The following is a 221,400-nucleotide window of genomic DNA, read 5'->3' on the forward strand; positions in this document are numbered from 1 at the left end:
CGAGACCGAGAATGATGGCGACGACGCCCGATGTGGCGACTAGGGTTCCGATCGGCACGCCGAAGACGAAGGCGAGGATCGAAAGCATCATGCCGATATAGACGATGCCGATGACGAGATCCTGGAGCAGGCGGGCCTCGCGCGGGCTGCCCTCCAGCACCAGGTAGAGCCTGATGAAGCCGATGACGGCCCATGCCAGGTGAACCCACCAGAGCGATTTGGCGAGGATGACGAGCAGGGCCTGAGGGTCCTGCGTCTCATATCCCTGGAAGCGGTGGGGTTCGATGCCGCTGCCGACGAGGATCAGCGTCATCACGGCAAAGAAGAGGATCTGCACCACCAGCCGCGTCGTCGGGCGCTGGCTGGAGAGGAAGTACCAGACGACGATGCCGGCGAAGCCAACCGTGATGAGCGATATCAGAGGCTTGCCGAAGAGCGCGTCGTAGATCATCTCACTCTTTCTCCGGGAAGGGCGGGTGGCACATGATTGAGCATGTCGGCCAGCTGCGCAAGCTTCGAGCCCGCGCGGCCGGCCTTCGGCGGATCGTCAGTTCTGCAGCGGGAACGTCAGCTCTTTCTGTTCGGTGTCGACGACGAAGACGGCGAGCAGGCGGGCGGGCTGCGTGTCGCTGCCATTGGCGCTGACGCCGTGGCGGTCGCCCGGCATTTCCGAGAAGCTTTCTCCGGCCTGATAGGTCTTGACCGGACCGTCATTGACCTGGCTGCGGATCGATCCCTCAAGCACGGTGGCGTAGATGAAGGCCGAGTCGGGATGGGTGTGGCCTTCGGAGAAGCCGCCGGGGCCGTATTCGACCAGCACGCCCTTGATGCTCTTGCCCGGCACGTTCGGCAGTTCGTGTTCATAGACGAGCGTCACCTTGGCGGACTTGCTGCTGTCGTGGGCTGAAACGCCGGTGGCTGCCAGAAAGGCGAGGGCGGCGGCGAGGAATGATGACTTGATCATGGCAATCTCCTTATTGCCTGGGGTGAGAGGGGCGATCATTTCGGCCGGGCGGATGTGGCGAACCACTGTTCGAAGGTGATGGAACCGAGGCGCGGATCGTCGTCGGAAACGAGCGACTGGTCGTTGAGCCTGGCGCCGAAATATCTCGCCTCGGCATCGGCCTCGACGGTCCTCGGATCTTCCATCGCCCTGAGATAGCGGGCGACGAGCTCGCTGAGGCGGACCCGTTCCGGGCCTGATATTTCGATCGTCTTGTTGGCCGGGGCCGAAAGCGCCACGTCGGCCATGGCGTCGGCGACGTCGTCGGAAGCGATCGGCTGCACATAGGCGGGCGACAGGCGAACCGTCTGGCCGACCGTGCCGGACTGGGCGATGCCGTTCAGGAATTCCATAAACTGCGTCGAATGTACGATGGTATAGGGAATGCCCGATGCCCTGATCAGCTGTTCCTGGGCGAGCTTGCCGCGGAAATAACCGCTTTCCTGCAGCCGCTCAGTGCCCACGACGGAAAGCGCGATATGGTGCTTCACGTCGGCGGCCTTTTCGGCGGCGAGAAGATTGCGCCCCGACGTCTCGAAGAATTCGAGCACCGCCTTGTCCTCGAAGGAGGGCGAATTGGCGAGGTCGAGCACGACGTCGGCGCCCTTCAGCGCTTCTGCCAATCCTTCCCCGGTGATCGTGTTGACGCCGGAGTTCGGCGAGGCGGCGATCACTTCATGTCCGCGTTTGCGCAGGCGCTCGACAGTTTTCGAACCGATGAGGCCGGTTCCGCCGATGACGACGATTTTCATAACGGATCTCCGTTCGCTGCCGGGTTTCGGCAGTGCCAAAAGTGAATCTTCTCAATGAATTGTAATGGTTAGTTCAGGCCAGCCTTATCGAGGCCATAGGCCTTGTCGGCCGAACCGGGGACGGTCTTGAAGCCGACATTGACGCGGTTCCAGGCATTGATGGCCATGACGACGAAGGTCAGGTCGGAGATTTCCTTTTCGGAAAGCTGGCCGCGAACCCGTTCATAGATCTCGTCGGGAATGCCGCCTTCGGGAAGTTTCGTCAGCGCTTCGGTCCAGGCAAGGGCGGCGCGCTCGCGGGGAACGAAGAGGTTCGATTCCCGCCAGATGGCGATATGATGGAGACGCAGTTCCGTCTCGCCGTGGATCTTTGCCTGCTTCACATGCATATCCAGGCAAAAGCCGCATCCGTTGATCTGCGAAGCGCGGATTTCGATCAGGGCCTGGAGCTTCTCGTCGATCACGCTGCTGCGCAATGCCATGCTGAATTCCATGAACTTCTTGAAAAGCTCGGGGGACTGCTGGGCGTAGTTCAATCGCTGGGTCACGTCTGTCTCCTTCAATTAAGGATATTATGTATCCTTATGGATAAAATGTATCCGTAATTGCTGGACTGTAAAGCCATTCTCGCTTAGTCTGCCCGCATAAAGCCTATGCGCAAAAGTATGAGGGGGCAGGGATGGATATCGTTTCGGCATTGCGAACCTTCCAGCGCGTCGTGGAGACGGGGTCCTTCTCGGCAGCGGCGCACGATCTCGACGTGACGCAGCCGGCGGTCTCGCGGCAGGTCGCGGCGCTCGAAGGCCATTTCAACACGCGCCTCCTGCACCGTACGACGAGCGGCCTGTCGCTGACGGCGGAGGGAGAGCGGATGCTGCCGATGGCGCTCCGGATCCTCGAAGCGGTGGAGGAGCTCGGCGATGCCGCCGGCTCGGAGGGCGCCATGGCCTCCGGCAAGGTCAGGCTCAGCGTTCCCGCACCGCTCGGCCTCTATCTCAGCGAGCGGCTCGGTGATCTGCTTGCCGCCCATCCGAAACTCTCGGTCGAACTGCTCTTCAGGGAACAAAGCTCCGATATGATCGAGGAGCGCCTCGACCTCGAAGTACGTCTCGGCTCGGTCGCCGACAGCAGCCTCGTCTGCCGCCGGATCGGCTGGACGACCGCCTTCCTCGTCGCGTCTCCCGCCTATCTCGCGCGCAAGGCCGCCCCGCGCACGCCCCGGGATATCAAGGACCATGAATGCCTGTGCTACAACAGGGCAGGCGAGGCCAACAGCTGGTCCTTCTCGAACGGCTCGGAAGACATATCGGTCCGGATTTCGCCGCGGCTGACCGCTTGCAATGCGGTGGCCATTCACCGGGCGGCCCTTGCCGGAGCGGGTCTTGCAGTGCTCTCGCACATCATCGCCAGGCCTGATATCGCCTGCGGCCGCCTGATCCCCGTGATGGAGAACTACCAGCCGAGCCGCCTGCCGGTCACCGTCGTCTACCCCTCGCGGCGCAACATGCCGCTGCGCGTCAAGACGGTGCTGGATTTTCTCATCGGCGCCATGGCGCAGGACCCGTCCATGTGCGCGAGCGGCTGAGCCTGCGCCGGAAGGCCCGATTAAATTGCCTTCGCATTGAGGCGGATGGATTGGCCTATTGCCCGACTCGCGTATCGAGTGGAGAAGCAACTTGAGCCTTGTTGCGCATCGCGGTCAGCGAGGTCAGCAGCCTGTCGCGCTCATAGCCTCTGTACCAGTCGGCGCTGTCTCGGCGCACTTCGACGGTGTCGTGCACAAGCTCGGCGGCGAATTTGCCGTCTCCGTCGAGAGTGAAAATAAACGGAATACCAGGACCGAGATGTTTGGCGGCATCCGTCAGGTCGAGCACATCCATGCCATTCGCATATTGCTGATCGATGTGAAGCACGACGAAATTGTCCGCCACATAGGCGTTAAGCCGTTCGGCGCTTTTTGAGATATCGGAAGGCGGACGTTCGTAAAGTGTTGCGGTATGGCTGGGTACAGGCTGGCTCGGGCTGCCAAAGCGATAGGTGAACTTATCCGTCTCGCCATGAATATAGGCGTCGAAGACGTGGCACCATATGCACCATTCAGCACCGTAGGAGACCAGCACGGTTTTGTGCTCCGCAACTGCCTTCGCCATCGCCATCCGATAAATCTCGACCTGATCAGAACACTGATCATAAAGCGTGGCACCTCCATCCCGGCACGTTTCACTTGTCTCCCTTGGAAAAGTTTCGATGGGTTTTCGCGCGAAAGAGGGTTCAGCGGCAACCAACGCAGCGGCAATCCCGATCGCGCCAACCAGGGCAGCGCACGCAAAGGCAGTCTTCTTTAGGGATATCATGCTATTCTTCATCACAACCGTGGGGAGATTTCTTTGCAGGATTTTGCAATGCTTGTCACTGGTGCCACCTTGGATGACGTTAATGAAGTAGGTCATTCCTCCGTCAATCCGGTCGTTCCGCGTTAGTTTCCGCCTTGCCTAACGGCTGCGAATCCTGCCAAGTCGTCCGATCATGCAATTTGCGCCGCAACAAGACGAAGCCCTCAAGGCTGTTTCGAGATGGCTGAACGAAGGGCGCTCGCCGCTCTTTCGCCTGTTCGGCTATGCCGGAACGGGCAAGACGACGCTTGCCCGGCATTTCGCCGAGAATGTCGACGGCGACGTGCTGTTTGCCGCCTTCACCGGCAAGGCGGCGCAAGTGCTGCGTTCGCGCGGCGCCTCCAACGCCAAGACGATCCATTCGCTGATCTACCGACCGCGCGGCGAGGAGGCGGTGGAGGACGAAGAAACCGGCAAGACCTCGATCGCACCGATGTTTTCGATCAACCGGCAAAGCCCGGTCGCCAAGGCGGCGCTGATCATCGTCGACGAATGCTCGATGGTGGACGAGGCGCTCGGCAAGGATCTGATGAGCTTCGGCACGCCGATCCTGGTGCTCGGCGATCCCGGCCAGCTGCCGCCCGTCAGTGGTGGCGGTTACTTCACCAATCAGGATCCGGATTACCTGCTCACCGATATCCACCGGCAGGCGCGCGACAATCCGATCATCAAGCTCGCCATGCAGGTGCGCGAGGGCAACGAGATCATGTATGGTGACTACGGCACCGCCAAGGTGATCTCGAAGAACGAGGTAACGCAGCAACTGGTGCTCGATGCCGACCAGGTGCTGGTCGGCACCAACAGGACGCGGCGGCGCTACAATCAGCGTCTGCGCGAGCTGAAAGGCTTCAATGCCGAATATCCGCAGACCGGCGACAAACTCGTCTGCCTCCGCAACGATCCGGCCAAAGGCCTGCTCAACGGCTCGCTCTGGCAGGTGATGACCTCGTCCAAGGAAACGACGAAGCCCGGCATCAACCTGCTGGTCCGGCCGGAGGACGACGACATGGATCGGGGGGCTGCCAAGATCAAGCTCCTGAAACAGGCCTTCGAGGATGTCGAAGGCGAGATTCCCTGGAACACCCGCAAGCGCTACGACGAGTTCGACTACGGCTACGCGCTGACCGTCCACAAGGCCCAGGGCTCGCAATGGAACGACGTCGTGCTCTTCGACGAGAGCTGGGCTTTTCGCGATACGCGGGAGCGCTGGCTTTATACCGCGATCACACGCGCGGCGGAGACGCTGACGATCGTGCGCTGACCTCGATCGCGCCTCGCGATCTTGGGCGGGAGGCGACGGTGGCGGCCGTCGGGGGGCGCGTATCGGACTATGCCTGCACGATGCCGAGCAGGACGGCCTTGGCGATCGCCTGGAAGCGGTTGTTGGCGCGGAATTTCAGGATGATTCCGGCTTCGAGATCCCTGGTCTCATCATGTTTCAGGTCGAGCGCCCGGGCGATTCGCTGGGTGGAATAGCCCTCCGCCATCAGTTCCAGGCAACGCCGCTCCTGCGAGGTCAGGCTTGCACTGTCCTGGTTGTCGTTGAGCGGTGGTTCTTCGATATTGTCGTCGTAATCCAGAAGGTCGCCCACCTGCTGGAGCTGGCGGTGCAGCGTCGACATCTCGGCCGTCAGCTCGCGCTTGCGCACCTGCAGCGCCTCACGGAACATCGCCTCGGCCCTTTCCTGCGAATCGGCCTTGCGAAGCTCGTCCATCAATTCCTGGATGACGGCGATCGGCATGCCGGTCTCGCGGCAGACGGTGATCACAGCCATGCGCATCACGTCGTCCTGGCCGTAGACCCGCATCAGGCCGATGCGATTGGCAGAAATCAACCCCTTTTCTTCGTAGAAATGCAGTGTCCTGTGCGTAACGCCGAATGCATTGGCCATATCGGCGATCGGCACCGGACCGTCCGGTAGATCCGGCGGCAGCGCGGCCGAAGGCAGGAACCGGTATTTCGACCGGGCCTCCGAAGCGATACCGGCGGCAGCAAACAGGCGTTTGGAACCGTCTGGCATGAACCCTCCTAGGGCATAGTGTTGCACCTCATGCGGATTTGCCAGTTGCTTCCCAGGCGCGGCGAGTGGGGTTTTCCTCTGGGCGTTCTTGTCATTGGGAAAAGAAGCAGTACGCGGCGTACGTTTACGCGATACAATGTCCACGTTATGCGTGAACGATCTTTTTTATAAGTGCTAAAAGTAATCTCTTTTAAATGGGATAGCAACGTGACGACCTGATTTCAGGGTGTGCTGCAGCAAAACATGCGCTGCATTGCAGCGTGGGTCGACCGTCTTCACGGGTGACGGGAATTACTATCTACGGTACGCGGGGAGGGTAATGCCCCACCGACAGCAATGCTCATCAACGATCGGCATCGCATCCATCTGCGAATCTCGTTGGTCATCTCAGGGCACTTGGCTTAAAAGCAGGGCCTCTGTTTCAGCACCGATGGATATCAGCCATGCCCACCAAGCTCTCCGTGAACCTCAACGCGATCGCTATGCTGCGCAACCGGCGCGACCTGCCGTGGCCGAGCGTGGAAGCGCTCGGGCGAATAGCGCTTGCCGCGGGCGCCAGCGGCCTGACGGTGCACCCGCGCCCCGACCAGCGGCACATCCGCTTTTCCGACCTGCCCATCATCCGCAACCTGATCGACGACGAATTCCCCGAGGCCGAGTTCAATATCGAAGGTTATCCGACGGAGGAGTTTTTTGACCTCTGCGCCGGAGCAGCACCGGAGCAGGTGACGTTGGTGCCCGACGATCCCGCGCAGGCGACCTCGGACCACGGCTGGGATTTCCGCAAACATCAGGCGTTTCTGACCGATGCCATCGCGCGGCTGAAGACGATGGGATGCCGGGTCTCCCTGTTTGCCGACGGAGACGGGGATGCTGAAGCCGTCGAGATCGCCAAGGCCGTCGGCGCCGACCGGATCGAACTTTACACCGGTCCCTATGGCGGCTGCTACGACGCGCCGGAACGGGCGGCCCCGATCCTCGAAGCGCTCGGCCGGACAGCGGATGCGGCGCTGGCGATCGGCCTCGCCGTCAATGCCGGGCACGACCTGACGGTCGCAAACCTGCCTGATCTGGTGAAGCGCATTCCGGCGCTTGCCGAAGTCTCGATCGGCCATGGGCTGACGGCCGATGCGCTTGAGTATGGCATGGCCGAGACGGTGCGGCGGTTCTGCCGGGCGTGTGGGCAGGCTGTTTGATCGGGGCGGTTTGACCGCGACTCATACAATTTGTCGCGAGGGAGTCTTCTGCGCCCAAGGACTTGGGCGCGCTGGATCTCTGTGACAAGCACAGAGATGAGGGAGTTTTTGGTAGGCGCCTCCGCCAGATCCGGCCACGGCGTGTCCGCGCCGTGAATGACTCCTCTGCAACGAGGAGGTTGTTCCACTCAGGGATCAAAAATGCCGTGTCCCCGTCCTCAGGTGAAATCCGAGGACGGGGCAAGCCTCAGTCTCAGGCCGTCAAAGCAGGCTTCTGCTCGACAAAGAACTCCTTCAGCGATTGCGGCTGTTTGCCCGTCAGCTTGGTGAAGTCTTCGGTGAGGATATCGAACTTGCCGGCGCGGATGTTGGCGTCGGCGGAGACCAGCATGTCGGCGACGAAGCCGGGGAGGCCGGCGCCGCGCATGCCCTGGCCGAGCTGTTCGTCATTGACGTCGACGACCTCGAGCGGCTTGCCGGCGACCTCCGAGATAATCGCGGCGATCTGGCGGTTGTTGAGAGACGCCGCACCGGTCAGCGTGTAGGTGGCGCTTTCCGATGTGCCGGAGGCAAGCGCTGCGGCGATCGCCAGGGCGCAGTCGTCACGCGAGATCGTCGAGACCTTGCCGTCGCCCGTGGCGCTGTACCATTTGCCGCCCTGCAGGTTGTGCGGCATGCTATGCATGTAGTTGTCGTGATACCAGGCGTCGCGGACGATCGTGTGAGCGATGCCGCTCGCCTTGATGGCGTTTTCGCTGCCGAGGTGATCCGGCGCGAAGGTGACGAGCGAATCGTCCGGCGCCGGCATCGAGGTATAGGCGATGTGCTTGACGCCTGCCTTGACGGCGGCGGCGACGGCCGCCTGGTGCTGGGCGAGACGCTTGCCGGGGGTGTCGAGCGCATCGGTGCTGATGATCAGCAGCCGGTCGACCCCGGCGAAAGCCTTCTCCAGGCCGGCCGTGTCATCGAAATCGGCCTTGCGGGTGAGGACGCCCCTGTTTGCGAGATCGGCAAGCTTTTCAGGGCTGCGCGTTGCCGCGACGATGTTGCCGGGGGCGACCTTGTAGGTCTCGATGAGGTGATGGATGACACGCTGGCCGAGCTGGCCGGCAGCGCCGGTGACCAGGATTGTTTCGCTCATGGATAGTTCCTTCTGCGTTGGCCTTCTGTGTTGATTGGTGGTCTCAAAAAGAGAGCAGCGCTAGAATAGGAATTGACTTGGTGGTGTAAAGGAGGCAGTTTTTCGGCTCTACGTTACCAAAAGGGAACCAGCTCATGGGCGGCGCGGTCGTCAGTCTGAAGAACAGGATGCCGGGGGCGCGGCGCGAGATTGATCTTGCCGGCCTCGATTTTTCCAATTGCCCGGTCCGGGACATGATGCAGCAGATCGGCGGCAAATGGTCGACGCTGCTGCTCGAAGTGCTGGCGGCCGAGCCCCGTCGCTTCGGCGAGCTACGGCGGATGCTTCCCGACATTTCCCAACGCATGCTGACGCAGACGCTGCGTGATTTGCAGAGGGACGGTTATATCGCCCGCGAGGTCTTCCCGACCAAGCCGCCGAGCGTCGAATATTCGATGACCGAACTCGGCCGATCGCTCTACCTGCCGCTGTCGCAGCTGTTGAACTGGGCGGAAGCGAACCACGATGCCGTTCGCGCCGCCCGCTCGCGTTTCGATTCAGCCGACAGCTAGGATGGTGAGAGCCTCTATCACTTCGCGCGGGTAAACAGCGCGCGAAACAGTTCCTCCGAGCGCTGCAACCCTTCGTCGCTCAGAACGACCGACTTGGCCTTGCCCGCCGGATTGGCAATAAAACCCTTCTTGTACAAACGGTCCATGACGTCCCAGTCGAAACCTTTCCAGGCGCGATCGCCGTCATGCAGTGTCAGCCAGAGCAAAGCGAGAACGGCATCGTCGATCTTTTCTTCATCCATTTCCATGCCGGAAGCATCCCTGTAAGAACGAGAAAACCCTGTCGTCCTCTCACTCTAACCGACGCATGATCCTGAGATCGACTCCGATTTTCAAGGCTGTGCGTCAGGTCTTCTGTTCGCTGCGCCCTTCCGTCAGGAACAGCAGGAAGGCGAGCGCCGGGAAGGCGAAGCCGATCCAGGCCGTCATCGTCCAGCCGCCGGTCGCATAGGCCCAGCCGCCGAGCGCCGAACCGAGGGCGCCGCCGGCAAAGAAGGTTGCCATGAAGAGGCCGTTCAGCCGGCTGCGATGTTCCGGGTTCAGCCCATAGATGGCGCGCTGGCCGCAGACGAGATTGGTGGTAACGCCGAAATCGAGCATGATCGCCGCCACGGTCAGAAGGATCAGGGCGGTCAGCGAGCCGTCAGCGGCGAAATGACTGATCAGGAAGGAAGCCATGCCAAGCAGCATGGCAAGCGTCGAGGCGATCTTGGTCATGCCGCGGTCGGCAAGCCGGCCGGCGATCGGCGAGGCGACGGCGCCGGCGGCGCCGGCGAGCGCAAAGAGGGCGATGCCGTTCTGCGTCAGGCCGAAGGCAGGGCTCGCGAGCAGCAAGGGCGTCGTCGTCCAGAACAGGCTGAAGGCACCGAACATGCCGGCTTGGTAAAGGGCGCGGCGCTGCAGCACGCGCGAGGTCAGCGCCAGGTGGCCCATGGAGGCGAGCAGTTCGCCGTAGCGAAGCTTTGTCTTCGGCTGGCGGACCGGCAGGTTTGCGCGCAAGACGACGGCGAGCACGATCATCAGCGCTGCGGTGATGTAATAAACCACATGCCAGGATGAGGCTTCGGCGACGAAGCTGGCGAAGGGGCGCGCCAGCATGATGCCGCAGAGCAGGCCGCTCATGACATTGCCGACGACCTGTCCGCGCGTCGCATCGGGCGCCATGTTGGCGGCGAAGGGAACCAGAACCTGAACGGCGACCGATGACAGGCCGATGCAGAGCGAGGCGGCGAGGAAGGCCGTCGGTGTCGAAGACAGCGCCGCGCCGATCAGCGCAACCGCGGAGACGGCAACCAGCAGCAGCACCAGCCGGCGGTTCTCCGTGAGGTCGCCGAGCGGCACGATCAGCAGCAGGCCGAGGCCGTAGCCGATCTGCGTCAGCGTGACGATCAGGCCGGTTGCAGCAGGCGTGAAGCCGAGTTCGGCGCTGATCGGCCCGGCCAGCGGCTGGCCGTAATAGAGATTGGCGGCCACCAGCCCGCAGGCGGCGGCGAAAAGGAAAGTGAGCCAGGGGGAGAGCGCCCGTGGAATGGCCTTATCAGGCGCGGTGGCTGAAATGCTCATCGGAAACTCCGGTATGATTGAAAGGATTGATCGCAAATCGGTCTGCCGGCGGCCACCCGTTTCCGGGCGCCCAGGGGAATCCTGGCATTCCCCTGGGGGAAATGTCAGGTCACCAGCTTCATCGCGGCTTCGGCAGCGGCGGCCATTTCGTCGCCGCTGCGCTCTGTCTTGCCGATGACGCGCATGCCTTTGGTGAGGCAGAGGAGGGCAAGTGCAGTCGCCGATATATCGATATTCGCCGAAATAGAGCCGTCGGACTGGCCGAGGCGGATCAGGTCGGCGAGAAGCGTCTCGTCGGTCGCAAAGGCGGCGGCGACACGCTCGGCCGCCTCTTCGTCGAAGAGGGCGAGATCGCCGGCGCTTCCAACGACGAGACAGCCCTGCCTGCCGATCTGCCCGTGCGATGAGGCGGCAAAGAAAGTGACGAGTGCACGCAGCTTGTCACGGCCGGTTTCGACACGATCCAGTTCGGTTCTGAGCATGCCGCGGCGCACGGCGCGGTAGCGGTCGAAGGCGGCGAGGAAGATGCCGCGCTTGTCGCTGAAGGCCTTGTAGACGCTGCCGGCGGCAAGCCCCATGGCCTCGGTGAGTTCGCTGATCGAGGCGGCATGGTAGCCGCGCTCGGAAAAGACGCGCAGCGCCGCATCAAGTGCCGCCTCCGCATCGAATTCCCGCGGGCGGCCGCGGCTGCGGGTCTTCTCCTGGAGGGGCGTTGTGTTCATGTCCGCCTAATTAGGAAATGATCGTTTCCAAATCAAGCGAAATTTTTGCGACGCAGCACGTCAGAGGGTGAGGGTCCAGTTTTGGCCGTTGGCCTCCGGACCGAACATTTTATGTCTCTCCTCGGAGACAAGGCGGAAGCCTGATTTGACGTAGATGGCGCGGGCAGTCTCCAGCATGTCGTTGGTCCAGAGCTGGAGTTCGCTGTAGCCTTTCTGCTTGCAGAAGCGGATGCATTCGTCGACCAGCAGCTTGCCGAGCCCGAGCCCGCGGGCTGATTTGTCGACATAGAGCAGCCGCAGCTTGGCGATGCCGTCGCCGCCATTGGTGACGAGGACAGAGCCGACATTGACGCCGCCGCGTTCGGCGATCCAGCAGTATTCCTTTTCGGGATCGAAATTGGCCAGGAATTTGCCGGCGACTTCGGCGACCAACGCCTCGAAACGCAAGTCCCAGCCATATTCCTCGGCATAGAAGCGGCCCTGGCTCTGCACGATCCAGCCGATATCGCCGGCGCGGTGGGCGCGAATGACGGCGGGTGCGGGCTTCGCCGCCGGGTCGAGCAGGGCGCGGATCGTGTCCATGGCCGCAACGACGGCTTGCGGCTCACCGATCGCCAGCTTGTCGAAGCGGGCGGCGATCTGCGCGTTGGCGCGCCGGCCGAGTTCCTCGAACTCTCCGCATCCCCGATCGGTGACATTGATGATCTGGCTGCGCAGATCGGCCGGATCGGGGCTGGTCTCGATCAGGCCTTCCGCGCGAAAGCGCTTGAGGATGCGGCTGAGATAGGCCGGGTCGAGATGCAGGTCGCGGACAAGGGCTGCGGCGCTGACGCCGTCATGCGAGCCGATCTCGAAGAGAATGCGGGCATCCGTCAGCGTGAAAGGCGAGTCGAGATAGGCCTTGTTCAGCAGGCCGAGAAAATTCGTGTAGAAGCGGTTGAAATCGCGGGCGGTTTCGATGAGGGCGGTATCGGACATGGTGATCTCCAGGTGGAGATCTGGCCAGACGTGAGAAGGCTCGCTCCTCGCTCGGCGTCATTCTCGGCCTTGTGCCGAGGATCTGCTGCCCTATCGAACGGAGGCAGATGCTCGGGACAAGCCCGAGCACGACGGAAGAGGGTTGGCGACTGTCCGCACAGGTTGACTAAAATCTCCTGATGGAAACTTTTGTCATGTATTTAGTTGACTGAGTCAACTAAATTGTAGCTGCCATTACGCTGCCTCTTCCGTTTCCGTTTCCTCCGCGCCAAGCGCGAACCCGACGGCCGCGCGGGCATGGATCGTGGTCGTGTCGAAGCCCGGCAATGGCAGGCGGTTGGGATCGAGGATCAGGCAGATCTCGGTGCAGCCGAGGATGATGCTGTCGGCGCCGTTATCCATGGCGCGGTCGATGATGTCGATCAGCTTTTCGCGCGAGCTGTCGTGCACCCTGCCGGCGCAGAGTTCGTTGAAGATGATGTCGTGCACGGTGGTGCGGTCGGCGGCGTCGGGCACCATGATATCGAGGCCGAGGCTCTTCATGCGGTCGGCGTAGAAGCCGTGCTCCATCGTGTAGCGGGTGGCAAGCAGGAGCGGGCGTTTGCGGCCGGCGGCATGCAGCGATTTCGCCGTCTCGTCGATGATATGGATCAGCGGCACGGACACCTTGGCCGCAACCTCGTCGGCTATCAGATGCATGGTGTTGGTGCAGATCAGAATGCAGCCGGCGCCTGCCGCCTCAAGGCGTTCCGCCACCTCGCCGAGACGGCGGGCCGCTCCAGCCCAGTCGCCGGCCTTCTGAAGAGCGACGATCTCCTCGAAATTGACCGAATGCAGGATGAGTTCGGCCGAGGCAAGGCCGCCTTTGCGGGCGCGCACCATCTCGTTGACCAGCCGGTAATAAACCGCCGAACTTTCGAAACTCATGCCACCGATCAGGCCGATCGTTTCCATCTCTTCATGCTCCCATGCTTTGAACTTTCGAAAATGATGCCGCAATGAGGGCGCGGGGTGTTTGCGTTGTTTGTCCTCCATGGCGAATGTATGCTATGAATTTGCGCCATTTCGTTAAATTGCGCAAAATTGGCGCGCAGGGTTCGATTTACACACATGCTGGATGACCGCGATAGACGCATACTCGACATTCTGCAGAGGGATGCAGGCATATCCGTGACCGATCTGGCCGAGCGCGTGGCACTGTCGGTCTCGGCCTGTTCGCGGCGCATCCAGCGGCTGGAGGAAAGCGGCCATATCCTTCGGCGCATCATCGTGCTCGACCGCGAGCGGATGGGCGTGCCGACGACGGTCTTTGCGCTCGTCAAGACGGCTCACCATTCCGACGAGTGGACGGAAACCTTCCGCAGGATCATCGGCGACATCCCGGAGATCGTCGAGGCGCACCGGCTAACCGGCAATCACGATTATATCCTGAAGATCGTGCTGCCGCGCGTCGAGCATTACGACGTGATCTATAAGCAGATCGTGCGCAAGCTGGAACTCTTCGACGTCTCGGCGTCGATCTCGATGGAAGAATTGAAACATGGATTAGGGATACCCGTGGGTTATGCCCGGTGATCTGTCGCCTGGAGCAGGAGCCGTTAATCCTCCGCGCCATGGTTAGCGATTAATTTGTCCCGATACGGAACGATTGTCGACATATTGCGTTCACCTTTGGTTCAAGAGGGGGAAGATGTATCCTCCTCCTGAGGAGTAGAGGAGGACAGTCATGAGAAAGCTAACCGTCGCTGCGTTATGCTTGATCGTGGGGATTCCCGGCGTTACCCCGGCCCAGCCGTTTCCGGCTATCAACCCACCCAGGATCGAAGCTCAGCAGCAGATAGAGCAGGTGCAATGGCGTGGCCATGGCGGCCATTATCGAGGCGGGTATTATAGGGGGCATCACCATAATGGATCGGGCTGGGGCTGGGCCTTGGGTGGTCTGGCCGTCGGGACGATCATCGGCGGCGCATTGGCCCAGCCTTATTATGGCTCGCCATACGGCTATTACGGTCGGCCTTACGGTTATTACGGTCGGCCCTATGGCTACTATGGTGCGCCCTACCGCTATTATGGCCGGCCCTATCGCGCCTATGCATCGTCAGCCTATTATGGAGGCGGCGGAGGCCACGAGGCTTGGTGCTATGCGCGCTACCGTTCGTACAGGGCTTATGACAATACCTTCCAGCCCTATCACGGACCGCGCCGCCAGTGCATTGGTCCCTATTGAGCGGCAGGTTACGCAACTGCGCTGTGAACTGGTTCCAGGCTGCACCTCAACCGAGGCTCGGCGTGGGCAGCTATAACTCTGTCTGATCTCCGCTCCATAAGCTTCGCGTGATTCGATTATCTCAAGCCAATAATCCTGAGTGCCCCCCGACTGCCGTCGGCGCAGGGCAGGCATGCCGAAACGGCGCTTGCAAGCTTCGCGGCGAAGGCCACATTGGCTTTCAGCGAAATGGCGCAAAAGGGGCAGTTCATGGGCGATCATCATATCGTCGTTGTCGGCGGCGGTTTCGGCGGGCTGCAGCTCGTCAACGGGCTGAAGGGGGCGGGTGTGAAGGTCACGCTCGTCGACCGGCGCAATCATCATCTCTTCCAGCCGCTGCTCTATCAGGTGGCGACCACCATCCTCTCCACCTCGGAGATCGCCTGGCCGATCCGCCGCCTCTATGCCGACCGGCCCGATGTGACGGTGCTGCTCGGCGAGGTCACCGGTGTCGACAGCGGCGCCAAGACGGTGTCGCTGCGCAACGGCATGACTCTGGGTTACGATACGCTGGTGCTGGCGACCGGGGCGACCCACGCCTATTTCGGCCGTGACGAATGGGAGCCGGTGGCGCCCGGCCTGAAGACGCTGGAGGATGCGACGACGATCCGCCGGCGCGTGCTGCTCGCCTTCGAGAAGGCGGAGATGGAGAGCGATCCCGCCGTGCGTGACGCGCTGCTGACCTTCACCATCGTCGGTGCCGGGCCGACCGGCGTCGAGCTTGCCGGCATCATCGCCGAGCTCGCGCATTTCACCCTGCCGAAGGAGTTCCGCAACATCGATACGCGCAAGACCCGCGTCGTGCTGGTCGAGGCCGGTTCGCGGGTGCTGCCCACCTTTGCGGAGGAGCTTTCGGCCTATGCTCAGAGGGCGCTGGAGAAACTCGGGGTCGAGATCCATCTCGGCAGGCCGGTGACAGACTGCAATGCGGACGGGGTGAAGATCGGCGAGACCTTCGTCGCCAGCCAGACGATCGTCTGGGCGGCCGGCGTCACCGCTTCGCCGGCGGCGCGCTGGCTTGATGTGCCGGCCGATAGGGCAGGGCGCGTCGTCGTCGAAAAGGATCTGAGCGCGCCCGGCCTGCCCGACGTCTTCGTCATCGGCGACACCGCATCGGTCATGCGCGAGGACGGCAAGCCGGTGCCGGGCATCGCGCCGGCGGCCAAGCAGCAGGGCGGCTACGTCGCCAAGGTCATCCGCGCCCGCCTGTCCGGCAAGCCCGCGCCGGCACCCTTCCGCTACCGGCATCAGGGCAGCCTGGCGACGATCGGCCAGAGTGCGGCGATCATCGATTTCGGCCGGATCAAGCTGAAGGGTTGGATCGCCTGGTGGATCTGGGGCCTTGCCCATATCTACTTCCTGATCGGCACCCGTTCCCGCTTCTCCGTCGCCTGGAGTTGGCTGTGGATCTATCTCAGCGGCCAGCACAGCGCCCGGCTGATCACGCAGAGGGAGACGATGCGGGAGGAGGGGTAGGCGTTCTGTGCCGTCTCTCCGGCCTCATCCTGAGGTGCCCCGAAGGGGCCTCGAAGGACGAGGCCGGTCACCGACGCTTCACCGAGGGATATAAGCATGCAGCCACCCGCCCTCGTGGTTCGAGACGGCCCTGCTGGCCTCCTCACAATGAGGGCTGATCGTTGTGCCCTGGGGCGCACACGCCGACGGCCGGAGTCGCAAAGCAATAGTACCCAAGCTTGACACATCTCCCCACACCGCCTTAGCATCCCGCCCGCGTCTCCTCACCACCCGGGGATGCCGCATCCAGCCGTAACAACGGACAGAGGTTCCAATGCGCCGAGTCACTTCTCACGAAAATCACATCCGAATTTCTGAGAAGTTGGTGGTTCATGCGCACTTTGAATCTGGGCATCCTCGCCCATGTGGATGCAGGCAAGACTAGCCTTACCGAAAGGCTGCTTTTTAATGCCGGCGTCATCGACAAGCCCGGCAGCGTCGATAGCGGCGATACACAGACGGATACGCTCGAACTCGAACGGCAGCGCGGCATCACGATCAGGGCCGCGGTGGTGTCGTTTACGGTCGGCGACAGGACCGTCAATCTGATCGACACACCCGGCCATCCGGATTTCATCGCCGAAGTCGAGCGGGTGCTCGGGTTGCTGGATGCGGCGGTCGTCGTCGTTTCGGCGGTCGAGGGCGTGCAGGCGCAGACGCGCGTGCTGGCGCGGGCGCTGCGGCGGCTCGGCGTTCCCTTCGTCTTCTTCGTCAACAAGGTCGATCGCCTCGGCGCGCGGTATGGGGAGGTGATGGAGGCGCTTGCCGCGCAGCTCGCCGTCCGGCCGATCGCCATGTCTTCGGTCATCGATGCCGGCGGCAAGCTTGCCCGGGTGGAGGCGCTGGATCCGGGAACCGAGCCGCTTTTTTCGGCGCTCTGCGAGGCGCTCGGGGAAAACGACGAGGCGCTGCTCGACGACTATGTGCTCGCCCCGGAACGCCTGACGCGGGAAAGGCTCAGCCGCGCTCTGGCCGATCAGGCGGCGCGCGGCCTGGTGCATCCCGTCTTCGCCGGCGCGGCCATGACCGGCGCCGGCGTGCCTGCGCTCGCCTCGGCCATTGCGGCGATCTTGCCCGAGCGGCACCCCGATCCGGACGGACCGCTCGCCGGCAAGATCTTCAAGATCGAGCGCGGCTGGGGCGGCGAGAAGCTGTGTTATCTGTATCTGACATCTGGCACGGTGCGGCTGCGGCAATATCTCGATCTGCCGAAAGGCCCGGAAAGAGTAACCGCAATCCAGCTCTTCGGGAGCGGGCGCAGTCATGCCGCCGAGAGCTTTGGCGCCGGGCAGATCGCGCGCGTCAGCGGACTTGCCGGCGCCCGGATCGGCGATGCGGTGGGCGGCGATCCGGGTGCGGCCGGAAGGGCTCACTTCGCGCCGCCGACGCTCGAAACCCGCGTCCTCGCGCGGCGGCCTTCGGACAAGACGGCGCTGTGGCTGGCGTTGAGTCAGATGGCCGAACAGGATCCCCTGATCAACCTGCACCGGAACGAAGAGACCGACGAGGTCTTCGTCTCGCTCTATGGCGAGGTGCAGAAGGAGGTGATTCAAGCGACGCTGCTGACGGATTTCGGCCTCGATGCGAGCTTCGAGGAAAGCACGGTCATCCTGGCCGAGAGGCCGGCGGCAATCGGAACCGGCCTGCAGATCCTCTTCAGGGAGCCCAATCCGTTTCTCGCCACCGTCGGCCTGCGGGTCAAACCGCGTCCTGCCGGGACGGGCAACAGCTTTGCGCTCGAAGTGGATGTCGGCCAGATGCCGGTCGCCTTCTACCGAGCGGTCGAGGAAACCGTGTTCGAAACGCTGAAGCAGGGCGTCTTCGGCTGGCAGGTCATCGATTGCCATGTGGCGATGACGGCGGCGCGCCATAGTTCACCGGCCAGCACCGCCGCCGATTTCCGGCAGCTGACCCCCTGGGTGCTGGCATCGGCGCTCTCGGCCGCGCAAACGGTCGTCTGCGAGCCTTTCGACCGCTTTCACCTCGAAGCGCCTGTCGAGAGGCTGAGCAGCGTGCTGACTCTGCTGGCGAAGTCCGCTGCGGCGACGTCGCATTCCGTGATCGCCGATGGCGTGGCGCGGCTCGAAGGCACTCTCGCGTCTCAGATGGTTCAAAGCGTCCAGCAGCAATTGCCGGGGCTGACGAGCGGGGCAGGGACGATGGAAACGGCTTTCGATCACTATGCCCCGATATCGGGGCCACCGCGCCGGCGGCCGCGTTCGGGGCCTGATCCGTTCAACCCGGTGGAATATTTGTTGCGGCTGCAGTCCACGAGAGCCTCATGCTGAGGTGCGCAGGCCGAAGGCCGGAGCCTCGAAGCACGGGGCGGGCGCTCTGAAGTGGCGGCAGAAGCGGCGTTGGCGGATGATGCTTCGAGGCGATCCTTTGGATCGCACCTCAGAGCCTGTGAATGTTTTGTGGCGGTGTCGATGGGATTGTGATTCTGTTGGGTGGTTGATTTGCTTGGGGGATGATGGTGAGCGACGAGCTGTTCGAAGGATTGCCGGTGCATGGATCGCAGCGCAGTGCTCAGGCGGGGCGCGGGGCGGCGCGCATGCGCGAGCCGGTGCGCGATCAGATCGAGTTGCGTGCCGTGGATATCGACAGCTTGATCGGCCAGGATCACGCGGTGCGCGTGATTTGGAGCTATGTCGAGGGACTGGATCTGAGCGCGCTTGAAGATCGGATCAAAGCGCGTGAGCAGCGGCCGGGCCATCCGCCGATTTCGCCACGGCTTTTGCTGGCGCTGTGGCTCTATGCCAGCAGCGATGGCGTCGGCAGTGCGCGGGCGCTGGAACGGCTGTGCGGGAGCCACGACGTCTATCGCTGGCTGTGCGGCGGCGTCTCGGTGAACTATCACACGCTGTCGGATTTTCGGGTTGGTTGCGCCGATCTGCTCGACCGGCTGCTGGCCGAGCATCTGGCGGCGCTTGCCGATGCCGGCCTCGTCGCTTTCGATAATTTGGCGCAGGATGGCGTGCGGGTCCGGGCGAGCGCGGGTGCCGCCTCGTTCGGCCGCAAGGCGACGCTTGATCGGCATCTTTCCATTGCCGAGGCGGTTGTGGATCAGCTCAAGCGCGAGGTCGATGCGCGTTCGGATGCCAGCACTCGGCGCATCGAGGCTGCCAGGCAACGAGCGGCGCGTGAGCGCGGCGAGCGGCTCAGAGCAGCCAAGGCCGCTCTTGACGAGATTCAGCGCCATCGCCAAGCGCGCGAAGAAAAGCGCGGCAATGGCAAAAAGCCGAAGGAGCCGCGCGCCTCCAGCACGGATGCGCAGGCGCGGGTGATGAAGATGGCCGACGGCGGCTTCCGTCCGGCTTATAATGTGCAGGTTGCGAGCACCGCCGGCGAGCAGTTCGTGGTCGGGCTCGAGGTGACCAATGCCGGCTCCGATCGCGGCCTCATGCGGCCGATGCTGGAGCGGTTGCGCGCGCTGAGCGGCCATCTGCCGCGCCGCTATCTCGCCGATGGCGGCTTTTGCAGCGCTGAAGATATCGAGTGGGCGCACGGCGAAGGGGTCGAGGTCTTTTGTCCGCCCACGCAGTCCAAACACGGAACCGATCCCTTCTTGCCGCGGCGCGGCGACGGTGCGGGTGTGTCAACCTGGCGGACCCGCATGGGAAGCGAGACGGGCAAGGCTCAGTACAAACCCCGCTCGATCTGCGAATGCATCCATGCCCGCTGGCGCAACTGGAATCTGCGACAATTGACGGTGCGCGGCATCGAAAAGGTCCAGGCCGTCGTGCTCTGCTACGCACTCACCAACAATATCCTGCAAGGCCATCGGCTTGCCAATGGCTAAACCAGGGCAATCACCCTGACGCCAACACGCGACCATCAAAACGCACCGCGTAATCGGCTAACGCTCGATGGCATCAGCCAGCCAAGACCAGCCAACACTGGCCTGAAACGCACAAGATTCAAAAGCTTCACAAGCTCTCAGCATGAGGGCCGGTGGAGTATGCCGTTATCAAAAAAGGCGGCCCCCGAAGGAGCCGCCTCTCATTCATCAAGCCGCCAGTGAGGCAATATCGATGACGAAGCGGTAGCGGACGTCGCTCTTGACGACGCGCTCATAGGCTTCGTTGATGTCCTGGATCTTGATCTTCTCGATCTCGGAGACGATGTTGTGCTTGCCGCAGAAGTCGAGCATTTCCTGGGTTTCCTTGATCGAGCCGATCATCGAGCCCGCAAGGCTCTTGCGCCCGCCGATAACCGAGAAGGCGTGGACCGGTACCGGATGCTCGGGAACGCCGACCAGAACCATTGTTCCGTCGGACTTCAACAGGTTGAGATAGGCGTTCCAGTCGATCGCCGTGCCGACCGTGTTGATGATGAGGTCGAAGCTGCCGGCGAGCTTGGTGAAAGTCTCGGCGTCGCTCGTTGCATAATAGTCCTTGGCGCCGAGCTTGAGGCCGTCTTCCTTCTTCGACAGCGATTGGGAGAGGACGGTGATGTCGGCACCCATGGCTGCACCGATCTTCACGCCCATATGGCCGAGACCGCCCATGCCGACGATCGCGACCTTCTTGCCGGGACCGGCTTTCCAATGCGCGAGCGGTGAATAAAGCGTGATACCGGCGCAAAGCAGCGGGGCGCCGGAATCGAGCGGAATATTGTCGGGGAAGCGCAGCACATAACCTTCCTTGACGACGATCGAGTCGGAATAGCCGCCGAAGGTCGGGGTCGTGCCGTCCGCTTCATAGCCATTATAGGTCGGGACGAGGCCCGGCAGATAGTGTTCGTAATCCAGATCGCGCGCGGCGCAGCCGACGCAGGAATCGACGAAGCAGCCGACGCCGACGCGGTCGCCAACCTTGAATTTCGTGACCTTGGAGCCGACGGCGGAAACGACGCCGGCAACCTCGTGGCCCGGCACCATCGGGAATATGGAATTGCCCCATTCGTTGCGGGCCTGGTGAATGTCGGAATGGCAGACGCCGCAATATTGAACCGCGATGACGACGTCGTCGTCGTTCGGCTCGCGGCGTTCGAAGGTAAAGGGGGTCAGCGGTTGCGACGCGTCGGTTGCGGCATAGCCTTTTGCGATAGCCATCTGAAGCTTCCTTTTGGGGTTGGGAGGGGTTGAGCGGGATGGCAGACTATTGCCCGGATGTTAGCGAGGGCGTTAGAGCGATCCTCTCAGCTTCTTGCACGATCCTGCAAAAGTCGGGCACCCGCCTGTTTGCGAAATGGCAAAGACACTCTAGATAAGGGCGGTATCGCCCGCGCCAGACAGCTGACAGAGAGAGTTGCAGCATGACTTTGCCCTTCAGCCCCTATCAGGAGATCGTCGATATCGCGATGCGCTTTGCGCCTCACGACGGTGAGTTCTCCACTTCAATCGGCAATCTTCATGTCAGCCGCCGGTCCAAGCCCAGCGATCCCTTGCACAGCAGCTACCGGCCCTGTTTTGCCTTCGTGCTACAGGGAGCCAAGAGCCTTCAGCTCGGCACGGAACAGATCAGCTACGGGACGGGGGATTATCTACTGACCTCGCTCGACCTGCCCGTCGCCTGGCGGGTCACGGAGGCAAGCCCCGAGGTTCCGCATCTCTGCCTGGGGCTGGCAATCGATTCCGAAAAGCTTTTGGAGCTGCTCAGCCGCATCGATATTCCGCGTCCGGCCGCCCATACCGACGGGCAGCGCGGCATGGTGGTGAACGTGGCGCCGCCGGAACTGATGGATGCCGCCATCCGCCTGCTGCGCTTGCTCGATCGTCCAGGCGACATTCCCGCCATGGCGCCACTGATCGAGCAGGAAATCCTCTACCGGGTGCTGACCGGGCCGCATGGCGCCCGGCTGATCAACATCGCCACGTCAGACAGCCACAGCAACAGGATCGCTCGCGCCGTTGCGTGGCTGAAGGAGAATTTCGCCCGGCCGCTGCGCATCGAAGACCTCGCCGAGCGCGTCAACATGAGCGTCTCGTCCTTCCATCACCACTTCAAATCGGTCACGGCGATGACGCCGGTGCAGTATCAAAAGCAGCTTCGCCTGCATGAAGCACGCCGGCTGATGTTCGTCGAGCGGCTCGACGCCGGCACCGCCGGCCACCGCGTCGGCTATCAGAGCCCGTCGCAGTTCAGCCGCGAATACAGCCGCCTTTATGGAGCCTCGCCCGCCCGCGATGTCGATGGCGGGCGCGAGATCATGGCGGCGGAATAGTATTCAAGGACCTTCGGCGGCCGCCATCCGGTCATTAAAGGATGTTTGACGTTTCCGGGCTAGGCTGGCGCGATCAATCAAGCAGGCACCGCCGTCCGCATGACGCAAGCACCGTCTCTTTCCATCGTCGCGCCTTGTCACAACGAGGAGGAGGGGCTGCGCGAGTTCTGCCGCCGCGCTGCCGCTGCGGCGCAGAGCGTTGCCGGCGACGGCTTTGAGCTCATTCTCGTCGATGACGGCTCGTCCGACGGCACCTGGGAGATCATCTCTGATCTCGCGGCGAAGCTGCCGCAGGTGCTCGGGGTTCGTCTCCTGCGCAATCACGGCCACCAACTGGCCTCGACGGCCGGCCTTTCCGCGTCGCGGGGCGAGCGCGTACTTTTGATCGACGCCGACCTGCAGGACCCGCCCGAGCTGTTGTTGATGATGATGCCGATCATGGAGCGCGGCGCCGATGTCGTTTACGGCCAGCGCACGCGCCGCGAGGGCGAAAGCTGGTTCAAACTCGCCACCGCTTCGCTGTTCTATCGCACGCTCTCCAGGCTCGCTTCCGTGACCATCCCGCGCGATACCGGAGATTTCCGGCTGATGCGCCGGCGCGTCGTCGATATTCTGCTGGCGATGCCGGAGCGCGACCGCTTTATCCGCGGCATGGTCAGCTGGATCGGCGGCCGGCAGGTGGCTCTTCCTTATGAGCGCGACCCCCGCTTTGCCGGCACGACGAAATATCCGTTGCGCAAGATGATCAATTTCGCGCTCGATGCGATCACCAGCTTTTCAACGACGCCGCTGCGCATCGCGACATGGCTCGGCATGATCAGCGCCGGTGTCGCGGTGGCGCTGCTCATCTATACCTTCGTTCGTTGGCTGCAGGGCGAGACGGTCACCGGCTGGTCGTCGATCATGGCCGCCGTCAGCGTCTTCAGCGCCATCCAGCTGATCTGCATCGGCATCATCGGCGAATATCTCGGCCGTCTGGTGCAGGAGAGCAAGAGGCGGCCGATGTTCATGATCGAGACGATCCTGCGCGGCGGCGAACAGGCCGAGCTGCCGACAGCCTTTTCGGAAATGGACGCCGGTGACAAGCGTGCTGCACTGGATGCGGCCTTTGCCTCGGGCGAACCGCGCCCGAAGAAGAACAGCCGGGCTGGATGATGGACCGGATTGCTGCGCCTGTTCATACGGCAGCAGAGCCTGAGGGTCTGACCGCCCGGCAGGATTCCACGGTTGCGATCATTGCTTTCGTGGCGCTTGCCGCGGCCCTGGTGCTCTTGTTTCGCTTTCCGCCGGTTCTCGATTACGCCAATCACTACGCCCGTATCTGGCTTCTATCCGGCGGCATCGGCGAGCAGCCGTTTCCCGAGATCTACGCGATCGATTGGAACCGCACTTTCACCAATGTCGGGATCGATCTTCTGGCGACCTGGATAGGGCCGCTCGTCGGCGCCGACAGGCTGGCGCGGGCCTTGCTTTTCCTGGCGATCGTGCTGCCGCCGCTCGGCGCGATAACGCTGCACCGGGTGCTGTTCGGCGGCCGGCACTATTGGCAGATCGCCATGCTGTCGCTCGGCTGGTGCGCGACGATGATCGGCGGCTTTATCAACTTCCAGATCGGCCTCGGCATGGCCCTGTTCTTCGCTTGCGCCGACCTGCGGCTGCAGCGCGGAAATCCGGCATTGCTTTTTGCCTGGCGGCTTGCCGCCGCGCTGATGCTGACGGTGATGCACATCTTCTCGCTCGGCTTCTATATGGCTGTTGTCTGCGGCCTCGAATTTTCCTGGCGTTTCGATATCTTGCGGTCGAAGGCGGGGCTGATGCGGCTCGCCGGCCGTTTGGCGCTGGCGATCGGCGCCTGCGCCCTGCCGCCGCTCGCGCTCTATCTGCGCACCACCGCCTTGCCGAATGCCGGCGGCGATGGCCTCGGGCTGGTCTGGAACGATGGCATCATCCTGATCGCCATCAATGTGCTCTCCGCCATCACCACCTATGTCCCGGTCGTGGATGTGGTGTTGGTTCTGCCGCTGATCCTGATCTGCACGCGTGCAGTACGCGCCGGCGACATCCGCATTCATGCCGGGCTTGCCGTTACCGCTTGCGGTTTGCTGATTTTCTCCTGTATTTCGCCGCGCCACATGCTCGGCACCGGCTGGATCAGCTGGCGCTTTCCGATCATGACGGCGCTTGTCGGCATGGCGATGGTGTGCCCATTTGCCAATCTGACGCGCCGGCAGGCGCTGTCGCTGGCGCTGACGATCAATCTCGCGGTCTTCGGCCGTACTGGCTGGATCGGGTGGAATTGGTGGCTGGCGCATAAAGATGCCGCCGCGGTCGAGACCGTGCTCAAAAAGGTGCCCGCCGGTGCGGCCGTGCTGCCGCTGTGGCATGAACCGGAGACCGCCAGCAGCCTTGCGCACTCCAACCGGCACTTTGCCTGGGGATTGGATACGTTCCGACATCTGCCAACGCTCGTCGTGCCCTTCTCGCATGCTTTCGTGCCGACAATCTTCACCGCCAAAGGAAAGCAGCCTTTATCCGTTCTGCCGCCATGGTCTGATATCGCGGTTCCCGAGGGGAATCTGGTGTCGATCGGTGTGCTTTCATGCCCCGCAATGATGCAGGAATATAAGGGTTTTACGCCCTATCTGTCAGACTGGCGCAGGCGTTTCGATTTCATCCTCGTCGCCAATGCCGATATTCCCGACCGCTATGTCGGCGCTTTGATGCCGGGCGGACTGACGCTCATCGAAGATGCCGGCTTCGCGAAGCTCTATGCGATCGACAAGGCGATGCCGGCGGCGCCTCTCTCGATCCCTGCCGGTTGCGCCAGGGCGTCATAATTGGCGATGCCGCGCATGTTTGGCTCTATGAACCGCTGCCTGCCTTGAGATCGAATGCAAGCTGTCGCGCTCGCCGGGCCGTGTCTTCGTCGCAGATCAGCACATTGCCCAGACCGGACAGCAGCACGGCGGCAATAGCCTGCGCCTTGTTCAGGCCACCTGAGGCGAAAACGACGTTTGGAATGGCGCGAAGAGCTTCGAGTTCGGGTGCGATCGCGCATCTGTTGATCGCATGGTCGATCGGCCGCCCTGTCTTGTCGACGAACTGGCCGAGAACATCTCCGCAGGCGCTTGCTGCGATCAGTTCCTCGATATTGATGCTGCTCGGCAGGCCGTAGCGCATCAGCAGCGAGCGTTCGGTCATGTCGCCGATGCTGAGCACGATGACGTCATTAGCCTCGATCTGGCGAAAGGCTGTTTCGAAGACGTCCTGCTTGATGATCGCGGTGCGCGACTCCGGGCTGCCGGCATAGATCGGCGCTGCGAGATAGGCGCATTCGGCGTTGAGCTGGCGGGCGAGATCGCTCGCAATGTCGAACGTGTTGATTTCGATGCCGTGCGTCAGCCCGCCCATGACCGAGTTGACGCAGAGATCGGGCCGTCTCAGCGACGGCATGTGGCGCACCATTTCGCGCAGCGTCGCCCCCCAGCCGACGCCGACGCCGCGGATGTTGCCGCCGTTCAGCAATTGCACGAGATAATCGGCGGCCGCCTGGCCGAGCAGGACGGGGATCAGTTCCGCATCCTCGGGCGTGGGTACGATGATCGCGCGATTGAGGTTGAATTCCGCCGCCATCTGCTGCTCCAGGGCGACGCAGGAGGTCAGCCGGGAATTGAGCGTGATCGTCACGAGGCCGGAGCGGCGCGCCTCGGCGATGATCTTGTTGACGCGAAGCCGGTTGGTCGACAGCGCTTCGGCAATCTCGCCCTGCGTGCGTCCCTCCATGTAGTAGAGCCAGACCACGCGCACCTGCATCTGTTCGTCGGGCAGCGCTACGGGCGCGAGAGAAGCACTTCTGTTCTGTGACATGCGATAAACTGCGCCTCCGCTTCGACGCCATGGATCTCAAATCCCCGGCGCTTGTCAATCGCAGGGGACCGCCGTCAGCCGGTCAATCGGTTCGCCGCCCCGTCGTCCTGTTGAAGGGATGCAGATCATCCCTTCGCACATGACAGGACATGCGCTCGCCTTCCTGCAGGTGCCGATCGGTGGGGACGCTTGCGACGATGCGCCTATCGCTGCCGTCGATGCGCAGATGCACGTTGTTCTCGTCGCCGACGGTCTCGATCAATTCGACATGAGCGTCGAACCGAAGATCGTGCGCCGACCCGGCGCCGAGATCGACCGCACCCGGCCTGATTCCGACGAGATCCGTATCTCTCGGCAGCGGGAGGTCGCAGGGGCCGAGCTCATCGAGATCGATCAGGTTCATCGGCGGAGAACCGATGAAGCCGGCGACGAACACGGTCTCGGGGCGGCGATAGACCTCGATCGGCGTGCTGATCTGCTCGATCCTGCCGCCGTTCATGACGACCAGCCGGTCGGCCAGCGTCATGGCTTCGAGCTGGTCGTGCGTGACATAGAGGCTCGTCGTCTTCAACTGCCGCTGCAGCCTGCGGATTTCGACGCGCATCTGTACGCGAAGCTTGGCATCGAGATTGGACAAGGGCTCGTCGAACAGGAAGGCGGCGGGATCGCGGACTATGGCGCGGCCCATGGCGACGCGCTGGCGCTGGCCGCCCGAGAGCTGGCGGGGGCGCCGCTCGAGAAACTCGCCGATCTCCAGAATGCCGGCGGCGTTGGCGATCCGCCGGTCGATCTCGCCGCGCGGCACGCGGCGGTTCTTGAGCCCGTATTCGAGGTTTTGCCGAACGGTCATGTGGGGATAGAGCGCGTAATTCTGGAAGACCATGGCGATGTTGCGATCGGCCGGATCGACATGGCCGACGTCGTTTCCAGCGATCCTGAGGTGGCCGGAACTGATGGCTTCGAGGCCGGCAATCATCCGCAGCAGGGTCGATTTTCCGCATCCCGAGGGCCCGACCAGCACGATCATCTCGCCATCGGCGACGCTGAGATTGATCCCCTTTACCGCGGGAACCGGTCCGTAATTCTTCTTCAGATCGATCAGTTCGATCGCTGCCATGGCATCCTCCTTCGCCGTCGTCATACATTTGTAACATGCTATTGACATTTGTAACAAGTAACCCCAACCTTGTTTTATCGCCACTCTGGGAGGGGTTGACCGGCGCAGACGCGCCGGTCGGCGAACAACGGCTATGGAGAGGAAAACGAAATGACGGCAAAGTCTTCGATGGGCGCCCGTTTGCGGCGGACGATCCGCTCGTTCGCGGCGGGTGCAGCACTGATGACGCTCGGATTGGCAGCTGCGGGTGACGCCAGCGCGGCCGATCGCGTCAAGGTCGAATGGTGGAACGCGGCAGGCGGGCGCCTCGCCGAGATCACCAGCAAGCTGATTTCGGATTTCAACGCCTCGCAGGACAAATACGAGGTCGTCGGCATCGGCAAAGGCAATTACGAGGAGACCATGGCGGCGATGGTGGCAGCCTACCGCGTTCACCAGCAGCCGGTGCTGATCCAGGCCGCCGAGCGCGGTTTCCTCACCATGTACAATTCCGGCGCCATCATTCCGGTGCCGCAGCTGATGGAAAAGGAAGGCTACAAGATCGACTGGGACGATTTCGTCGCGCCGGTCGCCGGTTTTTACCTGGTCGACGGCAAACCGGCGGCGATGCCCTTCAACAGCTCGACGCCGATCTTCTGGTACAATGCCGATCACTTCAAGGCAGCCGGCTTCGACAAGCCGGGCGAGACCTGGCAGGAGCTCGACAAGCAGCTGCGTGCCATCAAGGAGAAGGGCGTTTCGAAGTGCCAGATGGCGCTTGCGAACGACTTCTACTGGAGCCTGATCGAGAATTATGCGGCGATCCAGGACCAGCCTTACGGCACCAAGGCGAACGGCTTCGGCGGCCTCGACACCGAATTCATCTTCAACAAGAGCCCGCTCGTCGTCGGTCAGGTGACGCGCTTGAAGACGTGGCTCGACGCCGGCATCCTGCAGATCGCCGGGCAGGGACTCTCGCCCGACCAGCTCTTCACCTCGGGCACCTGCTCGACCTATGTGGCCTCCACCGCGGCGCATGCTGCCGTCGAAAGCGGTGCGAAATTCAATTGGAGCGCGACCTTCCTGCCGCATGAGGAAGGCATCGAGCCGAAGAACAGCACCATCGGCGGCGGCGCGCTCTGGGTCCTGAAAGGCAAGTCGAAGGAAGAATATGCCGGCGCTGCCGCCTTCCTGAACTTCCTCGCCTCACCGAAGACGCAGGTCTGGTGGAGCAAGCAGACCGGCTATGTGCCCGTCACCAACGCCGCCTATGAACAGGCCAAGTCCGAAGGCTATTTCAAGGATCACCCGACCCGCGAGATCGCCATTCTCCAGCTGACGCGCGGCACGCCGAGCGATAATTCGCGCGGTTTCCGCTTCGGCAATCATAACCAGTCGATGGCGCTTCTGGTGGAAGAGATCCAGGGCGTGTGGACCGGTCAGAAGACCCCGCAGCAGGCGCTGGATGCGGCGGCAGCGCGCGGCAACCAGATCCTTCGCCAGTACGAGCAGCTTCATGCAGCAAAGTAGAACCTTGGGAAAGATGGAAGGCGCCGCCCGGCGCCTTCGCATCCCGGATCTTCTGTCGACGGGCCGCTCGGTCGCGCAGCCGTCGGAGGCCGGGTTGAAGTCCGCCCACTTCAACAGGCCGTGGCTTGCCTTCGGCCTGGTCGCGCCGCAGCTGCTGATCCTGCTGTTCTTCTTTTTCATCCCGTCCTACAAGGCGCTGTCGCTCGCCTTCGTTCAGGTCGATCCCTTCGGCGGCACTGAGATTTTCGTCGGGCTCACGAATTTCTACAATCTGTTCGCAAGCCCGGAATATCGCGGCAGCGCGCTGTTCACGCTCTGGTTCACCGTTGCCCAGAACGCCGCAACGCTTCTGCTTGCCGGTCTCTTTGCCTTTGCGACCGATTTCGTGATCAGGGGCAGGGGGATCTACAAGAGCATCATCCTGCTTCCCTATGCGATTGCGCCTGTCATATCGGGGGTGATCTGGGCCTTCCTGTTCAATCCGGCGGTGGGGCCGGTCGCGCAGCTTCTGCATGGGTTCGGCTTCGAATGGGACCCGAACCGGCGGCCTTTCGATGCGCAGCTTCTGGTGACGATCGCCTCGGTCTGGAAGAATGTCTGCTACGATTACATCTTTCTCGTCGCCGCCTTGCTGGCCGTGCCTGCCTCGCTGCTGGAGGCGGCAAAGCTCGATGGCGCAAGGCCCGTCCGGCGCTTCTTCACCATTTCGCTTCCCCTGATCTCGCCGACGATTTTCTTCCTCGTGGTGATGAACTTCGTCTACGGCCTGTTCGAAACCTTCGGCATCATCGACGCGGTCACTCGCGGCGGTCCGGCGGGGGCGACGAACAGCCTGGTCTACAAGGTCTATCAGGATGGTTTCGTGCAGCTCGACCTCGGCTCGTCGGCCGCGCAATCGGTGCTTCTGATGCTGATCGCCATCCTCTTCACCATCGTTCAATTCCGCGCGCTCGAGCGCAAGGTCAATTACCAGGTGTAGCCATGCCCGAACGCCATCTCGGTCTTTCGATCTTCTGCCACGCCATATTGCTGATCGGCGCGGTTTTCGTCTGCCTGCCGCTCTATTTCGCCTTCGTCGCCGGCTCGCTGACCTTGCAGGAGGTTCAGCAGGCGCCGTTTCCGGTGCTGCCGGGCTCGCATTTCTTCGAAAACCTGGCCGCCGCCTGGCAGCAGGGCGAGTTCTCCCAGCTGTTCCTGAATTCGATCATCGTCACCGCCGGCATCGTCGTCGGCAAGCTGGCGATCTCGCTGATCGCCGCGTTCGGCGTGACCTATTTCCGCTTCCCGTTCCGCATGACGGCGTTCTGGCTGATCTTCGTGTCGCTGATGCTGCCGGTCGAGGTCCGCATCATCCCGACCTATGAGGCGGTCGCCGATGCCGCCGGGCCGGTCCGCTGGCTGGCTGGCATCATCGGTCTTTCCGGCGTCGTCGAAGGGATGACGGGATACAGCATCGAAGCCTCGTTGAAATGGAACATGGTCAACAGCTATGCCGGCCTGATCCTGCCGCTGATCGCCTCCGCCTCGGCAACCTTCCTGTTCCGGCAGTTCTTCCTGACCGTTCCCGACGAGCTTTGCGAGGCGGCCAAGCTCGACGGCGCCGGCCCCTTGAAGTTCTTCAAGGATATCCTGCTGCCGCTGTCGAGCGCCAATATCGCGGCGCTCTCGATCATCCTGTTTCTCTATGGCTGGAACCAGTATTTGTGGCCGCTGCTCTTCACCACCGACAAGGAGATGGGAACGGCGGTGCTCGGGCTGAAGCAGCTCGTTCCGGTCTCCGACTCCGCACCCGCCTGGAACATTGCGATGAGTGCCGCCCTGCTCGTCATGCTGCCGCCTGCGGCCGTCATTCTCTTCATGCAACGCTGGTTCACCAAGGGGCTGGTGGATTCAGGAAAGTAACACGCCGAATCTCAAGGATATTCAGACGATGGTGCATATCATCGGCCACCGCGGTGGCCGCAATCTCTGGCCCGAAAACAGTCTTTCGGGCTTCCGCAAACTCGCGCAAATGCCGGTCGATGGCGTGGAGTTCGACATCCACCTGACGCGCTCGGGCGAAATGCTCGTCATTCACGACCCGACGCTCGAACGCACGACCGATGCGCGCGGCCTCGTCGCCGACCTTGGCCCCGGAAAACATCGCGAAGTCAGCCTCAAGGGTAGCGACAGGGAGGTGATCCCGACCTTGGAAGAGGTGTTAGCTGTCTTCAAGGCCACGCCGCTCGAGCTTCATATCGAGCTGAAGACGCATGCGGATGGCACGCCTTACGAGGGGCTGGCCGCCAAGGCATTTGCCGCCGTCGAGCGGCTTGGTCTGACGGAGCGCTCGATCCTGACGAGTTTTCATCCCGAGGTGCTTGCCGATATCCGCAAAGCCACGCCCGGAATTCGCACCCTGTCGTCCTTCGACGCCAAGTCGGCCGAGCGTCTCGGCCTTGCGAGCGGCCTCAGCCTGATGAAGCAATACTCGGATATCATCGCCGTCGAGAAGTCGCTGCTTCAGGCGAAGTGGGACGAGATCACCAAGCTCGTGCCGCTCGACCGGCTCGGCGCCTGGGTTCCGAACGAAATGAGCGATCTCGAATACTGGCTCGCCAAACCGATCCGGCAGATCACCACGGACCGGCCGGATCTCGCCCTGCAGGCGCGGAGGTGAGGCATGCTCGATAGCCGCATCGATCATCTGGGCATGCGAGGCGCCATGGACAGCATCGACCTCGTGATCTTCGATTGCGACGGCGTGCTGATCGACAGCGAGCCGATCGCCAGCCGTACGCTGGCCGAAACGCTGCAGGGCGCCGGCATTGCGATCAGCGCGGCGGAGGCCCATGTCAAATTCACCGGCAATTCGGAAAGCATCATCGCCGAAATGTGCCGGCGCGAATATGGTATCGCCGACGTCGCCGCGCTGTTCGAGCGGTGGCATCATCATCTGTTCGAGGAATTCGCGCGCTCGCTGACGCCGATTGCCGGCATTGCCGAGGTCGTCAACAGGCTCGACCGTCCGAAATGCGTCGCATCGAACAGCACGATGCGGCGGCTGCGCAACAGCCTGGGCAAGCTCGATCTCTGGAGCGCCTTCGGCGAGAGTGTCTTCAGCGCCGAAGCTGTCTCGCGGCCGAAGCCGGCCCCCGATCTGCTGCTGCATTGCGCCGAGCGTTTCCGGGCCCGTCCGGGCAAGTCAGTCATGATCGACGACAGCGTTCACGGCGTGGCGGCGGCACTCGCCGCAGGCATGACGGCCATCGGATTCGTCGATCCGGCCGATCCGAGGCCCGGCCGCCGCGCGGTGCTCGATGCCGCCGGAGCCGCCGCCGTCGCGACAGGGGCAGGGGAACTCACCGCCATTCTGGAAAATGTCGGAGGAAGGCTGTGACGGCGAGCTCGCCAGCGCGTGCTCGCCTTGCCATGTCGCCGCGACCGCGTAATGTCAGCGTCCCCGGCCGCAGCTGCCCATCAACCCGATCCCTGGCGATCTGAAACGAGAGACCATGAGCGACACATCTCATACCCCGGAAGCGGATGCCAAATATGTCATCGGCGTCGATGTCGGCACCGGCAGCGCCCGGGCGGGCCTGTTCGATATGGCCGGCAGCATGCTTGCCTCCGCCAAGCGGAATATCAGCCTGTTTCATGAAGCCGGTTCCATCGTCGAGCAATCGAGCAGCGAGATCTGGCGCGCCGTTTGCGCGGCCGTGCGGGAGGCGGTTGCCGCAGCCGGCGTCGATCCGGCTTCGGTGGTCGGGCTCGGCTTCGACGCCACCTGCTCGCTCGTCGTTCTCGGCGAAGGCGGCAGGCCGCTGCCCGTCGGGCCTTCGGAAGATCCGGACCGGGACATCATCGTGTGGATGGACCACCGCGCCGTCCCGCAGGCCGAGCGCATCAACGCCTTCGGGCATGATGTGCTGCGCTATGTCGGCGGCCGCATCTCGCCCGAGATGGAGACGCCCAAGCTTCTCTGGCTCAGGGAAAACCGCCCCCAGGTGTTCGATGCCGCCTGGCAATTCTTCGACCTTGCGGATTTCCTCACCTGGCGGGCGACCGGCGACCTCTCGCGTTCGACCTGCACCGTCACCTGCAAGTGGACCTATCTCGCCCATGAAAAGCGCTGGGACAGCAGCTATTTCCATCAGATCGGCCTCGGCGTGCTGGCGGACGAAGGTTTTGCCCGCATCGGCACGTCCATTGTCGAGCCAGGTTCGACGCTCGGTGAGGGACTGACCGCCGCAGCGGCCGAAGAGCTCGGCCTGGTGCCGGGCACAGCCGTAGCGGCCGGGCTGATTGATGCCCATGCCGGCGGCGTCGGAACCGTCGGCGCCGATCCGCAGGCCAATCTTGCCTATGTTTTCGGGACGTCCTCCTGCACGATGACCTCGACCGCGGAACCGTCTTTCGTTTCCGGTGTCTGGGGACCTTACTATTCGGCGATGGTGCCGGGGCTCTGGCTGAACGAGGGTGGCCAGAGTGCCGCCGGCGCGGCGATCGATCAGCTCCTTTCCTTCCATCCGGCGGCCGGCGAGGCGAGGGAGCTTGCGACGAGCGCGGGCGTCGCGCTGCCGGTCCTGCTTGCCGACATGGCCGCCGGCAAGGCAGGCCACTCTTCCGATGCAGTCAAGCTGGCGGCCGGGCTGCATGTCGTTCCCGAGTTCCTCGGCAACCGCGCACCCTTTGCCGATCCGCATGCCCGGGCTGTTATCGCCGGTCTCGGCATGGAGCGGGATGTCGACAGCCTGGTTTCGCTCTACATCGCCGGGCTTTGCGGCATCGGCTACGGCCTCCGGCAGATCATCGAAACGCAGGCCGAGGCGGGCGTCAGCGTCGAAAACATCGTCATCAGCGGTGGCGCCGGCCAGCACGATTTCGTCCGTCAGGTGCTCGCCGATGCGAGCGGCAAGCCGGTGGTGGCCACGAAGGCCGAGGAGCCGGTGCTGCTCGGGGCGGCCATCCTCGGGGCCGTCGCCGGCCGCCAATTTGCCGATGTGCGCGCGGCGATGAGCGAACTCACCAGGGTGGAAACGCGTTTTCAGCCGTCCGAGGGTGAGATTTCAGATCTCCAACGCAAGCGTTACGAAGCCTTCAAGGAGCTTCAGACGCTGGCGCGCAAGCTTCGCGGCGATGGCTGACATTGCTGCACGACAAACGTCTCGGGGCTAATTGTTGATGGCGATGATCGCCCAATGGCTCTCGTCACATGCGTTGTCGTCGCAGACCGCGCCCATCCAGACCGCGCCGTTGGCGAGCATGACGCCCTCGCTGCTGACGAAGAGATCCTGATATTGCTGGCGGCCGACGGCGCGGCGGGTCTCCGGCGTCACCAGGTCGTCGAAATTCTCGACGAAATCCTCGGCGTTCTCGACATCATAGGTCTCGCCATTCGCCTTCACGCTTAGCGGATATTCGGCAAGGCCGGCGATGGTCTCGGCGTCGCCTGAACGCATCGCCACAACGAGCTGGCGCAGCGGCCGGTCGAAGCCCGCGGCATCGCCGTGCAGTTCCTCGATGCGGTCGTAGACCTCGTTGTCCGCCTGCGCGGCGGCGCGACCGGCGAAGGGCGTCGTGGCCAGGAGCATCGCCCCGGCCAGGAGAAGGGCAGCAGAAAGGCGCGACATGGAGGCTCCGGCAAATGACGTTCCGCAGCATTATGCAATCCCGATGGGTGCCCGCCTATCCAATTCTGGTGCCGCGCCGGTCTTTCCCGTATAAAAATCTGCCGGGCCTGCTTGACGGCTCGAACGGTTTGTCGCATAAACCTCACGAACCGTACCGTACGGTACGTATATGGGAGCCGTGACCGTGTCCGTCGATACCGCAGAGCCGAGCGAATTTTCGCCGCGCCAGAACGCCGTTCTGGAACAGGCGCTGCGGCTGCTCGTCGATGGCGGCGAGAAGGCGCTGACGACCTCGGGGGTGGCGCGCGCCGCCAATTGCTCGAAGGAAAGCCTCTACAAGTGGTTCGGCGACCGTGACGGCCTGCTGTCGGCGATGATCGCCTATCAGGCGAGCAAGGTGCGCACCTTCGAGCGCAACGGCGAGCGGCTGACGGCGGCGAGCCTGCACGACCATGTGGTCATCTTCGCGCGCGACCTGCTCGAGGTGCTGGCCGGCGATGTCTCGCTGGCGCTGAACCGGCTGGCGATCGGCCAGTCCCATCGCGACGGTTCGAAGCTCGGCAAGCTGCTGCTGGAGCGCGGCCGCCGCCAGATCGACCGGCGCGCAATGGCGCTGATCGATGCCGGCAAGAGGGCGGGGCTGCTGCGCTTTGCCGATGCCGACGAGGCCTATCATACGCTATACGGCCTTGTGGTCTCCGACCTGCATGTGCGCATGCTGCTCGGGGAGCCCGGCCTCAAGGATACCGCGCGCCAGGCGGAGAAGGCGGTGACCGCCTTCCTCCGGCTCTACGGCACGGAAAAGGTACTGGCGGAGATGCCGGCTCTCGGCTGATTTCGCTGTAATGACAATCAACAGGACAAGCACAAGGGAAGGAACTTCAAATGCGCGTCTATTACGATCGTGATGCCGATCTCAACCTCATCAAGGCCAAGAAGGTCGCCGTCATCGGCTACGGCTCGCAGGGCCGCGCCCATGCACTGAACCTCAAGGACAGCGGCGCCCAGAACCTCGTCATCGCCCTCAAGGCGGGTTCGCCGACAGTCAAGAAGGCCGAAGCTGATGGCTTCAAGGTCATGACGGTTGCCGAAGCTGCCGGCTGGGCCGACCTGATGATGATGGCGACGCCGGACGAGCTGCAGGCCGACATCTACAAGGCCGACATCGCGCCGAACATCCGTGACGGCGCAGCCATCGCCTTCGCTCACGGCCTCAACGTTCACTTCGGCCTGATCGAGCCGAAGGCTTCGGTCGACGTCGTCATGATTGCGCCTAAGGGCCCGGGCCACACGGTTCGCGGCGAATACCAGAAGGGCGGCGGCGTTCCCTGCCTCGTTGCCGTTCACCAGAACGCTTCCGGCAACGCGCTTGAACTCGCTCTCTCCTACGCCTGCGGCGTCGGCGGCGGCCGTTCCGGCATCATCGAAACCAACTTCCGCGAAGAGTGCGAAACCGACCTCTTCGGCGAACAGGTCGTTCTCTGCGGCGGTCTCGTCGAGCTCATCCGCGCCGGTTTCGAAACGCTCACCGAAGCAGGCTACGCCCCCGAAATGGCCTATTTCGAGTGCCTGCACGAAGTGAAGCTGATCGTCGACCTGATCTATGAAGGCGGTATCGCCAACATGAACTACTCGATCTCCAACACGGCCGAGTGGGGCGAATACGTCACCGGTCCGCGCATCATCACCGAAGAAACCAAGGCCGAGATGAAGCGCGTCCTCAAGGACATCCAGACCGGCAAGTTCACCTCCGAATGGATGCAGGAATACCGCTCGGGTGCAGCCCGCTTCAAGGGCATCCGCCGCAACAACGACAGCCACCAGATCGAGGAAGTCGGCGCCAAGCTGCGCGGCATGATGCCCTGGATCGGCAAGAACAAGCTGGTCGACAAGTCGGTCAACTAAGCGATTTACCGAGCGCGCCGCACGAGCATTGGGTTCGCGCGGCGCGCTCGGTTTTAGGCATGTCATCTCCCAAAACGCTACATGGTGCCTAGGTAGGACCTACTCGCCGTTGCTCCGAATGCGAGTCTTGCCAGCCGCATCCGGATGGTTCTTCATGTGATCGATGAAGGCGCGTAGTTTCGGTGTCATTTGCCGATGGCCGGGATAATAGAGAAATACGCCTGGCGTCTTCGGCGCGAATGATGCAAGCACCTCGATGAGCTTTCCCGTTCTGATCTGTTCGACGGCGATCGGCTCGGGCACCTGGGCCAGGCCCATCCCCTCGAGGGCTGCGCCGAGCATTGTCGGGAAGTCGTGAGTAATAAGCGGCCCCGCGACGGCGATCTCGATGACGCGGCCATTGTCGTCGAGCGACCACCGCGCGAGCGCACCATTGGAACGGCGTATTCTGAGGCATGCATGGTGACGCAGGTCGTCCGGGCACGCTGGCAGATCCCGGTTGGAGAAATAGATCGGGCTCCCGACAACGATGAACCGAAACGGCGGCGTCAGCCGAACCGCGATCATGTCGGCATCGATGAACTGGCCCATCCTCATCCCTGCATCAAAGCCTTCGATCGCGAGGTCGACCAGCTTCTCGCTGACGGCGATCTCCACCTCAATCTCGGGATAAGCTTGGGAAAAGGACGCAATCAGCGGCTCGATGAGGACCGGGACAACGGCGCGCGGCACCGAGAGGCGCAGCCGCCCGGCCGGTCGTTGTCCAAGCTCATGCGCGACGGCGCTTGCGGCGATCAGCTCTTCGAAGGCCGGTTTTGCACGCGAAAGGAAACGCTCGCCGGCTTCCGTCAGCCCTACGCTACGCGTCGTTCGGATGAACAGGGCTGTGCCGATCCGCGCCTCCAGCGTGCGCACGGCCTGGCTGATCGCGGAGGGAGTGACGCCGAGTTCCGCCGCTGCCCGACGAAAGCTGCGGTGCTGGGCAACGCTGAGGAATGCCTCCACCCCGTCGAGCGCGCCCTGCCTAACTGTGAAGTTCTGCTTCATGCCCTGTCCATATTATCCCGAATGGTCGCTCGGTATAAGCGGCCGTATATTGCGCTGGAAACCAGCAGCCCGACAGGAGGCAAAATGTCCCCGGCCGCCATCTTCCAGCTTCACCTTCTGCTCGGCTACGTCGCGTGGCTGCTTTGCATCGGCGTCTATGTCTTGCCCCGGCTCAAGTCGGTGGACCGCGCCGGGGCGCAGCGGGCCATCGCAACGCTCCATAGCTTCCGCTTTTTTGGTCTCGTCTTCATCCTTCCCGGCGTCGCCGGTCCCGATCTGCCGTCCGGCTTTGCCGTTACGGCCGCCTATGGCGATCTTGCTGCTGGGCTGCTGGCCATGCTGGCGCTGATCTCGTTCCGCATCCGCCCACTGTTCTGGCTGCTCGTCGTTGCCTTCAATCTCGTGGGCACCGGTGATCTGGTCATCGACTATTATCACGGCGCCCAGTCCGGCCTGCCTGTCTTGGCGGGGCAGCTAGGCGCAGCCTATGTGGTCGTGATCGTCTACGTTCCGTCGCTGATGATCACACATATGATTGCGTTCTATTTGCTCGTCACCCGGCAGCCCATGACCGCTCAAGCCCATCGCGGCCATCCTGTTGCCAACTGACCGGCCAGGACAGGCTGACATTGTTTCGTGAGGTGATTCCGCGCTTTGGGCGATATGCAACAAGCTGCTGCAGTTAAAGGCCGGGGCTTCGGCCTTTAACGTTCCGCGCTCACGGTCAGCCAGCGGGTCGGCTTGCCGTCATAGCCGCCGCCGTCGCTTTCCTCGATGGCGAGGTTTTGCCAGCCGCCTTTGGTCAAAAGCGCCGACAGCCATTCGCGTGAGGGGTAGTTGTAGTAGCGCCCGAAGCCGTCATGGCCTTCCGCTTCTCCCGCCTTGAAAGTTGCGTGAAGGAGGCCGCTGATTTTCAGCGCCCGGCGGATGCGGGCGAAGACGTCGGGCAGTTCAGGCCTCGGGACGTGGAGAAGGCTCGCATGCGCCCAGACGCCGTCGAAGGCGCTGTCGGCGTCGAGTTCGTGGAACCGCATGACCTTGACCGGCCTGCCGATCAGCGCTTCCGCCTGTCTGGCAAGCTCGGCGGAGCCATCCGTCGGTGTCACGTCGAAACTGTGCGACAGCATGTAGGCGCTGTCCTGGCCGCCACCGCAGCCGAGTTCGAGGATAGCGCCACCCGGTGTTATGCCGGCGAGGAAGGCATCGAGCTGCTGCTTCGGCAGGCTGCGCGCCCGGTTGGCGTATGTCTCGGCGTTTTCTTCGTAAAAGGCGGAGGTGTCACGAGGCATGCGGGTCTGCCGTTGGGGAGCGTCGTTTGGATTGAAGATGTCTTTCGGGAAGCCGGTCGGCGCCGATGATGTCGATGACGAGGATGCCGTCCGGTATTTCGCGGTAGAAGGCGACGTGGCGCATGTGGAGGAGGCGGCGGAGGCCGGAGCCGAGTTCGTCGCACTCGTCTCCCATGGAGGGCGCGCGTGAAAGAAGCACGAAAATCCTGTCCCAATCGAGAAGATAGGCATCCGCCTGCGCCTCGCCGAAATGCAGGCTGGCATATTCGTCGATGCCCGACAAAACGGCGTCTGCGGTTCGGGTCAGCCTATAGGTGGTCACGCAGCTTCGCCTTTGTTTCCATCAGAATATTGGCAATGCGCCGGTCGCTGATGCCGCTTTCCTCAGCCAGCCTCAGAATCTCGCGCACTTCTTCGTCATCGAGCTTGCGGTGGTTCTGATCCTTCAGGACGAGTTCCGCCAGATAGGCGCCGGCACTGCTGTATCTGCCGCTTGCAACACGGCGTGCGACGTAGTCCGCCAGGTTATCCGGAAGGGAGATCGTCATTTTCGCCATTGAATTCAGTGCCGTCCGTCCATGCCGGTCTCGGCGTCCCCGATGCCAGATTACCATTTCCCACTTTATGATAGAAGCGTTGTTCGCCGCCGTCGAACACTTGGGTCACATCAAGGTCAGTCTTTTTTATCGACATAGACGCCCCGTTCGAAATCCTTGAAATCGGCGTCGCAGGTCAGAATATCCGCATCATGGCGGTAAGCTCGAGCTGCACGATCGCCGGTGCAATACATTGATCGCTCCGGCGAGGACGGATTATATCTCCTAGCCCGATGGCTTTGCGGGCGACGGAGAGCGGCCCCACCTGTCGGTGTTGACGCCGCCGGTCGCGTGGAACGTCCGAAGTTCAGCTCGGGATGAGGCGCGTCCAGCCGTGCTCATCGTTCGTTACGCCCTTCTGCAGACCGACGAGCTGCTGGCGCAGCTCGCTGGTCAACTTGCCCGTCTGTCCGTCTCCGACCAGAAACTCGCCGCCGGCATGTCGAACCAGGCCGATGCCTGCCAGGACGGCGGCAGTACCGCAGGCGAACGCTTCGACGAGCCTGCCGCTGGCAGCGTCGTCTTGCCATTCCGCGAACGAGTAGGGGCGCTGCTCGACGCGCAAGCCCCTTTCTTCGGCGAGCACGATCACGGAAGCCCGGGTGATGCCCGGCAGGATCGTGCCGCCAAGGGGCGGGGTCACCACCGATCCATCGTTCATCACGAAGAAGACGTTCATGCCGCCGAGTTCTTCGACCCAGCGATGCTCTGCGGCATCAAGGAAGACCACCTGATCGCAACCCTTTTTGGTCGCCTCGGCTTGCGCCACGAGGCTGGCTGCGTAGTTTCCGCCGCATTTTGCGGCACCCGTGCCGCCGGCAGCTGCACGGGTGTATTCGGTCTCGACCCATAGGGAAACCGCCTTTGCGCCGCCCTTGAAGTAGGCGCCGACCGGAGAGGCGATGATGCAGAAGACATATTCCTGAGCCGGACGAACGCCGAGGAATGCTTCGTTGGCGAACATGAAGGGGCGAAGGTAGAGGCTGGCGTCGCCGGAGGGTATCCAGGCCTTGTCGACACGGACCAGTTCTTCGACCGCCTTCAGGAAGAGTTCTTCCGGCACGGGAGGCATCGCCATGCGGGTCGCCGACTGCGCGAAGCGGCGTGCGTTCTCTTCAGGCCGAAAGAGCAGAATCCGGCCATCATCCGCCTTGTAGGCTTTCATGCCTTCGAAGATTTCCTGAGCGTAGTGCAGCACGGCGCTCGCAGGATCGAGCTCCAGGGGGCGCCTCGGCGTAACCTTCGCGTCGTGCCAGCCCTTGTCGGCAGTCCATCGTGCCAGGACCATATGATCCGTGAAGAGCTTGCCGAAGCCGGGCGTTTCGAGTGCCTGAATGCGATCGGCGTCCGGGACGGGAGACTTGTGGAGTTCGATTTTGATTTCAGGAGAGGCGGACGTCACGGTCATTTCTGGCACCTTGATAGTAAATTGAATAGTGGCGGCGACACTACCGCCGCCGCCCTCGTCTTGGAAGGGTCTGAATCAGCCGCTTTCGACTTTGATCAGAGGAATAATCGCTTGATGTGGCTGACGTCGAGCAGCAAATTCGCAACCGGGCGCCTTCGATGCCGGATGGTGGCTGCATCAACTGAAATCCCGACCATCCAAAGGCTTTTGAATATAAGAATCCAACATGTCACCATGACAGGAAAATAGGTCAGTATTGTTGACATAAATTTCCTGGCATGGTCTTTTGTCGGGAATAGAAAACACGAGGAATCCCCATGCTGAACTGGGATACCATGTTTGCATCGCGCTCGTCGCGCATGCGCGCATCAGAGATCCGCGAGCTCCTGAAGCTTCTCGACCGGCCCGATATCATCTCCTTTGCCGGCGGCATTCCGGATCCGGCGCTGTTTCCCGATCGGGAGTTCAAGCAGGCCTATGCCGATATCTTCGACGGCGCTGCCGTCAATTCGGCGTTGCAATATTCGGTCAGCGAAGGCTACAAGCCGCTGCGCGAATGGCTGGTCCGGCAGATGACCGATCTCGGCATCCCCTGCGAACTCGACAATGTCTTCATCGTCTCCGGCTCGCAGCAGGGGCTCGATTATCTCGGCAAGCTGTTCCTGTCGCCGAACGATACCGCGCTTGTGACATGGCCGACCTATCTCGGTGCGCTGCAGGCCTTCAACGCCTATGAACCGGCCTACGACCAGCTGACGCCGAACGGCAACCGGACGCCGGAGTCCTACCGTGCGGCCGCAGCGGCAGCCGGCGGCAAGGTGAAATTCGCATATCTCTCCGCCGACTTCTCCAATCCGACCGGCGAAACGGTCGATCTTGAGGGCCGCAGGAAGGTTTTGGCACTGGCCGAAGACCTCGACATCGCCGTCATCGAAGACGCGGCCTATCAGTCGCTGCGTTACGACGGCGATCCGATCTCGCCGATCCTGGCGCTGGACATCGCCGAAAAGGGCCATATCAACGATACGCGCACGATCTATTGCGGCAGCTTTTCCAAGACGCTGGCGCCCGGCCTTCGTGTCGGCTTCATCGTCGCCAATGCCCCCGTCATCCGCAAGCTGGTGCTGATGAAGCAGGCCGCCGACCTGCATTCCTCGACGATCAACCAGATGGCGATATCAGATGTCGCCGAGCGGGGCTTCGACGCGCAGGTCGCCAAGATCAAGGCTGCTTACGTCAAGCGCCGCGACTGCATGCTGGCAGCGCTCGAAAAATATATGCCTGAAGGCACCAGCTGGACGAAGCCGGAAGGCGGCATGTTCATCTGGATCACGCTGCCGGAAGGTATGGACGGCGCCAAGCTTTTGGCGAAGTCGCTGGAAACCGCCAAGGTCGCCTTCGTGCCCGGCAAAGCCTTCTTCGCCGACGGTTCCGGCGCCAACACTTTCCGCGTCAGCTTCTCCTGCGCCAACGAGCAGATGATCGAGGACGGTATCGGCCGGTTGGGCAAGCTGATCGCGGCCGAGATTGGTGGGTGATTGCTGCGGCGGCTACGACAACGGACGTACCGTGTGGCCCCTTCATCCGACCCCCTTCGGGCCACCTTCTCCCCGCTGGGGAGAAGAGGGGAGCAAGCCGCTTGCTTCTCTTTCCACCGCAGACGTTTTAGGAAGTGAGACGTTGCCACGATTCCCCTTCTCCCCAGCGGGGAGAAGATGCCGGCAGGCAGATGAGGGGGCTACACGGCACGCCCTCTCCTCCAGAGGGAAGGGTAGGCGATTTATCTTTCCCTCCATCACGAACGCTTCTCAGGCAGCCAGAAAGAACACCAATCAGAAGATCGTCGTCCAGCCTTCGTTGGCCGTTTCGCTCTTGCCGTAGCCGACGCGGTCGGCAACGGCTCCGTCGGCATTGCGCAGGATGATGTCGCCGCCGCGGTTGGCGAGCTGCGGGCCGCCGGCCGCGGCGTCGAGCGCGATCGTGCGAATCTCGCCCGCGGCAAGCGTTCCCGACAGCGTCTGAGTGCGACCATTCTCGTCCTCCAGCTTCCAGCCGTCGAGCGATGCGGCCATGTCGGAGCGGTTGATGATCGTCACCGTTTCGGCTTCCGTGCCGCCTGCGCCGTTTACCGGGTTGATCAGCGCGGCGATGATGCGCAGCGACGAGGCGACGATCGGCTGCGGCCGGCGCGTGCCTTCGCCGCGGCCCTGGCCGCCGCGGTTTTCGGAGACGGGATGGCCGGTCGCCGCATCGGTGTTCCAGTTCTGCGACTGGAAGCAGAGGAAGATCGCCGCCCATTCGTCGGTATCGTTGAAATGGACGAGCAGTGCGCCGTCCTGGTTCGGCCCATTGGTGGCCTTGAAGCTGCCGCCGTCACCCTGGTTCATGTGGATGTCGTGAATACCGTTGCCCGGCTCGAATTCGAAATATTGGTCGGGCTTGTTATTTTCAGGCCCCCAGGCTTCGCCGAAGGCGTAGAAATGCACATCGGAATCGGCAATGCCTTCCTGGACGATCGGCTCGATGAAATCACGCAGGTCGTTCTTCGGGCCAGATAGCTGGAAGGGCGCGACATTCATATCCTCGCGCTCGATCAGCCCGCCGCGGACATAATCGATCGCGAGCTCCGGACGATCCTTGCGGATGTCGGTCAGGCCCATCGGCAGCTCTTCGAGCGCTTCCGTCAGCGCCGGGTGCTTGAAATCGACGATATTGGCGTAAAGCAGGTCGTGCGGCGATTCCTTCGAGCGGACGTTGAGCGCGATGCGGTAGCTGACGCCGTTCGCCTCGATGCGGATCTCGATATGGGGATCGTTGTCGTCATCAAGGGCGAGCGCGCTCGCTGTACCCTTCAGGACCTTGTAATTCTTCAGCATGGCGAACCTCGCGGGAGTAGCGGGGTCTTACGGTAACACGGCGAAAGTGCATCTTTTGTGACGCCCGTCTTTCGCCGTGCAACGCTTGATCCATGATCGCCTATCGCTGGAGATGCGGGCCGAGCAGCTCGAGATCGGCTTCACCAAGCCTGTCGCTCGCCGTGTTCAGCTGGTGCCAGTAGGGATAGATCACCGGCGGCAGGCTGACGGCATCGAGGCGCTTGCGCTCTTCCTGAGTGAGCTTCAGTTCGGCGGCGGCGATGTTGTCGCGGAACTGGGCTTCGGTGCGGCCGCCGATGATGACCGAGGTCACCGCTTTGCGGCCGATCAGCCAGGCGAGCGCCACTTGAGCGGCCGAGACGCCGCGTTCTTCACCGATCGCCACCAGAGTCTCGACGATGTTCCAGAGGCGGTTCTCGTCGCGGATCGGCGGTTCGGTCCAGCCGGCGAACTGGCGCGTGCCTTCGGGCGCGGCCTGGTTGCGGCGGTGTTTGCCGGAAAGCAGACCGCCGGCCAGCGGGCTCCAGACCAGCACGCCCAGGCCCTGGTCGATGGAAATCGGCAGCAGCTCGTATTCGGCGTCGCGTGCTTCCAGCGTATAATGGATCTGCTGGCTGACGAAGCGCTGGTAGCGGTGCTCGTTGGCGATGCCGAGCGCCTTCATGATGTGCCAGCCGGAATAGTTCGAGCAGCCGACGTAACGCACCTTGCCCTGCCTGATCAGTGTGTCGAGAGCTTCCATCGTCTCTTCGAGCGGCGTCTGGCCGTCCCATTCATGCACCTGATAGAGGTCGATGACATCGGTCTTCAGGCGTTTGAGGCTCGCTTCGCATTCCCGGATCAAATGGTAGCGCGACAGGCCCTGGTCGTTCGGGCCGTCACCCATGCCGAAGCGGGCCTTGGTTGCAAGCAGCACGCCTTGCGGTCGCTTGCCGGAGAGTACATCGCCGATGATGTTTTCGCATTCGCCGTTGGAATAGGCGTTGGCAGTGTCGATAAGGTTGATGCCGGCATCAATGCACATATCGATCATCTTGCGCGCCTCGGAGACGCCGAGGTCGCCGACGGTCTTCGCCCATCCGACGCCGCCGAAGGTCATCGTGCCCATGGTCAATGTGGAGATCTTCAGGCCGGAACGGCCGAGCGAACGATATTCCATTGAAACTCCTCCTTCGTCGAAATGTGCCTCATCGAAATGCGACTGACCTACCGCAAAGCGGCCGGATGGCAAATGGCCAAACGTTCACGCCTGCGTGAAGCGGCTCAGCCCGCTCGGAGCTTACGCTTTCAATTGCTGCCAAGCGAGGATGATACGGTCTGCTTCGCAAAGATTCGGACAGGATCAACCGGCTTTGCCCCGTGGCCGCCAGCAGCCTTCGCAACTGCTGCGTCCTGTCACATCTCTGTCAACGACCCCTAATAAGGGAGGGGTATCGAAATTGAGGATCCTTCCCATGAAAACGATCGTTTCCGCCGCAGCCCTTGTCGCCGCGAGCTTGCTTGCCATTCCGGCTTCGGCCGCAAACCTCGTTCTCTATACCAGCCAGCCGAACGAAGATGCGCAGGCGACGGTCGATGGTTTCATGGCCGCCAATCCCGACATCAAGGTCGACTGGGTGCGCGACGGCACGCCGAAGATCATCGCCAAGCTGCAGGCTGAGATCCAGGCCGGCAATCCGGTCGCCGACCTTCTCCTCATCGCCGACATGGTGACGCTGGAACGCCTCAAGGAAGACGGCAAGCTGCTCGCCTACAAGTCGCCGGAAGCCGCACAATACGACGCCACGCTTTACGACGCCGACGGCTACTATTACTCGACCAAGCTGATCACCACGGGCATCATGTACAACACCTCGGCAGCGATGAAGCCGACAAGCTGGAAGGACCTGACCAAGCCTGAGGCCAAGGGCCTCGTCACCATGCCGAGCCCGCTCGCTTCGGGCGCTGCTCTCATCCATGCTCAGACGCTCGCCGCCGATCCCGGCCTCGGCTGGGACTTCTACAAGTCGCTTGCCGAAAACGGCGCGATCGCCGCCGGCGGCAACGGCGCCGTGCTGAAGTCGGTCGCCTCGGGCGAGAAGGCTTACGGCATGGTCGTCGATTACCTGCCGATCCGCGAGAACGCCAAGGGCGCGCCCGTCGAGTTCGTCTTCCCGAGCGAAGGCGTTTCCGCCGTCACCGAGCCGGTCGGCATCCTCGCCAGCAGCAAAAATGCCGAGGCCGCCAAGAAGTTCGTCGATTACGTGCTCTCGGAAAAGGGCCAGGAAGGTTTCGTCAAGCTCGGCTATATCCCGGCCCGCAACGGCATGAAGCTGCCGGAAGGTTTTCCGGCGCGCGACACGATCAAGGTGCTGCCGATCCATGCGGCCGATGCGCTGAAGAATACCGACCAGGATCTGAAGACCTTCTCGGGCATTTACGGCTCGAACTGATCCTTTCATGCAATTCTCTGCAAGATCGGGAAACAGCCAGCCCGCCTGGCTGTTTCCTTTTATCGTCATCACCGTGCTCGTCCTCAGCGTGCTGCCGCTCGCCCGCCTTGCCATGGCAGGGATTGCGGCCTTTGCCAGCGGCGGCGTCATCGATGTGCTGAGCGAGCCGTCGCTCTGGCAGGCGACCTATTACACCCTCGTCACCTCCGTTCTCGGCACGATCGTCTCGCTCCTGATCGGCTGCCCCTTCGCCTTCCTGCTGACGCTGACGGACATTCCGGGCAAGGGGCCGCTCAGCTTCTTCTTCGTGCTGCCGATGATGATCCCGCCGCAGGTGACGGCGCTTGCCTGGGTGCAGATGTCGGGGCCGTCGAGCCCGCTGCTGAAGGCGCTTTCGCTTGCGCCGCCGCTCGGTTCGCCGCAGCCGCTTTATTCGGTCGGCGGCATCGCGCTGCTCTACGGCGTCCAGCATGCGCCACTCGTCTATCTCGCGCTCCGGGCCGGGCTGATGACGCTGCCGCGCGACGGCGTCGAGGCCGCACGGCTTTCCGGCGCCTCCAGCTTTCGGGTGTTCCGTGATATCATCCTGCCGCTGTCGTTGCCCGGCATCATCGCGGGTGCCGCGATCTCCTTCGTCTCCTGCACCGGCAATTTCGGCATTCCCGCCATTCTCGGCATCCCGGCTTTGATCTTCACGCTGCCGACGCTCATCTTCACCAAGTTTTCCGCCTTCACCAGCCGCACCTTCGGTGATGTCGCCGTGCTCTCAGGCATCATCGCGATGATCTCGGTCGCAGGCTTGATGATCCAGGACCGGGCGCTCAGAGGCCGCGATTACCGCGTCATCGGGTTGTCCGGTGCCAATGCTGCCTTCGAGCTTGGCGTCTCGCGGTTCGTGTTCACGCCGCTTCTCTGGGCAATCCTGTTCTTCATGCTCGCCGCACCCTTCTTCGCGCTCGTCGCCGGCGCGCTGGTGCCGGCCTATGGCGTGCCGCTCACCTTCAAGACCATGTCGCTGCATGCCTTTCAGGAGATCCTGTTCCGGCAGGCGGTGACGCGCACCGCTTTCGTCAACTCGATCTCGCTTGCCGGCGCCACCGCCTTATGTCTCCTGGTGGTGACCGTGCTTACGGCCTATGCGCTGACGCGGCGGAAGGATGCGGTGTCCCGCTTCGTCGCCAGCCTGATCGAGATACCCTATTCGCTGCCCGGCATCGTCATGGCGGTCGCCTTCATCCTGGTCTTCGCGGCACCGATCCCGTTCCTCCACATTTCGCTCTACGGCACGATCTGGATCATCCTCATCGCCTATTTCTCCTCCTTCTTCGCCGTCAGCCTGAAACCCGTCGTCAGCGCCTTCCACCAGCTCGATCCGGCGCTGGAGGAGGCCGCACGTCTTTCCGGCGCCGGCTTCTTCCGAAGGCTTTCCGATATCATCGTGCCGCTGATTGCGCCCGCCGCCGGCGCCTCCGTCATCCTCGTCTTCCTGATCGCCTGCAACGAGCTGACGATCTCGGCACTGCTCTGGTCGGCCGGCACGCAGACGCTTGGGGTGGCCATCTACAATCTCGACGACAGCGGCAGTTCCGACCTTGCCTCGGCGCTCTCGGTGCTCGTCGTCCTCATGGTCGTCGCCATGATGCTGCTGCTCGAGCTTCTGGCAAAACGCCTGCCGAAAGGAGTGGTCCCATGGCGCAACTGATCCTCAACCAGTTGGCCAAGGATTTCGGCACCGGGCGGGCGGCTGTTAGCGGCTTTTCGCTCGATGTGCGCGAGGGCGGCTTCCTGGCGCTGCTCGGGCCGTCCGGCTGCGGCAAGACGACGGTTCTCAGGATGATCGCCGGCTTCGAAGCGCCCTCCGACGGTTCGATCCATCTCGGCGAGCGGCTCATTGCCGATGCCGCGCGGTCGCTGCCGCCGGAGAAGCGCAACATGGCGATGGTCTTCCAGTCCTATGCGCTCTGGCCGCATATGAGCGTTGCCGACAATGTCGGCTATCCCCTGAAGGTGCGCGGCATCTCCGGCCAGGCTTACCGGGCGAAGGTCGCCGAGGCGCTTTCCACCGTCCGGCTTGGCGATTACGCCGGGCGGCGGCCGGCCGATCTGTCCGGCGGCCAGCGCCAGCGCGTGGCGCTCGCCCGCTGCCTGGTGACCTCGCCCGACGTCGTGCTGCTCGATGAGCCGCTCGCCAATCTCGACCGGCACCTGAAGCAGGAGATGGAGGAGACCTTCCGCGAGTTTCACCAGCGCTCGGGTGCAACGATGATCTACGTTACCCACGACCAGAGCGAGGCGATGGCGCTGGCGACCGATGTCGCCGTGATGTCCGAAGGCCGCCTGCTGCAGGTGGCTCCGCCGGCCGAGATCTATGCCCGCCCGGAAGGCCGCATCGTCGGCGGCCTAATCGGGCGAGGGGCCATCCTGACGCTGCCGGTGATGGGCGGCGAACGCCATCTGGAATGGGAGGAGCTGCAGGATGCGCTGCAGGCGGCCAACACCGATGGCGCCGATATTCTCGTGCGGCCGGAAGATGTGGTCATCGGCGGCGAGGGGGCTCCTGCAACCGTCGAATCCGTGCTGTTCGAGGGCGAACGTTATGCCGTCAAACTCACGCTCGGCAACGGCCAGACGCTACGCGCCTACAGCCGCGTTGCTGTCGTGCCCGGCGAAGCGCTTCGTGTCGTGATCCGCACGGGCTGGCGACTTTGATAGATACGGGCAATCGCTTCGGGCTCAAAGAGGGCGGTTGTCCGCATATTTCTTGGCCTGCCATCTTTTCCCCGGGTGATTGCCGGATAAGGTACTGTCCGCAACCGGATCCTTGCCATGTCGCTTCGCCTCGCCACCTTCAATGTCGAAAATCTGCTGACCCGTTTCGATTTCACCGGTTTCCGCAACCAGCTGCGCCAGGACCGTGTCATCAAGCTTTTCCAAGTGTCGAGCGAGGGCGTCTATCAGCAGCTGGAGCAGGCCCGGGTGATCGCCGCCACAGACGACACGCGACAGATGACGGCGCTGGCGATCGCCGATGCGGATGCCGATATTCTCTGCCTGCAGGAAATCGACAATATGGCCGCCCTTCAGGCCTTCGAATACGGCTACCTCTTCCGCATGGTCGGAAACGGCTATCGGCAGAAATATCTGGTCGAGGGCAATGACAGCCGTGGGATCGATGTCGCCGTGCTGATGCGCGAGGAAACGCGCGACGGCCAGAAGATCGAGGTCCGGGATGTCAGAAGCCATGCGATGACGACCTATCGCGATCTCGATCTCTTCGACGGGGAGCTGGCGCTCACCAACCGCATCGACGACAAGATCTTCAAGCGCGACTGCCTGGAACTCGACCTCCTGATCGGCGGCCGGCCGTTCTCGCTCTATGTCGTGCATTTCAAATCGATGGGCAATCCGCGCGACGGGCTGGATGGGCGGCAATCGACGATGCCGATCCGCCGCGCCGAGGCGCGCGCCGTGCGCCGCATCATCGAGGATCGCTTCGGCGCCGGGCACACGGCCAAGAACAGTTTCGCCATCTGCGGCGACATGAACGATTACCAGGAGCGCGTCGATGTCATCGGTCGGCGTGGCACCGATTACCGCTTCGAGCATCACGACGAAGCCGAAAGCGCGCTCGACGTTTTTAGCCATGACGGCTTTGCCGAAAACGTCGTGCGTCGCCGTGATCCCCTCGACCGCTGGACGCTCTATCATGCGCGTGGGCCGCAGGAGCAGTGGCTCTGCCAGCTCGATTATCTCTGGCTTTCGCCGGAGCTCGCCGCCCACAATGCCGGCCGGCTGCCTGATATCATCCGCAGCGGCCAGCCCTATCGCACCATCTTCCCGCCGGGGCAGGAGGTGGAGCGTTATCCGCGCACAGGCTGGGACCGGCCGAAGGCGTCCGATCACTGCCCCGTCGTCATGACACTGGATCTCCCCTGAGAACGAACATGAAAACCAATTTGAACATGAATTTTGCAAACAGCGATTTTTCCGACGAGTTTGCCGGCTGGCCGCCGGAAGCCACCGTCTTCCCGATTGCCGGCGCCGATCTTCGCGTCTTGCCCGGCAGCCATCCCTTCGTTATCGCCGAGGAGGCGGCGATCCGCGAGAATTGGGCCAAGGAAATCGCCGCCAACCCGGCGCTGTTCGACGGCCGCCTGGTGTTCCAGCAGCGGCTGTCGCTCAGTGAAGACGGGATTGCGGGTGAGGGTTACGTCACTCCCTTTTCCGCTTTCATGTGGTGGCGCCGGCAGCCGCAGCGTCAGGGCGGCCTGCATATCTTTGCCTATCCGGTTCTCGAAAGCGTCGACGGCGCGCTGGTGGCGATCCGCATGGGCGCCCATACCGCCAATCCCGGCCAGGTCTATTTCGCCGCCGGCTCGCTGGAGCAGGAGGATATCGTCGACGGGCGCTGCGACATCGAGGCCAATATGCGCCGCGAAGTCCACGAGGAGACAGGCCTGAACCTCGCCGACGCGGCGGCGGGACCGGGGCTCTACGCCAGCTATTCCAGACGCACGGTAACGCTGATGCGGCTCTTCCGCTTCGACATGACGGCGGACGAGATAGTGAAGCGGATCGAGGCCCATATGCTGGTCGCCGAGGACAAGGAGATCGCCGGTGCGGTGGCGATCCGCTCGGCGGACCCCGCGGCGCATCCTTACAACATCTCGATGCTGCCGGTGATTGAGTGGTATTTCGGCAAGGCCGGCGTATAGGAGGGGTGAGGGCCGGAGGCCGACCTCGTCCTTCGAGACCCCTGCGTGGCACCTCAAGATGAGGTCGGAGAGAGGTCGCGGCACTCTCCGCAACGCATCCATATCGGCGCGGCATCCTCCACTTCCCTCATCCTGAGGTGCGTAGGCCGAAGGCCGGAGCCTCGAAGGACACGCTCCAGCTGTGCTCCTTGCATTCCATCCGACTTTAGCGCCTTGCACTCCGCCGTTTGGTCGGGCAGGTTGGCGGCGCGATGACCGATTCAAGGAGGCCGATGTGGCGCGAAGCTACAGCGTCTATGACGTGTTCACCGATCGAAAGCTTGCGGGCAACCCGCTGGCGGTGATCTTCGACGGAGACGATCTCAGCGACGAGGCGATGCAGGCGATCACCCGGGAGATCAATCTCTCCGAGACGGTGTTCGTGCAGCCTTCGAGCAATCCCGCCTATGCGGCGAAGCTCAGGATCTTCACGCCGGGGCGCGAGCTGCCGTTTGCCGGCCATCCGACGGTCGGCACGGCGGTGGCGCTGGCCGAGCGGGCGCATGGCGCGTCGACGCTCGATCTCGTGACGGTGCTTGAGGAAAATGTCGGGCCGGTGCGCTGCGCCGTGCGGCTGAGGGAGGGCGAGGCGAGTTTTGCCGAATTCGACCTGCCGCGGAAATCGCAGCCGGCCATCATGCCGCTCGACAAGCTCGGCATGGCCGATGCGCTGTCGCTGAAGGTGACCGAGATCGGCTTCGAAAATCACGTGCCGTCGGTGTGGAGTGCCGGCGTTCCCTTCCTGCTCATTCCGGTGCACGACGTCGGAGCCGCGCAGCGGGTGGAATTCGATCCGCAGCTCTGGGAAAAGATCGTGCCCTTCGTCGAGGGTGCGCTTGCCTCGGCCTATGTCTATTGCCGCGGCGGCGTCAATCACGTGGCGAAGTTCCATGCGCGCATGTTCGCAAGCGGCATGGGGATCGTCGAAGATCCCGCCACCGGCTCGGCGGCGGCCGCACTTTCCGGCGCAATCCACCATTTCGACCGGCTGACGGACGGGCATCACCCGATCATGATCGAGCAGGGCGTCGAGATGGGCCGGCCATCCTTCATCCATCTGCATATCGATGTCGACGGCGGGGCTATCTCGAATGCTCGGATCGGCGGCCAGGCGGTGCGGCTGGCGAGCGGCACGCTCGACCTTTGATTTCATTGGAACGCCGCGTGTCCGGCCAGACGCGTGGCCCTCTATCGCTTTGAATCTGCGCCTAATCCTTGCCGAAAACCGCTTCCGATTTGCGGGCTTATGCCCTGCATTTCAGCCATGCCGAAAAATCTTCGCGATTAACCAAAGAAAATTCGCCGATGCGCTGGACAAGCCTGCCGATCCTGTTTATACGCCCCGTCACACCGCGCAGCCAAGCGCGAACGGGTGATTAGCTCAGTTGGTAGAGCAGCTGACTCTTAATCAGCGGGTCGTAGGTTCGAGCCCTACATCACCCACCAAATTCTCAATTTGTTATCAATTGCTTGCCACAGATGCGTCTGTTGAGGACGATCGTCGGGCGACCCTCTTCTCTATGGCAACGCTTTGTGCATATATTTGCTGCTCGGTTGAGCACACCACGCCGCGACGGGCCGCGGTTGCTGCAAAGAATTCCGGGCATTGCCAAACCGGCGGGTACATTCTGTCGTGAGCGTTACAAGGTACTTGCTGATCCTGCCGCTGATGGCGGTCATCGCCTACATGGCGCTCGTGGGTCTGGTCTATCTTTCTCAGCGAGCCCTGCTTTATCCCGGCGCCGGCGCCACACCTACTCCGGAGCACGCGAGTTGGGGCGAGACGGTCCACGTCAAGACGCCCGATGGAGAGATGCTTCATGGACTGTACAGCCAGGGCGACAGTAACAAGCCCTGCGTGCTCCTCTTTTTCGGAAACGGTGACCGCATCGACAATTACGCGTTTCTCGCACAGGCGCTGGCCACGCGGAGCATTGGATTGCTGGCGATTTCCTATCGCGGCTATCCGGGATCGACCGGTTCACCCAGTGAGCAGGGGTTGCTGACTGACGGCATCGCAGCGTTCGACTGGCTTTCGGCACGCGCCAGAAGCGGGATCGTTGTGCTGGGCCGGTCTCTTGGCACTGGCGTCGCTGCGAACACGGCCGGGAAGAGGCCGGCGGTTGGCGTCATTCTTGTGTCTCCGTACCTGTCGGTTCTGTCGGTTGCGCAGACGCGTTATCCGTTCCTCCCGGTCGAGTTTCTTCTCAAGGATCCCTTTCGCTCGGACCTCAGCATAGGCAAGGTAAAACAACCGAAGTTGTTCCTCCACGGCCGGCTTGATGACAGTATCCCGCTTTCTTCAGGGCAGGCGTTGTACCGCATCGCACCCGAGCCCAAGCGGATGTTGATCTATGATGGTGCGGGTCACAACGATATCTTCAACGACAGCATGGTCGGGGACGTGATCCGTTTTGTCGAAGAGCTGAAATGAAAGGGGCCGAAACCCGTCACGGACGGGAGCGGTTTCCAGGGCGGCGTCGTTCGTATCGTCAGCAAGGCTCGCCGCATCGACCACCACGCCCTATCTCCCTCTCATAAACCGAGGGTTCCATGAGAAGCGTCATTCTAATTGTCGCCTTGTCCATGCCGTTGCCGGCCTTTGCAGCCGGGACGAAGGAGGTCAAGGCAAGCGAGTATAGCTGCGGCGAGCTTGCACAAATTATCCGCCAGAACAAGAAGGTCTTCGTCCGCGTCGGTTTCGGTGGGCGTAGTTTCCGCTATCCGCCGGCGCAATGCAGCATGGGCGACAAGCGCGCCGACACGAGTTTCCGCAATGCTGAGGGGAAGCAGTGCATTCTCGACTATGCCTGCGTCTTCGATCCCGCATCGCCCTATAATTTTCCATAGAGCGGGATGATCTTCGCCGTCCCGCCAAAAACGTCCTCCCATATTCAGGAGTTTTCATGAAAAGCATTGTTCTGACGGTTGTGCTGCTGTTTCCGTCCGCAGCCCTTGCCGTCGAGGCGGTGGAGGTCAACGCCAAGGATCACAGTTGCGAGGAGCTTGCGCAGATCATCCGCAAAGACAAAGCGGTGTTCGTGCGCATGGGTTTTGGCGGCCGCAGCTTTCGCTCTCCGCCGGCCAGGTGCAATCTCGGCGACAAATACGACACGGCAAGGATCAGGGATGCCAACGGCAAGATTTGCCTTCTCGACTACGAATGCGTGTACGATCCCCAATCCTTCTATAACCGGATCCCGAAATAGGTCTCCAAGCGCCGACTTCGGTTCATCGATGATGAGACCAAGAAAAAAGGCCGGGCGAAACTCGCACCGACCCTTCCTCAATCTGTCTCGATAACGGCTGCCAGTACCTCCGTGGTCAGCCGTCAGAGACAAATTCAATATCTCTAAAATAATAGCTATTTGACGATGTTCAAGAGCCCACGGCAGAAAAGGAAGCCGGCACTGGGTCGGCTTCCTTTCAGCCGGTCAGCGCTTACTGCTGGGCAGGGGCAGCCGGCGGAGTGGCCGGTGCTGGTGCCGGTGCAGGCGTTGCGCTGTTGTCGGTCGGGGCGATCGGCTTGACCGGTGCCGGTGCCGGTTCTGATTGGGTCGTGGAGGCTGTCGTATCCGGGGATGTGCCGGGGGTGCTCCACTGCGAATAGGCGAATGCAGCGACAGCGATCACGGCCAATGCAGCGACCCAGACAACCCACGTATTATTGCTGCGCGCGCTCGGCGTGGTGCGCAGATCCAGATTTGGGTTCAGCGGGCGGTTCGGATCGTTGGCATTATTGGGGTCGTACGTCATGGTACTTTCTCCTCTTTCGGTGAAGGAATAATGCCGAAGTGCGCATTTTGTTCCGTGGGGGCGCCGGGAAGCGGTTGATATCAGGGGTTTCCGGGTTGCAACCGGCCTGAATCGGCCGCGCGTCTCTGTTCCATGCAAGCGCCGTCTTGACACGATGGGGTCTGTTTGCGCATGGTTTTGCTCTGGGGTTGCGATCACCCCACGAGGCGCCATGCTGAAGAATCGCGTCCAATATTGCCGATCAACGGAGGGACGCGTCATGCCGTCATTTCTTGAAATTTCCGCCGACAAACTCAGCCGCCTCATCGGGACTCCCGGGGCGCCTCTCATTCTCGATGTTCGCACCGAAGAGGACTTCGCGCTCGACCCGCGCCTGGTTCCGGGCTCGGTCCGGCGCGACCATGCCGAAGTCGCGTCCTGGGCGGGCAGCGTCGATGCCGATGCCGTCGTTGTGGTCTGTCAAAAGGGCAGCAAGCTTAGCCACGGTGTGGCAGCCTATCTGCGCCATAGCGGCATCAACGCCGAAAGTCTCGAAGGCGGCTTCGAAGCATGGATCGCTGGGGGAGCGGCGGTGCCATCGGAAAAGCTGCCGCGCCGTGACGCGGAGGGACGCACTGTCTGGGTGACGCGGGCGCGGCCGAAGATCGACCGCATCGCCTGTCCCTGGCTGATCCGGCGCTTCGTCGATCCAAACGCCGTCTTCCTGTTCGTGCCGGCGCCCGAGGTTTTAGCCGTCGGCGAGCGTTTCGGGGCGGTTCCCTTCGATATCGAGGGGGTATTCTGGAGCCATCGCGGCGAACTCTGCACCTTCGACGTAATGGTCGCGGAGTTCGGCCTGACGTTGGAACCGCTTCTGCGCCTGGCGCGGATCGTCAGGGCGGCGGATACGGCCAGACTCGATCTCGCGCCCGAGGCGCCGGGCCTGCTGGCCGCTTCGCTCGGCCTGTCGCGGATGTATTCCGACGATCTGCAACAGCTCGAGGCCGGAATGCTTCTTTACGATGCCTTCTTCCGCTGGTGCCGGGACGCGACCGAGGAAACCCACAACTGGCCTGCGCCGAAGAAGAGGGCATGAGATGGCCGAGATGATGGACGACGGCCCGGCGGGTAAAATGACGGAGAGACATGCGGACGAGGGGCATCACCACGGCGTCTCCTTCGGCGAGGCCCTCAAGGTGTGGCTGCGCGTCGCCGCCTTGAGCTTCGGCGGCCCGGCCGGCCAGATCGCCGTCATGCACCGGATCGTCGTCGACGAAAAGCGATGGATCGGCGAGCACCGTTTCCTGCATGCGCTGAACTATTGCATGCTCCTTCCCGGCCCCGAAGCGCAGCAGCTCGCCATCTATATCGGCTGGCTGATGCACCGCACGCTGGGCGGTCTGGTCGCCGGGATATTGTTCGTACTGCCGGGTTTCCTGTCGATCCTCTGCCTCAGCTATATCTACGCAGCTTATGGCAGCGTCGGCATCGTCGCCGGTTTGTTTTTCGGGCTGAAGGCGGCAGTGCTTGCCGTCGTCGTGCAGGCCGTTATCCGCATCGGCAGCCGCGCGCTCAGAAATAATATGATGCTTGCCATCGCGGCTGCGGCCTTCGTCGCCATCTTCTTCTTCCATGCGCCTTTCCCGCTGATTGTGCTTGCCGCTGCCATTGCCGGCTTCCTCGGCGGCAGGTTCGGGTTGGCGGCCTTTCAAACCGGCGGCGGACACAAGGCCGGAAGCGGTTCGGTGCTGTCGGATGCCGAGTCTGCGCTCGGGGAAGGCATCCCTGATCATGCGCGCCCCAATCTCGGTTGGTCGCTGCGCACATCGGCAGTGCTGCTGGCGCTCTGGCTCGTGCCCGTCGCCGTCCTCTATGCAGCTTTCGGCGCACACGACGTTTTCACCGAGATCGGTCTGTTCTTCAGCAAGATGGCGGTCGTCACCTTCGGCGGTGCCTATGCTGCGCTCGCCTATGTCGCGCAGGAGGCCGTACAGCGGTTCGGCTGGCTGAGGCCCGGCGAGATGCTCGATGGTCTGGGGATGGCCGAGACGACGCCGGGGCCGCTGATCATGGTCCTGCAGTTCGTCGGCTTCATGGCCGCCTACCGCAATCCCGGATCGCTCGATCCGATGCTCGCCGCCACGCTTGCCGCGATCCTGACGACCTGGGTAACCTTCGTGCCCTGTTTCCTCTGGATCTTTCTCGGCGCGCCCTTCATCGAAAAACTGCGCGGCAATGTGGCGCTCGCTGGCGCGATGTCGGCGATTACGGCGGCGGTTGTCGGGGTCATTCTCAACCTTGCCATCTGGTTTGGCCTGCACACGCTGTTTGCCGAAGTCGCGACCGTCAGCCTTGGCGGCTTGCGGCTTGATATCCCCCTGCTGCAATCGGCCGTGCCGGCGGCAATGGCGCTGTCTGCCGCTGCCGCCATCGCGATCTTCCGGTTCAAGACGTCGGTCATCACGACGTTGCTTGCCTGTGCGGCTGCGGGGATGTTCTGGACGCTGGCGGTAGGCTAGAGATCTTTATTTTATGCATGTCGTTGCGGCAAAGGCGCTTCGCGCTTTGCCTGGCAAAAGCGCTGCACACTTTTGCGCGACATGCTTTAGGCTTCCGCCCCGTCCGCGGGGATGCGCGTCGCCAGCATCTTGTCGATGCGCATGCCGTCCATATCGAGCACTTCGAAGCGCCAGTTGTCGAACACGAAGGTTTCGCCGGCTTCGGGGATGTGCTGGAGCTGGTGCAGCGCGAAGCCGGCAAGCGTATGGAAATCGGCATCCGGACGATCGCGCAGCCCCAGCCGTTCGAAGGCGTCGAAGGCCGGCATCATCGCGTCGATCAGCAGCGACCCATCCTCGCGGACGATGATATCGGGCTCCTCGTCGGATCCCGGCAGGTCGCCGGCGATGGCTTCGAGCAGGTCGGTCTGGGTGACGATACCCTCAAGGCTGCCATATTCGTCGATGACGATGGCGAGCCGGACAGGTGAGGCCTTGAAACTGTCGAGCACGCGGACGACCGAGGTGCCCTCGTGCAGCACCAGCGGCTGCTTGATCACCTCCATCGGCCGGACCTTGCCGCCGTCGAGAACCTGGTCGAGAAGATCCTTCTTCAGCACCATGCCGATCGGTTCGTCGATCGAGCCGCGGGCGACCAGCAATTGTTCGTGGCTGCATTCGCGGATGGTCTTCAGGATCTCGGCCTCGCTGTCGTCAGCGTCGAACCATTCGATATCGAGACGCGGGGTCATGATGTCGGAGATCGGCCTGTCGCCGATGTTGAAGACCCGCTCGACGAGTTGCTGCTGCACCTGGTTGAGAAGACCGGCCTCCTGGCTCTCGGCGACCAGCAGCTTCAGCTCCTGCGGCGAATGGAACGACGATTCCCCCGTCCCGGCGCGAAGGCCGACGGCCTTGAGCACAAGATTGCCCATGCCGTTCAGGGTGAAGATCGCCGGCTTGAACAGCACCAGGAAGAGCCCGAGCGGACGCACCACGGCAAGCGAAGTGGCTTCGCTGCGCTGAAGCGCCAGGCTTTTCGGCGCCAGCTCGCCGAGCACGATGTGCAGCGCCGTGATGATGACGAAGGCAATGACGATGGCAACGGTATGCGCGCCGGTTGCCGCCCATTGCCCGGGCAGCCAGGACAGCAGAGGCTCGATCAGGTGGGCAAGCGCCGGTTCGCCGACCCAGCCGAGCGCCAGCGACGAGATGGTGATGCCGAGCTGGGTGGCTGCAAGGTTGGCGTCGAGATTGTCGACAGCGCGCTGGAGGGCGGAGGCATTCATGCGGCCTGCCGCGGCAAGCTCTGTCACACGGCTGCGCCTGACCGACACCAGCGCAAATTCGGCGGCAACGAAGAAGCCGTTGGCGGCGACGAGAAGGAGCACGGCTAGTATCCCGACATAGTCGAAGACCCCGCCCGCGGATTCGGACATGTTTTCCCTACCTCTGAATTGCTGCTGGTCCGAAACTACACGCTCGCACACAGGTAGCAAGGCGCGGCGCCATTCTTCCCGTCGTGCGGCGATGCTGGCCCACCGCGTCAGATGCGCTTCGCGTTTATCTCTTCGGTGCTTCAAAGAGTTCGATGGGGTTTCCGGCCGGGTCCTCGAGCAGGATCTGCTTACCGCCGATGCCCTGCACGATCTCGTTGCGAAAACGCGCGCCCGCCTGGCGCAGCGTGGCGACTTCCGCCTCCAAGTCCGCGACTTCGATCTGGATGCGATTCCATCCGCCGGGTTCAGGTTTCCGCCCGTCGGGCGTTGCCTGGGACGCGCCGCCCGGACCGGTCGTGCCGCTGACGAGCAAACGAAAACCATCTCTTGTGAGGATGGCAAAGGTGGGGGCGGGATGAAGAGCGACCGAGAAGCCAAGGCGCTTCGTGTAGAATTCCAGGGCGGCGTCGACGTCGTCGACGATGTAGCGCATGCTGATGCCGGGCATGGTTTCCTCCATCATCTGTTGTATCGAGCGATCCCGCACAACGATCCGACAGTGCAGGACGCTCCGTAAATTGAATCTGCGCCCAATCCTTGCGAAAATCGAATCTGATCTTCTGGGGCGCTTATGCCGATCGCGGTTTCTGTTCCTCGTGAAGGTGCGTAAGTCTAACCTGAAATATAAGACTTACGCCTCAGGCATCGGATTCCATTACGAAAGTTTAATTTAAATTTCAGTTTCTGTTCATCTTTTCGGGCCTAATTTTCTCCCGCGCCGAACATCAAGGAACCCCAGATGAAAAAGATTTTTGCAGCTCTCCTTTCCGCTTCCTTCCTTCTCTCCCCGATGGTTGTCTCCCAAGCCAGCGCCGATGATTATCGCCGTCCGCCTGTCGTCGTGCAGAAGAAGGTGATCGTCGAGAAAACGGTCGTTCGGCCGCATTGGAAGAAGGGATACCGCGTCAATGCCAGCGAGCGCCGCCGGTTTCACGACGTCAACGACTACCGCCGCTACCGGCTGGCGCCACCGCCGCGCGGCTATCGCTGGGTCCGCGCCGACAACGACTACCTCCTGATCGGCGTCACCAGCGGTGTGATCTCCAGCATTATTGCTGGTCGCTGATGGGTAGATATAAGGGCGGCTTGGGCCGTCCTCCTTCGGCTGCGGGAGAAGAATGACACCGCTTCTCCAAACTCCTCATTCCTGTCCTCGGGCTTTGACCCGAGGGATGTCACAGGAATCCAGCCACGGCGCGTCCGCGCCGTGAATGACTCCTACCAAGAATGAAGTCTCCCGCGCCCAAGGACTTGGGCGCGCTGGATCCCTGTGACATCCCTCGGGTCAAGCCCGAGGAAGGGATGAGGGTGGGTGAGGTGACGTCTGCGCTAAATCTTCCGGCGCATAGCGGCGATGATGCCACGCAACCCCTTCGGTCTTCGGGCATCAACCTCATCATCCCCCTCATGCGTCGACGGATGCAGCCCGTCGATCGGGGGCAACGGAGCACATTCCTCGCAGATGCAACGGTAGCGTTTGATCGCCGTCGCCTTCATGCCGCCTGCCTGTTCCAGCTGGCGAAGGGGTCGGGCAGGTTGCGCCAGCGGTCGGGCGTGAAGGCTTCGGTTTCGACGAGACAGGCGTCGAGTTCTCTCCTGATCCAGGCCTCGTCCATCGGGTCGGCGCCGATGAAGACGATTTCCTGGCGGCGGTCGCCCCAGACGGGGTCGAGATAGGGGCCGATGGCGCTGAGGAAACCCGGTTCTTCCGGCCATTGTTCGCGCGGCACCGCCGCCCACCAGAGGCCCATCTTGCCGGTGCGCACGAGCGCGCCCGCCTGGCTGATTTCGCCGACATGGTGCGGGCGCGTCGCCAGCCAGAAGAAGCCTTTGGCGCGCACCACGCCCGGCCATGTCCTGTCGAGAAAGGCCTGCAATTTTGCCGGATGGAAAGGCCGCTTCTCGCGATAGACGAAGGAGCGGATGCCGTATTCCTCGGTCTCCGGCACATGGTCCTTGAAGCCGTGCAGCTCCTTGTACCAGAGCGGATGGGTCTCGGCCTTGTCGATATCGAAGCGGCCGGTGCCGAGCACTTCCTTCAGTGATACCTTGCCGAAGTCCGCCTCGATCAGCTGCGCATCGGGGTTGAGGCCGGTGATGATTTTCCGTGCGGCGTCGCGTTCCGCCTCGCTTGCCGTGCCGATCTTGTTCAGCACCACGACATCGGCGAATTCGATCTGTTCGACAAGCAGGTCGATGATAGTCCGGTTGTCGCCGTCATCAGCCGTTTCTCCGCGGTCGGCGAGGAAATCGGCGGAGGCATAATCGGCGAGCAGATTGGCGGTGTCGACGACGGTCACCATCGTATCCAGCCTTGCGACGTCGGAAAGGCTTTCTCCGTTCTCGTCGCGGAATTCGAAGGTGGTGGCGACGGGCAGGGGCTCGGCGATGCCAGTGGATTCGATCAGCAGGTAATCGAAGCGGCTTTGGGTCGCCAGATCGCGCACCTCCTTCAGGAGGTCGTCGCGCAGCGTGCAGCAGATGCAGCCATTGGTCATTTCGACCAGTTGCTCCTCGGTGCGTGAGAGATTGGCGCCGCCATCGCGCACGAGGGCGGCGTCGATATTCACCTCGCTCATATCGTTGACGATGACGGCGACGCGCATGCCGTCGCGATTGGCGAGAACGTGATTCAGCAGCGTCGTCTTGCCGGCGCCGAGAAAGCCGGAGAGCACCGTGACCGGAAGTCTGTTGTCCATGAAACCTCACATATTAATGTTATATCATTACATAGATGGCGCCGAAAAAAGGCGGAACGGGGTCATCCGCCTCTTTCCGCCTCAGCTCTCCCCGGAGTGCCGCATGACAATCATGCGCTGGAGAGGCAATCCTTCATGCTCTCGGTGATGCCGCGCATGAGGGTGAAGTAGAGATCGGGGCCGGCCTTCAGCGTCGCCGCTTCGGGGTCGAGCACGCCGGACCTTGCGTTGGTGCCCTCGGTGACGACATTGACGAGGCGCGGCTCGAATTGCGGTTCGGCAAAGACGCAGGTGGCGCCGAGTTCGCCGACCTTGCGGTGGATTTCCGAAACGCGCTCGGCGCCGGGAATGGTTTCCGGGCTGACGGTGATCGAACCGGCGACGCGGATGCCGTAGCGGTGCTCGAAATACTGGTAGGCGTCGTGGAAGACGATAAAGGGCTTGTTCTTGACGGGAGCGACGGTGGCGGCGATCTCCTTGTCCAGCGCCGTCAGCTTGTCGTCCAGCGCCTTGGCATTGGCCTGGTAGGTCAGCGCATTGGCGGGATCGGCGGCGACGAGCGTCGTGGTGATCATGGCGGCCATCGCCTTGGCATTCATCGGGTCGAGCCAGAGATGCGTGTCGAAGGCGCCATGCCCGTGTTCATGTTCCTCATGATCATCGTGATGGGCGTGCGCTTCCTCATGTCCGGCGCCGGCGGCTTCATGGTCGTGATCGTCGGCGGCAGCGGCTTCATGGTCGCCGTCATCATGCGGCTCGAAGGCGCCGCCTTCGCGGAAGGGCAGCTTGACGAGGCCGGGGGCATTGTCGAGCTCGGCGATGCTGGCCTTCGAGCCCAGCGCCTCAAGCGGCTTTTCCAGGAAAGCCTCGAGGCCGGGGCCGGTCCAGAAGATTACCTTGGCTTCCTGCAGCGCGCGCGCATTCGACGGCTTCAGGCTGTAGGTATGCGGGGAGGCGGCGCCATCGACGATCAGCTCCGGTTCGCCCACACCCTGCATGATCGCCGCAACCAGCGAATGGATCGGCTTGATCGAGGTGACGACGACGGGCGCGTCGGCCGCCCGCATGGTGCCGGCAAACAGCAAGGCCGGGACCGCCAGCGCCGGGAGAGCGAGGGCGGCCGGAATTCTAAAGGCCAAGGTCTTCAGGGCTGGGCCCAGGGCGCGTTTCATCGGATGCTCCGCTTGAATTGCAGATGTTATGTTATTACATCAATTGCGTTATGCTATAACGTGTGCAATAGCAGGATACAACAGCGCTGTCGGAAAATTTGATGCTCTCTCCCGCAAATACGAAGGGCGAACCGCTGGTTTCGCTTGAGAATGTCGGCGTTCTGCGCAACGGCCGCTGGCTGGTGCGCGGCGTCGAATTTTCCGTCTCGCGCGGCGAGATCGTCACGCTGATCGGGCCGAACGGCTCCGGCAAGTCGACGAGCGCCAAGGCGGCGATCGGCGTGCTGAAGCCGAATGAGGGCAGGGTGGAGCGTCTGGCCGGCCTGAAGGTCGGCTATGTCCCGCAGAAGCTTGCGATCGACTGGACGCTGCCGCTTTCGGTGCGCCGGCTGATGACGCTGACCGGCCCCCTGCCAGAACGCGACATGCGTGCCGCGCTCGAAGCCGCCGGCATCGACCATATGCTCGATGCCGAGGTGCAGCATCTCTCCGGGGGCGAATTCCAGCGGGCGCTGATGGCGCGCGCCATTGCCCGCAAACCCGATCTGCTGGTGCTCGACGAGCCGGTACAGGGCGTCGATTTCTCCGGCGAGATCGCGCTCTACGATCTGATCAAATCGATCCGCAATGCCAGCGGCTGCGGCATCCTGCTGATCTCGCACGATCTGCATGTCGTCATGGCCGAGACCGACACGGTTATCTGCCTCAACGGCCATGTCTGCTGCCGCGGCACGCCCGAAGCCGTCAGCCGCAGCCCGGAATATGTGCGCCTGTTCGGCAGCCGGGCCGCGCAGACGCTCGCCGTCTACAGCCATCATCACGACCATACGCACCTGCCGGACGGGCGCGTGCAGCATGCCGACGGCACGGTGACGGATCATTGCTTCCCTGAGGACGGGCATCATGCGCATGACGGTCATGCTCATGACGATCAGCATGGACATGAGCACGCGCATGTCCATTCCCACAGTGCGGAGGGCCGCCATGCTTGATGATTTCTTCGTGCGCGCCATCCTCGCCGGCGTCGGGCTGGCACTGACGACGGGGCCGCTCGGCTGCTTCATCATCTGGCGGCGTATGGCTTATTTCGGCGATACGATCGCCCATTCGGCGCTGCTCGGCGTCGCGCTGTCGCTGCTTTTCGAACTCAATCTGACGCTGGCCGTCTTTGCCGTCGCAGCCCTCGTATCGGTGCTGCTGCTCTTCCTGCAGAAGCGCCAGGCGCTGTCGGCCGATGCGCTGCTCGGCATCCTCTCGCATGCCACGCTGGCGATCGGCCTCGTCATGGTCGCCTTCATGAGCTGGGTGCGGATCGATCTCATCGCCTTCCTGTTCGGCGATATCCTTGCGGTTTCAACGACCGACATCGCGCTGATCTGGGGTGGAGGGCTCTTCGTGCTCGTGGCGATGGCCTGGCTCTGGCGGCCGCTGCTGGCGGCAACCGTCAATGCCGAGCTTGCCGAGGCCGAGGGGCTGAAGCCGGAGCGGGCGCGGCTGTTCTTCATGCTTTTGATGGCCGTCGTCATCGCCATCGCCATGAAGATCGTCGGCATCATGCTGATCACCTCGCTGCTGATCATTCCGGCGGCTGCGGCGCGGCGCTTTTCGGCGACGCCGGAGATGATGGCGGTGCTCGCCTCGGTCATCGGGGCAGCCGCCGTCGTCGGCGGGCTGTTCGGCTCGCTCACCTACGACACGCCCTCCGGTCCCTCGATCGTGGTCGCGGCGCTGATCCTCTTCATTCTCAGCCTGCTTCCCCTGAGACGGCACCGCGCAGTCATGCAAGGACAAGGCTCATGACGACACCGCAACTCACCAAGAACCAGTCGCTGGTCTTCGACGTGCTCGAAAAGGCCGAAGGGCCGCTCAGCGCCTATACCATCCTCGACAAGCTGCGCGATCATGGTTTCCGCGCACCGCTGCAGGTCTACCGGGCGTTGGAAAAGCTGCTCGAATACGGTGTCGTGCACCGGCTCGAAAGCATCAATTCCTTCGTCGCCTGCGCCCATCCCGGCGACGACTGCCACAGCCACGGCATCGTCGCCTTCGCCATCTGCGAAAGCTGCGGCCAGGTGATGGAGTTCCACGACCACGAGGTCGACCACCGGCTGATGGGCTGGGTGCGGGGGCAGAAGTTCAAGCCCGAGAAGACGACGATCGAGATCCGCGGTTTGTGCGAGGCCTGTGCGGCGTAAGCTTCGCTCGCAAGATCGATTGTCCGGGGTTTGCCGCGGCGTCTGGCCTTGCTCGGGTGTTGGACACCAATCGATCCATAAGCAGCAATTCAAAAGGTGAGGCCGGAAACCCGGCCTCACCTCTCGCTTTCGTTTCGCCGATGGGGTTATTCCGGCTTGGATTCAGAGCCACCCTTGCCGGAGCCGCCATTGTCGCCCTTGCCCGAGTCGCCGTTGTCGCCTTTGCCGGAGCCGCCGTTGTCGCCTTTGCCGGAGCCGCCGTTGTCGCTCTTGCCGGAGCCGCCATTGTCGCTCTTGCCGGAGCCGCCATTGTCGCTCTTACCAGAGCCGCCGTTGTCGCTCTTGCCGGAGCCGCCGTTGTCGCTCTTGCCGGAGCCGCCATTGTCGCCCTTGCCGGAGCCGCCATTGTCGCTCTTGCCGGAGCCGCCGTTGTCGCTCTTGCCGGAGCCGCCATTGTCGCTCTTGCCGGAGCCGCCGTTGTCGCTCTTGCCGGAGCCGCCATTGTCGCTCTTACCAGAGCCGCCGTTGTCGCCCTTGCCGGAGCCGCCGTTGTCGCTCTTGCCGGAGCCGCCATTGTCGCTCTTACCAGAGCCGCCGTTGTCGCCCTTGTCGGGGCCGTCATTGCCGCCCTTGCCCGGGCCGTCCTTGTCGTGCCCGTGATCTTTTCCGCCCTTGCCGTCGTGATGATCGCGGTCCTTGTCGCCGTGGTGGTCTTTCCCATGCCCATCCTTGCCATGATCGTGATCTTTTCCACCCTTGCCGCCGTGATGATCGTGGTCCTTGCCGCCGGTGTCATTTCCGCCACCGTCCGCAACCTGGTTGCCGCTGCCGCTATTGCCGCTGTTCTCGGAAGTCGAGCCGGTGCTCGATGTCTTCTTGCCGCTGCCGGTGCCCTGGCTGCTGGGGTCGCTATCTCTCGGGCTGAACTTGCTGCCGGCCGGAATTGATCTGGTCGGCATGCACAGCCGGTATTCGAGTGTGCCGCGGACGGCGCTGTTGCAATTAACGACTGCCGGGGCTGCCGTTGCCAAGCTGCTGCTTGCCAGAAGGGAAGCAATGGCCAGGCCGAATTTCGATGCTCTGCTGAACATTTCATGCGTCTCCCAAGGTTAACCGAACGTTAATGGGGAGAGTTCTTATACTAACAATGAATTAACGTGAAGAATAAACAATGGTTAATCTGTGCCGTCTATGCAATACGGTTAAATTCTCAAGTATAAAATTTTAATAAATTTTTATCCCGACTCTGTTATTGTCGCGGGACAAATAAGGGGAATCGGCTATGAAGCGTCTCTTTTCTCTTGCTGCTGTTTTAGCCATTCTTGTGCCTTTTCAAGCTGTTGCCGGGTCATCGCTGCCTGTGACAAGAAGCATCGGCGCGCCCGTGGGCTTCGGCGCAGCTTGCGCCAAGTACAAGTGGCTGTGCGGCAGGATGGCGGCGCAACAGCGCAACGACGCGGCAGGAATAGCGCTGCTTCAAAAGATCAATCGGGCCGTAAATGGGCGCATTATTCCCGCAGAAGACCGTCCATCTTCCCATGGGGATGTTTGGTCACTGCCGGTTGCCGGCCGTGGCGACTGTGAGGACTATGCCCTCCAGAAGATGAAGGACCTGATCGAGGCTGGTTTTCCATCCAACCGCCTGGCGCTTTCGGTGGTCATTGGACCGCATGATCAAAACCATGTCGTTCTCATTGCCCGGACCGACGGCGGCGATTTTGTGCTCGACAATCTGACCAGCGCCGTGAGGCCCTGGCGCATGACGGGCTATACGTTTCTGGCCACTCAGGATTTCCAATCGCGCACGGGCTGGCGCGTGACGCTTGCCGGTCCCCGCGCTGGTGAGTTTTCCTGAGGCGCGTCGCCGTTTAGGCGCCAAGGTGCCCGGCGCCACCGCGAACAACGCCCAAATCGGGTGCAGATTGCGGTAAATTCGACGAAGAATTGTGTGCCCCACGCGGTGCCTGGCACCTGCCTGGTGTAAGAATCGGAAACACTTTGTGACTAAGTGCCTCCAAAATCAGCGTTTTTCGACTTGCCGCGTAAGCAGAGATGAAGGATATTCTGCAAACGTTGAGGGAAGCCTTCATGATCAGAATGATTGAAAACCCTGCCGAACTGGCTGGCGAAGATATCACCGGCAAATATATTCTCCGGAGGCTGAACTATCATTGGTTCGCCTATGGCAAGGCGGCCATTGTGACTGCCTGCAAGGGAACGATCCTGCATCTCGAGCGGGAAGAAACGGTCTATTCCGAGCGTTGGGGCCGTCGCGCCTATACCGGAACCGGCAAGCGTTACCCTGGCGGCATCTGTCCCATTTCGGCAGTCGCCTGCGTTTGCGATACGCCCGATGACGTCAATGCCGTCATTCAACTGGATGTCGAAGCGCAGGACGAATTCTATCAGCTGATCGCCAAGGCCGAAGCCAGGGTTCAGGCGCTTGCCTCTTCCTCGCGAAACAGCCAGTTCCTCGAAGCTGCCGAGTAACGCGGTTTTTCAACGAAAATCAGCGTGGAGCCGTCAGCCGACGCTCGTCGACGAAGCCGAGCCATGCAAGGCTCAACGGCCATCAGATTGCCACCCCTCTCCAGCCTCATCCTGAGGCGCCCCGTAGGGGCCTCGAAGGACGGGGCTGGCCACCACTTCTTCTCAATTGCCCGATCAACCGATCTGCTTGAGATCGCGGGCGAAGCGTTGCCAGTTGGCAATGTAGTTTTCGGCGGAGCGGCGGATGGCTTCGATCGCGGCGTCGTCGAGCAGACGCACGGCGCGGGCAGGCGCCCCGACGATCAGGGAATTGTCGGGGAATTCCTTGCCTTCCGTCACCAGCGCATTGGCGCCGACGAGGCAATTGTTGCCGATCTTCGCGCCGTTCAGGATCGTGGCGCCCATGCCGATCAGCACGTTGTCTCCCAGCGTGCAGCCGTGGAGGATGGCGTGGTGGCCGATGGTGCAGCCTTTGCCCGTGATCAGCGGGAAGCCCATATCGGTATGGGCCATCACGCCTTCCTGGATATTGGTCCCTTCGCCGACGGTGATCTTCTCATTGTCGCCGCGCAGCACGGCGCCGAACCAGACGCCGACATTCTCGCCGAGCTCGATCTGGCCGATGATATTGGCGTCCGGTGCGATCCAATAGAGGCCGGCGGCGGGCAATTTCGGCGTCGATCCGCCGAGCGCATAGAAGGGCATTGCTCTCTCCTCAGGCGACCTCGACCGATAGGGTGGCAACGCCGTCGATGCCGCAACTGATGCGGTCGCCCCTGGTAACCGCACCGACGCCGGCGGGCGTGCCGGTCATGATGATATCGCCCGGCGCCAAGGTGAAGAGCTTCGACAGCTCGGCGATGATCTCCGGCACCTTCCAGATCATCTGGTTGAGATTGCCGTCCTGGACGCGCTTGCCGTTCTGCTCCAGCCAGATCCGGCCTTTGCCGGGGTGGCCGAGGCGGCTCGCAGGCACGATGGCCGAGACGGGGGCCGAATGTTCGAAGGCTTTGGCGACTTCCCAGGGGCGGCCGAGCTTCTTGGCCTCGCCCTGCAGATCGCGGCGGGTGAAATCGATGCCGACGGCATAGCCGTAGATGCAGTCGAGCGCTTGCGCGGCCTGGATATTCGCGCCGCCGGATTTCAGCGCCAGCACGCATTCGACCTCGTAATGCACGTCCTTCGAGAGGGGCGGATAGGGAAAAGCGCTGCCTGCCGGCAGCAGGTTCTCGGCATTCTTCTGGAAGAAGAAGGGGGGCTCGCGGGTGGGATCATGGCCCATCTCGATCGCATGGTCGGCATAATTGCGCCCGACGCAATAGACGCGGCGCACCGGAAAGCGCTCATCGCTGCCTTCGACCGGCAGCAGAACCGGTTTGGGAAGCGGGATGACAGTGGCTGGATCGGACATGGGCGGGCTCCTCCTGGTTGACGAGTCTTGGCGCCATCTTAGACGGAAAACAACGCGGCGGGGAAGCATTCTCGGCGCATTGACGCTGCCGCCGCCGGGCGATATCCTCGCCGCTATGAACGGGATTTTTGCAGTGTCGACGATGTCTACGACCACCGCCAGGGCGGTGGGTGGCAGACGCGTGAACTGAATTCCGTTCATTGCTGTTGAGACCCAACCCGCCGGAAACGAGCGGGTTTTTTCATATCCGCTCGTCTGCCGCTATTCGAGGACGAGATCGTGGACGACATCCAGAAACATATTCTTGCGGAGCGAGCGCTCGCCGTCGCCCGCCGCTGCGTCGCCAACCGCTATGCGGGGGCCGCCTTCGCCTATGTCTCCGGTTCGCTCATCCGCGGCGAGGGCACCGCCTTTTCGGATATCGACCTGGTCGTGGTGTTTCCGTCGCTGGAAAGAGCCTGGCGGGAATCCTTCACGGAAGAGGATTTTCCTGTCGAAGCCTTCGTCCATGATCCGCAGACACTGGCGCATTATCTCCACCAGGACGCGGAGAGCGGCTGTCCGGTCATGGTCAATATGGTTGCGACCGGCAGCTTCTTCGGGCCGGATGCCGAGCATGCGCGTCTGATCCAGACAAAGGCGGCGGAAGTGTTGGCCGCAGGGCCGAAGCCGCTTGCCGGCGTGGGTTATGACATGCTGCGCTATCAGGTCTCCGACTCGCCGATGACCTGCGCGGCGACCGCCCGCAGGAAGAAATCGCCGCCATCGCCGCGCTGCTCTACCAGAAGCTTGCCGACCTGATCCTGCTCGGGCGCGGCACATGGACCGGACGAGGAAAATGGGCACCTCGCCTCATGCGCAAGCTCGATGTGCAACTCGCGGCCGAGTTCGATGCTGCGTTCCGGTTGGCGGCGCAGGGCAATGGCGGCCGGCTCCTCGCATTGGCCGACAGCGAGCTCGCTTTGCACGGCGGCCGCTGTTTCGACGGCTTCAGGCAAGAGGCTCCTCTGGAGGCACGGCGGCTGGAGTAGTCAGGCCGCCAAGGCGCCGGCGCCCAAGAGAGCCTCATCCTGAGGTGCCCCATAGGGGCCTCGAAGGACGAGGCGGGTGCACCGGCAGCGATGGATGCAAGGAGCAGCGTCGGAGCGTGTCCTTCGAGGCTCCGGCCTTCGGCCTGCGCGCCTCAGGATGAGGAGCGTTGGAGGGTGTCGCGCTAAAAGATCGCATTATCCTAGCCGAGAGCGCCTTGCTCGGCGCAAATCCTGTCGATTAAAGCATCCAGCTCACCCTTCGACGGACGGATTTTGGTGAGGCGCTGCTTGAGATGGATGATCGGCTCGGCCAGGATTTCATCCAGGCTCTCGGCGCAGGTGAAGTCGCCCGCGACGCGCTTGACCTTCGAATTGTCGAAGATCGCCGTCCAGGCCTTGTCGCCGAGAAGCGGGCCTGCCCAATCCGAATTGTACCGGATCAGCGTGTCCGTCGGCACGTGGACGATCTTTGCCTCGACGCCCAGCAATCTTGCGATCGTCTTTTGAATATCGTCCCAGATATGCGCGCGATCGGAGGTGATGTGGAAAATCTCGTTGAGCGCTGCCTGATTGCCGAAAAGCCTGACGAAAGGCACGGCGAAATCGATTGAGCGGGTCAGCGTCCAGGGCGTGTGGCCGTCGCCCGCCACGATGATGGGGTCTCCATCCAGCATGCGTCTTGCCATGACATCGCTATCGCCCATCATGATCGGCAGGCCGGTGCGAACGGTGTGGCTGGGGCGGATGATCGTCCAGGCGAGCTTGCCGGCGTTTTTGAGCTGTTCCTCGCAGGCGATCTTGGCCTGGCTGTAAGGCCAGTAGGGATTGATCGCCGGCGTCTCCTCGGTGATCACGTAGTGACGCGGCGGCTTTTCATAGACCGAGGCCGAAGAGATGAAAATATACTGGCCGCAATTGCCCGAAAACAGCGCGATGTCGCGCTCCACTTGATCCGGGGTGAAGGCGATGAACTGGCAGACGACGTCATAATTGGCCTTGGCGAGATCCGCATAGCTGCCCGATCCAAGTTCGCCGACGATCGAGGTCACCCCTGCGGGCAAGGCAGTGTTTCTCAAGCCGCGATTGTAGAGGCTGACATGATGACCCTCGGCAACGGCACGCTCGACGCATGGATAGGAGATCTGGCCGGTGCCGCCAATGAAGAGAACTTTCAAAGTCATGGAAGTGACCTCGGGTCTATGGGCGGGAATTATGATCACCCTTCATAGCGCGAAAGAATGTTATCGTCTCCTGCAAATCTCCTCGCCCGGTGGTGGAAGGCGAGCGTAGAGGCGCCGACACCCAAGAGACGATGCCGCGCCTGGATAAGAGCTGCCGAGGATATCGCGTCCTCGATGAAGAGGTAGACGATGTTCGATAAGGAATTCGATGGCGCTGCGCCGCCGGCAATTCGGCATACCGCGAGATTGCAACTGAGGATTCCTGCAGTTGGAGATATCCATTTCCTCACCGGGCTTTTTTCCCGGCCGGAGCTGGTTGCGCATCGGCCCGTGCCCCGGCCGGACTCGCCGGAAGAAAGTGCCGCACGGCTTGCGCGCGACATCGAACACTGGAGAGACCACGGCTTTGGACGCTGGGCGGTCGAGACGAAAGGTGGGCTGATCGGTTTTGGCGGCGTGACCGTTTCCAAGGAATTCGGCAGCCTCAATATTTCATACCATCTGCAGCCGGAAAGCTGGGGGCATGGCTATGCCACGGAGCTGTTGCGGGAAACGCTGACCTTTGCCTTCGACGACCTGCATGCGGACCGCGTGATCGGATTGGTTCGTCCCGTCAATGCCGCGTCCAGGCGCATCCTCGAGAAAAGTGGCTTCAACTTCGAACGCGAGGTGATGCTGCACGGCGCACCCACCAATATGTACGGTTTGGCAAAACGAGCGGTTCGTAGCTGAGCATCCGGGTCACAAATCTCATGTGTGGAGGAATGCAGCCCGATCATTCCCCGCCATCACCAAGCAGTGCATCCCGCACGATCGCATAATAGCCGGCAAGCTCGGGGATAGCAGCGGTCAGTTTGTCGAAGGCCGGATCGGATGGTGCGAGCGTGCCGGCATATTTGGCTTCGATGAAAGCCTGGTGGCTGGCCAGCGCTTTCGCATCGGCCTTGTGTACGACGGTGAAGACGGGCGAGGGCAGAGTGCGGCCCTTGACGATGATGCGGTCGAGTTCGATTACGGTGTAGTTGGCGGCGACCAGTCTTGCGGTTTCCTCGCCGAGCAGCAGCGCCACGCCGTAATTCTTCGAGGCGCCTTCGAGGCGGGAGGCGAGGTTGACGCTGTCGCCGAGGCAGGAATAGTCGAAGCGGCGGGTCGAGCCCATATTGCCGACGATGCATTCTCCGGTGTTGATGCCGACGCCCATCTTCAGCACGTGCGGTTTGCCGCCGCGTGCCGCCGCCTCCCGCTCCAGCTGATTGTTCAGCCTCGAAATCGCCGCCTGCATGGCGAGCGAGGCGCGCACGGCGTGGAGGGCGTGGTCGGGATCGTCGAGCGGCGCATTCCAGAAGGCCATGATGCAGTCGCCCATATATTTGTCGATCGTGCCGCCGTGATCCATCACCACGTCGGAGAGCGGCGTCAGCAGCCGGTTGATCAGGCCGGTCAGCTGCTCCGGATCGTCCTTCAGCGTTTCGGCGATGGTGGTGAAGCCCCGCACATCGGAAAACAGCACGGAGAGCGTGCGCCGCTCGCCGCCGAGCTTCAGCTGCGAGGGGTCGTTGGACAGGCGCCGGACGAGATCGGGCGAGATATATTGGGCGAAGGCGCGGATGATCTGGCGCTTGTTGCGGCGCTCCTCGGCATAATCGAAGGCGGCCTGGCCGAAGACGACCGACATATAGGCGACGGTCGGGCCGAGCGGCGAGACGAAGACATGGGCAAGCCGGATGCCGGCAAAGCTGACGGCCGCGAAGGCAAGGAGGGCTGCCGCACTGGTCACGATCGTCAGCCATCCCGTCGAGCGCCAGACGGTCGCAGCCGCCAGCAGCACCGAGATCAGGATGCACGCGGCAACCATCGGCAGGCGCGCTTCGCGGATCGACAGGCCGTAGCGGATATTGTCGTAAATCGTCGCCTGGATTTCGACGCCGGGGACGAGCTTGCCGGTGTGAACCGTATAGGGTGTCGCGAAGGCGTCGACGCCACCTTTGTCGATGGCGGGCGCATTTTGCAGGCTGAGCCCGACGAGGACGACGCGGTCCTTGAAATAACCCGGCGGCAACAGATTCTCAGGGTCGAGCGCCTGGTAGTAGGAGACTGTGGGGTAGCTGCGGGCCGGGCCGAAGGACTGGATCAGCCGGCCGGCCGGCAGGATCTGCGCCTCCGCGCCGGAGGCCATGGCCAGCATGGCGGCAAAGCCGTCCTCATAGCCCGGAATGCGGCGGAAGATGCCGTCGCCGCTGAGATCGATCGAGGCGATGCCGGTCACGGCACCCGCTTGCGTCAGCGCCGGCAGCGGCGTGGCGCGGATCAGCTGCGAGGCCTGCGGCGTTTCGATCAGCGTTTCGTCGCCGGCAAGCACGGTGTCGGGACCGACGGCCTTGGCGATCGCCGTGTCATTGCCGGGGTTGGAGGGTTCGGCCATGATGATGTCGAGGCCGATGACGCGGGCGCCGGCGGCACGCAGCTGGCTGATGAGCTCGGCATGCAGGCTGCGCGGCCAGGGCCATTGCGCGTTGATATCGGCAAGCGAGGGTTCGTCGATCGCGACGATGACCGGTCCGCCGGGTGGCGGCCGGGGATCGTCGATGGTCGACAGATAGTCGAAGCTTCTGAGTTCCAGCAGCGACCAGGCGGGCAGGCGTGACAGCAGCGAAATGGCGATCAGCACGGCGAGCGACAGCACCAGCAGTCTCAGGCGGCGGTTTACGGCCTGGCCGCCATCCAGCCCGGCCTGCTGGCGCTTGTCCTGCGTGCGCATCAGAAGCGGACTTTGAGCGTGCCCTTGAAGGCGCGGCCCCAGCCGGGCACGCCGGGCGTGATCTCGAAATCTTCGTCGAGCAGGTTATAGGCGGCAGCCTCGAGCTCCATGCGCTTGTCGAAGGGTTCCCAGACGAGGTGGGCGTCGAGGCTCCAGTAATCGTCGAGCTTGGTGCCGAGATCGTCGCCGTCGCGCTCGCCAATGTAATTGGCCGCCACCGTCGCTTTGACCTTGGCCTCGTTGACCCAGGTCAGCGCGATCTGGCCGGAATTCTTCGGGATATAGGGGAGCGAGCCGCCGTAGTTGAATGTTCCTGGATCCTTGTTTTCGGAATCCATGTAGGCGTAGGTAGCCGAGAGGCCGAAACCGTGGCCGAGCGCAACGTTGGCGGTGACGGCGGCGCGGTCGATGCTGCCGCGCGCGAGCGGCAGGCTGTCGATGGCCGGAAGCGCGATCAGCGGCAGACCGATCGAGAAATCATGGAGTTCCTGATGCTGGTACTCCACCGAGGTGAACAGACGGTCGGTCCATTCGGCATCCCATTGGAAGGCCGCCGTATCGACGTAACCTTCGGTACCGACGGAAAACTGGTTTGCCTGAAGACCGAGGATGCCGATCGGCGCAAGGGTGGGAACGCCGGTCTCTGTGCTTTGGCGCATGAAGGCGGCGCGCAGCCAGTGGTTCTGCGTCGGCGCCCAGGCAAGGCCGAAGCGTGGTTCGAGCCGGCTGACATCGACACCATCGCCTTCCAGGCGCGTGCCGAAGAGCGCATATTCGCCCTTCAGGTTGGGCGTGATGTCATGCAGAAGATCGATATAGGCGCGGCCGATATTGGTGCGAGCCTCGATCTCCGTGGGTCCGTCGGTCATGCCGTCGATGAGGCCCGGGATGACATCTTCGAGATGAAAATAGGTCTCGCGAGACGAGTCGACCCAGCCGCCCTCGATACCGTAACGCCAGGTTAGCGACCCGTCGCCGATAATGTGGCTGAGGGCCGCGATGTAGGCCTTTGATTCATTTTCGTCGCTGGTCTGCAGGAAAGGTCTGACGTCCCGGCCGGGACCGCCGAGAAACGGTACGTCCGCCCAGTCGAACTGTATGTCGTTGGTGGTTTTCGCTTCGGTCTGCTGATAGAGGAATGCAGCATTCAGGACGTTCTCATAGGCGAAGGTATGGCTCCAGCCAAGGCCGGCGCTTGTGAGTTGCGCTGTATCTCGCCGAGTGGTGTAGAGCGGCAGTTCGTCCGGTGCCAGCGGCAAGCCAAAGAAGCGCAATACGGGATTCAGCGAGTCCGAGAGCGAGGGATTCGTCGTCAGCGCATTCAGCGTTCCATCATTCTTGGCGTGATTGAAATAGGCCACGATGCGGTCGTCCGGCGTCACCGTCGCCGTCAAATAGCCGTTGCCGCCGAGCAGTTTATTGTCGGTCGCATATCCGCCGAAGTCTCGGTAGTCCCCGTCGAGCGCCAGCTCTTCCCAGGTCAAGTTGCCATAGAAGCTGATCGGGATCGTCTCATTCGAATAGCCCTGGATGTCGGCTTCGCCGATGCCACGCGTGTGGCCGTCGACGCTGTTGATGCCGCCGCCGAGCGAGCCTTCGATGAAGGGCACGTCGAAGAGCGACGCCGAGCGCGAGCGGCCGGATAGCATGTGCGGAGAGATCAGCAGGCCCTGGATGAAGGATGAGTAGCTCGACGCGTTGCCGCGGTTCTGGATGATATTGTCGTCGCTGAAGCTTGTCGCGTTGACGAAAGGAAAGATGCTGCCCTTGATCGACTGGTCGAAATAACCGGTGCCCTTGAAGGGATCGAAGACGGCATCGCCGTAGTAACGGCCCCAGGCATCCAGCCCCTGCAGCCGGAAGGCGTCGTTCAGTGTCGAACCGGCGCCCGCATTGGCGCCGAGGCCGCTGTAATCGCCGCCCCGGGCGCGAGAGCGGCGCAGATATTCCTGCGCGTTGCGGATCGCGCCGTCGGAATCGTAATCGTCGATATCGATCGCGGTGCGGAAGGATGAGATGATGGGATCGTCGTCGTCGAGACGGTTGGCGTTGTCGAGCGCCTGCTCGGAGGGAAGCCGGTCGCCCTTTTCGTAGTGGGCGGCGGCAAGCATGAACTGCGACTGTGAATGGGCGGGATTGGCGGTGCTGGCGGCGAGCAGATCTGCCAGCGCCTTTTCGCGCTCGCCGCTTTGCAGGTAGTAGCGGCCGCGGGCGAGCAAAGCGAGATCGAAGGACGGATCGAGGGCGATCGCGGTGTCGATTTCGCGCTTGGCTTCCTTCATCCGCGCCTGGTCGAGATAAAGGATCGCGAGGTTCGCATGCAGCAGCGGGTCCTGCGGATCGAGCTCGATCGCCTTCTTGAAGGCCTCTTCCGCTTCGCCATTGGCATCGCGCGAGCTCTGTAGCAGGCCGAGCGAATTCAGCGTGCTCGATGCGCCGGGGGCAAGCGCGATGGCGCGGTTCAGGTCGGCGAGCGCGCCGTTGACATCGCTTTCATAGGTCGCCCTGTAGCCCGCGCGGGCCGACAGCGCCATCGGATGATCGGGGTCGAGCGTCAGCGAGCGCTCTATCGCTTCCTTCATCTGCTCGCGGTCGTCGATGAGCTCGGCCAGCTGGGCGCGTACCGCCGGCAGGGTCGGATCGTCGGGATAGCGCTGTTCCGCCTTCCTGATGATCTCGATCGCGGCACGCGGGTCTTTCAGAAAGCCTGTCGTATAGGCCTCCATGATTGCGCCATAGGGGCCGGTGGTGTTGGCCGGCGGCTGTTCGGCATGGGCGGGATCGGCGAGCGAGCGGGCGAAATAGCCACCATATTGCGCCATGTTGCGGCGTGTCGGGTCGAGATGCGGCAAAGCCTTCTGGAAGAGCCTGGCGGCATCGCCGTAGCGCTTCTCCGAGCCGGCGATGGTGGCGTCGATCAGGTCGACGCGCGCCTGCTGGGCCACCGTCAGCTTGCTGCCGCGGATCTTCTGCAGGGTTGCGGCCGCGGCCTGGCGGCCGTCGAAGGCGCTCTGCACCTCGGCAAGCTCCAGCCAGTCTTCAGTCGTGCGCCGCTCCGGCGGCCGCGCCAGCAGGCGGCGGCGCTCCGCGGCCATGCGGTCGGCCCGCAGCGGCGAGGTCGGCATCAGATCGAAGCCGTCGCGCAGGTGGAGATAGAAGAGCATTTGCTCGCGGTCATCGGGATTGACGCTGATGATCTTGTGCGGCGCCTGGCCGATGGTGGCGACCGCGCCTTCGCCCTCGTTCACCTCGACGCTGCCCTGCGGGTTGCTCAGCGCCACGCGCCCTTCCAGCACGATCATCGAGGTCTTGGAGCCCTCGACGGTCATCGTCCAGTCCGTGCCGCGGATGGCGGCTGCCGCCGCAGGGGTCTCGACCGTCAACCCCTGGCCGCCGCGCTCGGCGCGCGCCCAGATCGTTCCTGATTGCAGCTCCAGCGTCGTGTCGCCGGTGGCCGCCATTTTCTTGACCTGCAGCGAGGAATTGCGGCCGAGGCGAACCTGGGTGTGATCGGAAAAGACGATGGCGAGCTGGCCGTTGGCATTGGTGCGCAGCACGTCGCCGGTCAGGAGATCCTGATTGATATCGACGACACGCCAGTTCGACACGTCGATGAAACGGACCTCTTCGCCCGCCTTGCGCGCGATGACGGAACCGGCGACCGGTGTTGCACGCTGCACCGGCTCGGCCCTTGCCGATGGCCCGAAACCGGGCAGAGCAAGCGCCAGTGCCATCCCGGCGCGACAGATGTTCTTGGAATAACCCCGCATGACCCAGACCCCATCCCCACATCCCCACATCCCGTTTGTCCGTGTAACGTGGAAAAGTCAAGCATGTTGCACACGTGTTCTTGCTTTCGCCGCCAAGTGTAATATCAGGGAAACACTTGATGGTGGAGTATTCACGTGAGCGAGTTCGAAACTGCAACTGAGGTTATGCTGAGCCGGCCGTCGAGTGCGGATATCGGCGTCGAGTATTTCGACCATATCAAGAAAATCAATGATATATTTTACGATCAGATCAAGATATCCGATCAAAAGGCCGCCTATATCTTTACATTTATGCTGGCCTTCCTGGTGAGTTCCAGCGAGGTGCGGGCGGTCTTCAACCCGGCGCGTTATGTCGCCGGCACGTCAGGGAGCGTCCTATTCTCCGGCTTGCTTGCCGCAGCCTCGGTCTTCTCAATCCTGTCGGCGATCCTCGTCGTGCTGCCGCGCCGTCTCGATAGCTCGACCTCGCTGTTCTGGGGCGCCTGGCACAACCACCGCGACCTGTTCTTCGACGCCGCACTCAGGCGCGACGAGCGCTATCTCTTCGACCAATATCTCGAAAACGCCAATATCCTCTCCGCCATCGCCCGCAGCAAATACCGTTGCGTCACCTTTGCGTTTCGCGGCCTGATGGTGAGCGTGATTGCTTATGTGCTGCTGTTGGTGGCGGTGTGAGGCTTGGGTGCGGCTTTGAGCTTTTCAGCCGGCTGAGGACGGCGTGAGCGCCAGAAGCCAAGAATGCGGGCGCGCCGAAGCGCGCCCGTCCGTTTTTAATCCTCGACCTCAACGATCAGCTCAAGCTCGATCGGCACGCCGAGCGGCAGACTGGCGACTCCGAGGACGACGCGGCCGGAGAGCTTTTCCTCGCCGAAGACTTGGAGCAGCATTTCCGACGCTCCGTCCGCGACCTTCGGGTGGTCGCGGAAATCGCCTTCAGTGGCGATATAGACACCGAGCTTGACGACTTTTGCGACCCTGTCCAGCGAGCCGAGATAGTCCTTGGCGGCCGCAAGTGCGCTGAGTGTGGCCGTTTCGGCAGCCTTCCTGCCGTCTTCAGCCGTCAGTGCGCCGCCGACGCGGCCGATATAGCGCGGCTCGCGGTTGATAACCGGCAACATGCCGCTGAAGAAGACCAGTTTGCCTGATCTGACCGCCTCGACATAGGCCCCGAGAGGTGTCGGCGGCGGGGGAAGGATGATGCCGAGTTCCTGCAGCCGCCGTTCTGCGCCGGCTGCCTGCGCTTGCGGGTGGTTTACCATTTGCCCAGATGTGCGCCGCCGTCGACGTGCAGCACCTCCCCGGTTACGCGCGGAGCTTCGGTCAGGAAGACGACCGCATCGACGACTTCCCCAACATTGGAAATGCCAGCCATTGGCGACAGCGTGCTGAGGAAGTCCTTCGGATTGTCCTTGTGCAGCGGCGTATCGACGACACCGGGAGCCACCGTGTTGACGCGGATTCCCTCGCTTGCATATTCCATCGCCAGGTTCTTCGAGATCGCGTCGATGCCGCCCTTGGTCATCATGGCGACCGAAGCCGAGAAACCGGCGATCGGATGGTCGATCAGCGGTGTGGTGATGCTGACGATGCTGCCACCGGTTTTCTGGGCGAGCATCTGCCGGACGACCAGCTGCGTCAGGTGGATGAAGCCTTCAAGATTGGTTGAGGACAGCTTGCGGAAGTCGGTCATGGTGTAATCGACGAACGGCTTGGTGAAGAAAATGCCGGCATTGTTGACGAGGGCGTCGATCGAGCCGAACCGGTCGATTGCGGCCTGTGCGACCCGTGCGGCGGTTTCGGCATCGCCGATATCGCCGTCGACGAGCGCCAGCTTCTCCGAAGCCCGAAAGGCATCCGAGGCGCTGACCTGGCGCGAGGTGGCGACGACATTGTAGCCGCGCTCGATGAAGGCATTGACGAGCCCGGCTCCGATACCCTGGGAGGCGCCCGTGACGATGACAGTCTTTGCGGTAGTCATGTTGAACTCCATAATTTGGTCGGGCAACGGAGGTCTGCGCTTGCGAAGGCCGGGTCGCTCGAGATGGGGCGGCTGCGAATGCGCCTCCATCGGGTTGTGATTGTTTTCGCAAGGTGAATATGGGGAAAACTCCATTCCTCGATTAGATGGAAATATCTGGATTCTCTTTTGCATCTATGCAAAAATCGCGGCATGGCGGACCTGAACGACATCGCGGTTTTCGTGACGGTGGCGCGCTACGGCAGCTTCAGCCGTGCCGCCCATTCTCTCGGCATGCCGGTCTCGACCGTCAGCCGGAAGGTGACGTCGCTGGAGGAGCAACTCGGCGTGACGCTGCTGCAGCGCACGACCCGCAAGCTCAGCCTGACCGCGCAGGGCAGCGCCTATTTCGATCAGTGCAGCGAGCCGCTTTCCCATCTTATCGACGCCGAGCAGGCCTTGACGGAAACCCAGAGAAAGCCGGAAGGCTTGCTGAAGATCTCCGTGCCCGTCATCTTCGGGCAGGAGGTTTTCTACGAATTCGTTTCGACCTTCCTGAAGACCTATCCCGAAATCCGGATCGATCTCTTCGTCACCAACCTGTTCCTCGATCTGATCGCCGAGAATATCGATCTCGGCATCCGCTTCGGCGAACTCAAGGATTCGTCGATCGTCGCGCAGCGGCTCGGAAAGAGCGTGCGCTATCTGGTCGCGGCGCCGGACTATATGAAGGGCAGGGCGCCTCCCTCGAAGCCCGAAGACCTGAAGGATCATCAGTGCGTGCTGCTGAACGGCCGTAACGGCGAAGCGGAATGGCATCTCGTCAGCGGCCGCAAATCGGTCCGCCAGCAGGTGTCGGGGCCGGTATCGAGCCGGGATTTCGAAGCGGTGAGCGCCTTCACCTATCGCGGACACGGCATCGGCCTGCTGCCTTCCACCTATTGCGACGATCAGATCAGAAGAGGCGAGCTCATCCGCCTCTTGCCGGACTGGTCGTCCGAGGAGATATTCGTGCATGCGGTCTATCCGACACGCCGCTTCCTGCCCTCGCGCCTGCAGGTCTTTCTCGAGGCGCTGAAGGCGTGGAAGACCCCCTTGTGGCTTCCCCTGCATTGAGGCACCCGATGCCATCACCGAAAATTGAAGCCGTGCACGCGGCTGCGCGTCCTTCCTCGATCAAGCTGTGTTAGAGTTCGCTGGCTTGGATGGCGCGGGGATTTACCGATGCTGACGACAGTTGCGGTGCTCATGGGGCTTTCCGGCCTCGTCCCGGCAGCACAGGCGGGGACGAACGAGGTTGACGTCAGCCTCGTGCTCGCCGTCGACACCTCGCGGTCGATGGATTTCGAAGAGATCGGCATTCAGCGCGAGGGGTATGTCGAGGCGCTCAAGCACCAGGAATTCATTAATGCGGTGAGGGGCGGTCTGACCGGGCGCATTGCCATCAGCTATTTCGAATGGGCAGGCTACGTCGTCCAGGATTCGGTGATCGACTGGCAGGTGATCGAGACGGAAGAGGACGCGATCGCCTTTGCCGGCAAGATCGAAGCCCGGCCGATCGCCACGCAACGGCGCACATCGATCTCCACCGCGATCGCCCAGGGCGCCGGCATGATCGTTTCCAGTCCGTTTCCGTCCAGGCGGCAGGTGATCGATGTCTCCGGCGACGGCCCGAACAATTCCGGCGATCCGGTCGCACCTGCCCGCGACGAGGCGGTGGCCTCAGGCATGATCATCAACGGCCTTGCCATCATGCTGCGGCCCTCCGATGCGCCCAACGGGCTCGACACATATTACGCCGATTGCGTGATCGGCGGCCCCGGCGCCTTCGTGCTGCCGGTGCGCAAGATCGAGGATTTCGCCGTTGCCGTGCGCCGCAAGCTGGTGCTGGAGATCAGTGGCCTTTCCCCGCCGCCAACGATGCAGAGAATTGCCGAGGCCGGCTCGGCGACAGACTGCATGATGGGAGAAAAGCAGTGGCGGGATATGTTTGAGCGGTGATGGGGTGGCTTGACGGCGCTTTCGCTCGGGGTGAAGCGAGAGACAATGAAAGACGTGCCGTGTGGCCCGCTATTGTCCTTCGCCTGGCCTTGAGCGGCAAGCGAAAGGCAAGCGGACTGCAGCATTATTAAGAGGGAACACAGACGCGACCAGCGTCTGCGTCCTTTACCGCCATCTATAACGGCAGCTCCCGGCCGGCCCGTTCGCTGACCATGTATTCGGCGTACCAGTCCGGCCAGTTCTCGTCGTGCTTGCCGCCATTGCGCTTTTCGTGTTCGCCGTGGGCGGTCGCCGCGCGGCGCAGCGCTGAGGCAAGGTCGCTCGACGTCGCAAAGGCCGTCTCGTCGGCGTCGATGCGTCCGGGCAAGCGCTCGGTGACTTCCTGGAACAGCCAGCCATTGCCGTCGGGGTCCTTGAACGAGGCGAAGGAGCGATAGCTGCGGTGTTCGGGATCGCGGCCGGCGATCCTCAGCCGTCCGAAGAGATAGGGTTCGTCCTTGCCGGCATAGACGCCCGATGCGTCATGAAACACCTCGCTGACCTCGACGCCGCGGGCAATAAGATCGCGGCGGGCGGCCTCGATGTCGGAGACGATGAGGTAGAGCCCCTGGGCGGAGCCGGGTTCCGCGGCGGTGATGTTCTGGCCGAAGATGATCGCACAGCCGGAGCCGGGCGGGGTAAACTGGATCACCCGGAAATCGGCATCATTGGCGAAGTCGGCGTCGAGCCGCCAGCCAAGGCCGTCGTAAAAACGTTTGGCGCGGTCGACGTCGGAAACGGGGATGACGACCACTTCGAGCTTGGTGTCGACCGGCCGTGTTTTCGGATTTGCGATAGGGGGTTCACTGCGCATTGCATTGCTCATCTTCAGCTCCTTGGGGTTCTGGATGCGTTAAGAATGGCGATACATGTCGGGGTGGAGTGGACCACAGCGCGGCGGGGGCGTCGAATCAATTATTCTGTCGGCGTTGACCTGATGAAGACGGCGGGATCGGTCCCGCCGCCTCGGTTCGGAGGAACCGCCTTACGCGGCAAGAGCGGCGCGTGTCTTCCCGATGGTGAGCGCGGCCTTTGCGGCCTCACGCCCTTTCTCGATGAAGTGCGCACGGTAGATCTGCTTATGGTGCTCGGTTTCCTGATACTGATGCGGCGTCAGCGAAACAGACAGCACCGGCACGCCGGTATCCATGCCGGCGCGCATCAGTCCGTCGACCACGGCCTGGGCGACGAATTCGTGGCGGTATATTCCGCCGTCGACGACGAAAGCGGCGGCAACGACGGCGCCATAGCGCCCGGTTGCGGCAAGTTCACGGGAAAGCAGCGGCATCTCGAATGCGCCGGGAACATCGAACACATCGACCTGCTCGGGCGGCACGAGCTGATAGAAGCCGTCAAGGGCGCGGTCGACGATGTCGGCGTGCCAGCTGGCTTTGATAAAGGCGTAGCGGGTGGGTGTCATGGTAATCTCCTTTGGCGAACAGACACATCACCCAAGGCGATCACGAACGTCCCCGACAGCCGCAAGGGCGGTAGGAACGCGCGTTCTCTTTCATCCGGACTATGACCGTCGGCTCAGGCATCTCACCTGATCTGCTGACCCTTCCTTAAGAAGGCGCTCGCGGGCTCGCAATCGAAACTGCATACCGCCGGTAGGGACTTTCACCCCGCCCTGAGAACAGCGGGGACAATAGGGGCAAGGTGGCCGGCTGGCAATAGGGTGAAATGCTTTCATTGTGGTGTGGGAATGGGAATGGCGCGAGTGATCTGGACGCGCGCCGGCATCTTCAGATCGCTCTCCTTCATAGGGGCATCATACGCCTCAATTGCCTTTCGCTTGGGCTCAAGGCGTTCGTCGCTGATGCTCCTCACCCCCCTCATCTGCCCTTACGGACATCTTCTCCCCGCCGGGGAGAAGAGGGGAGCAAGCTGCGCGATCGCCATTCCTGCAGCACAGGTCTCAAGGGGCGCGAGGCATCGCCACGAGTCCCTTCTCCCCAGCGGGGAGAAGATGCCGGCAGGCAGATGAGGGGGCGAGCGACGACAGGAGCGAGTGCACCGAGCGCAAGGGCACGGTGACGAGCCAGTGTCGGGGGGAATGTCTCCATCGCCCTTGCTGAGCGCGCACGCCCCCCTACATGCTCCGGGTGAGGACACCCCGTCAAAACAGCATGACCCGCCGATCCCGCCCGAGGCGAGGGAAGACCATAGCAAACCATGGGAGAGAGATATGCAAGAGCCCCTCGTCGTTCACCGCGAGGCGCATATCGCGGCGCCGCCGGCCGCGGTGTTTGCGCTGATGACCGACCCGGAAAAGATTCTGCGCTGGATGGGAACGGAAGCTGAGGTCGAGCCGCAGCCGGGCGGGCTTTATCTCGTCAACGTCACCGGCGCCCGCTTTGCGCGCGGCTCGTTTCGCGAGGTGGTGCCGGTTCATCGCCTTGCTTACAGCTTCGGCTGGGACGGCAGCGAGGTGGTGCCGCCGGGGTCGAGCCTGGTCGAGATCGATCTGATCGAGCAGGGGGGCGGAACGCTGCTGCGGCTCACCCATAGCGGCCTGCCGAGCGCCGATCAATGCGCCGGCCATGCGGAAGGCTGGGCGCATTACCTCGGGCGGCTGATCGAGGTCGCTGCCGGGCGTGACCCGGGTCCCGACTCATTTTCCGGCAGGACATGAACGGCTTTTGCGGGCCGGAGGCTTGTCCAGAAGCGGTTGCCGTTGCGGGGAAATGGCTGCCGGCGCTCCGCTCGGCCGTCCGAAAGCGCTTCTTTTTCGCCCGCAAACATGAACGCTCAGTTCATCTCCAGTTCAATTTGGCCGCCCTAGGGTGAGGGCGGCTGGATGAAATGGAGTTTCCGATGAAGGCACTTTCTATCGCGGCTGCCTTGCTCGCTGGCAGCCTCTCGATCGGCACAGCTGAGGCGATGCCGATGGGGGCAATCAATGTCCAGAGCAATGTCACAAGCGATGTCACAAAGGTCGACTATGCGTGTGGCCGCGGCTGGCACCTGAACCGCTGGGGCGAATGCCGGCGAAACTGGCGACGCCCGCCGCCGGTGGCGTTCTACGGCGGTCCGCCCCGCTGGGGCTGGGAGCGGCGTCACCGGGATTGGGATGGTCCACGCTGGCGCGATGAGCGGCGCGGCGAGTATCGCCGCCGCTGGCGGGATGATTATTAAGGTCGCAGTCAGAGACAGATCGATGGGGCCGGCGCAATCTTCGCCGGCCCTTTTTATGGACGTTTCTTCGGCGCCTTGATGTTAAACCGTGCTGACGAGCCAGTGTTTGCTGTCAATCAGTTCTTCGAGCTCGACAGGATCCTTGACGCCGAATTCATACCATTCGATCAGCTCCTTCGCCTTGCGGCTGCTCTCCTCTGCGGTCAGCTCGACCTGATATCTTTCGCACCACCGCCGAAGGATCGACGTCAGCAGCGTCATGTCGTTGCCATCCAGCGGATCTTTCGGCCAGAATATCGTGCCCATCGTACCCCTCAATCACACGATGATGAACGGCGCATAATGGAGCCAAAACTGCGCAAGTTTAAAGTGTTATTTTTTGTTTTGCGCCGTGATGAGATTCCCGACAGGGAGAGGGCCGCGAGCGGCGTTCTTGCTGATGTCCCGGAGCGATGTCATGTTAGGGCATGGATCTGCCGTCTCCCCTTGCCTGGCTGGTTGACGAGGCCGCGGTCTCGCCCGGTCCCGAACGGTTTCTGGCCGAGCTCGGGCGCCGGTTGTTGGCAGACGGCCTGCCGCTTTCGGGCGGCGCGCTGACGCTTTCGGTGCCGCATCCGATCATCGCGCGGCGCACCTGGCTGTGGCGGGCCGAGACCGGAGCCGTCATCGAGGCGCTGGCCTTTGCCGCCGCGCCGCGCAGCGATGCCGGCCGCGAGTGGCTTGCCGGGCTCGGGCCGGTCTGGGAGGAGAGGATCGGGCCTGCACCGGATGACCCCATGCTCGGCTGGGCTGGCATTGCCAACGGGGCGGAGGCCTTCGCTCCCGATGCAGCCGCCCGGCTGCGGGAGGTCGTGCGTTTTGCTGCCGCACCGCTTGCAGCACTTGCTGCGCGGGAGGCGCGGACGGCGCTGCTCGAAGCCTATCTCGGCCGGCGCAGCGCGGCCCGGGTTCAGTCGGGCGCGCTCGCCCGCGGCACCGGCGAAACCATCCGCGCCGCTCTTCTCTGCGCCGATCTGCGTGATTTCACCGCGCTTTCTGAAGTCACCGAGCCGCATGCGATGATTGCCGCGCTCGACGCCTATTTCGACCGCGTCGCCGGCGCCGTGCATGCCTTCGGCGGCGAGGTGCTGAAATTCATCGGCGACGGTGTGCTGGCGATCTTTCCCGTCACGACAGGCGCGGAGGCCCGGGGCGACCGCGACGCCTGCGAGGCGGCGCTGAAGGCGGTCGCGGCCAGCCGCGCCGGCATGATCCATCTCGACCGGATGCGTGAGGCGGAAGGGCTTGCGCCGCTGCCCTTCGGCGCGGCGCTGCATTTCGGCGAGATCCTCTGGGGCAATATCGGCGCGGCCGACCGGCTGGACTTTACCGCCATCGGCCCGGCGGTCAATCTGGTCAGCCGGCTGGAAGGGCTCTGCAAGCCGCTCGGCCGAAGCGTGCTGATCTCGGGCGCCGTGGCTGACAACACCGCGGCCACACTGACGCCGCTCGGCGAACATGTCCTGCGCGGGATCGCCGAGCCTTGCGCCGTCTTCACTTTGGGCGAGGACTGAGACGGCGTCGCTTTCGAAGAAAGCGCAAAAAATCATGATTGTTAAACTCCGCTTTTTTGGCTAAAGCCTCGCAGCATGAGAGAGGGGAGTTTTCAGATATGACTCGATACGCACGCAGATTTTTCTCCGCGCTTGGCTTGTCCGCAATCCTTGCGGCAGGGGCCGCGCAGGCCGAAGACAAGAAGGTCTCGATCGTCGACGACCGCGGCGTGACCGTCGAAATTCCGGCGCAGCCGAAGCGCATTGCCTCGATTTCCTATTTCGCCGACGACGTCGCGCTCGCGCTCGGCATCAAGCCGGTGGCCAGCACCTATATGACGGCGGGCCGCGAGCCGGACTTCCTGCTCGGCCTGACCTCCGGGATGAAGCAGATCGGCCAGCGCGCCAAGCCCAATCTCGAACTTCTCTCCGAGGCCAAGCCGGATCTGATCATCGCGATCCGCCGCTACACGGTCGGCAATTCGGCGCAGCTGCAGAACATCGCGCCTTACGTCGCCTACAATATGGAGCTGCTCGAAGAGAGCTACAGCGAGTCCGCCGCCCTTTCGAAGCTCCTCGGCAAGCCCGAGCGCGGCGAGCAGCTGAACGCCGATTTCCGCAAGCATCTGGCGGAGTTCGCCGCCAAGGTGCCGAAGGACAAGCATCCGCGCTTTTTGATCATGTGGGGCGGCGCGACACCTTTCGCCTTCCACACGGAAAACACCTCGGCCTCGATCGTCGCTGCGATCGGCGGCGACAATGTTCCGGGCCCGAAGACCCCGGGCGGCGAGTTCGGCATCGACCTCAGCCTGGAGACCATGCTGGAAAAGGATCCCGAGGTCATCTTCGTCTATGATTCCGGCCCGGATCGTCCGCATGAGAGCAACCCGATCTGGTCGCAGCTTTCGGCCGTCAAGAACAACCGGGTCTTCTATGTCGGCGATCAGTGGGTCGAGACCAATGGACCGATCGCCCGCGAAATCGTGCTGCGCGAGGCCGCGCACTACCTCTATCCCAATACGTTCCCGGCCGTCGACGTCAAGGCGGAAGCCGCCAAGCTGATCCCGGCCGAACTGCAGAACTAAGCCGGGGACAAGACCGGCGATGAGACCCCGGCAATCATTCCTGGCCATCGGGCTCATCGTCGTCGCCGCCATTCTGGCGGCGACGTTCGGCTTGCTGATCGGCGCCAAGACGCTTTCGCTCGAAACCGCCATCCGCGTGCTGCTGGCGCCCGACGGCAAGATCGAATCCATCCTCGTCTGGACGCTGCGGCTGCCGCGCAGTCTGACGGCGGCTGCCGGCGGCGCGGGCCTTGCCGTCTCCGGCTATGTGCTGCAGACGCTGACGCGCAATCCGCTGGCCGATCCCGGCATCACCGGCGTTACCTCGGGCGCGGTCGCGCCGATCGTCGGCTGTTTCGTCTACCTGCCCTGGCTTTCGCCTGCCTATTATCCCTTCATCGGCCTTGCCGGCGGGCTTGCCGCGGCCGCGGTGACGTTCTGGGTGTCGCATGGCGGGCAGGGGCGACCGCTGCAGCTTGCGCTCGGCGGCGTCAGCGTCTCGCTGTTTCTGGGCGCGATCACCACCTATGTGCTGCTATCGACCGGGCCGCAATCGGCATCGCTGCTCTTCTGGCTTGCCGGCGGTTTCCAGGGGCGCACCTGGTCGCATCTCTTCTACATGCTGCCGTGGACGATCGCCGGCGTCGCCGGCGCGCTGCTGCTGCGGCGGGTGATCGGCATGTTCATGCTGAGCGATCATGCGGCGGCCGGCATGGGCCTGCAGCTCGGCTTCTGGAAGCCACTCATCCTCATTCTTGCCGTCATTCCGGTCGCGGGCGTCGCGCCGGTCGCCGGGCCGGTCGCCTTCGTCGGCCTGGCCGCTCCCCACATCGCCCGGCTGCTCAAGCCGCGCGGCACGGGATGGGAAATCGGGCTGAGCGCTGCCCTCGGCGCGCTGATCGTCACCGTCGCCGACGTTTTGGCGCGCAGCATCGCCATCCCGCGTGAGCTGCCGGTCGGCATCGTCACGGCGCTGCTTGGCGGCCCCGTCTTCATCTATCTCGTCCAGCGCGGGCGGCTGAGCCTTGGGGGTGAGGCACGATGAGCGCCCCGGCATCGACATCGGCCGCTTCGCCGGGCCTCGGCATGGCCGCCGCGCTGGCTGTATTGGCGGTCCTGTCGCTTTCGGCGGCGATCTTCCTCGGCGTCGCCGATATTCCCATGGGCGATGTCGCGGCGGTTTTGACCGGCGGCGGCTCGGCGGAAGCGCGGCTGATCATTCTCGATATCCGGCTGCCGCGTATCGCCACCGGCATTCTGGCCGGCATCCACTTTTCGCTGGCGGGATATCTGCTGCAGACCATCACCCGCAATCCGCTCGCCGATCCGTCGCTGATGGGCGTGTCGCAGGGGGCGACGCTGTCGGTGACGATCTTCCTGCTCTTCACCGTCTACATCTTCGAGCCCGGCTCGAACACGCTCGCCGAGCTGCCGGTCGCATGGCTGCCGGCGGCCGGGCTTGCCGGCGGCCTGCTTGCCGGCGGCGTCATCTATCTCCTGGCCTTCCGTCTCGGCCTCGGTGCGCTGCGCATCACGCTCTGCGGCGTGGCGGTCGGCGCGGTGCTGCATGCGGTGGCGATCGGCCTCATCGCCGGATGGGGATCGGCCCGCATCGAGATCATTCTAGAATGGCTGTCGGGCAGCCTCTACGCCCGCAGCTGGGATCACGCGCTCTTCCTGCTGCCCTTCACCATCACCGGGCTTGCCATGCTGCCGCTCATCTACCGGCCGCTGATGCTGCTGCAGTTCGATGCGGCCGTCGCCCGGTCCTTCGGGCTCGGCTATAGGAGACAGTTCTCGCTCGTGCTGATCGTATCCTGCGCGCTCGCAGCGAGCGCGGTCGGCGAGATCGGCCCCGTCGTCTTCATCGGTCTCGTCGTGCCGCATCTCGCCCGTTTTCTGGCGGGGCGGAATTTCATGCTGTCGCTTGTTCTGACGATCGTGCTCGGCGCCGTCATCGTCACGCTCGGCGATCTCGTTGGCCGGCTGCTCGGCCAAGCCGAGGAAATCCCGATCGGCGTAGTCACGGCCGTTTTCGGCGTGCCGCTTCTGCTCGCGCTGCTGCGCAAAACCATGTGAGGCCGAAATGCCATTGTCCTGCTCCGACCTCTCGGTGATGTACGGCCAGCGAAAGGCCCTTAACGGCTTCAGTCTTTCGCTCGAGAAGGGCGAGATCCGGGCACTGATCGGCCCGAACGGCTCGGGCAAGAGCACGGCGCTGCATGCGCTGGCGGGGCTGACCCGGCCGGCCAGGGGCAGGGCGTCGCTGGATGGCGTTTCGGTCGCCTCCATTTCACGCCGCATGCTGGCGAAGAGGCTCGCCTTCCTGCCGCAGCAGCCGACCGCGCCCGACGAAATGACCGTTGCCCAGCTCGTGCGCCAGGGCCGCTATCCGCATGTCGGCCTGTTCCGCTCCTATGACAGCCGTGACGAAGACGCGATCGAATGGGCGCTCGAAAGCACCGGCCTGTCCGGGCTCGCCGACCGCAGCCTCCGGGAATTGTCCGGCGGCGAGCGGCAGAGAGCCTGGATATCGGCCGCTCTCGCCCAGGAAGCGGAGATCCTTTTGCTCGACGAGCCGACCTCCTTCCTCGATATCGGCTATCAGGTCGAGGTGCTCGACCTCGTGCATCGGCTGAGCCGGGAAAAGGGCGTGACCGTCGTCATGGCGATCCACGACATCAACCAGGCCGTCGCCGTCAGCGACCGCATCTCGCTGCTCGAAAAAGGCGAGCTCCGATTCGACGGCGCCCCTGGGGAACTCGCCGAACGCGAGCTGATCCAGGAAATCTTCCGCGTCAGAGGCCGTTTCGTCCAGGTCGCACCCGACAGCCCGCCGCATTTCGATGTCGAGCTGATGCGGCTTCAGCGAGCCGACACAGCCTCTAGCGCTTCACCAGCCTGAAGACGATCTTCGTCTGGGTGTAGTAATTCAGCGCATCGGCGAAATCAGGCGTCCAGCCGTCGGCGACGAAAGGAATGAAGCCGTCATATTCGAGCTTGCGGGCGGAGACGTCGAAGCCCGCCCTTTCGAAGGCGCGGCCGTAATCGGTGATCGATCGGTCCTGAACGACGGTGTTGGTGCGGTTGGCGACGAGTTCGCGCCATTTCGGCCAGAGCGGGTTATCCGTATGGCATCCGGTCACTGCATAATAGACGCCGCCGGGTTTCAGTGCCCGCCTTATATCGGCGGCGTGGGCGTCGAGATCGGGAACGAGATAGATGACCTCGTGGCTGAGGGCGAGATCGAATTTTTCGCTGCAGCCGTCCAGCCTGCCGCCGACCTGATGCTGGATCGGCAGATTGCCTTTCAGCATCTCGGCCTTGGCGATCGAGGTTTCGGCGATATCGATGCCGAGCGCCTTGCGGAACGGGCGGATCGCATAGAGATGGCGCAGCAGGCCACCCTGATTGCAGCCGAAATCGAGCACGCTCTTGCCGGTCAGGTCCCGCTCGTGGATGAGGTCGATCAGATGGCGCCAGATGGGCGCGTGTCCATCGGCCATCCTGTCTTCGGCGTCGGGATCGATATACCACGTGCCGATGTTCTTCTGCGCTTCCTCAGCCATCCCCTTGCCCTTCACATCCTGTGGATCACGGTGACGGTCTTAGGGGGCGGGCTCATGCTTGGCTAGATCGGGAGCCGGTTTTCAAACGTCTTTCGAAGCTTGTTATTTTTTTGCAAATAAATCTATGCAAAGATATGTTTGCAGTTATATGCTTCAAGCATGAAACATCCGCACCCTGAACCCACCGCAGATGCCGCCTCACGCACCGTCAGCCGGGTCGTGCCCGAGCCGACCGCGCTGAAGGCGCTGGCGCATCCGGTGCGGCTGCGCATGCTCGGCATGCTTAGGATCGATGGTCCTGCCACGGCGACGCAGCTTGCTGCGCGGCTCGGCTTGAACAGCGGCGCGACGAGCTATCATCTGCGCCAGCTTGCCCAATATGGCTTCATCGAGGAGGCGCCGCATGCCTCGCGGCGCGACCGCTGGTGGCGCGCCAGCCATGAGCTGACCTCGGTGCCGCCGAGAGAAGCCGAGGGCGAGGGGCTCGATCTCGACCTCGCCTTCAACCAGGCGGCGCTCTCGCTGCAGGTCGGCCAGATGCAGCAGGCGCTGGAGGAATATGCCGAATTGCCGGCCGAGTGGCGCAAGGCGACGGCTGCCGATGACATCATTATTCCGATGACGGCTGATCAAGCCGAGGCTCTGACGAAGCGGCTGACCGACGTCATCCTGGAGGCGATGCGGGCCGCCCCGCCGCTGGGCGAGGCGGCGTCTCTGGATCCCGGCATGGTTCCCTTCTATGTCATGCTGCACGCCTTCCCCTATCCGGGCCGCGTTCCGCATCGCGAGGGGGAGGACGAGCCGTGAGGAGGGGCAGGCCTTTCCTGGCGCTCGCTGCTGCCGAGACATGTTCGCTTTCCGGCACGCGGCTATCGACCATCGCCATTCCCTGGCTGGTGCTGAGCATGACGGGCAGCCCCGTCCTGACAGGGCTGACGGCGATGATGGAGATGCTGCCCTATGTCGTCGCCAAGGCGCTCGGCGGGCCGCTGATTGACCGCGTCGGCGCCAAGCGCATCGCTATCGTCTGCGATAGTGCTTCGGTGGTCGTGGTGGGGCTGGTGCCGCTGCTCGATTTTTTCGGCATGCTCGGTATGCCGGTGCTGCTGCCCATTGTCTTTGCCATGGGCGTGCTGCGCGGGCCTTCCGACGCGGCCAAGCAGGCAATGGTTCCCGATATCGCCAGGCTCGCGAAGGTGCCGCTCGAAAGGGTGACCGGCGTCGCCAGCGCCATCGAGCGGCTGGCCTCGACGGCGGGCGCCGCCGGGGCCGGCGCGCTGATCGGGCTGATCGGCCCGGGTCAGGCGCTCCTCGTCAACACCGCCACCTTTGCCGCCGCCGCGCTGATCGTCGCCGTCGGCATCCCCGGGATGCGGCGCGCGCCCGTCTTATCCGGCGCAACCGCCGTCCGACCGGCCGAAAGGGCTTCTTATCTCGACGATCTCCGGGAAGGCTGGCGCTTTCTCCGCGGCGATGCGGTGCTCGTCAGCATCGTCGCCATGGTGGCGATCACCAACCTGCTGGACCAGGCCTATCATGCGGTGCTGCTGCCCGTCTGGACACGCGATTCCGGCCATGGTCCGGAACTGCTGGGAGCGATGTTTGCGGCATTCGCCGGCGCATCGATCGCAGGTGCGGCGATTGCCGCGGCAATCGGCGAACGGATGCCACGCCTGATAGTCTATACCGTGGCATTCCTGTTGACCGGTTTTCCCCGCTTTCTCGTTGCCGCGCTGGATGCGCCGCTCGGCCTTGTCTTTACGACCCTGGCCATCGCAGGATTCGCCTCGGGCTTCCTCAACCCGATCCTCTCGGCGGTGATCTTCCAGCGCATCCCCAAGCCGCTGACCGGCCGCGTCACCTCCATGAACGCCGCCCTCTGCTTCGCTCTCATTCCCTTCGGCGGCCTCGTCGGCGGCGCGCTGATCAGCACGATCGGTCTTGCCGGCGCGCTGCTGCTGACCGGGTTTGCCTATCTCGTCGCAACTCTCTTTCCCCTTGGCCTGAAAAGCTTCCGCGGTTTTGACAGGTTACCGCTGCTTCCGTCTCAAGGCGATGAGCGCGTGCCCGATCTCTCGTCCCTCAGAGCTTCGACCATCAGATCGACAAAACGGTGGATGCGCGGTTCCAGCAGGCGCTTGTCGGGATAGAGTGCCACGATCTTGGCGTCATCGGCTTCCAGGTCGGGTAGGACGTGGCGAAGATGCCCGGCGGCGAGATCGCCGGCGATGAGAAAATCGGGCAGCAGCGCGATGCCCAATCCCGCCAGGGCAGCATCGCGGATCGCCTCGCCGCTGTCGAGCCTCAGGCGGCTGCGCCCCTGGGCCTTGATCCAGGAACTGCCTTTGCCGCGAAAACGCCAGCCTTGCCTTTGGTTGCGGCTGGTGAAAATCAGGCAGTCGTGGGCTGCGAGATCGTCGATATCGCGTGGCTCGCCGCGCGCGGCGAGATAGGAGGGCGAGGCGCAGAGGCGTGTCGTGTAAGTGGCAATCACATGCGAGACCAGCCGGGAGTCCGACGCGGCTGCGCCGATCCGGATCGCCAGATCGAAGCCTTCCTCGATGATGTCGGCGAGACGATCGGTGAAGCTCATCTCCACCTGGATGTCGGGCCAGGCCCGAAGATATTTTTCCAGCAAGGGCAGGACGACGAGCCGTCCAAAGGCATCGGGTACGGTGAGCCTGAGAACGCCGCGCGGCATGCCGCTCTGGCCTCCCACGCTCGCTTCCGCCTCGTCGACCGAGGCGAGGATCTGCAGGCCGCGCTCGTAGAATATCCGCCCTTCATCGGTCAGGCCCAGCGTTCTCGTCGTGCGGTTGAGCAGACGTGCGCCCAGCCGCTCTTCCAGTCGGATGACGGCTTTTCCCGCCGCCGAGCGGGACAGGCCCATGGCCTGGCCGCCGGCAATAAAGCTTCCGGCATCGACGACGGCCATGAAGATCAGGATATCGTTCAGGTTCGTGCGCGGCATCAGGCAACTCGAGCGGTTCGGTCCCGGCCATAAGTCGGTCGGTCATGCAACCGATTCAAGGCTCGGACCATCAACGCTCACCGCGCCAGTAAGGTCCCGATACTTCGCAACTGAGGCGTTGGAACCGGGCTACAGCATATCGCCGAGGCTCCAATGGTTGTTCCATCGGGCGTCGATCTCGTCGTCGACATTCTGATATCGGATGTCGGTGGAGAGGCGCAGTCTTCGGCCGCGATCCTGGTTGGCGGTCGAGGCGTGGATCATGTAGGGCGAGTGGAGCACCACGTCACCGGCCTCATAATCGGCGGCGAGCCAGCGGGTGTCGAAGCGCTCCGCCATATCCGGGAGATCCTTCGAGACCCAGCCGCCTTCGGTCATATGGCTGTTATAGGCGCTGATCCGCTCTTCAGGCGAGAGATCGCCGCTTGCGGCGTGGAACTCGGCCTCCATCTTGACTCCAAGCGCGTGCGAGCCTTCGAGGTAGACGAGGCCGCCCATCTCCGAGGGGATATCGCCGATCGGGATCCAGGCCGTCACCAGGCGGCTGGTGCCGCCGCGGAGATAGACAAGATCGTAGTGGGCGGGGGTGGCCGTCGGCGAACCGGGCTGGGTGAAACGCATGATCTTGCGCTTGTGCAGATAGGAGATGCCCTGCAGAAATTCGTCCATGAAGCGGGTGAGCGGCGGTTGCGCACAAAAACCTTCATAGGCGGCGGAGCGGACAAGCGACATCAGGCGCCGGTTCGCCAGGCTCCAGTCGACGTCGGCGGCCGACGCGATCCCTTGCGAAAAATCGCTGCCGGGCTCGACCAGTCCTGTCACCGCGAGGCGTTCGAACACCCAGCCGCGGAAATCGATGATGTCGGCCCGCGGCAGAAGACCTTTCAGCCAGACATAGCCATCCTTCTGGTAACGGCGGCGGATGGCGTCGACACCGATGGCGGGATCGGTCGGTGTGAGCCAGCCCGTCCGTTCCGCCGGCAAGGTCTTGCCGTGGGCGGTAAGGGGAAATTCCGGTGTTCGGGTCTGCATGGTTTTGGCGGCAATCGACATTTCAGCCTTCCCCAGCTTGAATTGATTTGCCATCAATTAGCTGATCTGCAGGGATAACCGACATGGAGGAAATTCGTAGCTGGACTTTTCGCTCATCATGAAAAACGCCGAGGCCATTTATAGAACGCCGCTTGGCGCGGTCGGCGGACTGGCGGTCACCGGCAGCGGCAGGCAGCACGCCCGCCATGCGGTGACCGAGCGAAAACTTCCGAGTTTCGCCGTCGTGCTGGTGGAGCGCGGGCAGGGCTGGCTGGAAACCGCCGCCAGCGGCCGCCTCAGCCTGACCGGGCCTGCGCTGTTCTGGCTGTTTCCCAACCGCGCGCATTCCTACGCTCCCGACGAAGGCGGTTGGGACGAGCGCTGGGCGCTTTTCGAAGGATCCTTCACGCGGGACTTCGTTCGGCTGAGGATCATTGCCGAGCGGCATCCGGTCGTGCCCCTGCATCATCTCGATGAGCTGGCGCGGCTCTTCGGCAAGCTTCATGCCGATCTGCTCGACGATACCCATCTGGGACAGGCGTCGGCGGCATTGATGCTGCATCAGATCGTCATCGCAGCCGCCAGACAGGCAATCGGTGCGGCCGCTCGGCGCCAGCCAGGCCCTGATATGGCCGACATCGTCGAAACGCTACGGCGGCGGGCGATGCAGCCGCTCGATCTCGCTGCCTTCGCCGCCGAGCACGGCATGTCGCCGGCCACGCTGCGCCGGCGGTTCACGCTGGAAACCGGATTGCCTCCCAAGGCATTTCAGCTTCGGGTGCGCATGGATCATGCCAAACGGCTGCTGGCAACCACCGACGAAAAGATCGAAACGGTTGCCGCCATGATCGGCCTGGATGATCCATTTTATTTTTCACGCATCTTTCACCAACGCGAAGGCTGCAGTCCCCGCGAATTCCGCGCGCGATATTTGCGGGTTTGAAAATGGCAGGTGTCAGCGCCAGCCGAGCGCCGGGGCGACGTGGGTCAGAATTGCCTCGATGACATGGGCGTTGTAAGCGACGCCGAGCTGGTTGGGGACGGTAAGCAGCAGCGTGTCGGCCTCGGCGATCGCCTGGTCCTCGGCGAGCTGCCGAATGAGGACGTCGGGTTCGGCGGCATAGCTGCGGCCGAAGATCGCCCGGGTCTTCTCGTCGATGAAGCCGATCTTGTCGCTCTCGTCGTTGCCGTAGCCGAAATAGGCGCGATCGCGGTCGTCGACCAGCGCGAAGATGCTGCGGCTGACCGAAACGCGCGGCTGGCGCGTGTGGCCGGCGGCCTTCCAGGCTTCGCGGTAAGCGCGGATCTGGTCGGCCTGCTGGACGTGGAACGGCTCCCCCGTCTCGTCGTCTTTCAGCGTCGAACTCTGCAGGTTCATGCCGAGTTTCGCCGCCCAGACAGCGGTGGCATTGGAGCTTGCGCCCCACCAGATCCGCTCGCGCAGCCCCTCCGAATGCGGCTCGAGGCGCAGGAGGCCTGGCGGATTCGGAAACATCGGCCACGGGTTGGGCTTGGCAAAGCCTTCGCCGCGCAGCACTTCAAGGAAGACTTCGGCGTGGTGGCGGGCCATCTCAGCCTCGCTCTGGCCTTCGGGCGGCGCATAGCCGAAATGGCGCCAGCCATCGATCACCTGCTCGGGCGAGCCGCGGCTGATGCCAAGCTGCAGCCGGCCGCCGGCGATAAGGTCGGCGGCACCCGCATCCTCGGCCATATAGAGCGGGTTCTCGTAGCGCATGTCGATGACGGCGGTGCCGATCTCGATCCGGCTGGTTTTCGCGCCGACGGCCGATAGCAGCGGAAAGGGGGCGGCGAGCTGCCGGGCGAAATGATGCACCCGAAAATACGCCCCATCCGCGCCGAGTTCTTCGGCCGCGACGGCAAGGTCGATCGACTGCAGCAGCGCATCGGCTGCCGAGCGCGTCTGCGATTGAGGCGAGGGCGTCCAATGCCCGAACGAGAGGAAACCGATCTTCTTCATGCCGATGCCGCACCTTGAGCGATTGCATTTGTGGTCAATGGGTCATCGCACAGTTTCGGCCTGGAAGACAATCGGCACTGGCAGCGTGTGCTGTATCGGCGTGTCGCGAGCCGGACGCACACAGGGACCTCAAGAGGAAGTCGGAAAGAGCCACCAGGCGCGCCGGCCGATCTCCTCAAGCGGAAGGGGAACCAATTGCGGTAAATGCCGGATATGGAGTCGGTTTTCGCGATGGCGGCGGAGTTTGCGTTTGCTATGATGCGGCGGACGGCGGAGGGTGAGCCTCCGTGCTGCTTGCTTGCCGCGTTCTACGCCTTGGCCGCCAGCCGTTGCATTGCAGCCGAGAGGCTTGGAACATGCGCTACACGTTCGCCATCGGTGATATCCACGGCTGTATCGATCCACTGAAAAGGATGATCGATCGTATCGAGGCTTATGCGTCCGAAGGCACGGTGGTCTTCCTTGGCGATTATATCGATCGCGGACCAGACAGCAAAAGTGTCCTCGACTGGCTCATTGTCGGTCCGTCCGACCGGTGGCGATGGATCTGCCTCAAAGGCAATCATGAGGACATGATGGTCGCTGCTTATGCCGATAGCGACGACAGAGCCATATGGATCAGCAATGGCGGACTTGAAACCGAAATGTCCTATGATGGCAGGGTTCTGCCTCAGCATTTGCAATGGGCGGGCGATCGTCCCCTCATGCATGTTGATCGATATCGCATCTTTGTCCATGCCGGCGTTGTTCCGGAATTTCCGCTGGAACGGCAGACCAAGCGCGATCTTCTCTGGCTACGGTTCCCGCCCGGTGAGTCCAGCGACTATTGGGGCAAACATCTGGTCCACGGCCACACTCCCTCACTGTCCAACCCGGCGACGACAGGAAACCGCACCAATATCGACAGCGGCTGCGTCTTCGGCGGCAAGCTTTCATGCGCGGTGTTTAATGATGACGTTGCCGGCGGGCCGATTGACTTCATCGAGGTGAAGGCATGAATGCGGCGCGTCGGTAAAGGTGGTGAGCCAGAGACGGCGGAGTGGAGCAGTGCGGAACGGGGAATCGATCGCCCCGCCCTGGCCCGTCAGAAGAAGGTTTGGCGAGAACGCACTCAATTTCCGTCATTCCTGTCCTCGGGTCGAAGCCAGACAGGAATGACGGAGGAGAGATGGCGCGGCGCCGGCACCATCACCTCCGGTTTGAGCCTCGCCAGCCGGCGGCGAGACGCAGCCAGGGTGTCAGGTGGAAGCTGCTCATCAGCAGGTACATCGGCACCATTCCGCCGATCGGGAAGGCATTCGGCGTCGTGGTGCAGATCATGTCGGCGCTGCCGGTGGCGGCCGTCAGCAGTGCCATAAGCGCGAAGGTTGGGGCGGCGGCGAATGATAACCGGTCGGCGGCATGGGCGGCGATGCGGCCGACCGGGTTAGTTAGCCTCCCGCTCGACTTAGCAACTGATCCGTCTGCCGCGGCGGCCAGTGAGAGCCATTCGGTGGTGTTGAGAGACGCGTTGCCGTCGCCTCTCTTTGCGGTGTGGGCCGAAAGCAGCATCTCCGTCACTCCTTGCCGTAGCGGTCGTGGTGACGCCACCAGATGCCGGTTTCGTTGCGGCCCTTGGGTGCGCGGTCGAGCCATTGGTACATGCCCCAGAGTCCGTCGAGCCCGCGGGCATAGCTGGAATAGCTGTGGTAGACGGCGCCGTCGATGAGTTCGAAGGCGCTGACGCCGGGCCGGTCACGGGTGTAAGTCATGACATCGGTGCCCGTCATGGCGGCAATCTGGCCTACCGGGCCTTCTCTTTCAGGCTGCTGCCATTGCTGCACGATTTGGCCGGCGAGCGGTTCGGGGACGGGCGGCTCACGCCGGTAGTTGTATTCTATATCGCCTCGGCGCTGGACGTCGGCGCTGAACCAGACGCTGAAATCGCCGTTGAAATCGCTGCCGAAGGACGAGGCCCAGGGGAAGCTCCAGCCCATGCGCTGCTTGAATGCCTGAAGCTTTGCGAGCGGCGCGCGCGACACTGCCCAGAAGGCGACATCGTGGTTTTCGAGATGGACGAAGAAGCCGTTGAAACCGTCGGCGATCGAGGAGCAGGACGGGCATCCGGCGGTATAATCGGGGCCGAACATGAAGTGATAGACGAGAAGCTGTGAACGGCCGCCGAAGAGGTCCTTCAGCGGGACGTTGCCGCCTTCAGTGTCGAAGCGGTATTCCTTATCGATCCCGACACGCGGCAATTGCTGGCGCTTCAGCGCCAGCGCGTCGCTCCGCCTGGTCAGTTCCTTCTCTTCCTCGAGCAGATCGAGCCTGGCTGCCAGCCACTGCTGGCGTGTTGCGGTCAACTGTGCCGTCATGGGGTCTTCTCCTTTGCCTGTCTATCGTCGTAGCATCCGGCGCAATGTTGCCTGCCGGTCTCAGCAGATTACGGCCGGGCAGGGAAATGGCGGGAGTGACAAGTGTGACGGGATTTGAATGGACTCGCTGATCACAGCCGCGGCGCGGGCGCTGGCGACGGGCGATGCACTCGGCGCGCTGAAGCGGGTGGCGTTGCGCGACGATGGGCCGGCACTGGCGCTGCGCGGCATCGCGATGGCCCAACTCGGCGATCTCGCCCGCGCCAAGGTGCTGCTGAAGAGTGCAGCACGCGCCTTCGGCCCGCGGGAGGCGGTGGCGCGGGCGCGCTGCGTGGTCGCCGAGGCCGAGATCGCGCTCGTTTCGCGCGATCTCGGTTGGCCGCCGAAGGCGCTCGAAACAGCGCGCAGGGTGCTGGAAGCGCATGGCGACAAGGTCAATGCCGCCCATGCGGGCAATGTCACGATCCGCCGGCTGGTGCTGATCGGCCGCCTCGACGAGGCCGAGCGCGCGCTCGCAGCACTCGATCCGGCACCGTTGCCGCCGGCGCTGCGGGCTGCTCACGAACTGGTGGCGGCCGGCATCGCCGTTCGGCGCCTGCAGACGCAGGCAGCTCGCGTCGCCCTCGGCCGGGCAAGGCTTTCGGCACGCGCGGCCGCGATCCCCGCTTTGACGGCGGAGGTCGAAACCGCTGCGCTGGTGCTCGACACCCCGGCGGCGCGGTTGATGTCGCGCGGGCAAGAACGTCCGCTGTTGCTCGCCGAGGTGGAAGCACTGCTTTCCTCCGGCACGCTCGTCGTCGATGCCTGCCGCCATGTGGTGTGGAACGCGGGCACCGCCGTTTCGCTCGCGACGCGGCCGGTGCTGTTTGCACTTGCCCGCACGCTCGCCGAAGCCTGGCCGGGGGATGTGGCAAGGGGTACGCTGATTGCCCGCGCCTTCCGCGGCAAACATGCCGATGAATCGCATCGCGCCCGGCTGCGCGTCGAGATAGGCCGGCTGCGCGCTGAACTGCGGGGGCTGGCCGAGGTTTCGGCGACGAAGCGCGGCTTTGCGCTTTCCCCGCGCGGCGCCCGGGAGATTGCCGTGCTGGCGCCACTCGTCGAAGGGGCGCATGGGGCGGTGCTCGCATTTCTGGCCGACGGGGAGGCGTGGTCGAGTTCGGCGCTGGCGATCGCGCTTGCCGCCAGCCCCCGCACCGTGCAGCGGGCGCTGGATTCCCTCGCCGCTGAAGGCAGGGTGCATTCGCTGGGACGCGGGCGGGCACGGCGCTGGATGAGCCTGCCGCTGCCTGGTTTCCCGACGATCTTGTTACTCCCCGGGCCGCTGCCGAGCGATTAGGATGATCGGAGTAACAGGGAAGGAAGAGATGAAAAAATCAGCTGCGAATATCCTGCGTGAATATGGGCCTTTTCCCGGCGCTGAGCGCGTCAACGGCGTCACCTTCGACGGCGAGCATGTCTGGTTTGCCTCGGGCGATAAGCTGAATGCGCTCGATCCCGCAAGCGGCGAGGTGGTGCGCTCCATTGAGGTCGCGTCGCATGCCGGGACGGCTTTCGATGGAGAGTTCCTTTATCAGATCGCCGAGGACGTCATTCACAAGATCGATCCGAAGACCGGCCATATCCTTTCCACCATTCCGGCGCCCGGCAATGGCGGCGATTCCGGCCTTGCCTGGGCTGAAGGCACGCTCTGGGCCGGCCAGCACCGCGGCCGCAGGATCCATCAGATCGACCCGGAGACCGGCAAGATTCTGCGCACCATCGAATCCAACCGCGTGGTGACAGGCGTCACCTGGGTCGACGGCCAGCTTTGGCACGGCACCTGGGAGGGCGACGACAGCGACGTCAGGCGCATCGACCCCGAAACAGGGGAGGTGCTGGAGCGGCTCGACATGCCCGAAGGCACCGGCGTCTCCGGCCTCGAATCCGACGGCGCCGACCGCTTCTTCTGCGGCGGCGGCGGCAGCGGCAAGATCCGCGCGGTGCGCCGGCCGGGGTGAGGGCAGCGCCATTGACGTCAGGGCGGAGTGCCACCTCCAACACCTCTTTATCAAGAGTGCGGCACACTCCAACGCCCCTCATGCTGAGGTGCGCAGCCCGCAGGGCGGAGCCTCGAAGCATGCCGCAACGCTGCTCCTTGCATCCATCTGACGACTGCACGCCCGCCTCGTCCTTCGAGGCCCCTGCGGTGCGCCTCAGAGCCTGTGAATGTTTTGTGGCGGTGTCGATGGGATTGTGATTCTGTTGGGTGGTTGATTTGCTTGGGGGATGATGGTGAGCGACGAGCTGTTCGAAGGATTGCCGGTGCATGGATCGCAGCGCAGTGCTCAGGCGGGGCGCGGGGCGGCGCGCATGCGCGAGCCGGTGCGCGATCAGATCGAGTTGCGTGCCGTGGATATCGACAGCTTGATCGGCCAGGATCACGCGGTGCGCGTGATTTGGAGCTATGTCGAGGGACTGGATCTGAGCGCGCTTGAAGATCGGATCAAAGCGCGTGAGCAGCGGCCGGGCCATCCGCCGATTTCGCCACGGCTTTTGCTGGCGCTGTGGCTCTATGCCAGCAGCGATGGCGTCGGCAGTGCGCGGGCGCTGGAACGGCTGTGCGGGAGCCACGACGTCTATCGCTGGCTGTGCGGCGGCGTCTCGGTGAACTATCACACGCTGTCGGATTTTCGGGTTGGTTGCGCCGATCTGCTCGACCGGCTGCTGGCCGAGCATCTGGCGGCGCTTGCCGATGCCGGCCTCGTCGCTTTCGATAATTTGGCGCAGGATGGCGTGCGGGTCCGGGCGAGCGCGGGTGCCGCCTCGTTCGGCCGCAAGGCGACGCTTGATCGGCATCTTTCCATTGCCGAGGCGGTTGTGGATCAGCTCAAGCGCGAGGTCGATGCGCGTTCGGATGCCAGCACTCGGCGCATCGAGGCTGCCAGGCAACGAGCGGCGCGTGAGCGCGGCGAGCGGCTCAGAGCAGCCAAGGCCGCTCTTGACGAGATTCAGCGCCATCGCCAAGCGCGCGAAGAAAAGCGCGGCAATGGCAAAAAGCCGAAGGAGCCGCGCGCCTCCAGCACGGATGCGCAGGCGCGGGTGATGAAGATGGCCGACGGCGGCTTCCGTCCGGCTTATAATGTGCAGGTTGCGAGCACCGCCGGCGAGCAGTTCGTGGTCGGGCTCGAGGTGACCAATGCCGGCTCCGATCGCGGCCTCATGCGGCCGATGCTGGAGCGGTTGCGCGCGCTGAGCGGCCATCTGCCGCGCCGCTATCTCGCCGATGGCGGCTTTTGCAGCGCTGAAGATATCGAGTGGGCGCACGGCGAAGGGGTCGAGGTCTTTTGTCCGCCCACGCAGTCCAAACACGGAACCGATCCCTTCTTGCCGCGGCGCGGCGACGGTGCGGGTGTGTCAACCTGGCGGACCCGCATGGGAAGCGAGACGGGCAAGGCTCAGTACAAACCCCGCTCGATCTGCGAATGCATCCATGCCCGCTGGCGCAACTGGAATCTGCGACAATTGACGGTGCGCGGCATCGAAAAGGTCCAGGCCGTCGTGCTCTGCTACGCACTCACCAACAATATCCTGCAAGGCCATCGGCTTGCCAATGGCTAAACCAGGGCAATCACCCTGACGCCAACACGCGACCATCAAAACGCACCGCGTAATCGGCTAACGCTCGATGGCATCAGCCAGCCAAGACCAGCCAACACTGGCCTGAAACGCACAAGATTCAAAAGCTTCACAAGCTCTCAGGATGAGGCTCTCTTGGGCGCTGGCGCGAGACGATGGCGTAACAGTAGCCGGAGCCAAACTCACCGCCTGTTGTTGTGTTTCTGAATCAATAAACACCTGTGATTGCAGGCGCGGCATCCACCAACGCCCCTCATGCTGAGGCGCGCAGCCCATAGGGCGGAGCCTCGAAGCACGCGCCGCGACGCTGCTTCTTGCATCCATCTGACGTCTGCACGCTCGCCTCGTCCTTCAAGGCCCGTGCAGGGCACCTAAGGATGCGGCTCTCTTGGCCGCTGGCGCGAGACGTTGGCGTAACAGTAGCCGGAGCAAAACCCCACCGCCTGCTATCGGGCTGCCGCATCCCTCAACGCCTGTGATTGCAGGCGCGGAATCCACCAACGCCCCTCATGCTGAGGCGCGCAGCCCATAGGGCGGAGCCTCGAAGCACGCGCCGCGACGCTGCTCCTTGCATTCATCTGACGACTGCACGCCCGCCTCGTCCTTCGAGGCCCCTGCGGGGGCACCTCAGGAGGCGGCTCTCTTGGAGGCTGCGCGCGCACGCGTCCGCCATCAAGCGCCGCATCCTCATCGCCGAGGCAAGGCACTAGCTCGAGCCGCGCTCATCGAACAAAAGCGCCATGCCGATCGCATCGATGAACCGGCCGTCGATCCGCGCGGCGCGCCGGATCATGCCCTCACGCACGAAGCCGAGTTTTTCATAGCGTGCGATCGCCCGGAGATTGTCGTCGTAAACATCGAGTTCGACCCTGACAAAGCCGGCTTCTCGCGCGGCTCTTAATGTCGTCTCGATGAGCTTTCGACCGAGGCCCTGGCCACGATAGGCGGGAAGGATTCCCATTCCGAGCTTTCCGCGATGGGCATGCGACGGGAAGGAATGCCGGCTGATGTCGCACCAGCCGACGACCTCGTCTTGCGAGATAGCAACGAATTGCGGATTGCCTTTTGCAATCATGCCCATGACGAACGCGCGCGTTTCCGGTAGCGGCGTTGCCTCAAGCATGGACAGATATTTTTTCTCCCGCGCGACCGTATCGAGCGCGTGATGAAAACTGTCGATATGGGCAGCAGCGATCGGTTCGACCCTCATGCCTGACATATCCGGCGATGCGGCGGCGTCCATGCGTTTTCCCTTCGAAGATCGCGAATGTCTATTGAAGACATGCCGCAGACCTCAGGGGAGCGTATAATTCACGGTCCGTCAACCTTTGCGTGTCAATTTCTCGGCAGCAGGCGCCGTCAAAAGGTTGCAGATATTGAAGGTCAGGCTAACATCCCACATTACATTCGTATTGGTGACGCTCACCAGTGCTGCGGCTGTGTTGCTGTGCGGATTTGCCTGGCTCGCCGCTGTGAAGGTCGACGATCTCTCGCTGCGCCGGCAGGCCGACTTTGTCGCCCAAGGATTGGAAGAGCAGATCGCAGCGCTTCCCCGGGAACAGGAAAGCGTTGCCAAATGGGACGACGCCTTCCTTTACGTCAAGCAGCGGAACCATGAATGGCTGCTCGACAATGTCGGCCTGTGGACGAGCCGGTATTTCGGGCACGACCGGACCTATATCTTCGACGACAGCAATCGCCTGATGTTTGCGTTCCGCGACGGGGCGGATGCCATGCCGCCGCGGCTTGGCAGCGACGACGGCCAGGAAATGACCGCACTCGCCGGGGAGATGCGCGCCGTTCTTGTCGAGCAGGCTCAAAAGCCCGGCGCCAAACCGCTTGGCCAGCTGGCGACGGTGCGCACGATGATGATCGGCAGCAGGCCGGCGATCGCCAGCGCGCGGCCCATTCTGCCGAGTTCGGCCAGAATGCAGATCGAGGCGGGCCAGGAGTTCATCGCCGTCTCGGTCAAGTTCATCGATGGAAAGGCCGCCGAAAGCATCGCTCATCATGCACGGCTCGAAGGGTTGCATTTCGCGCCGACGAAAGGTGAGGACGTGCGGGCCCAAGTGCCGGTCTTGTCCCATGATGGCGGCACGATCGGCTATCTCGTATGGCCGCCGATCCTGCCCGGATTCATGCTGCTTCAACAGATTGCGCCCGCGGGACTTGGCTGCCTGGCGCTGCTGATCGCCGTCGTCTTCTGGCTCGGACGCGGTCTGCATCGCACCTCGCTGACCCTGCTGGACAGCCAGGCGGAGCTCACCCATCACCGCAACCATCTGGAAGAAATGGTGGCCGATCGCACCGCCGAGATCGAGCGGCAGCGGGAGGAACTGGACCGGCTGCTGGCGCACGAACGCCAGGTGAATGCGCTGCAGCGCCAGTTCGTCGCCATGGCCTCGCACGAGTTTCGCACGCCGCTCGCAATCATCGACGCCGCCGCCCAGCGGCTCTGCCGCTCGACCACCAATGTCAGCGGCGATTACGTTCACGAAAAAGCCGGCGTCATCCGCAGCGCGGTGGTACGCATGGTCGATCTGATGGAGAGCATCCTCGCCAGCGGCCGGCTCGAAACCGGAGAGATTACGCTGAAGCGGAGCGAAGGCGATCTGAAAGCCTTGCTGGTGACGTGCTGCGACAGACAGCGCCACCTCAGCCGCTCGCATGTCTTCCATCTCGATCTCGAGCCCATACCCGATCGTTTGATCTTCGACCGCAGCGCGATGGAACAGGTCTTCACCAACCTGATTTCGAATGCCGTCAAATATTCGCCCAATGCGCCTGATATCCATCTTCGCGCCCGGGTTGATGAAAAGACGGTGGTGATCTCGATCGCCGACAGCGGCATCGGCATGGATGCGGACGATCTGCCGAAGCTGTTCCAGCCCTATTATCGCGCTCGCAGCGCGACGGGCATTGCCGGAACCGGCATCGGGCTCAACGTCGTCAAGCAGGTCATCGAACTGCATGGCGGCACCGTCGAGGTGACGAGCGAGCTCGGCAAGGGCACGTCATTTACCATTCTTCTGCCTATAGAGTTTCTATCGGCAGACCAACATGTTGCAGCTTAGGGAAAAGTTTATGGTTACAGTCCTGTGCATAGAAGATGAAGTCGAGATCCGAAGCCTTCTCGTCGAAGAGTTGAACGAAGCCGGCTACAGGACGCTCGAGGCCTCCAACGGCGCCGAAGGGCTGGAGATGATCCTGTCGAAATGGCCCGACATCGTCATCAGCGATATTTCGATGCCGGTTATGGACGGGCACCAGCTGCTGGCGGAAATTCAGATCAATCACCCGGAGCTCTCCAACATCCCCTTCATCCTGCTGACGGCGCTGACCGACCGGGAAAACACGCTCGCCGGCCTTCGCGCCGGGGCGGCGGACTACCTGACCAAGCCACTCGACTTCGACCTGCTGCTCGCCAAACTCGAAGGCTGCGTGACGCGGCTGGAGAACGACAAGGCGGTTAATCGGTCGTTTTGAGGGTTGCTGTTGAATGGGATGATGATGAAGGGGCATGCCGTGCGGCACCTGGCCCTCCATCGATTAGCGCCTAATCTCTCCTCCGTCATTCCTGTGCTTGTCACAGGAATCCAGCCACGGCGCGTCTGCGCCGTGAATGACTCCAGGCAGCCTTTAAGAAAGTCTTCCGCGCCCAAGGACTTGGGCGCACTGGATTCCTGTGACAAGCACAGGAATGACGAAGGAGAGGTTGGTGCGAAGTGACCACGGATGCCGCAATGCTGCCCGCAGCGTTTCGGCCCAATCCCTGCCTCACACTCCTTGCCTCCCCAACACATCCCCCAGCACCTCGAACACCCGCGGATCGAGCGTCTGCGACACATTGAACCGCATGAAATTCGTCGCCGATTGCGACAGGCTGAAGGCGTTGCCGGGGGCGAGCACGATCTTTCTTTCCAGCGCCGCCCGCGCCACGTCGGCCGCATCGATCCCATCGGGCAGGCGGCACCAGAGGAACATGCCGGCCTGGGGCTCCAGCCAGGGCCTTATGCCGAGGTCCTTCAGCCTAGCCGAGACCTCGCTCATCGCCCGGGAGAGCCGGGTTCTCAGCGTTTCCACATGTTTGCGGTAGCTGCCGTCGCTCAAGACGTTCAGCACCAGTTCCGCCGTCAGCCGGCCGCCGCCGAAGGAGGTGGCGATCTTGAGATCGGTCAGGCCGTCGATCCATTCCGGTTTGGCGGCGACGAAACCGCAGCGGGCCGAGGCCGACAGGGTTTTCGAAAAGCTGCCGATGTGGATGACCCGATCGAGCCCGTCGAAGGCGGCCAGGCGGGGCGCCGGCGCATATTCGAAATCGGCGAAGATATCGTCTTCGATGATGGTCAGATCGTGCTGATCGGCAAGCTTCAGAAGCCGGTGGGCCGTCACCGGGGAAAGCGTGGCGCCCGTCGGATTATGGATGGCGGAGTTGGTGATGTAGAGCCGCGGCCGGTGTTCGGCGACGACTTGGGCAAACAGCTCGATATCGGGACCGGACGGGGTGTAGGGCACGCCGACGATCGTTGCCCGATGGGCGCGCAGCAGCGCGTGAAAATTGAAGTAGCAGGGGTCGTCGACCAGCACCGTATCGCCAGGCTCCAGCAGGAAACGACAGAGCAGATCGATTGCCTGGGTGCCGGACTCGGCCAGCATGATCTGGTCGGGGGGGACTTCGATCCCCCGTTCGCCCATGCGTCGCGAAATCAGCTGGCGCAGCGGCGGCAGTCCAAGGGGGGAACCGTAGTCGGCGAGCGCTGGCCCATCGGCGCGGGCAAGCGTCCTCAGGCCACGGCGCATGCCTTCCCCGGGCAGCCAGGAAGGCGGCAACCAGCCGCAGCCGGGCTTCAGGTCGGTTTCGTCGGCCTCCAGCGATTGCCGGGATATCCAGAAGGGATCGACGGCGCGGTCGAGCTTCGGTCCGGCCTCGGCGAGCGCAAAGGGTGCGGCCTGGTTGGCGACATAGAAGCCGGAGCCCGGTCGCGCCAGGATCGCGCCTTCGGCGACCAGGCGCTCATAGGCGTCGACCACGGTCGAGGTCGACAGTTTCAGCGTCGCCGCCAGCCCGCGGACGGAAGGCAGCTTTGCGCCGGGCGTCAGGCTGCGGCCGGCAATGCGCTGCCGGATCGTTGCGACCACCGTCTCCACGCGTGTGCGTGCTTCGTTCATCCGTATTGCTTCCTGCACCATAACAGTTTTGCAAAACTGTATCAGACTGTCACTGTCCTGACCATCCGTGCCGGCCGATAAAGGGACGGCAATAATGGAGTGCAAGGCATCATGGACCGCATGGCATCGGGATGGATCAATGGTTTTATCGGGGTGGTGATCTTCAGCGGATCGCTGCCGGCCACCCGCGTGGCGGTGATGCAGTTCGATCCCGTCTTCCTGACCGTGGCGCGCGCGGCGATCGCCGGCATTCTTGGGCTCGGCCTGCTGCTCGCTTTCCGGGAGAAGCGGCCGAGCCGGCGCGACATCCTCTCGCTTGCCGTCGTCGCCCTCGGCGTCGTGGTCGGTTTTCCGCTGCTGACGGCGCTGGCGCTGCAGCACGTCACCTCGGCGCATTCCATCGTCTTCATCGGCCTGCTGCCGCTGGCAACCGCGATCTTCGGGGTGATCCGCGGCGGAGAACGGCCGAAGCCGGCCTTCTGGCTCTTCTCCGTTCTCGGCAGTGCGCTGGTGGCGGGGTTCGCATTGACGCAGGGCCTGACGGCATCACTGGTCGGCGACCTGCTGATGCTGGCGGCGATCGTCGTCTGCGGCCTCGGTTATGCCGAGGGCGGCCGGCTTTCGCGCACGCTCGGCGGATGGCAGGTGATTTCCTGGGCGCTGGTTCTGTCGCTGCCGGTGATGGCCGCCGTGGCGTTCCTCTACCGGCCGGTGAGTTTCGCGGCGATAGAAACGCCGGCGCTGATCGGCCTTGCCTATGTCTCGCTGTTCTCCATGCTGATCGGCTTCATCTTCTGGTATCGCGGCCTGTCGCAAGGCGGCATCGCTGCCGTCGGCCAGCTGCAGCTGCTCCAGCCGTTCTTCGGCCTGGCGCTCGCCGCCACCCTGCTGCATGAGTCCGTGACATGGAGCATGCTGGCTGTGACGGTTGCCGTTATTCTGTGTGTCGCCGGTGCAAAGAGGTTTGCGCGGTAAGGAAAGAATCCACTGACGGACGGGTCCGTCGCAGAGTTTCTTAACCGACCCTCCTCACGCCTCCTGAATGTTGAAGCCATAGGCTCGCTCGACGAGCCCAACGCGAATTTCGTAGCGGCTGTACCAATCCGACCGGCCACGATTTTGCGCCTCGATATGGTCGACGACTGATTTCCAGGCTCGAATGCTGTCCTCATCCTTCCAATAGGAGATGAGTATGCCGAAACCGTCTGCGCCGCGCGCGCTTTCGAGGCCGAGATATCCGGGCTGCAGTTTTGCAAGTTCCGTCATCGCATACCCCATCTCGCCGTAGCCATCGTCTAGCTTGGTTCGTTGAGAGGAGAAACTGACCATGTAATAAGGCGGTTCAGGTAAAGCGGCGATGGGCATATGGGCTCCTCCGTTTGGCGTAGTACAGGACCATACGATGGCCGTACGGGTCGCACAACTTCGCCTCTCGCTGCGGCGACAATGCTACCCTCAGGCGAAGCGGACGCCGTCGGCATCGGCGCTGCCAGGCCAGTCCTACGTCACAAAGCCGCCGCTCAATCGTCAGCAAATGGCCCCGTTACCGCCGCACCGCGCCCTCTTAAGGGCTCCATGGTCGCGACCTCGCTGGCCTTTCAGCGGCTGGCGATCGACCGAGGTGGTTTTGCTGCCGATCAATCATGCACGTGAAAAGGAACGAATATGATCACTCGTTACACATCCCTGGCAATGATGACCGCTGCTGTCTTCAGCCTGTTTGCTTTCAGCCCGGCATCGGCTACGGAGATGGCCCAGGCGGGGCAGCAACCGGCCGCACAGGGCCAGGCGCCGATGCAGGGCCAGAGCGGCGGCACGGCGGCACCCGCGGCCGTCAGCGATCAGAAGCTCGAGGCCTTTGCCGTTGCCTATCTGCAGGTCGACAAGGTCCGGCAGGAATATTCGGCCAAGATCGGCGCGACGAAGGATGAGGCCGGCAAGCAGAAGCTGCAGGAAGAAGCCAAGAAGCAGATGGTCGATACCGTCGAGGCCTCCAAAGATATCTCCGTCGAGGAATATTCCTCGATCCTGACGGCCGCCCAGAGCGACCCGGCGCTGGCCAAGAAGGTTCTGGAAAAGATCGGCACCCCGCCGCCGGCGCAGCCGCAGCAATAGGCTTAAACCGGAACGGGGCGGGCTAAGGTCCACGCGGGAGCGCTTCCCGCGCCCGCCCCAATCTTGACGCAGCCTCACTTGGCGGGCACGATCAGCGCCTCACCCTTGCGCACGATGTAGGTCGCCAGCTCCGAAGCCTTGCCGTCGCCGACATTCCTGGCCGAGTGCACCACGCCGGAGGGGATGAACAGGGACTGGCCGGCCTTGAGCGTCACCGGCTCCCGGCCTTCGAGCCGGTATTCCAGCGTACCCTCGAGCACGAAGGCGATTTCTTCGCCGGGATGTGAATGATTGGGTGCGAGAACGCCAGGGGCGAAATCGACGCGCACCTGAACGGCCTCGTGGCCGGGCACGTCGATATCGTTCCTGACGAGATCGGTGCGCTGCAGCGGTTGTTCTGCGTGCGCTGTCGCCGCGGTGCCGAGAGCGAGGGCGAGCGCGATAACCTGGATCATTTTCATTTTGTCATCCTTGCTGAATTGACCTTTCCGGCTCATCGGCCGCAATGGCATTTCAGTCGATGATTGCATTTGGGATGTGTCTGAAACCCTGCATTTTTGTAAGCGAATGTACTTCCTGACGCCGCTGCGCGAAGCGCTCGCCGCCCGCACCTTCCGCACCGCCCCGCCGCTACTGCCCGACTGGGAGGACAATTCCTGGGCCCGGGGTGCTGCCGCCCTCGTCACCCAGAAGATCTTCGACTTCGAGTCCTCGGGCGGAGTGACGGATATTGCGACGCTGGGGAGTGTCCGAGGCTCGACGTCGGCGGCTTGAGGGATGGTGTGTCGGTGGGATTGCCTTTGCCGGATAAGCCGTGCCGTGCAAGCCCCCCTCTGCCCTGCCGGGCATCTCCCCCACAGGTGGGGAGATCGGATGGGCGCAAGGGCTTCCCCAAACAACTGGTGTTACAGCTCGACGAAACGGAAGACGGGTGCGAAGGTTTAGCCACTTGTGTTCTCCCCATATCCAGGTCGCGGCGCGTTGTTCGGATTTTATCCTCTGTCGTGCCGTGCAAGCCCCCCTCTGGCCTGCCGGCCATCTCCCCCACAGGTACGGTGCCGGCCAGGAGGTCGGCGACATCGTCCGGATCGTGGCCGGCCAGGCCGACGCGCATGGCGGCGACCGGATTGGTGGCAAGGTCGGTCGCCACGCATTCCACCGAATCCACCATCAGCTTGAAGCCGACGGCGAGCGCATGCTTGCCCGAGCTGGTGAAGCTCGCCGGCCGCCCGGATGCCAGGCTCGCCGGCATCGGCATCTCCATGCCCGGTGTGCGGGCTGGAATAATCTATGCATAAGTTCGGCCGCTGATCAACCGAGGCCGAGCCGATTATACGCTTGGGATCATGGAGGGATCGGCGTCGATGCCTGATCGAGCGCGTTCCAAGGAGGGGGCGGCTTGGACCGGGCGGTTTTGATCGATCAACTGGGAGGAATTCAATGGCATTTTTGAAGCAATTTCCGTCGACCACCCGCAGGCGCTTCCTGAAGGGCGCGGGCCTGGTTTCCGCAGCCGCCGTGACCGGCAGCTTTCCGATCCCGGCGATCGCGCAGGCGCAGGAGGTCACGATGATCTCCGCCGAAAACAATGGCGCCGCACTCGACGCGCTGAAGGCGATCGCCGCCGGCTTCAGCAAGGAAGCCGGCGTCAACGTCGTCATCAACAATATGGATCACGAGGCCCACAAGACGGCGATCCGCAACTATCTGGTCGCCGGCGCCCCGGATGTCTGCTCCTGGTTTTCGGGCAACCGCATGCGCGCCTTCGTCAAGCGCGGCCTGTTCGACGATATCTCCGATCTGTTCGAGAAGGAAAAATACAAGGACGTGCTGGGTGCGACGGCCGGCGCCGTCACTGAAGACGGCAAGCAATACGGCCTTCCGACAGGCGGTACGCTCTGGGGCATGTTCTATCGCAAGGACGTGTTCGCCGAGCATGGCCTCACGGTGCCGAAGACGGCCGAGGAGTTCATGGCCTATGGCGAAAAGTGCAAGGCGGCCGGCATCACCCCGGTGGCGATCGGCACCAAGGAATTGTGGCCGGCGGCCGGCTGGTTCGACCAGATGAATCTGCGCATCAACGGGCTCGACAAGCACATGGCGCTGATGAACGGCGAGATGAGCTATCTCGATCCGTCGCTGACCGCCGTCTTCGACCAGTGGGAAGCGATGATTTCGAAGGGTTTCTTCACGCCGAACCATACGTCCTTCGGCTGGCAGGAGGCCGCGGCCCTTCTGGCGCAGAAGAAAGCCGGCATGATGAACCTCGGCGCCTTCCTGCGCTCGGCTTTCACCGCCGAGGACCTGCCGCAGCTCGCCTACGCCACCTTCCCGGTGCTCGATGCCAAGGTCGGCCACTTCGAGGAATTCTCGGTCAATTCGATCCACATTCCCGCCAAGGCCAAGAACAAGCAGGGCGCACGCGACTTCCTCGCCTATTTCTACAAGCCGGAAAACCTGGCGGCCTATCTGGAGCCGGGCGGCAACGTGCCGCCGCGCCACGACCTGCCGCCGAGCAAGGACCCGCTCGTCAATGTCGCCGTCGAGACGATGAAGACGGTGCAGGGCACCTCGCAATATTACGACCGCGACAGCGATCCGGACATGGCCCAGGCCGGCCTCGTCGGCTTCCAGGAATTCATGGCCAAGCCCGACCGGCGTAAGGCCATCCTGACGCGGCTCGAGGGGACGCGGAAGCGGATTTATAAGATCTGAGCTTGCTGCCGCAGCCCTGTCTGTTGGCAAGCGGTCCTCTACTCGACGTCATCCTCGGCCCTGTGCCGAGGATCTGCTGCCCTATCGGTTCGGGGTTAGATGCTCGGGACAAGCCCGAGCATGACGAAGGAGGGGTGGCGGGCTTTGCCAGCAAGCCGAGGGCGTCGCTTTACTCCCGGCGAGGCCCGCCCCCCACTCGACGTCATCCTCGGCCTTGTGCCGAGGATCTGCTGCCCTATCGAACGGAGGCAGATGCTCGGGACAAGCCCGAGCATGACGAAAGGAGGGGGTGGCGGGCTTTGACAGCGATCTGAGGGCAGAAAAGCTCATACGAATAACATGAGGCTCCTGACATGCAGACATTATGGCGCCGCCAGCGGTGGTGGCTGACCCCGGTTTTGCTCATCGCGCCGGCAATCCTGCTGTTTTCCACCGTCATCCTACTGTCGGCGGTGCGCAGCGTCTGGATCAGCCTGCACGAGTGGGACGGCTTCGGCCCGATGGTGTGGATCGGGCTCGGCAATTACGTCGAGCTCTACAACGATCCGCAATTCTACGTGTCGCTGAAGAACAACCTCCTCTGGCTTGTGATGTTCATGGCTGCGCCGCCGATCGGGCTCGCCATCGCGCTGCTGGTCAATCAGAAAATCGCGGGCATGCGCTTCCTGAAGTCGCTGTTCTTCATTCCGCTGGTGCTCGCCTCGGTCACGGTCGGGGTCGTCTTCACCTGGGTCTATACGCCGGAGTTTGGGCTGCTGGCGCTGATCTTCAAGGCCTTCGGGGCGGTGGCGCCGGCAGTGCTTTCCGACGAGCATTTCGTCACCTTCGCCATCGTCATCGCAGCGCTCTGGCCGCAGATCACCTTCTGCATGGTGCTCTATCTCGCCGGCCTCAACAATCTGAGCGAAGAGCTGATCGGGGCAGGGCGCGTCGATGGGGCGAGGGGCTGGAACATGCTGTGGCACATCGTGCTGCCGCAGCTGACTCAGGTGACCTTCATCGCCATTGCCGTCACCGTGGTAGGCGCCCTGCGCTCCTTCGACATGGTGTCGGTGATGACATCGGGCGGGCCATTCGGATCGTCCTCTGTGCTCGCCTACCAGATGTTCGAGCAGTCGATTTTCTCCTACCGCTTCGGCTACGGCGCGGCGATCGCCTCGGTGCTGTTCGTGATCATGGCCGTCTTCATCGTCTGGTATCTCAGCCGCATCATCCGAACCGAAGAGAGGGGAGGCTGATGTATCCTCGTCCCATTCCCGAGACCGCCGTCTGGCAGCGCCGCCTCTATGTGCTTGCCGTCGTCATCGTGCTGCTGCTGTGGCTCTGCCCGCTGTTTGCCATCGTTCTCACCTCCTTCCGCACGACCGAGGATGTCATGGGCGGCAACCTGTGGGGATGGCCGACCGGCATGGGCGTGATCGACAATTATACCGATGTCTTCACGCAGACGCCGATGGCCCGCTACTTCCTCAACAGCCTGATCATCACCATTCCCTCGGTGATCGGCGTGCTTGTTCTCTCGACACTCGCCGGCTACGTGCTGTCGCGCTACCGCTTTCGCGGCAACATGCTGATCTTCGCGCTGTTCGTGGGTGGCAATTTCCTGCCGCATCAGATCATGATGATCCCGGTGCGCGATCTGATGGTGCAGCTCGATCTGATCGATACCACCGCGGCGCTGATCATCTTCCACGTCGCCTTCCAGACCGGTTTTGCCACACTGTTCATGCGCAATTTCATCGCGGCATTGCCCGATGAATTGTTCCAGGCGGCGCGGGCAGAAGGCGCCTCGCCCTTCCAGACGCTCATCCATGTGGCGATCCCGCTGGTGCGGCCGGCACTCGCAGCCCTTGCCATCCTGATCTTCACCTTCATCTGGAACGATTATTTCTGGGCGGTGGTGCTGACCGTCAGCGACAGCGTCAAGCCGGTCACGGCAGGACTTGCCAATCTTCGCGGCGAATGGGTCTCGGCCTGGAACCTGATTTCGGCGGGCACGATCGTCGTCGCCGTGCCGCCGGTGGTGATGTTCTTCCTGATGCAGCGGCACTTCATCGCCGGCCTGACCATGGGGGCGGTGAAGGGATGAGCAATCGGCAGTTTTCAGTTTCAACAGAAGAGAGCCAGACATGACCAGTCTCGAACTCCGTGAGATCAACAAGAACTACGGCGCCTATCATGCGCTGCGCGGTATCGACCTTTCGGTCGCGCAAGGCGAGTTCATCGTCATGGTCGGCCCCTCCGGCTGCGGCAAGTCCACGCTGCTGAAATCGATCGCCGGCCTGGAGACGATTTCGTCCGGCCAGATCCTGATCAATGGCCGCGACGTCAGCAGCGAGGAGCCGGGCGATCGCGGGATCGCCATGGTCTTCCAGTCCTACGCGCTCTATCCGCACATGACGGTGGCGGAGAATATGGGCTTCGGCCTGCGCATGGCCAAGCGCCCGAAGGCCGAGATCGAGGCGGCGGTGGCGCGCGCCGCCAAGATCCTCAGGATCACCGACCAGCTGGACAAGCGGCCGAAGCAACTTTCCGGCGGCCAGCGACAGCGCGTCGCGATCGGCCGGGCGATCACCCGCTCGCCCGAGGTCTTTCTGTTCGACGAGCCGTTGTCCAACCTCGATGCGGCGCTGCGCACCCAGATGCGCGTCGAACTCAGCAGCCTGCATGCCGAGCTCGGCGCCACCATGGTCTATGTCACCCACGACCAGGTGGAGGCTATGACCATGGCAAGCCGCATCGTCGTGCTCAATCAGGGGATCATCGAGCAGGTCGGCTCGCCGCTGGAGCTTTACCGCAATCCCGACAATCTCTTCGTCGCCGGCTTCCTCGGCGCGCCCAGAATGAATTTCCTCGGCGTCACAGTCGACGAGGTCTCCGGCCGTCACGCGACTGTCTCGGCGCCCGGCCTCGTGCCGGTGACGGTGGAATTGGCCGAGCCGACGGTTCTCGCCAAGGGCGCCGGCCTGACGCTCGGCGTGCGCCCGGAGAACATATCGATGGTCGCCGACGGCGGGCAGGGCGGGGCGATCGAAGGGGAGGTGCGGCTCGTCGAGCATCTCGGCCGCGAAACCATTCTCTATGTCGATGCCGGCAATCTCCAGACCATCGCCTCGGAGAGCGGCACCGGCAACATCACCGTGCAGCTCAGCTATGTCGCGCCTTTTGCCGCCGAGCAGAAGGTGGCGCTGAAGCTCGATGCCCGCGAACTCTATCTCTTTTCATCCGATGGCGGCCGCACGATCAGCGCCCGCAAGACCATTCTCGACAGATAGGAAATCCCGTGTCCGACAAGACCCTCTCCGTATGGAACCCCGTCAAGACCGACCGCTTCCTGGTCGGTGCGCCGCATTATCCCGAGCATGTCGATGAAAGCTATTGGGAGCGCGATGCCGAGCGCATGGCCAAGGCCGGCTTCAACGTGGTGCGTATGGCCGAATTCGCCTGGCATATTCTGGAACCCAGGCTCGGCACCTTCGATTTCGATCTGTTCGACCGCGCCATATCAATCCTCGCGCGCCACGGCATCGATACGATCATGTGCACGCCGACGGCCACACCGCCGCGCTGGCTGACGGCAGCTCACCCTGAAATTTTAAGGGTCGACGGCAAGGGCCGTCCGATGAGCCACGGCTCGCGCCAGCATTGCGATACGGCAAGCCCTGTCTTTCGCGAGCACAGCAAGCGCATCACAGGGGCGATGGCCGAGCATTATCGCGGCAATCCCCATGTCGTCGGCTGGCAGACCGATAACGAGCTGAACACCAGCATGCCGGAGAGCTTTTCCCAGGCGACGCTCAGCGAATTCCAGGCCTTCCTCGCCGATAAATACCGCGAGATCGCCAAGCTCAACCGCGCCTGGGGCGGCGATTTCTGGGCGACGGCCTATGACAGCTTCGATCAGGTGGTGCTGCCGATCGAGTTTGGCCCGACCTTCCCGAGCCCCGGCCACCTGCAGGATTATCACCGCTTCCTCGCCTTCTCCACCGCCCGCTTCCAGCACGATCAGGTCGAGATCCTGCGCGCGGTGAAACCCGGCTGGTTCGTCTTCCACAATCTCGGCGGCCTGCGAGACATCGATTTCCGCGGCCAGTTCAGCAAGGATCTCGATTTCGTCGGCTACGACATCTATCCGATGCTCTATGACGAATTCATGCGGCTCGGCAACCACGCCAAGGTGCAGGCGCTGCATCTCGATATCTGCCGCGGTTTCTCCGGCAATTACATCGTGCCCGAGCAGCAGTCTGGCTTCGGCAGCCAGCCGGGCTTCTGCACGCTGACGCCGGAGCCGGGGGAACTACGCCGCATGGCGCTTTCCTCCGTCGCGCACGGGGCCGACGGCCTGATGTTCTTCCGCTGGCGCCCGGCCCATTTCGGCGCCGAGATCTACTGGATGGGCATCATCGACCATGACGATATCGGCCGCCATCGTTATGAGGAGGCCAAGCGCTTCGCGACCGAGATGATCGCGCTGCAGCCGAAAATCCTCGGCACCTATGTGCGCATGGATGTCGGCATCGCCGGCTCCGATTTCGACAATCAGGAAGCCCACAAGACCTATCCGATCGGCCTGCCGAGCCCGCAGGACGATGCGATCCTCATGCATCAATATTGTTATGACCGCGGCATCGCCTGCGGCTTCATCCATCCCGAGGACGATCTTTCCAGGCTGAAGCTCTTCTATGTGCCCCACTGGGTGATGTGGAAGGACGAATGGACGGCAAGGCTCGAAGCCTTCGCGGCCTCCGGCGGCACCGTCGTCATCGGCGCGCGCACCGGCACCCGCAATGAAGACAACCATGTCATCCGCGAAACCGCGCCGGGCACTGCACTTTCGAAGCTCACCGGCGTGCGCGTCGAGGATTTCGGCCGCTTGGCCGCCCCCGGCGCCAACGGCCTCTTCGACGTGATGGAACGCTCCGGCGGCCTCGTCATCCCGCCGAACAAACCGGCCGAAAGCAACCGCCGCCAGCGCCGCTTCAAGCTCGGCAACCGCGAACTGACCGCCGGCCACTTCTACGAAAACCTGACCGTCGACAGCGACGTCGAGGTGATCGCCGCCTGGTCCAACCGCTACGCCGAGGGCCAGGCGATGGCAACCTCCCGCAAGGTCGGCAAGGGGCAGGTGGTCTATCTCGGCACCTACCTCACGCCTGAACTGACCGAGGCGCTCACCGAACGCCTCTTCCCCCAGGCCGGCATCGAACCGCTGGTCGGCGGCTTGCCTGAAGGCGTGGAGGTGACGATGCGGATGAACGCGGAGCGGCGGCTGCTGTTTGTGCAGAATTATACGGATCAGGCTGTGTCGGTCGGCGGCGTGCCGGCGGGGCGGGATCTTCTGGACGGGGAAAAGCCGGTGAGGGGCACGCTGGAGCTTGGCGGTTATGGCTGTGCGATTGTGGAGCTGGAGAGGTGAGGGCGGTGGAGCACCCGCCTCGTCCTTCAAGGCCCCTGCGGGGCGCCCCAGGATGAGGCTCTCTTGGGGCGGCGGCGCGCATCCTCCCGCTCCCGCGGGGCCAGCGCGACATGCTCCAACCTCCCTCATGCTGAGATGCGCAGACCGTGAGGGCGAAGCCTCGAAGCACGCCGCAACGCTGCTTCCGTCTGTTATTGGGGCGCGGCACCCTCCAACCTCCCTCATCCTGAGGGGCGTAGCCCGTGAGGGCGGAGCCTCGAAGGACACGTTCCACGCTGCTTCTTGCATCCATCCGAGGCCGGGCGCCCGCCTCGTCCTTCGAGGCCCCTGCGGGGCACCTCAGGATGAGGCTCTCTTGGGTGCCCGCGTCACGCCGATCGCGGTCACCGCCGCACCCGCCATCGCCGCAGCGCTCAACACAAACGGGCTCCACCAGCCGACATGATCGAACAACAACCCGCCGGCGAATGCGCCTGAAGTGATGGCAAACTGAATGAGCGCGACGAACCAGGCGCCGCCTTCCTCCAGATGGTGGGGGATCGTCCGGGTCATCCAGGTCGTCCATGCCGCCGGAACCGGCGTCGTAAGCAGGCCCCAGAGAAGCAGCAGGCCGGCGGTTGCCAGCGCGAAGGGGCCGAGGCCGGTAAGCGCCAGGGCGACGGTCACCAGCACCGCCGGAAAACCGATCAGCACATGCGCCATATGCGAGCGCAGGACGGCGGGGATCAGCGAGGTTCCGGCGAGGCCGGCAAGGCCGATCCCGAGCAGCACCAGCGAGAGCGCGTTGACCCCGAGATGGGTGATGTCTTCGAGAAATGGCCTGAGATAGGTCGACAGCGCGAATTGCCCCATGAAGAACAGGATCATCGCCGTCATGCCGAGGGCGAAGGTGCGGTTGCCCATCAGGCTGAATGTCCTGCCGAGCGATCCGCTTTGGCCGCCCGGCATCCGGGGCAGGGCGATGGCCTGCCAGATGAAGGCGACAATGCCGATCGGCACGACGATGAAGAAGGCGCCTCGCCATCCGACAAGGCTGCCGAGGAAGCTTCCAAGCGGGGCGGCGATCACTGCGGCGAGCGCGCTTCCGCCTTGCAGCATGGCCAGCGCCTTCGGCACGTCGGGACCGGAGGCGATGCGGGCGATGATCGCCGTCGCCAAGGACCAGTAGCCGCCGATCGACACGCCGATGAGCGCGCGGCCGACCATGAATATGAGGTAATTGGGGGCAAAGGTGACCGCCAGACCCGACGCCACGAGCACGACGGTGTAGCAGAGGATCACCAGGCGCCGGTCGAAGCGCGCAAACAACACGTTGCTGAACAAGGCGGTGATGACGGCGAAGAAACCCGAGATCGAGATCGCCTGACCTGCCTGGCCGGCGGTGCTCGCCAGTTCGTCGGCGATCGGGGTCAGCAGGCTCACCGGCATGAATTCCGACGCGACGAGCACGAAGGAGGTCAGCATCATGCAGATGACCGCACTCCACGGCGTCGTCTTGGCTTCAATTCTCATGTCGTAGTTGATGTCCATCGGGCTGTCCCTTCAAAGCGGGGTTGTTCATGGCGCCGGGCGACGGCTGCGCGTCGCCGTTCCGGCGACCAGGGTCGCGCCGACAAGCCATGCCGGCGTCGTCGATTTCGAAATCTCGGACGGCTAAGTTTTCGGGGTCCTCGGTGTGATCCGAAATCCGGACGTCACATCCGCAGAAGCGTCTTGATCGCCGAGCGCTCGTCCATCGCCTTGTAGCCTTGGGCGACATCGGCGAGCGGCACTTCGAGGTCGAAGACCTTTCCGGGGTTGATCTTGCGCGACAGGATGAGATCGATCAGGTGCGGCAGGAAGCGGCGAACCGGGGCAGGGCCGCCCAACAGGTTCTTCTGTGCGAAGAACAGCATCTGTCCGTCGAGACTGACGCCATGGGGAACGCCGACATAGCCGATCGAGCCGCCGGGGCGGCAGGCATTGATCGCCTGCATCATCGACTCCTCTGTGCCGACGCATTCCAGCACCGAGTCCGCGCCGACGTCACCCGTCAATTCCCTGATCCTGGCCACACCCGCGTCGCCGCGCTCGGTGACGATGTCGGTCGCGCCATATTCGAGCGCCAGTTCCTGGCGCTGCTTGTGGCGGCTCATGGCAATGATGCGGCCGGCGCCAAGCTGTTTGGCCGCGAGCACGCCCATCAGGCCGACCGCGCCGTCGCCGACCACGACCACCGTGCATCCCGGCGTGACCCGCGCGGCATCGGCCGCATACCAACCAGTGCCAAGGACATCCGAAGCCGCGAGCAAGCTCGGGATCAGGTCATCGGACGGCATGGTGTCGGTCGCCACAAGCGTGCCGTCGGCCATGGCGATCCGGGCATAGGGAGCCTGCGCGCCCGACATGAATTCGCGATGTTCGCATGACGACTGGAAGCCATAGCGGCAATGCGGGCAGGTGTTGTCGGACAGGCAGAACGAGCCGACCACGAACTGGCCGGGCCGGACGGTCCTGACCTCGCTGCCGATCTCGACGACCACGCCGCAATATTCGTGGCCCATGTGCTGCGGGGCATTTACCGGTTGAAGGCCTCGATAGGGCCAGAGGTCGGAGCCGCAGACACAGGACGCCGACAGCTTGATGATCGCGTCAGTGGGTTTCTCGATTTTCGGTTCCGCGACTTCCTCGCAGCGGATATCGCCGGGGGCGCGAAGGACGGTGCCGAGCATGGTCATCTCCTGTCCGGGCGGAATGCCCGTCTCATTCTTCGGGAGATGGATAGCACCGTTCGATAACTCCGATTAGCCGTTGCAATTTGCATGGACTTATCGAAATCGGCTATTAATGGCGCCGGATCGGAACGACTGGAGATATCGCCGTGGCCCGCGAGAATTTCAATGAACTGCTGCTCTTCCTGGCGGTGGCGGAGGAACGCAGCTTCACCAGGGCCGCGGCGAAACTGGGGGTCGCGCAATCGACGCTGAGCTACGCCGTGAAGGAACTCGAAGCGCGCATGGGGCTGCGGCTTCTCACCCGCACGACGCGGAGCGTGGCGACGACAGAGGCCGGCGAGCGTCTCCGGCAATCGCTTGCACCGCGCATTTCCGAAATCGAGGCGGATATCGCGGCATTGATGGCCTATCGCGACAAACCGGCCGGCACCGTCAAGATCACCCTTTCGAACCACGCGATGGAAAGCGTGGTCTGGCCGAAGCTCGCCCCCGTCCTTGGGGAATATCCGGATATCAAACTGGAACTCAGCGTCGACAACAGCTTCCGCAACATCGTCGAGGATGGCTTCGATGCGGGCGTGCGTCTCGGCGAGAGCCTGGAGAAGGACATGGTTGCGGTGCGGATCGGGCCGGACTGGCGGCTGGTGGCCGTCGCTTCCCCTGACTATTTCAAGACAAGAGCGGTGCCGACGACACCGCAGGAGCTCATGCATCACAACTGCATCAACAGGCGTCTCGACCGGGTGGGCGGACTGTACGCCTGGGAATTCGAAAAGAACGACGAGGAGGTCCGGGTGAGGGTGGAGGGCCAGTTCACCTTCAATACCGATCGCGAAATGGTCGCCGCGGCCCTTCAAGGCTACGGCATCGCCTTCGTTCCGGAAAGCTATATCGAAACGCATATCGCGGACGGGCGTCTCCAACTCTTCCTCGAAGACTGGACCCCCAAATTCGCCGGCTATTACCTCTATTACCCCAGCCGGCGGCAGAACCTCCCGGCCTTCTCCGTCATCGTCGATGCGCTTCGAGAGAGAAATCTCTGAAGCCGTCACACACGCGTCGTTATTGGGCGCGGCATCCTCAACGTCCTTCAGTCGACCCAAGCCATTTGTGAACTGGTCACCGGCGAGCCAGATGATTCTATCCAAGCTTTAAAAGGGGACGCTAGTGCAGCCCTTCCGAAGTAATCATCCGCCGATCGTTCAAGCAACGTACCGAACGCGGAAATTGCCTTCGCATCCTTCCTCTGGATTTGATCAAAAAGTGCGTATGCAATCGCTGGAAGCATCCACGTCGAATGAGCTGGATCATACAACTGAACGAAAAGTTCATAGTTGTCCATCGTGTCGCGTTTGGGATGAAAGTGGTATAATGCCAGCGCCGCGAAGCGAATATGTGCCGGTCGCTTATGGTCTGAAAACACTTTTTTGAGATCGCTAGCACTTGGGGCGAACTGCTCGGTCCACGTGTGTAAGCTCAAGCGATTATGTTCTTTGATCAAATACGCCGGCTTATTCTCAGTCTCGATCGCATCCATCATCATCCCAACTACATGGGGTAAAAGAACAGTCTCAGCTGGAAGGTTAATTTTGATCGGGCGTAGGCTATTTCTGTACTTGTGGCGAATTACAGGGCCGCATGCTGTAGTTAGGATCAAATTGCAATTTTCAGTTGTATTCAAGGCGGGATGTGCTTTCAGGCATCGCCAAGTATAGATCACATCATGGGAGGCGCTTGCGGTGATCGATTTTGTTAACGCAGGTGGAAATGCCTCGTGATTGCTAAATTTCAAGAAAGAATCTTTGTAATCTTCGTCATTGAAGAGATGGAAGAAAAGCGTGGGGAATTCTTGGGCGATCCCTATAACGTCAATATTATCTCCTTGGGTAAATGTCATGCCGTATCTTTCCCAGCCAGGTTTGTGGGATTCTATTAATAAATTTATTTCGTCGGAGTCGCCAGGTTGCTTATATGCAAGGTTTTCACGGAAGAAATTTTTAATTGGATACGGGATTAAGGAAAAATTAGAGTAGCTCCGGCCGATGCTATTTAAAAAATTTTCTTTGCTTTCGATTGATCTAGTCCGAAGAAGTTCGAAAGCATGGTATAGTGCCGAGAATAGGCCTGGGAGAGTTTTGAAATTACTCCAGATTTCGTCCGGCCATTTCTCATACTCTAATTCAGTGGCGACGGGCTCCAAGTGCATTTCCACAATGCCGTATACTACCTCCAGTGAGGTGGTTCTGTGCCTGCGGGTAGGAGAGCTGGACCAAAGAGCGGCGCCGATAACATTCGCAAGAGACGAAGAATGGGAGAGGTTCAATTCGTCACGAAGTGTCTTGATTTGAGAGGCAGCAATATGCGAAGCTGCGGCGATTACCTCTGAGGGAAAAGTCAACCATTTATCAGACATTAGAAATCTAACGGCAATGGCGCAGACCCAGCGGCTGAGCTTCGTATAATCTGTTTTGTTTTGATCCAGAGCATACAAAAAATATGCTACATAAGAGCTGCCCGCTCCCTCAATAAAATTCGATACTTCTCTACTCCTTTTGTCTTTGTCAGGGAGGATGCGACCCAAGCAGATTGCCGCGCCAATCGTTTCGGCTGGCGTTTGTTCTCGAATCGCGGTTAGCATTGCGTCCTGAAGCCAAGCAAGCGAATGGCGTTGCGGCTTTCTCGTTAATAACTCTGATGGAAAGCTTTGCCCTGCCATTGGTATTATGGCGTTGAGAAACCGAGATCGAATTTGTTTATCTTCTTCCAACACGCCTTCAACTAATAGTCTTGCCGCAATTTTAGCGCCCTTCGCTAGCCGACGATTAAAGGCGCGACTGGGCCCTTCTCCAGAATCTATACTTTCAAGGACGCTGGTTGCTACTAGGAGTTCATTGTTTCTGCCGTTCTCAACGAGTGCGCTTATGAGGAAATGCATAACTTCGCGCCAATGTGCATCGGCAGCTATTGCTTCAAGACGGCTGTGGAAATGCTCCGCCTTGCCGTCACGGTATAAAAATTCGGCCGCAAAAAACTCCTGAAGCGGTCTAATATCAAAGCGAACAAATTCACCGTTTTCGGGAGTGTTAACTAATACGAGGCGCTCCGTGGTCGCCTTCATCAGTGTTGACACTGTGCTTTTGACGTCCTTGTCCTGCAATTTTGTTACAGTTTCAGATACGATTAATTTCAATGTATCGCGTCTGATCGCCGTGGTCGCTCCTTCACTCGTTTCCGCGCGAGCATGAAGTTCGAAACCCAGCCGGTTATGAAGAGCGCGAAGTAACTTGTCGCCTTCTCGCAGCAGAGTCGCAAGGTTTTTATCAGGTAGATTTCGGTTAGCCTCTCGCTTCTTAATGATTTCATAAAATGTGTTAAAGAGCTTCCATCGGCGCTCTGGGGGGCGCCCACCATCTCGCACAACGACTGCCATAATATGCGCTTGCAACGGAGTGGTCATGATTTCTGCGATGGCAGGAGACTTTAGCGCTTCACGTAGAGTTTCAATGAATCCCCGGCTATCCGTCTGTGAACGACCAATCTTCAATAAAGGAGTAGCGCACTTCAACGCCTGTTCAGGTGTCAAGGTGGCTAGTTCTACTGTGGCGCCTCCCAAGCTGGCAAATTGCCCAGAATAGCCTTGTGGCCGAGATGTACAGACGATTGCCGCGTCGGTCCCGCAAGCAACGAGAGTATCATCAACAAAATGTACTACTTCATTCGCAACTGCGTCCTTCACGTCACCAGGTACTTCATCTAACCCGTCGAAGACAAACAACCATCTGGAGGTGGCGAACGCTCGCTTTAGAGTGCCAGGCTGAACAGTAGTGCCCAAGTCACGACCGAAGCGATCCACCAGATAGGCAATAACCCTGGGACTTTGTGTTGGCGTGCGCTGCCCGAGCCAGAAAGCGAAATCTTTCAGTTCTATCGTTACTGGCATACGGGGAGCCTCGGGCCAGAGACCTTGCTTGGTGGAAATACTGCGGATTTCTTCTGCAACGGCCGCCTGCGACGACGTAATAGCCAGATCTGGTGCCCCCAATATGAGCGCTGCTCTTTGAATTTGAGCAACATATTGCGTAAGAGTGGACTTCCCTTGGCCAGGCCCGCCTTTTACGAGCCACGCGCGTGCTCTACTTGGAGTTTCAGCCCACAGCTTCCACGAGTCGTCAGTTGGCATTGAGGGATGGGTACGGTGCACCTGAGCCAAGGCCTTAGATAAACTCGCCGCGGCAAGTCCTCTAAATTCGTTCCATTTGAAAGGTATATCTGTGTATAATCTTTGTATACCTGGTCTATTGTCTACGGTAGATCCAGCTTGCTCTAGTTTTGTGTACTGTTGCTCCATCATTTGAGTGACGGTGACGTAACGAAATATTTCTGAAATATCCGCTCTACTATCAGACATCTCGTCGTATAGCTTCTTGAGTATGTGGCCAGGTGTGAGGAATTCTCCGTAGTACTCGGAGATGTCAGGAAATGATGCCAGGAAATCTAGTATCTTTCTTCCGCCCCAGATATGGAACCGATTGGCGAGGGGTGGTAGGGATTTCGCGACCAATGCGCGCGCGGCATCAAAACATCCCGTCTCCGCGACGCCTGAAGGCTCTATGTTGGTTGCGATTATCCAAACATCGGGAACTCTGCGTCTTGATGATGGAGATTTAAAAGAGGTGATTTCCTGTTGAATTTGGTTAAGGAGCCACTTTTGCGGATCAGCAGACAAGTGCGGTGGATGGAACTTAGATTGGATATACCATATTCCGTTCCATTGTTCAGCTGAGCTTGGGTAGTCTGCTTTGCCCTCGAAAAATCCATCTCTTCCGCCATCTGCTCCGGGTCCGAACCCCGTGACGCCCGAGCCAAGCACTCGGATGGCAATTGCGTTAACCAGATGCTCGAAATTATTGCTGTCCAAACGCGTAAGTTCGTAACTCGGAATTGACACAGAAGACTCTCTTTGAAGTTGTTGTGTGAGCCTACTACTACACGCATATCAACCTACAACAACCGAGTAAATTAAGGGGTGTATTCTTATAGCGATCATTGGGGACGGTGAGAATTGCGATTGCAACGTAGTTTCCAAAAAGCGGCGCCTTCCTCATCGCGAAAGCTGACATCTTGATCAAAACGTTAACGTGGATGATTGCCGTATAATTGGGTTGCGGACCTCGCCGATAACTACTCCCCGATCCATTCACCATACCAACAAACCCTCCATAAACTCTAATCTCACAACCAGCCCCGAACAACCTCGATATCCCACCCAGCCGCCCCGCCCATTTCAACCTTCCTTAAGCGACCGCTGATTAGCGTGCCCTCTGAAATCGAGGGCCTCTTCCATGTTTACCGTTCTGACGTGCGTTACCGAGCAGCATGATCTCACGCTGGTCGGGCTTGCGGGTCTGATCTGCTTTCTCGCCAGCCATTGCGCGCTCGTTCTGCTGCATCGGGCGACCTTGTCCGATGGCGCGGTTCGGTGGGTGTGGCTGCTGACGGCGGGAGCGGCGGGTGGTTTCGGTATCTGGGCCACGCATTTCATCGCCATGCTGGCATACGACCCCGGTGTCGTCGTCGGTTATCATGCCGGATTGACGCTGGTCTCGCTGCTGGTCGCGATCGTGGCGACGACGGCGGCGGTTGCCGCCAAGATCGCCTATGACAGATGGGTGGCGAACGTCCTGGCGGGCGTACTCTTCGGCGTCGGTATCTGGTCTATGCATTTCGCCGGCATGTTGGCGATCGAATTCCCCGGTGAAATCTCGTGGGATACGGGCTTCGTGACGGCCTCGGTGGTTCTCGGCGTGGCGTTTTCAGTGGCTGCCTTTCGATTTGCAGGCCGGAGCGGCCGGTCGACTTTGGGTAAGCTGGTTCCGACGGTTCTCCTGACGCTTGGCGTCGTCGCGCTGCATTTCACCGCGACGGCGGGGGTGACGGTCATTCCCGGCATCACCGCGCTCGATCCCGCCATGCTGCTTTCGCCGGCGCTGATGGCGGTGACGATCGCCGCCGTTACCTTTTCGCTGCTGGCGGCGGGTTTTGCGGCCGCCATCTTCGTCGTGCGCTCGCAGGCCAAGACGGCCGGGGCCGAGCGCAACTTCAAGCTCCTGGTGCAAGGGGTGACCGACTACGCGATCTATATGCTCGATCCGGATGGCAAGGTCAGCAACTGGAATGCCGGCGCCGAGCGCGCCAAGGGCTACAGCGCCGATGAGATCGTCGGCAAGGATTTCTCGCTGTTCTATTCTGAGGAGGATCGGAGGAATGGGCTGCCGCAGCGGGCGCTTCGAACCGCCCGCAGCGAAGGCAAGTTCGAAGCCCAGGGGTGGCGTTACCGCAAGGACGGCTCCTCCTTCTGGGCCCATGTCGTCATCGACCCGATCTATGACGAGGCCGGCGCACTGATCGGCTATGCCAAGATCACCAAGGACAACAGCAAGCAGAAGGCGGATGCCGACCGGATCGAGGAGGTCACCCGCAATCTCGACGTCGCGCTCGAAAATATCGGCCAGGGCATCTGCATGTTCGACAGGGACGAGCGTCTGCTGCTTTGCAACAAACGCTATCTGGAAATCTTCCGGTTCCCCGAGGGATCGGTGCGTCCCGGCATGGTGTACCGTGAGATCGTCGACATCGGCTATGCCGCCAACACCGAGGACCCCGGCGAGGCGGCCGCGCGGGCCGAGGCGCATTATACCAGGAACATGGCGCTGATCAGATCAGGCGCCGGCAGTGCGGTTCACAAATATCCGAGCGGCATATCCATCCAGCAGAATGTCAACATCCTGCCCAATGGCGGCTGGGTCGTCACCTTCGAAGACATCACCGATCGCCTGAAATCCGAGGAGCAGGTCGCTTTCCTTGCCAAGCATGACGGCCTGACGGGCTTGCCGAACCGGCTGCAGTTCGGCGAAAGCGTCTCGGAGGAAATGATGATCGCCGACCGGGTGAGGGGCAACGTCGCCGTCATCGGCATCGATCTCGACAAGTTCAAGGAGATCAACGACCAGCACGGCCACGGCACCGGCGACAAGGTGCTTGTCGAACTGGCGCGCCGTCTCGACGAAGCGCGGCAGGAGGGCGAGTTCATCGCCCGGTTCGGCGGAGACGAGTTCGCCGCGACCAAGCGCTTCGATGAGCTGAGCGCGCTCCACGATTTCATCGCGCGGCTCGAAGGCGCGCTGACCGGGACGGTCACGATCGACGGCTTCGAGATCAAGACGGGCGCCAGCCTCGGCGTGGCGGTTTATCCAAGCGATGCGGCAGGCGTCGACGGCCTTCTCGCCAATGCCGACCTTGCCATGTACCGCGCCAAACAATCCTTGCTGCAGAAGGTCTGCTTCTACGAGGCTGCAATGGACGAGCATGCGCGCCGCCGCCGCTCGCTCGCCAAGGACCTCTGGGCCTCGATCGACCGCAGCCAGCTGCATCTGCATTATCAGGTGCAGAAATCGGTGCGGACGGGCGAGATCACCGGCTACGAAGTTCTGCTGCGCTGGCGGCATCACGAACGCGGCAACATCCCGCCCATGGATTTCATCGGCCTTGCCGAGGAATGCGGCGCGATCCTGCCGATCGGCGAATGGGTGCTCAGGGAAGCCTGCCGCGAGGCGGCAAGCTGGAACAACAGCCACAAGATCGCCGTCAACCTGTCGCCGATCCAGCTCGGCCATGCCGATATGGCCGCCGTCATATCGGAGATCCTTCTGGAAACCGGTCTGAACCCGCGGCGTCTCGAAATCGAGATCACCGAAAGCTCGATCATCGTCGACAAGGACAAGGCCTTGCGGACGATGCGGCAGATCAAGGCGCTCGGCGTGTCGATCGCGATCGACGACTTCGGCACCGGCTATTCCTCACTGGAGACGCTGCGCTCCTTCCCGTTCGACAAGATCAAACTCGACAAGAGCTTCATGGCCGAGGTCGAAACCAGCCCGCAGTCAAAGGCGATCGTCCGCGCCATCCTGGCCCTTGGCCGCAGCCTGGAGGTGCCGGTGCTGGCGGAGGGCGTGGAAACCCAGGCGCAGCTCGACACGCTCTTGGAAGAACAATGCGACGAGGCGCAGGGTTATCTGCTTGGCAAGCCGCAGGCGATGGGCGAGCCGGCGGTTGAGAAGGCGGCTTGACCGAAGCCGGTTCTATAAAAGGCGGAGGTGCAGCGATCGTCTCGGCCGATCTCTCCAGCTAAAAAAGAAGGATTTACGGAGGGCGCCGCCTCTGCGTTGACCCGTCAATCCGGCCATGGCTAAGGTAACCGGCTCCGCAGCAGGATTAGTAAATTCAGGTAAATTGAAGATTTTCCGAACTCTGTCATCCTTCGACCTGCCGCGCCCCTCCGCGCGGTATCGCTGATTAAAGCGGCATCAGGTAATACGAAATGCCCCGTCCTGGCGGGGCATTTCCTTATGGAACTCCCGTACCGCAGGAAGGCTTCACGCGACCTAACCATAGGAAACACTGGTGCGAGTAGCGACCCTTGTCCAACGCTCACCGCGCTCGGGGAGCGGGGCAGACCCCTGCAAGTTTGAACGTCGAAATAGGCTTTTTGGATAGATGTTCGCCGTGCTCTAACGCAGTTTCGGCAGACGCGGCTTAGGAAGAAGGGAGTGGACGATGAAAGCGATCACGGTTTCTGGCCTCATTATGCTCGTCTTCGCATCTGGTGCATATGCCGCAACATTGACCGGGGAGCAGTTGAAAAGCGAGTTGGTAGGCCACCCGATCCACTGGAAGTCAAAGACGCAATCGGGCATCACAACTTATAAACCAGACGGAACGATTGAAGCGACCGTCGACGGGGACAAGGCCACTTACAACGGCACATGGAGCATCAAAGGCAACAAGATGTGCGAGAAGTTCGATAAGGAAAAATGCGCAACGATCAATTCCCTTGGAGGGAAGAAATACTCCAAGGGGGGCGGAACGCTTACGGTGGAATAGCTGCTGTTTTGATTTTCGTCTCCAGGCGGCACGTAAACCGCCTGGCTGCTCGTGCAAGCCCGAGGCCGAAACTCGCGAAGGCGCGAAAACCGGTTCAGAGGAGACTATCGCGAGGTTTCCAGGCGGCGATCGCCGCGCAGCAGGTTCAGCCAGGCCCGCGCCAGTTTTCCGCGTCTGTGGCCCCGATATGGCAATCGTCGTAGCGATCGTCTCCGTCGAGCAAGGCGGCTTGAGGCGCCACCCGCCTTGTGCGCCGGACGGTGCGTCAGGTCGCTGTTCGTTACCCTAACCCGACCGGAGTCGAGACCGATGGCTCGACTCCGGTCGGTGCCGGCAGGTGGATGAGGGGCATCCCTGCCGATCTCTCGGAGCACGTTTTGCGCGCCCCGAAAATTCTCAAAAAAAGAGAGCATTCCGTTACTCAAACAGAGACGGAAATGCTCTCATAGTCTGGTGCGCAGCTGTAACCGAAACGGCGGCGCACCTCACGCAACCCACTCGTGGCTATTCGTCTGACGTCGCCGGCGCGGCGTCCTCAAGTGAGGTGCGGATCTGATCGATCTTGCCGTTCGCTTCGCCCACGCCGAGAATGTTTTTGGCTTCTGCCAGGACCGCCGGGCTCACCTGACCGGATTTCGTAGCGGAAGCCAATGCGTCCTCCAGCGCCGCGTCCCCCAGCAGAGGGTCGGTCGCTGCAGGCTCGATTCCGTTGTCGATTTCATATTGGGCGTAAGCCACTGCATAGGCCGAGATGGCGGCCATGCGTGGGTCCGACGTATGCATCAACGCCCGGTAATTCCGCTTCAAGGAGTTCAGGCCCGCAAGCTGCGCCGAGAGGTTTTTCTCTTTTGTGGCGGCGACCCTGTCTGTTTTGGCCGATTTGGACTTGCCTGCCGCTTCGGAGGATTTGCCTTTCAAGCCTGTCGATTTGGAGCCGCTATTGGCCGAACCGTTGCCCTTGTTGCCGCTGCCATGGCTGCCGCCGTTTCCATTGCCGCCGCCATTCCCACCACCGTTACCGCCGCCATTGCCACCACCGTTACCACCGTCCTTCGCCAGTGCGGCCATGTCGTGACCTGCAATCGTGACCGGGCCTGCGGCAAGCGCCAGCGAGAGCACAGCCAGGGACGTCAAGGTTGCTATCCGCATCGTTTTCCTCCGAATAAGATCAATAGGCGTCGTGCAATTCCACGACGTAAGCAGTTGTGAAAGATTAAACGCGGATCGCGCATCGCACATCGGACTGAGGTCCGGTGAGAGGCCCCGGCATATAGTCTTAGAGGAACCGCTGGGCACTGCGCGCCGCGGCCTCGTCCGCTGGAGGATTGAGGAGGGGGAGGTGGTATGTTCTACACCGATATGAGCGGAGGATTGGGCGGAGACGCCACTTCACACTCCCTCATTCCTGTGCTCGTCACAGGAATCCAGTGCGCCCAAGTCCTTGGGCGCGAAAGACTTTTTCGGCGCGATATGATTCATTCACGGCGCGGACGCGCCGTGGCTGGATTCCTGTGACGAGCACAGGAATGAGGGAGGAGACGTAGGCGCGCGCGATATTACGAACGACCTGCAGCCACGCCCCCCAAATCGATCCTACCGTTTTGACTCCACCAGATTGGCCGTGACGATAGCCGCCAGCAGGCAGACGAGAGCCGGCCCCGCGCCGCAAATAGTTCCTCGCCCCCGCTCACGCCAACCGCAAATCGAGAAGCGGATGCAGCTTCTTGAGGTTCGGCAGCGACTTCGCCTGCCAGGGATATTGGTGCGTGCCTTTGACGACGAGCAGCAGGTCGCCCATTTTTCTGGCTTCGATGGTCAGCTTGGCCAGGAGATTGATGCCGGAGGAATTGAGGAATTCGAGGCCGGTCAGATTGAATGTCACCTGTTTGTGCCCGTCGTGGAGCAGGCCTGTTATCAATGAATAGATCGGCGCATAGGCGTCCGGCCCGGCCAGGCGGAAGACGCCGTCGAAATAGACTTCGTTTTGTTCCGCCCATACACGGAAGTTTTCGTCGCTGATTTCCATTCTTCGCTCACGGATTGGAGGAGGGCGGCATTGCCACGGCTGCAGTCGTCGTCAGTATGATATGTTCAGCATTATTTTCTTCGAATGCCCATGCCATTTTTGCGTCGTAGTCGCTGAGAAGGGTCAGCAGACCCAAGCCCGAACCGCTTGCAGACGATATGGCGTTGGTTTCGATTTGCTCAAGGAGAAGTTCGCCGGGATCCTTCGATTGCAGGCGATGCAACAGTTGCTGGAAGCGCCAGGCTGTGGCGCTGTCGATGGTGTTCTTGACCCGTATCAAAAAGCGTCCCTCGGATATGCCGGCTTCAATGAGGATCTCGCCAGGCTGGCGAAACTTGACGGCGTTTTCGATCAGCTCGTTGCTGAGATAGCCGATGTCATGATGCGCCTGCATGTAGGCTTTTCGCGACCGTGAAAAGGGCAGGGCCATGACCTCGGCAATGAAGTCGGCCGTCATTCCCGAGTGCTTCCATCCAAGCTGCAGCGGGCCATCGGTCAAGGTGAGGCGCGTGCCGGAATCCAGGCTTATATCTGTCAGAGATTCGATGCCGAATACCGTTGGCCTCATGGCTCACCTGTGCCGTACTGCGAGAAGCGTGATGTCGTCGTAAATCTTCTGCGATCCGATGAAGAGCATCAGTGTCGCGACGATTTCGGCAACGATTTTCTCAGCGCTCAGATCCTTCAAGCGAACTGCTTCGCGGCACAGGCGTTCCATGCCAAACAATTCTCCGGCATCATTTTCGGCCTCGGTTACCCCGTCCGTATGCAGGAGGATGAGATCCCCCTTTTCGAAGGCGATCTGACGGGTTTTGATGAAGGTTGAGATATCGGCCTCCAGCCCGATCGGTATGCCCAGATCCATGGTGTCGATACGTTCGACCTCGCCGTTTGCCCTGACGATGACAACTTCTTCGTGTTGTCCCGACAGGATCATCTCTTTTCCGTCGTAGTCAAGAAACGCCAGAGTGAGGTGCTTATCGATTTTCGTCCTGACGATATTTTTAAACAGGGCGCTGTTCAGATCTGTGAGAAATTTCACCGCATCGGTATTTCCGGCTTCCTGCAGGGCGCGGGCGACGGACTGAACCATCAACATCAACACGCCGCTTTCGAGCCCATGTCCGGTGACGTCGCCGATGCCGATCTTCAACCGGCTTCCGTTCTTCAAGACGTCGTAATAATCGCCGCCGACTTCTTCCGCCGGTCTCATATAGGCCGCGATCTCGAGCGCCTGAAAGTCCTCGAGCTCCTGATCGAGCGGAAGAACCATCAGCTGGATACGCTCGGCGACGGCGAGCTCCGTTCCAAGACGTCTGTTTTCCCGCTGCAGCTGTGCGTTCAGCGTCGAAATCTCTTCTTTCGCATCTTCGATTTGAGCGGTTCGCTCTTCGACGAGCTGCTCGAGATTTTCGGTGTGATAGCTGATTTCTTCGGCCATGCGGTTGAAGGCTTCACCGGCCTCGCCGACTTCGTCCCTGCTCGAGATGGCCACCCTGACCGAATAATCCTTCGCCTGAATGCGTTTGGCAGCGCCTGCCAATGCGCTGATTCCGCTGGTTATTCTTTTCGAGGCGGCAAATACCGCGATCGTCACGATCAGCAGGGACATCAGGATCGCCAGAATTTGGTAGAGCACGATCCGGTTCGTCGCCTCGGAGATTTTGGCCTGGGCGGCATAGAGCGAGGCATCGATTTCTCGCTCGGGCACGACCAGCCCAAGCAGCATCGCCTCCTGCCGAACCGGGCCGCTGACCCAGAGATTGGTCGCAGGCAGTTTCTTGACGATGACGATATAGGGGACCTCGCTGCCGTCCTGCTGCAACAGCAAATGCTGAAGGCCCTGTTCGCGGTCCAAGGCCAGTTTGGCGATCGCGGGCTGGGAGCTTCCCTTCAGCGAGCGCTCCAGGCCGGTCACGCCGGTTCCGCTCGCACCGCTGGCGGAACGCAGGCCGAGGGTTTGTTCACCGGTGCTGTTGATCGCGACGACATTGCCGTCGGACATTGCCAGAAACCCAAAGCCGGATTGCGCCACTTTGACATTTTCGACCGTCTGCGCCAGCTGGTCGAGCGTGATGTCGGCGCCGGCGGTGCCTGCGACATCCTTCCTGTCGGCCGTCCATAGCGGATGAAAGAAACTGACGATCAGCTTGCCGGTAATGGCATCCGTATAGGGTGCCGTCTGGGTGATGTCGCCTGCGACCGGCCGCGTCTTGATATCCTTGGCCCAGCCCTGCCAGGATTCGTAAAGTCCCGGGAAAAAGAAGTCCCAGAAATTGGCCTCGTTATGTCCAGGATAAAGGCGGTCGAAGGTCTGAGCCTGGTCGGTATAGGGTGCGGTTCGGAAGATCGGCCGGTCTTTCGAGCCGATATAATACATCTGCAGCTTCGAGGCACCGTGCTGCATCAGGCTCGGCGCCACAAGATCCAGAACCGCGCTGGTGCGGATATCGCTCTCGACGTCGGGTCTAGGCTTCCGGTCCTGCCCGAGCAGGTAACCCCACACGCTGACGACCGAGACCGAGCCCGGAGCGTTCTGAGACCATTTCCCCTGCTGATCGTAGGAAAGGCTGACGCTGCCGGGTGATGTGCGGGCGATTGCGGCGCCGACGTCCGAATTGCGCGCGGGATCGTCGATCTGCGCCTGAAGCACGCCTGCGAGCGTACTGACGTCGCTATGAACCTGCCGCAGCAGCAAACTCACCTGAGCCGCGGTCGAGTCGGCATAGGTGCGGATATATTCCTGGCTTGCCGCTTCGAGACCCTGGCCGACCTCGAGCGTTGCGTCGCGCGACAGCCTCTGAACGTTCCAAAGCGCCAGCCCGCCGCTGACCAGCAGGTCGAAGAGCACAGCTCCGCCGACGACCAGGATGAATTTTGCCCGAAAGCCTATTCCTGCCGGGGTCTTCGGTGATCTCGCGTCCATCACAGTGGCTTTCGCCCTGAGGCTGCCCAGATCGGCCAGCCTGCATAACCCTTGGGGTGAAGGGCCGCAAAGATGTGATCCTTGAATCCTTGCCGGAACCTGCGGATAAAATCCACGGAGTCGCCGCGCCGCACCGCCATCTCGCCGGCATAGACATTTTCCCAGGCTTCGATGATGTCGGCGAAGTCCTGAGGATCCCCGTCGAGGTTGGTCACCATGAAGCAATCGACCTTGATATTGTCGAATCCCGCATCGGCAAGGAGATGGCGGCTTTTCGGCCCCATCTCGACATCCATGTCGAAGTGCCTGAACAGTTTGGCGACCTCCTCGTATGTCCATTTGATCGTTTCCGCATGCGGCTCGCCCAGGCAATGCGAATTTTTTTCGTTGGTGATGTAGACACGGCCGCCGGGCCTGCAGATGCGGTAAAGCTCCCTGAGCAGCATCTCGGGACGGTTGAAGATCTGCAGCGAATGCCGGCAGGTGACGAAGTCGAATTGATTGTCCCGAAGCAGCATCTGGGAGGCGTCGCCATAGGTGTACTCTATCCCCTGCAGGTCGAAGTCGGCAGCGACCTTGCGGGCATATTCGAGGCTGCGCACCGAATGATCAAGCGCGACAAGCCGTTCCGGTTTGAATTCCCGTTGAACCAGGGCGGCGAAATCGCCGATTCCGCAGCAGATATCGGCCATGACAAGACCGTTGCGCAGACCGTGACGCGGCAGCAGTTCGCGTTCGTGCCTCCACGTCATTTTCGTCTGGGTGCGCAGAATGGGAATGAAGCTCTCATCCTCGACAAAGGTCTGGCCCGGATAAAACGCCGAATCGTAGACTTCAACCGACAGGTTCGGCTGCGATGCAGCCAGGGTCTGGAACAGCGAAGTCGACCAGGCCACCACGCTCGACGTGATGATGACGATCTTCCGCTCCGGCCTGGTCCGGCAGTGTGCCCTCAGAATATCGGAGAGCGCTGAGAAGGCCGTCATGTTGATATGCGTCAGGCGTTTGACATTCAGGTAGATGACGCCGCTGTATTTTTCCAAACTTTGCCGCACCAGCTTGAGGGCATCGGCAATCTCGTTTGCACTTTCCGGCCGCATCTTGCCGGTCAGCAGCAGCTCCTGATTTGTCGGATCAAAATGGACGGCGAAGGGCAGGGGAAGCATGTTCATTGGAAATCCTCGGCAGAGGGGAAATCCGCGATGATTTGAATCCCTTGGGCGCCGTTCTTCTCAATCCGGATCGCGGCACGGAATATGGTTGCCAGATCGCTGAGCAAAATCGCCCCATCGGGCTTCAGCTCGGATCCGGCGCTGGAGAGGGACTGGCGTTCACCTGACCTCCGACCGGTGCTCTCGCGGTCCTCGCGGGCAAAGGCAATTCTCAGCCGGTTGGACGTCGCGCTCCGATAGAGACTGAAACTTATCCTTCCCGGCTCATCGGTCGAACGGAAAGCAAGTTCAATGAGCTCGTTGGCCGCGACGGAAAGAAAATTCGAATATCGAGCCGGATCGCTGTGACCCTGGCCGAGGATGTCTGCGAGATATTCGGTAATCCTGTCGCAAAACTGCCATTGGGATTTGAACATCGCAACGTTCAGTTCCAGCGACACCATAGGCGCCAATGCATGGTCATCGAAGCCGGATGCTTCCTCTTCCAATACAGCCTCCATCAGTTCGTCTGGAGCGTCAGATGCCTTCAAAAAGCACGGCGAAAAATCGGTCCTTTGCTATACCAGCGCGGGGCTCACGGATGTCTCAGCCCGGTTGATGAACTCGCCGATCGCCTCGACCGGAAGCGGCCTGCTCACCAGATAGCCCTGAAGCCTGTCGCAGCCCACGCTGTGCAGCCATTCCGCCTGAGCCGGCGTCTCGACCCCTTCGGCCGTCACCTGCATGTCGAGGCCATGTGCGAGGTTGACGATGCAGCGGACGATCGTCTGGCTTTTCGGATCGCTTTCCAGATCGGTGATGAAGTATTTGTCGATTTTGATCGTGTCGAAAGGGAATGTCTTGAGGTAGCTCAGCGAAGAATATTCGGTCCCGAAATCGTCAAGCGAGATCCGTATCCCCAGCACGTTGAGCGTATTCAGCGTGTCGATGTTGTTGACGGTCCGCTCGAGCAGCACGCTTTCGGTGATCTCGAGCTCCAGACGCTCGGGCGGAAGCCCGACCAGGTCCAGCGTCTGCGATATGCGATCGGTAAGGCCGCTCGTCAGGAATTCCGCCGCCGAGACATTGACGGCGACGATGTAATTCTCAGGCCACTTCATCGCTTCGCGGCATGCCTGCTCCAAAACCCATGCGCCGATGTCAGGCATCATTCCATCGGCTTCGGCCATCGGAATGAATGCCGCCGGTGGAATTTTTCCAAGCAGCGGGTGGTGCCATCTCAGCAACGCTTCGAACCCGACGATGCAGCCGCCTTCGGCAAGGGGTTGGTACTCGACGAAGAATTGCTGTTGGTCCAAGGCCATGCGGAGGCTGCGGCGCAGCAATTCGCGTTGCTCCAGTAGTTCAAGCATTGCGGGATCGAAGGCTTTTGCCCGGCCGCGCCCTTCCTGCTTGGCGGCATAGAGCGCGAGGTCGGACGCCTTCATTAGCTCTTCCGGACTTGTCCCATCCGGAGGAGAGGTGGATATGCCGATGCTGGTGCCGACAAAGAGGGCAATGCCGTCGATCGTGAAGGGCTTTTTGAATGCCGCGACCAAAGCGTCCGCCAGCCGGTGCGCTTTGGCCGGATGTCCCGGGCCCCTGGAAATGACGGTGAATTCGTCGCCGGCCAGGCGATAGGCTCTGTCATCGCTGCTCAGGCAGTCTTGAATACGCCTTGCGGCAGATTGAAGAAGCGTGTCACCGGCCGGATGCCCGAGCGTGTCGTTGACGGGCTTGAAATCGTCAAGGTCGAGCTGCATCAGGGACAGGGTCTCGTTCGAGCCTGCGGCCTCCTGCAGCAGCACAGCAAGGTCGTCGCTGAACTGGCGTCGGTTCGGCAGTCCCGTCAGAGGGTCGTGGGTCGCCAGATGCAGAAGGGTCGCACGTTCGTCGTCAACAAGCTCTTCGGAGCGAACCACGGCAAACAGCTCTCCGATCCGATAGATCGTCAGCCCGTGCGATGCGGGCCCGCCCAGATCGCCCGATATTCGTAACGGCTGGGCACTGTCATCCAGTGAGCGGAAAGCGAGCGTGATCGCCGATTTGTCCAGCTGTGGAAAGTGTTCCCAAAGGGACGCTGCCGGTTTGACGGATGCGGGCAGCTCGTTGCCCAGCAAATTCTCGACGGGATTGAAGTCGCGGTCAAAGAACAAAAGCCGGTCGATCGAACTCGAAGCTTCTGCCTGTGTTTGTCCGAGGGCCGGGCTGGCCGCACGAATTTTCCGCATCTTCGAGCCTCTCCCAGTCGAATGTCCTAACCAGATATCGTAGCAAATCAACTGTCGCACAACTTGTGCACGTCAAGATTTACATTAGGCATGTCTGATTAACAATCCCAAACCTCTGCCCACACGCTTACGATGTAGGGCGCACGATACTGATCCAAAAGGGGGATTTGCACGATTGGGAGGCGGATTCAGGCAGTGGCCGCCCACAACGCATGCACCATCTGCCGCAGCGCCAGCGCCTCCGCCCACCGGTCCGTCTGGTCGTTGCCGTCTCTGCCCGTGATCGCATAGGGTTTGGGACCGAGCTCGCAGGTAAAAACGAGCTCGGCATCATCGGCGGCGCGTGATCGCCAGTGGCGAAAACCATACTCCCACCATTCGAGGAAGAGATCGACCCAGGGCCGGTGATGCGGAAAGGAGATCTCGATCTGCACCTGTTCGCGCGAGCCAACCCGGCCGTGAAATGCCTGGGCATTCCGCAGAATGCGCCGGATCAGCGCATGATTCTCCTCATCGACCGGAAAGGCGAATTCACGGCCGACCAGGAAATGCGACAGGTCGGCCAGCAGCGGCAGTTCGGGACGCTCTTCCAGCAGATCCAGCGTAAAGAACAGGTCCGTCGTCATCCTGTCGCGATGCGTTTCGATGAACACGGGAATGCCGGCATCTTCAGCAAGAAGCATCCAGCCATCGAGAAGCGGCAGGCAGGCATCGATGCGGCGCGGGCGGATATCGGGTTGCAGGTTGATGTGGCTGACCGGAAATTCCGCGGCCAGTTCCAGCGGCAGACGTAGATCCTCGACGCAGCGAGGGAAGCAGACCGCCTCGACCTTCAAGCCGGTGCCCCGGATGGCCTCGTTGAGGGCAACGACATCCCGGCGGCTGGTGTAATGCGCGCTGATGCCGTCGAAGCCGGCCTCGGAGATCATCGCGATGTTCTCGTCGAGTGTGCGCTCGACCCCATCCGTGTGCCGACGCTCCATGGCCCAGAGCGACTGAAAGATCAGCAGCTTCTGCATCACGCGGCCCTTGCGCTCTTCAGCAGGGTTTTGAGGCCCACACTCGGGTCGGCCAGTTCCGGGAGGCTGGGGCTGATGCCTGCGGCAATCAGCATCTCGGCGAGCTTGATGTCCCTCGCCAGGCCATTGCCGTTGCCCAAGCCCGCCGCTGCCACCAGGCGTCCGTCATCGAGATAAAATTCCAGTTCACCCTCCGCGGCCGAACGCAGGACGATCCGATGGGCGGGCTGCGGCAGCCCCGCCACCTGCAGGCCAAGATCATACTGGTCGGACCAGAACCAGGGGAGGGCGCCGAAGGTCTCGGCGGCACCGGCCATGTTTCGCGCCGCGGTCTCGGCCTGCGTCCTGGCGTTCCGCCAGCTTTCATAGCGAACATGTCCGCCGCCCGGCTGAGCCACCGCGGCGCAATCGCCTGCGGCGAAGACGTTCGGTGCGCTGGTGCGAAGACAGGCGTCCGTCAGAATGCCGTTGCCGGTGGCCAGTCCCGCCGCTTCCGCCAAAGCGATATCAGGCAGGACGCCGATGGCGCTGACGACGAGATCGGCAGGCACCAGGCTGCCGTCGGTCAGGGTGACGCCGTCGTCGCCGATCGCCGCCACGCCCCGATCGACCTGAAAGCGCACACCTTCGGCAGCATGCCTGGCGTGCAGCTTTTCGGCAAAGCGGGCAGGGACGGCGCGGCCCAAAGGTTTCGGTGCGGCTTCGATCACGTCGACCGAAACGTCCTTTCCGCGAAGGACCGATGCAAGTTCCATCCCGATCAGACCCGCGCCGATGATCGCCACGCTCCGGCCGGGACCAACACGGGAGAAGATCGCTTCGGCATCGGCGTGGGTGCGGAAATCGAGTGCGCGCGCTGCACCGGGACATGTGAGCCGTCTCGGCCGCGCGCCGGTGGCCAGAAGCAGCTTTTCGTAGTGGAGCACCCGGCCGTCGCTCAAGCGCACCGCTCCGGCGCCAGCATCCAGCTCGGCGGCCGACAGGCCCTTGAGATAGGTGATGCCGGCGGCATCAAGCGCTTCTGCAGCGCAGATCAGCTTCATCTGCACCGCATCGCCGATGGTCTTCGACAAAGGCGGCCGTTCATAGGGCAGGTGGGGCTCGGCGCCGACCAGCGTGACAGGCCCCGAATAGCCTGCTTCACGCAGGGCAAAGGCTGCCCGGGTGCCGGATTCGCCGGCGCCGATGATGACCATACCGTCCATGTTTTCTCCGTGAAAAAAGCGGCCGGCGCTCGTGAGGACATAAAAACCAAGGCCTAAAGCGCTGCGCATGTCCGGGCGACATGCATCAAGCCAGAGCGACGCGAACCTCTCCGTCGATCACCTCTGCCGGATAGGTTTTCAGATTTTCGCAGGCCGGAAGCCTGATGGCCTCGCCAGTGCGATAGTCGAAGGCGCCGGAATGTTTTGGACATTCCACCTCGAAATTCATGACCAGTCCGTCGGCGAGATGGATCGCCTCGTGGGTGCAGAGCCCGGCGGTGCAGTAGACGCTGTCATCCGGGCCACGGTAGATCGCGTAGGTGCGCCCGCCATGGTCGAAGCGGATGGCGCCTTCCTGTTCGATGTCGTCGAGTTTGCCAGCTGAAACCCAGATCATTCGGCAGCCCCTCCGACTTCCAGGCGGGCCTTGCGGGCCGCCAGTTTTTCCTTCCGCCTGCGGTAGCGTTCCTGCATCTGGGCTTCGCCCTCGGGGGAGCCGTCGTGCCAGGTGCCGAACCATTTATCGAGCGGGATCAGAGCGTCGCCGTAGTTCACCTCGAAATATTTGTGGTGGAGGTAGTGCGCATAAGCGTGGCTATCGACCAGCCTCTCCTCGCCAATCTCGACCTTGTCGAAGCCGACATGGCCGGGAATGGCCCCGAAACCCGCATAATGCAGCTGGTAGAGCATGATGATCGGGTTGGAGGGCAGGAACAGGTGGTAGAACGCCGTGCCGAAATAGAGCAGGTGCTCGACCGGATGCATCGACAGCGACGACCAGGGCGAGGGGTTGACCGAATTGTGGTGGACCGAGTGCACCCATTTGTAGAGCAAGGGCGTATGGATCAGCCGGTGTATGCAGAAGAAATGGAACTCGTGGATAACAGGCACCACGAGCGCGACGAGCGCCAGCGTCCATGGATTTTCCGCAAAACTCAGCCACGGCGCGTAGCCATTGGCGTAGGCCCAGAGCATGCCGACCTCGACGGCGGTCCAGATCGTCACGCCCGACAGGAAGGTGCGCAGGATGTTGTCGAGGTTCTGGCTCTCGAACCAGAAGGCGTTGCTCTTGTGGTCGGCCGGGAACTTGCCGTTGTACTTGAAACGGTTTTCCTGCCGCTTCAACACGTAGAGATGCAGTTCGAAGGCGCCGTAGAACAGGAAGACCGCGATGGCGTTTACCGCATAGAGCCAGGCGATCCAGCCGATGCTGAGCGTGCGCATTGTTTCCAGCGGCGGAATGACCCAGGCCCAATAAGCAACGGCGGAGGCGGCAAAAATTGCATTCCAGGGAAAGAAGTAGTGCGGCAGCCATTTCAGGATCGCCATTAGCCGCGGCGGAAACGCAAACAGCGGGGCGGTTTCGGCCGGCTGGTTCGGCGCCCAGTCGCCGCGCTTGTTGCGCGTGCCGAATTTCAGATCGTCCATTGCTCTCTCCTTCGGGCGGACGGAATCGTCAGCCCGCATATGCATCTTGATCGCAGGAGAGGCCTTTCGCGCCGGGATGTCGCGGCTGTCGACGCACGGGCTCTCCTCCCTGTCTTGAACGTAGCAGGAGGCGGCCGCGGCGCCGAAGCCATTCTTGATCAAATTAGATCAAAGCCCTTCCTTGGTGATGGTGATGAAGCGGATCGGCGCCCGATCCGGCTCAATATCGGTCAAGCCGATCCGGCGCAGGATGAGATCGAGCGATCGCCTGGCCTGCGCCTCGGGCGCCTGGTCGAGGACGACATCCATGATGCCGTCCTGCAAGGCGCTGCGCGTATAGTCGGTGAGCTCGTGGCCGACGAAGAAGATGCCGCGTTCGCGCGCATGCCGCCGCAGCACGTTGATCAGCGCGGAATTGCCGCCGCCGGCATTGTAGAGGCCGGCAAGGTCCGGATACATCCGCAAGGCCGAGGACAGGAGTTCAGCGCCGAGATGCTCGTCGTCGAGACCGAACCCCAGCTGCTGGAAGCTGGTGGAACCGGCGTGCTCGAGAAAATAGTCCGAAAAACCACGGATGCGATCGCGGTGCACCTGATAGATCGGATGGCAGATCGCAAAGACGGGACCGATCCGGCGTGCCATTCGGCTGATGAAGAGCGCTGCCGTCCGGCCGGCGGCATAATTGTCGATGCCGACGAATTCGCCTGTCCGTTCCGAGGCGCGAGTGACGACGTGGACGACCGGCAAGCCTTGGGCGCTGACCTCCTCGACGGCCGCGCCGATCACCGGATTGCTGGGCACCGCCAGGATCAGGCCTGCGCGCCGCAGGCCGGCCGACAAGATGCGGCGCGCGATTTCTTCCGGCTTCATCTCTTCGGTAAAGCTGCGATGCACGATGACCAGCGGGTCGAGGGTCGCCGCGATCCTCTCGAATGCTGCGGAGAGCCGCTGATAGAAGGTCGTTTCGGGACGTACCATCAACACCTCTATGCGCAGCAGGCCGCGATGGGTGTCCGGGAGCTTGCGGGGATAATCCAGCGCGCGGGCGGCAATGATCACCTTCTCGACCAGCTCCGGGCGAACGCCCCCGCGTCCGTTCAGGACCCGCTCGACGGTGGCCGTCCCGACGCCGGCATGGCGGGCGATATCCCGATAATTCGGCTTGCTCACTTTTCAGGTCCCTGGAATGGCGAACGCGATCGGATCGATCCTATGGGCAATCCGCCCCTCTTCATACACCAGAGCCTCAGAACTCACAGAGGCTGGTCGGTGCAGGGTTTGAGCGGCATCTGCCAACGGCGGATCAGAATGCTTGTATCGCGGCGGCGGCCGATCTATGATTTCTTCAGTTCAACATGAGATTGCAGGCAGATTTCACCGTAAACCGGACGCGGAAAGTTTTGCTTTTCGGCCGGACCGAAGGAGCTGAGCAAAATGAAAATTCTCATGGTTCTCACATCGCATGATCAACTGGGACATACCGGCAGGAAAACGGGCTTCTGGCTAGAGGAGCTCGCCGCTCCCTACTTCGTTTTCCGCGACGCCGGCGCCGAGATCGCGCTCGCATCGCCGAAAGGCGGCCAGCCTCCGCTCGATCCGAAGAGCAACGAGCCGGCGTTCCAGACGGAAGATACGAGGCGATTTGAACGGGACCCGGCCGCGACGGCTGCGCTCGCCAACACGTTGAGGCTGTCCGACGTCGACCAGGCGGATTATGACACTGTGTTTTTCCCCGGCGGCCACGGGCCGCTCTGGGACCTGACGAACGACCGCAATGCGCACACGCTGATCGAGGAGACGCTTGCCGCGGGAAAGCCGCTGGCGCTCGTCTGCCATGCGCCGGGAATCCTGACCAAGGTCAAGGCTCCGGACGGCGGACCGATCGCCAAGGGGCGGACGGTGACCGGCTTTACCAATTCCGAGGAGGCGGCCGTGCAGCTCGTCGAGGTCGTGCCCTATCTGCTCGAAGACGTGCTGAAGGAGCAGGGGGCGAAGTTTTCTGCGACGGAAGACTGGGCCGTCCACGTCGTCCAGGACGATCAGCTGATCACCGGGCAGAACCCAGCCTCATCGAAGCAGGCCGCCCGCCTGCTGCTGCATGCGCTGGGCAAGCAGGCCGCGGCCTGACGTGCTCCGCTCGCCGATCTTGAAACCAGATGAAGGACGCCGGCATGAGCAGGAAATATACGGGAAAATGTGCTTGCGGCGCGGTGCAGTTCGGCTTCGACACAGATCCGACCTTCGTCGCCGACTGCCATTGTCTGGATTGCAAGAAAGCCTCGGGCGGCGAGGCCGCCACCTTCTTTGCCGTGCCGCAGGACGATTTCACCCTGACTGCCGGCAGTCCGAAGGCGTTTCATTATGTCGCCGATTCCGGCAAGGGTCTCGACCGCAATTTCTGCCCGGATTGCGGCGCGAGGTTGTTCAGCAGCAATCTGGAGAGCTTCCCCGGCCTCGTCTTCGTCACCCTCGGCAGCCTGGACCGGCCCGAGTTGATACAGCCGGGGGTCGAGATGTTTATCAAACGGCGGCTTGCTTGGGCGACGCCGCTCCATCTTCCGCAGTTCGAAGGCATGCCGGGCTGACGGGCAGTGTGGCTCCGAGCGATTTTTCCTGAAGAAAAGATCGTTCCCATGTCGGATCGGTCAAAGCCGATCCGTCCTTAGCTCGTCCATTCCATCCATTCAAAAGGATCACGACCATGCCGAACACCATACGCCTGCACCGCGTTCTCGCGACCAGCCCTGAGAAGGTTTACCGCGCATTCATCGAGGCGGATGCGCTTGCCAAGTGGCTGCCGCCGAACGGCTTCCTCTGCACCGTGCACCATCTTGAACCTGTTGTCGGCGGCACGTTCAAAATGTCCTTTCGTAACTTCACGACCGGCAACAGCCATGCCTTCGGCGGCGAATTCCGCGAACTCGTCCCGGGCGAACTCGTTCGCTATACCGACAAGTTCGACGACCCCAATCTTCCTGGAGAAATGGAAGTCACCGTGACGCTGAAGAAGGTGTCGGTCGGCACCGAGGTTGATATCGTTCAGGCAGGCGTGCCCGACGTCATCCCGCCCGAGGCCTGCTATCTCGGCTGGCAGGAGTCGCTGAAGAACCTCGCCAGGGTGGTTGAGCCCGATATCCAGGAATAGGGCTGGCACCGCCACCAAGAGAGCCTCACCCGAGCGCCCCGCACGGGGCCTCGAAGGGCGATGCAATGCGCCGGTGGCTGAGAATGCCGGGTGTCGTATGGCGCCTTCGAGATCCCCTCTTGAAAGGCGCTGTACCGCCCCGGCTGCCGTTAAAGCCCGATGCCGCGTTTGGCCAGTGCCGCACGCGCTGCGGTGGTCCCCCAATCCTCTGAAAGATCGTGCTCGTCGATTTCGGCTTCGGCGATCTGCGTCGCGCGGATCAGCGGCACGGAGCCGAAAGGCAGGCCGTCGATCCGGCCTGGGTCGCGGCTGAGCATGATGCGGGTCATCGGACGGTAGTCATCGGTCAGCCGGCAGAATAGGATGGCGCCATGTTTCTCGACATCGCGGGCGACGCGGTGGCCGTCGGCCACGAGGTCGCCGATGTTGATCAACAGGTTCCCCCAGTTACCGATCTCCTCCGCATCCATCGTCGCGGCATCGAACTCCATGAAGAGCTCGCATTCGACACCGTTCTCGGGCTCGGATATGCCGGCCCAGGGTGTGGAAAGGCCGTCGGTCGCAAGCGTCAGCTTTCCCGGAGTGTCGATGGCGAGGATGCGGCGGTGGGAGCCGAACCATTTCGTCTGGGCGTGAATGTTGGCCGTTGCGCGCTCGACGGCAAAGCTCTCCTGCACCCCGCCGCGGCTCTGCCAGAAGGCGCGTCGCGCGGCGGCTGAGGCCTCGTAGATCGGGTCGTCGGGACCACGCGGAACGATTGATTGGTCATAAGCGGTTTCGAGCGTGAGCTCAGCGCGCATGAAGGGAAGTCTCGGCTTCTTCCAGCGGATCGACACCGTGTTGAAGCGTTCCGTCGCGGCTGTATCGAGCTTTTCGACGACATCCTCGATGATACCGAGCGGACGGCCGGAATCCTCCCTGATATGCTTTCCCTCGGCATCGAGATAACCGCCGGTGCGGGAGGAATGCCCGGCCTGCAGGGTGGTGACGGTCCATTCGCCGCTGACGGCGCCCGCCGGCGCCTTGACGAGAACGGGAGCAAGTTCCCGGATCGCATCGCCGATCGTATAGGATGCCATGTCGCCCCTCCGCCTTGGCTCAAAGATTCTTGCTCCATCGCAGCCGGCCGGCCGCCAGCAGAAGGTAGGGCATCGCCATTGCCGATCAATGACAAGGCAGCCGATCAATGACGGGGGAGATGGCGTTGAGCATGCAAGGCCATCCCAAGGAAGGAGGGAGGTGGGGCTTCCCAACAGGTCTATGGAGATGCCCCGACCATGATACCGGGACAGAGGACGCATATGCGCCCTCAATTGCTCCCGTCGTTGGGTCTGGCCTTGGCGCTGTCGTTGCTGCTGTCCGAGGCGGTTTTGCCATCGGGCTGCTGACCGAAATAGGTGCCGCCGAGATGGCCGCCGGCGCTGGTGTTTCTGACCTGCTGTTCGGCGCGTTTCTGAATTTCACGGACGTTGGTCTTGCTCATTTTCGGCTCCCTGTTTGAGGTTGCGACCTCGGAACAACCGATGGGGGACGACGCTGTTCCATATTTTCTGCGGGAACACTTGCTGCCTTTTCCGGTTTTTCCCACTCAACCAAGGAGAAACGACGATGGGCATCACGACTCCCAAGGATGGCGCCCCCGGCACCACCGACCAGTCCCCCCGCTGGGAAGGGCCGAAGGGAAATACCCCGCGCGGCTATCTGAAAGCCAAGGGCGATCCGGACAAAAACCGCGATGCGCGCGGCGAAAACAACCGCGATCCCGAAACGAAGAATATCGGTGATGCGATGAAGCAGAAGGGCGAATGAGATGGCCAATCCGGAAAAAGACGCCGCCGGCCAGTTCGCCAAATCCCTGGCCGACAGGAAAAGCACCGGCGTGGTCAGCGCCAAACCGACCGTCATCACCGGTTCCGAGGATGCAACGGTGAACAAAAGCCTGCCCGGGCAGAAGAAGCCGGAGAAGGATTGGGACATCAACTACGATCCGGCCGATATGAATGAAGGCCGGATGCGGTAGATCGAATTCGCCAGAGGACGTTCTCCAGGCGCCGGCATCTGAGCCTTACCCGCCGAAATAGGCCCGGTGGTCGATATCGGCCAGCAGGCCGGGCTGGGCCGGCTGCCAACCAAGCAGTGCGCGGGTGCGCTCGCTCGATGTTGGCACGTCGAAGCTCGCGAACATGGCGAACCAGCCGAAGTGCTCTGCGGCTTCTTCGCGGGACTTCGAGACCACCGGAACATCGAGCCGCCGCCCGATCACCTCGGCGATCTCCCGGAACGGTACGCCCTCTTCGGCGACCGCCAGGAAGGGGCCGCCCACGGCGCCGCGTTCCAGAGCCAGCCGGTAGAGGTGGGCGGCATCGACCCGATGTACGGCCGGCCAGCGGTTCTGCCCTTCGCCGATATAGGCAGAAACACCCGTTCGCCGGGCGAAATCGATCAGGATCGGCACGAAGCCGCGGTCGCCATGGCCATGCACCGACGGCGGGAGCCGGACCGTGGAGGCGCGAACGCCCCGGGCGACAAGCGATATCGCGGTGATTTCGGAGGCGCGGGGGTAGGTCTCAGAGGTCGGCATGGGCGGGTCCTTCTCGGTGCTGATGCGGCCCGGCGCATGGCCGAGGCCCGATGTGACCAGCAGCGGACGGCCGGAACCCCGAAGGGCTTCGCCGAGCGCCTCGATGGCGCGCCGGTCGAGGGCACAGTTTTCGGCGAATTTCGAGAAGTCATGATTGAAGCCGGTATGGATGACGCCGTCGGCCTCGGCCGCGCCGCGCTTCAAGCTTTCCAGATCCTCGAGCGAGCCGCGATGGACGACAGCGCCGGCGGCCGCCAGCTCTTCAGCACCCTTGTCCGAGCGGGTGAGGCCGAGCACCTGGTGGCCGGCGGCGATCAATTCGTTGACGACGGCCGAGCCGACCCAGCCGGTGGCTCCGGTGACGAATACGCGCATGTCAATATCTCCGTTTTGGCTGGAGACAGATATCGGGCAGGGCATTATCATGGTAAAGTAGTGATCTTATCATGGTATAATGGCTAACAGGATGAGCGAATTCGTCACCTCCGAAAACCGGCTGGGCGCCTACCTCAAGGGCCGCCGCGCCAAGCTCGACCCGGCCGCCCTCGGCTTTGCCGGCGGGCGCCGCCGCACGCCGGGGCTGCGCCGCGAGGAGGTGGCAAGCCGCGCCAATATCAGCCCCACCTGGTACACCTGGCTGGAGCAGGGGCGCGGCGGGGCGCCGTCAGCCGATGTGCTCGAGCGGATCTCGCGGGCGCTGATGCTGACCGATGTCGAGCGCGAGCACCTCTTCCTCATCGGCCTCGGCCGGCCGCCCGAGGTACGCTATCGCAGACAAGAGGGGGTGACGCCCAGGCTGCAGGGCGTGCTCGATGCGCTGGACCCGAGCCCGGCGCTGATCCGCAACGCCATCTGGGACGTGATCGCCTGGAACCGGGCGGCGACCGTGCTGCTGACCGATTACGGTGCGCTGCCGCCGAAAGAGCGCAACGTGCTGCGCTTCATCTTCCTCGATCCGCGCGTGCGCGCCGCCCAATATGACTGGGAAAATGTCGCCCGCTTCGTCGTCGCCGCCTTCCGGGTGGACGCGGCTCGCGCCGGTGCGGCCGCCGAGGTCGAGCCCCTGGTCGACGAACTCTGCCGGAAAAGCCCGGAATTCCTGGTCATGTGGCGCGACAACGACGTGCGCACTCACGGCGAGGGCGCCAAACACATCAGGCACCCGGTGCTCGGGCTGCTCTCCTTCGAATATTCGGCATTTCAGGTGGACGGCCGGCCGGATCTCAGCATGGTGGTGTATAACCCGGCGACCGCGGAGGATGCGGAAAAGATCAGGCGGGTGGTGGGATGAGGATCTATTCGGTTCTTTGTCTGTCTGCTTGAATCTATTCATGGCTATCGCGGCCGGGAATTTTTCACCTACTAGCTGTGCCAAGCGATCATATCGCCTCAATCCGGACAAATCTGCCGTCATGCTGTGGATCGACGCGCGCAAGGATTTGAGCCGCGCGGGTGGGGGATTCAATGAGTTCATATCGTGCCGCGGCCTTGGTCGCCGCTTCGGTTTTCATGGTGTTGTCGGCTTCGGCAGCATCTGCCTGCAGTTGCGGACGATCGTCTGCTAAGGAGAAGTTTGCGGAAGCGGATTTGATCGTGAAAGGCCGCATGAAGCTCGTGACCTTTGGCGTCGAGCTGCCGGATTCTCCATCCGACCGCGAGCCGCTACGGGTGACGCGCGGCGACTTTGAGGTCGACAAGGTGGTGAAGGGGACCTTCAAGGGCAAAACACTATCGGTCTATACCGGCGCCGGCATGGGGGACTGCGGACGGTTGAGCGAATTCCTTACGTCAGCGTTTTATTATCGTGACAAGAAATTCGGCGTGTTCGAATTCGGCTTGTCAAAGCACAAATTTGCCGGCCAGACATTCTATTCTACGTCGATCTGTGAATACGCGAAGGGTCCGAAGGACGGCCAAGAGTAGGCGCGCTGACCGAGATTGCCGTGCTCGGTGCAGACCCGTAACCGGCAGTTATCTCAGCACCTTCACGCTCAGCACGCCTTCTTCCGTCTTTCCTTCTTCATAGGGCGAGCGGATGACGAGCCGGTCGGTGCCGGTGTAGCCGGGATCGGATGTGTAGTAGCCAACAACGCCGTTGACCTTGACCGTTTCGCATTTCGACACTTTTCCGTCGAGCTTGGGGAAGAGTGGTTCGTGGACGATTTCGAGGCGCCCATGTTTGGGCTGCTCGACGATATTCATGGCGGGGTAGTCGATATGGCGGCAGTCGTCGTCGATGTGCCAGTTCTTGGCTATCAGCGTTCTGACGCCGCTGCGCGCCGTGGTCGACAGGAACTGCTGCCTGGAGCTCTCGGAGGTCGTCGTGCAGCTCGAAAGCGGAAGCGTTGTCGCTGCTAATACCAAGTATATAAAGGCGTTTTTCATTTCAAATCCTCAATTTTGGTTTGAGGGGATAGTTGATTTTCTCGTGGTGTCAATCAGAGTGCGGGACCGACGCGATGCGCGCCCGCCTCGTCCTTCGAGGCTCCAGCCTTCGGCCTGCACACCTCAGGATGAGGCTCTCTTGGGCATTTGCGTCCATCCTCCAACTGCTGTTGTTACGGGCGCGGCATCCCCAACGCCGCTCATGCTGAGGTGCGCAGCCCGAGGGGCGGAGCCTCGAAGCACGCGCCGCAGCGTTGCTTCTTGCGGGCACCAAGCGCCTCTCTGAAGTTCTGGCGCGCCCGGCAACCTCTCGCGGCATGACGAAATTGTAAAACTATAAAATACCACTTTTGCTAGAAGAATCGTTTGACCTTGCTCTGCAATGGCTGTTTCCTCCCGTTCGACCAAGGCGAATGGATCTGGAAGGAGATATCCATGACAGTGTTTGCAAAACCCGTGGCGGTCGATGACTCCCGCAGCGTCTACGAGAGCGACGTTATCTCAGGCAATCTGCTGGATAACGATATAGCAGCGGCCAAGGGCAACATGTTTCTCAGCTTCTTCGACGGCGAGAGGGTTCTCGCCAAGCAGAGTGGGCAGGTCACCGATATCGAGGGCGAGCACGGGACGTTTCACGTCAGGGCGGACGGCTCCTATACCTATACGTTGAGCGAGGCCGCCAAGGCGGGTTTCGTCGATGGAATGACGCTGACCGAGACGATCGGCTACAAGATCTCCGATGGCTCCGGCCATACGGATGTCGGGCATTTCACGCTTGACATTCACGGGATCACCAGCCCGCCGGTCGCGGTCGACGACGCCTTCTCCTTCCGCGAGGGCAGCGAGATCGCCGGCAACATACTTGTCAACGATCACGCCGGAGAGGCCGGCACACTCTTCCTGCGCTCGGTCGAGGGCACGAATGTCGGAACCGGCGAGCGGCAGACGACCGCCGTCGCCGGTGAATTCGGCACCTTCCATTTCTCGGCGGACGGAAGCTTCACCTACAATCTCGATCCGGCCGTGAAGGCGGGTCTCGATGACGGCGAGCATGTCACGGAGAAGCTGCAATATTACAAGGTCTCAGACGGCGCCGGTCACGCGGATGCCGGCGTGATCTCGCTGACCGTCGACGGCGTGACGGACGGCAAGTCGTTGAACACCAGTCATGTCGAGGCACAGGCGGATGTGGTGCGCCCCTTCCTGGACCATTATGAACTCCAGGGGGTCGCGGTCGATCCGCAAACAGGCAAGTTTTATGTCAGTTCCGGCCATGGTTTCCCGGATGATTCCATGGTGTACATTTACGACAACGCCGCCGCATTTGAAGCCGACAACGCCAGCGGCGCCATCTCTCTTGGCGAATATGACCGTGGCGAATATGACATCGGCGGAACCTATTTTGCGGTCCGCGGCGGCGAGATCATCGGAAGAACCAACGAGGCCAGAGGCGAAGGCCCTTTCCCCGATCAGACCTATCTCGCAAAGTGGGATGCGGCAGACGGATCGCTCGATCAGCAGGGCGACCCGATCCCCGGCCTTATCGGCGAGAATGGGGCGGGTACGTTCGACTGGGGTGGATTCACGGCCGTCAATACGATGCAGGATTCAACCGGCATCTACGTCGTCGGCCGCATCGATGATGCGACATGGCAGGTCTCCAAAATCGATCCCGACGCGCTGAACCCGATCGAATCCAAGACTTTCGCCGCCGGTGGGCTGGGATACGGCTTTGCCGTCGACGGCACGTTCTTCTTCGGCGATTCCTTCGGCAGTGAGCATATCGGCACGGCATTCAATTTCGAAACCGGGGTCAAGACGACAATCGATGTCAACATCGCCATATCGGGGGACGACTCCACCACCAACGTGGCCTATGACGCGGCGGCGGATTCGATCTACATCACCAACTCTCAGACTGACGAAATCTCCGTGGTGCACAACATCTCGGAGATATTATTCGTCTGACGGGCGTTAACCGCATGACGTCGCCAAGGGCGTCGTAGTACCGGGCGACGGCTAAAGCGCGTCGCATGTAACTTGATTCATGCGACGCGCTTTAGCTCTTTGTTTTTATGCATGTCGTTATCCGGAAACCGCTGCACACTTCCCGGCGACATGCATTAGTCATCAGCGGCGGCGTTATTGCAGCGTACGAGTTTGGATCTGCTCGGCGGGGGCGTGTGAAGCGGATGCGGGCAGGGAGCTGCCTTCCAGGCCGGTCGCCACGACGGAGACGCGGAACCTGCCGTCGAGGCTGCGGTCGAAGATGGCGCCGACGACGATATCGGCGTCATCCTGCACCTCGTCGCGAATGCGGCTTGCCGCTTCGTCCACTTCGAACAGCGTCATATCCGAGCCGCCTGAGATCGAGATCAGCACGCCTTTGGCGCCTCTCATCGAGATATCGTCGAGAAGCGGGTTGGCGATTGCCGCTTCCGCCGCCTTCATCGCACGGCTCTCTCCGGAGGCTTCGCCAGTCCCCATCATGGCCCGGCCCATGCCCTGCATCACCGACTTCACGTCGGCAAAATCGAGGTTGATCAGGCCTTCCTTGACGATGAGGTCGGTAATGCAGCCGACGCCGGCATATAGCACACGGTCGGCCGTCATGAAGGCATCGGCGAAAGTCGTTTTCGCATCGGCGATGCGGAAGAGGTTCTGATTGGGAATGACGATGACGGTATCGGCTGCCTGGCGAAGCGCCTCGATGCCGACTTCCGCCGTCCGCATGCGGCGATTGCCCTCGAAGGTGAACGGCTTGGTGACGACGCCGACCGTCAGGATGCCGGCGGCACGCGCGGCGCGCGCGATGACAGGGGCAGCACCCGTGCCCGTCCCGCCGCCCATGCCGGCGGTGACGAAGCACATGTGCGAGCCGGCCAGGTGATCCATGATCTCATCGATCGATTCCTCGGCAGCCGCATGGCCGATCTCCGGCAGCGAACCGGCGCCGAGACCCTCGGTCACATTCGCGCCAAGTTGAATGCGTCTGGTCGCCTTTGATGTGGCGAGAACCTGGGCGTCCGTGTTTGCGGCGATGAATTCAACGCCTGCCAGTTTTTCCGCGATCATATTGTTGATCGCATTGCCACCACCACCGCCGACGCCGATCACAGTAATGTGCGGCCGCAGTCCCGAAATGCCGCTCTTGGCGTCCGTCATCGCGCTCTCCTTTGATGCTTCGTTCACGCCACGCCCTCGTTGCGGATAGCGAATCGGCGCACAGGATAGCGGTCCAACAAGGCAGAGGCGAGGCGAAAGACGTCTCACGGCGACACTCCTGTGATTACCGCCTTCGTCGGGATCGTGGCTATGGCCTTTGCGGATTTCGCTCACGAGCCGATCGGGCATGAACCAAAGCCGCGCTGCGGTGTTTACAGACATGCGTCTTACTTTCCGGCAAAGGAATGTTTCCATGCAAAGACTTCTCCTCTCTGGCCTTGCTCTTGCCGCACTGGCCGGCACCGCCTTCGCCCAACAACCGCCGGCCCCGCCGGCCGCCGAGACTCCGCCTGCAGCGGCCGATCCGGCCTCGCCACCGCCTCCGCCACCGAACCCGTCTACTCCAGGTAATGACGACCGGATGACGGTCGCACCTGATGCGCGGCCAGGCGATCGCCCCGATGACCGGTGGCATGGATCGAGGGGCGACATGGGTTCTCGCTACGATAGGGGCTTCCGTGGCGACAGGGGCTTCCGTGGTTTCCACGGTCACCGCCCGCCGCCGCCGTCCAAGGCCGCCCATTTCCGCATCGAGGACGGGGACACCCGGATTGATCTGAAATGCGCCGAGGACGAACCGATGAAGGCCTGCGCCGACCTGCTGCTCCAGGTCATGGACCGCTTGCAGGGCCGGGACTGACCTTGGACACCCCGGCATAGCCAGGATGCTGCACGAAGATGCAACCGCCCGGGGTTTTCCCGCGGGCGGTGTCGTCCCCTTCGGAAGCATTGACGACGAGCCGATTTGCCTTTAGCTGTGACGCCATGAAAATTGCAATGGTTCTGGCAGTGGTGATCGGGCGCATGGGCAGGATGGTGTAACCATCCGGCGAAAGCACCCATGCGCGGTAAGCAGGCTCCTGACGGGGCCTTTTTTTATGCCCTGAATCCTGGGCGGGCGCCTCGTCGGACTTTCCACATCACCATACTGATCAAGGAACGGAACCATGAGATCCCGTCATTCCATCGACACCCCGCGCGCGCAGATGACCGGCGCGGAAATCGTTCTCCAGGCGCTGAGAGACAATGGCGTCGAGCATATATTCGGCTATCCCGGCGCTGCCGTGCTGCCGATCTACGACGAGCTTTTCCAGCAGGAAGACATCAGACACATTCTGGTTCGCCATGAACAGGGAGCCGGCCATGCCGCCGAGGGGTATGCCCGCTCGACGGGCAAGGTCGGCGTTATGCTGGTGACCTCAGGACCCGGCGTCACCAACGCGATCACGCCCCTTCAGGATGCCTTGATGGATTCCGTGCCGCTCGTCTGCCTGTCCGGTCAGGTGCCGACGACGCTGATCGGGTCCGATGCGTTTCAGGAATGCGATACCGTCGGCATCACCCGAGCCTGCACGAAACACAATCGGCTGGTCAACGACGTCAATGAGCTCGCGGCGGTCATCCACGAGGCCTTTCGCATCGCCGGATCAGGCCGGCCCGGCCCCGTTCTGGTCGACATGCCCAAAGACGTGCTGTTTGCAAGCGGCAGTTATTCACTGCGTGAGGCTGTCGCCCCGAGACCGAGCTACCAGCCGGACAACAGCTGCGGCATCAGGGAGATCGAGGCTGCAATCGCTTTGATGACAGCGGCACGCAGGCCGGTTATCTGCGTGGGCGGCGGCGTCATCAATTCCGGCCCCGAAGCGGTAAATCGGCTGCGCGAGCTGGTCGATCTCACCGGCTTTCCCGTCACGTCGACGCTGATGGGGCTCGGCGCCTATCCGGCTTCCGGCCCGAACTGGCTGAAGATGGCCGGGCTTCACGGCTCCGATGAGGCCAACATGGCAATGCAGGACTGCGACCTCATGCTGTGCATCGGGGCGCGCTTCGACGGCGGGCTGGCCGCCAGCGTCGATGGTTTTTCACCGAATTCCCGGAAGATTCAGATCGATATCGATGCTGCCTCGCTCAACAAGGCCTTGCGCGCCGATATCGGTATCCGGGGCGATGCGGGGGGCGTGCTTGCCGAGCTCGTTCGTCTCTGGCGGGCGCTGCCGCGGGCGCCGGACCGGGCGAGATTGGCCGCGTGGTGGCGCATGATTGCGGGCTGGCGGGCACGGCGATCGTTTTCCTATGCGATGCGCGAGGACGTCATCATGCCGCAATATGCCATCGAGCGGCTTTACGAGCTGACGAAGGATCGGGATACCTACATCACCACGGAGGTCGGCCGGCATCAGATATGGGCGGCGCAGCATTACGACTTCGAGCAGCCGAACCGCTGGATCATATCAGGCGGCCTGGGGACGATGGGATACGGGCTGCCCGCCGCCCTCGGCGTGCAGATCGCCAATCCCGGCAGCCTCGTCATCGACATAGCCGGTGATGTCTCCGTCCAGATGACCATGAAGGAAATGTCGGCCGCCGTGCAGCACAACGCGCCGATCAAGATCTTCATTCTCAACGGTGGCGATCAGGGAAGGCAGCGGCAGCACGGAAACCCGGATTTCGTGAAACTTGCCGAAGCCTATGGCGGACACGGCATTCGCTGCGAGAGACCGGCTGAACTCGACGATGCGATCCTGGAGATGATCGCGGTGAACATGCCTGTTCTGTTCGACTGCCGCGTTGCTTAAGCCCGCATCCATTGCCGAGGAGAGGCCGGTGCCCGCCCTCGTCCTTCGAGGCCCCTGCGGGGCACCTCAGGATGAGGGCGGAGAGAGGGCGCGGCTTGTTTCACCGAAAGGTCCTGCGGCGTGCCAACGGCTATACTCTGCGCGGCATTCATCCTCTGCATCGACCACTGAAAGTTGCCGTATCAAGCAGGCCGGCTTGCGTCGTCAGCCGTCATTGCTGCGTCAATGTGATCTCGCTCATTATCTCCACAGGCGGAAATCGGACACAGTCTGCAGCATCGAAATTCACAGCGAACTGCATCCTGTTTTCGTTCGCCCATTTGATCGCGGCCGTTGATTTCGCCTTCGGCACTTTTGCGGCGACGGTGCAGTGAGGCACCCAGTTGCCGGGCCGATAGTGCTCGTGACAGCATGCGGGATCGATCTCTTGGTGTAGTGCGGCGTGCAACTGGAAAAGTGCGTTGTCCGCGATCGGCCGCGCCCATAAGACGATGAACTCGTTTTCGAAATAACTGGCACCTGAAAAGTTCACCGTCAAGATTGAACGCGTGCGGAAAACACGCTCGAGCGACTCGGCCAACCGATCGGAAGCAGGCTCTTGATAGACGGCGAGGGTGAGATGCGGAGGATAATTCAAAGCCCGCATTGAAGCCGTCTCTTCGAATGCCGCGGCTTCATCCCAGAGTTTGAAAACCGGCGATGCGGTCTCGTTCAGACATTTGAGGCTGATCCCGTAAGGCATGCGCGAGCGTTATCCAGTCTATCCCGGCTGAACCATAGCTTTACATCGTTGCCGATGTCGAGCAGCCGCCTGCGTTGCAGGATATCGGGCGGCTTTGTCTGTTTTCTGCCGCGGGGATTCACCTATGATGGGGCGCGGCGGAACGATAGGGATGCACGCCATGATCGATCATATCACCATTGCTGTCAGTGACCTTGAAAAGAGCAAGGTGTTCTATGAACGCGCCTTCGACCCTCTTGGCTATCGCCGCGCCTTCGGGAAGGAAGGCGTATTCTGGGCCTTTGATGTCGGCGGCAGCCTGTTCGAAATCCAGCATACCGACGACGAGCCGCCGCTGACCCGTTTGCACGTCGCCTTTCGTGTCCGGAGCAGGGCGGAGGTCGAGGCGTTTTATCGCGCAGCGCTCGAAGCCGGTGCAAGGGACAATGGTGCGCCCGGCCCACGGCCGGAATATGCCGACAACTATTATGCCTGCTTCGTTCTCGATCCCGACGGATACAATATCGAGGCGATGCTCAATGAGCCGGCGCTGGACGCGTGACAACGCAGGCTCTGCCCAAAGAATGCAATCGAGGGGAGGTGGATATGTCGAGTTTCAGGAGTGCCATTGTTTCCTTGCCCGGCAAGGAGCGCGTGGCGAGGACACCCTTTGGCGCGAGGATCGTCATCCATGCCACGGCCAAAGAGACCGGTGGCGCGTTCGGGATGTGGGAAACCTTCACCCCGCCGGGTCATGGTCCGGCTCCGCACACACGCATACGCGAGAGACGGAAGTCTTTCGGGTCATCCATGGGCTCTACCGATTTCAATGCGGCGACGAGGAGTTCGACGCGCCCGCGGGAAGCGTCGTCGTTCTGCCGCCGCATGTACGGCACGGCTGGCGAAACATAAGCGATAAACCCGGCCAGATGTTCGGCATTGTGACGCCGGGCGGATGTGAGCAATTGTTCATCGATATTGAGGCCTTCGGTGCCGATACGCCCGCGAAAATCGCGGTGATAGAAGCGCGATTGGGAATCATAAACGAGATGACGCTGGCGCTCGGATTGACGAGCCCATGATGGCGCTGACCGACCATGGCGGCCTTACGTAAGACTCGCCAACGGAGCTCACGGGGCGCGGCGTTCTCCAACGCGCCTTATGCTGAGGTTGCAGTCCGCAGAGGTGGCGCCTCAAGGACACGCCACAGCGCCGCTCCTTGCATCAATATTGCCGCCACGGCGAGCGCCCGCCTTGTCCTTCGAGGCCCCTTCGGGGCGCCTCAGGATGAGGCTCTCTCGGGGGCGCCGGGGCTGGCTGCAAAGGGCAGGATGGGGATGCTTTGCCGACCAAGTGAATGCCGCCGACGCGATGTCTGACGCCTCCTCACGCTCTATTCCCGCGCCATCGCCCGCCAGGCGGCCGGCGGGGTGGCGAAGGCGCGGGAGAAGGCGCGGGAGAAGGCGGCTTCGGTGGCGTAGCCGGCGTCGTCGGCGATCGCTGCGATCGGCCGGCCAGAGGTGGCGAGCGCGACACTTGCGAGGTAGAGCCGCCAGCCTCTGATATAGCGGATCGGTGAGGTCGAGAGCATCGACTGGAAGCGTTCGGCAAGCGCGCTGCGCGACAGGCCAGAGGCGGCGGCCAGCTCCTCCAGCGACCAGTTGCGGCCGGGATCGTCGTGAATGAGGGAGAGACAGCGCGAAAGCGCCGGGTCGGCGAGCGCCGCCAGCCAGCCGACCGAGCGCGGCTCGACCATCATGATCTGATGGCGCAGAATTTCGATGAAGATGATTTCGGTCAGCCGCGGCAGCATCGAGACGCCGCCGGCGCGCGGCCGATCGACCTCGTCGACCATCTGGCGGATGGTGGCGCGCAGCCAGTCGCCGTCATTGGCGGCTCGCGTTCTGAGATGGATCAGCTTGGGCAGCGCCTGGCGCAACGGCGCGAAGTTCAACCCGTCCCACTGCAGATAGCCGCAGAGCAGCCGTACCCCGTTCGTCGCCTCACCATAGCGAAGCACCGGGATCTCACGCCACGGCTTCTGCGGCAGGTCGCGGGTCGGCAGCACCAGCATGCCGTCTCTGCCGGCGCCGAGCTGATGCCCGGTGCCAAAAGGAAAGACCAGCACGTCGCCCGTCTCCAGATCGGTCCCTTGCCCTTCCGTTTTCAGCCAGCAGCTGCCTGCAACGACAATGTGAAACGGCATCGTGCCCGAAGCCCTCGCCGAAAGGCTCGCCAGCGACGGTGCCGCGTCGGTCTGCCAGTCGCCCGTCGGCATGAAGCAGAACTGCAGCGATCCCGAAAGGCGGATCGTCGACAGCAGCGCCGACAGCACGTCGTCGCGCGCCACACCCGCCGCATCTGGATTTTCGGACAAGGCTTCACGCATTCCGGCCAAATACGCGCCCCGCGCATCCTCCTATGGTGAACAGGTCACTGCAACAGGGAGAATACTATGCAAACGCCAAGCGACAAACTGGTCGTGCTCGTCACCAAGGGCATCGAATCCGAACTGTCCTCCGTCGCCTTTACCATTGCCAATGGCGGCATCACCGCCGGACTGAAGGTCTCGGTGTTCCTCACCAGCACCGGGATCGACCTTGTGCGCAAGGGCGGCCAGCGGATGACGCATGTGCCGCCGCTCGATCCGCTGTCGAGCCTGATCGAGAATTTCCAGCAGCGCGGCGGCACGATCTGGGCCTGCCCGCCCTGCGTCACCTCGCGCGGTTATACGCAGGAAGACATGCTCGACGGCGTCGTCATCGTCGGCGCCAGCGCCATGCATGCGGAGATCAAACAGGGCGCGGCGACACTGTCGTTTTGACTGGCTATGCCGGGCCGGGCGAGGATCTGGCGTGTTTTGGCGTCTGCATTTTCTGGCCCGCGGCAGGCGCGACGGAGTGCCAAGCGACTATTCTTGCGCTCGGCAATATACTTGTGAGATTGTATCGATATACATGCGATACTGCCGATGCAGGCGGCGCGGGGGCTTCGATGACATCCGTGAGGGTCAATGAGCTGATATCGGTGGCGGGGCAGCCCGATGCCGCCGGTTTTGCCGCTTTTGCAGCAGACGGCTTTACCGCCGTCATCAATGACCGGCCGGATGGCGAGGAGCCGGGGCAGCCCGGCAATGCGGCGGAAAAGGCGTCCGCTGCCGCCGCGGGGCTCGCCTACAGCTTCGTGCCCGTGAAAGGGGCCGAGATCACCGAGGCCGATATCCGCGCCTTCCAGATGGCGATGACGCAGGCGAAGGGGCCGGTCGTCGCTCACTGCAAGAGCGGCACGCGGGCGCTGACGCTCTATGCGCTGGGAGAGGTGCTCGACGGGCGCATGCAGCCCGGGGAAGTCGAGGCCTTTGGTCAAAACCTCGGCTTCGATCTTGCCGGCGCGCGCCGCTGGCTGGAAAAACGGGCGGGGCAGGCGGCTGGTGTGACGGCCTTCTTCGAGCCCCGCACCTGCAGTGTGCAATATGTCGTTGCCGACTCGGTGACGAAACGCTGCGCCATCATCGACCCGGTGCTCGATTTCGACGAGATGTCGGGTGCGACGGGGACGGCCAATGCCGACGCCATCCTCGCTCATATCGACAGCGAGGGGCTGACGGTCGCGTGGATCCTCGACACGCATCCGCATGCCGATCATTTCTCCGCCGCGCACTACCTCAAAGGAAAGACCGGCGCGCCGACCGCGATCGGCGCCCATGTCACCGACGTGCAGGTGCTCTGGAAGGAAATCTACAACTGGCAGGCACTCGAAACCGACGGCTCGCAATGGGATCGGCTGTTTGCCGATGGCGACACCTTCGAGATCGGCGAGCTTAAAGCCCGCGTGATGTTCTCGCCCGGCCATACCCTTGCCTCGGTGACCTATGTCATTGGCGACGCAGCCTTCGTGCACGATACCGTGTTCACGCCGGATTCCGGCACGGCGCGCACGGATTTTCCCGGCGGCAGCGCCAGCGACCTCTGGCACTCGATCCAGGCCATCCTGTCGCTGCCCGAGGAGACCCGGCTCTTTTCCGGCCACGACTATCAGCCTGGCGGCCGTCACCCGCGCTGGGAAAGCACGGTAGCCGCCCAGAAAAGCGGTAATCCGCATATATCAGGCATTGACGAGGCCGGCTTCGTGGCGCTCCGCAAGGCGCGCGACCGTACGCTGCCGAAACCGAAGCTGATGCTGCACGCGCTGCAGGTGAATATTCGGGGAGGCAGATTGCCCGAGCCGGAGGGAAATGGGCGGCGATATCTGAAGATCCCGCTGGATGCCTTGTAGGAACGCAGGGAGCAGCGTTGCGGCGCGTGCTTCGAGGCTTCGCCGTACGGGCTGCGCACCTCAGCATGAGGGAGGTCGGAGGGTGCCGCACCCACGACAGCGGGAACGGGAGGATCTTCTGTCGACGCTCAAAAGAGCCTCATCTTGAGGTGCGGAAGCCGAAGGCTGAAGCCTCGAAAGACGAGGCGGGTGCTCCATTCGCAGAGCAGGATGCGTTTTTAGCAAGGAGCACCGTTGCGGCGTGCTTCGAGGCTTCGCCCTCTCGGGCTGCGCACCTCAGCATGAGGGAGGTTGGCGGATGCCGCGCCTACGACAGCGGGAATGGGAGGATGCTGCGCCGACGCTTAAGAGAGCCTCATCCTGAGGGGATGAAGGATGCCGGCATTATACCGGCCAACAGCGCTCCGACGATCCGTCTCCATTTTTCGCCCACCCAAACCTAATCCTCCGCAATAGTTGTTGACGTCGCCCGGGCCGGCGACGTAACTGAGGGCGATGGTTCCCTGAAGATGACTCCAAGGGGATTAATAGGGAACACGGTGAGGACGACCCAGTAGGGACCGAGACCGTGGCTGCCCCCGCAACTGTAAGCGGATTGTCGATCATCTCAGCTGTGGCCAGCGACCGGCCATCTCTGAAGGGCTTATGGCCTCGCCACTGCGATATAGCGCGGGAAGGCGGATGAGACGACGGATATCCGCAAGCCAGGAGACCTGCCGTCAATCACGATCCAATCAACCGGGCGGGGATGCCCGGACAAGGAACAGACATGATTGACTTTCTGAACCTTCGCCGAATTCCGGCATGCATCCGTCTCGATTGGGCCTCCTGCGGTTAGCGCACGTCTCAGCGTGCCCTCGGCCGCCTGTGCGGCATAACCGTGCTTTTTCCCTTCAATCGAGGTTTTTCATGCGCCAGATTTTCGCCACCATGACATGTGCCTTCGGGCTGATCGGCTTTGCGGCACCGAGCCTTGCCGCCACCCAATATCCTTTGACCATCACCAATTGCCGTGAGCAGGTGACGTTCCAGAAGGCGCCGTCGAAGATCGTTTCGATCGGCCAGGGCATGACCGAAATTCTCTTCTCGCTCGGCGTTGCCGACAAAATCACAGGCACGGCCGTTTGGGTGGGTCCCGTGCTGCCGCAATATGCCGAGGCCAACAGCAAGATAAAGCGTCTCGCCGACAACGATCCGAGCTTCGAATCCGTCGTCGGGCAAGAGCCCGACCTTGTGGCGGCCGAGTTCGAATGGCATGTCGGCGCGCAGGGCTCCGTCGGCAAGCGGGAGCAGTTCGAGGATCTCGGCATCAACACCTATCTTTCGCCGGCCGATTGTTTCGCCAAGGTCAATACCGATGGCGGCGACGGCGTGCGCAAGGAGCTGTTCACGATGGAGCTGATCTATCGTGAAATCGCCGAACTCTCTGAAATTTTCGACGTGAAGGAGCGCGGCGATACGCTGATCGCTGAATTGAAGAAGCGCGAGGCCGATGCGGTGGCTTCGATATCGGGCGCAGCGGGCAAGAACCTGCCCGTCGTCTTCTGGTTCTCCAGCAAGGAGGTCAATGGCGACGCCTTCATTGCCGGCAAGAACGGCGCGCCGGCTTATATCCTGAAGGCGATCGGCGCCAGGAATGTCGTTACCACCGAGGAGGAATGGCCGCTGGTCGGCTGGGAAACCATTTCCGAGGCGAACCCCGCCGTCATCGTTCTCGCCACCATGGACCGGCGCCGCTACGCCGCCGACGATCCCGAGGTGAAGATCGATTTCCTTAGGAAGGATCCCGTCACCAAGGAGCTGGACGCGGTGAAGAACGGGCGTTTCGTGATGATGGACGCGCAATCGATGAACCCGACGATCCGCACCATCGACGGCATCGAGACGCTGGCGAAGGGCATCAAGTCCTTCGGCCTGACCCAGTGACGGCAGCATCGGCCAGAGAGCCGGGATGGTGGGCGCTTGCCGCGCTCACCATTGCCGCCTTCCTTCTTCTCGGGCTGATGATCAGCCTTGCCGTTTCGATCGGTGAGATCGCCATTCCGCTGGCGACCACGGCGGAGGCGGTGTCGAACCGGCTGTTCGGCACGGATTTCGAGCTCAGCCGCATCCATCAGGGCATCGTCTGGGATTATCGCCTCAGCCGGGCGCTGGTCGCGGCGAGCGCCGGCGCCTCGCTGTCGCTTTCCGGCGCCATCCTGCAGGCGCTGCTGCGCAATCCGCTGGCCGAACCCTATGTGCTCGGCATTTCGGCCGGGGCTTCGACCGGGGCGGTCTCGGTGATGATCCTCGGCTTCGGCTATGGCGTTCTCGGGCTTTCGGGCGGTGCCTTTCTCGGCGCGGTCGTCGCTTTCCTGCTGGTCGGCTTCCTCGCCACGGGGGCGGGCGGAACGGGCGAGCGCATCATTCTCTGCGGCGTGGCCGGTTCGCAGCTCTTCAATGCGCTCACCTCCTATATCGTCACGACCTCGGCCAATGCCGAGCAGGCGCGGGGCGTGCTGTTCTGGCTGCTGGGTTCGCTCAGCGGCGTGCGCTGGCCGGATGTCTATCTCTCGGTGCCGATCGCGCTTGCCGGTTTCCTCGTCTGCATGGCCCATGTCCGGGCGCTCGACGCCTTCGCCTTCGGCACGGATGCGGCCGCCTCGCTGGGCATTGCTGTCCGCCGCGTCCAGATCCTGCTCTTTGCCCTGACGGCGGCGATGACGGCGAGCGTCGTCAGCATGGTGGGTTCGATCGGCTTCGTCGGTCTCGTCATCCCGCATGCCGCCCGCTTCCTCGTCGGGCCGGGGCATCGGCGGCTGCTGCCGGCAACGGCGCTCGGCGGCGCGATCTACATGGTCGGCGCCGATATCGTCTCGCGCATCATCATCCCGCAGCAGGTGCTGCCGATCGGCGTCGTCACCGCGCTCTTCGGCGCGCCGGCCTTCGCGGTCATCCTTTATCGTGTGCGGAGGAGCGCATGAGCATTTCCATCGACGCGGTGAGTTTTGCCGCCGGCGACACGGTCATCGTCAACGGCGTCAGCCTGACGGTCGAAAAGGGCAAGGTGCTCGGCCTGCTCGGGCCGAACGGCTCCGGCAAATCGAGCCTGCTCAGGCTGATCTGCCGGCTGCGCAAGGTCCGCAGCGGTGTCATCCGGCTGGGCGAAGACGATATCGCTTCGCTGTCGCGCGCAGCCCTTGCGCGGCGCATCGCCTTCGTCGAGCAGCAGTCGACGACCGAGACGCAGCTGACGGTGCGCGACGTGGTGCGGCTCGGCCGCACGCCCCATCGCGGGCTGCTCTCGCCCTGGGGCGCTGAGGACGATGCCGCGGTCGACGAGGCCTTGTTGCGGGTCGCCATGGGGGAGCGGGCGGGCCAGCTCTGGCAGACGCTGTCGGGCGGTGAGCGCCAGCGTGTCCATATTGCGCGCTCGCTGGCGCAGGCGCCGGGTGAGCTGCTGCTCGACGAGCCGACCAATCATCTCGATATCCAGCACCAGCTCGACATCCTCCGGCTGATCTCCAAGCTCGGCATCACCTGCATCGTGGCGCTGCACGACCTTAACCTGGCGGCAATGTTCTGCGACAGCCTGGCGGTGCTTCAGAAGGGCGAGGTCGTCGCCTCGGGCGCGCCGGAGGATGTGCTGACGGAGGATATGATCGGCCGGGTTTTCGGCGTTCGCGCCCATGTCCAGAAATCGGCCGTGCATGGACGGCATCATATCCAATACGTCCTGGATTGAGGAACGGCCGGGACGTTCGATCTCAACACGGAGATGTGGCCTGACTGGCCTTTTTCCCGGGCTGGCGTATGATTTCCGAGGGCGCTTGCGCCCGGTCGAACGGAGTTTCGAGATGCTCGAACGAAATCAGTTTCCCCTGCGCCCCGTCGTCCCCGGCTTCGCCGTCGCCTGGGTCGCCATCATTTCAGGCGCGAGCGTCGCTCTCAGCCTGATTTTTGCCTGCGTCACGCCCTTCGTGGCCTTGGCGGCGGTATCGGCGGTCATTCTTCCCCGGCAGATGGCGGTGACGGCGGTTCTGCTGGCCTGGCTCGCCAACCAGATGGTCGGATATCTCGTGCTCGGCTATCCCCAGACTTGGGACAGCTATGCCTGGGGTCTGGCGATCGGTATTGCCGCATTCTCCTCCCTGGCGGCAGCGCTCGGCGTGCTTCGCCTCGCGGCCGGCCTGACCGTCACCGCGGCCGGCGCCTTCCTGGCCGGCTTCGTTGCCTATGAAGGCGTGATCTTTGCAGCAACGGCGGTTCTCCCGTCAGGCGAGGGCGCATTTTCGGCGTCGGTCGTGGCGAATGTCCTGTTGATCAATTCTCTGGCCGCGATCGGCCTGGTCTGCCTTCACGCCGGCGCGGCGGCCGGCCGTGCGCTCGTTGCAAGACAGCCGGGACCGGCGCTGCCTTAGGCTGCGCAGTTCCGGACGACCTGCGCGAGTACGAGACCCAAGCAAAGGCGTCGCTGAAGCCTCGAAGGCCCAAGAGAGCCTCATCCTGAGGCGCCCCGAAGGGGCCTCGAAGGGTGAGGCGGGTGCGCCGGTGCAAGGAGGAGCGCCGCAGCGTGTCCTTCGAGGTTTCGCCCTGCGGGCTACGCGCCTCAGGATGAGGGACGTTGGGGGGTGCCGCGCCCTGGCGCCGAGGGTTTGCTGCTATTCCAGTGCCGCCCATCCCTGCCGTTGCCAATACGCCAAAGTCCAAGAGCCTCGTCCCATGGAGGCTTGTCGTCATATCTGCCAACGGCTATCTGGTGCTGACCCAGGCGGACCCTCCGCGAACGACAAGGCGCATAACTCCCATGATCCCCGACTTCCTCGTCACCCATTCCGGTGGCTTCCATGCCGACGAATTGCTGTCGAGCGTTATCCTGACCCGGCTTTTCCCGCAGGCGCGCATCGTCCGCAGCCGGGCGCCTGAATGGATCACGCCGGGCCAAGACCGGATCATCTACGATGTCGGCGGCGCCTATGACCCTGCTCGCGGCATATTCGATCACCACCAGCGCGGCGCGCCGATGCGCGACGATGGCCAGCCCTACAGCTCGTTCGGCTTGATCTGGAAGCATTACGGCCGCGATTATCTCGCGGCCTCCGGCCTTCCTGAAATCCATGTCGAGGCTGTGCATGGCTCTTTCGATGCCGGCTTCGTGCTGCCGATCGATCTGACCGACAACGGCACGCTCAGCCCCTCCGGGCCGTTGGCGGGCTTGACGCTGCCGGTGCTGCTGGAGACCCTGAAACCGGTTTTCGACGAAACGGAACCCGGGGCCGACGATCGCGCCTTCCACGCAGCACTTGCCGTTGCCCGCAGTTTCGTCGAGGCGAGGATCGCCCAGAGTGTCGCAAAATTGCGGGCCGAGGCGATGGTGCACCGGGCAATCGAGGCTGCGGGGCAGGGGCGTGTTCTGGAGTTGCCGCGGGGAATGCCCTTCCGTCCCGCCATCGTCAAGGCGGGCGCCGATCACCTGCTGTTCGTCGTCCACCCGCGCGAAAAGGATTGGTGCGTGACCGGCATCCGCCGCGCCGAGGAAGGCTTCGAGCTCAGGGCCGATCTGCCGGCAGCCTGGGCCGGTCTTGCCAATGGAGAGCTGGAGACAGTTTGCGGCATAGAGGGCGCAAGCTTCTGCCACAACGGCCGTTTCATCGCCGCCGCCAGGACCCGCGAGGCTGCACTTGCCATGGCGGAGTTGGCGGTTAAGGAGGCGCTTTCGACCGGCGTGTAGTGGCGCTATCCGCGTCGGGTCCGCCCGATATCAAATGCGTTCAGTTGAGCCCAACCGTGGAAGCGATTGACTTGCATCCGCGAAGGACTAAGCTTTGGGCCACAACAACCACCACCCACACGCGAGAGATAGTGGACGGTGTGAGTGGCTGGCGACCTTGAGGAGGATGAGGTTTGCCATGGATTATCGTGTCGTTCTGCTGATTGCTGCAGTTGTGACTGCCCTTTTCCCCACGAACGCCGGTGCGCAGGAGGGCGACGCGACGGCTGGCGCCACCGTTTTCAAGAAATGCGCGACCTGTCATGTCGTCGAGTCCGATACCAATAAGGTCGGTCCGTCGCTGAACAAGCTGTTCGGCAGAAAAGCCGGAACGCATCCCGATTTCGCCTATTCGGCCGGAATGAAGGCGGCCGGCGAAGGCGGTCTCGTCTGGGACGAGACGGTGCTGCGCGACTATCTCCATAATCCGAAAGCGAAGGTGAAGGGCACGAAGATGGCCTTCGTCGGCGTGAAGGACGATAAGGAGATCACCGATCTCATCGCCTATCTCAAACAATATTCCCAATGACTGGCAATATTCGCAGTGACGGGCAGTATTCGCAGTGGCGGATATTCCCAGTAATGGCAATACTCCGAATGACGGGGTCGCGGCCGGCGGCGCATGCCTAAATCGCCGTAATTGCCGATATTTTCTATCTGTGCGATAATAAACACGGACTTTTTGCGGAATGCGGTTTCACGGGTCAACCTGCTCGAGGAGGAGCGGAAATGGCTGTCGTGCTGATCCTCGTCCTGATTGTCGTCGGCTCCGTGCTGTTCCATGTGCTGAGCCCTTGGTGGTGGACGCCGATCGCGTCCAACTGGACCTATATCGACACTACCCTCGTCATCACCTTCTGGATCACCGGCATCGTCTTCGTGGCGGTCGTTTCGTTCATGGCTTACTGCGTCTACCGCTTCCGGCACAGACCCGGAAACCGGGCGCATTACGAGCCCGAAAACCGCCGGCTGGAATTGCTGCTCGGAGGGGGAACGGCGCTCGGCGTTGCGGCGATGCTGGCGCCCGGCCTGATCGTGTGGAACCAGTTCATCACGGTCCCTGCCGATGCCGCATCGGTCGAGGTCGTCAGCCAGCAGTGGCTGTGGAGCTTCCGCCTGCCGGGCGCCGACGGAAAGCTCGGCCGTGCCGAGACGCGCGACGTCAGCCCCGAGAACCCGCTCGGCCTCGACAAGAACGACGCAAGCGGCCTTGACGACGTCATCATCGAGGGTGGCGAGCTGCATCTGCCGGTGGGCAAGCCGGTGCATATATTGCTGCGCTCCGTCGATGTGCTCCACGATTTCTACGTGCCGGAATTCCGCGCCAAGATGGACATGATCCCCGGCATGATCACCTATTTCTGGTTCACGCCGACGCGGACAGGGACCTTCGAGATCCTGTGCGCCGAACTCTGCGGCGTCGGCCATCCGCAAATGCGCGGCACCGTCGTCGTCGATAACGACGCGGACTACCAGACCTGGCTCGGGCAGCAGCAGACATTCACCCAGCTGACGGCGTCATCGGGAGAGCTGCCGCCGGCAAACTGACGCAGCGAAGCGGTCGCAGGCCGGTTCAGGGAACCGAGGGAAGACGGCCGGAGGCCGCATCGGGGAAAGGGAAGAGAGATCATGGTCGAGATTCCATCCGGCAACATCCCCTCCGCCGAAGTCGAGGATGTCGAGCTTTATCATCCGCACAGCTGGTGGACGAAATATGTGTTCAGCCAGGACGCCAAGATCATTGCCGTGCAATATTCGGTGACGGCGATCGCGATCGGCCTGGTGGCGCTGGTGCTTTCCTGGCTGATGCGGATTCAGCTCGCCTTTCCGGGCTATTTCGCCTTCATCGATGCCGATCACTATTACCAGTTCATCACCATGCACGGCATGATCATGGTGATCTATCTGCTGACCGCGCTCTTCCTCGGCGGCTTCGGCAATTACCTCATCCCGCTGATGGTCGGCGCCCGCGACATGGTATTTCCCTACGCCAACATGCTGAGCTACTGGATCTACCTGCTTGCGGTGCTGATCCTCGCCGCCGGCTTTTTCGCCCCGGGCGGACCGACGGGGGCCGGCTGGACGCTTTATCCACCGCAATCGGTTCTCTCCGGCACCCCAGGCGGCAAGGACTGGGGCATCCTGCTGATGCTTTCGTCGCTGATCGTCTTCATCATCGGCTTCACCATGGGCGGCCTGAACTATGTGGTGACGGTGCTGCAGGGGCGGGCGCGGGGGATGACGCTGATGCGGATGCCGCTTACCGTCTGGGGCATCTTCACCGCGACCGTGATGGCGCTCTTGGCCTTTCCGGCCCTCTTCGTCGCCTGCGTGATGATGATGTTCGACCGCCTGCTCGGCACCAGTTTCTTCATGCCCGCCATCGTCGAAATGGGCGAGCAGCTGAAACATGGCGGCGGCAGCCCGATCCTGTTCCAGCACCTGTTCTGGTTCTTCGGGCATCCCGAGGTTTATATCGTCGCGCTGCCGGCCTTCGGCATCGTCTCGGATCTAATCAGCACGCATGCGCGCAAGAACATCTTCGGCTACCGCATGATGGTCTGGGCGATCGTCATCATCGGCGGCTTGAGCTTCGTCGTCTGGGCGCACCATATGTATGTCAGCGGCATGCACCCGTCTTTCGGCTTCTTCTTTGCCACCACGACGCTGATCATCGCCATTCCGACGGCGATCAAGGTCTACAACTGGGTGCTGACACTCTGGCGCGGCGACATCCATCTGACGTTGCCGATGCTGTTTGCGCTCGCCTTCATCGTCACCTTCGTCAATGGCGGGCTGACCGGCCTGTTCCTCGGCAATGTCGTCGTCGACGTGCCGCTGTCGGATACGATGTTCGTCGTCGCGCATTTCCACATGGTCATGGGGGTTGCGCCGATCCTCGTGATCTTCGGGGCGATCTATCACTGGTATCCGAAGGTCACCGGGCGCATGCTGAACGACATGCTCGGCCATATCCACTTCTGGATCACCTTTCTCGGCACCTATGCGATCTTCTTTCCGATGCATTATCTCGGCCTGCTCGGCGTGCCGCGCCGCTACTTCGAGATGGGCGAGACGGCCTTCGTTCCGCCTTCGGCCCATACGCTGAATATCTTCATCACGGTGATGGCGCTGATCGTCGGGGCCGGGCAGATGGTCTTCCTGTTCAATCTGGTCTGGAGCCTTTTCCGGGGCAGGGAGGCAGGCGGCAATCCGTGGCGGGCGACGACGCTCGAATGGCAGACGCCGCAGACGCCGCCTGCGCATGGCAACTGGGGCAAGGATCTGCCTGTGGTCTACCGTTGGGCCTATGATTACAGTGTGCCGGGGGCGGCAGAGGATTTCATCCCGCAGAATGTGCCGGCAGACGGCGGCGTCACCCGGGAGATTCCGGCATGAACGTCACCCTGGTCTTCCTTGCCGCAGTCGCCGCCGTCATCATCTGGTGGCTTTCCGGGCAGCGGCTGACATCGAAGCCCTGGCTGGAAACCGGGTCGATGCAGCTGCCGGTTCATGACGGCGCCGACCGGTCACCGGTGCCGGCGGTGAAAATCGGCCTTTTCGTGTTTCTCGGCGTCGTCGGCGCGCTCTTCAGCCTTGCCGTCAGCGCCTACTTCATGCGCATGGCGTCGGCGGACTGGTGGGCCACGCCGGTTCCGCGGCTGCTCTGGGTGAACAGCGCAGCACTTGCCTTGAGCAGCGCCGCGCTGCAATGGGCCAAACGAGAAGTGCGGCATGGCCGCATGGAAGGCCTGCGGCCGGCGCTTATGACAGGGCTTGCGCTTGCGGTCTTCTTTCTCGGCGGACAGATCCAGGCATGGCGGGAACTGACGGCGGCCGGCTATGTGATCACCGACAATCCCGCCAACAGTTTCTTCTACATGCTGACCGGCCTGCACGGATTGCATATTCTCGGCGGACTTGCCGTGCTTACCCACACGACGGTCAAGGCGTTCTCAACCGTGGTCGCGTCGGACAAGCTGTGCCTCAGCGTCGATCTTTCCGCCATCTATTCGCATTTCATGCTCGCCGTCTGGCTCCTGCTTTTCGCGCTTTTTGCCGGCTGGGCGAATGATTTCGTCGATCTCTGCCGCACGTTGCTGAACTAGGGGCTGAAGAGGAGGTTGCAGATGGCACAGACTATCGAGACGCACGGCGAGCCAGGTCTGAGGCCGGCCGGCCTGCGTGGTGTCGCCGCCGATTTCAGCTCGGATCAGCGCGCCTTCAAGACCGCCTCCTGGGGCAAGGCGATGATGTGGATCTTTCTCTTGAGCGACACTTTCGTCTTCGGCTGTTTCCTGATCGCCTACATGACCGCCCGCATGTCGACGCCCGTGCCATGGCCCAATCCGAGCGAGGTTTTCGCGCTGCATATCGGCGGGCAGGATGTTCCGCTGATCCTGATCGCGATCATGACTTTCGTGCTGATCTCGAGCAGCGGCACCATGGCGATGGCGGTCAATTTCGGTTACCGCCGCGACCGCCGCGCGACCGCGATGCTGATGCTGCTGACGGCACTTCTCGGAGCCTGCTTCGTCGGCATGCAGGCCTTCGAATGGACCAAGCTGATCACCGAAGGCGTGCGCCCCTGGGAGAACCCATGGGGGGCCGCACAGTTCGGCTCGACCTTCTTCATGATCACCGGCTTTCACGGCACCCACGTGACGATCGGCGTCATCTTCCTCATCATCGTCGCCCGCAAGGTCTGGCGCGGCGATTTCGATGTGGAACGGCGCGGCTTCTTCACCAGCCGGAGAGGGCGCTACGAGGCCGTCGAGATCATGGGCCTCTACTGGCACTTCGTCGACCTGGTCTGGGTCTTCATCTTCGCGTTTTTTTATCTTTGGTAGACTTCTATCCATGGTGAGGTCGTCATGAGCGAGACAACGGCGCATGCACAAGCCCAAACGGCGCATGCTCAAGCACCGCATTCACAAGCCCCGGGACAGCAGCACCCGATCCGGCTCTACCTCTTCGTCTGGGGCCTGCTCTTCGTGCTCAGCGCCTTTTCCTATATGGTCGATTATCTCGGCATCCAGGGTTATCTGAGGTGGACGCTGATCCTTCTGTTCATGATGCTGAAGGCCGGGCTGATCGTCGCCGTCTTCATGCACATGGCCTGGGAACGGCTGGCGCTGGTCTACGCCATTCTGCTGCCGCCGCTGCTGGTGCTGGTTTTCGTCGCGCTGATGGTATCGGAAGCGGACTATACGATCTTCACCCGGCTGGCCTTCTTCGGTGCGGCGCCTTAGATATCGGTCATCAGGTGCGACTATCTCAACCGGAGCAATGATGACCGAGATTTTGCTGTTCCATCACGCACAAGGGCTGACCCCTGGAGTGCGCGCCTTCGCCGACGAGATCAGGGCAGCCGGCCACATCGTGCACACGCCTGATCTGTTCGACGGGCGCATATTCCACAGCATCGAGGAGGGGCTTGCCCATATCGGCGAGATCGGCTTCGACGCCGTCAGGGAGCGCGGCGTCCGGATCGCCGACGAACTGCCTCGCGAATTGGTCTATGCCGGGTTCTCCTTCGGCGTGCTGCCGGCGCAGAAGCTGGCGCAGACGCGGCCTGGAGCCCGCGGGGCGTTGCTCTTCTACTCCTGCCTGCCGATCAGCGGCGAGTGGGCCTTCGGACCTTGGCCGAAGGGCGTCGCTGTCCAGATTCACGGCATGGACAACGACCCGATTTTCACAGGCGAGGGCGATATCGACGCCGCCCGCGAGATCGTGGAAAAGGTCGAGGACGCGGAGCTTTTCCTCTATCCCGGCGATCAGCACTATTTCGCCGACAGCTCGCTGCCGTCCTATGACGCGGATGCGGCCGCGCTGCTCACCAGCCGAGTGCTCGCCTTCCTGGATCGGCGCTGATCCCCGGCGGGCACCGACGCCACAAAATCCCCACCTAAAACGCGTCCTAAAACATGATGGAGGTCGCGCCGGGTGACGATCTCGGCAATGATGGCCGCCTATTCGCCACGATCCTGTCAGGCCATGCTGTTCATTCCGCTTCCCTTCGCCGTTGCCCTTCTGCTGCTCGTCCTCTTCGTCGCCGTCCTCAGGCGCGACGAGGAGGCGGCGCCGAACCGGCCGTTTCTGGCGCTTATCCTGCTCGCCGCGCTGCAATCCGTGCTCTCCGGCCTGCGGTGGGGATATGGAATACAGGCCATCGGGCTGGTCGCGCCGGTGATCGCGGCCATGGTGCCGCCGCTTGCCTATGCCGGGGTTTCCCGGCTGGTGAGGACGAGCCGGCGGCCGCTGCCGGCGCGGATGGCCCTGCATACCGTTCCCGCCGCCCTTATCCTGGCGCTGATGGCCGTCTGGCGGGATGCGATCGATATCACGCTGGTGCTTGTTTTCGTCGGTTATGCCCTGGCCATCCTGCTTCTGATGCGCCCGGGCGCCGACGCGCTGCGGCTGGCGCCCTTCGAAGGGGCGGTGCCGGCCTTTCGGGCGATCATCTTTACCGCCGGCGCCCTGTGTCTTTCGGCTGCAATCGATACCTTCGTCTTCCTCGACCTCACTTCGGCACGCAGCGCGCGTGCGCTGATGCTGATCAGTATCGGCAATCTCGCCGTTCTCGTCATCCTCGGCATCGCGGCCGCCGCCGCCAGCCGAAGCCGGGCACCGGCCGAAATGGTGGAGGCGGCGCCGCGGCCGGAGACGAGCGAGGACAAGGAGACGATCGCCACGGTCGATGCGCTGATGGAGGCAAAAAAGCTCTATCGCGACGCCAATCTCAATCTCGACCGGCTGGCCCGCAAGACCGGCATCCCCGCCCGCCAGATCTCGGCGGCGATCAACCGGGCGATGGACAAGAACGTCTCGCAATATGTCAATGATTACAGGATCGGCGAAGCTTGCCGGCTGCTTTCCGGCACCGAAAGGCCGGTGACCGAGGTCATGTTCGAGGTGGGGTTCCAGACCAAGTCCAACTTTAACCGCGAATTCCGCCGGGTGACGGATATGACACCGGTTGCGTGGCGGCAGAAGAAGGGGTGAGGGCGGTGCTTCCAGATGGGCTGTAGGGGCCAGCCATCCGCTCTCGTGGTTCGAGGCTCCGGCCCTTGGCGGCTAATCGTGGTGGCGTTGGCTGGTGGGCTGATCGTTGGGCCGTGTTTGCAGACTGGGCTCTGGCGTGCTGCTCCGCTTTCCGATGAGGCAAGCCGCGCCTTCTCTCCGCCCTCATCCTGAGGTGCCCCGCAGGGGCCTCGAAGGACGGGGGCGGCCACCGGCGCTCAGATGTATCGGCATGCCATCCGCCCTCGTGGTTCGAGACGGCCCTGGGGGCCTCCTCACCATGAGGGCTAGTTGTTGTGCCGTGTGGCTGGTGGGCTGATCGGCGGGCCGTGTTTTGCAGGCTGGGACTCCGGCGTGCCGTTCCACTCTGTGATAAGGCAAGCCGCACCCTCTCTCCGCCCTCATCTTGAGGCGCCCCGCAGGGGCCTCGAAGGACGGGGGCGGCCACCGCCACGTACACAATCGCGATCGAGGACTGCCTGGATCGTGTTCGAGGTCGCGATTTCTGCCGGATCGGCGATGTTTGCCGGCATGAACACGACATCAGAACATGACCGAGACCTTGCCGCCAAGCTCAGATCGCTTTCGATCGAGCCAGCGGCCTTCAAGACGGAGCCGCCGAAGCCTCATGCGCGGCGGCGCACGATCCCTGGCGCAATGCTCGTCCTTGCGGCGACGGCATCGCTGGCTGCGGTTCTCTTCAATGGAGCTGAGACGCTGCAGCGCATCGAGACCGCGCCTGCGGGTTTTTTGGGCAGCGATCTTGCGATATCCGCCGATCGGATGGAGGGCGGCGGCGGTCCCGCTGTTGGGGGAGTGCAGGCCCTGATCGAGGATCGAGCGAAGAGCACCGCTGCGCCACCCCGCGAGGTCACCGGCTCAGGCTATGTCGTTGCCCCCGACGTCACCACCGTCTTTTCCAAATATGATGGCCGGATCGTCGCGGTCGAGGTGGAGGCGGGCGACAGCGTCGTCGCCGGGCAGGTGCTGGTGCGGCTCGATGATGCCGGCGTACGCTTTTCGCTTCGGGGCGCGGAGATTGCCCGACAGGCGGCAGTGTTGGCGCTTGCTGGAAGGACTATCGACCTTGCGCAGGCGCGCTCGTCGTTGGCACGCACCGAGCGGCTGGCCGGGCGCGATGCCATGTCGGCGCAGGCGCTGGAGGAGGCGAAAACGGCTGTCGACAAGGCCGAGAATGCCGCCCTGCAGGCGCGCCAGGATGTCGAAAAGGCGGAGCTCGAGATCGACAAGGCGCGCGAGCAGGTGGAGGCGCTGACCGTGCGTGCGCCGATCTCCGGCATCGTCACGCGGCTCAACGCGCATATCGGCGACACGATGCTGTCGCGCCAGGACAGCGTTCGGGAGGATCAAAGCCTGCTCACTATTACCGATACGGCGAGCCTGGTCATCGATGCCGATGTGGCCGAGGCCAATATCGCGCTGATGCGGCCGGGCCTGCCGGGCGAGGCGGTGCTGGACGGCTTTCCCGGCCAGCCCTTTGCGATCGAGGTGTCGAAGATCGCGCCGGTCATTTCGCGGGAAAAGGGGACGGTGACGCTGCGCCTGTCGCTGATGTCGCCGCCTGCCGGCATGCGGCCTGCCATGGCGGCGCGCATCCGGCTGGTGGTGGGGGAGGAGGCGGGTGTGGGTGCCCATCACCCGCCCTCGTCCTTCGAGGCTCCGGCCTTCGGCCTGCGCAAGGATGAGGGCTGATAGGTGTGCCTCGCTTGCGTAGCCTCGTTCGGGGTTGCCGTGAGCAAAAGGAAGTGTACCGGCGCCATCCGTCTCTTCCGGCAGGCGGATGAGGGGGCGCGCGACGGGAGGAGCGAGTGCGCTGAGCGTGAGCGAAGTGCAATGAATGGCATGCCGTGTGGCCCCCTCATCCGACCCTTCGGGCCACCTTCTCCCCGCTGGGGAGAAGGGTAGTACCGCAGCTTCTCTCCAACCTCATCCTGAGGTGCCCCACAGGGGCCTCGAAGGACGAGGGCGGCCACCGGTTCCCGGCCGCAGATCAACCAACCACCACGGAGCAGAACATGACCGACACTCAAGATCCCTATATCGCGCTTGCCGGCGTCAGGAAGGCGTTCCGGATCGGGGCGGAGACGATACCGATCTTCTCGGGGCTCGACCTTTCCATTCCGCGCGGCGATTTCGTGGCGGTCATGGGGCCGTCGGGTTCGGGGAAATCGACGCTGCTGAATATGCTGGGCGGCATCGACAGCGCTGACGCCGGCGAGATCCGGATCGGGCGCAGCCACCTTGAGCAGATGGGCGAAGGGGCGAGGGCCGCCTGGCGGGCGCACAGCATGGGCATCGTCTTCCAATTCTACAATCTGCTGCCGATGCTGAATGCGGCGGAGAATATCGAGCTGCCGCTGCTCTTGAAGCCGCTGACGCGCAAGGAGCGGCGGGCGCGTGTCGATACGGTCATGGATCTCGTCGGGCTTTCTGGGCGGCAGCGGCAGTTTCCGTCCAGCATGTCGGGCGGGCAGCAGCAGCGCGTCGGCATTGCCCGTGCCATCGTCGCCGATCCCGATCTCATTCTCTGCGACGAACCGACCGGCGATCTCGACCGGAAATCGGCCAATGATATCCTGGAGATGCTGGATTTGCTCAATCGCGAGCTTCGCAAGACCATCATCATGGTCACGCATGATCCCGAGGCCGCCGCCTTTGCCCGACGCACGCTGCATCTCAACAAGGGCGAATTCGTCGAGGGGGACGGCCGATGAGTTTTTTCCAGCTGATGCGGCGCAATGCCTGGCGCAAACGGCTGCGGGCGATTCTGCTGATGTTTTCGGTCGGCATCGCCTTCCTGATCTACGGGCTGACGGCGAGTTTCGTCAGCGGCAGCCAAGGGGCGGCCGGCGCCAGCGACGACCTGCTCGGCGTGTTCAACAAATCCGGCCGGGGGCTGCCGCTGCCGATCGCTTATCTCAACCGGATCGCGGCGCAGCGCGATGTCGCGGCCGCCGCCTATACCGCACGCATGCGAGGTTTCGTCGAGGTCGAGAAGAATGTCGTGGCCGTCAGCGCGGTCGATCCGCGGGCGATTGCCGCCGCCAACGGCGCCGAACTCGGGCTGACGCCTGAGCTGATCGCGGCGCTGGAAGTGGGTCGCGACCGGGTGCTCGTCGGCAGGGCATTGGCCGAGGCGCAGGGCTGGTCGATCGGCCAGCGCATCGGCGTCACCAGCCAGCTCATGAAGGCCGATGGCAGCCGGAACTGGAGCTTCACCATCGCAGGCATCTTCGAGGGCGCCGATACCAGCACCGATACCTATTTCATGCTCGCCCGCTACGACATGGTCAATTCAGCCCGCGCGCGGGACAGGGATACGGTCGACGCCTTCGTGGTGCGCCCGCGCGACGGTGTCGCCTCGGGCGTGCTGGCGGCGCGCATCGACGCGCTCTTTGCCAATTCGGCGGCTGAGACCAGGACACAATCGGAAAAACAGTTCCTCGAAGCGTTTCTCCGGCAGTTCGCCGATGTCGGGCTGATCGTCAGCCTCGTCGTCGGCGCCGCCTTCGTGACCATCCTGATGATCTCGGTCAACACCATGCTGTTTGCCATCAGGGAGCGCCGTTTCGAAATCGGCGTGATGAAGGTGCTCGGTTTTTCCGGCGGGCGGATCGTGGCGCTCATTCTCGGCGAGACACTGTTCATCTTCGGCGTCGGCGGCGCAGGCGGGCTCATTCTGGCCAAGCTCGCGACACTCTCGATCGGGCCGGAATTCGGCCTCGTCTTCAGCGGTGGGGTGCTGCTGAAGGCTGCCGCGATCATTGCCGGGCTTGGCCTGCTGACCGGGCTGCTGCCGGCCGTGAACGCCATGCGTCTGCCGATCGTCAACGCCTTCAAAACGAGTTAAGCCAATGTCATCAGCGCTCAAGCAGACCTTTATCATGATCAGAGTCAATCTCGGCAGCCTGCCGCGGCGGCTCGCGATTTCGCTGTCGATGGTGCTGTCGGTCGCCCTTGTGGTGGCGGTGCTGGCAGGCTTTCTGGCGATGGCGCGCGGCTTCGAGGCCGCTCTTGCCGGCGCCGGCTCGCCCGATATCGCCGTCATCCTCGGCGGCGGCACCAATCAGGAAACCGGTTCGGACGTGCCGGCAGATGCGATCCGCAGCCTGACCGCCAGCAGCGGCGACACCGGCATCGCGCGCGACGGCGCCAGCGGGCTGGCGCTGTCGCGCGAGACCATCGTGCCGATCGACGTAAAGGGGGGCGACGGTGCCGAGCAGACGCTGTCGCTGCGGGGCATGGATGCCACCGGGCCCGATCTGCGCGGCCGCGCCCGGCTTTCGCAGGGGCGGCTGTTTGCGCCGGGCGCGCGTGAGATCGTCGTCGGCGCCCGCATCGCAGACGCTTTCCCCGGCTTTGCCGTCGGCCAGAGGGTGCGGTTCGGCGCGGTCGATTGGACCGTCGCCGGCCATTTCACTTCAGGCGGCAGCGCCTTCGAATCCGAGATCTGGGCGGATCTGGACGCGGTGCAATCGGCCTTCGGCCGCCACGGGCAGGTGCAGAGCCTGCGCGTGCGGCTCGATGGGGGTGATCCCGCGCGTGCGTTGGCGGCGCTGCGCCAGCGGCTGTCCGATATATCCGGCACGCCGCTCACCGCCATCCCGGAGGCCGATCTCTATGCCGCGCAGGCCGAGCGCACCAAGAGCCTGATCCGCCTGTTCGGCTGGCCGATCGCGCTGCTGATGGCGGTGGGCGCGACGGCGGGCGCCCTGAACACGATGATGAGCTCGGTCTCCGACCGCGCGATCGAGATTTCCACATTGCGCCTGCTCGGCTTTTCCCGCCTGCCGGCCTTCACCGCCACCTGGGTCGAGGCGGTGCTGCTCTCCGTCGCCGGCGCCGGTGTCGGCATCCTCGCCTCCCGCCTTGCCTTTAACGGCTGGCAAGCGAGCACGATGGGCGCCAACAATACGAAGATGGCGTTCGAGTTGGTCGTGACATCTGATGTGATTTTGACCGCCGGGCTGCTGGGGCTGGCGGTCGGGGTGATCGGCGGCGCCTTGCCGGCGCTGGCGGCGGCAAGGCTGCCGCTGAGGGCGGCGTTGCGGGCGAGGGGGTGAAGTAGTGCCTCGAAGACAGGAGGCCGTGCCGTGTGGCCCCCTCATCTGCCTGCCGGCATCTTCTCCCCGCTGGGGAGAAGCGGAATCGTGGGAACATTTCGCCCTTCTCGAACGCATCCTGTGTAGACACGAAGCCTTCGGCTTGCTCCCTCTTCTCCCCAGCGGGGAGACGGTACCCGAAGGGCCGGATGAGGGGGCTACGCGGCATATCTTTTATTGCTCCATCCCTACACATCGCCGATTCATGCAATTACCCCGCCGAATTTTTTTCGGATAAGTTGAAGCTTTCAGTACCTTAGCGAACTTCGCGCCATTGCCTGTGGAGTAAGGCCCGCAAACCGGCCCGCTGCCGCATTGACAACATCTTCTCGCCTTCTTGCCGTGGCGGGTTGCCCCCGCCGCATTCGGACGGCCGGTCCCGGTCGATTCGCGTGGCGATGTAGCGATCCGACGAACAGGGCAACATTGGCGATATGACAATCTACTATGTGAACTCAGCGACTGGCTCCGACCGCAACAGCGGAACGGGCCAGAACTCGGCTTTTGCGACTTTGTCCAAAGTGGAATCCTTGACGCTGAAACCGGGCGACAGCGTGCTGCTCGCCAAGGGAAGTGTCTTCAACGAGCAGTTCGATATCAAATATTCCGGCACGGAGAGCGCGCCGATCAAGATCGGCAGTTACGGGACGGGGGCAGCACCCGTCATTCACAGCGGCGGCGACGGCATTCACAGTCTTTATGCCTCGAACATCGTCATCGAGAACCTGAAAATATCGAACACCGGCGGTGCGGCCATCTATGGCGGCGATGTCACCAACTGGACGGTCCGCAATGTCGAGATCGCCAAGTCGGGAATGTCGGAAAACGCGGGCGCCGTCACCTTCAGGAGCAGCAAAAACGTCACGGTCGAAGACAGCAAAATCTCCGATGTCAAAGGCGACGGCTTCTGGATCGAAAAGGTCAGCGGCGTCAAACTTCTCAACAATACCGTCACCAGCGCCAGTGGCTCGACGGCCGATGCCGTGCAGATCAACGACAGCAGCAGTATTCTGATCAAGGGCAATCATCTCGACCAGACCGATGCCAGCAGCCCGAAGGGCGTAATTGCGCTGGTGCGGGCCACCAATGCCGTGGTCGAGGACAATGTGCTGACCGGCGGCGGCTTCGGGATCAGCGCGCCTGGAGGCAAGAACGTCGCCATCCGCGACAACGACATATCGGGATATCACGGTTACAGCTGGTCCTTCGCCGTCGGCCTCGGCGATCAGGGCAGTGCGCGGGATTACGACATATCGGGCAATCATATTCACGACGGCGCCTGGGGCGTGGCCGTCAGCGGCCCCACCGGCTCCAGCTATAGCCTCACGAATATCAAGGTCCACGACAATGTCTTCGACGACCTCACCCAGGCGGCGCTGAAGGTCGACAGGCCGGCATCCGGCTCCTTCTACAACAACACCATCGAGACCGGCGTCAAGGCCACCAGCATATCGCCCGCCATCATCGACGCGCACACCTTTTCCGTCAGTAACAACCACACGGTCGCAAATGTCGAGACGGCGCTTGCAAGCACCGAGACCAAGACTGCCGCGACGACGGAAGCGGCTGTCGACCCGGCGGTCGTCGCCGTCCACGACAATCTGAAGATCTTCACCGATACGGGCGAAGCCCATCGCGGCAATCTTCTGGAAAACGACAGCTCCGACAACGACACGCTGATGCTTCGCCGCTTCGGCGACGAAGCCGTCGGCAAACACGGACTGACGCTCACCGGCGACTATGGCTCCATCCACGTGGACCGCGAAGGCAACTATGCCTACACGCTCGATGAAACGAAGCTCCCCGACGACCATAGCGGGCATGTGAGCGAGTCTTTCAAGTACGGCATCGACGATGGAACCTCGCATCACAGCGACGCAGATACGCTGACCGTCTTCATCCACATGGATGGCTTGCTGAGCTGAGGATAGGGGACGATCTCGAGGGCGGCCTATGGGTGTTCATCCACCCGCCCTCGTCCTTCGAGGCTTCGCCCGTGGGCTACGAACCTCAGAAGATGTCACAGGCATCCCGCCATGGCATTGCCGCGCCTCAAGGCACTCACCTCTCCACCCTCATTCCTGTGCTCGTCACAGGAATCCAGTGCGCCCAAGCCCTTGGGCGCGAAAGACTTTTTCCATTTTCTGCATTGCTTCATTCACGGCGCGGACGCGCCGTGGCTGGATTCCTGTGACAAGCACAGGTGAGGGAGGGTTGGTTGATGCGTGCGCAATATTTCTGCCGTAGATTGCGGCGTCGAACCAAGCTTCACAAGCTCTCAGGATGAGGGCTGGTCGCTTTGCCGTGATTGGCGCACCGATCAATAAGGCACACCCTCTTTCCGCATTCTCAGGTGCCTGCCAAGTCCTCCAACGACGAGGAGGGCACTAACGTTAATCGCAAAGCGCTCGTTACTGTTCATTCACCTTTCGGTCGCTATTTTATAGACTATTTTCCCTTAAGTTGTATTATCGAGGATGCAGCCACCGCCAGGCTTCTCGGGAGCATTGCAGGTCACAACCTGCCTACCGCCGTAACGACAATAGAAGATTGTCTTATGGCCTTTCGCCCCGACCGCATCCGATCCACTCATCGCAGCTGATCCCCACACGGCTGCGCGACAATGCGAGAGCAAGGCGATATGACAGTCTATTATGTGAACTCGGCGACAGGCGCCAACAGCAACGCTGGCACGAGCGAGGATGCGCCTTTTGCATCCTTCTGGGCGGTGGAAAATTTGAAGCTGCAGCCCGGCGACACCGTGCTGCTCGCTGCAGGCAGCGTATATAATGACCAGCTCGACCTGAAATATTCCGGCACCGTCAGCGCCCCGATCACCATCGGCAGCTACGGGATCGGCGATGCGCCGGTCATCCATAGTCCCGGCGACGGCATTCACAGCCTTTATGCCTCGAACATCGTCATCGAGAACATCAAGATCTCGGATACCGGCGGTGCCGCGATTTATGGCGGCTATGTCTCGAACTGGACGGTGCGCAACGTCGAGGTCGATCACACCGGCTTGGCAGGCAAGTCCGGTTCGGTCACCTTCCGGACGGGCTCGAACATCACCATCGAAAACAGCACGATCAACGACGTGAACGGCGACGGCGTCTGGATCGAGAAGATCAACGGCGTCACTTTTCTCAATAATACCGTCACCAATGCCCACGGCACCACGGCAGATGCGGTGCAGATGAACGACAGCAGCAACATCCTGATCAGCGGCAATTATCTCGACCAGACGGGCGCCGTTAGCCCTAAGGGCGTGCTGGCGCTCGTCCGGCCTGTGAATGCCGTGATCGAGGACAATACGCTGGTTGGCGGCGGCTTTGGGGTGGCCGCCCAGGCGGGCACGAATGTCGCCATCCACGACAACGACATATCGGGGTATGGCGGCTACAGCTGGTCCTACGCCGTCGGCCTCGGCGACCAGGGCGATACCAGAGACTATGATATCTCAGGCAATTACATTCATGACGGCGTATGGGGCGTGGTGGTCAGCTCTGCCGGTACCACCAGTTACGTTCGCGAAGATATCGATATTCACAACAATGTTTTCGACGACCTGTCGCAGGCGGCGCTGAAGGTCGACAGGCCCGCATCCGGAGCTTTCCACGACAATCTCATCGCCAGCGATGTCACGCCCTACAGCATATCGCCGGCCATCATCGCCGCGAACACTTTTCCGGTCAGCAACAACACGACGCTCGACGAGGCCGACGCCCTGTTTGTGAGCCTTGATAGCCACGTTGCCGGCGAAACAACGCATGTAGGCGCGGCCCCGATAATCGTTGCGGCCCATGACAGCTTGAAAATCTCAGCCGACACGGATGTCGCCCATCATGGCAATCTCCTCGAAAACGACAGTTCGGCCAATGGGATCCTGCTGCTTCGCCGCTTCGACGGCGAAGTCGTCGGCAAGAACGGTCTGACGCTGACCGGCCAATACGGCAGCATCCATGTCGACGATCATGGCGATTACAGCTACACGCTCGACGCGGCGAAGCTTGCCGGGCTTACCGGAGATGTGAGCGAGACGTTCTATTATAAGATTTCGGATGGGGCAGCGCATCATTACGATACGGATACGCTGAGCATCTCCATCGATGTGGACGGTGTGCTGACCTGACAGGGATAGCCGGCAAACTCATCGGCCGCCGAGCAGGATCCTGGTGACGTCGATTTCGATTTCCGCGCAGATGATCTCGTATTCGGTAACGATCGCCGGGTCGGCCGACATATCCTTGCGCACGCGATCAAGAACGGCGCAGGCCTCGCCATAGGCTCCGCAGAGTTCGTAAAGATGCGGTTGGCTCGCCGCGGCGGCCCTGATCGTTGCCCGCGTCGCGGGCAGCCTCATCATCAGCCTGGCCAGTCCCTGTTCGGCGATTTGCCGGATGATGTGTGCCACGCCTTCTTTTCTGACCATGCCATCAACCCTCGCTGCCTGTATTTCGCTGTCGAGAGTTAGTACGCAGAAATGCTGCATCTGGTTTCATGCAGGATGCAAAGTCGCCGTTTAAAAACTCGATGACGGAGGATATCAGGCAAGGCCAGCCGCTGGTGATTGACGGCTTTCTCCTACGTTATCCGCTCAGGAAGAGAGGCCGATCGTGATGGTGGCGGATAGCACGCCGCTGTCGAGCTTCTCGAAGTCGAATATGTGAACGGCGGCATCCTCCGGGATGATGCCGTCCGCTTCATTGCGGGTATCACGGGGAGGGCGACCAAGGTAGTCCGGGTGCTCGGCATAGATGATGTCGCTCAGCGTATCGTCGAAATAGATCTGGCTGACGAGAAGCTCCCTGCCGTCGACGAGGATGCGGCAGTGAACATGTGGCGTGCGGCCCTTGTACCATCCGGGATAGGCCGTCAAGAAGCTTGCCTGCCCCTTGGCATCCGTCAGCTGGCGCCCGCGAAAGGCGAGTCCGCCGATTGCCTCGGCATCGCCGAGCGTACACATCTCGGCCGCCTCGCGGCCGGAATAGATGCCACGATGATCGGTATGCCAGATTTCGATATCGGCGCTCTCGACCGGCCGGCAATCGGCGGCATGGACGATGCGGACGGCCAGCCGCAACGGCAGCCCGGCCTTTCCTTCCGAGACGTCCTGACGCGCCGGAATATTGTTGACATGGCAGGGGCCAAGGGTTTGGGCTGATGTCACAATGCAATTCGGACGGTTGCGGAAGATCGGCGCGGGCAGCTTTTCCAATGCGACCGACTTTGTGCCGCCGCTCAGGAAATCCGTCCCCTTCCAGTCGAATGTCCTGGCGGCAACAGTGATATGCCGCCGTGGCCAGATCGCCGCCGCAGCCACCGTTGAAGCCGCAATGGCCGCACCTCCAAACACCAGAGTTCGCCTTTTCATAGGTCTTCCTTTCCCGAAGAGGCAGCGTGTAAGGAGGATGCGCAGGAAATCCTAGTTAAATCCAGGCAATGATTGAGGCCATCGGAGCCGAGATCTCCAATCTTGACACCAACGAGAATTGTCTTCGGCCGCTTGCCCATGCAAGACGGCTGAGCCCGGTTCCGCAGCCTTTACAGCACGGCCGCGTCTTTTCAGATGCGCGAGGTGGCTGTAACTCTTTGCGGCAGGCATTCGATCTTCGTTGCTGAGCCAGGGCGGACACATGGAACCAACCCACTTATTCGAGCTTGTTATCGCGATGTTTCTGGCGATCATCGCGCTGCACTATGCCGCCCACAGGCTCGGACTGCCGCCGTCCGTCGCGCTGCTGACCGGGGGCGCTTTGCTGGCGTTTGTGCCGGGGCTGCCGGCGATATCGGTCGATCCCGAACTGGTGCTGGTCATCTTCCTGCCGCCGCTGCTGATGGATGGCGCCTGGTCGATTGCGCTGTCGCGGCTGCGGCGCCATATGATCGGCATCGCCTCGCTTGCCGTCGGCGCGGTGTTCTTCACCTGCGCCGTCGTGGCCGTCGTGGTCCATCTGATCTTTCCATCGCTGCCCTGGGCCGCCTGCGCGGCACTGGGCGCGATCGTTGCGCCGCCGGACGCGGTTTCGGCGCGCGCCGTGCTGGAACGCGTCAGGCTGCCGCGGCGGCTTCAGATTCTGCTGGAAGGCGAGAGCCTGCTCAACGATGCGAGCGGCCTGGTTCTCTTCCGTTTTGCCGTTGCCGCCGCCGCAACGGGAGCCTTCAGCGCGGGGGAGGCGGTTGGCAACTTCTTCGTGCTGGCGCTCGGCGGCGCCATCGTCGGCATCGTGATCGCAGCCGCATGGGTCAAGCTTATCCGGCATCTCGGCGACGACTATCTGATCATCGCGGCCACCGTGCTGCTCGGCTGGATCTCCTATCTGTTCGGCGAATTGCTGCATGTGTCCGGCGTCATCGCCACCGTGACCACGGGCCTGGTCGCTTCCTGGCACCAGCACACCGTATTTTCAGCGGCGACGCGCATGCGAGGCACGTCGTTCTGGACGGTGATGATCTTCCTGATGGAAGCTGCGGTCTTCACATTGATCGGCCTGTCGCTGCGGGATGTCGTCGAACGCGGCGGCGGCTTTACCACCGTGATCGCGACAATGGGACTGCCGATGCTGGCAGTTCTCGTAACACTCGTGGCCGCGCGGTTCGCCTGGGTTTTTGCCTCAGATCTCGTCATCAAGTCATATGCGGCACTCGGGTTCACGCATGTCCGGCCGCTCGGAGCAGGCGGGGCGACCGTTCTGAGCTGGGCCGGCGTGCGCGGCGTGGTCACGCTCGCCTTGGCGCTCAGCCTGCCCGAGGGTTTTCCGGGCCGTGACTTCATCCTCGCCACCTCCTTCGCCGTCATTCTCGGAACCGTGCTCGTGCAGGGCACGACATTGGGGCGGGTGATTGCCTGGGCGCGGCTGGCGCCGGAGACGGAAAGAGCGCGCCTGACAATGAGCCAGGCCGAAGCCGCCATGGCGCAGGTACAGCTCGGGATCGTGCAGAACCTGGCCTATGACGCGGAGGGAAAGCTCATCCACCCGCAATTGCTGGAGCGCTATCAGCGCAGGGCGACAGCGATCGTCGACTATGCCGAGAGAACCGAGCATTACGTGCCGCTGCTCCATGCTCATTTCGACGTGGTTCTCGAAGCGGTCGCGACAGGGCGCCGTGAACTCATTCGTCTCCACCGCGCCGGCGACATCGATGACGAGACGCTGGACGAGCTGGAACGGGATCTCGATCTCGAGGAACTGAGCGCGATCTCGGCCAAGGCGTGACGTTCACGCCGCTGCAACTCCGGTGTCTTCGGCATCATCGTCTAAATGGCAATCTGTTCGCCCAGTTCGACGACGCGGTTTGACGGCAGGTTGAAGTAATCGGAGGGATCGATCGCCAAGCCTTCCAATGCCATGAATATGCGCTCCTGCCAGCCGGGCAGGCCGGTGTTCGGCGTCCTCACGAGGTTCCGGCGGCCGAGATAGAAGGAGGTCTTCATGATCTCGAACTTGAAACCTCCCTCCCGGCAGAGCGCCAGCGCCCTGGTGACATCGGGGTCGTCCATGAAGCCGAAGGTGAGATCAAGGCGCACGAAGCGCGGCGAGAGCTGGCTGATCTTGATGCGGCGGCTATCGGGGACATAGGGTTCGTCTTCGGTCCAGACGGTCAGGATGACGTTCTGTTCGTGGAGCACGTGGTTGTGCTTGAGATTATGGAGCAGAACATTCGGCGTCCGGTCCGGGACGCTGGTCAGGAAGACTGCCGTGCCCGGAACGGTGACCGGCGAATGCTCCGACTTTCGCTCGATCGACCGGATGAAGGAATCGAGCGGGATCTCGTTGTTGGCGCGCAGTCGCTTCAGATAGGCCTGCCCGCGGGTCCAAGTCCACATCAGGATCATGATCGCCAGCGCAAGGGCGACCGGAACCCAGCCGCCATCGTGGATCTTCAGGAGGTTGGCCGCCAGGAACAGGACCTCGATGAGGAAGAGCGGCAGCAGCAGGACGGCGGCGATCGCGAGGGAGTAGCCCCAGACCGCCCGGAGGAACTGGAAAACCAGCATGGTCGAGATGACCATGGTTCCGGTCACCGAGATGCCGTAGGCCGTCGCCAGCGACTCGGAGTCGCCGAAGGAAAAGATCAGCATCAAGACGCCGACCAGGAGGAGAAGATTGACGCTCGGCACGTAGATCTGGCCGGTGTTGGTCTCCGACGTGAACTTGATCCGCAGCCGCGGCAGGAAACCGAGGTGAACCGCCGAGCGGGCCAGCGAAAACGCACCTGTTATGACAGCCTGGCTGGCGATGATCGTCGCCATCGTCGCCAGCAGAACCACCGGCAGCAAGGCCCAATCGGGATACATCAGAAAGAACGGATTGGTCGCCGTCTCGGGATGGGCGAGAACGAGCGCGCCTTGCCCGAGATAGTTCAGCAGCAATGCCGGAAAGACGAGCACGAACCATGCCGTCTGAATCGGGCGGCGTCCGAAATGCCCGAGATCGGCATAGAGCGCTTCGCAGCCCGTAACCGTCAGGAAGACGGCGCCGAGCACGATGAGGCCGACGGTGCCGGCATGGGTGAGGAACAGGAATGCGTTGACCGGATTGAGCGCTTCCAGAATCCTCCAGTCGTCGCCGATATGGATCAGACCGCCCGCCGCCATGGCCAGAAACCACAACACCGTGATCGGCCCGAAAAACATCGAGACGGCAGCAGTTCCCCTCGACTGGACGGCAAAGAGAACGATCATGATCGCCGCCGATGCGAGCGGGACATAATCGGCAAAGGCCGGCGTGACGAGCTTCAGGCCTTCGAGCGCCGACATGACAGACAGAGCAGGCGTGATCATCGCATCGCCGATGAAGAGAGCCGCCCCGATCAGCCCCGCGAAGAAGAGCACGGGTACGTTTCGCCCCATTTTTTTCATCAGGAGGGCGAGAAGCGAAAGCGTGCCGCCTTCGCCGTCATTGTCCGCCCTGAGAAGGAAGAGCACATATTTGAAGGTCACAATGATCGTCAGCGTCCAGACCATCAGCGAAATGAGCCCGATGACCTCGGCCTCGTGCACGCCATCGGCGGCAAAGGGCCTCAGCGCCTCACGAAGGGCATAGAGCGGGCTGGTGCCGATATCGCCATAGACGACGCCGACCGCGCCGATGACCAGTCCGGCAAAGCCCTTTCGGCTGGCACCTTCACCCCTATTGTCTGCATGTATTGACGTCATGGTTCCCCGCTCATGCCACCTGGCCTTGAACACAAACATATGCCGCATTGCAGAACGGCAAGTAAATTGATGCGGGTGCGAATTTTTTGTGAGGGGACGCGGGTAAGCAGGGCAGCATCCCCGTGTGAGGTCATAAGCGGTTGGGCCGGCGACTGCTTCCGGTGAGCCGCCACCCCTCGCGAACCGGCCGGCGGCACCAGCATGCTGACAGGAACTGTCAGCAACGGTGGGAGATAACCGGGACCCGCGGGTTTTGGGGCCGGTCGCCATTTCGTCGGAATATCAGGCTATGCGCCCCGGACGCCTGGGCTTCAATCCCGCCCCAATCGGAGCAAGCCCCGAGATGAAGCCGCATCAACGCATTTTCTTCATTCAATTTGCCGTGGCCCTTTCCGTCGGTGCGTTTCTTTCGCGGCTGCCCGACCTCCAGCGCAAGTTCGGCCTTGCTGAAGGAGAGCTCGGCCTTTTGCTCGCTGTCTTGTCCTTAGGGGTTCTCTGCGGCCTGACCTTCTCGGTGAAGTTCATCGAGAGGCTCGGGGCGCGCAGAACCGCCTTCGTCACCGTCTTCGGCGCGTCGCTGTTTTTGGCGCTGATCCCCTGGATGCCCTCGGCTCCGCTGGCGGTGCCGGTGTTCTTCATTGCCGGCATTTTCACCGGGGCATTCGAGATCAACGCCAATATCGAAACCGATCGTCATGAGGCGCTGCTCGGATACCGCATCATGAGCCGGGCTCACGGCATGTGGAGCCTCGGCTTCTGCCTCACCGCCCTTGTTGCCGCCGGCATGCGGCAGGCTGCCGTCTCCATCGAACTGCATAGCGTCATCACTCTCGTGATTGTCTTGATTGCCGGGTCGATCGTTTTCTCCGGGATCGAGAATGCGCCCAAACGGCGTGACGCTCATCCAGGACATGCTCCGCTGATCGCCTTTCCCACCATCGGGCTGCTGCCTCTTTGCCTCGTCGGCGCAGCGCCGCTTCTTGCCGAAGGCGCAAGCGTCGATTGGTCGGCGATCTATATGCGGGACGTTTTTGCAGTCGAACCATTCGTCGGCGGGCTTGGCGTGACCATCTTCTCCCTGCTGATCGCCATCGGGCGTCTCGGCATGGACCCCGTCATCGACCGCTTCAATCCGCGCCCGGTGGCAATAACTCTCCTTGGGATCGCGGCCATCGGTGTGGTGACGGTTGCGACGGCGACGCACCCTCTTGCCGCGCTCGCAGGCTTTGGCCTGACGGGGATCGGCTGCTCCTCGGTCTATCCGCTTGCCATCTCGGCAGCGGCCCGACGTAGGGATCGACCCGCAGCGGTCAGCGTTGCAGCACTCGGGCAGACGACGTTTCTCGTGTTTTTTGCCGGGCCGCCGCTGCTCGGATTCGTTGCCGAACACGTCGGCATCCGCTTTTCCTATTGGGCAGTCCTCCCTGTTCTCGCCGCCGCACTTCTGCTCACCAGGGCGCTTGCCGCTGATCCTGCGCCGATCACAGGCCAGCCCGACCCGGTACAACCACACGGTTGATACGCCGCATCGGCCCGTCCGCTGTCGCGGAGCGTTCATATCCGCAACCGGCAGGAGGTGGGTCACCGGCTTTTGCCGGCGAATAGGGGCGGGATCGATGTATTTCCTGTCGTGTCTAAGTATTATTTGTAGTCATATGAAGTATAGCTCGTATGGGTGATGACCAGCGTCGCGCGCCGATGTCAACTCTTTGGCGAATGATCTTGTTGTTCAATCACTTGCGGGTGCGGTTCATCTTCTCCGAGAGAACCCGGTTCGGATAGCGAAGCCTCAGCCTTTCCGGCTCGTAAAACCTCTGTTTTGCAGGATTCGCGATGGCTGTGTCCGGCCGCAAGGGAGGCGCGCCTGCAGCCTGTCTGCGCCTCGATTTCGACAAATTGCCGCCGCCAAAATGCCAGTATTAGTTGTTTCTAAATCACGCCATAATTGGCATCTACGTTGCCGCGCCTGTTTTATTCTTCGCCACATTTCGGAATTTCAGCGTTATACAAACAATGGTGGGTAACTATGAAGGTTATTCTCGTCATCGTCCTCACGGTGCTTGCCGTGCCCTGTGAGGCGGACATGCTGGGCACGGCATCCAAGTATAAGAGCATGCACGAACGCTCCATCTCCTTCCTCAGCATCAATCCCCGGAAGGTATCGTGGTGCGGGGCATTCCTGGCCTTTGTCGCCAAGCGATCTTCGCGGCAACCGCCGCCCAACCCCAACATGGCGGCGTCCTGGAGGAAGTTCGGCAAGCCGGTGTTCTTCCGCGCCGCCAGGCGAGGGGATGTCGTGGTGATCCGCACCGGCAGGCGCTTTCATGTCAGCCTTTTCGATCACATCGACCAGCGCCGGCAGTACGTCTACCTGTTCGGCGGCAATCAATCCAACCGGGTGCAACTGTCCAGGTATCGCGCCAGCTCGGTGGTGGCGGTGCGGCGATGATGCCGGCTTGTCAGGCCGAGTGAGCATCGGTGGCCGGTGGCCGGCCTCGTCCTTCGAGGCCCCTCCGGGGCACCTCAGGATGAGGGCGGAGAGAGGGTGCGGCTTGCCTCGCCCGCAGACATCACGGCTCATCGGCAGCGGATACTACACGGCACGGTCCCCGCTCAGCCTCCCGCAACGCGGCACTACGATCAGCCCTCATCCTGAGAGCTTGTGAAGCTTTTGAATCTTGTGCGTTTCAGGCCAGTGTTGGCTGGTCTTGGCTGGCCGATGCCATCGAGCGTTAGCCGATTACGCGGTGCGTTTTGATGGTCGCGTGTTGGCGTCAGGGTGATTGCCCTGGTTTAGCCATTGGCAAGCCGATGGCCTTGCAGGATATTGTTGGTGAGTGCGTAGCAGAGCACGACGGCCTGGACCTTTTCGATGCCGCGCACCGTCAATTGTCGCAGATTCCAGTTGCGCCAGCGGGCATGGATGCATTCGCAGATCGAGCGGGGTTTGTACTGAGCCTTGCCCGTCTCGCTTCCCATGCGGGTCCGCCAGGTTGACACACCCGCACCGTCGCCGCGCCGCGGCAAGAAGGGATCGGTTCCGTGTTTGGACTGCGTGGGCGGACAAAAGACCTCGACCCCTTCGCCGTGCGCCCACTCGATATCTTCAGCGCTGCAAAAGCCGCCATCGGCGAGATAGCGGCGCGGCAGATGGCCGCTCAGCGCGCGCAACCGCTCCAGCATCGGCCGCATGAGGCCGCGATCGGAGCCGGCATTGGTCACCTCGAGCCCGACCACGAACTGCTCGCCGGCGGTGCTCGCAACCTGCACATTATAAGCCGGACGGAAGCCGCCGTCGGCCATCTTCATCACCCGCGCCTGCGCATCCGTGCTGGAGGCGCGCGGCTCCTTCGGCTTTTTGCCATTGCCGCGCTTTTCTTCGCGCGCTTGGCGATGGCGCTGAATCTCGTCAAGAGCGGCCTTGGCTGCTCTGAGCCGCTCGCCGCGCTCACGCGCCGCTCGTTGCCTGGCAGCCTCGATGCGCCGAGTGCTGGCATCCGAACGCGCATCGACCTCGCGCTTGAGCTGATCCACAACCGCCTCGGCAATGGAAAGATGCCGATCAAGCGTCGCCTTGCGGCCGAACGAGGCGGCACCCGCGCTCGCCCGGACCCGCACGCCATCCTGCGCCAAATTATCGAAAGCGACGAGGCCGGCATCGGCAAGCGCCGCCAGATGCTCGGCCAGCAGCCGGTCGAGCAGATCGGCGCAACCAACCCGAAAATCCGACAGCGTGTGATAGTTCACCGAGACGCCGCCGCACAGCCAGCGATAGACGTCGTGGCTCCCGCACAGCCGTTCCAGCGCCCGCGCACTGCCGACGCCATCGCTGCTGGCATAGAGCCACAGCGCCAGCAAAAGCCGTGGCGAAATCGGCGGATGGCCCGGCCGCTGCTCACGCGCTTTGATCCGATCTTCAAGCGCGCTCAGATCCAGTCCCTCGACATAGCTCCAAATCACGCGCACCGCGTGATCCTGGCCGATCAAGCTGTCGATATCCACGGCACGCAACTCGATCTGATCGCGCACCGGCTCGCGCATGCGCGCCGCCCCGCGCCCCGCCTGAGCACTGCGCTGCGATCCATGCACCGGCAATCCTTCGAACAGCTCGTCGCTCACCATCATCCCCCAAGCAAATCAACCACCCAACAGAATCACAATCCCATCGACACCGCCACAAAACATTCACAGGCTCTGAGGTGCGCAGGCCGAAGGCCGGAGCCTCGAAGGGCGAGGGCGGGTGGCTCGGCATTTACAGCCCCATCCATTGCAGAGGACACTTCCGCGGCCGGCCTCGTCCTTCGAGGCTCCTGCGGGGCGCCTCAGGATGAGGGCGGAGGGAGGGCGGCTTGCCTCGCCGGATGGTGCCGCGGCGTGCCAGCGCCGGACTTTGCAGGGCTGTGGATCGGCAATGGACGCAACGGGGTTAGCGCGGACGGGAATTGCCGCTGACGCTCCTGAACGCCGCGATGATGCTCTCCACCGCCAGTTCTGCCTCATCCGATGTCGTCTGGAAATTGGTGACGGAGAGGCGTAACACATCGCGGCCGTGCCATTTGGCGCCGCCGGCGAAGATCAGGCCGTCCGCCTGGATCTTTTCGATCGTCTTTCGGGTCAGGGCATCGCCTTCTTCTTCAGGGCGGCCGGTCCCGAAGCGGATGACGAGCTGGTTCAGCGTGACCTCGTTCAAAATGGCGATGCCGGGTTCGCGGGCGAGCAGGTCGGCCACCAGCCGCGCCGAGGCGCAGCACTGGTCGATGAGGGCGGCCACACCTTCGCGGCCGAGATGTTTCAGCATCGCCCAGGTGGCAAAACCGCGCGCCCTTCTGGATAGCTCGGGCACGTAATGGGAAGGATCGCGTTCACCTTCGCCGGCGAGGGGCAGATAGCTTGCGGCGATCGTCATGGCGCGGCGATGGGCGATTTCGTTGCGGACGATCGCATAGCCGCAATCATAGGGCGTCTGCAGCCATTTGTGACCGTCGGTCGCCCAGCTGTCGGCGGCTTCGATGCCGCGGCTGAGATGACTGGTCTTCACCGACGCCTGCGCCCAGAGGCCGAAGGCGCCGTCGATATGCACCCAGGCGCGCCGCGCCTTCAACAGCGGAATGATGGCGGCGAAATCGTCGAATGCGCCGGTATTGATCTGACCCGCCTGGAGAATGGCGATGATGGGACCAGAGATCGTATCGAGCGCGCCCGCCAGTGTGGCCGGGTCTATCCGTCCCTCCTGATCGGTGCGCACGCGCAGCACGCGATCATGGCCGAGGCCCAGGAATTGCAGCGCGGAGAACACCGTCGTGTGAGCGTCGTCACCGATCAGCACGGTGATCTCAGGTGCGCCGAACAGGCCGTTGGCATCGGCATCCCAGCCGGCTTGGCGCAGCACCTCGCCGCGCGCGGCGGCAAGGCAGGTGAAGTTCGCGACCGTCGCGCCCGTGACGAAGCCGACCGAGCATTCTGCCGGCAGCTTCAGGAGATCGAGAAGCCATCTCGCGGCGACGGTTTCGACGGCGGCTGCGGCCGGGGCGGCGGTATGGTTTCCGGCATTCTGGCCCCAGGCGCTGGTGAGGAAATCGGCTGCGACGCCGACAGGATGGGAGCCGCCGATGACCCAGCCGAAGAAGCGTGGGCCGGTGGTTGCATGCAGCCCGGGTTCGGCGTCATTCGCCAACTGGCTGATAACGTCAAGCATATCGGAGCCGGCCACCGGCAGCGGCTCGTCAAAGGAGGCAAGCGAGGTTGCATAGTCGTGAGCGGGCATATGGCGGGAAGGGGCTGCTTGCCGAAACCCCGCTGCCAGCCGGGCGGCTTCCTGAAACAGAGATGCAATTGCCGACATGCGGATCCCCCTGCCGCCGACCGTTCGCCCTGGACGCCCCTCGACGCAAAGCTGTCGGTGCAGGCAGTCTAGCCGATATTGCCGACGCTGTCTTGGCAGCGAAACTAAGATCGATCCTGGGCGCCGCGGAACCTTGCAGCATGACGGCGCCGCATAGGCATCCATCAAGGCGACCCCGGTAAGGCGGCATTGATGTAAATTGCGTGAGCTCCAGCGGCGCATTGACGCTTTCCAGTCCGAAGCGTGCGACCGCCGTCGCTGACGTGCGTCTCGCCTTTACCGGGATGGCCAAGATAAATCGAGCAGTGCGGGAGATGTTTCCTGAAGCTCGCCAATAAATACATAATTCCATGCTGTTAATTTCTGAATTTTATTGGTTGTATTTAAAATCTATTGCCTTTTGTCTAAGTATCATTCAATGATGTGGAAATATCAATCGCGCTACTGCCAAGGACGCTCTGCCAATGAGCGAGGGATATGCACTGAAGTATTTCGTTCTCTATACGCTGTTGTGCATGATGGTAGGGATAGTTCTTCTCGCCATTGTCCAGCAGGTTGCACCCTTCAAGATGGGCACGCGGAGCGACCAACCTGGCTGGTCGGCGACCGGGGCGAGCGAGCAAGCTGATGACCTGGTTGTGGGGTCGACCCCTGACCCGGCGACCAACCCACCAGCCGTCCGGCCACGCGATCAATGGGATCTCCGGCCGACGAACCAACCGACGGTCGGACCGTCCGATCAATCGGGCGTCCGGAAAGGCGGCCGGGTCGGAACTCCCGCGCAGTAGTGGGCGCTGGCGCCCGTTATTTTGGGTGTGGCACTTCTCCTCATTCTGAGTTGCGGCGCCCGAAAGGGCGGAGCGTCGAAGGACACTCTTCAGCACTACCCCCTGCATTCTTCAGCTGGCCGCGCACCCGCCTCGTCCTTCGATGCTCTTTACGAGGCGCCTCACGATGAGGCTCTCGTAGGCGTTGCCGTGAGGGGTGGCGCAACAGGAGCCGGAATCGAAGTCGTCACCGCCGCTTGCATCGGCCCGAGCCCTCTGCAATGACGATAGCCAAGATATCCCGGGAGGTCTCCGAATGGATGCAAGCGGCGTGACGATCAGGCATATCCAGCCAGGCGAGGTGGAGGCTTTCCGGCGCATCCGTCTGGAAGCGCTTCGCACCGAACCTTCCTCCTTTGCCAGCCGCTACGAAGACTGGGCGGCTCTTTCCCTCGAGGAGTGGCGCAGCCGCCTGAGCGAGCCGGTTTTCATTGCGTTTCAGGATAATGAGCCCGTCGGCATAATGGGCCTGGTGCGGCAGCGGTCGAGCAAGATGGCCCATCGCGCGACGATCATCATGGTCTACATCGGAAGGAGCCTGCGCGGCACCGGTCTTGCCGGGAGGCTGCTCGATGTTGTTGCCGATCATGCGCGCCATATCGGCATCCGGCAGCTGGAACTCTTCGTCAGCGCGGAGAACCCGGCGGCGATCCGGTTCTATCAGCGGCAGGGCTTCTCCGAGGTCGGCAGGATTCCGGCCGGGGTTCTGGAGGAGGGCAGGGAGATCGACGACGTTATCATGGCCTGCCGTTTGGTCGATTAGGCCTCGCGCGGAATTTCAGCGCAACCGCTTTACCTCCTCTATTGACCTCAAGCGCGGTTGGGGTCGCAGGATGCCGGCATGAGGCTGGAGGTTTGCCGTGACGAAAATTCTGAGAGATGAGGATCTGGTCGGCAGCGCATTGATGCGTGTTGCCATCGATGCGCTTGAGACCGCTTTTCTCGCGAGAGCCGGCAATCGGCTGATCTCTCCGCCCAGGCATCATGTATCCTTTCCCAGTCGAGGCGATCTCGTCTTCACCGTCGGCGGTATCCTCGGCGACAAACCGCTCGCAGGTTTTCGCGTGTACGAAACATTCGACGGGGTGGAGCATTCGCAGATCGTCGCGGTGTGGTCGGCCGACGACGCCAGGCTCAAGGGCATCATTCTCGGGGAGCGCCTCGGCAACCTCAGGACCGGCGCTATCGGAGGTCTCGCCGTCCGCCACCTCAGCGCGCCCAGTGCCAGGATCGTCGGAATCCTCGGCAGCGGAGCGCAAGCGCGAACCCAGCTTGCTGCGGCGGCGGCCGTTCGAAAACTGGATCGCGCCCGCGTCTACAGTCGCGACGAGAAAAATCGCGCCGCCTTCGCAAGCGAGATGCAGCATGCTCTGGGGCTGGCGGTGGAGCCTGTCGGCAGCGCCCGCGAAGCCGTTGATGACGCCGACATCGTCATCTGCGCGACGACGAGCCGAACGCCCGTCATTCATTCCGGCGATCTGAAGCCCGGTGTGCACGTCAACACCGTCGGCCCGAAAACGCTTGAGGGATACGAACTCGGCCTGGATGTCGCCGATGCCGCGGCGGTGATCGCGACGGATTCTCCCGAGCAGACCCGAGCCTACGCGTCGCCCTTTTTCCTCGCCGGCTCCGGCAACGACGATCGCATGGCCGACCTTGCCGACATCATTGCCGGGAAGTCGGTCGGGCGAGGATCACCTGCGGAGACGACGCTGTTTTGCTCGGTCGGCCTCGCCGGAACCGAGGTGGTCGTCGCTTCGGCAATCCTCCATAGGGTGGGGATGTCGGCGTAGGATTTGATTCAGGAACGGGATTTAAGCTTTTGTTTTGATGCGGGTTATCGTTGAGATCCATCAGCCGCCGGAGCACCCGCCCCGTCCTTCGAGGCCCTGCGGGGCACCTCAGGATGAGGCTCTCTTGGGCGCTGCGCGAGCGGTGGCGCAACAGCAGGCGCGAGCAAACCACGGTATTCCACCGCCTGTTATTGGGCGCGGCATCCGCCAACATCCCTCATCCTGAGGCGTGTAGCCCATAGGGCGAAGCCTTGAAGGACACGCCGCAACGCTGCTGCTTGCATCCATCCGCCGCCGGAGCACCCGCCTCGTCCTTCGAGGCCCCCTGCGGGGCACCTCAGGATGAGGCTCTCTGGGGCGATGCACGAGCGTTGGCGTAACAGCAGGTGGAGCAAAGCCAGGGTATTCCACGCCTGTTATTTGGGGTGCGGCATCCTCCAAAATCCCTCATCCTGAGGCGCGTAGCCCATAGGGCGGAGCCTCTAAGGGCATGCTCCAACGCTGCTCCTTGCGTCCATCTGACGCCGATACCCGCCTCGTCCTTCGAGGCCCTCGCGGGTCACCTCAGGATGAGGCTCTCTTGGAGGTCGTGCGCAACCAGAGATGCGCTTAGAATTTGATTCAAGGACGAGCCTCAAGCCTCTGTTCACACTGTCCGTTCACCCCAGATCCAGGACATCTCGCATGCCGTATTCGCCGGGTGCGCGTCCCGCGATCCAGCGGGCGGCGGCAAGGGCGCCGCGGGCAAACATGCCGCGATCGAGAGCCGAATGTGAAAGCGTTACCACTTCCTCGGCAGCGGCAAACAGGACGCTGTGTTCTCCAACGAGCCCGCCGGCGCGCAGGACGGCGAAGCCGATTTCGCCGGGCGGCCGTTCGCCTGTGATGCCGTCGCGCCCGCGCCTCTCGACGGAGGCGAGGGAAACGCCGCGGCCTTCGGCGGCGGCTTCACCGAGCATCAGTGCCGTGCCGGACGGTGCGTCGATCTTCCTGTTATGGTGGGCTTCGAGGATTTCGATATCCCAGCCCTGCGCGGGAAGGGCGCGGGCGGCCTGGGTAACCAGGCCGAGCAGCATGTTGAGGCCGATGGAGAAATTGCCGGAGCGCAGGATCGGAATCGTCCGGGCGGCCTCTGCTATCCGTTCCACTTCATCCGGTTCGAAGCCCGTCGCCCCGATCACCAGGGCCGGTCCGCCGGCCGAGGCGCACAAGCCGGCAAGTTCGGCGGCGGCATGTCCCGTGGTGAAATCCAGGATCACGTCGGCGGTTGCGATCGCGCCCGAACGGTCGATCAGCCCTTCACCGATGGAGCCGGGACGACCGATGCCGCCGACGACCGCAAAAGCCGGATCGGCCGCCAGCAGCGGCAGAATGGCGCGACCCATGCGGCCGTTCGCGCCGGCGACCGCTATTTTGATTGGTGATGTCACAGTCTTTCCTTGCTCAGGAGGGCGAGTGCGAAGGGGAGGAAATTTGTCGCCTTAGACGCAGATAAATCAGGGTGAGGGCGTAAACAACAAACACGACTGGTATTTCCGCCAAGACGGGAAGAAGAATTATCCCATCGCCAGGCCCGGGCTCTTCTCCTGGTGCCATCGCGGGCGTTGCCAATATGGCGAGCGTGATTGGTGAGAAAAACACCCATAGAAATGCCAATGCGTGCGGCAGCCATCTTTGTCGCTTCAGCATTCGAGCAATGAAGATCGCCGAGACAGGTATCAAGATGTTCAAAACAAAGGCAAACGAAAGCGCAAAGAATTCCGGCAGGATTGTCGGGTAATGCGGATTGTATTCCATCAGGTTTTCTCAGGGGCTGCTGTCTATGTCGGCCAATTTAGCGGCCCTGACGTTACCAGTTGCCGGGGTCGGCGGTGTGATCGATGCTGGCGAATTCATCCGCCTTTTCCCGATCCAGTTTCACCTCTGTGGTCATCCCTGTCTCGTCGGTGACCGCGTAGCGGTCGGGAACCGGTGCCTTTGATAGTTCCTGATACATAAGCAGCGCTGCTTCCTCGGCGGTATCGGCCTCGATCTCCCGGGTGAGGGTAACGGTGAATTTATGCATGGTTCGGCCCTTTCGATCGGCGCGCAGGCGATGCGCAGCTTGCGCAGTCTGACACGAGTTTTGTGGCAAGGACACAAAAAGCGTGCCGCTTAGAATTTGATTCATGCGATTGCTTCAGGTCTTTGTTTTTATGAATCTGTGTTGACATCGCGGGTGAGGCCGCACCGCGGCGTCCGGGCATAAACTCTTGTTACGCGACAACACCGGATTTCGTATCGGCGGAAGCGCTTACCAGAGTGAACTCGCCGTCGCAAAGGCGATAGAACCCGTCTTGCGGAACGGGCAGTTCCAGCATTTCCCGCTTTGAAAGGCCGCAATAGACACCGCGAACCAATCTGCCGAACAGTCCGTGAGAAATCGCAACTGTCGGTTCATGTAAGCCTGCGAGCCAGTCCTTCGCCCGGGCACAGGCAGAATCGAAGCCTTCACCGTCGGGAGATTTGAAATACCAATCAAAAGCGTCGGATCCGTCCAGCATTCCTGGAAACTCGTTGTCGATCTCGAACTTGGTCATGCCATCCCAACAGCCGATGGTCACCTCCATCAGCCGTGGTTCCAGATGGGCCACCAGTGGCAATATCCGCTTCACGCGCGCCGCAGTCTCCTGAGTGCGGCCTAGCGGGCTGACGTGAAATTGGAATGACTGCTCGCTACCTGCAACTTCCTTTTCCAGAAGCTTCGCAGCCTGGTCGGCCTGGTCGATACCGCGTTCCGTCAGCGATGAATCTTTCTGGCCTTGGAAGCGGCCCAAGCTGTTCCACATGGTCTCGCCGTGGCGAAGCAGGTAAATCATCAGCGTTGCTCCTGGCCGGCCAATGCAACAATGAGCGGGGTCTCCTGAACCGAGGAGAGCGGTTGCAGTAGCTTTGTCATGCTACAGATCAATGATGACCGCAATTGGCGCGATCCACGCGAGCCCGGTCTTCCGTTAACGGCGCTTTTGGTCACTCGGCAACGCGCGGCGATTGCCACCGGGAAATTGTTAGGGTGGGCTGGAGAAACCCAGTTTGCCTCTTATTTCACGGAGGAATCCGAACCGAAGAGCGAAAGGACCCGTGCAATGGCAAAGAACACGATCTGCGTATGGTACGACAAAGACGCCGAGGCGGCGGCCCGCTTTTATGCGGCGACGTTTCCCGACAGTGCCGTGGGGGCGGTCATTCGGGCACCGGGAGATTATCCGGATGGCAAGCAGGGAGACGTGCTGGTCGTTGAATTCACCGTGGCGGGTATTGCCTGTATCGGCCTGAATGGCGGTCCCGCATTCAAACACAGCGAGGCTTTCTCGTTCCAGATCGCCACCGACGATCAGGCGGAAACCGACCGCTACTGGAACGCCATCGTCGGCAATGGCGGCCAGGAAAGCGAGTGTGGCTGGTGCAAGGACAAATGGGGTGTGTCCTGGCAAATCACGCCGCGCGTCCTCTCCGAAGCACTGTCGGCAGGCGGTGGTGAGGCAAAGCGTGCTTTCGATGCGATGATGACGATGAGGAAGATCGATGTCGCAGCGATCGAGGCGGCCCGGCGCGGCTGAGGCGCCCGACCGAAGCCAAGAGATGCCAGGTTCTCAGAACCAGAGGTCGCGCACGCAACGCCCTTTGGACGGAAGATCTTCGAACGTGTCCAAGCCGTCGAAGTGATCGATGGGAAGATCGGCGACGAGATCCGGCGGCGCAAGCCGCATGTTGACCGCCATGCGCCGGCGGCCATCCTTTTGAAGCCGCAGGCCGCGCCAGCTCAAGACGCAGGCGCAGGATGGGCAGAACAAGATTTCGAGGGACGAGGTCTCCCGGCCGGAGCGGGTATAGGAGGCGGTTTGCCCGCTGAGAGCGATACGCTCTCCCTCGTAATCATAGGCCCAGAGGGTGCCGTAGCGGCGGCAGAGGGTGCAGTTGCAGGCGGTGATCGAGCCGGGATCGCCTTCGAGCGTCCAGCTTGTCTTGCCGCAATGACATGAGCCCGTCAGCATGAGTGTTCGTTCAATCCTGCTGTCTCTTCCGGGGTCATCCTGCCCCAATCGCGCGGCGATCGCAATTGGGCTTCGAGCGCCTCGCTTTGCCGCTCGCCAAGTTTGAACGACAGTTCCGTTTGTTGAATTTGTAAAATTTCTAGTTGAGGTGGCGGCAGAAAGATGGTCCGATGCGACCTGGCGTAGCCCCGAGTCCACGCTTCCTCCCAATTTTGATCCGAGCGGCCCATGTCGATTTCCGATGCGATCTACCGTCCCTTCGAAACGTTGATCCGGCCGCTCGACATTCCCTACCGGCCGCTGCCTTCCAAAGGTCCGGTGACGGTGCTCATGCACTTCATCTCGATGTTTCGCGGCGTGCTGATCGCGCTTGCGCTTTGCTCCATGGTGTTCGAGTTGATCAACCTGACGATCGTCTGGGGGCTGTCGGTCATCGTCGATGGCGTGACGCAACAGGGCGCCGCCGCCTTCCTGCACAATGAATGGCTGCTGTTGACCGTTCTCGGCTTCCTGATCTTTCCTGTGATGCCGATCCTGTCGTTCATGCTGAATACGCTGAACTCGCATACTTTGGGCATCGGCATGCCGGCTGCCATTCAATGGCAGGGACATAAGGCGGTGGAGCGGCAAGACCTTGCCTTCTTCCATGATCTCTATGCCGGCCAGGTTGCCTCACGCCTCTCGCAGGTATCCTCCGCCGTCCAGCAACAGATCCTTGCCGGCTTCCAGTCCATCCCGCGCTTTCTGATGCAGCTGGTGGGCTCTGTTATCCTGCTGAGCGCGCTCGCCTGGCAGCTTGCCCTGCCTGTCGTCGTCTGGATCGCGCTCAACATCGCATTCACCGCCAGGATCGTGCCTGTTTTCGTCGAGCGCTCGCGCCGCACCGCTAAGCAGCGCAGCCTGGTCGCCGGCGCTATCACCGATCTTTATACCAACATGCAAATGATCAAGCAGTTCGCGGCCGAAGACAGCGAGGCCGGCGCCATCCGCCGCATCATCCAGAAGACCGTGCAGACGCAGCACAGCGAGCAGCGTATCTATCGCTCGTCGGAAGTCACTGTCGTCATTCTCAACACGCTGCTGTGGCTGACCATGCTGTCGATCGGATTTTCCGGCCTTGTCAAAGGCTTCCTCACGGTCGGCGAGTTCGTCGGCGCGGTCTACATCCTCAACCGGCTGTCGTCGCAGATCTTCGTCTTCCTCCAGATGGGCCAGCAGATCTTCCAGGCGATCGGCACGATCAAGGACGCCATGCCCGTCATGACCACACCTCCGACGATCACCGACCGGCCGGATGCGACCGAGCTCAGCGTTCAGCGCGGCGAAATACGTTTCGAGAACCTCCACTTTGCCTACAAGTCGGGCAAGCCGGTCATCGACGACCTGTCGCTGACGGTCCGGCCCGGCGAGAAGGTGGGTCTGGTCGGCCTTTCCGGGGCGGGAAAGACGACGCTCGCGAACCTGCTTCTGCGCTTCTACGACATCAAGGGCGGCGCGATCGTGATCGACGGGCAGGATATCCGTGCCGTCACCCAGTCCAGTCTTCGCCGCGCGATCGGGGTCATCGCGCAGGATGTCGCCCTGCTGCACCGGTCGGTCGGCGATAATATCCGCTACGGCCGGCCGGAGGCCACGCGGGATGAGATCGAACGGGTGACGAAGATGGCGAGCGCCGATGCCTTCATTGCCGATCTGACTGACAGCGAGGGCCGCAAGGGCTACGACGCTTTCGTCGGCGACCGCGGCATCAAACTGTCAGGCGGCCAGCGGCAACGCGTGGCGATCACCCGCGTTCTCCTGAAGGACGCGCCGATCCTGGTGCTCGACGAAGCGACGTCCGCGCTCGACAGCGAATCCGAAGCCGCCATCCAGGAGCGGTTGAACCTCGTCATGGAGGGAAAGACGGTGATCGCCATCGCGCACCGGCTGTCGACCATCGCCAGGATGGACCGGATCGTCGTGCTCGATCGCGGGCGGATCGTAGAGGAGGGCAGGCCGGACGAGCTGGTCGAAGGTAACGGCCTGTTTGCCCGCCTGTGGAAACGCCAGACCGGCGGCTTCATTCCCGAAGAGATCGACGAGCCCTTGCCGAGTTCACCCGCGACCTGACCGAGGAACTGGCGACCCGTCCGCGTTCCGGCACCCCTTGACGATGACGGCGGCAATCCTGCCTATTGCCTGCAGGGGAACCGGGGCAGGTGGTCATGATCAATCCGTCGAGCAACTCGGGAATGCGCGACGCCAATGTCACCATCCGTCGCATTCTCAAGGTCAACCATGCGGGCGAGTTCGGCGCTATCAGGATCTATGGCGCCCAGATCCTGATGGCCCGTCGGCTGTTTCCCGACATCGTTCCGGCGCTTGAAGAGATGCGTGAGGACGAGATCGACCACTGCCGGCTGTTTCGCGGGGCAATGCCTGCAAGGAGCGCCAGGCCCTGCCGTGTCATGGCCTTCTGGAGCCTCGGCGGTTTCGTGCTCGGCTTGCTGACGGCGCTTGGCGGGCGCAACATGATCTGGATCTGCACGGAGGCCGTGGAAAGCACGGTCCATCGCCACCTCCAAGACCAACTGGCTTTCCTCGCCAAACGCGATCCCGAGCTTCATACCCTGATCGCGTCGATACAGGAACAGGAGCTTGCGCATCTCAGGAAGGCCGAGGACAGTCAGAAGAGACGGGGTCTCGGCCACGCCTTGCTCCTGCCCGTCATCGGCGCCCTGACCGACCTGATGATCTGGCTCTCCACCTGGGGCGACTCGAGCTGGATGCGCGCCGAAATGGTGCGGGCGGGGAAGGGGCTTTGATGGAGAGGTTCAGAAGGCGATGGCGGCAGAGAAAACGGTAAGCTTTGATGTCGATGGGCATCGTGTTGTCGGGACATTGTGTCTGGCGACCTCGGCAAACGCACCGATTGTCGTACTTCTCCATGGGTTCGGAGGAACGCGGCACGAACTCATGATTTCTCAGACCGGCACCGGTATCTTCACGCATGCGGCCGAGAAGCTCGCGTCTCTGGGTTTCTCGAGCCTGAGGATTGACTTTCGAGGCGTCGGCGAAAGCGGCGGACGCTTTCAGGACACGACGTATAATCGCCAGGTCGAGGATTGCATCGCTGCAATGGATTTCGCCGGCGATCTGCCGTCCGGTGGTCCGAATGCGATCTTTCTGCTGGGATGGAGCCAAGGCGGGCTGGTTGCTGCTACGGCGGCGGGCCGAACAAATCGACCAGCGGCGGTCGCGCTCTGGGCTCCCGTCGGCGAGCCGAAACTAACCTTTCCAGCCTTGATTGGGCGTGATGTGTATGAACGGGCGCTCGAAAACCGATCGCCCACCAAGGTTAAACTTCCGTGGGGCTCGTCCCTAACTCTCGGCCATGACTTCTTTGCCGACGTCGAAAGCCTGGATCCGCTGGACGAGATTGCTAAGTATGATGGACCGGTTTTCCTTGCTGAAGGCAGCCTGGATACTGCCATTCCTGTGGGAACAGCGGCAAAGTTCGCTCGGGCGCATAAGGGGGCACACCAAGTTTGGGAGGCTCCCATGGATCACATTTTCAACACTTGGAAGAACGTTGATATGCTGGACCGGCTGATCACGGCCACGGCCAGGTTTTTTGGTCCGCCTCGATGAGGGCCGCTTCCCTCCGCTACTCGACCACTCCGAGGATCGGGCCGTAACCGCCGTGCCAGGAGCGGTCGTTGCGGCCCATGGCCGGGTAGTAAAGCCCGACACCGTTTCCGCCGTCGAGAAACAACGCGTCCGGGCATTTCAGATTGTCGCGGAAGAGCCGTGCGAAATCGTGGAAATTCACTCCGTCTTCGCTGATTGCCAAGCGGACCGTGCCGGCCGCGCAGACGCCGATACCGCTTCTGCGGGTTCGATCCGTCGAGCCGGGGATCAAGATCGGGTTCAGCTTGTCTGCGATGACAAGCATCGGACCGGACTGCGTGGCGAACCGCACCTTGGGCGCATTTTTCAGAAATTCATCGGTCGGCAGTATGCCGGCGCCTGCTTCACCCAGAAAGAACACGCCGTTCGGCTTCTTGTAGAAATTCGGCACCTGGCCGGCGGAGCTTTCGGCCTTTGCGGTATTGGCGGGTTTCAATTCCCTGGCGTTTTCGACATACAGCCCCATCGGCGAAAAATCGGCCCGGTACATGCCGGCGTTGACGGCCAGCACCAGCGTCTTCCCCTCGGCGCGAACGGCTTCGGCAAGGCTTGAAAAAGTCCGGTACGGCTCGCCATCGGCGCCCTTCCAGAACAGGCGCAGGTCGGCTTTCCCCGTTTGCAGCGTGCAGACGACGTATTTCGCCTCTTCGAAAGTCTCCTGGTCGCATTGCTCGGCATGGGCCTGATGCAGGGGTGTCATCGTTGCTGCCAGCATCATGGTGGCCGCGAACGCGGCTTGTTTGAAATAGGTCATCGGCGTCACGTCCTCGAGCTGTCTACCATGTGCCTGACAGAGCCGTGCCGGCGAGCAGCACGCCCGTCAGGATATTGGCGAGGAACAGGCGATAATTCAGGTCCGGGCGGGCAAGGTCGATCCGCCGGGTCTGCCACGCAAGGTGGGCTGCGATCACCAGCATTCCGATCGCATAAGGCGACGACATCTCCAGCAGCCACCCCCCGAGCGACCACGCCGCAACGGCCAGAGCATAGAACAAGCCGATCCACAACTTGCCGCGCCGGCCGAACAGGATTGCTGTCGATTTCAGGCCGAGGCGGGTGTCATCCCTGACATCGACATAGGCATAGACCGTATCATAGCCGATCTGCCAGGCGATCGCCCCGGCCCACATCAGAACGGCGCCGGCCGGGATATGGCCTGCAAGCTCGGCCCATGCCATCAGCATCCCCCAATTGAACGCCGCGCCCAGGACCGCCTGGGGCCAATGGGTGAAGCGCTTGCAGAGCGGATAGAGGAAGACGAGCGGCAGAACCGATATCGCGATCAGACGCGTGTAAGGCGTCAGGAAAAACAGAAGCGCGGCCGCGGCCAAGAGTTCCACAGCCAGAAAGACCAAGGCTTGCAGCGTGCCAAGTTCACCGCTTGCAAGCGGCCGGAAGCGGGTTCGCTCCACATGGCCGTCAAACTTCCGATCGGCAATGTCGTTGACCGTGGAGCCGGCGCTTCTCATCAGCAGGGCGCCGAGAGAGAAGATCACAAGCTCACTGAGGTCCGGCAGACCGTGCGATGCCTGGGTGAGGGCGGCCCAGCATGGGAAAAGCGTCAGCCATATTCCAACCGGGCGATCGAGCCGCGCCAGCCGCGTGTATGGCCGCCATGCGGCCGGCAATCGGCGATCTACCCAGTCGCCATGGTGGATGTCGCTGAGGTCGGGGTGACTCGAAGTCATCATGAGATAATCCAAATTTCCTGTCGCAGCGGCCGGGATAGCGGCGGCCAGAATAGGAATTTTTGCAAGCGGAGCAATGGCCGCCTGCAGCGAGCGACGGCCTTGGGGCCGTTCCTATTTCCCGGCGAATACGACATGGGGACCGGCGCCGCGATCCGGCGCATCTGCGGGCAGGCCGAAGAAACGTTTGGCCATTTCGGTCGGGCCGATATCCTGTAGAGATCGGAAGCCCAGGCTCAGCAATCGGTCCGCGAGCTGCTTGGGATCGAAGTGCGTCAGCCATGGCTCGCCGGCAGCGGCCGTGCGCGACCCCATTTCCGCGGCGCGGGCGCGGCGTTCGGGCGGATAGTTCTCCAAGGGTTCGCTGTAGTCAAAGACGATGGACGAGCTCGGCAGGCCGGCGACGAAGCGCAGCAGGGCAAACACCGACGGTTCCGTGAGATAGGGCACGACGCCGAGCCAGATGAAGAAGGAGGGCGTTTCGAGTTCGAGACCGCAATCGACCAGGCGCGTTCCGAGATCTTCCTGCTCGAAATCGACGGGAACGAATGTCGGCAGATTTTGCGTCACCCCTATCTCGCTCAGCCGCCTCTGCTTCCAGCTCTGCGTGGCAGGGTGATCGACTTCGAAGACCTTCAGGCCGGCATGAGGATTGCGCAGTGCGAAGGTGTCGAGCCCGGCGCCGAGGATGACGGCCTGCCTCACGCCCTTGGCGACGGACAGGGCAAGACAATCTTCGGCATATCGGCTTCGGGCCGCCATGAAGAGGCGAAAGGACCGTGTGGAGGGAACCTCGGCCTTCAGATCGGCTTCGGCGCTCGCTTCCTCGCCGAGAATCCTGCGGGCGTAAGGGTCGCAGAAGATGGTGCCGCCGTCCACGTTCTGATGTGCGGCTCTGTAGGCGGCCGCGCCCATGGCGGTACGGCTTGGTTCCGATGCTCGCATGAAAGCCTCTTTGTCTGTAAACCTGGGCCTTGTTGCCGGCACCCGGACTGTGACCTGGATTTGGGAGGATGCTCACCTGATCGCGATCTTCTTCGTCGGATCTTGTCAGCGCGGGTAAAGTAGATCATGATTTTAACGATGTAAAGATTAGATCGAGACATGACCACGGACAAAGGACCGCCCCGCTATCATCACGGCAATCTGCGCCCGACGCTGCTGTTAGTGGCGCGGGCGCTTCTGGAGGAGGGCGGCCCGGCTGCGCTGAGCCTGCGGGAGATCGGCCGCCGCGCCGGGGTCTCGGCTCCGGCGGCCTATCACTATTTCAACAGTCTGGATGCCATTGCGGCAGCGCTCGCCGAACAAGGGTTTGCCGAACTCGGCGAAAGCATAGATGCCGCCTTGGCCGGTTCCCGGCGCCACCTGCTTGCCGGCGGCATCGCCTATGTCGCCTTTGCCCGTTCGAATCCCGGTCTCTACCGGCTGATGTTCGGGGAGGGTTTTCAAGCCTATTCCAAAGGCAACGAGGAAATACGCACCCTGCGGATGCGGGTCTACCGGCAGATGAAGGACGACCTGGAAAAGCGTCTGACGCCCGGGGACGTGCCGAACGCCGCGCTCTTCCTCTGGTCGCTGACGCATGGCCTTGCCTTGCTGATGATAGACGGCCAGGTCGAAGCCGGAACCGATCCCGATGCGAAGGTCGAGGAAATCCTGAAGCTCGTCGGCATGGGATTGCCTGCAGCGAGATAGGCTGTTGTCGGCGCGCTCGGCCCATCCTCTCCACATAGGTTCGTCCAGCCGGATTGCTTCGATCCTGAGCATGAGCGAAAGGCACGGAGATCGGGCAAGAAGCCCGAATATTCAATCGCTACCAGGCGGTACGGGCAGTGCCGAGTGCTGTTGTATGCGAGGATGATACCTGCGCGATATGCGTTTTGAGCGACACGACGCAGTTTCCCGGAAAACTGAGTTTGTGCATCGTCAAGTGCTTCAGCAATGCCTCCGCATCGCGCTTCTCAGTAAGCGGAAATGTCACAGTCATGCGAGTTCCTTCCAACGAACACAGTGAGCATCCGATATAGCTAATGTCTAAATTCTTTTGCGCCGCAACAAGAAAATTTTAATGATAAAATTAAAATCGATTAGCTTTTTCGTGCGTATTTTTAAGATCGTTTGAAATCGGATTTCGGGTCGTGGCTGCCAACGCGCCGACGCAGGGCAGGGCTCATCTGCCGTTGCGGGCTGCCCAGCTCCTGAGCCGCAATCCGTTGAGTTTGATGAAGCCTTCGGCGTCGTGATGGTCATAGGCGACGGCGCTTTCCTCGAAGGTGACGAGATCGGCGGAATAGAGTGAGCAGGGCGAGGTGCGGGAGATGACCGTAGCGCTACCCTTGTAGAGCCGTACCGTCACTTCGCCGCTAACGAGGTCCTGGCTCCGGTCGATCAGAGCCTGTAGCATGTCCCGCTCGGGAGAGAACCAGAAGCCATTGTAGATCAGCTCGGCGTAGCGGGGCATGATCTCATCCTTCAGGTGTGCGGCGGCACGATCGAGCGTGATCGATTCAATGCCGCGATGCGCCGCAAGCAGGATCGTGCCTCCCGGCGTCTCGTAGATGCCTCGCGATTTCATACCGATGAAGCGGTTTTCGACGAGATCGAGCCGCCCGATGCCGTGCCGGCCGCCGAAGCTGTTGAGCGCGGTGAGCAAGGTGGCCGGCGTCATCGCTTCGCCGTTCAGGGACACCGGGTCGCCGCTTTCGAAGCCGATGGTGACGGTCTCGGGCGTATCGGGAGCATCGATAGGGTTGACCGTGCGCTGATAGATGTATTCGGGCGCGGCCTCGGCCGGATTTTCGAGGATCTTGCCTTCGGTGGAGGTGTGCAGCAGGTTGGCGTCGATCGAGAAGGGCGCTTCGCCGCGCTTGTCCTTCGGCACCGGGATCTCATGCATCTCGGCATAGTCCAGAAGCTGCATGCGGGAGCGGATGTCCCATTGACGCCAGGGAGCAATGACCTTGATCGACGGGTCGAGGGCATTGACGGCGAGCTCGAAGCGGACCTGGTCATTGCCTTTGCCTGTGGAGCCATGGGCGACGGCATCCGCGCCGACCTGCCTGGCTATGGCGACCAGATGCTTGGCGATCAGCGGCCGGGCGATGGAACTGCCGAGCAGATACTGCCCCTCATAAAGCGTGTTGGCGCGCAGCATCGGAAAGACGAAGTCGCAGACGAATTCCTCCCGCAGATCGACGATACGGATGTCCTTGACCCCGAACATTGCCGCCTTCGCCCGCGCCGGCTCCAGCTCCTCGGCCTGGCCGAGGTCGGCGGTGAAGGTCACGACCTCGCATCCGTAGGTCTCCTGCAGCCATTTGAGAATGATCGAGGTATCCAAGCCGCCGGAATAAGCGAGCACGATTTTATCCATCTGTCTTGTCATCTACCGTCTCCACGTCGATGCTTGGATCGATAGGTCATATCTCGCGCAATGAGCTTGCGAAGCGTCCTCGAAATTGCGAAGGTTTGGCATGTTATGCCATTACAGAATGGAATAGAGCTATAAAATGCCGGTAGTTCTCGACGCGATCGATCGCCATATCCTGCGCGTGCTTCAGCGCGACGGCCGCATTTCGAATGTCGAGCTGGCAAAAGAGGTAGGGCTGTCGCCTTCGCCCTGCCTGCGCCGCGTGCGGCTCCTGGAAAAGGCCGGGATCATCGATCGCTATGTTGCCGTGCTGGACCCGGCAAAGGTCGGGGCGGGGCTGACGGTTTTTGCCCGGGTCTGGTTCAAGACCCAGGATGCCGAGGTCACCCTGCGTTTCGCCGAGGCCGTCCGGCGGTTTCCCGAGGTGATGGAGTGCTACCTGACGACGGGGGAATGCGACGCCGTGCTGCGCATCGTCACCGTCGATCTTCACAGCTATTGGCGTTTCCAGGCCGACCACCTGACGCGCATTCCGAGCGTGCTCAGCGTCAAGACCGATGTGCCGATGGAAACGCTGAAGCGGAGCTACGAGCTGCCGGTTCGGTAGGCGCGCGCGGCTTGTGTACCGGTGCGTGGCCAGCCTCGTCCTTCGAGGCCCCTTCGGGGCACCTCAGAATGAGGCTGGAGAGAGGGCGGCCCTCGTTAGGAAATGTCTGATGCTGTGGAGGGACGGCCTGCAGACTACAGAGGCACACCGATCAGCCCTCATCATGACGTGCGCAATCTGGAGGATGATCGATTGCAAGGAAATCCGCGAAACTACTTAAAATTGATCAAAGTCATTAACAAGCTGTCGTATGCTCTCAGTTATTCAGAAGACGTTGTGTTTTGCACGAGTTATTTAATGAGCGAGACTGCCGAAAGAACGCTGCGAGTTAGGCCGCTGCAAAGGCATCATCAGCATTCGATTGCCTTGATGTTAGCTATGGTGGGGTTTGTGGCTTCGTGTTCAAATGCAGATGAAAGCGCCATCGCAGATAAGTTTGTGGCCAGCGAGCTTCATTTCCTGGGCTCTTTCTGCGAAGGTCCTTATTTAGCGGTGCGCGATGGCAATTACATTTCCTTTGATGGCACAAAGTACAAGACGCTTCTTCGAAACGTTGCGGTAACTGCTATCGGACCGGATCGCCTCTCCATGTCCTCCGAGATCGGCTCAGGCAACTTGATAGTAACATACCTGCTCAAGCACGACAGCACCGTCGCGATCATTGAAAGCGTAAGAATGGAGCCGGGACTAAGTCCAGAGCAATGGGCCACTGCGAGCGGCATTGAGTTCAGATATGCTATTGAAAAAATGAAGAAAATTGACCCGTTGGTCCTGTGCTCGGTAACGACATAGCGCCAATTCGCCTGGCCCTCGTCCAGCTCAAGCCATATCATTCGACAATTTTGCCTCTGCCAGGGGAACGAATTTGAGCCACAAGCTTGAGAACGAATCCAAGGGTTGGAGCACTCCATACGAAGGCGATGAGCCAAGCAGTTGCGGTCGCACCCACACACTCGCTCTCGTTAATTTCACAAGAGGCTCTTACGGCATTGCCATACAGGCACAGCGCTCCGACCACCAAGGCTGACTTGGCGATTGCAATTGATATCCATAACCTCCTGCCTTGCCCCATTATCAGCGCCGCGATGAAAATTGCTGCAAAGGGCAAAAGCGTCAGCCATATAATGCCTGCTTCCATTCGAGGCTCTCTTGAAAAGTATGAATCTTTCAGGACATCGCAAATATCTGCAGGTGGCGCAACGCGGCTCTGTCTGTCATGCCTATGGATTGCCGGCATCGCTGTCTGCCGACGCGACTAACCCCAGTTCCGAGGCTGACATGGGAATTCCTGACGGGGCGGAAGTATTGCCCGTCCTGGGAATCTGAAGCAGCACCCGCTTATTCACGACGGATTCGCTATCGCTGGGCTGGAAAGTAACGACGTCAGGGATTGCCTGCGGCGTTCAATACGTGATTTCGAATGGCGGCCGCACTTTCCTGCGGTGATGCGAAAGTGACATCCAGGACGAGAGTGTTTTGATGTTGAGGATTGAGGACGCAAGCTTGTCGGCTGCGTTTTCTCGAAGCTTCCACATCTGTGGATTTCAGGTGGGCACGGCGTGCCGGTGTCGAAATCCGGCGCGCCAACTCGTCCTCATCGCAGAGCAACCGCACTGGCACCAGCAAGGCTTGGCGTTGTTGTGCTGCGGCATCAATTTGCTGAAACGTGCGCATGCTTCGCTGATCGCCGTCAATGCCGGCATGCGTGAAGATGAAATTGGCCGAGGGCGCGCTATAGGCCACGATCGCATCCAAAACGGCTTGCCGAACCCTGCCGGTGTATTCCCATATTCCTTCCGGGAGGGGAGACGTCCCACCGTCATCCAGGAGGCGCAGTATCGGGTTGTTGAACCAGTGATTGTCGACAATCTTTGCGGGGAAAAGCAGACTTAATTCTTTGGCGATTGCAAGTTTGCCGACTCCAGGAAAACCGATCAGCAGAATGAAAATATTCATACGGAGCAACCTCCCTCATTCAACCTGGATATGGATATGATCGTCGTGGCGGGCGGCGCGGCAGCCTTGAAAACGGACATGGCTGTCGGTAATGCCGAGCGCGTTTTTCAGATGCGGCTCGATGAAGATTTTCTGCAGGCCGAAGCGCGCCACGCCTTCGCTGGTCAGCCAGGCGACCGCGGCCGATGTGCGCTGCTCCTCGATGCCATAGGCCGGAAACAATGGCTGCAGCGCGTCGAAATCCCAGCGCGTGGTCAGCCAGTCGTGGCGGCCTTGGCATGGCAGTTCGTCGCCCGGCGCCGGCTCTTCGAAGGCGAAATAACCGATCGGGGAGCGGGTCGCGCCATTCAGGAAGGCGCCGTCGGCATTCTTGTAATAATAGGCGAAGTCGAGCTTTTTCCCGTCGGCATGCGACAGATGCGGAAGCAGCGGAAAGCCGTTCACGAAGGGGAAATTCGCATCCAGCGCGACGGTGACGGTTCCAGGAAATTTTTCGTCCATGTGGGCGGCGAGCGCCTTTGCCAGATCACGCAGGTCAGGCGTGACGTAGTTGCGGTTCAGCAGGCAGTAGATCGGGGAGCGGACCACGAGCCTGTCAGTGGCGCTCGATATGCAGGAGAGGGGGACCCGTCCGAACATCGGGGCTGCGAGGCCCGCTGCAAATGTCGCGCCGGCATAACAAAACAGCAAGATGGCAAGCTTCGCAAGAAAGCGATGGATGCGCCAGGCGCGGGACGCTGCGAGCGCGACGAGATAGGCGACGCCGCCGATCTGCGTGAGCACTGTCAGAATGAGAACGATCAGGACGTGGGGGGCAAAACGGAGCACGGGGAGAGGCCTTGCGGGACGTTGTCATCCCATAGGCGAGGGGATGGTGATCCGCAAGACGGCTGCAAGCCGCCAAGTGCAGCCGGTGTTGGTTTCGATGGATCGATGTCGGATCCTACTGATGGTCCAACTGCTTCGACAGCTCGGCAAAAAGCCTGTCGCGGCGAGTGTTCAACTGGACGAGATCGACGGCAATAGTGATGGCGCGGCGTCCTTCGACGCTGTCGATGTCGAGCTTCCTCTCGCAGCACCATTGCCGGACGGCATCGGTGACGATCGTTATTTCATCATCGTTGAGTGAGATGAGCGATAGGAGCATGGTCGCGCCCTCAGTAAAGCGGCAAGAGCACTCTGGTCTCTCAAGCGGTCGTGCCAATGCCGATGGGCCGATGGCATTCACTCTACGCTCATTCCCTCGCAACACCACCGCTATTTTTTCCGGGTTCGGCGCAGGCCCGGTTGCCCGCGCTGCCCGGTCTTCATCCCATTGCCGCCGCCGGCATCCCGCGGCAGGCGGCTGGTTTATTTTGCCAGCACGATATGCGTGGCGTGTTCGGTTGCGGCATGCTCGGCGACACGGAAGCCGAGGGCGGGCAGGTCGATGCCTGCGAACAACGCTTCCCCCTTGCCGAGCACGACGGGCGAGACGGCGAAATGCAGTTCGTCGATCAGGCCGGCCTGCAGATACTGGCGGACGGTGCTGACCCCGCCGCCGATCTTTACGTCCCTGCCGCCGGCCGCGGCCTTCGCCTTGGCGAGCGCCTCCTCGATACCGCCGGTGACGAAATGAAAGGTCGTGCCGCCTTCCATGACGATCGGTTCGCGGGGATAGTGCGTCAGGATGAAGGTTGGCGCGTGATAGGGCGGATTCGGCCCCCACCAGCCCTTCCAGGCATCATCCGGCCAATCGCCGCGGATAGGGCCGAACATGTTGCGGCCGAGAATGAAGGCGCCGAAATTGGCCATGCCGCGGGCGGCATAATCCTCGTCGATCCCTTGCGAACCGTCGTCCTTTCCCTGCATGGCGCGGAAAGTGCGGGTATGGAAAAACCATTGGAACATCTCCGGCCCCCGCTTGCCGAGCGGATCTTGCATGCTTTGTTCCGGACCCGCGCCGAAACCATCCACGGAAACGGAAAACCCTGCGACACGCACTTTGGACATGCTTTCCTCCATCTGATTTCAAATTAAAACTGGTTGTTTTGTCGCATAAGCGATCCTATATTGCAACCAGTTTTTGATGGAGATGCTTGGTGGATATTGAACGGCGCTCGGGCTGCCCGATCAACCTGACGATGGAGGTGCTGGGCGATCGGTGGAGCCTCATTATCATCCGCGACATCATGTTCGGCAATCGCCGCCATTTCCGGGATCTTCTGACCCATTCGGAAGAGGGGATCGCCTCCAACATCCTGGCAGCCAGGTTGAAGCGGCTGCTCTCGCTCGAATTCATCAGCAAGCGGGATGATCCGAGCCATAGCCAGAAAGCGATCTACAGCCTGGCGGAGCCGGCGATCCAGCTCGTTCCCGTTTTCGCCATGATCGGCGCCTGGGGACGGCGCCATCTGCCTGTCAGCGAGGAGCTGAGCATCCGCGCGCAGCTTCTCGAAGAAGGCGGCCCGCCGCTCTGGGACGCATTCATGGAGGATCTCCGGCAAATCCATATCGTCGATCCGATCGGCGGCGCCAACGGCACGCGCACCTCGGCCGCGCTGACCAAGCTGACGGCGGCGTTCCTCGAGGTCCGCGTGAAATCGCCGGCAACGGCATCCTAATATCGAGAAAACTCAGCCGGCCCGATCAGCCGCCGGCACCCTGGTATTTGCCGGTGGCGTAGCGCCAATACACCATTGCGATCAACACCCAGACCGGGCCGGCCACCAGAGCTGCCGGGCCGGCCCAGCCGCCAAGGATCGGGACGGGTTTGCCGAGCAGGGCGGCAACGGGGACCGAACTGGTCAGCGCCAGCGGAACGGCGGTGAGGAGGGTGATCTGGATGCTGCCGGGAAAAATGTTGAGAGGGTAGCGCATCAGTTCCCAGAAGCCGAAGAAGATCGAGAACAGATGGTTGGAGCGCACCCAGATCAGCGCGGTGGCGCCGATCATGGTGATCAGGGCGGCGGTCAGCAGCGTGGCGCTGAAAAGCGCGGCGACGAGGAAGAGAGCTGAAGGGATCGACCAGGCGAAATCGACGGAGAAAACCGCCCAGCCGAGCAGCGGCACAGCAAGGATGATGTGTCCGGCATAGCCGATATTGAGACCGGAAAAGATCAGATAGACCCAAGGGCTGAACGGCTTGACCAGCAGCGCATCGTAAGTGCCGAGACGCACCAGTTCCTCGAGATCGCGCAGCTGCGTGAAGCTCATCGCAGCACCGAGGGAGTAGGCCAGCAGCTGGAAGCTGTAGAGCAGCGCGAGCTCCGGCCAGCTCCAGCCTCCCAACGTATCGAAGCGGGCAAGCAGGATGCCGATGGTGGCGAAAACGCTGCCGTAGGAGAGGATCTGTGCAAGGCGATCGAGCCAGAAGGCGCCGCGATATTCCATCTGCGAGCGGATATACATGCGCACCAGCAGCGGAACGACGCGGAGGTGATGAAGGAGCATGGTCAGCCTCCCTGCACGGTGATGCGGGTCGAGGCCGAGCGCCATAGCCAAAGGACGCCGAAGAGGAACAATCCGGCCCAGCCGAGACCGAGGCCGAGATGAAACCAGGTGTCGGCAGCCGAAAGCCGGCCGAGATAGACGGCATTGGGATAATAAACCACCCAGGCGAAGGGCAGGTGGCGGGCGATCGTCGCCAGCGGCTCTGGAAAGAACCAGAAGGGCACCAGCAGGCCTGAGAACAGCTGCAGCAGGGCGCCGAGGATCCAGTCGAGCGAGAAGCTCGTCATCAGCCAGAAGGCGATGAGGCCGCAGAACATCGACATCAGGGACAGCAGGATGAAGGAAAGCGCCCAGAAGGCGATGAACATGGCGCCGTCGAACAGGCTTGCCGGCGGCAGCATGCCGTAGAACATGGCTGTGACGGCGACGGTCGGGATGACCTGCGTCATCAGGCGGTAGCCGAAACTGCCGCATTCATTGGCGAAGACGTAGAGCGGATAGAAGATGGGCTTCAGCAACCAGACGGCGACGTCCCCCGTCTTCAACGACCGGCCGATCTCGCTGATGATCCTTTCGGGGCGGGTGGCACCCATCACCGCACCGCCGAGCAAGGCATAGGTCACCATCTGCTGCAGCGAGACGCCGTCGACCACGGCTGCACCGATGCCGGCATAGGCTGCCTGCCAGATAGCGACCCGTGCGAAGACTTGCACGAGTTTGCCGAAGATGTTGGCCCAGACCTCGTTGCGGTAGGCCAACTGGGCATGGAAAGCGCTGCGTGCGAAGGCGGAATAAGCGCTCATGACGCCCGCGCCCTGGCGTTGCGGCCCTGGTAGAAAGTGCGGATGACCTCTTCGATGTCGGGCTCGTGCAGCGCCACATCCTTAAGGCCGCGGTCGCTTCCCACCTCCGACAGGATCCTGACCAGCGACACGTCTTCGCGTTCGATCAGATAATTCTTGCGCAGGCCCTCGTCGCTGACGAGCGAAGCCGTGCTGAGCGACAGCGACCCGGGGTCGCTGGCAAATTCGAGGGTCAGCCGCCGGGCCGAGCCCAAAGCCGTGCGCAGGCTCCTCAATTCACCATCGAAGATCAGTCTCGAGTGATCGACCATGATCAGCCGCGGGCAGATGGTTTCGATGTCCTGCAGGTCATGGGTGGTGAGGATGATGGTGACGCCGCGCTCGCGGTTGATCTCGGCGAGAAACCGCCGCACGGCATCCTTGGCGACCACGTCGAGCCCGATCGTCGGTTCGTCCAGAAAGAGGATCTTCGGATCGTGCAGCAGCGACATGACGATCTCGGCGCGCATGCGCTGGCCGAGGCTGAGCTGGCGCACCGCGCGGCCGAGAAAAGGCGTGAGGTCGAGCAACTCGCTGAAGCGCCTTAGATTGTCCGCATAGCGGGCGGGCGGGATATCATAGATGCGCTGGTGCAAGGTAAAACTGTCGACCAGCGGCAGATCCCACCACAGCTGGCTGCGCTGACCGAAGACGACGCCGATTTCGCGTGCATTGTCCATCCGCTTGAGATGCGGCGTGCGGTCGAGCACCGAGAGCGTGCCGGCGCTCGGCACCAGGATGCCGGTCATCATCTTGATCATCGTGGATTTGCCGGCGCCGTTGGGGCCGAGATAACCCACCGCTTCGCCGGCAGCGACGTCGAAATCGATGTCGGAAACGGCCAGAACTTCGGTATATTCGCTCGTCACCAGCGTCTTCAGGGCGCCGAGCAGGCCTGGAAATCTTTTGTGCTGCCGGAAGCGCTTGCTGACACCCCGTGCCTCGATCAAAGCCGTCATGTGTATTTCCCGCCGATTCGGCAGCTGTGAGGATTGGAACCCAGGCTAACGCCGGGCTCGGCCAGTGCAAGCAAAAGTCGCTTTTGCCGATCACTCAATCGGGCAATTCAAGACGCTGCAGTGGCCTTTGTTATCTGAAAGGACGCCTTGTGCCGCAGCGCAGCCTTTGGCGTTGACAGCCACGATCAATCGATCGCTGTTAGGCTCATGAAGATTCTCGCAATATCCGGCAGTGCTCGGCGCAATTCCACCAATACGGCCCTGCTGCGGGCTGTCAGCGCCGTCGCGCCACGTGAGATCGAGATTGCGATCTTCGATGGCGTCGGAGGTTTGCCGGTGTTCTCGCCGGATCTCGAGGGGGAAGCTCTGCCGGCGGCGGTGCGGGATTTCGTCGCAATGATTGCTGGGAGTGACGGGGTGATCATTGCCAGCCCGGAATATGTGCGATCCATCCCCGGCGGCCTGAAAAATGCGATCGATTGGCTGGTGTCGGGAGAGCAGATCGTCCACAAGCCCGTCGCGCTGCTGCACGCATCGCATCGAGGAGATGACATGCTGGCAGGTCTGCGCACGATCCTTGCGACCATCACCGACCGGTTCGCAGGCGATATCTTCCTGCGGCTTCCTCTGATGAAGCTGGAGCCGGACGAGGTGTTGCGGGCCGTCGAGGCGGCGCAGAACAGATCCAGGGTGCAGGCCTATCTTCAGGCCTTCTCGGCCTATTGCAAGGCAGTCGGCTAACGTCCTGAAGCTTGTGCGGTCATCGGACCTCCATCAGGAGGCCGCTCTCGACCCCTGCTTTTCCGTCAAGCGTGCGCAGTATCACCAGCGGGGCTGCGAGCAGCGCCGCGAGGATGAAGGCGGAGAGGAAATGCCTTTTGAGGAAACGGAGGATAGGTCGGATCATCTTGATCTCCAGATGCCGCGGATATCCTTTGTGTTGGACCTCGACAATTGCGGCAGCATGACCGGCTGCCTTGCAAGCTCCGCAATGCTGCCGCAACCCTTGTGGCGGACAGAGGGAAGGTCAAGAGAACAGGCGGCGATGCGGATATTGTTGATAGAAGACGAGCGGGGGTTGGCCGAGGCGCTGTCGGCAGCGCTCGGCAAACATGGGATCGTCACCGACCACACGATGCATCTGGCCGATGCCGTCGAGCTGACGCGGCAGAACCTCTACGACGCGATCCTGCTCGACCGGCGCCTGCCCGACGGAGAGGGGCTGAGCTTCATTCCGGAGCTGAGGCGGACGGGGAAGGATACGCCGATTATCGTGCTGACGGCGCTGAACGAGCCGAGGCAGCGGGTGGAAGGGCTCGATCTCGGCGCCGACGACTATCTCGGCAAGCCGTTTCTGGTGGAGGAACTGATGGCGAGGCTGAGAGCCGTGCTGCGGCGGCCGCCGAACCTTGCGGAACTCAAAATTACCGCTGGGCGGATGGTGATCGATCCCTTACATCTCAGCGTAACCGTCCATGACGCGCCGCTCGATCTGCCCCGGCGCGAGCTGCTGGTCCTGGCGGCCCTTGCCAAGCGCAAGGAGAAGACCGTGCTCCGCGCGACGCTCGAGGCGGCAGTCTACAACTATGAGGAGGAAATCCAGTCGAATGCGCTCGATGCGCATATATCGCGGCTGCGCAGGCGGCTTGCCGAGGCCGGCGCCGAGGTTTCGATCCACAATATCCGCGGCGTCGGCTATCTCCTGAGGGAAGAATGATGGGCGAAAAATGCAAGCCCAGCCCTTCGCTCTGGTGGCGGCTCAGCTGGCAGCTCAGCCTGGTCTTCGTCGGCGTGGTGACGGCTGTCACCATCGGGCTCTGCTTCTACGGCGCGACGATCCTCTCGCCGAACGTCGCGCTGGAGGACCATGTCACCGCCGCATTGGCTCCGGCCGTTGCGCTGGATGCTGAGGGGCGGCTCGAAATAAAGGATACGCCGGAGCTGGATGCACTCAAGCGGCAGTATGAGGGGCTTTGGTATGTCGCGGCCACGACGAACGGTTCTTTCGTGTCTTACGGGACCATTCCTGCGGCCTACAGCGAGCTTGCGCGTCTGACCTACCTGTTCGAAGGGGCCGATATCAGGGGATCGGCCGGCACGGGCGAGATCGCCTCGGTCGAAAGCGTGGAGACCGCGATCGGCGAGCTACGGGTTCTGTTTGGCGGCGTTGCCGACAAGGGCTGGCCGGTTCTTACCCTGATGGGCGCCGTTTATCCGATCTACGTCCCGCTGTTCGTCATCGCCTTGCCCGCGGTTTTTCTCGCCGTTCCCAGGATCGTTCGGCGTGGGCTGGCCAGCGTCAGCGAGGTCGCCCGCAAGGCATCCGAGATCGAACTTCGCCGCTACGATGCGCGCCTGCCGCTCGACGGTATTCCGCGGGAGGTCGCGCCTCTGGTGATCGCCTTCAACGAGGCGCTCGACCGGCTGGAAAACGAGTACCGCAAACGGCAACATTTCCTGATCGATGCGGCGCACGAGCTGAGGACGCCGATCGCGATCATGCAGACCCGGATCGATGGAACGGCAGAAGGGCAGGACCGCAGGCGATTGCTCGACGACGTCGCGCGTTTGGCCGAGACGGCCGAACAGCTGCTCGATTTCGAGCGCAACGACCAGGCGACCGATCTCCATGAAATGGTCGATCTCGTCGAGATTGCCCGCTCCGTCGTTGCCGACCTCGCGCCGCTGGCGATCGGCGCCGGCTACCAGATCTCGTTTCAGAGCGAGGTCGAGAGCCTGAAGCGCAAGGGCAGCCCCTCGGCGCTGCCGCGGGCGGTGAGCAACCTCGTTCGCAATGCCATCGACCATGGCGGCGGGAGCGGCATGATCACGGTCTCCGTGTCGGCCTCCGGCAGCGGGCGGATCAGCGTGGCCGACGAGGGGCCGGGCATTCCGGCCGAACACCGCGAGTTGGTGTTCGAGCCGTTCTATCGCGTCACTCCGAAGAGCACGGGGGCGGGGCTGGGCTTGAGCCTCGTCAAGCAGATCGCCGCAAACCATGGCGGCGAAGTCAGCATCGAGAGCGGCGACGCCGGCACCGAGGTGGCTATCCGGCTTTGATGACGCGGGTTGTTTCCGGCAGCCGACGCTGCCGGAACCGATGTAATACTGCGGCAATTCTCGGCCGCCACTTTTGCCTGACTAGAGCGCCGCGCGTCCGACAGACGCGCTAGGGACGCTCTAGCACTTTAAACTGCGCATAATCCTTTCCGAAATCGATCTCGATTTCGGGGTTATGCGCTATCGGCGATGGAGGCCAGACAGAGTGCGCAGCAATCCATTCACTTCATCCTTTTCAAAGCGGATTTCGAAGTTTTTTTCCCTTGCCCTGCCGCTGGCGCTTGCGGCGGCTGCGGCCGGGTGCAGCGCGGTGCCGCTGAAGCAAGCGGGCACGCTTTCTTCCTATTCCAATCTCGGCCCGCCCAAGGGCAAGCTTCAGAAATCGCGCATCTATGTCGATGGCGCCGGTCTTGCGCCGGCGAAGACGGTCGCCATCGCCCCGACCACCTTTGCCTTCAGCGCCGCGACCCGGATCAAATCGCCTGATGACCGGACGATGGTGTCGAATGCGCTCGACCGGGCGCTCTGCATCTCGCTCAGCGACAAATACCGGATAGTGGCACCGGGCGAGCCTGCCGACCTGACGATCCGCTCGGTCGTTACCGACATCGTGCCGACCAACAAGGCAATGGCCGGCGTTTCTACTGTCGTGACCGTCGGCAGCGGCTTCGCGCTGCCGGTCGGCGTGCCGCGCCTGCCGGTCGGGCTCGGCGGGCTGGCCGTCGAGGCGGAAGCGGTGGACGGCTCGGGCGTGCAGCGGGCGGCGATGGTCTGGTCGCGCGGGGCGAACTCGCTGCAGAACGAGCCGCGCGTTTCCGAAGTGGGCGACGCCTATGGCCTTGCCTCGAAGTTCAGCAGCGAATTTTCCCGAATGCTGATCGCACGCAAAGAACCGAAGGGGCTGGACCTTTCACTTCCTTCCGGCCAGCGGATGAAATCCTGGCTCGGCGGAAAACCGAAATACGCTGCCTGCGATGCCTTCGGGCGGTCGCCCGGATTGATGGGCGCTGTAGCCGCCAAATACGGTGCGCCGCCGCAATGGACCGAGAAGAAGCCGAAGCCGGCCGCCACCTACTGAGAGGGATGCGCGGCGGTGCCGGCAGCTGCTGTGACAGCACTCAGCCCGCCCCAGGCTGACGGGACGGACGGAGCAAGGGCGGCAAGGATTATGCTCCGTCCGTTAAAGATCCGTCGCGCATTCAGCCGGCGGCTCCGGGCCTCAGCCAGAAATACAGTTTGATCTGACCTGGCCTGTCGGAGGGATGCGGGCCGCGCCGGAAGAATTCGCCGCCATTGCTCTCGATCACGCGCCGGGAGGCATGGTTGCCCTCGTTGCAAAGGATGATGAGGCGGTCGAGACCTTCCTTTGCTGCTACTATCAAAAGCAGTTTCAGGGCGGTGGTTGCGTATCCCTTGCGTTGCTTCCATGGCACGACCGAGTAGCCCACATGGCCCGAGACCGCGGGCGGCAACGCCTCAGTACCTGCTTGAAAACGCAGGCTGATGCTGCCACAGAATTCCCTGTCCCAGATCCAGAACAGACGCGTGATCAGCGGCGGTGGTTTCAACCCGGCGTGCCGCTCGCCATCAGAAACGAGGCCGTCGAGAAACCCTGATCTGTCCTGACGTAGCCGCTGGAGTTCGCCGAAAATATAGGCTTGGTCGCCGGCCCGGCGCGGATCGAGGGACCAGCCGGCGGCGAGTGCCGATTCGAAGCCCGACAGGTTTTCAAGATCCGGCGCAAGCAGGACGATATGGCCGACGGCCCTTGCTCTATCTCCAGATGTCATCGATCACCCACGCAATATCAGGCGGCGGGGCAATTCAGCAGGTTCGATCCGCGCGGCCGAGAGCCGCAGACAAGCACGATTGAGGGCCATTGAGAAGCGAAACGAGTTGTTTGGGGCATGGGCATTGCCGGTGGCGCAAC

216 protein-coding genes, 1 tRNA gene, 5 pseudogenes and 2 riboswitches (1 of these 224 cut by a window edge) are annotated in these 221,400 nt (G+C 62.2%); of the genes and pseudogenes, 123 read left to right on the forward strand and 99 right to left on the reverse strand.

The window, feature by feature from the left end:
- The 4 genes from QMO80_RS20595 to QMO80_RS20610 form a co-directional block, all read right to left on the reverse strand.
- On the reverse strand, positions 1-451 hold the start of the coding sequence (locus tag QMO80_RS20595; protein WP_283198136.1) for a mechanosensitive ion channel family protein. The gene continues 1,031 nt to the left of window position 1, outside the view; 451 of the gene's 1,482 nt are visible here — the first part of the coding sequence; it begins with the start codon at positions 449-451; the stop codon falls past the left edge of the window.
- Between the two features lie 96 nt (positions 452-547).
- Positions 548-964: a cupin domain-containing protein gene (locus tag QMO80_RS20600; RefSeq protein WP_283198137.1), complete on the reverse strand. Its 417-nt coding sequence runs from the start codon at positions 962-964 to the stop codon at positions 548-550.
- Positions 965-999: 35 nt separating this feature from the next.
- The gene (locus tag QMO80_RS20605; protein ID WP_283198138.1) at positions 1,000-1,755 is read right to left on the reverse strand and encodes an SDR family oxidoreductase; all 756 of its coding nucleotides are present in this window, start codon (positions 1,753-1,755) and stop codon (positions 1,000-1,002) included.
- 68 nt (positions 1,756-1,823) lie between these two features.
- The gene (locus tag QMO80_RS20610; RefSeq protein WP_283198139.1) at positions 1,824-2,303 is read right to left on the reverse strand and encodes a carboxymuconolactone decarboxylase family protein; all 480 of its coding nucleotides are present in this window, start codon (positions 2,301-2,303) and stop codon (positions 1,824-1,826) included.
- A gap of 131 nt (positions 2,304-2,434) precedes the next feature.
- Between QMO80_RS20610 and QMO80_RS20615 the strand changes: the two genes are divergently transcribed.
- On the forward strand, positions 2,435-3,340 hold the full coding sequence (locus QMO80_RS20615; RefSeq protein ID WP_283198140.1) for a LysR family transcriptional regulator: 906 nt from the start codon (positions 2,435-2,437) through the stop codon (positions 3,338-3,340).
- Between the two features lie 55 nt (positions 3,341-3,395).
- Here the strand turns inward: QMO80_RS20615 and QMO80_RS20620 are convergent, their stop codons facing one another.
- Positions 3,396-4,205, reverse strand: coding sequence for a DUF255 domain-containing protein (locus QMO80_RS20620; RefSeq protein WP_283198141.1), 810 nt, complete (start codon positions 4,203-4,205; stop codon positions 3,396-3,398).
- A 76-nt stretch (positions 4,206-4,281) separates the two neighbouring features.
- Between QMO80_RS20620 and QMO80_RS20625 the strand changes: the two genes are divergently transcribed.
- A complete protein-coding gene (locus QMO80_RS20625; protein ID WP_283198142.1) occupies positions 4,282-5,409 on the forward strand; it encodes an ATP-dependent RecD-like DNA helicase in 1,128 nt (375 codons plus the stop codon).
- Positions 5,410-5,476: 67 nt separating this feature from the next.
- Here the strand turns inward: QMO80_RS20625 and QMO80_RS20630 are convergent, their stop codons facing one another.
- Positions 5,477-6,169 (reverse strand): MerR family transcriptional regulator, encoded by a 693-nt coding sequence (locus QMO80_RS20630; protein WP_283198143.1) that lies wholly within the window; start codon positions 6,167-6,169, stop codon positions 5,477-5,479.
- Between the two features lie 443 nt (positions 6,170-6,612).
- On the opposite strand from QMO80_RS20630, the gene QMO80_RS20635 reads away from it, so the two are divergent.
- Positions 6,613-7,365, forward strand: coding sequence for a pyridoxine 5'-phosphate synthase (locus QMO80_RS20635; protein ID WP_283198144.1), 753 nt, complete (start codon positions 6,613-6,615; stop codon positions 7,363-7,365).
- Positions 7,366-7,618: 253 nt separating this feature from the next.
- Here QMO80_RS20635 and QMO80_RS20640 read toward each other — a convergent pair whose 3' ends face one another.
- Complete coding sequence (locus QMO80_RS20640; protein ID WP_283198145.1) at positions 7,619-8,506, reverse strand: SDR family oxidoreductase; 888 nt, start codon at positions 8,504-8,506, stop codon at positions 7,619-7,621.
- A gap of 134 nt (positions 8,507-8,640) precedes the next feature.
- On the opposite strand from QMO80_RS20640, the gene QMO80_RS20645 reads away from it, so the two are divergent.
- Positions 8,641-9,057 carry a helix-turn-helix domain-containing protein gene (locus QMO80_RS20645; protein ID WP_283198146.1) on the forward strand — a complete coding sequence of 139 codons (417 nt, stop codon included), beginning with the start codon at positions 8,641-8,643 and terminating at the stop codon, positions 9,055-9,057.
- A 17-nt stretch (positions 9,058-9,074) separates the two neighbouring features.
- On the opposite strand, the gene QMO80_RS20650 is transcribed toward QMO80_RS20645, so the two are convergent.
- The 5 genes from QMO80_RS20650 to QMO80_RS20670 all read right to left on the reverse strand — a co-directional run bounded on the left by QMO80_RS20650 (position 9,075) and on the right by QMO80_RS20670 (position 13,274).
- Entirely contained in the window at positions 9,075-9,305 is a 231-nt protein-coding gene (locus tag QMO80_RS20650; protein ID WP_049733566.1) for a DUF6429 family protein, read from the reverse strand.
- A 97-nt stretch (positions 9,306-9,402) separates the two neighbouring features.
- Positions 9,403-10,620: an MFS transporter gene (locus QMO80_RS20655; protein WP_283198147.1), complete on the reverse strand. Its 1,218-nt coding sequence runs from the start codon at positions 10,618-10,620 to the stop codon at positions 9,403-9,405.
- Positions 10,621-10,724: 104 nt separating this feature from the next.
- Positions 10,725-11,342: a TetR/AcrR family transcriptional regulator gene (locus QMO80_RS20660; protein ID WP_283198148.1), complete on the reverse strand. Its 618-nt coding sequence runs from the start codon at positions 11,340-11,342 to the stop codon at positions 10,725-10,727.
- A 60-nt stretch (positions 11,343-11,402) separates the two neighbouring features.
- Positions 11,403-12,320, reverse strand: a complete 918-nt coding sequence (locus tag QMO80_RS20665; RefSeq protein WP_283198149.1) for a bifunctional helix-turn-helix transcriptional regulator/GNAT family N-acetyltransferase — start codon at positions 12,318-12,320, stop codon at positions 11,403-11,405.
- 234 nt (positions 12,321-12,554) lie between these two features.
- Positions 12,555-13,274, reverse strand: coding sequence for an aspartate/glutamate racemase family protein (locus QMO80_RS20670; protein WP_283198150.1), 720 nt, complete (start codon positions 13,272-13,274; stop codon positions 12,555-12,557).
- Between the two features lie 156 nt (positions 13,275-13,430).
- Between QMO80_RS20670 and QMO80_RS20675 the strand changes: the two genes are divergently transcribed.
- From QMO80_RS20675 to QMO80_RS20695, 5 genes are all read left to right on the forward strand, one after another.
- Positions 13,431-13,895 carry an Lrp/AsnC family transcriptional regulator gene (locus QMO80_RS20675; RefSeq protein WP_283198151.1) on the forward strand — a complete coding sequence of 155 codons (465 nt, stop codon included), beginning with the start codon at positions 13,431-13,433 and terminating at the stop codon, positions 13,893-13,895.
- A 151-nt stretch (positions 13,896-14,046) separates the two neighbouring features.
- Positions 14,047-14,547: a BA14K family protein gene (locus QMO80_RS20680; protein ID WP_283198152.1), complete on the forward strand. Its 501-nt coding sequence runs from the start codon at positions 14,047-14,049 to the stop codon at positions 14,545-14,547.
- Between the two features lie 249 nt (positions 14,548-14,796).
- The gene (locus QMO80_RS20685) at positions 14,797-16,062 is read left to right on the forward strand and encodes an NAD(P)/FAD-dependent oxidoreductase (RefSeq protein ID WP_283200242.1); all 1,266 of its coding nucleotides are present in this window, start codon (positions 14,797-14,799) and stop codon (positions 16,060-16,062) included.
- 371 nt (positions 16,063-16,433) lie between these two features.
- Positions 16,434-18,389 carry a translation factor GTPase family protein gene (locus QMO80_RS20690; RefSeq protein WP_283198153.1) on the forward strand — a complete coding sequence of 652 codons (1,956 nt, stop codon included), beginning with the start codon at positions 16,434-16,436 and terminating at the stop codon, positions 18,387-18,389.
- Between the two features lie 182 nt (positions 18,390-18,571).
- Entirely contained in the window at positions 18,572-19,903 is a 1,332-nt protein-coding gene (locus tag QMO80_RS20695; RefSeq protein WP_283196684.1) for an IS1182 family transposase, read from the forward strand.
- Positions 19,904-20,110: 207 nt separating this feature from the next.
- On the opposite strand, the gene QMO80_RS20700 is transcribed toward QMO80_RS20695, so the two are convergent.
- Positions 20,111-21,157 carry an NAD(P)-dependent alcohol dehydrogenase gene (locus tag QMO80_RS20700; protein ID WP_283198154.1) on the reverse strand — a complete coding sequence of 349 codons (1,047 nt, stop codon included), beginning with the start codon at positions 21,155-21,157 and terminating at the stop codon, positions 20,111-20,113.
- 203 nt (positions 21,158-21,360) lie between these two features.
- On the opposite strand from QMO80_RS20700, the gene QMO80_RS20705 reads away from it, so the two are divergent.
- The 3 genes from QMO80_RS20705 (at position 21,361) to QMO80_RS20715 (ending at position 25,106) form a co-directional block, all read left to right on the forward strand.
- Positions 21,361-22,269: an AraC family transcriptional regulator gene (locus tag QMO80_RS20705; protein ID WP_283198155.1), complete on the forward strand. Its 909-nt coding sequence runs from the start codon at positions 21,361-21,363 to the stop codon at positions 22,267-22,269.
- A gap of 99 nt (positions 22,270-22,368) precedes the next feature.
- Positions 22,369-23,424 carry a glycosyltransferase family 2 protein gene (locus QMO80_RS20710; RefSeq protein ID WP_283198156.1) on the forward strand — a complete coding sequence of 352 codons (1,056 nt, stop codon included), beginning with the start codon at positions 22,369-22,371 and terminating at the stop codon, positions 23,422-23,424.
- Complete coding sequence (locus QMO80_RS20715) at positions 23,424-25,106, forward strand: hypothetical protein (protein ID WP_283200243.1); 1,683 nt, start codon at positions 23,424-23,426, stop codon at positions 25,104-25,106. Before QMO80_RS20710 ends, QMO80_RS20715 begins: the two co-directional genes overlap by 1 nt.
- A 25-nt stretch (positions 25,107-25,131) precedes the next feature.
- Here QMO80_RS20715 and QMO80_RS20720 read toward each other — a convergent pair whose 3' ends face one another.
- Both QMO80_RS20720 and QMO80_RS20725 read right to left on the reverse strand, forming a co-directional pair.
- The gene (locus tag QMO80_RS20720) at positions 25,132-26,136 is read right to left on the reverse strand and encodes a sugar-binding transcriptional regulator (protein ID WP_283198157.1); all 1,005 of its coding nucleotides are present in this window, start codon (positions 26,134-26,136) and stop codon (positions 25,132-25,134) included.
- Positions 26,137-26,218: 82 nt separating this feature from the next.
- Positions 26,219-27,253 (reverse strand): sn-glycerol-3-phosphate import ATP-binding protein UgpC, encoded by a 1,035-nt coding sequence (locus QMO80_RS20725; RefSeq protein WP_283198158.1) that lies wholly within the window; start codon positions 27,251-27,253, stop codon positions 26,219-26,221.
- A 150-nt stretch (positions 27,254-27,403) separates the two neighbouring features.
- Here QMO80_RS20725 and QMO80_RS20730 point away from each other — a divergent pair, with 150 nt between their 5' ends.
- From QMO80_RS20730 to QMO80_RS20755, 6 genes are all read left to right on the forward strand, one after another.
- The gene (locus QMO80_RS20730) at positions 27,404-28,762 is read left to right on the forward strand and encodes an extracellular solute-binding protein (RefSeq protein ID WP_283198159.1); all 1,359 of its coding nucleotides are present in this window, start codon (positions 27,404-27,406) and stop codon (positions 28,760-28,762) included.
- A 13-nt stretch (positions 28,763-28,775) separates the two neighbouring features.
- Positions 28,776-29,741: an ABC transporter permease subunit gene (locus tag QMO80_RS20735; protein WP_275619601.1), complete on the forward strand. Its 966-nt coding sequence runs from the start codon at positions 28,776-28,778 to the stop codon at positions 29,739-29,741.
- Positions 29,742-29,743: 2 nt separating this feature from the next.
- A complete protein-coding gene (locus QMO80_RS20740; protein ID WP_283198160.1) occupies positions 29,744-30,664 on the forward strand; it encodes an ABC transporter permease subunit in 921 nt (306 codons plus the stop codon).
- A gap of 28 nt (positions 30,665-30,692) precedes the next feature.
- Entirely contained in the window at positions 30,693-31,421 is a 729-nt protein-coding gene (locus tag QMO80_RS20745) for a glycerophosphodiester phosphodiesterase family protein (protein ID WP_283198161.1), read from the forward strand.
- Positions 31,422-31,424: 3 nt separating this feature from the next.
- Complete coding sequence (locus QMO80_RS20750; protein ID WP_283198162.1) at positions 31,425-32,141, forward strand: HAD family phosphatase; 717 nt, start codon at positions 31,425-31,427, stop codon at positions 32,139-32,141.
- A 115-nt stretch (positions 32,142-32,256) separates the two neighbouring features.
- Positions 32,257-33,888 (forward strand): FGGY-family carbohydrate kinase, encoded by a 1,632-nt coding sequence (locus QMO80_RS20755; protein WP_283198163.1) that lies wholly within the window; start codon positions 32,257-32,259, stop codon positions 33,886-33,888.
- Positions 33,889-33,915: 27 nt separating this feature from the next.
- Here QMO80_RS20755 and QMO80_RS20760 read toward each other — a convergent pair whose 3' ends face one another.
- Complete coding sequence (locus QMO80_RS20760) at positions 33,916-34,374, reverse strand: hypothetical protein (protein ID WP_283198164.1); 459 nt, start codon at positions 34,372-34,374, stop codon at positions 33,916-33,918.
- Positions 34,375-34,543: 169 nt separating this feature from the next.
- Here QMO80_RS20760 and QMO80_RS20765 point away from each other — a divergent pair, with 169 nt between their 5' ends.
- The gene (locus tag QMO80_RS20765; RefSeq protein WP_038689891.1) at positions 34,544-35,209 is read left to right on the forward strand and encodes a TetR/AcrR family transcriptional regulator C-terminal domain-containing protein; all 666 of its coding nucleotides are present in this window, start codon (positions 34,544-34,546) and stop codon (positions 35,207-35,209) included.
- A 50-nt stretch (positions 35,210-35,259) separates the two neighbouring features.
- Positions 35,260-36,279, forward strand: coding sequence for a ketol-acid reductoisomerase (gene ilvC / locus QMO80_RS20770; protein ID WP_004668557.1), 1,020 nt, complete (start codon positions 35,260-35,262; stop codon positions 36,277-36,279).
- Positions 36,280-36,378: 99 nt separating this feature from the next.
- Here the strand turns inward: ilvC and QMO80_RS20775 are convergent, their stop codons facing one another.
- Positions 36,379-37,326, reverse strand: coding sequence for a LysR family transcriptional regulator (locus tag QMO80_RS20775; RefSeq protein ID WP_283198165.1), 948 nt, complete (start codon positions 37,324-37,326; stop codon positions 36,379-36,381).
- 84 nt (positions 37,327-37,410) lie between these two features.
- On the opposite strand from QMO80_RS20775, the gene QMO80_RS20780 reads away from it, so the two are divergent.
- Positions 37,411-37,935, forward strand: a complete 525-nt coding sequence (locus QMO80_RS20780; protein WP_283198166.1) for a hypothetical protein — start codon at positions 37,411-37,413, stop codon at positions 37,933-37,935.
- A 95-nt stretch (positions 37,936-38,030) separates the two neighbouring features.
- Here the strand turns inward: QMO80_RS20780 and QMO80_RS20785 are convergent, their stop codons facing one another.
- The 4 genes from QMO80_RS20785 to QMO80_RS20800 form a co-directional block, all read right to left on the reverse strand.
- Complete coding sequence (locus QMO80_RS20785; protein ID WP_283198167.1) at positions 38,031-38,615, reverse strand: class I SAM-dependent methyltransferase; 585 nt, start codon at positions 38,613-38,615, stop codon at positions 38,031-38,033.
- Positions 38,605-38,937 carry a type II toxin-antitoxin system RelE/ParE family toxin gene (locus tag QMO80_RS20790; protein WP_283198168.1) on the reverse strand — a complete coding sequence of 111 codons (333 nt, stop codon included), beginning with the start codon at positions 38,935-38,937 and terminating at the stop codon, positions 38,605-38,607. The genes QMO80_RS20785 and QMO80_RS20790 overlap by 11 nt, the downstream gene beginning before the upstream one ends.
- Entirely contained in the window at positions 38,924-39,172 is a 249-nt protein-coding gene (locus tag QMO80_RS20795) for a transcriptional regulator (protein WP_283198169.1), read from the reverse strand. The genes QMO80_RS20790 and QMO80_RS20795 overlap by 14 nt, the downstream gene beginning before the upstream one ends.
- Before the next feature lie 346 nt (positions 39,173-39,518).
- On the reverse strand, positions 39,519-40,619 hold the full coding sequence (locus tag QMO80_RS20800) for a branched-chain amino acid aminotransferase (protein ID WP_283198170.1): 1,101 nt from the start codon (positions 40,617-40,619) through the stop codon (positions 39,519-39,521).
- A 317-nt stretch (positions 40,620-40,936) separates the two neighbouring features.
- On the opposite strand from QMO80_RS20800, the gene QMO80_RS20805 reads away from it, so the two are divergent.
- On the forward strand, positions 40,937-42,157 hold the full coding sequence (locus QMO80_RS20805) for a PLP-dependent aminotransferase family protein (protein ID WP_283198171.1): 1,221 nt from the start codon (positions 40,937-40,939) through the stop codon (positions 42,155-42,157).
- 294 nt (positions 42,158-42,451) lie between these two features.
- On the opposite strand, the gene QMO80_RS20810 is transcribed toward QMO80_RS20805, so the two are convergent.
- Together QMO80_RS20810 and QMO80_RS20815 are read right to left on the reverse strand one after the other, a co-directional pair.
- Entirely contained in the window at positions 42,452-43,495 is a 1,044-nt protein-coding gene (locus QMO80_RS20810; protein WP_283198172.1) for a DUF2278 family protein, read from the reverse strand.
- 100 nt (positions 43,496-43,595) lie between these two features.
- On the reverse strand, positions 43,596-44,654 hold the full coding sequence (locus QMO80_RS20815) for an aldo/keto reductase (protein ID WP_283198173.1): 1,059 nt from the start codon (positions 44,652-44,654) through the stop codon (positions 43,596-43,598).
- Positions 44,655-44,949: 295 nt separating this feature from the next.
- On the opposite strand from QMO80_RS20815, the gene QMO80_RS20820 reads away from it, so the two are divergent.
- The 10 genes from QMO80_RS20820 (at position 44,950) to QMO80_RS20865 (ending at position 53,890) form a co-directional block, all read left to right on the forward strand.
- A complete protein-coding gene (locus QMO80_RS20820; protein WP_283198174.1) occupies positions 44,950-45,927 on the forward strand; it encodes an ABC transporter substrate-binding protein in 978 nt (325 codons plus the stop codon).
- A gap of 7 nt (positions 45,928-45,934) precedes the next feature.
- Entirely contained in the window at positions 45,935-47,629 is a 1,695-nt protein-coding gene (locus QMO80_RS20825; protein ID WP_283198175.1) for an iron ABC transporter permease, read from the forward strand.
- Positions 47,617-48,636, forward strand: coding sequence for an ABC transporter ATP-binding protein (locus tag QMO80_RS20830; RefSeq protein WP_283198176.1), 1,020 nt, complete (start codon positions 47,617-47,619; stop codon positions 48,634-48,636). The genes QMO80_RS20825 and QMO80_RS20830 overlap by 13 nt, the downstream gene beginning before the upstream one ends.
- A gap of 117 nt (positions 48,637-48,753) precedes the next feature.
- Positions 48,754-49,863, forward strand: a complete 1,110-nt coding sequence (locus QMO80_RS20835) for an endonuclease/exonuclease/phosphatase family protein (protein ID WP_283198177.1) — start codon at positions 48,754-48,756, stop codon at positions 49,861-49,863.
- A gap of 8 nt (positions 49,864-49,871) precedes the next feature.
- The gene (locus QMO80_RS20840) at positions 49,872-50,642 is read left to right on the forward strand and encodes an NUDIX hydrolase (RefSeq protein ID WP_283198178.1); all 771 of its coding nucleotides are present in this window, start codon (positions 49,872-49,874) and stop codon (positions 50,640-50,642) included.
- A gap of 274 nt (positions 50,643-50,916) precedes the next feature.
- Positions 50,917-51,828, forward strand: a complete 912-nt coding sequence (locus tag QMO80_RS20845; protein WP_049733535.1) for a PhzF family phenazine biosynthesis protein — start codon at positions 50,917-50,919, stop codon at positions 51,826-51,828.
- Positions 51,829-52,051: 223 nt separating this feature from the next.
- A tRNA-Lys gene (locus tag QMO80_RS20850) sits at positions 52,052-52,127 on the forward strand.
- A 187-nt stretch (positions 52,128-52,314) separates the two neighbouring features.
- Complete coding sequence (locus QMO80_RS20855; protein ID WP_283198179.1) at positions 52,315-53,115, forward strand: alpha/beta hydrolase; 801 nt, start codon at positions 52,315-52,317, stop codon at positions 53,113-53,115.
- Between the two features lie 119 nt (positions 53,116-53,234).
- Positions 53,235-53,531: a hypothetical protein gene (locus QMO80_RS20860; protein ID WP_283198180.1), complete on the forward strand. Its 297-nt coding sequence runs from the start codon at positions 53,235-53,237 to the stop codon at positions 53,529-53,531.
- Positions 53,532-53,587: 56 nt separating this feature from the next.
- Complete coding sequence (locus tag QMO80_RS20865) at positions 53,588-53,890, forward strand: hypothetical protein (protein ID WP_283198181.1); 303 nt, start codon at positions 53,588-53,590, stop codon at positions 53,888-53,890.
- 232 nt (positions 53,891-54,122) lie between these two features.
- Here QMO80_RS20865 and QMO80_RS20870 read toward each other — a convergent pair whose 3' ends face one another.
- Complete coding sequence (locus QMO80_RS20870) at positions 54,123-54,437, reverse strand: hypothetical protein (RefSeq protein ID WP_049733526.1); 315 nt, start codon at positions 54,435-54,437, stop codon at positions 54,123-54,125.
- Between the two features lie 259 nt (positions 54,438-54,696).
- Here QMO80_RS20870 and QMO80_RS20875 point away from each other — a divergent pair, with 259 nt between their 5' ends.
- Complete coding sequence (locus QMO80_RS20875; protein WP_283198182.1) at positions 54,697-55,512, forward strand: sulfurtransferase/chromate resistance protein; 816 nt, start codon at positions 54,697-54,699, stop codon at positions 55,510-55,512.
- A 1-nt stretch (position 55,513) separates the two neighbouring features.
- Complete coding sequence (gene chrA / locus QMO80_RS20880) at positions 55,514-56,935, forward strand: chromate efflux transporter (RefSeq protein WP_283198183.1); 1,422 nt, start codon at positions 55,514-55,516, stop codon at positions 56,933-56,935.
- An 86-nt stretch (positions 56,936-57,021) separates the two neighbouring features.
- On the opposite strand, the gene QMO80_RS20885 is transcribed toward chrA, so the two are convergent.
- Together QMO80_RS20885 and QMO80_RS20890 are read right to left on the reverse strand one after the other, a co-directional pair.
- Positions 57,022-58,353, reverse strand: coding sequence for a hemolysin family protein (locus QMO80_RS20885; RefSeq protein ID WP_283198184.1), 1,332 nt, complete (start codon positions 58,351-58,353; stop codon positions 57,022-57,024).
- Between the two features lie 124 nt (positions 58,354-58,477).
- Positions 58,478-58,861, reverse strand: coding sequence for a VOC family protein (locus tag QMO80_RS20890; RefSeq protein WP_283200244.1), 384 nt, complete (start codon positions 58,859-58,861; stop codon positions 58,478-58,480).
- A gap of 291 nt (positions 58,862-59,152) precedes the next feature.
- Here QMO80_RS20890 and QMO80_RS20895 point away from each other — a divergent pair, with 291 nt between their 5' ends.
- Positions 59,153-59,479, forward strand: a complete 327-nt coding sequence (locus tag QMO80_RS20895) for an RcnB family protein (RefSeq protein WP_088939727.1) — start codon at positions 59,153-59,155, stop codon at positions 59,477-59,479.
- A gap of 427 nt (positions 59,480-59,906) precedes the next feature.
- Here the strand turns inward: QMO80_RS20895 and zigA are convergent, their stop codons facing one another.
- Both zigA and QMO80_RS20905 read right to left on the reverse strand, forming a co-directional pair.
- Positions 59,907-61,112: a zinc metallochaperone GTPase ZigA gene (zigA, locus tag QMO80_RS20900; RefSeq protein WP_283198185.1), complete on the reverse strand. Its 1,206-nt coding sequence runs from the start codon at positions 61,110-61,112 to the stop codon at positions 59,907-59,909.
- 110 nt (positions 61,113-61,222) lie between these two features.
- Positions 61,223-62,284, reverse strand: a complete 1,062-nt coding sequence (locus QMO80_RS20905; protein ID WP_283198186.1) for a zinc ABC transporter substrate-binding protein — start codon at positions 62,282-62,284, stop codon at positions 61,223-61,225.
- Positions 62,285-62,385: 101 nt separating this feature from the next.
- Between QMO80_RS20905 and QMO80_RS20910 the strand changes: the two genes are divergently transcribed.
- The 3 genes from QMO80_RS20910 to QMO80_RS20920 are packed head-to-tail and all read left to right on the forward strand — an operon-like array spanning position 62,386 to position 64,479.
- Positions 62,386-63,276: a metal ABC transporter ATP-binding protein gene (locus tag QMO80_RS20910; protein WP_283198187.1), complete on the forward strand. Its 891-nt coding sequence runs from the start codon at positions 62,386-62,388 to the stop codon at positions 63,274-63,276.
- Complete coding sequence (gene znuB, locus QMO80_RS20915; RefSeq protein ID WP_283198188.1) at positions 63,269-64,084, forward strand: zinc ABC transporter permease subunit ZnuB; 816 nt, start codon at positions 63,269-63,271, stop codon at positions 64,082-64,084. The genes QMO80_RS20910 and znuB overlap by 8 nt, the downstream gene beginning before the upstream one ends.
- Positions 64,081-64,479, forward strand: a complete 399-nt coding sequence (locus tag QMO80_RS20920; RefSeq protein WP_003564680.1) for a Fur family transcriptional regulator — start codon at positions 64,081-64,083, stop codon at positions 64,477-64,479. Before znuB ends, QMO80_RS20920 begins: the two co-directional genes overlap by 4 nt.
- A gap of 146 nt (positions 64,480-64,625) precedes the next feature.
- Here QMO80_RS20920 and QMO80_RS20925 read toward each other — a convergent pair whose 3' ends face one another.
- A complete protein-coding gene (locus QMO80_RS20925) occupies positions 64,626-65,570 on the reverse strand; it encodes a hypothetical protein (RefSeq protein WP_283198189.1) in 945 nt (314 codons plus the stop codon).
- Positions 65,571-65,761: 191 nt separating this feature from the next.
- On the opposite strand from QMO80_RS20925, the gene QMO80_RS20930 reads away from it, so the two are divergent.
- Both QMO80_RS20930 and QMO80_RS20935 read left to right on the forward strand, forming a co-directional pair.
- Positions 65,762-66,334, forward strand: coding sequence for a transglutaminase-like cysteine peptidase (locus QMO80_RS20930; protein ID WP_283198190.1), 573 nt, complete (start codon positions 65,762-65,764; stop codon positions 66,332-66,334).
- 233 nt (positions 66,335-66,567) lie between these two features.
- Positions 66,568-66,969: a hypothetical protein gene (locus QMO80_RS20935; RefSeq protein ID WP_012558183.1), complete on the forward strand. Its 402-nt coding sequence runs from the start codon at positions 66,568-66,570 to the stop codon at positions 66,967-66,969.
- 174 nt (positions 66,970-67,143) lie between these two features.
- On the opposite strand, the gene QMO80_RS20940 is transcribed toward QMO80_RS20935, so the two are convergent.
- Positions 67,144-67,674 (reverse strand): gamma carbonic anhydrase family protein, encoded by a 531-nt coding sequence (locus QMO80_RS20940; RefSeq protein WP_283198191.1) that lies wholly within the window; start codon positions 67,672-67,674, stop codon positions 67,144-67,146.
- A 10-nt stretch (positions 67,675-67,684) separates the two neighbouring features.
- The gene (locus QMO80_RS20945; protein WP_283198192.1) at positions 67,685-68,380 is read right to left on the reverse strand and encodes a fumarylacetoacetate hydrolase family protein; all 696 of its coding nucleotides are present in this window, start codon (positions 68,378-68,380) and stop codon (positions 67,685-67,687) included.
- Positions 68,381-68,659: 279 nt separating this feature from the next.
- Here QMO80_RS20945 and QMO80_RS20950 point away from each other — a divergent pair.
- Positions 68,660-69,411, forward strand: a pseudogene (locus QMO80_RS20950) (nucleotidyltransferase domain-containing protein).
- 200 nt (positions 69,412-69,611) lie between these two features.
- On the opposite strand, the gene QMO80_RS20955 reads toward QMO80_RS20950, so the two are convergent.
- A complete protein-coding gene (locus tag QMO80_RS20955; RefSeq protein WP_283198193.1) occupies positions 69,612-70,592 on the reverse strand; it encodes an SDR family oxidoreductase in 981 nt (326 codons plus the stop codon).
- Positions 70,593-70,781: 189 nt separating this feature from the next.
- Between QMO80_RS20955 and QMO80_RS20960 the strand changes: the two genes are divergently transcribed.
- Complete coding sequence (locus QMO80_RS20960; RefSeq protein WP_283198194.1) at positions 70,782-71,324, forward strand: GNAT family N-acetyltransferase; 543 nt, start codon at positions 70,782-70,784, stop codon at positions 71,322-71,324.
- Between the two features lie 43 nt (positions 71,325-71,367).
- Here the strand turns inward: QMO80_RS20960 and QMO80_RS20965 are convergent, their stop codons facing one another.
- Both QMO80_RS20965 and QMO80_RS20970 read right to left on the reverse strand, forming a co-directional pair.
- On the reverse strand, positions 71,368-73,350 hold the full coding sequence (locus QMO80_RS20965; protein WP_283198195.1) for an adenylate/guanylate cyclase domain-containing protein: 1,983 nt from the start codon (positions 73,348-73,350) through the stop codon (positions 71,368-71,370).
- Entirely contained in the window at positions 73,350-77,120 is a 3,771-nt protein-coding gene (locus tag QMO80_RS20970) for a FecR domain-containing protein (protein WP_283198196.1), read from the reverse strand. Before QMO80_RS20970 ends, QMO80_RS20965 begins: the two co-directional genes overlap by 1 nt.
- A 135-nt stretch (positions 77,121-77,255) precedes the next feature.
- On the opposite strand from QMO80_RS20970, the gene QMO80_RS20975 reads away from it, so the two are divergent.
- On the forward strand, positions 77,256-77,795 hold the full coding sequence (locus QMO80_RS20975) for a Pycsar system effector family protein (RefSeq protein ID WP_283198197.1): 540 nt from the start codon (positions 77,256-77,258) through the stop codon (positions 77,793-77,795).
- Positions 77,796-77,890: 95 nt separating this feature from the next.
- Here QMO80_RS20975 and QMO80_RS20980 read toward each other — a convergent pair whose 3' ends face one another.
- Both QMO80_RS20980 and QMO80_RS20985 read right to left on the reverse strand, forming a co-directional pair.
- On the reverse strand, positions 77,891-78,379 hold the full coding sequence (locus QMO80_RS20980) for a RidA family protein (RefSeq protein ID WP_183855296.1): 489 nt from the start codon (positions 78,377-78,379) through the stop codon (positions 77,891-77,893).
- On the reverse strand, positions 78,373-79,098 hold the full coding sequence (locus tag QMO80_RS20985; protein ID WP_097626076.1) for an SDR family NAD(P)-dependent oxidoreductase: 726 nt from the start codon (positions 79,096-79,098) through the stop codon (positions 78,373-78,375). Before QMO80_RS20985 ends, QMO80_RS20980 begins: the two co-directional genes overlap by 7 nt.
- Before the next feature lie 192 nt (positions 79,099-79,290).
- Here QMO80_RS20985 and QMO80_RS20990 point away from each other — a divergent pair, with 192 nt between their 5' ends.
- Both QMO80_RS20990 and QMO80_RS20995 read left to right on the forward strand, forming a co-directional pair.
- Positions 79,291-80,193: a LysR family transcriptional regulator gene (locus QMO80_RS20990; protein ID WP_283198198.1), complete on the forward strand. Its 903-nt coding sequence runs from the start codon at positions 79,291-79,293 to the stop codon at positions 80,191-80,193.
- A gap of 108 nt (positions 80,194-80,301) precedes the next feature.
- Complete coding sequence (locus QMO80_RS20995; protein ID WP_283198199.1) at positions 80,302-81,078, forward strand: DUF1194 domain-containing protein; 777 nt, start codon at positions 80,302-80,304, stop codon at positions 81,076-81,078.
- Between the two features lie 175 nt (positions 81,079-81,253).
- Here QMO80_RS20995 and QMO80_RS21000 read toward each other — a convergent pair whose 3' ends face one another.
- A complete protein-coding gene (locus QMO80_RS21000) occupies positions 81,254-81,943 on the reverse strand; it encodes a VOC family protein (RefSeq protein WP_283198200.1) in 690 nt (229 codons plus the stop codon).
- 159 nt (positions 81,944-82,102) lie between these two features.
- On the reverse strand, positions 82,103-82,537 hold the full coding sequence (locus QMO80_RS21005) for a 6,7-dimethyl-8-ribityllumazine synthase (RefSeq protein WP_283198201.1): 435 nt from the start codon (positions 82,535-82,537) through the stop codon (positions 82,103-82,105).
- Positions 82,538-82,615: 78 nt separating this feature from the next.
- Positions 82,616-82,759, reverse strand: a riboswitch (FMN riboswitch).
- Between the two features lie 546 nt (positions 82,760-83,305).
- Between QMO80_RS21005 and QMO80_RS21010 the strand changes: the two genes are divergently transcribed.
- Positions 83,306-83,752, forward strand: coding sequence for an SRPBCC domain-containing protein (locus QMO80_RS21010; protein ID WP_064839302.1), 447 nt, complete (start codon positions 83,306-83,308; stop codon positions 83,750-83,752).
- Between the two features lie 182 nt (positions 83,753-83,934).
- Entirely contained in the window at positions 83,935-84,255 is a 321-nt protein-coding gene (locus QMO80_RS21015) for a GCG_CRPN prefix-to-repeats domain-containing protein (protein WP_283198202.1), read from the forward strand.
- An 81-nt stretch (positions 84,256-84,336) separates the two neighbouring features.
- On the opposite strand, the gene QMO80_RS21020 is transcribed toward QMO80_RS21015, so the two are convergent.
- Positions 84,337-84,561, reverse strand: coding sequence for a hypothetical protein (locus QMO80_RS21020; RefSeq protein WP_283198203.1), 225 nt, complete (start codon positions 84,559-84,561; stop codon positions 84,337-84,339).
- A 161-nt stretch (positions 84,562-84,722) separates the two neighbouring features.
- Here QMO80_RS21020 and QMO80_RS21025 point away from each other — a divergent pair, with 161 nt between their 5' ends.
- The 5 genes from QMO80_RS21025 (at position 84,723) to QMO80_RS21045 (ending at position 89,756) form a co-directional block, all read left to right on the forward strand.
- A complete protein-coding gene (locus tag QMO80_RS21025) occupies positions 84,723-85,808 on the forward strand; it encodes an adenylate/guanylate cyclase domain-containing protein (RefSeq protein ID WP_283198204.1) in 1,086 nt (361 codons plus the stop codon).
- Positions 85,809-85,906: 98 nt separating this feature from the next.
- Entirely contained in the window at positions 85,907-86,872 is a 966-nt protein-coding gene (locus tag QMO80_RS21030; protein WP_283198205.1) for an ABC transporter substrate-binding protein, read from the forward strand.
- A gap of 19 nt (positions 86,873-86,891) precedes the next feature.
- Positions 86,892-87,896 (forward strand): iron ABC transporter permease, encoded by a 1,005-nt coding sequence (locus QMO80_RS21035; RefSeq protein WP_283198206.1) that lies wholly within the window; start codon positions 86,892-86,894, stop codon positions 87,894-87,896.
- 41 nt (positions 87,897-87,937) lie between these two features.
- A complete protein-coding gene (locus QMO80_RS21040) occupies positions 87,938-88,930 on the forward strand; it encodes an iron ABC transporter permease (RefSeq protein WP_283200245.1) in 993 nt (330 codons plus the stop codon).
- A 7-nt stretch (positions 88,931-88,937) separates the two neighbouring features.
- Positions 88,938-89,756 carry an ABC transporter ATP-binding protein gene (locus tag QMO80_RS21045; protein WP_283198207.1) on the forward strand — a complete coding sequence of 273 codons (819 nt, stop codon included), beginning with the start codon at positions 88,938-88,940 and terminating at the stop codon, positions 89,754-89,756.
- Here the strand turns inward: QMO80_RS21045 and QMO80_RS21050 are convergent.
- Entirely contained in the window at positions 89,737-90,420 is a 684-nt protein-coding gene (locus QMO80_RS21050) for a bifunctional 2-polyprenyl-6-hydroxyphenol methylase/3-demethylubiquinol 3-O-methyltransferase UbiG (RefSeq protein WP_283198208.1), read from the reverse strand. The genes QMO80_RS21045 and QMO80_RS21050 overlap by 20 nt on opposite strands.
- Before the next feature lie 159 nt (positions 90,421-90,579).
- Here QMO80_RS21050 and QMO80_RS21055 point away from each other — a divergent pair, with 159 nt between their 5' ends.
- Together QMO80_RS21055 and QMO80_RS21060 are read left to right on the forward strand one after the other, a co-directional pair.
- Complete coding sequence (locus QMO80_RS21055) at positions 90,580-91,227, forward strand: helix-turn-helix transcriptional regulator (RefSeq protein WP_283198209.1); 648 nt, start codon at positions 90,580-90,582, stop codon at positions 91,225-91,227.
- A complete protein-coding gene (locus tag QMO80_RS21060; protein WP_283198210.1) occupies positions 91,224-92,570 on the forward strand; it encodes an MFS transporter in 1,347 nt (448 codons plus the stop codon). Before QMO80_RS21055 ends, QMO80_RS21060 begins: the two co-directional genes overlap by 4 nt.
- On the opposite strand, the gene QMO80_RS21065 is transcribed toward QMO80_RS21060, so the two are convergent.
- Positions 92,468-93,391, reverse strand: coding sequence for a LysR family transcriptional regulator (locus tag QMO80_RS21065; RefSeq protein ID WP_283198211.1), 924 nt, complete (start codon positions 93,389-93,391; stop codon positions 92,468-92,470). The two genes, QMO80_RS21060 and QMO80_RS21065, sit on opposite strands and share 103 nt — an antisense overlap.
- A 129-nt stretch (positions 93,392-93,520) precedes the next feature.
- A complete protein-coding gene (locus tag QMO80_RS21070; protein WP_283198212.1) occupies positions 93,521-94,444 on the reverse strand; it encodes a phytanoyl-CoA dioxygenase family protein in 924 nt (307 codons plus the stop codon).
- Positions 94,445-94,541: 97 nt separating this feature from the next.
- Between QMO80_RS21070 and QMO80_RS21075 the strand changes: the two genes are divergently transcribed.
- Positions 94,542-95,366, forward strand: a complete 825-nt coding sequence (locus QMO80_RS21075; RefSeq protein ID WP_283198213.1) for an AraC family transcriptional regulator — start codon at positions 94,542-94,544, stop codon at positions 95,364-95,366.
- Positions 95,367-95,378: 12 nt separating this feature from the next.
- Here the strand turns inward: QMO80_RS21075 and QMO80_RS21080 are convergent, their stop codons facing one another.
- Complete coding sequence (locus tag QMO80_RS21080; RefSeq protein ID WP_283198214.1) at positions 95,379-96,401, reverse strand: LLM class flavin-dependent oxidoreductase; 1,023 nt, start codon at positions 96,399-96,401, stop codon at positions 95,379-95,381.
- A gap of 356 nt (positions 96,402-96,757) precedes the next feature.
- Here QMO80_RS21080 and QMO80_RS21085 point away from each other — a divergent pair, with 356 nt between their 5' ends.
- On the forward strand, positions 96,758-97,399 hold the full coding sequence (locus QMO80_RS21085) for a metallophosphoesterase family protein (RefSeq protein WP_283198215.1): 642 nt from the start codon (positions 96,758-96,760) through the stop codon (positions 97,397-97,399).
- A gap of 190 nt (positions 97,400-97,589) precedes the next feature.
- Here QMO80_RS21085 and QMO80_RS21090 read toward each other — a convergent pair whose 3' ends face one another.
- Both QMO80_RS21090 and QMO80_RS21095 read right to left on the reverse strand, forming a co-directional pair.
- Positions 97,590-97,952, reverse strand: coding sequence for a hypothetical protein (locus QMO80_RS21090; RefSeq protein WP_283198216.1), 363 nt, complete (start codon positions 97,950-97,952; stop codon positions 97,590-97,592).
- A gap of 5 nt (positions 97,953-97,957) precedes the next feature.
- Positions 97,958-98,755 (reverse strand): DUF899 family protein, encoded by a 798-nt coding sequence (locus QMO80_RS21095; protein ID WP_283198217.1) that lies wholly within the window; start codon positions 98,753-98,755, stop codon positions 97,958-97,960.
- A 118-nt stretch (positions 98,756-98,873) separates the two neighbouring features.
- On the opposite strand from QMO80_RS21095, the gene QMO80_RS21100 reads away from it, so the two are divergent.
- The 3 genes from QMO80_RS21100 to QMO80_RS21110 all read left to right on the forward strand — a co-directional run bounded on the left by QMO80_RS21100 (position 98,874) and on the right by QMO80_RS21110 (position 102,355).
- The gene (locus tag QMO80_RS21100) at positions 98,874-100,094 is read left to right on the forward strand and encodes a helix-turn-helix domain-containing protein (RefSeq protein WP_283198218.1); all 1,221 of its coding nucleotides are present in this window, start codon (positions 98,874-98,876) and stop codon (positions 100,092-100,094) included.
- A gap of 28 nt (positions 100,095-100,122) precedes the next feature.
- Positions 100,123-100,755 (forward strand): PQQ-binding-like beta-propeller repeat protein, encoded by a 633-nt coding sequence (locus QMO80_RS21105; RefSeq protein ID WP_283198219.1) that lies wholly within the window; start codon positions 100,123-100,125, stop codon positions 100,753-100,755.
- 268 nt (positions 100,756-101,023) lie between these two features.
- Complete coding sequence (locus QMO80_RS21110) at positions 101,024-102,355, forward strand: IS1182 family transposase (protein WP_283196684.1); 1,332 nt, start codon at positions 101,024-101,026, stop codon at positions 102,353-102,355.
- A 57-nt stretch (positions 102,356-102,412) separates the two neighbouring features.
- Here the strand turns inward: QMO80_RS21110 and QMO80_RS21115 are convergent, their stop codons facing one another.
- Both QMO80_RS21115 and QMO80_RS21120 read right to left on the reverse strand, forming a co-directional pair.
- Positions 102,413-102,613 (reverse strand): hypothetical protein, encoded by a 201-nt coding sequence (locus QMO80_RS21115; protein WP_283198220.1) that lies wholly within the window; start codon positions 102,611-102,613, stop codon positions 102,413-102,415.
- Positions 102,614-103,079: 466 nt separating this feature from the next.
- Positions 103,080-103,616 (reverse strand): GNAT family N-acetyltransferase, encoded by a 537-nt coding sequence (locus tag QMO80_RS21120; protein WP_283198221.1) that lies wholly within the window; start codon positions 103,614-103,616, stop codon positions 103,080-103,082.
- A gap of 85 nt (positions 103,617-103,701) precedes the next feature.
- On the opposite strand from QMO80_RS21120, the gene QMO80_RS21125 reads away from it, so the two are divergent.
- Both QMO80_RS21125 and QMO80_RS21130 read left to right on the forward strand, forming a co-directional pair.
- Positions 103,702-105,447: an ATP-binding protein gene (locus QMO80_RS21125; RefSeq protein ID WP_283198222.1), complete on the forward strand. Its 1,746-nt coding sequence runs from the start codon at positions 103,702-103,704 to the stop codon at positions 105,445-105,447.
- A 10-nt stretch (positions 105,448-105,457) separates the two neighbouring features.
- Positions 105,458-105,859 carry a response regulator gene (locus QMO80_RS21130; RefSeq protein WP_283198223.1) on the forward strand — a complete coding sequence of 134 codons (402 nt, stop codon included), beginning with the start codon at positions 105,458-105,460 and terminating at the stop codon, positions 105,857-105,859.
- A gap of 291 nt (positions 105,860-106,150) precedes the next feature.
- Here the strand turns inward: QMO80_RS21130 and QMO80_RS21135 are convergent, their stop codons facing one another.
- Positions 106,151-107,563: a PLP-dependent aminotransferase family protein gene (locus tag QMO80_RS21135; protein WP_283198224.1), complete on the reverse strand. Its 1,413-nt coding sequence runs from the start codon at positions 107,561-107,563 to the stop codon at positions 106,151-106,153.
- A gap of 90 nt (positions 107,564-107,653) precedes the next feature.
- Here QMO80_RS21135 and QMO80_RS21140 point away from each other — a divergent pair, with 90 nt between their 5' ends.
- Complete coding sequence (locus QMO80_RS21140; RefSeq protein WP_283198225.1) at positions 107,654-108,517, forward strand: DMT family transporter; 864 nt, start codon at positions 107,654-107,656, stop codon at positions 108,515-108,517.
- 54 nt (positions 108,518-108,571) lie between these two features.
- On the opposite strand, the gene QMO80_RS21145 is transcribed toward QMO80_RS21140, so the two are convergent.
- Complete coding sequence (locus QMO80_RS21145) at positions 108,572-108,907, reverse strand: antibiotic biosynthesis monooxygenase (protein ID WP_283198226.1); 336 nt, start codon at positions 108,905-108,907, stop codon at positions 108,572-108,574.
- 300 nt (positions 108,908-109,207) lie between these two features.
- On the opposite strand from QMO80_RS21145, the gene QMO80_RS21150 reads away from it, so the two are divergent.
- Positions 109,208-109,657, forward strand: coding sequence for a DUF4168 domain-containing protein (locus QMO80_RS21150; RefSeq protein ID WP_283198227.1), 450 nt, complete (start codon positions 109,208-109,210; stop codon positions 109,655-109,657).
- A gap of 74 nt (positions 109,658-109,731) precedes the next feature.
- Here the strand turns inward: QMO80_RS21150 and QMO80_RS21155 are convergent, their stop codons facing one another.
- Entirely contained in the window at positions 109,732-110,118 is a 387-nt protein-coding gene (locus QMO80_RS21155) for a cupin domain-containing protein (RefSeq protein ID WP_283198228.1), read from the reverse strand.
- A 112-nt stretch (positions 110,119-110,230) separates the two neighbouring features.
- Here QMO80_RS21155 and QMO80_RS21160 point away from each other — a divergent pair.
- A pseudogene (locus QMO80_RS21160) lies at positions 110,231-110,431 on the forward strand (sugar kinase); the annotation flags it as partial.
- Between the two features lie 247 nt (positions 110,432-110,678).
- Here the strand turns inward: QMO80_RS21160 and QMO80_RS21165 are convergent.
- Positions 110,679-110,858: pseudogene (locus QMO80_RS21165) on the reverse strand (sugar kinase); the annotation flags it as partial.
- On the opposite strand from QMO80_RS21165, the gene QMO80_RS21170 reads away from it, so the two are divergent.
- The 6 genes from QMO80_RS21170 to QMO80_RS21195 all read left to right on the forward strand — a co-directional run bounded on the left by QMO80_RS21170 (position 110,770) and on the right by QMO80_RS21195 (position 117,788).
- Entirely contained in the window at positions 110,770-110,955 is a 186-nt protein-coding gene (locus QMO80_RS21170; RefSeq protein ID WP_283200259.1) for a hypothetical protein, read from the forward strand. The pseudogene QMO80_RS21165 and the gene QMO80_RS21170 sit on opposite strands and share 89 nt — an antisense overlap.
- A gap of 142 nt (positions 110,956-111,097) precedes the next feature.
- Complete coding sequence (locus QMO80_RS21175) at positions 111,098-112,372, forward strand: ABC transporter substrate-binding protein (RefSeq protein ID WP_283198229.1); 1,275 nt, start codon at positions 111,098-111,100, stop codon at positions 112,370-112,372.
- 353 nt (positions 112,373-112,725) lie between these two features.
- Complete coding sequence (locus QMO80_RS21180) at positions 112,726-113,610, forward strand: carbohydrate ABC transporter permease (protein ID WP_283198230.1); 885 nt, start codon at positions 112,726-112,728, stop codon at positions 113,608-113,610.
- Positions 113,610-114,461, forward strand: coding sequence for a carbohydrate ABC transporter permease (locus QMO80_RS21185; RefSeq protein WP_283198231.1), 852 nt, complete (start codon positions 113,610-113,612; stop codon positions 114,459-114,461). Before QMO80_RS21180 ends, QMO80_RS21185 begins: the two co-directional genes overlap by 1 nt.
- A gap of 40 nt (positions 114,462-114,501) precedes the next feature.
- A complete protein-coding gene (locus QMO80_RS21190; protein WP_283198232.1) occupies positions 114,502-115,647 on the forward strand; it encodes an ABC transporter ATP-binding protein in 1,146 nt (381 codons plus the stop codon).
- 8 nt (positions 115,648-115,655) lie between these two features.
- Positions 115,656-117,788 (forward strand): beta-galactosidase, encoded by a 2,133-nt coding sequence (locus QMO80_RS21195; protein ID WP_283198233.1) that lies wholly within the window; start codon positions 115,656-115,658, stop codon positions 117,786-117,788.
- Between the two features lie 339 nt (positions 117,789-118,127).
- Here the strand turns inward: QMO80_RS21195 and QMO80_RS21200 are convergent, their stop codons facing one another.
- A complete protein-coding gene (locus QMO80_RS21200) occupies positions 118,128-119,318 on the reverse strand; it encodes an MFS transporter (RefSeq protein WP_283198234.1) in 1,191 nt (396 codons plus the stop codon).
- Between the two features lie 164 nt (positions 119,319-119,482).
- Entirely contained in the window at positions 119,483-120,499 is a 1,017-nt protein-coding gene (locus QMO80_RS21205; protein WP_283198235.1) for a zinc-dependent alcohol dehydrogenase family protein, read from the reverse strand.
- Positions 120,500-120,648: 149 nt separating this feature from the next.
- Here QMO80_RS21205 and QMO80_RS21210 point away from each other — a divergent pair, with 149 nt between their 5' ends.
- A complete protein-coding gene (locus QMO80_RS21210) occupies positions 120,649-121,545 on the forward strand; it encodes a LysR family transcriptional regulator (protein WP_283198236.1) in 897 nt (298 codons plus the stop codon).
- A gap of 47 nt (positions 121,546-121,592) precedes the next feature.
- Here QMO80_RS21210 and QMO80_RS21215 read toward each other — a convergent pair whose 3' ends face one another.
- Positions 121,593-125,420, reverse strand: a complete 3,828-nt coding sequence (locus QMO80_RS21215) for an NACHT domain-containing NTPase (RefSeq protein ID WP_283198237.1) — start codon at positions 125,418-125,420, stop codon at positions 121,593-121,595.
- A gap of 424 nt (positions 125,421-125,844) precedes the next feature.
- Here QMO80_RS21215 and QMO80_RS21220 point away from each other — a divergent pair, with 424 nt between their 5' ends.
- Together QMO80_RS21220 and QMO80_RS21225 are read left to right on the forward strand one after the other, a co-directional pair.
- Positions 125,845-128,628 carry an EAL domain-containing protein gene (locus QMO80_RS21220; RefSeq protein ID WP_283198238.1) on the forward strand — a complete coding sequence of 928 codons (2,784 nt, stop codon included), beginning with the start codon at positions 125,845-125,847 and terminating at the stop codon, positions 128,626-128,628.
- Positions 128,629-129,115: 487 nt separating this feature from the next.
- Positions 129,116-129,442 (forward strand): hypothetical protein, encoded by a 327-nt coding sequence (locus tag QMO80_RS21225; RefSeq protein ID WP_283198239.1) that lies wholly within the window; start codon positions 129,116-129,118, stop codon positions 129,440-129,442.
- 504 nt (positions 129,443-129,946) lie between these two features.
- Here the strand turns inward: QMO80_RS21225 and QMO80_RS21230 are convergent.
- From QMO80_RS21230 to QMO80_RS21285, 12 genes are all read right to left on the reverse strand, one after another.
- Positions 129,947-130,591, reverse strand: a complete 645-nt coding sequence (locus QMO80_RS21230; protein ID WP_283198240.1) for a hypothetical protein — start codon at positions 130,589-130,591, stop codon at positions 129,947-129,949.
- A 538-nt stretch (positions 130,592-131,129) separates the two neighbouring features.
- Positions 131,130-131,468: a hypothetical protein gene (locus tag QMO80_RS21235; RefSeq protein WP_049735143.1), complete on the reverse strand. Its 339-nt coding sequence runs from the start codon at positions 131,466-131,468 to the stop codon at positions 131,130-131,132.
- A 7-nt stretch (positions 131,469-131,475) separates the two neighbouring features.
- Positions 131,476-132,036 carry a hypothetical protein gene (locus tag QMO80_RS21240; RefSeq protein ID WP_283198241.1) on the reverse strand — a complete coding sequence of 187 codons (561 nt, stop codon included), beginning with the start codon at positions 132,034-132,036 and terminating at the stop codon, positions 131,476-131,478.
- Between the two features lie 3 nt (positions 132,037-132,039).
- Positions 132,040-134,394: a SpoIIE family protein phosphatase gene (locus QMO80_RS21245; RefSeq protein ID WP_283198242.1), complete on the reverse strand. Its 2,355-nt coding sequence runs from the start codon at positions 134,392-134,394 to the stop codon at positions 132,040-132,042.
- A complete protein-coding gene (locus tag QMO80_RS21250) occupies positions 134,394-135,566 on the reverse strand; it encodes a class I SAM-dependent methyltransferase (RefSeq protein ID WP_283198243.1) in 1,173 nt (390 codons plus the stop codon). The genes QMO80_RS21245 and QMO80_RS21250 overlap by 1 nt, the downstream gene beginning before the upstream one ends.
- Positions 135,563-136,054 carry a hypothetical protein gene (locus QMO80_RS21255; protein WP_283198244.1) on the reverse strand — a complete coding sequence of 164 codons (492 nt, stop codon included), beginning with the start codon at positions 136,052-136,054 and terminating at the stop codon, positions 135,563-135,565. Before QMO80_RS21255 ends, QMO80_RS21250 begins: the two co-directional genes overlap by 4 nt.
- 69 nt (positions 136,055-136,123) lie before the next feature.
- Complete coding sequence (locus tag QMO80_RS21260) at positions 136,124-137,776, reverse strand: bifunctional diguanylate cyclase/phosphodiesterase (protein ID WP_283198245.1); 1,653 nt, start codon at positions 137,774-137,776, stop codon at positions 136,124-136,126.
- Between the two features lie 188 nt (positions 137,777-137,964).
- A complete protein-coding gene (locus tag QMO80_RS21265; protein ID WP_283198246.1) occupies positions 137,965-138,798 on the reverse strand; it encodes a sugar phosphate isomerase/epimerase in 834 nt (277 codons plus the stop codon).
- On the reverse strand, positions 138,795-140,000 hold the full coding sequence (locus QMO80_RS21270; protein ID WP_283198247.1) for an NAD(P)/FAD-dependent oxidoreductase: 1,206 nt from the start codon (positions 139,998-140,000) through the stop codon (positions 138,795-138,797). Before QMO80_RS21270 ends, QMO80_RS21265 begins: the two co-directional genes overlap by 4 nt.
- An 85-nt stretch (positions 140,001-140,085) precedes the next feature.
- On the reverse strand, positions 140,086-140,397 hold the full coding sequence (locus tag QMO80_RS21275) for a MocE family 2Fe-2S type ferredoxin (protein ID WP_283198248.1): 312 nt from the start codon (positions 140,395-140,397) through the stop codon (positions 140,086-140,088).
- Positions 140,394-141,428 carry a sterol desaturase family protein gene (locus tag QMO80_RS21280; RefSeq protein WP_283198249.1) on the reverse strand — a complete coding sequence of 345 codons (1,035 nt, stop codon included), beginning with the start codon at positions 141,426-141,428 and terminating at the stop codon, positions 140,394-140,396. Before QMO80_RS21280 ends, QMO80_RS21275 begins: the two co-directional genes overlap by 4 nt.
- A gap of 168 nt (positions 141,429-141,596) precedes the next feature.
- Positions 141,597-142,598 (reverse strand): LacI family DNA-binding transcriptional regulator, encoded by a 1,002-nt coding sequence (locus QMO80_RS21285; RefSeq protein WP_283198250.1) that lies wholly within the window; start codon positions 142,596-142,598, stop codon positions 141,597-141,599.
- A gap of 264 nt (positions 142,599-142,862) precedes the next feature.
- Here QMO80_RS21285 and QMO80_RS21290 point away from each other — a divergent pair, with 264 nt between their 5' ends.
- From QMO80_RS21290 to QMO80_RS21300, 3 genes are all read left to right on the forward strand, one after another.
- On the forward strand, positions 142,863-143,555 hold the full coding sequence (locus QMO80_RS21290) for a type 1 glutamine amidotransferase domain-containing protein (RefSeq protein ID WP_283198251.1): 693 nt from the start codon (positions 142,863-142,865) through the stop codon (positions 143,553-143,555).
- A gap of 44 nt (positions 143,556-143,599) precedes the next feature.
- A complete protein-coding gene (locus QMO80_RS21295) occupies positions 143,600-144,013 on the forward strand; it encodes a GFA family protein (RefSeq protein ID WP_283198252.1) in 414 nt (137 codons plus the stop codon).
- A 116-nt stretch (positions 144,014-144,129) separates the two neighbouring features.
- Positions 144,130-144,573: an SRPBCC family protein gene (locus QMO80_RS21300; RefSeq protein ID WP_283198253.1), complete on the forward strand. Its 444-nt coding sequence runs from the start codon at positions 144,130-144,132 to the stop codon at positions 144,571-144,573.
- Between the two features lie 149 nt (positions 144,574-144,722).
- On the opposite strand, the gene QMO80_RS21305 is transcribed toward QMO80_RS21300, so the two are convergent.
- Together QMO80_RS21305 and QMO80_RS21310 are read right to left on the reverse strand one after the other, a co-directional pair.
- On the reverse strand, positions 144,723-145,652 hold the full coding sequence (locus QMO80_RS21305; RefSeq protein WP_283198254.1) for a hypothetical protein: 930 nt from the start codon (positions 145,650-145,652) through the stop codon (positions 144,723-144,725).
- Between the two features lie 230 nt (positions 145,653-145,882).
- A complete protein-coding gene (locus QMO80_RS21310; RefSeq protein WP_167347820.1) occupies positions 145,883-146,056 on the reverse strand; it encodes a hypothetical protein in 174 nt (57 codons plus the stop codon).
- A 125-nt stretch (positions 146,057-146,181) separates the two neighbouring features.
- Between QMO80_RS21310 and QMO80_RS21315 the strand changes: the two genes are divergently transcribed.
- Entirely contained in the window at positions 146,182-146,382 is a 201-nt protein-coding gene (locus QMO80_RS21315; protein ID WP_283198255.1) for a hypothetical protein, read from the forward strand.
- Between the two features lies 1 nt (position 146,383).
- The gene (locus QMO80_RS21320) at positions 146,384-146,593 is read left to right on the forward strand and encodes a hypothetical protein (protein WP_283198256.1); all 210 of its coding nucleotides are present in this window, start codon (positions 146,384-146,386) and stop codon (positions 146,591-146,593) included.
- A 45-nt stretch (positions 146,594-146,638) separates the two neighbouring features.
- On the opposite strand, the gene QMO80_RS21325 is transcribed toward QMO80_RS21320, so the two are convergent.
- A complete protein-coding gene (locus QMO80_RS21325; protein WP_283198257.1) occupies positions 146,639-147,529 on the reverse strand; it encodes an SDR family oxidoreductase in 891 nt (296 codons plus the stop codon).
- Positions 147,530-147,620: 91 nt separating this feature from the next.
- On the opposite strand from QMO80_RS21325, the gene QMO80_RS21330 reads away from it, so the two are divergent.
- A complete protein-coding gene (locus QMO80_RS21330; protein ID WP_283198258.1) occupies positions 147,621-148,445 on the forward strand; it encodes a helix-turn-helix transcriptional regulator in 825 nt (274 codons plus the stop codon).
- Between the two features lie 88 nt (positions 148,446-148,533).
- On the opposite strand, the gene QMO80_RS21335 is transcribed toward QMO80_RS21330, so the two are convergent.
- Positions 148,534-148,761: a hypothetical protein gene (locus QMO80_RS21335; protein ID WP_283198259.1), complete on the reverse strand. Its 228-nt coding sequence runs from the start codon at positions 148,759-148,761 to the stop codon at positions 148,534-148,536.
- On the opposite strand from QMO80_RS21335, the gene QMO80_RS21340 reads away from it, so the two are divergent.
- Entirely contained in the window at positions 148,760-149,077 is a 318-nt protein-coding gene (locus tag QMO80_RS21340; protein WP_283198260.1) for a hypothetical protein, read from the forward strand. The two genes, QMO80_RS21335 and QMO80_RS21340, sit on opposite strands and share 2 nt — an antisense overlap.
- Positions 149,078-149,125: 48 nt before the next feature.
- Here the strand turns inward: QMO80_RS21340 and QMO80_RS21345 are convergent, their stop codons facing one another.
- Positions 149,126-149,539, reverse strand: a complete 414-nt coding sequence (locus QMO80_RS21345) for a hypothetical protein (protein WP_283198261.1) — start codon at positions 149,537-149,539, stop codon at positions 149,126-149,128.
- Positions 149,540-149,974: 435 nt separating this feature from the next.
- Here QMO80_RS21345 and QMO80_RS21350 point away from each other — a divergent pair, with 435 nt between their 5' ends.
- Positions 149,975-151,507 carry an Ig-like domain-containing protein gene (locus tag QMO80_RS21350; protein WP_283198262.1) on the forward strand — a complete coding sequence of 511 codons (1,533 nt, stop codon included), beginning with the start codon at positions 149,975-149,977 and terminating at the stop codon, positions 151,505-151,507.
- Positions 151,508-151,681: 174 nt separating this feature from the next.
- Here the strand turns inward: QMO80_RS21350 and ftsZ are convergent, their stop codons facing one another.
- Positions 151,682-152,704, reverse strand: coding sequence for a cell division protein FtsZ (ftsZ, locus tag QMO80_RS21355; protein ID WP_283198263.1), 1,023 nt, complete (start codon positions 152,702-152,704; stop codon positions 151,682-151,684).
- A gap of 253 nt (positions 152,705-152,957) precedes the next feature.
- On the opposite strand from ftsZ, the gene QMO80_RS21360 reads away from it, so the two are divergent.
- Positions 152,958-153,404, forward strand: coding sequence for a hypothetical protein (locus QMO80_RS21360; protein WP_283198264.1), 447 nt, complete (start codon positions 152,958-152,960; stop codon positions 153,402-153,404).
- A 346-nt stretch (positions 153,405-153,750) separates the two neighbouring features.
- Positions 153,751-155,337 (forward strand): annotated as a pseudogene (gene ilvB / locus QMO80_RS21365) (biosynthetic-type acetolactate synthase large subunit); the annotation flags it as partial.
- Between the two features lie 214 nt (positions 155,338-155,551).
- On the opposite strand, the gene QMO80_RS21370 reads toward ilvB, so the two are convergent.
- Positions 155,552-156,082 carry a 2'-5' RNA ligase family protein gene (locus tag QMO80_RS21370; RefSeq protein ID WP_283198265.1) on the reverse strand — a complete coding sequence of 177 codons (531 nt, stop codon included), beginning with the start codon at positions 156,080-156,082 and terminating at the stop codon, positions 155,552-155,554.
- A gap of 160 nt (positions 156,083-156,242) precedes the next feature.
- Between QMO80_RS21370 and QMO80_RS21375 the strand changes: the two genes are divergently transcribed.
- Positions 156,243-156,623 (forward strand): VOC family protein, encoded by a 381-nt coding sequence (locus QMO80_RS21375; protein WP_283198266.1) that lies wholly within the window; start codon positions 156,243-156,245, stop codon positions 156,621-156,623.
- A gap of 44 nt (positions 156,624-156,667) precedes the next feature.
- Positions 156,668-157,143 (forward strand): annotated as a pseudogene (locus tag QMO80_RS21380) (cupin domain-containing protein).
- 311 nt (positions 157,144-157,454) lie between these two features.
- Here QMO80_RS21380 and QMO80_RS21385 read toward each other — a convergent pair.
- A complete protein-coding gene (locus QMO80_RS21385) occupies positions 157,455-158,450 on the reverse strand; it encodes an AraC family transcriptional regulator (RefSeq protein WP_283198267.1) in 996 nt (331 codons plus the stop codon).
- Positions 158,451-158,516: 66 nt separating this feature from the next.
- On the opposite strand from QMO80_RS21385, the gene QMO80_RS21390 reads away from it, so the two are divergent.
- The 21 genes from QMO80_RS21390 (at position 158,517) to QMO80_RS21490 (ending at position 182,363) form a co-directional block, all read left to right on the forward strand.
- Positions 158,517-158,885 (forward strand): DsrE family protein, encoded by a 369-nt coding sequence (locus QMO80_RS21390; RefSeq protein WP_283198268.1) that lies wholly within the window; start codon positions 158,517-158,519, stop codon positions 158,883-158,885.
- Between the two features lie 170 nt (positions 158,886-159,055).
- Positions 159,056-160,336 (forward strand): bifunctional sulfur transferase/dioxygenase Blh, encoded by a 1,281-nt coding sequence (gene blh / locus QMO80_RS21395; protein ID WP_283198269.1) that lies wholly within the window; start codon positions 159,056-159,058, stop codon positions 160,334-160,336.
- A 479-nt stretch (positions 160,337-160,815) separates the two neighbouring features.
- Positions 160,816-161,072, forward strand: a riboswitch (cobalamin riboswitch).
- A 173-nt stretch (positions 161,073-161,245) separates the two neighbouring features.
- Entirely contained in the window at positions 161,246-162,262 is a 1,017-nt protein-coding gene (locus tag QMO80_RS21400) for an ABC transporter substrate-binding protein (protein WP_283198270.1), read from the forward strand.
- Positions 162,259-163,299, forward strand: a complete 1,041-nt coding sequence (locus tag QMO80_RS21405) for an iron ABC transporter permease (RefSeq protein WP_184345373.1) — start codon at positions 162,259-162,261, stop codon at positions 163,297-163,299. Before QMO80_RS21400 ends, QMO80_RS21405 begins: the two co-directional genes overlap by 4 nt.
- A complete protein-coding gene (locus QMO80_RS21410; RefSeq protein WP_283198271.1) occupies positions 163,296-164,060 on the forward strand; it encodes an ABC transporter ATP-binding protein in 765 nt (254 codons plus the stop codon). The genes QMO80_RS21405 and QMO80_RS21410 overlap by 4 nt, the downstream gene beginning before the upstream one ends.
- A gap of 112 nt (positions 164,061-164,172) precedes the next feature.
- Positions 164,173-164,736 (forward strand): hypothetical protein, encoded by a 564-nt coding sequence (locus tag QMO80_RS21415; RefSeq protein WP_283198272.1) that lies wholly within the window; start codon positions 164,173-164,175, stop codon positions 164,734-164,736.
- 386 nt (positions 164,737-165,122) lie between these two features.
- A complete protein-coding gene (locus QMO80_RS21420; protein ID WP_283198273.1) occupies positions 165,123-166,046 on the forward strand; it encodes an MYG1 family protein in 924 nt (307 codons plus the stop codon).
- A 178-nt stretch (positions 166,047-166,224) separates the two neighbouring features.
- Entirely contained in the window at positions 166,225-166,614 is a 390-nt protein-coding gene (locus QMO80_RS21425; protein WP_283198274.1) for a cytochrome c family protein, read from the forward strand.
- A 200-nt stretch (positions 166,615-166,814) separates the two neighbouring features.
- The gene (locus QMO80_RS21430; protein WP_283198275.1) at positions 166,815-167,633 is read left to right on the forward strand and encodes a cytochrome c oxidase subunit II; all 819 of its coding nucleotides are present in this window, start codon (positions 166,815-166,817) and stop codon (positions 167,631-167,633) included.
- An 81-nt stretch (positions 167,634-167,714) separates the two neighbouring features.
- A complete protein-coding gene (ctaD, locus tag QMO80_RS21435; protein ID WP_283198276.1) occupies positions 167,715-169,484 on the forward strand; it encodes a cytochrome c oxidase subunit I in 1,770 nt (589 codons plus the stop codon).
- Positions 169,481-170,194: a cytochrome c oxidase subunit 3 gene (locus QMO80_RS21440; RefSeq protein WP_283198277.1), complete on the forward strand. Its 714-nt coding sequence runs from the start codon at positions 169,481-169,483 to the stop codon at positions 170,192-170,194. Before ctaD ends, QMO80_RS21440 begins: the two co-directional genes overlap by 4 nt.
- A gap of 21 nt (positions 170,195-170,215) precedes the next feature.
- A complete protein-coding gene (locus QMO80_RS21445; RefSeq protein WP_283198278.1) occupies positions 170,216-170,935 on the forward strand; it encodes a heme-copper oxidase subunit III family protein in 720 nt (239 codons plus the stop codon).
- Between the two features lie 24 nt (positions 170,936-170,959).
- Complete coding sequence (locus QMO80_RS21450; RefSeq protein WP_283198279.1) at positions 170,960-171,337, forward strand: cytochrome C oxidase subunit IV family protein; 378 nt, start codon at positions 170,960-170,962, stop codon at positions 171,335-171,337.
- A 40-nt stretch (positions 171,338-171,377) separates the two neighbouring features.
- A complete protein-coding gene (locus QMO80_RS21455; protein WP_283200247.1) occupies positions 171,378-171,959 on the forward strand; it encodes a dienelactone hydrolase family protein in 582 nt (193 codons plus the stop codon).
- An 87-nt stretch (positions 171,960-172,046) separates the two neighbouring features.
- On the forward strand, positions 172,047-173,090 hold the full coding sequence (locus QMO80_RS21460; RefSeq protein ID WP_283200248.1) for an AraC family transcriptional regulator: 1,044 nt from the start codon (positions 172,047-172,049) through the stop codon (positions 173,088-173,090).
- 504 nt (positions 173,091-173,594) lie between these two features.
- Positions 173,595-174,821: an efflux RND transporter periplasmic adaptor subunit gene (locus QMO80_RS21465; protein WP_283198280.1), complete on the forward strand. Its 1,227-nt coding sequence runs from the start codon at positions 173,595-173,597 to the stop codon at positions 174,819-174,821.
- Positions 174,822-175,144: 323 nt separating this feature from the next.
- On the forward strand, positions 175,145-175,843 hold the full coding sequence (locus tag QMO80_RS21470) for an ABC transporter ATP-binding protein (protein ID WP_283198281.1): 699 nt from the start codon (positions 175,145-175,147) through the stop codon (positions 175,841-175,843).
- The gene (locus tag QMO80_RS21475; protein WP_283198282.1) at positions 175,840-176,979 is read left to right on the forward strand and encodes an ABC transporter permease; all 1,140 of its coding nucleotides are present in this window, start codon (positions 175,840-175,842) and stop codon (positions 176,977-176,979) included. The genes QMO80_RS21470 and QMO80_RS21475 overlap by 4 nt, the downstream gene beginning before the upstream one ends.
- Positions 176,980-176,983: 4 nt before the next feature.
- Positions 176,984-178,192, forward strand: a complete 1,209-nt coding sequence (locus tag QMO80_RS21480; protein WP_283198283.1) for an ABC transporter permease — start codon at positions 176,984-176,986, stop codon at positions 178,190-178,192.
- Between the two features lie 473 nt (positions 178,193-178,665).
- Positions 178,666-180,156, forward strand: a complete 1,491-nt coding sequence (locus QMO80_RS21485; RefSeq protein ID WP_283198284.1) for a right-handed parallel beta-helix repeat-containing protein — start codon at positions 178,666-178,668, stop codon at positions 180,154-180,156.
- 716 nt (positions 180,157-180,872) lie between these two features.
- Positions 180,873-182,363, forward strand: a complete 1,491-nt coding sequence (locus QMO80_RS21490) for a right-handed parallel beta-helix repeat-containing protein (RefSeq protein WP_283198285.1) — start codon at positions 180,873-180,875, stop codon at positions 182,361-182,363.
- Between the two features lie 18 nt (positions 182,364-182,381).
- On the opposite strand, the gene QMO80_RS21495 is transcribed toward QMO80_RS21490, so the two are convergent.
- Together QMO80_RS21495 and QMO80_RS21500 are read right to left on the reverse strand one after the other, a co-directional pair.
- Complete coding sequence (locus QMO80_RS21495; protein ID WP_283198286.1) at positions 182,382-182,663, reverse strand: nodulation protein; 282 nt, start codon at positions 182,661-182,663, stop codon at positions 182,382-182,384.
- 165 nt (positions 182,664-182,828) lie between these two features.
- The gene (locus QMO80_RS21500; RefSeq protein ID WP_283198287.1) at positions 182,829-183,605 is read right to left on the reverse strand and encodes a protocatechuate 3,4-dioxygenase; all 777 of its coding nucleotides are present in this window, start codon (positions 183,603-183,605) and stop codon (positions 182,829-182,831) included.
- A 262-nt stretch (positions 183,606-183,867) separates the two neighbouring features.
- Here QMO80_RS21500 and QMO80_RS21505 point away from each other — a divergent pair, with 262 nt between their 5' ends.
- Positions 183,868-185,448 (forward strand): Na+/H+ antiporter, encoded by a 1,581-nt coding sequence (locus tag QMO80_RS21505; protein ID WP_283198288.1) that lies wholly within the window; start codon positions 183,868-183,870, stop codon positions 185,446-185,448.
- 41 nt (positions 185,449-185,489) lie between these two features.
- On the opposite strand, the gene QMO80_RS21510 is transcribed toward QMO80_RS21505, so the two are convergent.
- Positions 185,490-187,391: a potassium transporter Kup gene (locus QMO80_RS21510; protein WP_283198289.1), complete on the reverse strand. Its 1,902-nt coding sequence runs from the start codon at positions 187,389-187,391 to the stop codon at positions 185,490-185,492.
- A 343-nt stretch (positions 187,392-187,734) separates the two neighbouring features.
- Between QMO80_RS21510 and QMO80_RS21515 the strand changes: the two genes are divergently transcribed.
- Positions 187,735-188,910 carry an MFS transporter gene (locus QMO80_RS21515; RefSeq protein WP_283198290.1) on the forward strand — a complete coding sequence of 392 codons (1,176 nt, stop codon included), beginning with the start codon at positions 187,735-187,737 and terminating at the stop codon, positions 188,908-188,910.
- Between the two features lie 507 nt (positions 188,911-189,417).
- Complete coding sequence (locus tag QMO80_RS21520) at positions 189,418-189,840, forward strand: TIGR02594 family protein (protein WP_116273726.1); 423 nt, start codon at positions 189,418-189,420, stop codon at positions 189,838-189,840.
- 344 nt (positions 189,841-190,184) lie between these two features.
- On the opposite strand, the gene QMO80_RS21525 is transcribed toward QMO80_RS21520, so the two are convergent.
- Both QMO80_RS21525 and QMO80_RS21530 read right to left on the reverse strand, forming a co-directional pair.
- Positions 190,185-191,516, reverse strand: a complete 1,332-nt coding sequence (locus tag QMO80_RS21525; protein WP_283196684.1) for an IS1182 family transposase — start codon at positions 191,514-191,516, stop codon at positions 190,185-190,187.
- A 301-nt stretch (positions 191,517-191,817) separates the two neighbouring features.
- A complete protein-coding gene (locus QMO80_RS21530) occupies positions 191,818-193,233 on the reverse strand; it encodes an aspartate aminotransferase family protein (RefSeq protein ID WP_283198291.1) in 1,416 nt (471 codons plus the stop codon).
- Between the two features lie 1,083 nt (positions 193,234-194,316).
- Between QMO80_RS21530 and QMO80_RS21540 the strand changes: the two genes are divergently transcribed.
- A complete protein-coding gene (locus tag QMO80_RS21540; RefSeq protein WP_283198293.1) occupies positions 194,317-194,823 on the forward strand; it encodes a GNAT family N-acetyltransferase in 507 nt (168 codons plus the stop codon).
- A gap of 97 nt (positions 194,824-194,920) precedes the next feature.
- Positions 194,921-195,853, forward strand: a complete 933-nt coding sequence (locus QMO80_RS21545; RefSeq protein WP_283198294.1) for an ornithine cyclodeaminase family protein — start codon at positions 194,921-194,923, stop codon at positions 195,851-195,853.
- A 659-nt stretch (positions 195,854-196,512) separates the two neighbouring features.
- Here the strand turns inward: QMO80_RS21545 and dapB are convergent.
- From dapB to QMO80_RS21565, 4 genes are all read right to left on the reverse strand, one after another.
- Positions 196,513-197,283, reverse strand: coding sequence for a 4-hydroxy-tetrahydrodipicolinate reductase (gene dapB / locus QMO80_RS21550; protein ID WP_283198295.1), 771 nt, complete (start codon positions 197,281-197,283; stop codon positions 196,513-196,515).
- A gap of 13 nt (positions 197,284-197,296) precedes the next feature.
- Positions 197,297-197,650, reverse strand: coding sequence for a hypothetical protein (locus QMO80_RS21555; protein ID WP_283198296.1), 354 nt, complete (start codon positions 197,648-197,650; stop codon positions 197,297-197,299).
- A gap of 52 nt (positions 197,651-197,702) precedes the next feature.
- On the reverse strand, positions 197,703-197,918 hold the full coding sequence (locus QMO80_RS21560) for a hypothetical protein (protein WP_283200249.1): 216 nt from the start codon (positions 197,916-197,918) through the stop codon (positions 197,703-197,705).
- Positions 197,919-198,108: 190 nt separating this feature from the next.
- Complete coding sequence (locus QMO80_RS21565; protein WP_283198297.1) at positions 198,109-198,711, reverse strand: histidine phosphatase family protein; 603 nt, start codon at positions 198,709-198,711, stop codon at positions 198,109-198,111.
- Between the two features lie 267 nt (positions 198,712-198,978).
- Between QMO80_RS21565 and QMO80_RS21570 the strand changes: the two genes are divergently transcribed.
- On the forward strand, positions 198,979-199,452 hold the full coding sequence (locus QMO80_RS21570; RefSeq protein ID WP_283200250.1) for a VOC family protein: 474 nt from the start codon (positions 198,979-198,981) through the stop codon (positions 199,450-199,452).
- Positions 199,453-199,485: 33 nt separating this feature from the next.
- Here QMO80_RS21570 and QMO80_RS21575 read toward each other — a convergent pair whose 3' ends face one another.
- Both QMO80_RS21575 and QMO80_RS21580 read right to left on the reverse strand, forming a co-directional pair.
- Positions 199,486-199,887 (reverse strand): GFA family protein, encoded by a 402-nt coding sequence (locus QMO80_RS21575; protein ID WP_283198298.1) that lies wholly within the window; start codon positions 199,885-199,887, stop codon positions 199,486-199,488.
- Positions 199,881-200,117, reverse strand: coding sequence for a hypothetical protein (locus tag QMO80_RS21580; protein WP_283198299.1), 237 nt, complete (start codon positions 200,115-200,117; stop codon positions 199,881-199,883). Before QMO80_RS21580 ends, QMO80_RS21575 begins: the two co-directional genes overlap by 7 nt.
- Here QMO80_RS21580 and QMO80_RS21585 point away from each other — a divergent pair.
- The 3 genes from QMO80_RS21585 (at position 200,116) to QMO80_RS21595 (ending at position 203,517) form a co-directional block, all read left to right on the forward strand.
- The gene (locus tag QMO80_RS21585; RefSeq protein WP_283198300.1) at positions 200,116-201,996 is read left to right on the forward strand and encodes an ABC transporter ATP-binding protein; all 1,881 of its coding nucleotides are present in this window, start codon (positions 200,116-200,118) and stop codon (positions 201,994-201,996) included. The two genes, QMO80_RS21580 and QMO80_RS21585, sit on opposite strands and share 2 nt — an antisense overlap.
- Positions 201,997-202,091: 95 nt before the next feature.
- Complete coding sequence (locus tag QMO80_RS21590; protein ID WP_283198301.1) at positions 202,092-202,691, forward strand: demethoxyubiquinone hydroxylase family protein; 600 nt, start codon at positions 202,092-202,094, stop codon at positions 202,689-202,691.
- A gap of 19 nt (positions 202,692-202,710) precedes the next feature.
- Positions 202,711-203,517 carry an alpha/beta hydrolase gene (locus QMO80_RS21595; RefSeq protein WP_283198302.1) on the forward strand — a complete coding sequence of 269 codons (807 nt, stop codon included), beginning with the start codon at positions 202,711-202,713 and terminating at the stop codon, positions 203,515-203,517.
- Between the two features lie 16 nt (positions 203,518-203,533).
- Here the strand turns inward: QMO80_RS21595 and QMO80_RS21600 are convergent, their stop codons facing one another.
- The 3 genes from QMO80_RS21600 to QMO80_RS21610 form a co-directional block, all read right to left on the reverse strand.
- A complete protein-coding gene (locus QMO80_RS21600) occupies positions 203,534-204,310 on the reverse strand; it encodes a phosphodiester glycosidase family protein (protein ID WP_283198303.1) in 777 nt (258 codons plus the stop codon).
- A gap of 22 nt (positions 204,311-204,332) precedes the next feature.
- Positions 204,333-205,247 carry a 4-hydroxybenzoate octaprenyltransferase gene (gene ubiA / locus QMO80_RS21605; RefSeq protein WP_283198304.1) on the reverse strand — a complete coding sequence of 305 codons (915 nt, stop codon included), beginning with the start codon at positions 205,245-205,247 and terminating at the stop codon, positions 204,333-204,335.
- Positions 205,248-205,358: 111 nt separating this feature from the next.
- On the reverse strand, positions 205,359-206,189 hold the full coding sequence (locus QMO80_RS21610) for an SAM-dependent methyltransferase (protein ID WP_283198305.1): 831 nt from the start codon (positions 206,187-206,189) through the stop codon (positions 205,359-205,361).
- 159 nt (positions 206,190-206,348) lie between these two features.
- On the opposite strand from QMO80_RS21610, the gene QMO80_RS21615 reads away from it, so the two are divergent.
- The gene (locus QMO80_RS21615; RefSeq protein ID WP_283198306.1) at positions 206,349-206,939 is read left to right on the forward strand and encodes a TetR/AcrR family transcriptional regulator; all 591 of its coding nucleotides are present in this window, start codon (positions 206,349-206,351) and stop codon (positions 206,937-206,939) included.
- Positions 206,940-207,414: 475 nt separating this feature from the next.
- Here QMO80_RS21615 and QMO80_RS21620 read toward each other — a convergent pair whose 3' ends face one another.
- Positions 207,415-208,629, reverse strand: coding sequence for an argininosuccinate synthase (locus tag QMO80_RS21620; protein WP_283198307.1), 1,215 nt, complete (start codon positions 208,627-208,629; stop codon positions 207,415-207,417).
- A 124-nt stretch (positions 208,630-208,753) separates the two neighbouring features.
- On the opposite strand from QMO80_RS21620, the gene QMO80_RS21625 reads away from it, so the two are divergent.
- Positions 208,754-209,221, forward strand: coding sequence for an Lrp/AsnC family transcriptional regulator (locus QMO80_RS21625; protein ID WP_283198308.1), 468 nt, complete (start codon positions 208,754-208,756; stop codon positions 209,219-209,221).
- Positions 209,222-209,323: 102 nt separating this feature from the next.
- Positions 209,324-210,013 (forward strand): hypothetical protein, encoded by a 690-nt coding sequence (locus QMO80_RS21630; RefSeq protein ID WP_283198309.1) that lies wholly within the window; start codon positions 209,324-209,326, stop codon positions 210,011-210,013.
- Between the two features lie 37 nt (positions 210,014-210,050).
- Here QMO80_RS21630 and QMO80_RS21635 read toward each other — a convergent pair whose 3' ends face one another.
- The 5 genes from QMO80_RS21635 to QMO80_RS21655 all read right to left on the reverse strand — a co-directional run bounded on the left by QMO80_RS21635 (position 210,051) and on the right by QMO80_RS21655 (position 213,169).
- Positions 210,051-210,359 (reverse strand): hypothetical protein, encoded by a 309-nt coding sequence (locus QMO80_RS21635; RefSeq protein WP_283198310.1) that lies wholly within the window; start codon positions 210,357-210,359, stop codon positions 210,051-210,053.
- Positions 210,360-210,604: 245 nt separating this feature from the next.
- Positions 210,605-211,177, reverse strand: coding sequence for a chloramphenicol phosphotransferase (locus QMO80_RS21640; protein ID WP_283198311.1), 573 nt, complete (start codon positions 211,175-211,177; stop codon positions 210,605-210,607).
- Positions 211,178-211,192: 15 nt separating this feature from the next.
- The gene (locus tag QMO80_RS21645) at positions 211,193-212,005 is read right to left on the reverse strand and encodes a hypothetical protein (RefSeq protein ID WP_283198312.1); all 813 of its coding nucleotides are present in this window, start codon (positions 212,003-212,005) and stop codon (positions 211,193-211,195) included.
- A 115-nt stretch (positions 212,006-212,120) separates the two neighbouring features.
- Positions 212,121-212,324 carry a hypothetical protein gene (locus QMO80_RS21650; RefSeq protein WP_283198313.1) on the reverse strand — a complete coding sequence of 68 codons (204 nt, stop codon included), beginning with the start codon at positions 212,322-212,324 and terminating at the stop codon, positions 212,121-212,123.
- A gap of 203 nt (positions 212,325-212,527) precedes the next feature.
- Positions 212,528-213,169, reverse strand: coding sequence for a dihydrofolate reductase family protein (locus tag QMO80_RS21655; RefSeq protein WP_283198314.1), 642 nt, complete (start codon positions 213,167-213,169; stop codon positions 212,528-212,530).
- Positions 213,170-213,258: 89 nt separating this feature from the next.
- Between QMO80_RS21655 and QMO80_RS21660 the strand changes: the two genes are divergently transcribed.
- Positions 213,259-213,780 carry a helix-turn-helix domain-containing protein gene (locus QMO80_RS21660; protein ID WP_283198315.1) on the forward strand — a complete coding sequence of 174 codons (522 nt, stop codon included), beginning with the start codon at positions 213,259-213,261 and terminating at the stop codon, positions 213,778-213,780.
- Between the two features lie 25 nt (positions 213,781-213,805).
- Here the strand turns inward: QMO80_RS21660 and QMO80_RS21665 are convergent, their stop codons facing one another.
- The 3 genes from QMO80_RS21665 to QMO80_RS21675 are packed head-to-tail and all read right to left on the reverse strand — an operon-like array spanning position 213,806 to position 216,410.
- Positions 213,806-214,609 (reverse strand): ABC transporter permease, encoded by an 804-nt coding sequence (locus QMO80_RS21665; protein ID WP_283198316.1) that lies wholly within the window; start codon positions 214,607-214,609, stop codon positions 213,806-213,808.
- Positions 214,610-214,611: 2 nt separating this feature from the next.
- Positions 214,612-215,412, reverse strand: a complete 801-nt coding sequence (locus QMO80_RS21670; protein WP_283198317.1) for an ABC-2 family transporter protein — start codon at positions 215,410-215,412, stop codon at positions 214,612-214,614.
- Positions 215,409-216,410 carry an ATP-binding cassette domain-containing protein gene (locus QMO80_RS21675; protein ID WP_283198318.1) on the reverse strand — a complete coding sequence of 334 codons (1,002 nt, stop codon included), beginning with the start codon at positions 216,408-216,410 and terminating at the stop codon, positions 215,409-215,411. The genes QMO80_RS21670 and QMO80_RS21675 overlap by 4 nt, the downstream gene beginning before the upstream one ends.
- A gap of 207 nt (positions 216,411-216,617) precedes the next feature.
- Between QMO80_RS21675 and QMO80_RS21680 the strand changes: the two genes are divergently transcribed.
- On the forward strand, positions 216,618-217,151 hold the full coding sequence (locus tag QMO80_RS21680; RefSeq protein WP_283198319.1) for an NADPH-dependent FMN reductase: 534 nt from the start codon (positions 216,618-216,620) through the stop codon (positions 217,149-217,151).
- A 19-nt stretch (positions 217,152-217,170) separates the two neighbouring features.
- Here QMO80_RS21680 and QMO80_RS21685 read toward each other — a convergent pair whose 3' ends face one another.
- The gene (locus QMO80_RS21685; protein WP_283198320.1) at positions 217,171-217,317 is read right to left on the reverse strand and encodes a hypothetical protein; all 147 of its coding nucleotides are present in this window, start codon (positions 217,315-217,317) and stop codon (positions 217,171-217,173) included.
- 138 nt (positions 217,318-217,455) lie between these two features.
- Between QMO80_RS21685 and QMO80_RS21690 the strand changes: the two genes are divergently transcribed.
- The 3 genes from QMO80_RS21690 to QMO80_RS21700 all read left to right on the forward strand — a co-directional run bounded on the left by QMO80_RS21690 (position 217,456) and on the right by QMO80_RS21700 (position 220,548).
- Positions 217,456-218,127: a response regulator transcription factor gene (locus QMO80_RS21690; protein WP_283198321.1), complete on the forward strand. Its 672-nt coding sequence runs from the start codon at positions 217,456-217,458 to the stop codon at positions 218,125-218,127.
- Positions 218,127-219,470 carry a HAMP domain-containing sensor histidine kinase gene (locus QMO80_RS21695; RefSeq protein ID WP_283200251.1) on the forward strand — a complete coding sequence of 448 codons (1,344 nt, stop codon included), beginning with the start codon at positions 218,127-218,129 and terminating at the stop codon, positions 219,468-219,470. Before QMO80_RS21690 ends, QMO80_RS21695 begins: the two co-directional genes overlap by 1 nt.
- A gap of 175 nt (positions 219,471-219,645) precedes the next feature.
- Positions 219,646-220,548: a DUF3313 domain-containing protein gene (locus QMO80_RS21700; protein ID WP_283198322.1), complete on the forward strand. Its 903-nt coding sequence runs from the start codon at positions 219,646-219,648 to the stop codon at positions 220,546-220,548.
- A 121-nt stretch (positions 220,549-220,669) separates the two neighbouring features.
- Here the strand turns inward: QMO80_RS21700 and QMO80_RS21705 are convergent, their stop codons facing one another.
- The gene (locus tag QMO80_RS21705; RefSeq protein WP_283198323.1) at positions 220,670-221,260 is read right to left on the reverse strand and encodes a GNAT family N-acetyltransferase; all 591 of its coding nucleotides are present in this window, start codon (positions 221,258-221,260) and stop codon (positions 220,670-220,672) included.
- Positions 221,261-221,400: the final 140 nt, after the last annotated feature.

It is taken from the genome of Rhizobium sp. BT03 (genome assembly GCF_030053155.1).
In the GTDB taxonomy this organism is placed as follows: Bacteria; Pseudomonadota; Alphaproteobacteria; order Rhizobiales; family Rhizobiaceae; genus Rhizobium.

What these genes read in the sequence shown, in the direction of transcription:
- QMO80_RS20600 (WP_283198137.1), bottom strand. Translation starts at nt 964, where the DNA reads ATGATCAAGTCATCATTCCTCGCCGCCGCCCTCGCCTTTCTGGCAGCC.
- QMO80_RS20605 (WP_283198138.1), bottom strand. Translation starts at nt 1,755, where the DNA reads ATGAAAATCGTCGTCATCGGCGGAACCGGCCTCATCGGTTCGAAAACT.
- QMO80_RS20615 (WP_283198140.1), top strand. Translation starts at nt 2,435, where the DNA reads ATGGATATCGTTTCGGCATTGCGAACCTTCCAGCGCGTCGTGGAGACG.
- QMO80_RS20620 (WP_283198141.1), bottom strand. Translation starts at nt 4,205, where the DNA reads ATGACCTACTTCATTAACGTCATCCAAGGTGGCACCAGTGACAAGCAT.
- QMO80_RS20625 (WP_283198142.1), top strand. Translation starts at nt 4,282, where the DNA reads ATGCAATTTGCGCCGCAACAAGACGAAGCCCTCAAGGCTGTTTCGAGA.
- QMO80_RS20630 (WP_283198143.1), bottom strand. Translation starts at nt 6,169, where the DNA reads ATGCCAGACGGTTCCAAACGCCTGTTTGCTGCCGCCGGTATCGCTTCG.
- QMO80_RS20635 (WP_283198144.1), top strand. Translation starts at nt 6,613, where the DNA reads ATGCCCACCAAGCTCTCCGTGAACCTCAACGCGATCGCTATGCTGCGC.
- QMO80_RS20640 (WP_283198145.1), bottom strand. Translation starts at nt 8,506, where the DNA reads ATGAGCGAAACAATCCTGGTCACCGGCGCTGCCGGCCAGCTCGGCCAG.
- QMO80_RS20645 (WP_283198146.1), top strand. Translation starts at nt 8,641, where the DNA reads ATGGGCGGCGCGGTCGTCAGTCTGAAGAACAGGATGCCGGGGGCGCGG.
- QMO80_RS20650 (WP_049733566.1), bottom strand. Translation starts at nt 9,305, where the DNA reads ATGGAAATGGATGAAGAAAAGATCGACGATGCCGTTCTCGCTTTGCTC.
- QMO80_RS20655 (WP_283198147.1), bottom strand. Translation starts at nt 10,620, where the DNA reads ATGAGCATTTCAGCCACCGCGCCTGATAAGGCCATTCCACGGGCGCTC.
- QMO80_RS20660 (WP_283198148.1), bottom strand. Translation starts at nt 11,342, where the DNA reads ATGAACACAACGCCCCTCCAGGAGAAGACCCGCAGCCGCGGCCGCCCG.
- QMO80_RS20665 (WP_283198149.1), bottom strand. Translation starts at nt 12,320, where the DNA reads ATGTCCGATACCGCCCTCATCGAAACCGCCCGCGATTTCAACCGCTTC.
- QMO80_RS20670 (WP_283198150.1), bottom strand. Translation starts at nt 13,274, where the DNA reads ATGGAAACGATCGGCCTGATCGGTGGCATGAGTTTCGAAAGTTCGGCG.
- QMO80_RS20675 (WP_283198151.1), top strand. Translation starts at nt 13,431, where the DNA reads ATGCTGGATGACCGCGATAGACGCATACTCGACATTCTGCAGAGGGAT.
- QMO80_RS20680 (WP_283198152.1), top strand. Translation starts at nt 14,047, where the DNA reads ATGAGAAAGCTAACCGTCGCTGCGTTATGCTTGATCGTGGGGATTCCC.
- QMO80_RS20685 (WP_283200242.1), top strand. Translation starts at nt 14,797, where the DNA reads ATGGGCGATCATCATATCGTCGTTGTCGGCGGCGGTTTCGGCGGGCTG.
- QMO80_RS20690 (WP_283198153.1), top strand. Translation starts at nt 16,434, where the DNA reads ATGCGCACTTTGAATCTGGGCATCCTCGCCCATGTGGATGCAGGCAAG.
- QMO80_RS20695 (WP_283196684.1), top strand. Translation starts at nt 18,572, where the DNA reads ATGATGGTGAGCGACGAGCTGTTCGAAGGATTGCCGGTGCATGGATCG.
- QMO80_RS20700 (WP_283198154.1), bottom strand. Translation starts at nt 21,157, where the DNA reads ATGGCTATCGCAAAAGGCTATGCCGCAACCGACGCGTCGCAACCGCTG.
- QMO80_RS20705 (WP_283198155.1), top strand. Translation starts at nt 21,361, where the DNA reads ATGACTTTGCCCTTCAGCCCCTATCAGGAGATCGTCGATATCGCGATG.
- QMO80_RS20710 (WP_283198156.1), top strand. Translation starts at nt 22,369, where the DNA reads ATGACGCAAGCACCGTCTCTTTCCATCGTCGCGCCTTGTCACAACGAG.
- QMO80_RS20715 (WP_283200243.1), top strand. Translation starts at nt 23,424, where the DNA reads ATGGACCGGATTGCTGCGCCTGTTCATACGGCAGCAGAGCCTGAGGGT.
- QMO80_RS20720 (WP_283198157.1), bottom strand. Translation starts at nt 26,136, where the DNA reads ATGTCACAGAACAGAAGTGCTTCTCTCGCGCCCGTAGCGCTGCCCGAC.
- QMO80_RS20725 (WP_283198158.1), bottom strand. Translation starts at nt 27,253, where the DNA reads ATGGCAGCGATCGAACTGATCGATCTGAAGAAGAATTACGGACCGGTT.
- QMO80_RS20730 (WP_283198159.1), top strand. Translation starts at nt 27,404, where the DNA reads ATGACGGCAAAGTCTTCGATGGGCGCCCGTTTGCGGCGGACGATCCGC.
- QMO80_RS20735 (WP_275619601.1), top strand. Translation starts at nt 28,776, where the DNA reads ATGGAAGGCGCCGCCCGGCGCCTTCGCATCCCGGATCTTCTGTCGACG.
- QMO80_RS20740 (WP_283198160.1), top strand. Translation starts at nt 29,744, where the DNA reads ATGCCCGAACGCCATCTCGGTCTTTCGATCTTCTGCCACGCCATATTG.
- QMO80_RS20745 (WP_283198161.1), top strand. Translation starts at nt 30,693, where the DNA reads ATGGTGCATATCATCGGCCACCGCGGTGGCCGCAATCTCTGGCCCGAA.
- QMO80_RS20750 (WP_283198162.1), top strand. Translation starts at nt 31,425, where the DNA reads ATGCTCGATAGCCGCATCGATCATCTGGGCATGCGAGGCGCCATGGAC.
- QMO80_RS20755 (WP_283198163.1), top strand. Translation starts at nt 32,257, where the DNA reads ATGAGCGACACATCTCATACCCCGGAAGCGGATGCCAAATATGTCATC.
- QMO80_RS20760 (WP_283198164.1), bottom strand. Translation starts at nt 34,374, where the DNA reads ATGTCGCGCCTTTCTGCTGCCCTTCTCCTGGCCGGGGCGATGCTCCTG.
- QMO80_RS20765 (WP_038689891.1), top strand. Translation starts at nt 34,544, where the DNA reads ATGGGAGCCGTGACCGTGTCCGTCGATACCGCAGAGCCGAGCGAATTT.
- ilvC (WP_004668557.1), top strand. Translation starts at nt 35,260, where the DNA reads ATGCGCGTCTATTACGATCGTGATGCCGATCTCAACCTCATCAAGGCC.
- QMO80_RS20775 (WP_283198165.1), bottom strand. Translation starts at nt 37,326, where the DNA reads ATGAAGCAGAACTTCACAGTTAGGCAGGGCGCGCTCGACGGGGTGGAG.
- QMO80_RS20780 (WP_283198166.1), top strand. Translation starts at nt 37,411, where the DNA reads ATGTCCCCGGCCGCCATCTTCCAGCTTCACCTTCTGCTCGGCTACGTC.
- QMO80_RS20785 (WP_283198167.1), bottom strand. Translation starts at nt 38,615, where the DNA reads ATGCCTCGTGACACCTCCGCCTTTTACGAAGAAAACGCCGAGACATAC.
- QMO80_RS20795 (WP_283198169.1), bottom strand. Translation starts at nt 39,172, where the DNA reads ATGGCGAAAATGACGATCTCCCTTCCGGATAACCTGGCGGACTACGTC.
- QMO80_RS20800 (WP_283198170.1), bottom strand. Translation starts at nt 40,619, where the DNA reads ATGACCGTGACGTCCGCCTCTCCTGAAATCAAAATCGAACTCCACAAG.
- QMO80_RS20805 (WP_283198171.1), top strand. Translation starts at nt 40,937, where the DNA reads ATGCTGAACTGGGATACCATGTTTGCATCGCGCTCGTCGCGCATGCGC.
- QMO80_RS20810 (WP_283198172.1), bottom strand. Translation starts at nt 43,495, where the DNA reads ATGCTGAAGAATTACAAGGTCCTGAAGGGTACAGCGAGCGCGCTCGCC.
- QMO80_RS20815 (WP_283198173.1), bottom strand. Translation starts at nt 44,654, where the DNA reads ATGGAATATCGTTCGCTCGGCCGTTCCGGCCTGAAGATCTCCACATTG.
- QMO80_RS20820 (WP_283198174.1), top strand. Translation starts at nt 44,950, where the DNA reads ATGAAAACGATCGTTTCCGCCGCAGCCCTTGTCGCCGCGAGCTTGCTT.
- QMO80_RS20825 (WP_283198175.1), top strand. Translation starts at nt 45,935, where the DNA reads ATGCAATTCTCTGCAAGATCGGGAAACAGCCAGCCCGCCTGGCTGTTT.
- QMO80_RS20830 (WP_283198176.1), top strand. Translation starts at nt 47,617, where the DNA reads ATGGCGCAACTGATCCTCAACCAGTTGGCCAAGGATTTCGGCACCGGG.
- QMO80_RS20835 (WP_283198177.1), top strand. Translation starts at nt 48,754, where the DNA reads ATGTCGCTTCGCCTCGCCACCTTCAATGTCGAAAATCTGCTGACCCGT.
- QMO80_RS20840 (WP_283198178.1), top strand. Translation starts at nt 49,872, where the DNA reads ATGAAAACCAATTTGAACATGAATTTTGCAAACAGCGATTTTTCCGAC.
- QMO80_RS20860 (WP_283198180.1), top strand. Translation starts at nt 53,235, where the DNA reads ATGAGAAGCGTCATTCTAATTGTCGCCTTGTCCATGCCGTTGCCGGCC.
- QMO80_RS20865 (WP_283198181.1), top strand. Translation starts at nt 53,588, where the DNA reads ATGAAAAGCATTGTTCTGACGGTTGTGCTGCTGTTTCCGTCCGCAGCC.
- QMO80_RS20870 (WP_049733526.1), bottom strand. Translation starts at nt 54,437, where the DNA reads ATGACGTACGACCCCAATAATGCCAACGATCCGAACCGCCCGCTGAAC.
- QMO80_RS20875 (WP_283198182.1), top strand. Translation starts at nt 54,697, where the DNA reads ATGCCGTCATTTCTTGAAATTTCCGCCGACAAACTCAGCCGCCTCATC.
- chrA (WP_283198183.1), top strand. Translation starts at nt 55,514, where the DNA reads ATGGCCGAGATGATGGACGACGGCCCGGCGGGTAAAATGACGGAGAGA.
- QMO80_RS20885 (WP_283198184.1), bottom strand. Translation starts at nt 58,353, where the DNA reads ATGTCCGAATCCGCGGGCGGGGTCTTCGACTATGTCGGGATACTAGCC.
- QMO80_RS20890 (WP_283200244.1), bottom strand. Translation starts at nt 58,861, where the DNA reads ATGCCCGGCATCAGCATGCGCTACATCGTCGACGACGTCGACGCCGCC.
- QMO80_RS20895 (WP_088939727.1), top strand. Translation starts at nt 59,153, where the DNA reads ATGAAAAAGATTTTTGCAGCTCTCCTTTCCGCTTCCTTCCTTCTCTCC.
- zigA (WP_283198185.1), bottom strand. Translation starts at nt 61,112, where the DNA reads ATGGACAACAGACTTCCGGTCACGGTGCTCTCCGGCTTTCTCGGCGCC.
- QMO80_RS20905 (WP_283198186.1), bottom strand. Translation starts at nt 62,284, where the DNA reads ATGAAACGCGCCCTGGGCCCAGCCCTGAAGACCTTGGCCTTTAGAATT.
- QMO80_RS20910 (WP_283198187.1), top strand. Translation starts at nt 62,386, where the DNA reads ATGCTCTCTCCCGCAAATACGAAGGGCGAACCGCTGGTTTCGCTTGAG.
- znuB (WP_283198188.1), top strand. Translation starts at nt 63,269, where the DNA reads ATGCTTGATGATTTCTTCGTGCGCGCCATCCTCGCCGGCGTCGGGCTG.
- QMO80_RS20920 (WP_003564680.1), top strand. Translation starts at nt 64,081, where the DNA reads ATGACGACACCGCAACTCACCAAGAACCAGTCGCTGGTCTTCGACGTG.
- QMO80_RS20925 (WP_283198189.1), bottom strand. Translation starts at nt 65,570, where the DNA reads ATGTTCAGCAGAGCATCGAAATTCGGCCTGGCCATTGCTTCCCTTCTG.
- QMO80_RS20930 (WP_283198190.1), top strand. Translation starts at nt 65,762, where the DNA reads ATGAAGCGTCTCTTTTCTCTTGCTGCTGTTTTAGCCATTCTTGTGCCT.
- QMO80_RS20935 (WP_012558183.1), top strand. Translation starts at nt 66,568, where the DNA reads ATGATCAGAATGATTGAAAACCCTGCCGAACTGGCTGGCGAAGATATC.
- QMO80_RS20940 (WP_283198191.1), bottom strand. Translation starts at nt 67,674, where the DNA reads ATGCCCTTCTATGCGCTCGGCGGATCGACGCCGAAATTGCCCGCCGCC.
- QMO80_RS20945 (WP_283198192.1), bottom strand. Translation starts at nt 68,380, where the DNA reads ATGTCCGATCCAGCCACTGTCATCCCGCTTCCCAAACCGGTTCTGCTG.
- QMO80_RS20955 (WP_283198193.1), bottom strand. Translation starts at nt 70,592, where the DNA reads ATGACTTTGAAAGTTCTCTTCATTGGCGGCACCGGCCAGATCTCCTAT.
- QMO80_RS20960 (WP_283198194.1), top strand. Translation starts at nt 70,782, where the DNA reads ATGTTCGATAAGGAATTCGATGGCGCTGCGCCGCCGGCAATTCGGCAT.
- QMO80_RS20965 (WP_283198195.1), bottom strand. Translation starts at nt 73,350, where the DNA reads ATGCGCACGCAGGACAAGCGCCAGCAGGCCGGGCTGGATGGCGGCCAG.
- QMO80_RS20970 (WP_283198196.1), bottom strand. Translation starts at nt 77,120, where the DNA reads ATGCGGGGTTATTCCAAGAACATCTGTCGCGCCGGGATGGCACTGGCG.
- QMO80_RS20980 (WP_183855296.1), bottom strand. Translation starts at nt 78,379, where the DNA reads ATGGTAAACCACCCGCAAGCGCAGGCAGCCGGCGCAGAACGGCGGCTG.
- QMO80_RS20985 (WP_097626076.1), bottom strand. Translation starts at nt 79,098, where the DNA reads ATGACTACCGCAAAGACTGTCATCGTCACGGGCGCCTCCCAGGGTATC.
- QMO80_RS20990 (WP_283198198.1), top strand. Translation starts at nt 79,291, where the DNA reads ATGGCGGACCTGAACGACATCGCGGTTTTCGTGACGGTGGCGCGCTAC.
- QMO80_RS20995 (WP_283198199.1), top strand. Translation starts at nt 80,302, where the DNA reads ATGCTGACGACAGTTGCGGTGCTCATGGGGCTTTCCGGCCTCGTCCCG.
- QMO80_RS21000 (WP_283198200.1), bottom strand. Translation starts at nt 81,943, where the DNA reads ATGAGCAATGCAATGCGCAGTGAACCCCCTATCGCAAATCCGAAAACA.
- QMO80_RS21005 (WP_283198201.1), bottom strand. Translation starts at nt 82,537, where the DNA reads ATGACACCCACCCGCTACGCCTTTATCAAAGCCAGCTGGCACGCCGAC.
- QMO80_RS21010 (WP_064839302.1), top strand. Translation starts at nt 83,306, where the DNA reads ATGCAAGAGCCCCTCGTCGTTCACCGCGAGGCGCATATCGCGGCGCCG.
- QMO80_RS21015 (WP_283198202.1), top strand. Translation starts at nt 83,935, where the DNA reads ATGAAGGCACTTTCTATCGCGGCTGCCTTGCTCGCTGGCAGCCTCTCG.
- QMO80_RS21020 (WP_283198203.1), bottom strand. Translation starts at nt 84,561, where the DNA reads ATGGGCACGATATTCTGGCCGAAAGATCCGCTGGATGGCAACGACATG.
- QMO80_RS21025 (WP_283198204.1), top strand. Translation starts at nt 84,723, where the DNA reads ATGGATCTGCCGTCTCCCCTTGCCTGGCTGGTTGACGAGGCCGCGGTC.
- QMO80_RS21030 (WP_283198205.1), top strand. Translation starts at nt 85,907, where the DNA reads ATGACTCGATACGCACGCAGATTTTTCTCCGCGCTTGGCTTGTCCGCA.
- QMO80_RS21035 (WP_283198206.1), top strand. Translation starts at nt 86,892, where the DNA reads ATGAGACCCCGGCAATCATTCCTGGCCATCGGGCTCATCGTCGTCGCC.
- QMO80_RS21040 (WP_283200245.1), top strand. Translation starts at nt 87,938, where the DNA reads ATGGCCGCCGCGCTGGCTGTATTGGCGGTCCTGTCGCTTTCGGCGGCG.
- QMO80_RS21045 (WP_283198207.1), top strand. Translation starts at nt 88,938, where the DNA reads ATGCCATTGTCCTGCTCCGACCTCTCGGTGATGTACGGCCAGCGAAAG.
- QMO80_RS21050 (WP_283198208.1), bottom strand. Translation starts at nt 90,420, where the DNA reads ATGGCTGAGGAAGCGCAGAAGAACATCGGCACGTGGTATATCGATCCC.
- QMO80_RS21055 (WP_283198209.1), top strand. Translation starts at nt 90,580, where the DNA reads ATGAAACATCCGCACCCTGAACCCACCGCAGATGCCGCCTCACGCACC.
- QMO80_RS21065 (WP_283198211.1), bottom strand. Translation starts at nt 93,391, where the DNA reads ATGCCGCGCACGAACCTGAACGATATCCTGATCTTCATGGCCGTCGTC.
- QMO80_RS21070 (WP_283198212.1), bottom strand. Translation starts at nt 94,444, where the DNA reads ATGTCGATTGCCGCCAAAACCATGCAGACCCGAACACCGGAATTTCCC.
- QMO80_RS21075 (WP_283198213.1), top strand. Translation starts at nt 94,542, where the DNA reads ATGAAAAACGCCGAGGCCATTTATAGAACGCCGCTTGGCGCGGTCGGC.
- QMO80_RS21080 (WP_283198214.1), bottom strand. Translation starts at nt 96,401, where the DNA reads ATGAAGAAGATCGGTTTCCTCTCGTTCGGGCATTGGACGCCCTCGCCT.
- QMO80_RS21085 (WP_283198215.1), top strand. Translation starts at nt 96,758, where the DNA reads ATGCGCTACACGTTCGCCATCGGTGATATCCACGGCTGTATCGATCCA.
- QMO80_RS21090 (WP_283198216.1), bottom strand. Translation starts at nt 97,952, where the DNA reads ATGCTGCTTTCGGCCCACACCGCAAAGAGAGGCGACGGCAACGCGTCT.
- QMO80_RS21095 (WP_283198217.1), bottom strand. Translation starts at nt 98,755, where the DNA reads ATGACGGCACAGTTGACCGCAACACGCCAGCAGTGGCTGGCAGCCAGG.
- QMO80_RS21100 (WP_283198218.1), top strand. Translation starts at nt 98,874, where the DNA reads ATGGACTCGCTGATCACAGCCGCGGCGCGGGCGCTGGCGACGGGCGAT.
- QMO80_RS21105 (WP_283198219.1), top strand. Translation starts at nt 100,123, where the DNA reads ATGAAAAAATCAGCTGCGAATATCCTGCGTGAATATGGGCCTTTTCCC.
- QMO80_RS21110 (WP_283196684.1), top strand. Translation starts at nt 101,024, where the DNA reads ATGATGGTGAGCGACGAGCTGTTCGAAGGATTGCCGGTGCATGGATCG.
- QMO80_RS21115 (WP_283198220.1), bottom strand. Translation starts at nt 102,613, where the DNA reads ATGCCGCGCCTGCAATCACAGGTGTTTATTGATTCAGAAACACAACAA.
- QMO80_RS21120 (WP_283198221.1), bottom strand. Translation starts at nt 103,616, where the DNA reads ATGGACGCCGCCGCATCGCCGGATATGTCAGGCATGAGGGTCGAACCG.
- QMO80_RS21130 (WP_283198223.1), top strand. Translation starts at nt 105,458, where the DNA reads ATGGTTACAGTCCTGTGCATAGAAGATGAAGTCGAGATCCGAAGCCTT.
- QMO80_RS21135 (WP_283198224.1), bottom strand. Translation starts at nt 107,563, where the DNA reads ATGGTGCAGGAAGCAATACGGATGAACGAAGCACGCACACGCGTGGAG.
- QMO80_RS21140 (WP_283198225.1), top strand. Translation starts at nt 107,654, where the DNA reads ATGGACCGCATGGCATCGGGATGGATCAATGGTTTTATCGGGGTGGTG.
- QMO80_RS21145 (WP_283198226.1), bottom strand. Translation starts at nt 108,907, where the DNA reads ATGCCCATCGCCGCTTTACCTGAACCGCCTTATTACATGGTCAGTTTC.
- QMO80_RS21150 (WP_283198227.1), top strand. Translation starts at nt 109,208, where the DNA reads ATGATCACTCGTTACACATCCCTGGCAATGATGACCGCTGCTGTCTTC.
- QMO80_RS21155 (WP_283198228.1), bottom strand. Translation starts at nt 110,118, where the DNA reads ATGAAAATGATCCAGGTTATCGCGCTCGCCCTCGCTCTCGGCACCGCG.
- QMO80_RS21170 (WP_283200259.1), top strand. Translation starts at nt 110,770, where the DNA reads ATGGCGGCGACCGGATTGGTGGCAAGGTCGGTCGCCACGCATTCCACC.
- QMO80_RS21175 (WP_283198229.1), top strand. Translation starts at nt 111,098, where the DNA reads ATGGCATTTTTGAAGCAATTTCCGTCGACCACCCGCAGGCGCTTCCTG.
- QMO80_RS21180 (WP_283198230.1), top strand. Translation starts at nt 112,726, where the DNA reads ATGCAGACATTATGGCGCCGCCAGCGGTGGTGGCTGACCCCGGTTTTG.
- QMO80_RS21185 (WP_283198231.1), top strand. Translation starts at nt 113,610, where the DNA reads ATGTATCCTCGTCCCATTCCCGAGACCGCCGTCTGGCAGCGCCGCCTC.
- QMO80_RS21190 (WP_283198232.1), top strand. Translation starts at nt 114,502, where the DNA reads ATGACCAGTCTCGAACTCCGTGAGATCAACAAGAACTACGGCGCCTAT.
- QMO80_RS21200 (WP_283198234.1), bottom strand. Translation starts at nt 119,318, where the DNA reads ATGGACATCAACTACGACATGAGAATTGAAGCCAAGACGACGCCGTGG.
- QMO80_RS21205 (WP_283198235.1), bottom strand. Translation starts at nt 120,499, where the DNA reads ATGCTCGGCACCGTCCTTCGCGCCCCCGGCGATATCCGCTGCGAGGAA.
- QMO80_RS21220 (WP_283198238.1), top strand. Translation starts at nt 125,845, where the DNA reads ATGTTTACCGTTCTGACGTGCGTTACCGAGCAGCATGATCTCACGCTG.
- QMO80_RS21225 (WP_283198239.1), top strand. Translation starts at nt 129,116, where the DNA reads ATGAAAGCGATCACGGTTTCTGGCCTCATTATGCTCGTCTTCGCATCT.
- QMO80_RS21230 (WP_283198240.1), bottom strand. Translation starts at nt 130,591, where the DNA reads ATGCGGATAGCAACCTTGACGTCCCTGGCTGTGCTCTCGCTGGCGCTT.
- QMO80_RS21235 (WP_049735143.1), bottom strand. Translation starts at nt 131,468, where the DNA reads ATGGAAATCAGCGACGAAAACTTCCGTGTATGGGCGGAACAAAACGAA.
- QMO80_RS21240 (WP_283198241.1), bottom strand. Translation starts at nt 132,036, where the DNA reads ATGAGGCCAACGGTATTCGGCATCGAATCTCTGACAGATATAAGCCTG.
- QMO80_RS21245 (WP_283198242.1), bottom strand. Translation starts at nt 134,394, where the DNA reads ATGGACGCGAGATCACCGAAGACCCCGGCAGGAATAGGCTTTCGGGCA.
- QMO80_RS21250 (WP_283198243.1), bottom strand. Translation starts at nt 135,566, where the DNA reads ATGAACATGCTTCCCCTGCCCTTCGCCGTCCATTTTGATCCGACAAAT.
- QMO80_RS21260 (WP_283198245.1), bottom strand. Translation starts at nt 137,776, where the DNA reads ATGCGGAAAATTCGTGCGGCCAGCCCGGCCCTCGGACAAACACAGGCA.
- QMO80_RS21270 (WP_283198247.1), bottom strand. Translation starts at nt 140,000, where the DNA reads ATGGACGGTATGGTCATCATCGGCGCCGGCGAATCCGGCACCCGGGCA.
- QMO80_RS21275 (WP_283198248.1), bottom strand. Translation starts at nt 140,397, where the DNA reads ATGATCTGGGTTTCAGCTGGCAAACTCGACGACATCGAACAGGAAGGC.
- QMO80_RS21280 (WP_283198249.1), bottom strand. Translation starts at nt 141,428, where the DNA reads ATGGACGATCTGAAATTCGGCACGCGCAACAAGCGCGGCGACTGGGCG.
- QMO80_RS21290 (WP_283198251.1), top strand. Translation starts at nt 142,863, where the DNA reads ATGAAAATTCTCATGGTTCTCACATCGCATGATCAACTGGGACATACC.
- QMO80_RS21295 (WP_283198252.1), top strand. Translation starts at nt 143,600, where the DNA reads ATGAGCAGGAAATATACGGGAAAATGTGCTTGCGGCGCGGTGCAGTTC.
- QMO80_RS21300 (WP_283198253.1), top strand. Translation starts at nt 144,130, where the DNA reads ATGCCGAACACCATACGCCTGCACCGCGTTCTCGCGACCAGCCCTGAG.
- QMO80_RS21305 (WP_283198254.1), bottom strand. Translation starts at nt 145,652, where the DNA reads ATGGCATCCTATACGATCGGCGATGCGATCCGGGAACTTGCTCCCGTT.
- QMO80_RS21310 (WP_167347820.1), bottom strand. Translation starts at nt 146,056, where the DNA reads ATGAGCAAGACCAACGTCCGTGAAATTCAGAAACGCGCCGAACAGCAG.
- QMO80_RS21315 (WP_283198255.1), top strand. Translation starts at nt 146,182, where the DNA reads ATGGGCATCACGACTCCCAAGGATGGCGCCCCCGGCACCACCGACCAG.
- QMO80_RS21320 (WP_283198256.1), top strand. Translation starts at nt 146,384, where the DNA reads ATGGCCAATCCGGAAAAAGACGCCGCCGGCCAGTTCGCCAAATCCCTG.
- QMO80_RS21325 (WP_283198257.1), bottom strand. Translation starts at nt 147,529, where the DNA reads ATGCGCGTATTCGTCACCGGAGCCACCGGCTGGGTCGGCTCGGCCGTC.
- QMO80_RS21330 (WP_283198258.1), top strand. Translation starts at nt 147,621, where the DNA reads ATGAGCGAATTCGTCACCTCCGAAAACCGGCTGGGCGCCTACCTCAAG.
- QMO80_RS21340 (WP_283198260.1), top strand. Translation starts at nt 148,760, where the DNA reads ATGAAGCTCGTGACCTTTGGCGTCGAGCTGCCGGATTCTCCATCCGAC.
- QMO80_RS21335 (WP_283198259.1), bottom strand. Translation starts at nt 148,761, where the DNA reads ATGCGGCCTTTCACGATCAAATCCGCTTCCGCAAACTTCTCCTTAGCA.
- QMO80_RS21345 (WP_283198261.1), bottom strand. Translation starts at nt 149,539, where the DNA reads ATGAAAAACGCCTTTATATACTTGGTATTAGCAGCGACAACGCTTCCG.
- QMO80_RS21350 (WP_283198262.1), top strand. Translation starts at nt 149,975, where the DNA reads ATGACAGTGTTTGCAAAACCCGTGGCGGTCGATGACTCCCGCAGCGTC.
- ftsZ (WP_283198263.1), bottom strand. Translation starts at nt 152,704, where the DNA reads ATGACGGACGCCAAGAGCGGCATTTCGGGACTGCGGCCGCACATTACT.
- QMO80_RS21360 (WP_283198264.1), top strand. Translation starts at nt 152,958, where the DNA reads ATGCAAAGACTTCTCCTCTCTGGCCTTGCTCTTGCCGCACTGGCCGGC.
- QMO80_RS21370 (WP_283198265.1), bottom strand. Translation starts at nt 156,082, where the DNA reads ATGCCTTACGGGATCAGCCTCAAATGTCTGAACGAGACCGCATCGCCG.
- QMO80_RS21375 (WP_283198266.1), top strand. Translation starts at nt 156,243, where the DNA reads ATGATCGATCATATCACCATTGCTGTCAGTGACCTTGAAAAGAGCAAG.
- QMO80_RS21385 (WP_283198267.1), bottom strand. Translation starts at nt 158,450, where the DNA reads ATGCGTGAAGCCTTGTCCGAAAATCCAGATGCGGCGGGTGTGGCGCGC.
- QMO80_RS21390 (WP_283198268.1), top strand. Translation starts at nt 158,517, where the DNA reads ATGCAAACGCCAAGCGACAAACTGGTCGTGCTCGTCACCAAGGGCATC.
- blh (WP_283198269.1), top strand. Translation starts at nt 159,056, where the DNA reads ATGACATCCGTGAGGGTCAATGAGCTGATATCGGTGGCGGGGCAGCCC.
- QMO80_RS21400 (WP_283198270.1), top strand. Translation starts at nt 161,246, where the DNA reads ATGCGCCAGATTTTCGCCACCATGACATGTGCCTTCGGGCTGATCGGC.
- QMO80_RS21410 (WP_283198271.1), top strand. Translation starts at nt 163,296, where the DNA reads ATGAGCATTTCCATCGACGCGGTGAGTTTTGCCGCCGGCGACACGGTC.
- QMO80_RS21415 (WP_283198272.1), top strand. Translation starts at nt 164,173, where the DNA reads ATGCTCGAACGAAATCAGTTTCCCCTGCGCCCCGTCGTCCCCGGCTTC.
- QMO80_RS21420 (WP_283198273.1), top strand. Translation starts at nt 165,123, where the DNA reads ATGATCCCCGACTTCCTCGTCACCCATTCCGGTGGCTTCCATGCCGAC.
- QMO80_RS21425 (WP_283198274.1), top strand. Translation starts at nt 166,225, where the DNA reads ATGGATTATCGTGTCGTTCTGCTGATTGCTGCAGTTGTGACTGCCCTT.
- QMO80_RS21430 (WP_283198275.1), top strand. Translation starts at nt 166,815, where the DNA reads ATGGCTGTCGTGCTGATCCTCGTCCTGATTGTCGTCGGCTCCGTGCTG.
- ctaD (WP_283198276.1), top strand. Translation starts at nt 167,715, where the DNA reads ATGGTCGAGATTCCATCCGGCAACATCCCCTCCGCCGAAGTCGAGGAT.
- QMO80_RS21440 (WP_283198277.1), top strand. Translation starts at nt 169,481, where the DNA reads ATGAACGTCACCCTGGTCTTCCTTGCCGCAGTCGCCGCCGTCATCATC.
- QMO80_RS21445 (WP_283198278.1), top strand. Translation starts at nt 170,216, where the DNA reads ATGGCACAGACTATCGAGACGCACGGCGAGCCAGGTCTGAGGCCGGCC.
- QMO80_RS21450 (WP_283198279.1), top strand. Translation starts at nt 170,960, where the DNA reads ATGAGCGAGACAACGGCGCATGCACAAGCCCAAACGGCGCATGCTCAA.
- QMO80_RS21455 (WP_283200247.1), top strand. Translation starts at nt 171,378, where the DNA reads ATGACCGAGATTTTGCTGTTCCATCACGCACAAGGGCTGACCCCTGGA.
- QMO80_RS21460 (WP_283200248.1), top strand. Translation starts at nt 172,047, where the DNA reads ATGATGGCCGCCTATTCGCCACGATCCTGTCAGGCCATGCTGTTCATT.
- QMO80_RS21470 (WP_283198281.1), top strand. Translation starts at nt 175,145, where the DNA reads ATGACCGACACTCAAGATCCCTATATCGCGCTTGCCGGCGTCAGGAAG.
- QMO80_RS21475 (WP_283198282.1), top strand. Translation starts at nt 175,840, where the DNA reads ATGAGTTTTTTCCAGCTGATGCGGCGCAATGCCTGGCGCAAACGGCTG.
- QMO80_RS21480 (WP_283198283.1), top strand. Translation starts at nt 176,984, where the DNA reads ATGTCATCAGCGCTCAAGCAGACCTTTATCATGATCAGAGTCAATCTC.
- QMO80_RS21485 (WP_283198284.1), top strand. Translation starts at nt 178,666, where the DNA reads ATGACAATCTACTATGTGAACTCAGCGACTGGCTCCGACCGCAACAGC.
- QMO80_RS21490 (WP_283198285.1), top strand. Translation starts at nt 180,873, where the DNA reads ATGACAGTCTATTATGTGAACTCGGCGACAGGCGCCAACAGCAACGCT.
- QMO80_RS21495 (WP_283198286.1), bottom strand. Translation starts at nt 182,663, where the DNA reads ATGGTCAGAAAAGAAGGCGTGGCACACATCATCCGGCAAATCGCCGAA.
- QMO80_RS21500 (WP_283198287.1), bottom strand. Translation starts at nt 183,605, where the DNA reads ATGAAAAGGCGAACTCTGGTGTTTGGAGGTGCGGCCATTGCGGCTTCA.
- QMO80_RS21505 (WP_283198288.1), top strand. Translation starts at nt 183,868, where the DNA reads ATGGAACCAACCCACTTATTCGAGCTTGTTATCGCGATGTTTCTGGCG.
- QMO80_RS21510 (WP_283198289.1), bottom strand. Translation starts at nt 187,391, where the DNA reads ATGACGTCAATACATGCAGACAATAGGGGTGAAGGTGCCAGCCGAAAG.
- QMO80_RS21515 (WP_283198290.1), top strand. Translation starts at nt 187,735, where the DNA reads ATGAAGCCGCATCAACGCATTTTCTTCATTCAATTTGCCGTGGCCCTT.
- QMO80_RS21520 (WP_116273726.1), top strand. Translation starts at nt 189,418, where the DNA reads ATGAAGGTTATTCTCGTCATCGTCCTCACGGTGCTTGCCGTGCCCTGT.
- QMO80_RS21525 (WP_283196684.1), bottom strand. Translation starts at nt 191,516, where the DNA reads ATGATGGTGAGCGACGAGCTGTTCGAAGGATTGCCGGTGCATGGATCG.
- QMO80_RS21530 (WP_283198291.1), bottom strand. Translation starts at nt 193,233, where the DNA reads ATGTCGGCAATTGCATCTCTGTTTCAGGAAGCCGCCCGGCTGGCAGCG.
- QMO80_RS21540 (WP_283198293.1), top strand. Translation starts at nt 194,317, where the DNA reads ATGGATGCAAGCGGCGTGACGATCAGGCATATCCAGCCAGGCGAGGTG.
- QMO80_RS21555 (WP_283198296.1), bottom strand. Translation starts at nt 197,650, where the DNA reads ATGGAATACAATCCGCATTACCCGACAATCCTGCCGGAATTCTTTGCG.
- QMO80_RS21560 (WP_283200249.1), bottom strand. Translation starts at nt 197,918, where the DNA reads ATGCATAAATTCACCGTTACCCTCACCCGGGAGATCGAGGCCGATACC.
- QMO80_RS21565 (WP_283198297.1), bottom strand. Translation starts at nt 198,711, where the DNA reads ATGATTTACCTGCTTCGCCACGGCGAGACCATGTGGAACAGCTTGGGC.
- QMO80_RS21570 (WP_283200250.1), top strand. Translation starts at nt 198,979, where the DNA reads ATGGCAAAGAACACGATCTGCGTATGGTACGACAAAGACGCCGAGGCG.
- QMO80_RS21575 (WP_283198298.1), bottom strand. Translation starts at nt 199,887, where the DNA reads ATGCTGACGGGCTCATGTCATTGCGGCAAGACAAGCTGGACGCTCGAA.
- QMO80_RS21585 (WP_283198300.1), top strand. Translation starts at nt 200,116, where the DNA reads ATGTCGATTTCCGATGCGATCTACCGTCCCTTCGAAACGTTGATCCGG.
- QMO80_RS21580 (WP_283198299.1), bottom strand. Translation starts at nt 200,117, where the DNA reads ATGGGCCGCTCGGATCAAAATTGGGAGGAAGCGTGGACTCGGGGCTAC.
- QMO80_RS21590 (WP_283198301.1), top strand. Translation starts at nt 202,092, where the DNA reads ATGATCAATCCGTCGAGCAACTCGGGAATGCGCGACGCCAATGTCACC.
- QMO80_RS21595 (WP_283198302.1), top strand. Translation starts at nt 202,711, where the DNA reads ATGGCGGCAGAGAAAACGGTAAGCTTTGATGTCGATGGGCATCGTGTT.
- QMO80_RS21600 (WP_283198303.1), bottom strand. Translation starts at nt 204,310, where the DNA reads ATGACCTATTTCAAACAAGCCGCGTTCGCGGCCACCATGATGCTGGCA.
- ubiA (WP_283198304.1), bottom strand. Translation starts at nt 205,247, where the DNA reads ATGATGACTTCGAGTCACCCCGACCTCAGCGACATCCACCATGGCGAC.
- QMO80_RS21610 (WP_283198305.1), bottom strand. Translation starts at nt 206,189, where the DNA reads ATGCGAGCATCGGAACCAAGCCGTACCGCCATGGGCGCGGCCGCCTAC.
- QMO80_RS21615 (WP_283198306.1), top strand. Translation starts at nt 206,349, where the DNA reads ATGACCACGGACAAAGGACCGCCCCGCTATCATCACGGCAATCTGCGC.
- QMO80_RS21620 (WP_283198307.1), bottom strand. Translation starts at nt 208,629, where the DNA reads ATGACAAGACAGATGGATAAAATCGTGCTCGCTTATTCCGGCGGCTTG.
- QMO80_RS21625 (WP_283198308.1), top strand. Translation starts at nt 208,754, where the DNA reads ATGCCGGTAGTTCTCGACGCGATCGATCGCCATATCCTGCGCGTGCTT.
- QMO80_RS21630 (WP_283198309.1), top strand. Translation starts at nt 209,324, where the DNA reads ATGTCTGATGCTGTGGAGGGACGGCCTGCAGACTACAGAGGCACACCG.
- QMO80_RS21635 (WP_283198310.1), bottom strand. Translation starts at nt 210,359, where the DNA reads ATGGAAGCAGGCATTATATGGCTGACGCTTTTGCCCTTTGCAGCAATT.
- QMO80_RS21640 (WP_283198311.1), bottom strand. Translation starts at nt 211,177, where the DNA reads ATGAATATTTTCATTCTGCTGATCGGTTTTCCTGGAGTCGGCAAACTT.
- QMO80_RS21650 (WP_283198313.1), bottom strand. Translation starts at nt 212,324, where the DNA reads ATGCTCCTATCGCTCATCTCACTCAACGATGATGAAATAACGATCGTC.
- QMO80_RS21655 (WP_283198314.1), bottom strand. Translation starts at nt 213,169, where the DNA reads ATGTCCAAAGTGCGTGTCGCAGGGTTTTCCGTTTCCGTGGATGGTTTC.
- QMO80_RS21665 (WP_283198316.1), bottom strand. Translation starts at nt 214,609, where the DNA reads ATGCTCCTTCATCACCTCCGCGTCGTTCCGCTGCTGGTGCGCATGTAT.
- QMO80_RS21670 (WP_283198317.1), bottom strand. Translation starts at nt 215,412, where the DNA reads ATGAGCGCTTATTCCGCCTTCGCACGCAGCGCTTTCCATGCCCAGTTG.
- QMO80_RS21675 (WP_283198318.1), bottom strand. Translation starts at nt 216,410, where the DNA reads ATGACGGCTTTGATCGAGGCACGGGGTGTCAGCAAGCGCTTCCGGCAG.
- QMO80_RS21680 (WP_283198319.1), top strand. Translation starts at nt 216,618, where the DNA reads ATGAAGATTCTCGCAATATCCGGCAGTGCTCGGCGCAATTCCACCAAT.
- QMO80_RS21685 (WP_283198320.1), bottom strand. Translation starts at nt 217,317, where the DNA reads ATGATCCGACCTATCCTCCGTTTCCTCAAAAGGCATTTCCTCTCCGCC.
- QMO80_RS21690 (WP_283198321.1), top strand. Translation starts at nt 217,456, where the DNA reads ATGCGGATATTGTTGATAGAAGACGAGCGGGGGTTGGCCGAGGCGCTG.
- QMO80_RS21695 (WP_283200251.1), top strand. Translation starts at nt 218,127, where the DNA reads ATGGGCGAAAAATGCAAGCCCAGCCCTTCGCTCTGGTGGCGGCTCAGC.
- QMO80_RS21700 (WP_283198322.1), top strand. Translation starts at nt 219,646, where the DNA reads ATGCGCTATCGGCGATGGAGGCCAGACAGAGTGCGCAGCAATCCATTC.
- QMO80_RS21705 (WP_283198323.1), bottom strand. Translation starts at nt 221,260, where the DNA reads ATGACATCTGGAGATAGAGCAAGGGCCGTCGGCCATATCGTCCTGCTT.